216 protein-coding genes and 6 tRNA genes (2 of these 222 cut by a window edge) are annotated in these 222,059 nt (G+C 69.1%); 81 read left to right on the plus strand and 141 right to left on the minus strand.

The genetic code is table 11. From position 1 onward, the window contains the following. Positions 1–349 carry the beginning of an ACR3 family arsenite efflux transporter gene (gene arsB, locus ACK41C_RS15325; RefSeq protein WP_409655997.1) on the minus strand. 689 nt of this gene lie to the left of the window's left edge, so only the first 349 of its 1,038 coding nucleotides appear in the window; the start codon lies at positions 347–349; its stop codon lies beyond the left edge, outside the window. Between the two features lie 2 nt (positions 350–351). Beyond that, the gene (locus tag ACK41C_RS15330; RefSeq protein WP_409655999.1) at positions 352–678 is read right to left on the minus strand and encodes an ArsR/SmtB family transcription factor; all 327 of its coding nucleotides are present in this window, start codon (positions 676–678) and stop codon (positions 352–354) included. A 104-nt stretch (positions 679–782) separates the two neighbouring features. On the opposite strand from ACK41C_RS15330, the gene ACK41C_RS15335 reads away from it, so the two are divergent. Together ACK41C_RS15335 and ACK41C_RS15340 are read left to right on the plus strand one after the other, a co-directional pair. Then, on the plus strand, positions 783–1,238 hold the full coding sequence (locus ACK41C_RS15335) for an ArsI/CadI family heavy metal resistance metalloenzyme (protein WP_409656001.1): 456 nt from the start codon (positions 783–785) through the stop codon (positions 1,236–1,238). Between the two features lie 156 nt (positions 1,239–1,394). Then, the gene (locus tag ACK41C_RS15340; RefSeq protein WP_409656003.1) at positions 1,395–3,176 is read left to right on the plus strand and encodes an ATP-binding protein; all 1,782 of its coding nucleotides are present in this window, start codon (positions 1,395–1,397) and stop codon (positions 3,174–3,176) included. Here the strand turns inward: ACK41C_RS15340 and ACK41C_RS15345 are convergent. The 4 genes from ACK41C_RS15345 to ACK41C_RS15360 form a co-directional block, all read right to left on the minus strand. Further along, positions 3,155–3,802, minus strand: coding sequence for a glutathione S-transferase family protein (locus ACK41C_RS15345; protein WP_409656005.1), 648 nt, complete (start codon positions 3,800–3,802; stop codon positions 3,155–3,157). The genes ACK41C_RS15340 and ACK41C_RS15345 overlap by 22 nt on opposite strands. 172 nt (positions 3,803–3,974) lie before the next feature. Further along, positions 3,975–6,665 (minus strand): TonB-dependent receptor, encoded by a 2,691-nt coding sequence (locus tag ACK41C_RS15350; RefSeq protein ID WP_409656007.1) that lies wholly within the window; start codon positions 6,663–6,665, stop codon positions 3,975–3,977. 132 nt (positions 6,666–6,797) lie between these two features. Next, the gene (locus tag ACK41C_RS15355) at positions 6,798–8,621 is read right to left on the minus strand and encodes a flavin-containing monooxygenase (protein WP_409656009.1); all 1,824 of its coding nucleotides are present in this window, start codon (positions 8,619–8,621) and stop codon (positions 6,798–6,800) included. Positions 8,622–8,766: 145 nt separating this feature from the next. Then, positions 8,767–9,513, minus strand: a complete 747-nt coding sequence (locus ACK41C_RS15360; protein WP_409656011.1) for a DUF305 domain-containing protein — start codon at positions 9,511–9,513, stop codon at positions 8,767–8,769. On the opposite strand from ACK41C_RS15360, the gene ACK41C_RS15365 reads away from it, so the two are divergent. Continuing rightward, positions 9,497–9,907, plus strand: coding sequence for an RpiB/LacA/LacB family sugar-phosphate isomerase (locus tag ACK41C_RS15365; protein ID WP_409656013.1), 411 nt, complete (start codon positions 9,497–9,499; stop codon positions 9,905–9,907). The two genes, ACK41C_RS15360 and ACK41C_RS15365, sit on opposite strands and share 17 nt — an antisense overlap. 9 nt (positions 9,908–9,916) lie before the next feature. On the opposite strand, the gene ACK41C_RS15370 is transcribed toward ACK41C_RS15365, so the two are convergent. From ACK41C_RS15370 to ACK41C_RS15380, 3 genes are all read right to left on the minus strand, one after another. Then, positions 9,917–10,201, minus strand: a complete 285-nt coding sequence (locus tag ACK41C_RS15370) for a YciI family protein (RefSeq protein WP_409656015.1) — start codon at positions 10,199–10,201, stop codon at positions 9,917–9,919. 10 nt (positions 10,202–10,211) lie between these two features. Continuing rightward, positions 10,212–10,805 (minus strand): TetR/AcrR family transcriptional regulator, encoded by a 594-nt coding sequence (locus tag ACK41C_RS15375; RefSeq protein ID WP_409656017.1) that lies wholly within the window; start codon positions 10,803–10,805, stop codon positions 10,212–10,214. A gap of 156 nt (positions 10,806–10,961) precedes the next feature. After that, positions 10,962–11,051 (minus strand) — tRNA-Ser (locus ACK41C_RS15380). Positions 11,052–11,207: 156 nt separating this feature from the next. On the opposite strand from ACK41C_RS15380, the gene ACK41C_RS15385 reads away from it, so the two are divergent. From ACK41C_RS15385 to ACK41C_RS15410, 6 genes are all read left to right on the plus strand, one after another. After that, complete coding sequence (locus ACK41C_RS15385; protein ID WP_409656019.1) at positions 11,208–12,149, plus strand: septal ring lytic transglycosylase RlpA family protein; 942 nt, start codon at positions 11,208–11,210, stop codon at positions 12,147–12,149. Between the two features lie 158 nt (positions 12,150–12,307). Beyond that, complete coding sequence (tmk, locus tag ACK41C_RS15390) at positions 12,308–12,955, plus strand: dTMP kinase (protein WP_409656686.1); 648 nt, start codon at positions 12,308–12,310, stop codon at positions 12,953–12,955. Then, entirely contained in the window at positions 12,948–13,946 is a 999-nt protein-coding gene (locus ACK41C_RS15395) for a DNA polymerase III subunit delta' (protein ID WP_409656021.1), read from the plus strand. The genes tmk and ACK41C_RS15395 overlap by 8 nt, the downstream gene beginning before the upstream one ends. Before the next feature lie 12 nt (positions 13,947–13,958). Next, on the plus strand, positions 13,959–14,735 hold the full coding sequence (locus tag ACK41C_RS15400) for a TatD family hydrolase (RefSeq protein ID WP_409656023.1): 777 nt from the start codon (positions 13,959–13,961) through the stop codon (positions 14,733–14,735). Continuing rightward, positions 14,732–15,556: an MBL fold metallo-hydrolase gene (locus ACK41C_RS15405; RefSeq protein ID WP_409656025.1), complete on the plus strand. Its 825-nt coding sequence runs from the start codon at positions 14,732–14,734 to the stop codon at positions 15,554–15,556. Before ACK41C_RS15400 ends, ACK41C_RS15405 begins: the two co-directional genes overlap by 4 nt. Then, entirely contained in the window at positions 15,553–16,158 is a 606-nt protein-coding gene (locus tag ACK41C_RS15410) for a phosphoribosylglycinamide formyltransferase (RefSeq protein ID WP_409656027.1), read from the plus strand. Before ACK41C_RS15405 ends, ACK41C_RS15410 begins: the two co-directional genes overlap by 4 nt. Here ACK41C_RS15410 and ACK41C_RS15415 read toward each other — a convergent pair. From ACK41C_RS15415 to ACK41C_RS15430, 4 genes are all read right to left on the minus strand, one after another. Beyond that, entirely contained in the window at positions 16,155–17,531 is a 1,377-nt protein-coding gene (locus ACK41C_RS15415) for a flavin-containing monooxygenase (RefSeq protein WP_409656029.1), read from the minus strand. The genes ACK41C_RS15410 and ACK41C_RS15415 overlap by 4 nt on opposite strands. Before the next feature lie 77 nt (positions 17,532–17,608). Then, positions 17,609–18,886: a spinster family MFS transporter gene (locus ACK41C_RS15420; RefSeq protein ID WP_409656031.1), complete on the minus strand. Its 1,278-nt coding sequence runs from the start codon at positions 18,884–18,886 to the stop codon at positions 17,609–17,611. Between the two features lie 330 nt (positions 18,887–19,216). Beyond that, complete coding sequence (locus tag ACK41C_RS15425) at positions 19,217–19,804, minus strand: HPF/RaiA family ribosome-associated protein (protein ID WP_409656033.1); 588 nt, start codon at positions 19,802–19,804, stop codon at positions 19,217–19,219. 57 nt (positions 19,805–19,861) lie between these two features. Then, complete coding sequence (locus tag ACK41C_RS15430; protein ID WP_409656034.1) at positions 19,862–20,302, minus strand: DUF2267 domain-containing protein; 441 nt, start codon at positions 20,300–20,302, stop codon at positions 19,862–19,864. Between the two features lie 160 nt (positions 20,303–20,462). On the opposite strand from ACK41C_RS15430, the gene ppsA reads away from it, so the two are divergent. Further along, entirely contained in the window at positions 20,463–22,898 is a 2,436-nt protein-coding gene (gene ppsA / locus ACK41C_RS15435; RefSeq protein WP_409656037.1) for a phosphoenolpyruvate synthase, read from the plus strand. Positions 22,899–22,955: 57 nt separating this feature from the next. Beyond that, entirely contained in the window at positions 22,956–24,149 is a 1,194-nt protein-coding gene (locus ACK41C_RS15440) for a site-2 protease family protein (RefSeq protein WP_409656039.1), read from the plus strand. Between the two features lie 48 nt (positions 24,150–24,197). On the opposite strand, the gene ACK41C_RS15445 is transcribed toward ACK41C_RS15440, so the two are convergent. Next, a complete protein-coding gene (locus ACK41C_RS15445) occupies positions 24,198–25,145 on the minus strand; it encodes a 1-phosphofructokinase family hexose kinase (protein ID WP_409656041.1) in 948 nt (315 codons plus the stop codon). A 158-nt stretch (positions 25,146–25,303) separates the two neighbouring features. Here ACK41C_RS15445 and ACK41C_RS15450 point away from each other — a divergent pair, with 158 nt between their 5' ends. Beyond that, on the plus strand, positions 25,304–25,726 hold the full coding sequence (locus ACK41C_RS15450; protein ID WP_409656043.1) for a hypothetical protein: 423 nt from the start codon (positions 25,304–25,306) through the stop codon (positions 25,724–25,726). Positions 25,727–25,829: 103 nt separating this feature from the next. On the opposite strand, the gene ACK41C_RS15455 is transcribed toward ACK41C_RS15450, so the two are convergent. From ACK41C_RS15455 to ACK41C_RS15480, 6 genes are all read right to left on the minus strand, one after another. Continuing rightward, positions 25,830–26,201, minus strand: coding sequence for an SgcJ/EcaC family oxidoreductase (locus ACK41C_RS15455; protein WP_409656045.1), 372 nt, complete (start codon positions 26,199–26,201; stop codon positions 25,830–25,832). Positions 26,202–26,326: 125 nt separating this feature from the next. Continuing rightward, entirely contained in the window at positions 26,327–27,280 is a 954-nt protein-coding gene (glk, locus tag ACK41C_RS15460) for a glucokinase (RefSeq protein ID WP_409656047.1), read from the minus strand. A gap of 17 nt (positions 27,281–27,297) precedes the next feature. Next, positions 27,298–28,788 (minus strand): L-lactate permease, encoded by a 1,491-nt coding sequence (locus ACK41C_RS15465; protein ID WP_409656049.1) that lies wholly within the window; start codon positions 28,786–28,788, stop codon positions 27,298–27,300. Positions 28,789–28,797: 9 nt separating this feature from the next. After that, on the minus strand, positions 28,798–29,811 hold the full coding sequence (locus ACK41C_RS15470) for a 2-hydroxyacid dehydrogenase (protein WP_409656051.1): 1,014 nt from the start codon (positions 29,809–29,811) through the stop codon (positions 28,798–28,800). Between the two features lie 217 nt (positions 29,812–30,028). Beyond that, the gene (locus ACK41C_RS15475; protein ID WP_409656053.1) at positions 30,029–30,919 is read right to left on the minus strand and encodes a sensor histidine kinase; all 891 of its coding nucleotides are present in this window, start codon (positions 30,917–30,919) and stop codon (positions 30,029–30,031) included. Between the two features lie 496 nt (positions 30,920–31,415). Then, on the minus strand, positions 31,416–31,523 hold the full coding sequence (locus tag ACK41C_RS15480) for a winged helix-turn-helix domain-containing protein (protein ID WP_409656688.1): 108 nt from the start codon (positions 31,521–31,523) through the stop codon (positions 31,416–31,418). Between the two features lie 252 nt (positions 31,524–31,775). Here ACK41C_RS15480 and ACK41C_RS15485 point away from each other — a divergent pair, with 252 nt between their 5' ends. Further along, on the plus strand, positions 31,776–33,029 hold the full coding sequence (locus ACK41C_RS15485; protein WP_409656057.1) for a potassium/proton antiporter: 1,254 nt from the start codon (positions 31,776–31,778) through the stop codon (positions 33,027–33,029). Between the two features lie 4 nt (positions 33,030–33,033). Here the strand turns inward: ACK41C_RS15485 and ACK41C_RS15490 are convergent, their stop codons facing one another. The 6 genes from ACK41C_RS15490 to leuC all read right to left on the minus strand — a co-directional run bounded on the left by ACK41C_RS15490 (position 33,034) and on the right by leuC (position 38,978). Then, positions 33,034–33,342, minus strand: coding sequence for a DUF4387 domain-containing protein (locus ACK41C_RS15490; RefSeq protein WP_409656059.1), 309 nt, complete (start codon positions 33,340–33,342; stop codon positions 33,034–33,036). Beyond that, on the minus strand, positions 33,335–34,753 hold the full coding sequence (locus ACK41C_RS15495) for an acyclic terpene utilization AtuA family protein (RefSeq protein WP_409656061.1): 1,419 nt from the start codon (positions 34,751–34,753) through the stop codon (positions 33,335–33,337). Before ACK41C_RS15495 ends, ACK41C_RS15490 begins: the two co-directional genes overlap by 8 nt. 100 nt (positions 34,754–34,853) lie before the next feature. Then, positions 34,854–35,780 carry a LysR family transcriptional regulator gene (locus ACK41C_RS15500; protein ID WP_409656063.1) on the minus strand — a complete coding sequence of 309 codons (927 nt, stop codon included), beginning with the start codon at positions 35,778–35,780 and terminating at the stop codon, positions 34,854–34,856. Between the two features lie 44 nt (positions 35,781–35,824). Next, positions 35,825–36,832, minus strand: a complete 1,008-nt coding sequence (locus ACK41C_RS15505) for a phosphoglycerate dehydrogenase (protein ID WP_409656064.1) — start codon at positions 36,830–36,832, stop codon at positions 35,825–35,827. A 37-nt stretch (positions 36,833–36,869) separates the two neighbouring features. Further along, positions 36,870–37,556, minus strand: a complete 687-nt coding sequence (leuD, locus tag ACK41C_RS15510) for a 3-isopropylmalate dehydratase small subunit (RefSeq protein ID WP_409656066.1) — start codon at positions 37,554–37,556, stop codon at positions 36,870–36,872. Further along, positions 37,557–38,978: a 3-isopropylmalate dehydratase large subunit gene (leuC, locus tag ACK41C_RS15515; RefSeq protein ID WP_409656068.1), complete on the minus strand. Its 1,422-nt coding sequence runs from the start codon at positions 38,976–38,978 to the stop codon at positions 37,557–37,559. Positions 38,979–39,165: 187 nt separating this feature from the next. On the opposite strand from leuC, the gene ACK41C_RS15520 reads away from it, so the two are divergent. The 3 genes from ACK41C_RS15520 (at position 39,166) to ACK41C_RS15530 (ending at position 44,225) form a co-directional block, all read left to right on the plus strand. After that, positions 39,166–40,464, plus strand: coding sequence for a CitMHS family transporter (locus ACK41C_RS15520; RefSeq protein WP_409656070.1), 1,299 nt, complete (start codon positions 39,166–39,168; stop codon positions 40,462–40,464). Positions 40,465–40,768: 304 nt separating this feature from the next. Then, positions 40,769–42,871 (plus strand): TonB-dependent receptor, encoded by a 2,103-nt coding sequence (locus tag ACK41C_RS15525; RefSeq protein WP_409656072.1) that lies wholly within the window; start codon positions 40,769–40,771, stop codon positions 42,869–42,871. Between the two features lie 199 nt (positions 42,872–43,070). Beyond that, positions 43,071–44,225, plus strand: a complete 1,155-nt coding sequence (locus ACK41C_RS15530) for a lipase family protein (RefSeq protein WP_409656074.1) — start codon at positions 43,071–43,073, stop codon at positions 44,223–44,225. A gap of 107 nt (positions 44,226–44,332) precedes the next feature. On the opposite strand, the gene ACK41C_RS15535 is transcribed toward ACK41C_RS15530, so the two are convergent. The 3 genes from ACK41C_RS15535 to ACK41C_RS15545 are packed head-to-tail and all read right to left on the minus strand — an operon-like array spanning position 44,333 to position 48,655. Then, positions 44,333–45,541, minus strand: a complete 1,209-nt coding sequence (locus ACK41C_RS15535; RefSeq protein WP_409656076.1) for an efflux RND transporter periplasmic adaptor subunit — start codon at positions 45,539–45,541, stop codon at positions 44,333–44,335. 4 nt (positions 45,542–45,545) lie between these two features. Then, complete coding sequence (locus ACK41C_RS15540; protein WP_409656078.1) at positions 45,546–47,933, minus strand: FtsX-like permease family protein; 2,388 nt, start codon at positions 47,931–47,933, stop codon at positions 45,546–45,548. Beyond that, entirely contained in the window at positions 47,927–48,655 is a 729-nt protein-coding gene (locus ACK41C_RS15545) for an ABC transporter ATP-binding protein (RefSeq protein WP_409656080.1), read from the minus strand. The genes ACK41C_RS15540 and ACK41C_RS15545 overlap by 7 nt, the downstream gene beginning before the upstream one ends. A 98-nt stretch (positions 48,656–48,753) precedes the next feature. Between ACK41C_RS15545 and ACK41C_RS15550 the strand changes: the two genes are divergently transcribed. Together ACK41C_RS15550 and ACK41C_RS15555 are read left to right on the plus strand one after the other, a co-directional pair. Beyond that, positions 48,754–49,167, plus strand: coding sequence for a response regulator transcription factor (locus ACK41C_RS15550; RefSeq protein ID WP_409656082.1), 414 nt, complete (start codon positions 48,754–48,756; stop codon positions 49,165–49,167). A 118-nt stretch (positions 49,168–49,285) separates the two neighbouring features. Then, entirely contained in the window at positions 49,286–49,828 is a 543-nt protein-coding gene (locus ACK41C_RS15555) for a DUF4199 domain-containing protein (RefSeq protein ID WP_409656084.1), read from the plus strand. 7 nt (positions 49,829–49,835) lie between these two features. Here ACK41C_RS15555 and phnF read toward each other — a convergent pair whose 3' ends face one another. Beyond that, the gene (phnF, locus tag ACK41C_RS15560) at positions 49,836–50,555 is read right to left on the minus strand and encodes a phosphonate metabolism transcriptional regulator PhnF (protein WP_409656086.1); all 720 of its coding nucleotides are present in this window, start codon (positions 50,553–50,555) and stop codon (positions 49,836–49,838) included. Between the two features lie 154 nt (positions 50,556–50,709). On the opposite strand from phnF, the gene phnG reads away from it, so the two are divergent. The 8 genes from phnG to ACK41C_RS15600 are packed head-to-tail and all read left to right on the plus strand — an operon-like array spanning position 50,710 to position 57,165. Then, positions 50,710–51,180 carry a phosphonate C-P lyase system protein PhnG gene (phnG, locus tag ACK41C_RS15565; protein WP_409656088.1) on the plus strand — a complete coding sequence of 157 codons (471 nt, stop codon included), beginning with the start codon at positions 50,710–50,712 and terminating at the stop codon, positions 51,178–51,180. Continuing rightward, complete coding sequence (gene phnH / locus ACK41C_RS15570; RefSeq protein ID WP_409656090.1) at positions 51,177–51,800, plus strand: phosphonate C-P lyase system protein PhnH; 624 nt, start codon at positions 51,177–51,179, stop codon at positions 51,798–51,800. Before phnG ends, phnH begins: the two co-directional genes overlap by 4 nt. Position 51,801: 1 nt before the next feature. Next, positions 51,802–52,908 (plus strand): carbon-phosphorus lyase complex subunit PhnI, encoded by a 1,107-nt coding sequence (locus ACK41C_RS15575; RefSeq protein ID WP_409656092.1) that lies wholly within the window; start codon positions 51,802–51,804, stop codon positions 52,906–52,908. Further along, positions 52,905–53,810, plus strand: coding sequence for an alpha-D-ribose 1-methylphosphonate 5-phosphate C-P-lyase PhnJ (locus tag ACK41C_RS15580; RefSeq protein ID WP_409656094.1), 906 nt, complete (start codon positions 52,905–52,907; stop codon positions 53,808–53,810). Before ACK41C_RS15575 ends, ACK41C_RS15580 begins: the two co-directional genes overlap by 4 nt. Then, complete coding sequence (phnK, locus tag ACK41C_RS15585) at positions 53,810–54,607, plus strand: phosphonate C-P lyase system protein PhnK (RefSeq protein WP_409656096.1); 798 nt, start codon at positions 53,810–53,812, stop codon at positions 54,605–54,607. The genes ACK41C_RS15580 and phnK overlap by 1 nt, the downstream gene beginning before the upstream one ends. Before the next feature lie 8 nt (positions 54,608–54,615). Beyond that, the gene (gene phnL, locus ACK41C_RS15590) at positions 54,616–55,320 is read left to right on the plus strand and encodes a phosphonate C-P lyase system protein PhnL (RefSeq protein WP_409656098.1); all 705 of its coding nucleotides are present in this window, start codon (positions 54,616–54,618) and stop codon (positions 55,318–55,320) included. Between the two features lie 4 nt (positions 55,321–55,324). Further along, a complete protein-coding gene (locus ACK41C_RS15595; protein ID WP_409656100.1) occupies positions 55,325–56,464 on the plus strand; it encodes an alpha-D-ribose 1-methylphosphonate 5-triphosphate diphosphatase in 1,140 nt (379 codons plus the stop codon). Next, positions 56,461–57,165: a DUF1045 domain-containing protein gene (locus tag ACK41C_RS15600; protein WP_409656102.1), complete on the plus strand. Its 705-nt coding sequence runs from the start codon at positions 56,461–56,463 to the stop codon at positions 57,163–57,165. Before ACK41C_RS15595 ends, ACK41C_RS15600 begins: the two co-directional genes overlap by 4 nt. On the opposite strand, the gene phnN is transcribed toward ACK41C_RS15600, so the two are convergent. The 3 genes from phnN to phnC are packed head-to-tail and all read right to left on the minus strand — an operon-like array spanning position 57,155 to position 59,149. After that, entirely contained in the window at positions 57,155–57,766 is a 612-nt protein-coding gene (gene phnN / locus ACK41C_RS15605) for a phosphonate metabolism protein/1,5-bisphosphokinase (PRPP-forming) PhnN (RefSeq protein ID WP_409656104.1), read from the minus strand. The two genes, ACK41C_RS15600 and phnN, sit on opposite strands and share 11 nt — an antisense overlap. Beyond that, a complete protein-coding gene (locus tag ACK41C_RS15610; RefSeq protein ID WP_409656106.1) occupies positions 57,693–58,379 on the minus strand; it encodes a DapH/DapD/GlmU-related protein in 687 nt (228 codons plus the stop codon). Before ACK41C_RS15610 ends, phnN begins: the two co-directional genes overlap by 74 nt. Continuing rightward, positions 58,379–59,149: a phosphonate ABC transporter ATP-binding protein gene (gene phnC / locus ACK41C_RS15615; RefSeq protein WP_409656108.1), complete on the minus strand. Its 771-nt coding sequence runs from the start codon at positions 59,147–59,149 to the stop codon at positions 58,379–58,381. The genes ACK41C_RS15610 and phnC overlap by 1 nt, the downstream gene beginning before the upstream one ends. 160 nt (positions 59,150–59,309) lie before the next feature. Between phnC and ACK41C_RS15620 the strand changes: the two genes are divergently transcribed. Then, positions 59,310–60,164, plus strand: coding sequence for a carbohydrate kinase family protein (locus ACK41C_RS15620; protein WP_409656110.1), 855 nt, complete (start codon positions 59,310–59,312; stop codon positions 60,162–60,164). Here ACK41C_RS15620 and phnE (ACK41C_RS15625) read toward each other — a convergent pair. From phnE (ACK41C_RS15625) to phnD, 4 genes are read right to left on the minus strand one after another with little or no spacing between them, the layout of a single operon-like run. After that, positions 60,145–60,966 carry a phosphonate ABC transporter, permease protein PhnE gene (gene phnE, locus ACK41C_RS15625; protein ID WP_409656112.1) on the minus strand — a complete coding sequence of 274 codons (822 nt, stop codon included), beginning with the start codon at positions 60,964–60,966 and terminating at the stop codon, positions 60,145–60,147. The genes ACK41C_RS15620 and phnE (ACK41C_RS15625) overlap by 20 nt on opposite strands. Further along, a complete protein-coding gene (phnE, locus tag ACK41C_RS15630; protein ID WP_409656114.1) occupies positions 60,963–61,856 on the minus strand; it encodes a phosphonate ABC transporter, permease protein PhnE in 894 nt (297 codons plus the stop codon). The genes phnE (ACK41C_RS15625) and phnE (ACK41C_RS15630) overlap by 4 nt, the downstream gene beginning before the upstream one ends. Beyond that, complete coding sequence (locus ACK41C_RS15635; protein WP_409656116.1) at positions 61,837–62,682, minus strand: PhnD/SsuA/transferrin family substrate-binding protein; 846 nt, start codon at positions 62,680–62,682, stop codon at positions 61,837–61,839. The genes phnE (ACK41C_RS15630) and ACK41C_RS15635 overlap by 20 nt, the downstream gene beginning before the upstream one ends. Beyond that, the gene (phnD, locus tag ACK41C_RS15640; protein WP_409656118.1) at positions 62,679–63,704 is read right to left on the minus strand and encodes a phosphate/phosphite/phosphonate ABC transporter substrate-binding protein; all 1,026 of its coding nucleotides are present in this window, start codon (positions 63,702–63,704) and stop codon (positions 62,679–62,681) included. The genes ACK41C_RS15635 and phnD overlap by 4 nt, the downstream gene beginning before the upstream one ends. A 110-nt stretch (positions 63,705–63,814) precedes the next feature. Here phnD and ACK41C_RS15645 point away from each other — a divergent pair, with 110 nt between their 5' ends. After that, positions 63,815–64,426 (plus strand): molybdenum cofactor guanylyltransferase, encoded by a 612-nt coding sequence (locus tag ACK41C_RS15645; RefSeq protein ID WP_409656120.1) that lies wholly within the window; start codon positions 63,815–63,817, stop codon positions 64,424–64,426. Here the strand turns inward: ACK41C_RS15645 and cobA are convergent. From cobA to ACK41C_RS15670, 5 genes are all read right to left on the minus strand, one after another. Further along, positions 64,378–65,157 carry a uroporphyrinogen-III C-methyltransferase gene (gene cobA, locus ACK41C_RS15650; RefSeq protein WP_409656122.1) on the minus strand — a complete coding sequence of 260 codons (780 nt, stop codon included), beginning with the start codon at positions 65,155–65,157 and terminating at the stop codon, positions 64,378–64,380. The two genes, ACK41C_RS15645 and cobA, sit on opposite strands and share 49 nt — an antisense overlap. Next, positions 65,147–67,804 carry a molybdopterin-dependent oxidoreductase gene (locus ACK41C_RS15655; protein WP_409656124.1) on the minus strand — a complete coding sequence of 886 codons (2,658 nt, stop codon included), beginning with the start codon at positions 67,802–67,804 and terminating at the stop codon, positions 65,147–65,149. The genes cobA and ACK41C_RS15655 overlap by 11 nt, the downstream gene beginning before the upstream one ends. Next, positions 67,801–68,139 (minus strand): nitrite reductase small subunit NirD, encoded by a 339-nt coding sequence (gene nirD / locus ACK41C_RS15660; RefSeq protein ID WP_409656126.1) that lies wholly within the window; start codon positions 68,137–68,139, stop codon positions 67,801–67,803. Before nirD ends, ACK41C_RS15655 begins: the two co-directional genes overlap by 4 nt. Further along, the gene (gene nirB / locus ACK41C_RS15665; protein WP_409656128.1) at positions 68,136–70,589 is read right to left on the minus strand and encodes a nitrite reductase large subunit NirB; all 2,454 of its coding nucleotides are present in this window, start codon (positions 70,587–70,589) and stop codon (positions 68,136–68,138) included. Before nirB ends, nirD begins: the two co-directional genes overlap by 4 nt. 257 nt (positions 70,590–70,846) lie before the next feature. Then, positions 70,847–72,061, minus strand: a complete 1,215-nt coding sequence (locus ACK41C_RS15670) for a nitrate/nitrite transporter (RefSeq protein WP_409656130.1) — start codon at positions 72,059–72,061, stop codon at positions 70,847–70,849. 283 nt (positions 72,062–72,344) lie between these two features. Here ACK41C_RS15670 and ACK41C_RS15675 point away from each other — a divergent pair, with 283 nt between their 5' ends. Then, a complete protein-coding gene (locus ACK41C_RS15675) occupies positions 72,345–74,039 on the plus strand; it encodes a bifunctional protein-serine/threonine kinase/phosphatase (RefSeq protein ID WP_409656132.1) in 1,695 nt (564 codons plus the stop codon). Positions 74,040–75,043: 1,004 nt separating this feature from the next. On the opposite strand, the gene ACK41C_RS15680 is transcribed toward ACK41C_RS15675, so the two are convergent. The 7 genes from ACK41C_RS15680 to ACK41C_RS15710 all read right to left on the minus strand — a co-directional run bounded on the left by ACK41C_RS15680 (position 75,044) and on the right by ACK41C_RS15710 (position 82,390). After that, positions 75,044–75,838 carry a hypothetical protein gene (locus tag ACK41C_RS15680; protein WP_409656134.1) on the minus strand — a complete coding sequence of 265 codons (795 nt, stop codon included), beginning with the start codon at positions 75,836–75,838 and terminating at the stop codon, positions 75,044–75,046. Between the two features lie 214 nt (positions 75,839–76,052). Next, positions 76,053–76,832 (minus strand): ABC transporter ATP-binding protein, encoded by a 780-nt coding sequence (locus ACK41C_RS15685; protein WP_409656136.1) that lies wholly within the window; start codon positions 76,830–76,832, stop codon positions 76,053–76,055. 13 nt (positions 76,833–76,845) lie between these two features. Further along, positions 76,846–77,733, minus strand: a complete 888-nt coding sequence (ntrB, locus tag ACK41C_RS15690; protein ID WP_409656138.1) for a nitrate ABC transporter permease — start codon at positions 77,731–77,733, stop codon at positions 76,846–76,848. 8 nt (positions 77,734–77,741) lie between these two features. Further along, positions 77,742–79,073 (minus strand): CmpA/NrtA family ABC transporter substrate-binding protein, encoded by a 1,332-nt coding sequence (locus tag ACK41C_RS15695; RefSeq protein ID WP_409656140.1) that lies wholly within the window; start codon positions 79,071–79,073, stop codon positions 77,742–77,744. Positions 79,074–79,088: 15 nt separating this feature from the next. After that, positions 79,089–80,285, minus strand: a complete 1,197-nt coding sequence (locus ACK41C_RS15700; RefSeq protein WP_409656142.1) for an alginate export family protein — start codon at positions 80,283–80,285, stop codon at positions 79,089–79,091. A gap of 276 nt (positions 80,286–80,561) precedes the next feature. Next, a complete protein-coding gene (locus tag ACK41C_RS15705) occupies positions 80,562–81,809 on the minus strand; it encodes a CmpA/NrtA family ABC transporter substrate-binding protein (RefSeq protein ID WP_409656144.1) in 1,248 nt (415 codons plus the stop codon). Then, a complete protein-coding gene (locus tag ACK41C_RS15710; RefSeq protein ID WP_409656146.1) occupies positions 81,806–82,390 on the minus strand; it encodes an ANTAR domain-containing response regulator in 585 nt (194 codons plus the stop codon). The genes ACK41C_RS15705 and ACK41C_RS15710 overlap by 4 nt, the downstream gene beginning before the upstream one ends. A 142-nt stretch (positions 82,391–82,532) precedes the next feature. On the opposite strand from ACK41C_RS15710, the gene ACK41C_RS15715 reads away from it, so the two are divergent. Next, positions 82,533–82,946 (plus strand): hypothetical protein, encoded by a 414-nt coding sequence (locus tag ACK41C_RS15715; protein ID WP_409656148.1) that lies wholly within the window; start codon positions 82,533–82,535, stop codon positions 82,944–82,946. On the opposite strand, the gene ACK41C_RS15720 is transcribed toward ACK41C_RS15715, so the two are convergent. Beyond that, positions 82,947–83,378, minus strand: coding sequence for a PaaI family thioesterase (locus ACK41C_RS15720; RefSeq protein WP_409656150.1), 432 nt, complete (start codon positions 83,376–83,378; stop codon positions 82,947–82,949). A 23-nt stretch (positions 83,379–83,401) separates the two neighbouring features. After that, positions 83,402–84,193, minus strand: a complete 792-nt coding sequence (lpxA, locus tag ACK41C_RS15725; RefSeq protein ID WP_409656152.1) for an acyl-ACP--UDP-N-acetylglucosamine O-acyltransferase — start codon at positions 84,191–84,193, stop codon at positions 83,402–83,404. A 122-nt stretch (positions 84,194–84,315) separates the two neighbouring features. On the opposite strand from lpxA, the gene ACK41C_RS15730 reads away from it, so the two are divergent. The 4 genes from ACK41C_RS15730 to ACK41C_RS15745 are packed head-to-tail and all read left to right on the plus strand — an operon-like array spanning position 84,316 to position 86,821. Beyond that, positions 84,316–84,669 carry a DUF6152 family protein gene (locus ACK41C_RS15730; protein ID WP_409656154.1) on the plus strand — a complete coding sequence of 118 codons (354 nt, stop codon included), beginning with the start codon at positions 84,316–84,318 and terminating at the stop codon, positions 84,667–84,669. A gap of 3 nt (positions 84,670–84,672) precedes the next feature. After that, complete coding sequence (locus ACK41C_RS15735) at positions 84,673–85,155, plus strand: hypothetical protein (RefSeq protein ID WP_409656156.1); 483 nt, start codon at positions 84,673–84,675, stop codon at positions 85,153–85,155. Between the two features lie 29 nt (positions 85,156–85,184). Further along, a complete protein-coding gene (locus ACK41C_RS15740) occupies positions 85,185–86,087 on the plus strand; it encodes a class I SAM-dependent methyltransferase (RefSeq protein WP_409656157.1) in 903 nt (300 codons plus the stop codon). Then, a complete protein-coding gene (locus ACK41C_RS15745) occupies positions 86,084–86,821 on the plus strand; it encodes a pseudouridine synthase (RefSeq protein WP_409656159.1) in 738 nt (245 codons plus the stop codon). Before ACK41C_RS15740 ends, ACK41C_RS15745 begins: the two co-directional genes overlap by 4 nt. 3 nt (positions 86,822–86,824) lie before the next feature. Here ACK41C_RS15745 and ACK41C_RS15750 read toward each other — a convergent pair whose 3' ends face one another. The 4 genes from ACK41C_RS15750 to ACK41C_RS15765 form a co-directional block, all read right to left on the minus strand. After that, positions 86,825–87,436 (minus strand): pyridoxamine 5'-phosphate oxidase family protein, encoded by a 612-nt coding sequence (locus ACK41C_RS15750; RefSeq protein WP_409656161.1) that lies wholly within the window; start codon positions 87,434–87,436, stop codon positions 86,825–86,827. 32 nt (positions 87,437–87,468) lie between these two features. Beyond that, positions 87,469–89,949 (minus strand): ATP-binding protein, encoded by a 2,481-nt coding sequence (locus ACK41C_RS15755; protein WP_409656163.1) that lies wholly within the window; start codon positions 89,947–89,949, stop codon positions 87,469–87,471. Positions 89,950–90,077: 128 nt separating this feature from the next. After that, positions 90,078–90,962, minus strand: coding sequence for an SDR family NAD(P)-dependent oxidoreductase (locus ACK41C_RS15760; protein WP_409656165.1), 885 nt, complete (start codon positions 90,960–90,962; stop codon positions 90,078–90,080). 43 nt (positions 90,963–91,005) lie between these two features. Continuing rightward, positions 91,006–92,448 (minus strand): MFS transporter, encoded by a 1,443-nt coding sequence (locus ACK41C_RS15765; RefSeq protein ID WP_409656167.1) that lies wholly within the window; start codon positions 92,446–92,448, stop codon positions 91,006–91,008. Positions 92,449–92,532: 84 nt separating this feature from the next. Here ACK41C_RS15765 and ACK41C_RS15770 point away from each other — a divergent pair, with 84 nt between their 5' ends. Then, positions 92,533–92,760 carry a sulfurtransferase TusA family protein gene (locus tag ACK41C_RS15770; RefSeq protein WP_409656169.1) on the plus strand — a complete coding sequence of 76 codons (228 nt, stop codon included), beginning with the start codon at positions 92,533–92,535 and terminating at the stop codon, positions 92,758–92,760. Here ACK41C_RS15770 and ACK41C_RS15775 read toward each other — a convergent pair. The 3 genes from ACK41C_RS15775 to ACK41C_RS15785 all read right to left on the minus strand — a co-directional run bounded on the left by ACK41C_RS15775 (position 92,738) and on the right by ACK41C_RS15785 (position 95,875). Continuing rightward, positions 92,738–93,703: a YihY/virulence factor BrkB family protein gene (locus ACK41C_RS15775; RefSeq protein ID WP_409656171.1), complete on the minus strand. Its 966-nt coding sequence runs from the start codon at positions 93,701–93,703 to the stop codon at positions 92,738–92,740. The two genes, ACK41C_RS15770 and ACK41C_RS15775, sit on opposite strands and share 23 nt — an antisense overlap. Positions 93,704–93,905: 202 nt before the next feature. After that, the gene (locus ACK41C_RS15780; protein ID WP_409656172.1) at positions 93,906–95,039 is read right to left on the minus strand and encodes a CaiB/BaiF CoA transferase family protein; all 1,134 of its coding nucleotides are present in this window, start codon (positions 95,037–95,039) and stop codon (positions 93,906–93,908) included. Positions 95,040–95,098: 59 nt separating this feature from the next. Continuing rightward, positions 95,099–95,875: an SDR family NAD(P)-dependent oxidoreductase gene (locus ACK41C_RS15785; protein WP_409656174.1), complete on the minus strand. Its 777-nt coding sequence runs from the start codon at positions 95,873–95,875 to the stop codon at positions 95,099–95,101. Positions 95,876–96,003: 128 nt separating this feature from the next. Between ACK41C_RS15785 and ACK41C_RS15790 the strand changes: the two genes are divergently transcribed. After that, complete coding sequence (locus tag ACK41C_RS15790; RefSeq protein ID WP_409656176.1) at positions 96,004–97,332, plus strand: diguanylate cyclase domain-containing protein; 1,329 nt, start codon at positions 96,004–96,006, stop codon at positions 97,330–97,332. After that, positions 97,332–97,847 (plus strand): hypothetical protein, encoded by a 516-nt coding sequence (locus ACK41C_RS15795; RefSeq protein WP_409656178.1) that lies wholly within the window; start codon positions 97,332–97,334, stop codon positions 97,845–97,847. The genes ACK41C_RS15790 and ACK41C_RS15795 overlap by 1 nt, the downstream gene beginning before the upstream one ends. On the opposite strand, the gene mfd is transcribed toward ACK41C_RS15795, so the two are convergent. From mfd to ACK41C_RS15810, 3 genes are all read right to left on the minus strand, one after another. Continuing rightward, positions 97,848–101,339, minus strand: a complete 3,492-nt coding sequence (gene mfd, locus ACK41C_RS15800; protein ID WP_409656180.1) for a transcription-repair coupling factor — start codon at positions 101,337–101,339, stop codon at positions 97,848–97,850. After that, on the minus strand, positions 101,329–101,619 hold the full coding sequence (locus ACK41C_RS15805) for a succinate dehydrogenase assembly factor 2 (protein ID WP_409656182.1): 291 nt from the start codon (positions 101,617–101,619) through the stop codon (positions 101,329–101,331). Before ACK41C_RS15805 ends, mfd begins: the two co-directional genes overlap by 11 nt. A gap of 97 nt (positions 101,620–101,716) precedes the next feature. Beyond that, complete coding sequence (locus ACK41C_RS15810; RefSeq protein ID WP_409656184.1) at positions 101,717–102,001, minus strand: hypothetical protein; 285 nt, start codon at positions 101,999–102,001, stop codon at positions 101,717–101,719. 125 nt (positions 102,002–102,126) lie between these two features. Between ACK41C_RS15810 and recG the strand changes: the two genes are divergently transcribed. Continuing rightward, positions 102,127–104,202, plus strand: coding sequence for an ATP-dependent DNA helicase RecG (gene recG, locus ACK41C_RS15815; RefSeq protein WP_409656186.1), 2,076 nt, complete (start codon positions 102,127–102,129; stop codon positions 104,200–104,202). Between the two features lie 102 nt (positions 104,203–104,304). Beyond that, positions 104,305–106,122 (plus strand): transglycosylase domain-containing protein, encoded by a 1,818-nt coding sequence (locus ACK41C_RS15820; RefSeq protein ID WP_409656188.1) that lies wholly within the window; start codon positions 104,305–104,307, stop codon positions 106,120–106,122. Here ACK41C_RS15820 and ACK41C_RS15825 read toward each other — a convergent pair. The 4 genes from ACK41C_RS15825 to kdsA are packed head-to-tail and all read right to left on the minus strand — an operon-like array spanning position 106,047 to position 110,549. Beyond that, positions 106,047–107,219, minus strand: coding sequence for a DUF3089 domain-containing protein (locus ACK41C_RS15825; RefSeq protein ID WP_409656190.1), 1,173 nt, complete (start codon positions 107,217–107,219; stop codon positions 106,047–106,049). The genes ACK41C_RS15820 and ACK41C_RS15825 overlap by 76 nt on opposite strands. Before the next feature lie 9 nt (positions 107,220–107,228). Further along, positions 107,229–108,227, minus strand: a complete 999-nt coding sequence (rfaD, locus tag ACK41C_RS15830; RefSeq protein ID WP_409656192.1) for an ADP-glyceromanno-heptose 6-epimerase — start codon at positions 108,225–108,227, stop codon at positions 107,229–107,231. After that, positions 108,224–109,681 carry a D-glycero-beta-D-manno-heptose 1-phosphate adenylyltransferase gene (gene rfaE2, locus ACK41C_RS15835; protein ID WP_409656194.1) on the minus strand — a complete coding sequence of 486 codons (1,458 nt, stop codon included), beginning with the start codon at positions 109,679–109,681 and terminating at the stop codon, positions 108,224–108,226. Before rfaE2 ends, rfaD begins: the two co-directional genes overlap by 4 nt. 10 nt (positions 109,682–109,691) lie before the next feature. After that, positions 109,692–110,549 carry a 3-deoxy-8-phosphooctulonate synthase gene (gene kdsA / locus ACK41C_RS15840; protein WP_409656196.1) on the minus strand — a complete coding sequence of 286 codons (858 nt, stop codon included), beginning with the start codon at positions 110,547–110,549 and terminating at the stop codon, positions 109,692–109,694. 155 nt (positions 110,550–110,704) lie between these two features. Here kdsA and ACK41C_RS15845 point away from each other — a divergent pair, with 155 nt between their 5' ends. Genes ACK41C_RS15845 through sseA form a run of 3 tightly spaced genes read left to right on the plus strand, consistent with a single transcriptional unit; the run spans position 110,705 to position 113,840 of the window. Continuing rightward, positions 110,705–111,958, plus strand: a complete 1,254-nt coding sequence (locus tag ACK41C_RS15845) for a class I SAM-dependent methyltransferase (RefSeq protein ID WP_409656198.1) — start codon at positions 110,705–110,707, stop codon at positions 111,956–111,958. 44 nt (positions 111,959–112,002) lie between these two features. Further along, entirely contained in the window at positions 112,003–113,001 is a 999-nt protein-coding gene (locus tag ACK41C_RS15850; RefSeq protein WP_409656200.1) for a cysteine synthase A, read from the plus strand. Further along, the gene (gene sseA, locus ACK41C_RS15855; RefSeq protein ID WP_409656202.1) at positions 112,992–113,840 is read left to right on the plus strand and encodes a 3-mercaptopyruvate sulfurtransferase; all 849 of its coding nucleotides are present in this window, start codon (positions 112,992–112,994) and stop codon (positions 113,838–113,840) included. Before ACK41C_RS15850 ends, sseA begins: the two co-directional genes overlap by 10 nt. Positions 113,841–113,844: 4 nt before the next feature. Here the strand turns inward: sseA and ACK41C_RS15860 are convergent, their stop codons facing one another. Further along, positions 113,845–114,930, minus strand: coding sequence for an amino acid ABC transporter substrate-binding protein (locus ACK41C_RS15860; RefSeq protein ID WP_409656204.1), 1,086 nt, complete (start codon positions 114,928–114,930; stop codon positions 113,845–113,847). A gap of 120 nt (positions 114,931–115,050) precedes the next feature. On the opposite strand from ACK41C_RS15860, the gene metC reads away from it, so the two are divergent. Next, positions 115,051–116,208, plus strand: coding sequence for a cystathionine beta-lyase (gene metC / locus ACK41C_RS15865; RefSeq protein WP_409656206.1), 1,158 nt, complete (start codon positions 115,051–115,053; stop codon positions 116,206–116,208). Positions 116,209–116,261: 53 nt separating this feature from the next. Next, the gene (locus ACK41C_RS15870) at positions 116,262–117,266 is read left to right on the plus strand and encodes an SDR family oxidoreductase (protein ID WP_409656208.1); all 1,005 of its coding nucleotides are present in this window, start codon (positions 116,262–116,264) and stop codon (positions 117,264–117,266) included. 13 nt (positions 117,267–117,279) lie between these two features. On the opposite strand, the gene ACK41C_RS15875 is transcribed toward ACK41C_RS15870, so the two are convergent. Then, entirely contained in the window at positions 117,280–118,008 is a 729-nt protein-coding gene (locus ACK41C_RS15875) for a hypothetical protein (RefSeq protein WP_409656210.1), read from the minus strand. 228 nt (positions 118,009–118,236) lie between these two features. Here ACK41C_RS15875 and ACK41C_RS15880 point away from each other — a divergent pair, with 228 nt between their 5' ends. From ACK41C_RS15880 to ACK41C_RS15890, 3 genes are all read left to right on the plus strand, one after another. Then, positions 118,237–120,993, plus strand: a complete 2,757-nt coding sequence (locus tag ACK41C_RS15880) for a protein kinase domain-containing protein (RefSeq protein WP_409656212.1) — start codon at positions 118,237–118,239, stop codon at positions 120,991–120,993. Between the two features lie 32 nt (positions 120,994–121,025). Next, positions 121,026–121,781 carry a hypothetical protein gene (locus ACK41C_RS15885; protein WP_409656214.1) on the plus strand — a complete coding sequence of 252 codons (756 nt, stop codon included), beginning with the start codon at positions 121,026–121,028 and terminating at the stop codon, positions 121,779–121,781. A 176-nt stretch (positions 121,782–121,957) separates the two neighbouring features. Further along, a complete protein-coding gene (locus tag ACK41C_RS15890; protein WP_409656215.1) occupies positions 121,958–122,776 on the plus strand; it encodes a hypothetical protein in 819 nt (272 codons plus the stop codon). Between the two features lie 19 nt (positions 122,777–122,795). Here ACK41C_RS15890 and ACK41C_RS15895 read toward each other — a convergent pair whose 3' ends face one another. The 14 genes from ACK41C_RS15895 to ACK41C_RS15960 all read right to left on the minus strand — a co-directional run bounded on the left by ACK41C_RS15895 (position 122,796) and on the right by ACK41C_RS15960 (position 133,128). After that, positions 122,796–123,233 (minus strand): VOC family protein, encoded by a 438-nt coding sequence (locus ACK41C_RS15895; RefSeq protein WP_409656217.1) that lies wholly within the window; start codon positions 123,231–123,233, stop codon positions 122,796–122,798. Positions 123,234–123,277: 44 nt separating this feature from the next. After that, a complete protein-coding gene (locus ACK41C_RS15900) occupies positions 123,278–124,168 on the minus strand; it encodes an alpha/beta fold hydrolase (protein WP_409656219.1) in 891 nt (296 codons plus the stop codon). A 183-nt stretch (positions 124,169–124,351) separates the two neighbouring features. Beyond that, positions 124,352–124,428: transfer RNA gene (locus ACK41C_RS15905), tRNA-Arg, on the minus strand. A gap of 12 nt (positions 124,429–124,440) precedes the next feature. Then, complete coding sequence (locus ACK41C_RS15910) at positions 124,441–124,746, minus strand: ETC complex I subunit (RefSeq protein WP_409656221.1); 306 nt, start codon at positions 124,744–124,746, stop codon at positions 124,441–124,443. Positions 124,747–124,778: 32 nt separating this feature from the next. Continuing rightward, a tRNA-Pro gene (locus tag ACK41C_RS15915) sits at positions 124,779–124,855 on the minus strand. Positions 124,856–124,937: 82 nt separating this feature from the next. Then, a complete protein-coding gene (locus ACK41C_RS15920) occupies positions 124,938–125,360 on the minus strand; it encodes a PaaI family thioesterase (RefSeq protein ID WP_409656223.1) in 423 nt (140 codons plus the stop codon). Continuing rightward, a complete protein-coding gene (locus ACK41C_RS15925; protein ID WP_409656225.1) occupies positions 125,353–125,898 on the minus strand; it encodes a DUF192 domain-containing protein in 546 nt (181 codons plus the stop codon). Before ACK41C_RS15925 ends, ACK41C_RS15920 begins: the two co-directional genes overlap by 8 nt. A 27-nt stretch (positions 125,899–125,925) precedes the next feature. Continuing rightward, entirely contained in the window at positions 125,926–126,519 is a 594-nt protein-coding gene (locus ACK41C_RS15930; protein WP_409656227.1) for a cold-shock protein, read from the minus strand. 163 nt (positions 126,520–126,682) lie between these two features. After that, positions 126,683–126,757: transfer RNA gene (locus ACK41C_RS15935), tRNA-Glu, on the minus strand. 182 nt (positions 126,758–126,939) lie between these two features. Further along, a complete protein-coding gene (gene recJ / locus ACK41C_RS15940; protein ID WP_409656229.1) occupies positions 126,940–128,739 on the minus strand; it encodes a single-stranded-DNA-specific exonuclease RecJ in 1,800 nt (599 codons plus the stop codon). A 346-nt stretch (positions 128,740–129,085) separates the two neighbouring features. Continuing rightward, complete coding sequence (gene glpX / locus ACK41C_RS15945; protein ID WP_409656231.1) at positions 129,086–130,039, minus strand: class II fructose-bisphosphatase; 954 nt, start codon at positions 130,037–130,039, stop codon at positions 129,086–129,088. A 51-nt stretch (positions 130,040–130,090) separates the two neighbouring features. Beyond that, complete coding sequence (locus tag ACK41C_RS15950) at positions 130,091–131,380, minus strand: homoserine dehydrogenase (protein WP_409656233.1); 1,290 nt, start codon at positions 131,378–131,380, stop codon at positions 130,091–130,093. Further along, positions 131,377–132,597 carry an LL-diaminopimelate aminotransferase gene (locus ACK41C_RS15955; RefSeq protein WP_409656235.1) on the minus strand — a complete coding sequence of 407 codons (1,221 nt, stop codon included), beginning with the start codon at positions 132,595–132,597 and terminating at the stop codon, positions 131,377–131,379. The genes ACK41C_RS15950 and ACK41C_RS15955 overlap by 4 nt, the downstream gene beginning before the upstream one ends. A gap of 111 nt (positions 132,598–132,708) precedes the next feature. Continuing rightward, positions 132,709–133,128, minus strand: coding sequence for a hypothetical protein (locus ACK41C_RS15960; RefSeq protein WP_409656237.1), 420 nt, complete (start codon positions 133,126–133,128; stop codon positions 132,709–132,711). Positions 133,129–133,254: 126 nt separating this feature from the next. Between ACK41C_RS15960 and phaC the strand changes: the two genes are divergently transcribed. Genes phaC through ACK41C_RS15975 form a run of 3 tightly spaced genes read left to right on the plus strand, consistent with a single transcriptional unit; the run spans position 133,255 to position 136,797 of the window. After that, positions 133,255–135,255: a class I poly(R)-hydroxyalkanoic acid synthase gene (phaC, locus tag ACK41C_RS15965; protein WP_409656239.1), complete on the plus strand. Its 2,001-nt coding sequence runs from the start codon at positions 133,255–133,257 to the stop codon at positions 135,253–135,255. Positions 135,256–135,274: 19 nt separating this feature from the next. Continuing rightward, positions 135,275–136,228 carry an alpha/beta hydrolase gene (locus tag ACK41C_RS15970; RefSeq protein WP_409656240.1) on the plus strand — a complete coding sequence of 318 codons (954 nt, stop codon included), beginning with the start codon at positions 135,275–135,277 and terminating at the stop codon, positions 136,226–136,228. Continuing rightward, a complete protein-coding gene (locus tag ACK41C_RS15975; RefSeq protein ID WP_409656242.1) occupies positions 136,225–136,797 on the plus strand; it encodes a hypothetical protein in 573 nt (190 codons plus the stop codon). The genes ACK41C_RS15970 and ACK41C_RS15975 overlap by 4 nt, the downstream gene beginning before the upstream one ends. 52 nt (positions 136,798–136,849) lie before the next feature. On the opposite strand, the gene msrB is transcribed toward ACK41C_RS15975, so the two are convergent. The 5 genes from msrB to rplM all read right to left on the minus strand — a co-directional run bounded on the left by msrB (position 136,850) and on the right by rplM (position 139,835). Next, complete coding sequence (gene msrB, locus ACK41C_RS15980; RefSeq protein ID WP_409656244.1) at positions 136,850–137,338, minus strand: peptide-methionine (R)-S-oxide reductase MsrB; 489 nt, start codon at positions 137,336–137,338, stop codon at positions 136,850–136,852. A gap of 43 nt (positions 137,339–137,381) precedes the next feature. Next, the gene (locus tag ACK41C_RS15985) at positions 137,382–137,819 is read right to left on the minus strand and encodes an N-acetyltransferase family protein (protein WP_409656246.1); all 438 of its coding nucleotides are present in this window, start codon (positions 137,817–137,819) and stop codon (positions 137,382–137,384) included. Continuing rightward, positions 137,816–138,793, minus strand: a complete 978-nt coding sequence (gene argC / locus ACK41C_RS15990) for an N-acetyl-gamma-glutamyl-phosphate reductase (RefSeq protein ID WP_409656248.1) — start codon at positions 138,791–138,793, stop codon at positions 137,816–137,818. Before argC ends, ACK41C_RS15985 begins: the two co-directional genes overlap by 4 nt. An 86-nt stretch (positions 138,794–138,879) precedes the next feature. After that, the gene (gene rpsI, locus ACK41C_RS15995; protein WP_409656249.1) at positions 138,880–139,356 is read right to left on the minus strand and encodes a 30S ribosomal protein S9; all 477 of its coding nucleotides are present in this window, start codon (positions 139,354–139,356) and stop codon (positions 138,880–138,882) included. Positions 139,357–139,361: 5 nt separating this feature from the next. Then, positions 139,362–139,835, minus strand: a complete 474-nt coding sequence (rplM, locus tag ACK41C_RS16000) for a 50S ribosomal protein L13 (RefSeq protein WP_409656251.1) — start codon at positions 139,833–139,835, stop codon at positions 139,362–139,364. A 238-nt stretch (positions 139,836–140,073) separates the two neighbouring features. On the opposite strand from rplM, the gene ACK41C_RS16005 reads away from it, so the two are divergent. Continuing rightward, a complete protein-coding gene (locus tag ACK41C_RS16005) occupies positions 140,074–141,483 on the plus strand; it encodes an alkaline phosphatase PhoX (RefSeq protein WP_409656253.1) in 1,410 nt (469 codons plus the stop codon). On the opposite strand, the gene ACK41C_RS16010 is transcribed toward ACK41C_RS16005, so the two are convergent. From ACK41C_RS16010 to ACK41C_RS16020, 3 genes are all read right to left on the minus strand, one after another. After that, positions 141,473–141,859, minus strand: coding sequence for a group III truncated hemoglobin (locus ACK41C_RS16010; RefSeq protein ID WP_409656255.1), 387 nt, complete (start codon positions 141,857–141,859; stop codon positions 141,473–141,475). The genes ACK41C_RS16005 and ACK41C_RS16010 overlap by 11 nt on opposite strands. Next, positions 141,841–142,545: an alternative oxidase gene (locus tag ACK41C_RS16015; protein WP_409656257.1), complete on the minus strand. Its 705-nt coding sequence runs from the start codon at positions 142,543–142,545 to the stop codon at positions 141,841–141,843. The genes ACK41C_RS16010 and ACK41C_RS16015 overlap by 19 nt, the downstream gene beginning before the upstream one ends. A 108-nt stretch (positions 142,546–142,653) precedes the next feature. Next, positions 142,654–143,685 (minus strand): COX15/CtaA family protein, encoded by a 1,032-nt coding sequence (locus ACK41C_RS16020; protein WP_409656259.1) that lies wholly within the window; start codon positions 143,683–143,685, stop codon positions 142,654–142,656. 142 nt (positions 143,686–143,827) lie between these two features. Here ACK41C_RS16020 and ACK41C_RS16025 point away from each other — a divergent pair, with 142 nt between their 5' ends. Both ACK41C_RS16025 and ACK41C_RS16030 read left to right on the plus strand, forming a co-directional pair. After that, positions 143,828–144,082, plus strand: a complete 255-nt coding sequence (locus ACK41C_RS16025; protein ID WP_409656261.1) for a GlsB/YeaQ/YmgE family stress response membrane protein — start codon at positions 143,828–143,830, stop codon at positions 144,080–144,082. A gap of 31 nt (positions 144,083–144,113) precedes the next feature. Next, on the plus strand, positions 144,114–144,314 hold the full coding sequence (locus tag ACK41C_RS16030; RefSeq protein WP_409656263.1) for a DUF2842 domain-containing protein: 201 nt from the start codon (positions 144,114–144,116) through the stop codon (positions 144,312–144,314). 15 nt (positions 144,315–144,329) lie between these two features. On the opposite strand, the gene ACK41C_RS16035 is transcribed toward ACK41C_RS16030, so the two are convergent. The 8 genes from ACK41C_RS16035 to ACK41C_RS16070 all read right to left on the minus strand — a co-directional run bounded on the left by ACK41C_RS16035 (position 144,330) and on the right by ACK41C_RS16070 (position 149,623). Continuing rightward, a tRNA-Pro gene (locus tag ACK41C_RS16035) sits at positions 144,330–144,406 on the minus strand. A gap of 145 nt (positions 144,407–144,551) precedes the next feature. Further along, complete coding sequence (locus ACK41C_RS16040) at positions 144,552–145,292, minus strand: hypothetical protein (RefSeq protein WP_409656265.1); 741 nt, start codon at positions 145,290–145,292, stop codon at positions 144,552–144,554. Positions 145,293–145,630: 338 nt separating this feature from the next. Further along, positions 145,631–146,041 (minus strand): MerR family transcriptional regulator, encoded by a 411-nt coding sequence (locus tag ACK41C_RS16045; RefSeq protein WP_409656267.1) that lies wholly within the window; start codon positions 146,039–146,041, stop codon positions 145,631–145,633. Between the two features lie 14 nt (positions 146,042–146,055). Next, positions 146,056–146,358: an integration host factor subunit alpha gene (locus tag ACK41C_RS16050; RefSeq protein ID WP_409656269.1), complete on the minus strand. Its 303-nt coding sequence runs from the start codon at positions 146,356–146,358 to the stop codon at positions 146,056–146,058. 107 nt (positions 146,359–146,465) lie between these two features. After that, positions 146,466–147,446, minus strand: coding sequence for a beta-ketoacyl-ACP synthase III (locus ACK41C_RS16055; protein ID WP_409656271.1), 981 nt, complete (start codon positions 147,444–147,446; stop codon positions 146,466–146,468). Next, the gene (plsX, locus tag ACK41C_RS16060) at positions 147,443–148,495 is read right to left on the minus strand and encodes a phosphate acyltransferase PlsX (RefSeq protein ID WP_409656273.1); all 1,053 of its coding nucleotides are present in this window, start codon (positions 148,493–148,495) and stop codon (positions 147,443–147,445) included. The genes ACK41C_RS16055 and plsX overlap by 4 nt, the downstream gene beginning before the upstream one ends. 82 nt (positions 148,496–148,577) lie before the next feature. Further along, a complete protein-coding gene (locus tag ACK41C_RS16065) occupies positions 148,578–149,096 on the minus strand; it encodes a YceD family protein (protein ID WP_409656275.1) in 519 nt (172 codons plus the stop codon). Next, the gene (locus tag ACK41C_RS16070) at positions 149,093–149,623 is read right to left on the minus strand and encodes a ubiquinol-cytochrome C chaperone family protein (RefSeq protein ID WP_409656277.1); all 531 of its coding nucleotides are present in this window, start codon (positions 149,621–149,623) and stop codon (positions 149,093–149,095) included. Before ACK41C_RS16070 ends, ACK41C_RS16065 begins: the two co-directional genes overlap by 4 nt. A gap of 106 nt (positions 149,624–149,729) precedes the next feature. Here ACK41C_RS16070 and ACK41C_RS16075 point away from each other — a divergent pair, with 106 nt between their 5' ends. Further along, positions 149,730–150,218: an outer membrane protein assembly factor BamE gene (locus ACK41C_RS16075; RefSeq protein ID WP_409656279.1), complete on the plus strand. Its 489-nt coding sequence runs from the start codon at positions 149,730–149,732 to the stop codon at positions 150,216–150,218. Positions 150,219–150,299: 81 nt separating this feature from the next. On the opposite strand, the gene ACK41C_RS16080 is transcribed toward ACK41C_RS16075, so the two are convergent. The 9 genes from ACK41C_RS16080 to glyA all read right to left on the minus strand — a co-directional run bounded on the left by ACK41C_RS16080 (position 150,300) and on the right by glyA (position 158,135). After that, positions 150,300–152,420: a sodium-translocating pyrophosphatase gene (locus ACK41C_RS16080; protein ID WP_409656281.1), complete on the minus strand. Its 2,121-nt coding sequence runs from the start codon at positions 152,418–152,420 to the stop codon at positions 150,300–150,302. Between the two features lie 197 nt (positions 152,421–152,617). Next, positions 152,618–153,052: a hypothetical protein gene (locus ACK41C_RS16085; protein WP_409656282.1), complete on the minus strand. Its 435-nt coding sequence runs from the start codon at positions 153,050–153,052 to the stop codon at positions 152,618–152,620. Positions 153,053–153,094: 42 nt separating this feature from the next. Beyond that, positions 153,095–154,054, minus strand: coding sequence for a thiamine-phosphate kinase (gene thiL / locus ACK41C_RS16090; RefSeq protein ID WP_409656284.1), 960 nt, complete (start codon positions 154,052–154,054; stop codon positions 153,095–153,097). After that, the gene (gene nusB / locus ACK41C_RS16095) at positions 154,038–154,496 is read right to left on the minus strand and encodes a transcription antitermination factor NusB (protein ID WP_409656286.1); all 459 of its coding nucleotides are present in this window, start codon (positions 154,494–154,496) and stop codon (positions 154,038–154,040) included. Before nusB ends, thiL begins: the two co-directional genes overlap by 17 nt. Beyond that, positions 154,493–154,963, minus strand: a complete 471-nt coding sequence (ribH, locus tag ACK41C_RS16100; RefSeq protein WP_409656287.1) for a 6,7-dimethyl-8-ribityllumazine synthase — start codon at positions 154,961–154,963, stop codon at positions 154,493–154,495. The genes nusB and ribH overlap by 4 nt, the downstream gene beginning before the upstream one ends. A 31-nt stretch (positions 154,964–154,994) precedes the next feature. Next, positions 154,995–155,585, minus strand: a complete 591-nt coding sequence (locus ACK41C_RS16105; RefSeq protein WP_409656289.1) for a riboflavin synthase — start codon at positions 155,583–155,585, stop codon at positions 154,995–154,997. Beyond that, positions 155,586–156,227, minus strand: coding sequence for a RibD family protein (locus ACK41C_RS16110; RefSeq protein WP_409656291.1), 642 nt, complete (start codon positions 156,225–156,227; stop codon positions 155,586–155,588). Between the two features lie 102 nt (positions 156,228–156,329). Next, positions 156,330–156,803: a transcriptional regulator NrdR gene (gene nrdR / locus ACK41C_RS16115; protein ID WP_409656293.1), complete on the minus strand. Its 474-nt coding sequence runs from the start codon at positions 156,801–156,803 to the stop codon at positions 156,330–156,332. 42 nt (positions 156,804–156,845) lie between these two features. Continuing rightward, positions 156,846–158,135 (minus strand): serine hydroxymethyltransferase, encoded by a 1,290-nt coding sequence (glyA, locus tag ACK41C_RS16120; RefSeq protein WP_409656295.1) that lies wholly within the window; start codon positions 158,133–158,135, stop codon positions 156,846–156,848. 179 nt (positions 158,136–158,314) lie between these two features. Between glyA and ACK41C_RS16125 the strand changes: the two genes are divergently transcribed. Then, positions 158,315–158,746, plus strand: a complete 432-nt coding sequence (locus ACK41C_RS16125) for a MucR family transcriptional regulator (RefSeq protein WP_409656297.1) — start codon at positions 158,315–158,317, stop codon at positions 158,744–158,746. Between the two features lie 238 nt (positions 158,747–158,984). On the opposite strand, the gene ACK41C_RS16130 is transcribed toward ACK41C_RS16125, so the two are convergent. From ACK41C_RS16130 to ACK41C_RS16140, 3 genes are all read right to left on the minus strand, one after another. Then, the gene (locus ACK41C_RS16130) at positions 158,985–159,596 is read right to left on the minus strand and encodes an ATP-dependent Clp protease proteolytic subunit (RefSeq protein WP_409656299.1); all 612 of its coding nucleotides are present in this window, start codon (positions 159,594–159,596) and stop codon (positions 158,985–158,987) included. A gap of 164 nt (positions 159,597–159,760) precedes the next feature. Beyond that, the gene (gene tig / locus ACK41C_RS16135) at positions 159,761–161,119 is read right to left on the minus strand and encodes a trigger factor (RefSeq protein ID WP_409656690.1); all 1,359 of its coding nucleotides are present in this window, start codon (positions 161,117–161,119) and stop codon (positions 159,761–159,763) included. 169 nt (positions 161,120–161,288) lie between these two features. Further along, positions 161,289–161,373 (minus strand) — tRNA-Leu (locus tag ACK41C_RS16140). A 154-nt stretch (positions 161,374–161,527) separates the two neighbouring features. On the opposite strand from ACK41C_RS16140, the gene ACK41C_RS16145 reads away from it, so the two are divergent. Continuing rightward, a complete protein-coding gene (locus ACK41C_RS16145) occupies positions 161,528–163,216 on the plus strand; it encodes a hypothetical protein (protein WP_409656301.1) in 1,689 nt (562 codons plus the stop codon). Positions 163,217–163,219: 3 nt separating this feature from the next. On the opposite strand, the gene ACK41C_RS16150 is transcribed toward ACK41C_RS16145, so the two are convergent. From ACK41C_RS16150 to ACK41C_RS16170, 5 genes are all read right to left on the minus strand, one after another. Further along, a complete protein-coding gene (locus ACK41C_RS16150) occupies positions 163,220–163,543 on the minus strand; it encodes a hypothetical protein (protein WP_409656303.1) in 324 nt (107 codons plus the stop codon). Between the two features lie 41 nt (positions 163,544–163,584). Then, complete coding sequence (locus ACK41C_RS16155; protein ID WP_409656305.1) at positions 163,585–164,205, minus strand: LysE family translocator; 621 nt, start codon at positions 164,203–164,205, stop codon at positions 163,585–163,587. 233 nt (positions 164,206–164,438) lie between these two features. Beyond that, positions 164,439–165,857 (minus strand): NAD(P)H-hydrate dehydratase, encoded by a 1,419-nt coding sequence (locus tag ACK41C_RS16160; RefSeq protein ID WP_409656692.1) that lies wholly within the window; start codon positions 165,855–165,857, stop codon positions 164,439–164,441. A 53-nt stretch (positions 165,858–165,910) separates the two neighbouring features. After that, positions 165,911–166,480, minus strand: coding sequence for a histidine phosphatase family protein (locus tag ACK41C_RS16165; protein ID WP_409656307.1), 570 nt, complete (start codon positions 166,478–166,480; stop codon positions 165,911–165,913). Positions 166,481–166,486: 6 nt separating this feature from the next. After that, positions 166,487–168,022 (minus strand): acetyl-CoA acetyltransferase, encoded by a 1,536-nt coding sequence (locus tag ACK41C_RS16170; protein WP_409656309.1) that lies wholly within the window; start codon positions 168,020–168,022, stop codon positions 166,487–166,489. Positions 168,023–168,258: 236 nt separating this feature from the next. Here ACK41C_RS16170 and ACK41C_RS16175 point away from each other — a divergent pair, with 236 nt between their 5' ends. Further along, entirely contained in the window at positions 168,259–168,597 is a 339-nt protein-coding gene (locus tag ACK41C_RS16175) for a P-II family nitrogen regulator (RefSeq protein WP_409656311.1), read from the plus strand. 38 nt (positions 168,598–168,635) lie between these two features. Further along, a complete protein-coding gene (gene glnA, locus ACK41C_RS16180; protein ID WP_409656313.1) occupies positions 168,636–170,045 on the plus strand; it encodes a type I glutamate--ammonia ligase in 1,410 nt (469 codons plus the stop codon). Between the two features lie 73 nt (positions 170,046–170,118). On the opposite strand, the gene ACK41C_RS16185 is transcribed toward glnA, so the two are convergent. Continuing rightward, positions 170,119–170,337, minus strand: coding sequence for a hypothetical protein (locus ACK41C_RS16185; protein ID WP_409656315.1), 219 nt, complete (start codon positions 170,335–170,337; stop codon positions 170,119–170,121). 184 nt (positions 170,338–170,521) lie between these two features. Here ACK41C_RS16185 and ACK41C_RS16190 point away from each other — a divergent pair, with 184 nt between their 5' ends. Further along, a complete protein-coding gene (locus ACK41C_RS16190; RefSeq protein WP_409656317.1) occupies positions 170,522–172,846 on the plus strand; it encodes a penicillin acylase family protein in 2,325 nt (774 codons plus the stop codon). Positions 172,847–172,896: 50 nt separating this feature from the next. Here ACK41C_RS16190 and ACK41C_RS16195 read toward each other — a convergent pair whose 3' ends face one another. From ACK41C_RS16195 to ACK41C_RS16210, 4 genes are read right to left on the minus strand one after another with little or no spacing between them, the layout of a single operon-like run. Further along, the gene (locus tag ACK41C_RS16195; protein ID WP_409656319.1) at positions 172,897–173,280 is read right to left on the minus strand and encodes a hypothetical protein; all 384 of its coding nucleotides are present in this window, start codon (positions 173,278–173,280) and stop codon (positions 172,897–172,899) included. Further along, positions 173,277–174,269 (minus strand): Gfo/Idh/MocA family protein, encoded by a 993-nt coding sequence (locus ACK41C_RS16200; RefSeq protein ID WP_409656321.1) that lies wholly within the window; start codon positions 174,267–174,269, stop codon positions 173,277–173,279. Before ACK41C_RS16200 ends, ACK41C_RS16195 begins: the two co-directional genes overlap by 4 nt. Before the next feature lie 33 nt (positions 174,270–174,302). Next, positions 174,303–174,743: a methyltransferase family protein gene (locus ACK41C_RS16205; protein WP_409656323.1), complete on the minus strand. Its 441-nt coding sequence runs from the start codon at positions 174,741–174,743 to the stop codon at positions 174,303–174,305. After that, positions 174,740–175,327, minus strand: a complete 588-nt coding sequence (locus tag ACK41C_RS16210) for a TetR/AcrR family transcriptional regulator (protein ID WP_409656325.1) — start codon at positions 175,325–175,327, stop codon at positions 174,740–174,742. The genes ACK41C_RS16205 and ACK41C_RS16210 overlap by 4 nt, the downstream gene beginning before the upstream one ends. 147 nt (positions 175,328–175,474) lie before the next feature. Here ACK41C_RS16210 and parE point away from each other — a divergent pair, with 147 nt between their 5' ends. Together parE and ACK41C_RS16220 are read left to right on the plus strand one after the other, a co-directional pair. Beyond that, a complete protein-coding gene (gene parE / locus ACK41C_RS16215; RefSeq protein ID WP_409656326.1) occupies positions 175,475–177,529 on the plus strand; it encodes a DNA topoisomerase IV subunit B in 2,055 nt (684 codons plus the stop codon). 53 nt (positions 177,530–177,582) lie between these two features. After that, positions 177,583–177,990, plus strand: a complete 408-nt coding sequence (locus ACK41C_RS16220; RefSeq protein ID WP_409656328.1) for a hypothetical protein — start codon at positions 177,583–177,585, stop codon at positions 177,988–177,990. Here the strand turns inward: ACK41C_RS16220 and ACK41C_RS16225 are convergent. Beyond that, positions 177,975–178,223, minus strand: coding sequence for a hypothetical protein (locus ACK41C_RS16225; RefSeq protein WP_409656330.1), 249 nt, complete (start codon positions 178,221–178,223; stop codon positions 177,975–177,977). The genes ACK41C_RS16220 and ACK41C_RS16225 overlap by 16 nt on opposite strands. A gap of 144 nt (positions 178,224–178,367) precedes the next feature. On the opposite strand from ACK41C_RS16225, the gene ACK41C_RS16230 reads away from it, so the two are divergent. From ACK41C_RS16230 to ACK41C_RS16255, 6 genes are all read left to right on the plus strand, one after another. Beyond that, entirely contained in the window at positions 178,368–179,828 is a 1,461-nt protein-coding gene (locus ACK41C_RS16230) for a DEAD/DEAH box helicase (RefSeq protein ID WP_409656332.1), read from the plus strand. A gap of 103 nt (positions 179,829–179,931) precedes the next feature. Beyond that, positions 179,932–180,987, plus strand: a complete 1,056-nt coding sequence (locus tag ACK41C_RS16235; protein ID WP_409656334.1) for a GGDEF domain-containing protein — start codon at positions 179,932–179,934, stop codon at positions 180,985–180,987. A gap of 83 nt (positions 180,988–181,070) precedes the next feature. Then, entirely contained in the window at positions 181,071–181,862 is a 792-nt protein-coding gene (locus ACK41C_RS16240) for an enoyl-CoA hydratase/isomerase (RefSeq protein WP_409656336.1), read from the plus strand. Positions 181,863–181,989: 127 nt separating this feature from the next. Then, positions 181,990–182,658 carry a glutathione S-transferase family protein gene (locus tag ACK41C_RS16245; RefSeq protein WP_409656338.1) on the plus strand — a complete coding sequence of 223 codons (669 nt, stop codon included), beginning with the start codon at positions 181,990–181,992 and terminating at the stop codon, positions 182,656–182,658. Positions 182,659–182,820: 162 nt separating this feature from the next. After that, on the plus strand, positions 182,821–183,819 hold the full coding sequence (locus tag ACK41C_RS16250) for a bis-aminopropyl spermidine synthase family protein (protein ID WP_409656340.1): 999 nt from the start codon (positions 182,821–182,823) through the stop codon (positions 183,817–183,819). Then, positions 183,812–184,387 (plus strand): hypothetical protein, encoded by a 576-nt coding sequence (locus ACK41C_RS16255; RefSeq protein ID WP_409656342.1) that lies wholly within the window; start codon positions 183,812–183,814, stop codon positions 184,385–184,387. Before ACK41C_RS16250 ends, ACK41C_RS16255 begins: the two co-directional genes overlap by 8 nt. Positions 184,388–184,389: 2 nt before the next feature. Here the strand turns inward: ACK41C_RS16255 and ACK41C_RS16260 are convergent, their stop codons facing one another. The 11 genes from ACK41C_RS16260 to ACK41C_RS16310 form a co-directional block, all read right to left on the minus strand. Beyond that, positions 184,390–184,833: a hypothetical protein gene (locus ACK41C_RS16260; RefSeq protein WP_409656344.1), complete on the minus strand. Its 444-nt coding sequence runs from the start codon at positions 184,831–184,833 to the stop codon at positions 184,390–184,392. A 211-nt stretch (positions 184,834–185,044) separates the two neighbouring features. After that, positions 185,045–186,037 carry an ImmA/IrrE family metallo-endopeptidase gene (locus ACK41C_RS16265; RefSeq protein ID WP_409656346.1) on the minus strand — a complete coding sequence of 331 codons (993 nt, stop codon included), beginning with the start codon at positions 186,035–186,037 and terminating at the stop codon, positions 185,045–185,047. Positions 186,038–187,127: 1,090 nt separating this feature from the next. Further along, positions 187,128–187,526 (minus strand): HesB/IscA family protein, encoded by a 399-nt coding sequence (locus tag ACK41C_RS16270; protein WP_409656348.1) that lies wholly within the window; start codon positions 187,524–187,526, stop codon positions 187,128–187,130. A gap of 18 nt (positions 187,527–187,544) precedes the next feature. Continuing rightward, a complete protein-coding gene (locus ACK41C_RS16275; RefSeq protein ID WP_409656350.1) occupies positions 187,545–187,907 on the minus strand; it encodes an SUF system Fe-S cluster assembly protein in 363 nt (120 codons plus the stop codon). Positions 187,908–187,915: 8 nt separating this feature from the next. Beyond that, positions 187,916–189,130: a cysteine desulfurase gene (locus ACK41C_RS16280; RefSeq protein WP_409656352.1), complete on the minus strand. Its 1,215-nt coding sequence runs from the start codon at positions 189,128–189,130 to the stop codon at positions 187,916–187,918. Between the two features lie 2 nt (positions 189,131–189,132). Continuing rightward, positions 189,133–190,155: a Fe-S cluster assembly protein SufD gene (gene sufD / locus ACK41C_RS16285; RefSeq protein WP_409656354.1), complete on the minus strand. Its 1,023-nt coding sequence runs from the start codon at positions 190,153–190,155 to the stop codon at positions 189,133–189,135. Beyond that, complete coding sequence (sufC, locus tag ACK41C_RS16290) at positions 190,152–190,898, minus strand: Fe-S cluster assembly ATPase SufC (RefSeq protein ID WP_409656356.1); 747 nt, start codon at positions 190,896–190,898, stop codon at positions 190,152–190,154. The genes sufD and sufC overlap by 4 nt, the downstream gene beginning before the upstream one ends. After that, positions 190,898–191,299 carry a hypothetical protein gene (locus ACK41C_RS16295; protein ID WP_409656358.1) on the minus strand — a complete coding sequence of 134 codons (402 nt, stop codon included), beginning with the start codon at positions 191,297–191,299 and terminating at the stop codon, positions 190,898–190,900. The genes sufC and ACK41C_RS16295 overlap by 1 nt, the downstream gene beginning before the upstream one ends. After that, positions 191,296–192,765, minus strand: a complete 1,470-nt coding sequence (gene sufB / locus ACK41C_RS16300) for a Fe-S cluster assembly protein SufB (RefSeq protein WP_409656360.1) — start codon at positions 192,763–192,765, stop codon at positions 191,296–191,298. Before sufB ends, ACK41C_RS16295 begins: the two co-directional genes overlap by 4 nt. Positions 192,766–192,779: 14 nt before the next feature. Next, positions 192,780–193,913 carry a cysteine desulfurase family protein gene (locus ACK41C_RS16305; protein WP_409656362.1) on the minus strand — a complete coding sequence of 378 codons (1,134 nt, stop codon included), beginning with the start codon at positions 193,911–193,913 and terminating at the stop codon, positions 192,780–192,782. Then, a complete protein-coding gene (locus ACK41C_RS16310; protein WP_409656364.1) occupies positions 193,910–194,365 on the minus strand; it encodes an Rrf2 family transcriptional regulator in 456 nt (151 codons plus the stop codon). The genes ACK41C_RS16305 and ACK41C_RS16310 overlap by 4 nt, the downstream gene beginning before the upstream one ends. A 165-nt stretch (positions 194,366–194,530) precedes the next feature. On the opposite strand from ACK41C_RS16310, the gene ACK41C_RS16315 reads away from it, so the two are divergent. Further along, on the plus strand, positions 194,531–195,181 hold the full coding sequence (locus tag ACK41C_RS16315) for an alpha/beta hydrolase (RefSeq protein ID WP_409656366.1): 651 nt from the start codon (positions 194,531–194,533) through the stop codon (positions 195,179–195,181). A gap of 8 nt (positions 195,182–195,189) precedes the next feature. Here the strand turns inward: ACK41C_RS16315 and ACK41C_RS16320 are convergent, their stop codons facing one another. The 3 genes from ACK41C_RS16320 to ACK41C_RS16330 all read right to left on the minus strand — a co-directional run bounded on the left by ACK41C_RS16320 (position 195,190) and on the right by ACK41C_RS16330 (position 198,406). Further along, entirely contained in the window at positions 195,190–195,669 is a 480-nt protein-coding gene (locus tag ACK41C_RS16320; RefSeq protein WP_409656368.1) for an endonuclease domain-containing protein, read from the minus strand. 299 nt (positions 195,670–195,968) lie between these two features. Then, entirely contained in the window at positions 195,969–197,276 is a 1,308-nt protein-coding gene (locus ACK41C_RS16325; RefSeq protein ID WP_409656370.1) for an amidohydrolase, read from the minus strand. A 5-nt stretch (positions 197,277–197,281) separates the two neighbouring features. Next, positions 197,282–198,406 carry an anhydro-N-acetylmuramic acid kinase gene (locus ACK41C_RS16330; RefSeq protein WP_409656372.1) on the minus strand — a complete coding sequence of 375 codons (1,125 nt, stop codon included), beginning with the start codon at positions 198,404–198,406 and terminating at the stop codon, positions 197,282–197,284. Between the two features lie 194 nt (positions 198,407–198,600). On the opposite strand from ACK41C_RS16330, the gene tyrS reads away from it, so the two are divergent. The 4 genes from tyrS (at position 198,601) to ACK41C_RS16350 (ending at position 202,271) form a co-directional block, all read left to right on the plus strand. Beyond that, a complete protein-coding gene (gene tyrS / locus ACK41C_RS16335) occupies positions 198,601–199,926 on the plus strand; it encodes a tyrosine--tRNA ligase (protein WP_409656374.1) in 1,326 nt (441 codons plus the stop codon). An 11-nt stretch (positions 199,927–199,937) separates the two neighbouring features. After that, on the plus strand, positions 199,938–200,408 hold the full coding sequence (locus ACK41C_RS16340) for a peroxiredoxin (protein ID WP_409656376.1): 471 nt from the start codon (positions 199,938–199,940) through the stop codon (positions 200,406–200,408). A 260-nt stretch (positions 200,409–200,668) separates the two neighbouring features. Further along, positions 200,669–201,829: a M23 family metallopeptidase gene (locus ACK41C_RS16345; protein WP_409656378.1), complete on the plus strand. Its 1,161-nt coding sequence runs from the start codon at positions 200,669–200,671 to the stop codon at positions 201,827–201,829. After that, the gene (locus ACK41C_RS16350) at positions 201,810–202,271 is read left to right on the plus strand and encodes a polymer-forming cytoskeletal protein (protein WP_409656380.1); all 462 of its coding nucleotides are present in this window, start codon (positions 201,810–201,812) and stop codon (positions 202,269–202,271) included. The genes ACK41C_RS16345 and ACK41C_RS16350 overlap by 20 nt, the downstream gene beginning before the upstream one ends. Here the strand turns inward: ACK41C_RS16350 and ACK41C_RS16355 are convergent. Continuing rightward, positions 202,268–202,975 carry a 2-phosphosulfolactate phosphatase gene (locus ACK41C_RS16355; RefSeq protein WP_409656382.1) on the minus strand — a complete coding sequence of 236 codons (708 nt, stop codon included), beginning with the start codon at positions 202,973–202,975 and terminating at the stop codon, positions 202,268–202,270. The two genes, ACK41C_RS16350 and ACK41C_RS16355, sit on opposite strands and share 4 nt — an antisense overlap. Positions 202,976–203,046: 71 nt before the next feature. Here ACK41C_RS16355 and ACK41C_RS16360 point away from each other — a divergent pair, with 71 nt between their 5' ends. From ACK41C_RS16360 to ACK41C_RS16370, 3 genes are all read left to right on the plus strand, one after another. Then, the gene (locus ACK41C_RS16360; protein ID WP_409656384.1) at positions 203,047–204,159 is read left to right on the plus strand and encodes a DUF2806 domain-containing protein; all 1,113 of its coding nucleotides are present in this window, start codon (positions 203,047–203,049) and stop codon (positions 204,157–204,159) included. 327 nt (positions 204,160–204,486) lie between these two features. Next, entirely contained in the window at positions 204,487–205,791 is a 1,305-nt protein-coding gene (locus tag ACK41C_RS16365) for a serine hydrolase domain-containing protein (RefSeq protein ID WP_409656386.1), read from the plus strand. Between the two features lie 72 nt (positions 205,792–205,863). Then, entirely contained in the window at positions 205,864–208,017 is a 2,154-nt protein-coding gene (locus ACK41C_RS16370; RefSeq protein WP_409656388.1) for a hypothetical protein, read from the plus strand. A 6-nt stretch (positions 208,018–208,023) separates the two neighbouring features. Here the strand turns inward: ACK41C_RS16370 and prfB are convergent. Both prfB and ACK41C_RS16380 read right to left on the minus strand, forming a co-directional pair. After that, positions 208,024–209,137, minus strand: a protein-coding gene (gene prfB, locus ACK41C_RS16375; RefSeq protein ID WP_409656390.1) for a peptide chain release factor 2 whose coding sequence is annotated in 2 segments (ribosomal slippage) — positions 208,024–209,067 and positions 209,069–209,137 — 1,113 coding nt in all. Because the reading frame shifts where the segments join, the coding sequence is not laid out codon by codon here. Between the two features lie 101 nt (positions 209,138–209,238). Next, the gene (locus ACK41C_RS16380; RefSeq protein ID WP_409656392.1) at positions 209,239–211,611 is read right to left on the minus strand and encodes a penicillin-binding protein 1A; all 2,373 of its coding nucleotides are present in this window, start codon (positions 211,609–211,611) and stop codon (positions 209,239–209,241) included. A 172-nt stretch (positions 211,612–211,783) separates the two neighbouring features. Here ACK41C_RS16380 and ACK41C_RS16385 point away from each other — a divergent pair, with 172 nt between their 5' ends. Next, a complete protein-coding gene (locus tag ACK41C_RS16385) occupies positions 211,784–212,254 on the plus strand; it encodes a pyridoxamine 5'-phosphate oxidase family protein (protein WP_409656394.1) in 471 nt (156 codons plus the stop codon). Positions 212,255–212,324: 70 nt separating this feature from the next. Here ACK41C_RS16385 and ACK41C_RS16390 read toward each other — a convergent pair whose 3' ends face one another. Next, the gene (locus ACK41C_RS16390; RefSeq protein WP_409656395.1) at positions 212,325–212,654 is read right to left on the minus strand and encodes a hypothetical protein; all 330 of its coding nucleotides are present in this window, start codon (positions 212,652–212,654) and stop codon (positions 212,325–212,327) included. A gap of 130 nt (positions 212,655–212,784) precedes the next feature. Between ACK41C_RS16390 and ACK41C_RS16395 the strand changes: the two genes are divergently transcribed. Then, positions 212,785–213,609: a response regulator gene (locus ACK41C_RS16395; protein WP_409656397.1), complete on the plus strand. Its 825-nt coding sequence runs from the start codon at positions 212,785–212,787 to the stop codon at positions 213,607–213,609. A 108-nt stretch (positions 213,610–213,717) separates the two neighbouring features. Here ACK41C_RS16395 and ACK41C_RS16400 read toward each other — a convergent pair whose 3' ends face one another. Together ACK41C_RS16400 and ACK41C_RS16405 are read right to left on the minus strand one after the other, a co-directional pair. After that, a complete protein-coding gene (locus ACK41C_RS16400; RefSeq protein ID WP_409656399.1) occupies positions 213,718–214,503 on the minus strand; it encodes a tetratricopeptide repeat protein in 786 nt (261 codons plus the stop codon). 143 nt (positions 214,504–214,646) lie between these two features. After that, on the minus strand, positions 214,647–215,846 hold the full coding sequence (locus ACK41C_RS16405) for an N-acetylmuramoyl-L-alanine amidase (protein ID WP_409656401.1): 1,200 nt from the start codon (positions 215,844–215,846) through the stop codon (positions 214,647–214,649). Positions 215,847–216,257: 411 nt separating this feature from the next. On the opposite strand from ACK41C_RS16405, the gene ACK41C_RS16410 reads away from it, so the two are divergent. The 3 genes from ACK41C_RS16410 to ACK41C_RS16420 are packed head-to-tail and all read left to right on the plus strand — an operon-like array spanning position 216,258 to position 221,090. Further along, the gene (locus ACK41C_RS16410) at positions 216,258–218,837 is read left to right on the plus strand and encodes a ribonuclease E/G (RefSeq protein ID WP_409656403.1); all 2,580 of its coding nucleotides are present in this window, start codon (positions 216,258–216,260) and stop codon (positions 218,835–218,837) included. A 41-nt stretch (positions 218,838–218,878) separates the two neighbouring features. Next, on the plus strand, positions 218,879–220,303 hold the full coding sequence (locus ACK41C_RS16415) for a M48 family metalloprotease (protein WP_409656405.1): 1,425 nt from the start codon (positions 218,879–218,881) through the stop codon (positions 220,301–220,303). 46 nt (positions 220,304–220,349) lie between these two features. Beyond that, positions 220,350–221,090 carry a DsbA family protein gene (locus tag ACK41C_RS16420; protein ID WP_409656407.1) on the plus strand — a complete coding sequence of 247 codons (741 nt, stop codon included), beginning with the start codon at positions 220,350–220,352 and terminating at the stop codon, positions 221,088–221,090. Here ACK41C_RS16420 and ACK41C_RS16425 read toward each other — a convergent pair. Continuing rightward, complete coding sequence (locus tag ACK41C_RS16425) at positions 221,087–221,689, minus strand: TetR/AcrR family transcriptional regulator (RefSeq protein WP_409656409.1); 603 nt, start codon at positions 221,687–221,689, stop codon at positions 221,087–221,089. The genes ACK41C_RS16420 and ACK41C_RS16425 overlap by 4 nt on opposite strands. A gap of 67 nt (positions 221,690–221,756) precedes the next feature. Here ACK41C_RS16425 and ACK41C_RS16430 point away from each other — a divergent pair, with 67 nt between their 5' ends. Continuing rightward, positions 221,757–222,059, plus strand: the beginning of a protein-coding gene (locus tag ACK41C_RS16430; protein ID WP_409656411.1) for a serine hydrolase domain-containing protein. 924 nt of this gene lie beyond the right edge of the window; the window shows 303 of its 1,227 coding nt (coding positions 1–303); it begins with the start codon at positions 221,757–221,759; the stop codon falls past the right edge of the window.

Here is a 222,059-nt window from a genome sequence, read left to right on the forward strand (position 1 = left end):
CCGCCACATAGCTCTCGATCTGATCGGCGGGGAGGTAGGGGCGAAACAGCCATCCGACGAAGATCGCCGCCAGGGCCGCCATCGAGAAGGGCTTCACGGCCCAGTTGACGAACAGGGTCACGCCCACCCCGCGCCAGTGGCGCGCAACCCCGCCCAGGGCTGCGAAGTCCACCTTCAGCAGCATGGGCACGATCATCAGCCAGACGAGGCCCGCCACCGGCAGGTTGACCTGGGCGACCTCGGCTGCGGCGATCGCGCGAAACGGCGCGGGCGCGAGGTGGCCCAGGGCGACGCCCGCGACGATGCACAGAGCGACCCAGAGGGTGAGGTAGCGCTCGAAGACCGACATGCTCAGCAGGCGCGTCCGGCCGCCAACGGCGCGCAGATCTCCGGCGCCCCGGCGCAGCAGTCTTCCATCAGGAACTCGAGCAACTCCCGCATGGCCGCGTAGCCGGCGGAGTAGATGATCGACCGGCCTTCGCGGCGGGAGGCGACCAGCCCGGCGTGACTCAGCACGGTCAGATTGGCCGAGAGCGTGTTGGGCAGAATGTCCAGCCGCCGTGCGATCTCGCCCGCCGAAAGGCCGTCGCCGCCGGCTTGCACCAATAGCCTGAAGATCGAGAGCCGCCCCTCATGGGCGAGAGCGGAAAGGGCGGTCGCGGCAAGCTTGATTTCCATATTTCCAAGATAAAAGAAATTTTCTAGCCCGCAAGCGCTTCGATCGCTTGACGCATCCATATTTCCAGAATACTCGAATTATATCGTCATTTTGGAGATGCCCTATGAAGCGCCTGCACCTGCACGTGAGCGTGCCCGACCTCGAAAGCTCCATCCGGTTCTACGAGACCCTGTTCGGCGCCGCGCCGACGACGCTCAAGGAAGACTACGCCAAGTGGATGCTGGAGGATCCGCGCGTGAACTTCGCGATTTCCCAACGCGGCCACGCCGCCGGCGTCGACCATGTGGGGATCCAGACCGACACGGCTGAGGAACTGGCCAGCCTGGCCGCGCGGCTGAAGGCCGCCGGGAACGAGACCTTCGACCAGACCGCGACCACCTGCTGCTACGCCAAGTCCGACAAGAGCTGGGTCGCCGATCCGGCGGGACTTCGGTGGGAAACCTTCCATACGTTCGGCGAGGCGACCGCCTACGGCGAGGACGTGGAGAACGAGGCGCCGACCGCCGCCGCCTGTTGCGGGGCCTCACCGCCGATCGAAACAGCTTCGCCCTGCTGCTGAACCTTTCGAGGGCGCGGTGAGGCAACCGCGCCCTCATGTGGATAACCCGCCGTAAATCTCGCCCTGCGATAGTACGCCGCAACCGCTGCGGCGATTCGTGTCCGCGACGGAGGGGTAGGGCGTTCGCATGTGGACATTGCGCCTGCAGGGCCGGCCGTGAGCCGCACGGGCGAAGAAGCCCCGCAGCCGTCCGGCTGGCTGCAGGTCGTCGCCTATCGCAGGCGCGACCGGCTGATCATCGTGCCGATGAGCGTGGTCGCCGCCGGCGGGGCGGCCGTCTGGCTCGGCCCAGGCTTCGCCGCCATCTGGCTGGCGGCCAACCTGATCCTCATCGGCCTGAGCGCCCGGTTCTGCGCCTGGATCGGGGCCAAGCGCGAGCCCGACGATCGCTGGGAGCTGGCGCTCGCCGCCGCGGCCCTTGTCAATACCGGCGCCTATTGCAGCCTGCCGCTGGCCCTGATCGGCCAGGCCGCGCCCATGCCGATGCTGGCCGGGGCGGCCATGCTGGCGGCCGTCGCGATGAGCAGCACCGACGAGTTCGTGCTGAGCCGCCGGATCGGCGGCGCCTCCCTCCTGATCAGCGGCGTGGCGGGGGTGGTCGGCCTGTTGTCCAAGGCGCCGGGCCATTCATGGTTCAGCATCCTCCTGGCACTGATCGCCGTGATCGCCTTCTTCGCCTACGTGCTGCAGGCGGCCCTGAAGCGCGAGCGGGTGGAGCGGGCGATGGCGCAGGCCCTGGTCCGCGCCGTCGAGAAGGAGCAGGAGGCGGCGATCGCCAACGCCGCCAAATCGACCTTCCTGGCGACCATGAGCCATGAGATCCGCACGCCGCTGAACGGCGTGCTCGGCATGGCCCAGGCCATGGCCACGGACGAGCTTTCCCCGGCGCAGCGCGAGCGGCTGGAGATCCTGCGCAAGTCCGGAGCGTCGCTGACCGCCATCCTCAACGACGTGCTCGACCTTTCCAAGATCGAGGCGGGACGCCTGGAGCTGGAGCAGATTCCCTTCGACCTGGAGGAGACCCTTGAGGCCGTAAGCCAGGTCTTCGCCGCGCTGGCCCGGGAGAAGGGCCTGGCTTTCGAGGCCGAGATCGGCGAGGCGGCGCGGGGCCGCTATCGCGGCGACCCCACCCGCCTGCGCCAGATCGTGTTCAATCTGATCTCCAACGCACTGAAGTTCACGGCCGAAGGGGCGATCAGGGTCGTGGCCGACCAGGTCGACGGCCGCCTGCGGATCGGCGTCTCCGACACCGGCCCGGGCATCGGTCCGGAACAGCAGGCCCGTCTGTTCGGCAAGTTCGTGCAGCTCGACGCCTCGATCACCCGGCGGCACGGGGGAACCGGCCTGGGGCTGGCCATCTGCCAGGAACTCTGCGCCTTGATGGGCGGCGAGATTTCCGTGGAGAGCGCGCTGGGCCGGGGCTCGGCTTTTACGGTCGTCCTCCCGCTGGAAAAGCTGCCGGACGCGGGTCCAGAGCGGCGCGCCGCCGAGCCGGTCTTCGGGATCTCGGGCAGACCCCTGCGGGTGCTGGCCGCCGAGGACAACGAGGTGAACCAGGCGGTGCTGAAGGCCCTGCTGGGCGCGGTGGGGATCGAGCCGGTCTTCGTGCCCGACGGGCTTCAGGCCGTCGAGGCCTGGGCCGCGGCCGAGTGGGATCTCGTCCTCATGGACATGCAGATGCCGGTGATGGACGGCGAGAGCGCCATCCGGGAGATCCGCGCACGCGAAGCGGCCGCGGGCCTCCGCCCGACGCCGGTGATCGCGCTCACCGCCGACACCCTGGCCCATCAGGTGGCCGCCCTGCGGGCGGCGGGCGCCGACGAACACGTGGCCAAGCCGATCGAACTGCCACGGCTGCTGCAAGCCATGGCGGAGATTTTGGACCGCTCGCCGCCGGCGGCGGCCGAACTTGCGCCTCAGGCGGTCGGTTCGGCCTGAGGTTGCAGACGGGCGGCCAGGGCGTCGTCGATCTCTGTGGCGCGGATCGCCGCCGGCCGCGCCTGCAACCGGGCGACATAGGCCTCGAAAACAGGCCGCTTCTCCAGGGTGCCGAACTGCATGCCCCAGCCCAGATGGGAACCCAGATAGAGGTCCGCGGCCGTAAACCGGTCGCCGGCGACGTACTCGCGGCCGGACAGCGCCGTCTCGATGGCGTTCAGCACGTCGTCAAGGCAGCCGTAGCCCACCGTGGCGCGACCTTCCGGCGGCGCCTCCCAGCCCATGGCCTTGCTGCTGGCGGCCTGCTCGATGGGGCCGGCGGCGAAGAACAGCCAGCGATAATAGGGCGCGCGCATCCGGCTGCCGGGCGGCGGCGCCAGCTCCGCCTGCGGGAAGGCGTCGGCCAGATAGGCGCAGATCGCGCCCGCTTCGGTGACCGCGACGTCGCCGTGGGTTATGGCCGGCACCTTGCCCATGGGATTGATCGCCAGGTACTCCGGCGCCTTCATGGTCGTGCCGTACTCCAGGACCTCGGTGCGATAGGGCTGGCCGACCTCTTCCAGCATCCAGCGGATGATCCGGCCGCGGGACATGGGGTGGGTGTAGAAGACGAGTTCGTCGGACATCGGGGGTTCCTTTCGACTGGCCGATCCGACTCTAGAACCGCCCTGTTGCCAGGATTGTGTCAGCAGCTTCCGCGCTGTGGCCGACCGGCGCCGAGTGCAAAAGACACAGCCCCCGCCTGCGCGGCGGGGGCTGGAGATGCCGGACGGGGTCTGGGGCCCCGGCCGGAGGGGATCAGAAACTGGCGCGAACGCCGAACAGGTACTTCCGCCCGAAGCCTTCGACCTCGTAAGGCCGGTCCTCCCGGCCCTGGTAGCGCACGCCGATTTCGTCGGTCAGGTTGTTGGCGTCCATGAACACCGACAGGTTCTCGTTGATCTGGTAGCGGACCGAGAGGTCGACCCGCGTGGTCTCGTCCCAGTAGAGATTGGAATTGGCCGCGCTGCCCGAGGGGAAGACCTCGTCAAGCCAGTCGGTGCGGTTCTGGTAGGTCAGGCGGGCCGACAGCCCGTATTTTTCGTAGAATAGGGTGAGGCCAAGAAGGCGGTCGGAGGTTCCGGGGAACTCCACGGTGTCGCCGTCCGGCGTCTTGAACTCGCCCTTGGTGAAGGCGAGGCTGCCCTGGAAGCCGAAGCCCGACAGCCAGCTCGGCAGGAAGGTCCAGGGCTGATAATAGACGAACTCGATCCCGCTGAGATGGCCATCGCCGCCGTTGAAGTCCGTCGAGATCGTATAGCCGCGCCGGTCGACCCCGCCGAAGTTGTAGCTGTCGTCCTCCACCAGGCTGGTGGCGCTGAACAGCACGTCCTTCACCTCGCGATGATAGGCGCTGACGGCCAGCAGCGAGGCGGGGGCGAAGTACCACTCCGCCGACAGGTCGAGGCCGTAGGCGGTCTCCGGCTTCAGGAACGGGTTGCCGCCGGTGATGACCTGGGTGGTCTCGTTGATCGAGACCGTGGCCCGCATGTCCTCCAGGCTCGGCCGGGCCGCCCCGGAGATCAGCGCCGCCCGCAGCTTCAGGGCGTCGGACCAGTCGAAGGTGTAGTGCAGGCTGGGGAAGACCTGGGTCTCCTTGCTGGAGAAGGTGAGCGGCGTCAGCACGCCGTTCACATTGGCCAGCCCTTGCGTCTCCACCTCGGTCCGCTCCGCGCGCAGGCCGGCGATCAGGGTGTGGCGATCCCACTTCCAGCGGTTCATGGCGTAGGCGGCCGTCACCGTCTCATCCACCGTGTTCGTCGCGCGGCGGTCGATGTCGTAGACCGCGAAATTACCCGTGCCCGCCGCATTGGCCGCCCGCGCGGCCTCCATGATCTGGAGCAGCTGATAGGACATGGCCGGGTTGTGGATGTAGTTGGCCGTGAAGCCGCGGTTGACGTTCTGGTCCCACGGAACCGAGGTCACGTAGAGGGCCGGGTTCCAGGGCAGGTTCAGGGCCGCGGCGACCGCGCCGATGTTGAAGCCGTTGCGGTTGGCGGTCACCACCGTGCCGTCGGGGCGGACCAGGGCCGTCAGTTCGTTGACCTGGCTGCGGTCGTCGTACTGGAAGCCGGCCGAGAACTTGGCCTCGGCGCCAAAGCTCGTCCATTCGCGTTCGGCGTCGAACTTCAGCGTGTAGGCTTCGGTCTCCAGGCGAGCGGTGGACTCGCTGGCGAATTCCTCTGTGAAGGAGAGCTGATTGATCGATGTCCGCTGGGCGCCGCGGGTCGGCGCGCCGCCGACGCCGACCGTGTCGTAGAGCGTGTGCAGCGGAACGCCGCGGCTGACCGCGTTCACCTGCACCACCATCGAGGGCAGCAGGAGGGCGTTGGCCGCCGTCGGCCGCGTGAAGGCCGTCGAGGTCTGCTGGGTGATGGAGGGATAGAAATTGTTGAACTCGGTGGTCGTGTAGGCCGCGTTCCAGTCCAAGCTCCAGCCGGCCAGCTTGTGCTCGCCGTGCAGCACGCTGAAGGTCACGCCGTTGGTGTAGACGCCGTTGGCGAAGGAGGCGTCGGTGGGCACGCCCACGGCGTCCACCACCTCGAAGTCCCGCCGGTTGATCGTGAAGGCCTGGGCGTAGTTGAAGCGGTACCAGTTCCGCTGCTCGTAGTCGTTGAACTCGGTCTTCAGGTGGCTCAGCGTCAGGCGGTGGTTGTCGTTGGGCGCGTATTCGATCTTGCCCGAATAGGACTCCGTCCGGCGCTCGATGACGTATTTGGTGAAGCGGATGGAGGCCAGGCCCGTGCTGTCGAAGCGCGGCTCGTCGTTGTCGGTGTGCTGTTCGAAGGAATAGCGTGAGCCGATCAGGCTGAAGCCCCAGGTGTCGTTGGCCCAGGAGAGGCGGGCCGAATACTGCTTCACCGGCCCGTCGCCCATGTCCACGAAGCCGCCGCCGGCGTCGAAGGCGCCGTGGAAGCCGGGATTGGCCAGCGGCGAATAGGTTTCGATGTTCACGCGGCCGGCGAGCGCCTCGGCCGGCATGTCCGGCAGCAGGGTCTTGTTCAGCACCACCTGGCTGATCTGGGCCGCCGGCACGGAGTCGAAGCGGAAGATGCGGTCTTCCGCGCCCAGCACGTTGATCCCGTCCAGAGCGACCGTCGTCCAGCGGGTCGGCGCGCCGCGGATCTGGATATAGCGCTCCTGGCCCTGGTCGCGCTGCACGCCCACGCCCGGCAGGCGGGCCAGGGCTCCGGCGGCTGTGGCGTCGGGAAACCGGCCGATAGTGTCGGCGGCGATCACATTGACGACGTTGTCGGCCTCCTTCTGGATCTGCAGCGACTTCTCCAGGCTCTCCCGGATCGGCGCAGTGACCACCAGTTCGGCGACATCGGCGTCGTCGTCGGCGTAGGCCGGCGTGGCCGCGGCCAGTGGGGCCCCGGCGCAGAAGGCCAGCAGCAGGCCTTTGCGCGAAAGCGCCGCGCCGCGCCGGCGCAATTGAGCTGAAAACATCGACCGTCCCCCTCGTTTTGCTGTGTTCAGCGGACGGGAGGGTCAGTTAGCGGCCGGCGGTGTCAGTCGTGCTCCGGTTCGATGACCGGGGGATATTCCTTCTCCGAGTTGTCGGTCGTGGCGGCCGGCGCGTCAGCGGAAGGCGAGGCCCTCGAAGTTCCCCGACCTGCGCCAGGCGTCCAGATATTTGAAATAGGCGGTGGCGCCCGCCGGATAGCCCACATTGAGCCGCGCGGCCGGGCCGGGATCCTGGCCCTCGTTGTTGTAGTAGCCGGGCGTGCAGTCCGGAGAGCCCAGCATGGTGCGGCCGGGGCCGGAGAGCAGCAGTTCGACCCAGGCGTCCTGCGCTTCTCGCGTCACCTCCACCTCCTTGTGACCGTTGTCCAGCGCGTGCTTGACGATGGCCGCGATGGTCTTGCCGGCCTCGGTCAGGTTGTGCGGCACGTTGGAGATCAGGTTCGCGCCTTGCGTCGGCTGCACGAAATAGGCGTTGGGGAAGCCGTGCACGTGGACGCCGTGCTTGGTCTTCATGCCCTCGGCCCAGGCTTCGGACAGCTTCAAGCCCCCGCGGCCGACGAGATCGAAGCCAGCGCGGCGCTTGTATTCAGTGCCCACCTCGAAGCCTGAGGCGTAGATGATGCAGTCGACCTCGTACTCGACGCCGGCGACCACGAAACCCTTTTCGGTAATCCGCTCCACGCCCTGTCCGTCGGTGTCGACCAGGGTCACATTGGGGCGGTTGAAGGCCTGCAGGTACGCGTCGTGGAAGCACGGGCGCTTGCAGAGTTGCCGGTACCAGGCCTTCAGCTTCTCGGCGGCCTCAGGGTCGGTGACGATGGAATCCACCCGGGCGCGGATCTCCTCCATCTTCTCGAAATCGGAATCTTCGTAGGCGGCCAGCATGTTGAGCGGCGAGCGCTGCTCCGGCGGCAAGGTCATGATCTTCGCCCGAATCCGCCGCGACAGGTCGGTCCAGCCGTCCTGGACCAGGTCCTCCTCGGCCGTGCCGCCGGCCTGGTTGGCGGTGAAGTTCTCCAGCCAGCGCTGCTGCCAGCCCGGGGTGGCGATGGACTTGAACCAGTCGGGATCGATGGGGACGTTGGCCCGCACGTCGACGGAGGAGGGGGTGCGCTGGACCACGTAGAGCCGGCCGGCGGCGCGCGCCAGGTGCGGCACGCACTGCACCGAGGTCGCCCCCGTGCCGATGATCGCCACCCGCTTGTCCGCCAGCTTCTCCATCGGCGCCCCCTTCGGGTCGCCGCCCGTATAGCCGTAGTCCCAGCGGCTGGTGTGGAAGGAGTGGCCCTTGAAGGTCTCGATCCCGGGAATGCCGGGCAATTTCGGCACATGCAGCGGCCCGGTGCCCAGGCCGATATGGTCGGCGGTGAAGCGGTCGCCGCGATTGGTCTCTATGACCCAGCGGGACTGGGCCTCGTCCCAGCTCAGATTGGTGATTTCGGTGTGGAAGAGGGCGTTCTCATAGAGGCCGTACTGGCGCCCGATGCGCTGGCACTGCTCCAGGATCTCCGGCGCGTGCGCGTATTTCTCGCTCGGCATGTGCCCCGTCTCTTCCAAGAGGGGCATGTAGATCATCGAGGCCGTGTCGCACTGGGCGCCCGGATAGCGGTTCCAGTACCAGGTGCCGCCGAAGTCGCCGCCCTTCTCGACGATCCGCACGTCCCTGACGCCGGCCTCCACCAGCCGCGCCCCGGTCACCAGCCCGGCGAAGCCTCCGCCCACGAAGGCGAAGGTGACGTGGTCGGTCTTCGGCTCGCGTTCGACGAAGGGGGTGTAGGGGTCGTCCAGATAGTGCGACAGCTGACCCTTCAGCTGCAGGTACTGGTCGTTGCCGTCCGGCCGCAGCCGCTTGTCGCGCTCCGCCCGGTACTTGGCCAGCAGCGCCTGCTTGTCGATGGCGCGCTTCGTGGGCGGCGGGGGCTGATCGGTGATCGTCATCCAATGCCTCAAATCAACAGCTCGCCGCCGGCGGAACGGGGCCGCAGGACAGGCGGAAATCGGGGGAATCCGGCCCGGGAATAATTTGAAGATAGAGTATGGCGGAGGGAGTGGCTAGTCCGCCGATCACCGGCCGAGGCAGGGGCTAGCGGACCACTTCAGCCGCCTCGGCTTTCATTGCGGCTGTCGGTTCGGCCGAGCGAGGCGGGAGCTTCCGGTCGCCGCGCTCGCCGTTGCGCTCGATGTCGTCGATGAGCTGCTTCATCTCGACGATCTCGCGAACCTGAGACTCGATGATCTCATCGGCCAGCTCGCGAACGCGAGGATCGCTGAGGTTCGCCTTGCGGGCGTTGTTGATGGCGATGGAGTGGTGCGGGATCATCGAGCGCATGAACGCCACGTCTCCGACCAGGCTCTGGCTGCGGTTGAGGTAGAGCAGGGTCGCCCCCAGCAACGCTGCGCCGACGAGGACGGCGACCTTCAATCCGCCGCCGCCGTACATCGGCCACATGAAGCCCAGCATCACCACGGTCATGACGCAGCCCATGACCAGGGAGGCGACGAGCCGGTTCACGCTGAACGTCGCATGGTCGGGCGCGTAGACGAGCTGATACATCAGAAAGAACATGATGATCGTGGAGGTCGCGATCATCGCCGCGAACCGAAGCCAGCTCATCTGCGCCTTGCCTTGATGGTCGTGCGCGTTCGCCATAGGGGCGCCTTTCTTCGATTGTCTCGGTACAACGCCGACCAGGTCCAGGTTCGTTCCGTGCGGCGCAGTTGAAGCCGCCCCCTCGCGCCCGCTAGGCTGGGCCATGCGCCCGAAGCTGACCGAAAAGCCCGTCGCCATCGCGTCCGACCATCGCGGCGCCGCCTTGAAGGCGCGGCTCAAGGACTGGCTGCTCGCCAATAGCTACGAGGCGACCGACTGCGGGACCGACAGCGCTGCCGAGCGGGTCGATGCGATGGACTATGCGCTTCGGCTGGTCGCCGAGATCAAGGCCGGCCGGTCCGACTTCGCCGTGGGGATCTGCGGCAGCGGACAGATGATGGCGATCACCGCCAACCGCTTTCCCTTCATCCGGGCGACTCTGCTGCACACCGCGGACGAAAGCGTCCCCGCCCGCGAACATGGCGACGCCAACATGCTGGTCCTGGGCGCCGACGTCACCGCAGCCGACGTCGCCGAGAATATACTCCGGACGTTCCTGGACACCGCCGCCCTGGGGGAGCGCTACGCCGAGCGTCGGGAGCGATTGGCGGGGCTGGATGTTTCGGGGTTGTAGGGAGGCCTTTCAGACTCTCAGGAAGGCGAGTCGTTCGTCGGCGCGCGCCGGGGTGACGGTGAGGATCTCGGCGCTGACGACGCCCTCGGCGACGAAGGGATCGTCCTGCGTTCGAACTCCGATTTCTTCAGCAGATGCATTGTGCGCAAGGATCACGCCGCCCGCGTTCGGCTGAAGGCCGCCCACCAGCAGGAAGACGCCATCGTCGAAGCCGCGCCTGATCCACTCGTTGTGCGCGTCCATGAATCGCGGCGCCTTGCTCTTGTCGAGAAAGCGAAGGGTGATGACGAACATGGCGTCTCCGTCAGGCAGGTTGGCGCGAAGCTAGGGGTGAAGTCGAAGGGCGCTGGGCGTGCAGCCACGCCTCCAGGTCGGCGACCTCGGAGCGGATGAAGTCCTCGTCGCGGAAGGCCGCGGCGAGCGTCGCCACGCCCTGACTGCGCATCAGGACGTGGAGGGCCAGGCCATCGGCGTCCGTTTCGCGCCCCAACGCGGCGAATTGGCGGGAAAGCCAGTGGCGGAACAGGGTGAACAGACCGACCGCGTCGTCCTTCGCCGCATGATCGAGCTTGGCCAGTTCGTTGCAGAGCGTGCCGACCGGGCAGCCATAGGCCATGATTTTCGCCCGGTTCGCGATGAGGATGTGAACGAAACTGCGGATGCGTTCGACCGGCGGACCCTGCTCCCAGGCCTCGAGCATGGCGCGCGTATTGGCCATACGCTGCGCGATCACGGCCGCGAGGATCTGGTCCTTGGTCTTGAAATGATAATAGAAATTGCCCCGGGAAAGACCGACCTCCCGGGCGATGTCGGCGAACGACGTGGCTTCGAAGCCCTGCTCGTAGAAGAGCCGATCGGCGACGTCCACGATCTGCTGGCGGGTCTCGCTCGCGCCCAAATCCAACCTCCAAGATCACACGTTCACGGCCACGCTGCGAACCGCGATGTAGGACATTTGACCTAAGGGGTCTAGGGCAAATGTCCTACAAGGCGATGGTGGCCGAGGGACTCACCGCGTGGCGGCGCGATCGGCGAAAGGGGGGGCTGTCGCCGCTGGCGGACGGGGTGGGATTCGAACCCACGGTGGGCGTGAACCCACGGCGGTTTTCAAGACCGCTGCCTTAAACCACTCGGCCACCCGTCCGGCGCGCGAAGCGAAGGCGGCTATAGCAGGGGCGGGGCGAGGGCTCCACCGGCGGAAACAGGCTTAACGGATTAACCCCGCCTGTTAACCGCGCCGCAAAACTCTCTCTTCACCCTTGCGGCGACGCCTGAGGGGGCGTTCGCAAGGAGTTCCGGCATGGCCGACGCCGCTCTGATCGCCCGCGGGCGCAACCTCGCCATCATCCTGGTCGCCGGTGCGGCGCTTACCGCCTGCGCCACGCCCAAGCCGACCTACTCCGTCCGCGGACCCTCGGCGGGGCCCGCGCCTGCCGCGCCCAACGGGGCGGGCGGTCGCTACAAGGTCGGCGCGCCTTACCAGGTCGCGGGCGTCTGGTACGTGCCCAAGGAAGACCCGACCTACGACCAAACCGGCCTCGCCTCCTGGTACGGCGACGAATTCCACATGAAGACGACCGCCAATGGCGAGCTCTTCGACATGACCATGCCCAGCGCAGCGCACACCACCCTGCCGCTGCCCTCCATCGTGGAGGTCACCAACCTCGACAATGGGCGCAAGATCCAGGTGCGGGTGAACGACCGCGGCCCCTTCGTCGGCGGCCGGATCATCGACCTGTCGCGGGAAGGCGCCCGCCAGCTCGGCTTCGAGCGCGCCGGCACGGCCAATGTGCGGGTGCGCTATGTGGGGCCGGCGCCGCTCGGCCCGCCGGACCGCAGCCTGCGCCAGGCCTCCTACACCCCCACGCCCGTGCCTCCCGCGGAGCTTCCGCGATCGCCGATTCCCTATGAGGGCTTGACCGCGCCGGCGCCGGTCGCCGTCGCCTCCAGCCCGCTGACCCCCATCGCGGTCTCCACCGCGCCGGCGCCGATCCCAGCCGCTTCAACCGGCGGCGCCTATCGCGTCCAGGCCGGCGCCTTCAGCGACCATGGCCGCGCCCGGGCGGTCGCCGACCAGGTCTCCATCGCCGGCCATGCGGTGATCGAGCCGGTGCAGCGCGCCGACGGCCTGACCCTCTACCGCGTGCTGGTGACCGGGGGAGCCGACGAGGCCTCGGCCTGGACCACGCGCGACCAGGTCGCCGCCCTCGGCTTCGCCGACGCCCGCGTCATCCGGCCCTAGAGCGCGTTCCGCAAAAGTGGAAACCGGTTTTGCGATTAGAACGCGCTCTAACTTTTGAGTACAGGGCACGATTCAACGGTCAGACGATCTCGTCTGACCGCATCGTGCCCTGAGCTCCGCGGCTGGACAAAGCCGGCGAAGCGGCCATTTTGGGGCCCGTGACGCGCGGGCGGTTCATCACCTTCGAAGGCGGGGAGGGGGCTGGGAAATCGACCCAGGTCCGTCGCCTGGTCGCGCGCCTGCAGGCCGAGGGCCTGGAGGTGGTCGCGACCCGCGAACCCGGCGGCTCGCCGGGCGCCGAGGCGATCCGCAACCTCGTCCTGACCGGCTCGGCCGACCGCTGGAGCCCGATGACCGAGACGCTCCTGATGTACGCCGCCCGGCGCGACCACATCGAGCGCACCATCGCCCCGGCGCTCGAGCGCGGCGCCTGGGTGGTCTGCGACCGCTTCGCCGATTCGACCCGGGCCTATCAGGGCGGCGCCGGCGGGGTCGATCCGGCGCTCATCTCCGCCCTCGAGGCGCAGGTGCTGGACGCTGCGCGCCCCGACCTGACCCTGATCTTCGATCTGCCGGTGGAGGTCGGGCTGGCGCGCGCAGCCGCCCATGCGGATGCTTCCGGCCATGCGGAGACGCGGTTCGAGTCCAAGGGCTCAGCCTTCCACGAACGCCTGCGCGCGGCCTTCGCCCAGATCGCCGCGGCGGAGCCGGGGCGCTGCGCGGTGATCGACGCCGCCCAGACCATCGAGGAGGTCGAGGCCGCCGTTTGGGGAGCCGTGCAGGCGCGGCTGCCGCTTCATGTCTGAGGCGCCGGCCCATCCGCGCGAGGTCTTCACCCTGGAAGGGCACGAGGCCGCTGAGGCCGCCTTCGAAGCCGCCCGTCGGCGCGGGCGCCTGCACCACGCCTGGCTGCTGACCGGCCCCGAAGGCGTCGGCAAGGCCACCTTCGCCTATCGCGCCGCGCGGCGCCTGCTGGGGGCCTCTCCGGACGAAACCTTTGGCGTGCTGGGCGCCTCGCCCGACCATCCCGTGAGCCGCCAGGTGGCCGCCCGCTCGCACCCCGACCTCATGGTGCTGGAGAAGGTCGGGGAGGACGGCAAGCCGCGCAAGGTCATCCCCGTGGACGACGCGCGCAAGCTTTCGGAGTTCTTCTCCAAATCCCCGGCCGCCGCCCCGCATCGCGTGGCGATCGTCGACGCCGCCGACGACCTGAACGTCAACGCCGCCAATGCGGTGCTGAAGACGCTGGAGGAACCGCCGCCGCGCGGGGTGCTGTTCCTGATTTCCCATTCGCCGGGGCGGCTGCTCTCCACCATCCGCTCCCGCTGCCGGAGGCTCGCCTTCGGGCCGCTGGAGGAGGGGGCGGTCGTTCGCTTCGTGCAGGAGCGTACGGGGGCCAACGCCGAAGACGCCATACGGCTCTCGCGCATGGCGGGCGGCGCGCCTGGCCGCGCCGTAGCGCTCGCCGCCGCCGGCGCGGTCGCCGTGGACGACGCGGCCCGCGAGATCCTGCAGGGCTTGCCGGACCTCGACGGCGGCGCGGCCCTGGCGCTCGCCGACCGCTTCCGCGGCGGGGAGGGGGCCGCCCAGTTCGAGCTGCTCCTTCATCGCCTGGCCGAGCGGGTGCATGCGCTTTCTGTGCAGCACGCCCAGGCGGGCTCGGGCGGGCTTGATCGCTGGGCCGCGGCGTGGGAGACGCTGCAGCGCCTGCCGCGCGAGGTGGAGGCCCTCAACCTCGATCGCGCGGACGCCTTCTTCACCGCCCTCTCCGAACTGCGCGCCGCCGCGCGCGCCTGACCATCGCCCGCCATGCTGATCGACAGTCACGTGAACCTGCACGCGCCCCAGTTCGATGAGGACCGGGAGGCGGTGATCGCACGGGCCCGGGCCGCGGGGATCGGGCTGATGGTCAACATCTGCGACAAGATCCCGAACTTCCCCAAGGTGCGGGCCGTGGCCGACGCGGCGGACATCTGGTGCACCGTCGGCGCCCATCCGCACGAGGCCAAGGATCACCAGGACCTGACCAGCGCGGAGCTGGCGCGCCTTGCGGCCGATCCCAAGGTGGTGGGGATCGGCGAGACCGGCCTCGACTTTCATTACGACCTGAGCCCCCGCGACGTGCAGGCCGAGGTCTTCCGCCAGCATGTGGCCGCTGCGCGCGAGACGGACCTGCCGCTGGTGGTCCACACCCGCGAGGCCGACGAGGTCATGGGCGCGATCCTCGAGGAGGAGTATTCGGCGGGCCCGTTCAAGCTGCTGATGCATTGCTACACCTCCGGCGCCGAGCTCGCCCGCCGCGCGGCCGCGCTTGGGGCGTGGTTCTCGGTCTCCGGCATCGCCACCTTCCGGACGGCGGACGACGTCCGCGCGGTGATCGCCGACATGCCAGGCAACCGGATCATCCTGGAGACCGACTGCCCCTATCTGGCCCCGGTTCCTCACCGCGGGCGGCGCAACGAGCCGGCCTATCTGCCGGCCGTGCTCGACAAGCTGGCGGAGATCCGCGGCTGGAGCCGGGAGGAGGCCGAGCAGCGCACCGAAGACGCCTTCTTCGCCCTCTTCGATCGGATCCCGCGCCCATGACCGGGGTGCTGGAGTTCACCATCCTGGGCTGCGGCTCCTCCGGCGGGGTGCCGCGCGCCGACGGCGACTGGGGCACGTGCGATCCGGCTAATCCCAAGAACCGGCGCCGACGCTGCTCGCTGATGGTCCGACGCCGGGGCGAGGCGGCGGAGGCCGAGACCACCCTGATCGTCGACGCCTCGCCCGATCTCGTCTGGCAGACCTCGGAGGCTGGCGCCCGGCGGCTGGATGCGGTGCTGCTGACCCACGACCACGCGGACCAGACCCACGGGATCGATGATATCCGCGCCTTCGCCATCCGCCAGCGCGCGCGTATTCCCGTCCATGCCGACGCGGCGACCACCGCCTCCATGCTCCGGCGCTTCGGCTATGTCTTCGAAGGCGAGGGGGGCTACCCCGCCATCGCCGACCTTCGCGCCCTGCCGCCCTATGGCGAGGCTTGGGCTGTGGAGGGCCCGTCCGGCGCCATACCGGTTCTCGGCTTCGACCAGGATCATGGCCAGGTGCGCTCGGTCGGTTATCGGTTCGGGGGCGTGGCCTATTCCAGCGACGTGGTCGAGCTGGACGAGGCGGCCTTCTCCGCGCTCGAAGGGCTCGACGTCTGGATCCTCGACGCCCTGCGCTGGCGTCCGCACCCGACCCACGCCCATGTTGAGCGGGCGCTGGAGTGGATCGAACGGGTCCGCCCGCGCCGCGCGATCCTGACCAACATGCATATCGACCTCGACTACGAGGATCTCGCTGGTCGCCTGCCGGCCGGCGTGGAACCGGCTTATGACGGCCTGAGATTCGAACATGAGCTTGACGGCCAATTCGCATGACGAAAGAACCGCTTAGAATCGCTTTCCTCGCATCGCGAAACGGCTCCAGCTTCCGCGCCATCGTCGAGACCATCGAGGCCGGAAGCCTGCCGGCCGCCGCCTGCCTGCTGGTCAGCAACAACCGCGCGGCGCCCGCCCTGGATTTCGCCCAGGCTCATGGCGTCCCGACGCTTGTCCTGCCCACCAAGACCGATCCCGAGGCCGCCGACGCCCGCCTCGCCGAGGCCCTGGCCGAAGCCGGCGCCGACCTCGTCGTCCTCTCCGGCTACCTGCGCCGACTAGGGCCGGCCACGCTCTCGCGGTTCCGCAACCGCATCCTCAACATTCATCCCGGCCCCCTGCCGGATTTCGGCGGGGAAGGCATGTACGGCCGCCGCGTGCATGAAGCGGTGATCGCCGCCGGCGCCGCCGAGAGCGCCGTGGTCATCCATCTGGTGGACGAGGTCTATGACAACGGCCCGGCCATCGCCCGCCGCGCCATCCCGCTGGCCGCTGGCGAAACACCCGAAAGCCTCGAGGCCAAGGTCACCGCCGCCGAACCGGCCTTCTTCGTCGAGACGTTGGGGCGCATCGCGCGGGGCGAACTGAAGCTGCCGGGCTAGGCCGACACGGGAACAGCAGGCGCAGCCTGCGCCCGCGCCGGCACGGGAAGCGCATGGCCGGCCGCTGCGGCCCGCTTCTCGCCGCGAGCGATTTCCTTCATCAGGTCGGCCACATAGACGTTGAAGTCCACCTGGATGGTGTGTCGCTTGGAGCGATAGTACTGCCCCATGTGCAGCTCTTCGTCGGCCGCAATGACCTGCTCCATCTCTGCAGGCGGCGGCGGCAGGTAGCGGCCGGTCAGATAGGCGGCGGCCAGCTTGGCCTGCTGTTCGGCGAAATTGACCAGGGTCGGCAAAGGCTGAGCCAGGCCCATGTAGAAGAGGTTCGGCACGCCCGGCTTCATCATCCGCTTGAACAGCGGCAGGCGGTGCTCCGCGTCGGGAACCAGGGCCGGATCGTCGAAGAAGGGAAAGCGCATGTCGTAGCCGGTGGCGAAGATGATGACGTCCACGTCCTCGACGCTGCCGTCGGCGAACCGCACCTTGCGACCCTCCAGCCGCTGTATCGCGGGCTTGAACCTCACATCCCCGCAGCCGGCTCGCGTCAGGAACTCGCCGCTGACTGAAGGGTGCGCCTCCAGGGGCTCATGGTCGGGCTTGGGAAGGCCGTAGTCCTCCATATTGCCGATGGCCTTCTTGATCGCCTTGCGGGCCAGGGACAGGCCGAGCTTGCGCGGCATCCATGCGGGCATGGCGGATTTGTCGGCCGGCTTGCCGTTCATGTACTTCGGCAGCACCCAGACCCCGCGCCGGGCCGAGACCCAAAGCGTCTTGGCGATGGGCCGCTGGGCGAGCTCGGAGGCGATGTCCATCGCCGAATTGCCCATGCCGACGACGACGATGTTCTTGCCGCGCATGTCCACCGGATCGAACGGGTCGCGATAGGCGTGGCTGTGGAAGGCCGGTCCCTCGAACTCGCCCTCGTATTTGGGGATCCGCGGGCTCCAGTGGTGGCCGTTACACACGAAGAGAACGTCGTAAGTCCTGGTTTCTCCGGTGGAAAGCCGGACTTCCCAAAGACCCTCGGCGTTGCGGCGGGCGCTCTCCACGGCGGTGTTGAAGGTGATGGTCTCGCGCAGGCCGAAATGGGCCACATAGTCCTTGAAGTACTGGAAGAGCTGGGCGTGATGCGGGAAGTCGGGCCAGTCGGCGGGAACCGGGAAGTCCTCGAAGGCCAGGCGCCACTTCGAGGTGTCGATATGCAGGCTCTCGTAGCAGGCCGAAAGGCCGTTCGGATTCTTGTAGTACCAGTTGCCGCCGATCTCGTCGGACATCTCGAAGCAGTCGTAGGGGACGCCCGCGTCCTTCAGCCGCTTGGCGGTGGTGAAGCCGGAGCAGCCGGCGCCGATGATGCAGGCCTTGGGCAGGGTCACGGGGCTTCCTCGCGCAGACTTATCGTTGTTCAGGAAAGCCTATCAGCCGCCGTCCGGCCTTCAAGCGTCACCCCGCGTCAGGTCGCAGACGCCGCCCGCCGCGACAGCCGCGCGGCGGCGAAGTAGCAGGGGATGGCGAGCGCAGAGAGCAGGGTGAAGGAGAAGAGCGTCCAGCTGTAGGGCGCCTCGATCCCGCGCGCGATCAGGGCGTCCACCATGATCCCGCTGCCGGTGATGCCAAGCCCCAAGCCGACCACGTTCAGCGCCATGATGTAGAAGGCCACGACCGTGGAGCGGACCTGCGGCGGGCAAAGCTCCTGCACCGCCGAGAAGGTCGGGCCGTAGAAGGCGCCGAGCTGGAAGAAGGCGGTTACTACGCAGAACCAGAAGAGCGGATTGCCGGGGTCGATCAGCCGGTAGGTGAGGTTGATGGGCAGGAGCGCGGCGAGCAGCCAGACCATGAACATGGTGCGGCTCTGGCCGGTCGCGGCCACCCAGCGGTCGCTGGCCAGGCCGCCAAACAGGTTGCCCGCCACCCCGGCGAAACAGGCGATGATCCCGGTGATCACTGCGATCTCGGCGCGCTCGAAGCCGCGCTCCTGCACGAACCACAGCTGATCGAAGGCGGCCGCGCCCAGCACGAAGTGCACGCACACCCCGCCCAGGATGGTCAGCTGCAGGGCAGGGGAGGCCTTCAGGGCCTTCAGGAATATGCCGATCAGCGCCCGCAGACCCGGCCCCCGATCCTGGGCGGCGAGGCCTTTGCGCGCCGGCCGCGTCTCCTTGACCCGGAACACCACGAAGGCGAACAGCACGCCGATCGCGCCCAGCAGGAAGAAGCAGTTGCGCCAGCCGATGGCTGGGCCCAGGACGCCTGCGACCAGCAGGCTCACGCCCACGCCGATGGGTACGCCCATATAGTAGAATCCCGCCGCAAACCCCAGTCGCGCCGGCGGAAACCGGTCGGCGAGCAGCGACATGGCGGTCGGCGTCAGCGCCGATTCCCCGATGCCGATGAAGACCCGCGGGATCGCCAGGGTGACGAAGTTCCGCGCCAGGCCGGAGGCGGCGGTGAGCGCGCTCCAGGTCAGCATGGCGAGCGCGATCAGCCGCGGCCTGTTCACCATGTCGGCGAGCGCGCCCATGAACAGGCCGGCGACGGCGTAGAAGACGATGAAGACCAGGCCCGTCAGCAGGCCGAACTCGGTGTTGGACAAGCCCAGATCGGGCACGATGAAGTTGGCGAAGCTGGCCAGCAGTTGCCGATCGACGAAGTTCAGCACGTTCATCAGGGTGAGCAGCGCAAGCAGGCCGTAGTCGCCGCGCGCGCCAGCCCCGCCGCCGGACCGGTCCATGTCTTCCTCCCGAAAGCCGCCGGAATCTTCGCCCGGTCTGTTCGGCGACAGCTTTTCCTGCGGGTCAGCGGAGGGCAAGGGCGCAATTGGCAGAGAAGCCCAGGCGCGAGTTTCTTCTGGGTCGGAGCTCCGCCGGTCGAAACGGCGGTGCTTCTAAGGAGCCGACCTACGAGCAGGTTCGGCGCTTATCGCAGGTCGGCGCATGCCCCGGGAGGCCGGCGCATCGGCGAGTCCGCGGCGCCGGGGGACGCCGAACCTGAGGGACACCCTGACAGGGCGCCGTCGACCGATGCCTGCGGACGATTAGGTTCGTAGCTTGAGGCGCCCCCTCTAAAAGGGGGCGCCCCGGCGATCGGCGGATTGGGAGCGGCGCCCTCGGGCCACATGTACTGTGGACGCTTGGAGGCCCATTTCCCCTTCGCTCTCGGCGAACCGGACCCTATCGCCCACCGCGAGGCGCTCGAAGTCGCCATTGAGAAGGGCGTTGCGGTGGAAATAGACCTCGCGCCCGTTCTCGGTTTCGAGAAATCCGTATGCCTCTTCGGTGAAGATCCGGACGACGCGTCCGCGGGTCAGCGGCGACTCATGGGTCTTGACCACCCCCTGCATTCGCCGCCTGCGGTCCTGTAGCCGTCGGCGCGCGGCAGCGAAGGCGTCCCGCACCGCGACGAAGGCGTCTTCATGCGCATGATCGGCGGGAGGATTGCGATCGATCATCACGTCGGATTCGCCCGGCGCGGTGATCTGAAGCCGGACGGCGTAGAGATCGCCATGCCGGCGACGACCGCCTCGCCCGATCACCGCGACCCGACAGGAGGTGATCTTGTCGTGAAAGCGTTCAAGCTTTTCGGCCTCCCGTTCGATCCGCTGGCGTAGGGACTCGCTCGCCTCGAGTCCTCCCTCGAAGGTGATCTGCAAAGGGATCTGCATGGAATGAAACCTCATTGACGAAGGCAAAGGCGTGAGGTGCGGCCTTCAGGCGACCTGGTGTTCGGTCGGCCAGGCGCGCCGGAGCGGCGTGGGCAGATGCTCGATGATCTTGCGCACCTCTCCGGGGTCCAGGCGGGCGGCGAGCGCCGCGAACACCGCCTCGGCCGCCTCGTTGGGCTGGCGCGGGAACGCCGGCGGCAGGCGTTCGGCCACCGCATCGGCGAAGTCCTGGAGCGAGCGCAGATCGCTCGGTCCGTCCGCGCTGCGCCACCCCTCCAGATAGAGCCCGCGCAGCAGCATGGGGAGTTGGGCCGAGAGGCCCAGCACAGCCTCGGGCGGGAGGCGATCGCGCAGGACATGGAGCACGGCCCGCAATGCCCCGTAGGCCTGCTGTCGATCACACGGCTTCAGCCGCGCCTCCACCAGTTTGAGCCATTCGTTGGACTGCTGAACGGTCGTGTCGAAGACCGCAAGACCGGCGCTCATCAGGGGCCTCCTGAAGCAATCAAGCTTGCAGGAAAGCTAGGCGAGCTCCGAGTGGGCGCCTTGATCGGCGTCAACGGCCGGTCCGAAGCATCTTGACCGGTGTCAAGGCGGACCGGGGGCTGGGCGGGAATGGTCTGGGGCGGATTTCCGGAGACGCCCCATGGACATCTCGACCCGCGCCGATCGCCCCACGGATCACCGACTCTCCTATGTTCGTTGGTTCGAGGACCTGGGCCTTGACGACATCGCGCTCGTCGGCGGCAAGACCGCCTCCCTGGGCGAGCTTTACCGGCTCCTGAAGGCTACGCCGGTCAGCACGCCGGACGGCTTTGCGCTTACCGCAGAGGCTTATCGCGACGCGCTCACGCAAGCCGGTGGTTGGGCGAAGCTTACCGACCTGTTCGCGGGTTTCGATGTCAACGACGTGGGAAGTCTGGCGTCCGTGGGGGAGGCGGCCCGCGCCATTGTCTATGAGGCGACCGGCGGTGAGGCCCTAAGATCCCAGATCGGTGCGGCGTTCCGGACCTTGAAGGCGCGATGCGGCCAGGGCCTGAGGGTGGCGGTGCGCAGTTCAGCGACCGCCGAGGACCTGCCCCACGCAAGCTTTGCGGGCCAGCACGATAGTTTTCTGCACGTTGGCGACGAGGCGGCCCTGGTGGAAGCCTGCCGCCGCTGCTTCGCCTCGCTCTTCACCGACCGGGCGATCGTCTATCGACAGAACAACGGGTTCGACCACTTCAAGGTGGCGCTGTCGGTGGCTGTAATGGCCATGGTCGATGCCGATAGGGGCGCGAGCGGGGTGACCTTCACCCTCGACACCGAAAGCGGCTTCCGCGAGGTGGTCTACCTGACCGCAGTCTACGGGCTGGGCGAAAACATCGTGCAGGGGCGCGTCGCGCCCGACGAGTTCTATGTGCATAAGCCGACCCTGCAACAAGGCTATCGTGCTGTGTTAAGGCGCGCCTTGGGCTCCAAACAGACGCGACTGGCCCACGCCCGTAACGGCGAGCTCAGGGCCCATCCCGTGCGGCGGGCCGATCGCGAACGCTTCTGCCTGTCCGACGCAGAGGTGCTGGACCTGGCCGAGGTGGCGATGCGGATCGAGGATCATTATTCGACCCGCGCAGGCTCGCCGACCCCCATGGATATCGAATGGGCCCGGGACGGGCGCGACGGCCGCCTCTACATCCTTCAGGCCCGCCCGGAGACTGTGGCCTCTCGACGGAGTCCCTCGACCTTCGAAACCTATCGCGTCAAGGGCGGGGGGCAGGTGCTCGCGTCGGGCAAGGCGGTCGGCGAAAAGGCCGCCAGCGGGCGCGTCCGCCGGATCGAGAACGCCGCCGACCTCCGGGCCTTCCGGGCCGGCGAGGTGCTGGTGGCGACGTCCACCAGCCCCGACTGGCTGCCGGCCATGAAGATCGCCGCAGCTATCGTGACCGACCAGGGTGGACGGACCTGTCATGCGGCGATCGTCGCGCGCGAGCTGGGCGTCCCGGCTGTCGTCGGGGCGCACGACGCCACCGCGCGCCTCGCCGAGGGGGTCGAGGTCACCGTCTCCTGCGCCCAAGGGGAGACGGGGGTCGTCTATGAAGGCGTCCTGCCCATTGAGGTCGAGCGTCTGGCCCTGGAAACTCTGCCGCAGCCGAAAACCAAGATCATGGTCAACCTCGCCCAGCCGGATCTGGCTTTTCGGACGGCCCTCCTGCCGTCTGCGGGTGTCGGGCTGGCGCGGCTGGAATTCATTATCGGCGAGCAGATCGGCGTGCACCCGATGGCCGCCGCCCATCCCGAACAGGTCGCGGACGCGGCCGAGCGCAAGACGATCGAGCGGCTTTCCGGCGTCGACGCATCGCCCAGGGACCGTTTCGTACGGCTGCTCAGCGAAGGCGTCGGCGTCATTGCGGCGGCCTTCTACCCGCGCCCGGTGATCGTGCGGCTCTCCGACTTCAAAACAAACGAGTACGCCAAGCTGCTCGGCGGCGCGGCCTTCGAGCCGGCCGAGGAGAACCCCATGCTCGGCTTCCGCGGAGCGGCGAGATACGCCCACCCCCGTTATGCGGACGGCTTCGCCCTCGAATGCGAAGCCTTGCTGCGAGTCCGCGAGACCATGGGCCTGACCAATGTGAAAGTCATGGTGCCGTTCTGCCGCCGCGTCGATGAGGCCAGGCGCGTCCTCGACGCCCTGGCCGACCGCGGCCTGCGGCGCGGCGACGGGGGGCTCGAAATCTACGTCATGTGCGAGATCCCCAACAACGTGATCCAGATCGACGCCTTCGCCGAGCTCTTCGATGGCTTCTCAATCGGCTCCAACGACCTCACCCAACTCGTCCTAGGGGTCGACCGCGACTCTGAGATCGTGGCCTTCGACTTCGATGAACGCGATCCAGGGGTTCTGGAGATGCTGCGCCAGGCTGTGCTCGGCGCGCGCCGCAACGGGCGGCAGGTGGGGATATGCGGAGAGGCGCCAGCCACCTATCCGGAGATCGCGGCCTTCCTGGCGGCGCTCCGCGTACATTCGATCAGCGTCAATCCCTCCTCGGTTCCGAAGACTCTGACTGTCGTGGCCGAGGCTGAAGCCGAACTCGCAGACGATTGACTCCGCGCAAGCTGGAGGAGGGGCGAAGGGGTGCGTGCAGCGAACAAGGAGCCGCCGATGGAGAGCGTCGACACCGGAGTCCTTTTCCGATTGAAGCTCTTCGGCATCCCCGTCGGGGTTCACGTCAGCTGGCTTCTTGTGGCCGGCCTTGTGGCCTGGTCGCTGGCCGCCGGCTCGTTGCCGCTGCTCTATGAGGGCTTGCCGCGATCTTCATACTGGCTGATGGCTCTCGTGGCGGTGGTCGGCCTTTCGATCTCGGTCGTGGCTCACGAAATGGCTCATGCCCTGACGGGCCGAGCCTTAGGCATCAGGGTGGAGCGGATCACGCTCTTCCTGTTCGGCGGCGTCGCCGAACTGAAGGACGAACCGAAGTCGCCAGGGGCGGAGGCCGCGATGGCTGTGGCCGGGCCGCTGGCGAGCCTTGCGATCGCCTGGGCGGTGGGCTCGATGGCCGGATGGTTGGACCTGGCGGGCGGCCGTCCGATCCTAGCGGGCGCACTTGGCTTTCTCGCCACGCTCAATCTTGTCCTAGCGGTTTTCAACAGCATTCCGGCCTTTCCGATGGACGGCGGCCGCGTCTTGCGCGCCGGCCTCTGGAAGGCGATGGGCGATCGCGACCGCGCCACCCGCATGGCGGCGGGAGCGGGCGAGGCCTTCGGCGCCGCGATGATCGTGCTGGGCGCGGTGGCGACCCTCACCGGCCATCTGGGCGGGCTCTGGTGGATTCTGATTGGGATGTTCATTCGCTCGGCGGCCCGCTCGACCACCGCGGAGCAGCAGGCGCGGCGCGTCCTCGCCGGCCTCACCGTCGCGCGTTTGATGAGCCGGCCGGTCGACGTCGCCCAGGCCGATATGACTCTGGCCGAATTCGTGGCGGGCGAACTCTATGACACGCGGCATGGCGTCTACCCCGTCGTTCAGGGCGCGCGTCTAGTCGGGGTGCTTGAGCCGCGCCGGATCCTGAAGACGCCCAATGCGGAGTGGGCCCGAACGCGGGTGGCCGACATCTGCGCGCCGCTGGACCCGGCCGACTGCATTGACCCTGGCGAAAGCGCGGCCGAGGCCCTTCAGCAAGTACTGCGACGGGGGCGGCCTTACCTGCTCGCGACAACTCCGGAGGGCGTCCTGGTCGGCGTCGTCAGCCTCAAAGACCTGCTGGCGCGGGTGCACTTCCAAATCCTGTTCGCACCGAAGGACCAGGCCGCTGGGTCTGAAGTTATGAATGGAGAGGCCGCGGCCCGTCGTGGCTGAGGTCGCCATGGGCGGCGCGAAGCGGGTCGAAGGCCCTGCGCCCCCGACTTAGGGGGTTGCGATCTTTTCGACGGCCACGTCCTGCACCAGGCGGTGGACGTCGCCTGCGCGGCACAGTTCGGTGCCGTGGGTGAGCAGGGCGGCCGCGCCGCCCGCTGCGCCATAGGCGAGCGCCGCTTCCACAGGTTTGCCGGCGGCGAGCGCCCAGACCATGGCGCCCAGGAAGCTGTCGCCCGCGCCGACCGTGCTGGCGGGGCGGATCGGCAACGCTGGCGCGCGCCAGGCTTCGTCGGCGGTTACGAGAAGAGCGCCTTGCGAGCCGAGGCTGAGAGCCACCATCTTCAGCCGCCCGCCGGCGATGAGCTGGCGACATGCGGCGATGAGCGAAGCCTCCTCGTCGAGGGCGCCGGGCGCCAGTTCGCGAAGTTCCCGCAGATTGGGTTTGATCAGGAATATCCGCTCGCCGAGCGCAGCTTTGAGGGCCGGACCCGAGGTGTCGAGCACGAAAGGAACGCCTTTCATCTCGGCGATTTCGGCGACGCGTGCGTAAAAGTCCTCCGGCGCCCCCGGCGGCAAGCTGCCGCTGGCGCAGATGAAGTCCGGTTTGCGCTCGAAGCCGGCGAGCGCCTTCAGGCAATCCATCCACTCGCTGTCGCGCAGGCGCGGCCCTCGCAGGACGAAGCGATACTCCTCGCCCGTCGTCATGTCCTGGACCGTGAAGTTCTCGCGCGTCTCTCCGCTCACGGGTACGACAAGGCTGCCGACCCCCTCGCGCGCGACCAGCGGCTCCAGCATCTGACCTGCTGCGCCGCCGCTCGGGTAGACGGCGACCGCCTCCGCCCCGAGCCGCCTGACGACCCGTGCGACATTGACACCGCCGCCGCCCGGATCTCGGCTCTCCGCTGCGCAGCGCAGCTTGTGGTCGGGTTCGACGCGCTTGACCGAGGTGGAGACGTCGACCGCGGGATTGGGGGTCAGGGTCAGGATCAAAGGCATGCTTTGTCCCTAACAATTCGGGCCGCACGGGCCTTGAGCAACGTCAATCAGCGGGGTGGAGACCTGCGTTTGACCGCGGTCAAGGCCAGCATTTAGCGTAGACGCGTATTCGCAAGGATGTCCGCCCCTTCGCGATCCCAACATGTGGAACCTGCGCCATGAAGCATCCCTTCTCGCTTGCCAGCCGGCACTCGCCCGACCTCGCGCGCGTCCTTGCCTATTGGAAAAGCCTGCTGCGCGGTTCGGCGGAAATCCCCTTCTGGGACGACGCTAGACTTTCCGACCTCCCGGACTTGGCCGACCGGCTGTTCCTGATCGACGTGTTCCGCAAGCCCGAGCGCTTCCGCTTTGGAGTGGTGGGCGAACGTGTCGGCGGAAAGGACTTGAGCGGCCTGTTCCTCGACGATGTGGACCTGCCGCCACCTCATGCCTTCCTGCGCGGTCAATGCTCGGTGACTGTCGAATGCAGCAAGCCGACCTTCTATCGCCGTGAAGGCGCCGGAGGCTACGAGCGGCTCGTCCTGCCCATGTGGGGCGAGGGGCACGTCTCCATGCTGTTGGGCGCCGTCGACGTCGAGTGACTCCGGGGGACGCCAGCTTCGACCTGGGCCCGGGCGTCTCACGCGAAGCGCTCGACGGTGCCGGCTGGCCCCGGCGAGGCTGCGCGCCTGTGATTGTCCCGCCCTAGGCGCCGATCCCCGCCATGTAGGTTCGCATGTCGAAATAGTCGCGCCAGACCTTGATCTTGCCGGCTTCCAGTTCGAACACGCCGCAGCAGGGAAGGTCGACCTTGCGTTCCCCCAGCCGCGTCCGGTCCAATCGCTCGGCAAAGACCAGGTTCCCGGAGGCGGCGATCCTGATCAGGTCCCATTCGGTGGCGGTCCAGGGCTTGATGAAGGCTGCGATGAAGCCCTCGATGGCCTGGCGGCCCTGGATCGGACTCGCGGGAATGTTGTGGTAGACGCCGTCTTCCGCGAAGAAGCTGGCGAGTTCAGCCGGATCCAGGCGTGACCAGGCGGCGATGAACTCGCGGATGACCTCTTCGTTATCAACCATGAGCCCCCACCTCCGAACTGGCCGCCCTCTTGGTGCGGCTGGAAAAGCTACAATGCTGCTTCAGCTCGAGCCTGTCATCCACGCGGGGTCCGGCGGCGATGACATCTCCGCGTGGGCTTCGGCATCTATTCAGAGTCGAGGAGCGTTGCGGCGCCCAGCAGGGCGGGCAAGGGGCGTGTGATCAGGAAGGTCGGGATCCTGCGCAGGTAGGTCTCGAAGCGGCCCTTGGATTCGAAGCGCGCCCGGAACTGCGACCGTGCAAACCGCTCTCCAAGCTTGGGCGCGATGCCGCCGGCGATATAGACGCCTCCTTCGGCGCAAAGCGTCAGGGCCAGGTTTCCGGCGATTGTCCCCAGCATGGCGCAGAACATCGTGGTCGCCTCCTGCGCTTGAGGATTGGTCCCCGTCGCACCAGTTTCGGTAATCTCCTTCGGTGAGAGCGCCTGTCTCGGCGCGTCATCCAGATGGCCGATCGCCTCATAGAGGTTGACCAGTCCGGGCCCCGAAAGCACCCGCTCGGCCGAGGCATGACCGTAGCGCTCGCGCACGACCTCCAGGACGGCCGCCTCACGGGGACTAGAGGCCGCCATGGTCACATGGCCCCCTTCGCTGGGAAACGCCTCAAAGCCTCCCTTAGCCGGCATAAGCAGGCTCATGCCGAGGCCGGTGCCGGGGCCCAGGACGGCGATAGGCGTAGCGGGGGCCGGCGCGCCCTCGCCAATCTGCAGGAACTCCTCCTCCCTCAGGTGGGGGATGGCCAGTGCGTTGGCTGCGAAGTCGTTGACGACGCGCAGGCGTTGCAGCCGGAGGCGATCTCTCAGGGCGTCCACGGAAAAGCGCCACGGATGATTGGTCATCACCGCCTGACCGCCCTGCACGGCCCCGGCGATCGCCAGGACGGCGGACGTGGGGGACGCTATGCTCGCTCTCATTTCGAGGAACTCGCGGATCGCGTCGCCAATGTCGGGATAGAGGCCCGAGGCGAACACCACCGGTTCCTCGATGGAGCCGTCAGGCGCGACCAGTGAGAAGCGCGCGTTCGTTGCGCCAATGTCGCCAACAAGGCCCCACGCCGCCATCCAGTCGCTCCTCTATCTCAGTTGAGACTTAGCCAGAGCCACAGCCCGCCCATCGCAAGGGCGAGCAGGCAGACAGGCGCTGTCATTCGTAGAATCTCAGCGTCGCGGTTACGGCAGCCGACCGTCGCGGCGCCGGCGATGATGTTGTGCGGGCAGGTCATGTTGCCGGCCGCCGCGCCGGCTCCCTGGCCGGCGGCCATGCTTGTGACCGGAAGGTCGAGGGCTTCGGCCGCGCCGACTTGGAACGGAGTGAGCAAGATGTTCGAGGCCGTCGCCGAACCGGTCACGAACGACCCGACGGCGCCGAGAAGCGGCGTGAGCAGCGGCCATAGGCCGCCCACCACCAAGGCGGCGCCCGCCAGCTCTGCGATCAGGCCGCCATGGACCATGACACGCGAGAGGTAGAGCATGACGAGCAGGGCGAGCGCCACGGGACCAAGCCGGCGGGCTGCTGCGGCGGCGGCGGCCGCTAGAATCCTTCCATCTTTCGATTGCAGAAGGCCGCCGATCAGGAAGCCGGCCGCGAGCATGGTCCCGGCGTGGTAGAGTGGTTGGAAGGCGCCACGGAAGGGCCCGCCCAGGCTCCAGGCGAATTCGAACGAACGCAGCGCCTCGCTGGCCCCCGGCGGCAGGCGGGTAATGCCGATCAGCCCCACAATGATCAGGTAAGGCGCCAGCGGCACGACAAGTTCGCGCCCCGAGAGCGGCGGGGCGTCGGCCGATTTCTGCCGGGCGATAAGAGCGAACGCGCCGCCGCCTATAAGAGCTGCGCCGATGGTCGGCAGTTCTGGGCCGGCGAGGAACGCCAAGGCGATATAGGGAAGGAAGAAGCAAAGGCCGGCGGCCGCTCCCATGGCCACGTCTCCCGGCGTGGGCGGCCGGGGCCCGGCGAGCCACACGAGCGCGGCGAGCAGGCCGACGCCGGTAAAGCAAGTGGCGATCGCCGTCTCCGCCGCCAGGGCCGGCGCCGGATCGGCCAACAGCCCAGCCTGCGTCAGAACCGGTGTGCCGAGCGCGCCGAACGCCACCCCTGCGGCATGACCGACCAGCGCCAGAACGACGGCGCGCACCGGATCGTGGCCGAGGCCTACCAGGAGCGGAGCGACGAGGGCCACCGGCGCGCCAAAGCCTGCGGCGCCTTCCATGAAGAGCCCAAAGAACCAAGCCACGAGGATGACCTGCGTCCGCGACCGCGTAGAGATCCGGCTGAGCGCGTCGCGGATTTTCGCCAGCGCGCCTGTCCGATTCTGCAGTTCATAGATCGCCAAGGCGGGAAACACGATCCAGAGCACCGTAAAGCTCAGGTGCAATGCTTCGACGCCCGTCGCGGCCAGCGCGCCAGCCGGCCCGAACCGGGGCAGTCTCGTCTCGCCCAGGCCGAAGGCTGCGAGTGCGATGAGGACCGCCAGGATCAACCCGACCGCCCCAGCGGTCGCCGCGCGCCACCGCAGAGCCAGCATTAGGGCGACGACCGAGACCAGCGGCGCGGCGGCGAGGAGCGTAGACACCGATGCAGGTCACCCCGCGGCCGCGTGCGGGGGAGCGGGGACCTGGTGGAGCGGCTGGCCCGACGCCTCGAACGCGGAGATGTTAGCCAAGGTGGTCTCGGCGATGGCGCTGAGCGCTTCGGTCGTGAAGAAACCTTGATGTCCGGTGACGAGCACGTTCGGAAAGGTGAGGAGCCGTGCGAAGACGTCGTCGCTGATGATCTCCTGCGAGCGATCATCGAAGAAGAGGCCCCCTTCTTCCTCGTAGACGTCGACGGCCAAGCTGCCGATCGCGCCGCTTTTCAGCGCTGCGATGACGGCTCGGGTGTCGATCACCCCGCCGCGGCTGGTGTTCACGAGCATTACGCCAGGCTTCATCTGCATGATGGTTTGGGCGTTGATCAGCCGGTAAGTGGCGGGAACCAGCGGGCAGTGCAATGAGACGATGTCCGCGGCGGCGAACAGTTCCTCCAGCGACACCCGTTCTATGCCGGCTGCGGCGAGCGCGGGGTTCGGGCTTGGGTCGCTGACGACCACGCGGCAGCCGAAGCTGGACAGCAAGCGGGCGACGATCCCTCCGATGGCGCCTGCGCCAACCACGCCAGCGCACTTTCCATGCAGATCAAAACCAAGCAGGCCGTCGAGCGCGAAGTTGCCTTCGCGAACCCGATTATAGGCGCGGTGGGTCTTGCGGTTCAGGGTCAGGATCAGGGCGAGCGTGTGTTCGGCGACTGCGTGCGGTGAATAGGCCGGCACATGGGCGATGGTCAGGCCAAGCTGGGCCGCCGACCTCAGGTCGACATTATTCACACCCGCAGCGCGGAGGGCGACGAGCCGAACACCGTGTTCCTGCGCCCGGCGAAGCACCTCGGCGTCGAGCTCATCGTTTACGAAGGCGCAGATGACCTCGAAGCCGCAAACCAGATCGACAGTCTGAGCCGAAAGGCGAGTCTCGAAGAAGGTCAGTTCGTGGCCGATCGCGAGGTTCGCCTCGTGCAGGAACCGCTCATCATAGGGCCTTGCGCTGAAGACTGCGACGCGCACGCGACATCCTCCCGCTCAATCTGCAACCGTGCCGCGCCACCGTCGCTCGCCAGAGATAAGGTCCGGGCGCTCCCGCAGCGGCCGAGCAGACATCTGGCTAGATCTGCTCAATTCGCACTTACAACGCTAGCGCCGGCAAGCGTTCTTGGCGAGCATTTGGCGCAACAAGCTACGGGACCGATGCAGTCGGCGCAGCCCGTCGGCCGCTGCGCCGGCTTCAGATGCAGGGCAATCTCATCTGACATCGCAGCCCATCTGGCTCGTAGTTGAGGTTCAGGGAGCCGCCGGATTGCGCAAAGCCGGCCTTGAAGAGCTTTGAACCAAAGCCAGTGCGTTGCGGCGGGGTCACGGGCGGACCCTGCAACTCTTTCCAGGTCAGCGTCACGCCTCGCGGGCATCTGAGCCAGGTAAGGCGTAGCCGTCCTTCCGGCACGGAGAGGGAGCCATACTTGGTGGCGTTGGTGGCCAGTTCGTTGAGCAGCAGGGCCAGAGTCACCGCGTGGCTGGGGTGCACCTTCACGTCGGGCGTCGTGGGAATCCCGTCGAGACGCGCTTCGATATTGTAGGGGGAGAGAATCTTGTCGACGAGGGGCGCCAGGGGGACCGGCTGGCCATGCTTCTCAAGTAGCAGGCTCTGCGCGCGAGCCAAGGCCTGCAGCCGGTCGAGCAGTCCGCGCTGGAATTCCTCCGCTGTCCGGGCGTGGCGTCCCGTCTGACGGGCCAGGGCCTCGGCTACGGTCAGCACGTTGATCACCCTGTGCTTGTACTCGCGACTGACCATGGCGAGCTCGTCCGCAAGCTTCGCCTCTCGCCGGAGCGCAGCGCTCATCGTTCCGGCGACCAGCACGATAGAACCTGAGACAACCAGAAAGATTACCAGATCCCACAGATGGCTGCCGCTAAACTCAAGACTCGTGGGGGTCCCGACGAATCGCCAGTTGGCCACCAGTCCGCCCAGCACTGAGGCGACGGCGCCGGCCGAGAGGCCGCCGACGACGGCGGAAAGCAGCACGGCGGCGATGAACGCCAGGTAAGGCGCTTCCGCGGCCAGAAGGCTTCCGGCGACGGTGCGGCACGCACCGGCCAGCACCGTGAAGGCTGTCGCCAACAGCGCGCCGCTCCACCATCTCATTGGCCGCACAGGTGTCAGGGTCCCGAGCACCATCGCTTCCCCCCTGTTGAAGAAACGCGGACAGGTTACTCCCAGAGGTGGAGTGTGGCTGTTGACTGAGATCAAGGTGACGATTGACGCGGCAACCCGCTCGCCTGGAGCGGGTGGGTGAGCTATAGATTGAGGGTTCCGTGGAAATAATAACGTTATTGCGTGGTTCCGAAAGAATACTAAAGACTAGGCGGTCGGCGCCGACGTTCTTGCTCAACGTTAACGACACAGGGTTTGAGCGGCATTGGCCACTCCGAAGCCGTTGTGCAGCCAAGCTGTTCTGGACACCCACGACGTCGCCGTTCACGCAGCTGGCGACGCTGCAGACGTCTGTGATAGGCGCCTCGCGAACCAATCGGGCGGCGGAGTCACGTATTTCACAGGGTGCCCGGCAGGCGGCGTCAGGGGAGGGCGGAGAACTGCTATACCTTCAAGGGGCGCCTTATCCGCCCATCCACCTGTAGCCGACCTGAGGCTCCGTCAGGATGAGGCTCGGCGTGGTGGGATCGGGTTCGATCTTCTGGCGCAGCTGGCTGACGAAGACCCCCAGGCACTACACGTCCTGCTTGCGTGCGGCCCCCCAGGCGGCGGTGAGCAACTGGCGGTGGGTCACGATCTTTCCGGCGCTCTGAGCGAGCTGGGCCAAGCATACGGCGTCAGAAATTTCCGATAATCTTCCTTAGGCGATATTTGGATCTGTCGTTGCAGCGCGCTCGCGTCCCGCTGCGGCCTCCGCCTCCAAATCGCGATCCTCGCCCAACCTCCATTGCGTGACGGCGCCCTGTGGGCGACGCTTGGCGGGATGCCTGTCGACCAGAATTTCGCTTTCCTGCTCCTCGGAATCCTTCTCGCAGCGACGGTTGTCGCCGGAACCCTCTCCAGCCGCTTCGGCGTGCCCGCCCTGATCGGGTTCCTGGGCCTGGGGATGATCGCGGGATCAGACGGCCTCGGCGGGATCGCCTTCGCCGAGTACGGGCTCGCGCAAACCATCGGGGCCGGCGCCCTGCTCTTCATTCTCTTCTCCGGCGGGCTCGACACCTCGTGGGCGGCGGTCCGGAAGGTCGCTTCGCCCGCCCTGGTTCTGGCCACCGTGGGCGTGGCGATCAGCGCCGGGGTCATGGCGCTGGCGAGCGTGCTGCTGCTCGGCTTCGACCTCGTGAGCGGCCTTCTCTTGGGCGCGATCATCGGCTCGACCGACGCAGCCGCGGTGTTCGCGGTGATGCGAACCCAGGGGCTTGGCCTCAAGGCGGACATTCAGAGCCTTATCGAGTTCGAATCCGGGTCGAATGACCCGATGGCCATCTTCCTGGTGGGCGCCATGCTGGTGTTCATCGCCGCGCCCGCAACCCCGCTCCTGAGCCTCGGGTCCAGCTTCGTGCTGCAGATGACCGTCGGCGCGGCCGTCGGCGCTGCGGTGGGCTACGGGTTTGCAGGCTATATGCGGCGTTCCAGGCTTCGGACCGGCGGCCTGGCCCTGGTGGTGTCCGTGGCCGCCGGCTTCCTGGCGTTCGGCCTCGCCGGCGTACTGCAGGGCAACGGCTTCCTCGCCGCCTATCTCGCCGGCATCGTGGCGGGGAACCAGAGCTTCCCCATGAGCCGCGCGGTGAAGCTGTTCCAGGATGGGGTCGCCTGGCTCGGCCAGGTGGTGATGTTCCTGATCCTCGGGCTCCTGGTGTTCCCCTCGCAACTGCCGCAGGTGGCGGGGCTCGGCCTTGCGATCACCGCGATCCTGATGTTGCTGGCGAGGCCGATCAGCGTCTTTGCATGCCTTCTGCCGTTCCGCCGGTTCAGCCTGAAGGAGCTGGTCTTCGTGTCCTGGGCGGGTCTGCGCGGTGCGGTGCCGATCGTCCTGGCCACCTTCCCCGTCGTGGCGGGCGCGCCCAACGCGGAGACCATCTTCAACATCACCTTCTTCGTCGTGCTCGCCTCGTCGCTGGTTCAGGGGCCCACCCTCGGCTGGGCCGCCCGGCGCCTGGGCATCGCCGGACCGGCCGGCGGCCCGGCGGCGGCGAGCGACGCCGTGGCGGTCAAGACGACGGGCCGCGACGTCGGCTGATCGGTCAGCGCATCTCCACGTCCAGAAGATAGACGTACTGCTGGCCGGAGTGCAGGTCGCGCTCCACCACGCCCCCCTGCGCCGTTGGACGCGGATAGGAGATCTTGACCATGTGCAGGTCGGGGACCTGATAGATCGCCACCAGCGCCGGATCGACTCCGTAGACCTGAGCGACGGAGAGCGGCTGGATCGCCGGATCGTCGTGATGGCGGTTGTAGGCCTCGCGGCTGTCGAAGAAGAGATCGATGGTCACCCAGAACGGGCCGGCCACCTTGGAGCGCACGCGCGGGCAGACGTCCTTCAGCTTAGGCATGAGCCCCCTCCTCCTGTCTTGCGCCTTCGGCGGCCAGGTCGGCCCACTCGAAACGGACCAGCTCGAGCGGGTGATCGACCTCGACCACATGGTTGAGCTTGAATTCGTAGACCTGCCCCCTTGGCACCTCGGCAGGGGTCCAGGGGAAGCCGTAGCTCGGCATCTCGACGTCGTCGTCGATGGGCAGGTGGAAGAAATAGGGATTGCAGGCCTTCGCCATCTGGTTGGCCAGGTCCTGGGTCTGGGCGGTGATCACGCACAGCACGCCCACCTCCCGCGGCGGCGGCGCGTCCTTGGGGACGGGGCGCCCCGACACCGCGTTCCAGCCGTAGATGCGCAGGGAGACGTCGAACTCGCCCGCAGCCGCCCCCAGAGCCCGCTGGATCCGGCGGGTCAAGGCGCGCTGCATCTTGTCGTGGAACAGGTCGAGGTTGGCCAGCACCAGCGGATCGACGATGCCGACGATCATGATCGTCTGATAGGCGCCGCCGGCGGCCCCTTCCAGCTTCATGGTGTAGGGCTGCGGATTCCAGATCGAGTTGGTGACCCGCACCCGGGTCTCCGTCACCTGCTCGTAGCGTGCGCCGCTGACGTCGAGCATGCCGCCCGGTTCGAACAGCTGGAACGGGTTCTTGTTCTCGTAGAGCATGTGGGCCGAGACGGTGTGGACCGTGCAGCGGTTGCCGGGAAGCAGCGGCTCGACCTCGAACCCTCCGGCGTCGACGGTGATGTAGACGCCCGAGCCGCGCTCGGCGCCCGTGGAGCACTGGGCGCCGCACTCCCCCGTCTTGCCTGCATGCCACGAGGCCCCGGCCGGCGCGCCCTTCCAGATCGGGAAGGCCGCCAGCACCGCCGGATCGGTGCTGCGGCCGCCGATGACGATGTCCGCCCCCTGCTCGAGGGCGGCCACATAGGGCTCCGGACCCATCAGGGCGACGATGCGGGCGCACTGGTCGACCGTCGCCTCGTCCAGTTCGCCTAGCGGCGCCAGCGGCTTGATCCGGCCGGCGCGGAGCTTGGCCTTCACGGTCTGGGCCGTCTGCTCGGAGCGGATGACCGCGATCTTCGGCCGGTAGCCTTTCTCCCGGGCGATTTCGCGGACGATGTCGAGGGTCCAGTCCACATTGGGGTCGCCGCCGGCCTGGCCGGCGGTGCCGACGATCAGCTTGGCGCCGGACCTGGCCTGGGCGTCCATCAGCAACAGGAGGTCGGCTTTGACCGCGCTGCGGTTGTTCTTGGATGTGCCGGTCGCCAGATAGGCCGCCCCGCTGTCCGTGGAGCCCGCGTCCATCGCCATGACGTCGATCCCGCGCTCCAGGGCGGCCTCGACCTCGTCGGCCCGCACCCCTGCCCCCAGCGAGCCGACCGGCACGAACAGCCTGACCTTGGTGAATTCCTCTGTCGCCTGCATGTCCACTCCCTGCCCTCCCGGCGTCGGCCCTCGATATAGTCCCGCCCGAGGTCTACGGGGCGCATCGATGCATGCGCATCGCGCATGATGCGCCGCAGGGTCAGCCTTCGGCGGGCTGCTCGTTCATCGCCTTGACGATCGACCAGAAGCGCTCGGCCGCCGGGCTCTGGCGCGCGCGCGGCCGGTAGAGCCGGACGCCGATCGGAACGTCCCATTCCTGCCCGCCAGCGCGGACCAGCGCGCCGGTCTCCAGGTCCGGCCCGACCAGGCTGAGCGGCAACCAGGCGACGCCCCGGCCCGAGCGCGTCATCATCGCCAGGACCGTGGCCAGATGGGCGGTGAAGGCCGGGGTCAGCCAGGCCGACGGGCCGTCGAGCGCCGAGGTGGCCGCCAGGATGCGCCCCATGCCCGACACCTGACTGTAGGCGAGATGCGGCAAGGGCCGGTCCATGGTTCCGGGAAGCTGGTAGAGCGGCCCCTCGCCGGACGGATCCGGCGCGCTGACCGGCGCCAGGGTGTCGCGCCCGATGTCCAGGTGGATGAAATAGTTCGGCTTGAACGAGACCTGGGCGGACGGATGATGGTGGCAGAGCAGGAACTGGGCCTGGCCCTGCAGCATCTTCTGCTCGCAGCCGGCCATGTTGTCGGTGGCGAGGCTGACCCCGACTCCCAGCTTCTGTTCGGCCTCCGTGCGCTCCAGCCACTGGGGGAAGAAGATGACCGACAGCGCGTGGGTCGAAGCGAACTTGAGCGTCGCGGTGTAGGCGCCGGCGGCCTCCTGCGCCCGCTCGCGGCCCAGATAGATGCGCCGAAGCACGTCCTCGGCGACCGGCCGCCACTGCTCGCCGGCCGGTGTGAGGACGATCCTGTGGGTGTCGCGGTTGAAGAGCGGCGCGCCGATCCAGTCCTCCAGCATCCGGATCCGGCGGCTGAAAGCGGGCTGCGAGATGTTGCGCTTCTCCGCGGCGCGGGAGAAATGCGCCGACTCGACTAGGGCCAGGAAGTCTTCCAACCAGTCCAGTTCCATCTCGGCCTCTGCGATGCTCCTTGTAGGCCGCGCCGGAAGCGAGCCTAACGGCGCGGCCGACCGTCGGCCACCACGCATTCCGGCGGCGGATCGCCGCCGTCCAGTACGGCGAGCACCGAGGCCGCCGCGATCCAGTTGGTGCGGGCCAGTCCCTCGTGCGAGGAGGCGCCGGCATGGGGGGTGGCGACCACATTGGACAGGGCCAGCAGCTTTTCGGTCACGGGCTGGAAGCCGGGATCGCTTTCGCTGACAAACACGTCCAGGCCTGCGCCCGCGAGCCTTCCCGCCTGCAGGGCGGCGAGGAGGTCGGCGTCCTGGACGAGGCCGCCGCGGGCGGTGTTCACGAGGATGGCGCCGGGCTTCATCCGCTCGATCGCCCGGGCGTCGATGAGGAATTTCGTCTCCGGAGTCAGCGGCGCGTGGACGGACACGTAGTCGCTGCGGGCGAGCAGTTCGTCGAGCTCCACGAACCGGACCGCGCCGGTCTGCGCCAGGTCCGGGTCGGGTCGCCGCGTATGCACCAGCACTTCGGCCTCGAAGCCGGAGAGCCGTTTGACGACGCTGCGCCCGATGCGGCCCAGGCCGATGATCCCGACCGTCTTGCGGTAGAGGTCCGAGCCCATCAGGATCGACCACTTGCCGGCCTCCATCAGCGCCTGGGATTCCCGGAAGCGGCGGCCGACGGACAGCATCAGGCCGATCGTGTGATCCGCCACCGAGGCCTCGTTGCCGCCGGCGGCGATGGCCACCACGCGGCCGAGGTCCCGGGCCGCCGCCAGGTCCACGCGCTCGTAACCGACCCCGCGTCGGGACACGACGGCAAGCCCCGGCAGGGCGGCGAGCAGCTCGCGGGTCACCTTGGCGTGGCCGACGATCCAGCCCCCTGCCCCCGAAAGCAGTTCGACCAGCTCCTCGTGGGTGAAGTCCCCATCGGCCTTGCCGGGCGGTGGTTCGCAGATGGCCACCTCGCAGCCGCTGCGCGACAGGAGATCGGCCGCGGCGGGGTCGAAGAAGCGCTGGGTGACGACGATCCGTCGCGAAGGCGATGACATGGACTGGGGCCCCGGCCGGAACTGCACTGGCTCGGACCTAGCTTCGCCGGACGCCGGCAGCCAATGCCGAGCCCGCATCATCGGATGCGGATTGCGCATCATCTCGCGTCGCGGCGGCGCTGCGGAGCCAGGGGAAGGCGGTGAAATGCGCGGCCTCGAAGGCGCGGATCTCGTCCTTTCCCCGAAGGGTGGCGCCCACCGCGTCCAGCCCCTCGATCAGCATCTCCTTCAGGAATCCGTCGATCTCGAAGCCCTCCGATCGCCCCCCTGCCCGCACCGTCTGGGCGGGAAGGTCGATTTCGAAGCGGTTGCGGGTCGGGTCGGAGGCCATCTCGGTCAGGCGCTCCACTTGGCCTTCCGTCATCGACACCGCGAGGAGCCCGTTCCGGGCGCAGTTGTCGAAGAAGATCCCCGCATAGGTCGTGCCGATCAGGGCGCGCACGCCCAGCTGCCGCAGCCCCCAGACCGCATGCTCCCGGCTCGACCCACATCCGAAATTGGGGCCGACCACCAGGAAGCGGGCCCCGCGCCAGCCGGGGCGGTTCAGGATGAAGGCCTCGTCCGGGCCGCCGTCCCGGTGGAAACGAAAATCGGCGAACACGCCCTCGGCCAAGCCGGCGCGGTCCACCCCCTTGAGGAAGCGCTTCGGCATGATGACGTCGGTATCGACGTTCGCAGCCGGCAAGGGGGCGGCGAGGCCCTCCAGGCGGGTGAAGGGCTCCATTCAGACCTCCGGTGTAAAGCTGCGGCAGTCGGCGAGGCGGCCGGTCACCGCCGCGGCGGCGACCATGGCCGGGCTCATGAGGTGCGTCCGCCCTCCAGCCCCCTGCCGGCCTTCGAAATTGCGGTTGGTGCTGGAGGCGCAGCGCTCGCCGGGCACCAGGACGTCGTCGTTCATCGCCAGGCACATGGAGCAGCCCGACTGCCGCCACTCGAAGCCCGCCTCGCGGAAGAGCCGGTCAAGCCCTTCGGCCTCGGCGTCGCGCCGGACCTGGCTCGAACCCGGCACCACCATAGCCCGGACGCCCGGCGCGACCTTGCGGCCTTTCACCACCGAGGCGGCCGCCCGCAGGTCCTCCAGGCGCGCATTGGTGCAGGACCCGATGAAGGCCCGGTCGATGGGGATGGCGTCGAGGCGCTGGCCCGGCGCCAGGCCCATATAGGCGAGCGCCCGGGCCATGTCGCGGCGGACACCGGGGTCGGGCTCCAGGGCCGGGTCGGGCACGACCCCGCCGATGGGCGCCGCCTGGTCGGGGCTGGTCCCCCAGGTCACCATCGGCTCCACGTGCTCGGCGACGAGGGCGACCTCACGATCGAAGGCGGCGTCGGGCGCGCTGCGCAAGGTCCGCCAGGACTCCACCGCCTTGCGCCACAGGTCAGTCGGCAGGCCGACCCGAGGGGCCAGGTAGTCGAAGGCCTTGTCGTCGGGCGCTACGAGAGCGCCCCGCGCGCCGCACTCCACGGCCATGTTGCAGATAGTCATCCGGCCCTCGACGCTCATTGCCTCGATCGCCGAGCCGGTGAACTCGATGGCGAACCCCGTGGCCCCCGCGGCGCCGATGTCGCGGATCAGCGCCATGATCACGTCCTTGGGCGTGACCCCAATGGGCAGGCCGCCATCCACCCGCACCCGCATGGACCGCAGTCGGCGGTAGATGACCGTCTGGGTCGCCAGATAGTGCTCGATGTCGGACGTGCCGATGCCGAAGCCGAGCGCGCCCAGCGCTCCGTAGGTGGTGGTGTGGCTGTCGCCGGCGCCCAGGACCATGCCCGGCATCACGCGCCCGGTCTCGGGCATCACCACATGCTCGATCCCCTGGAGCGGGTGGAGCACGTCATAAATGGGGATGCCGAAGTCGCGGCAGTTCTCCGCGAAATATGCCGTCTGACGCGCCCCGCCGGCGTCCGACATCTCCGCGCCGCGGTCGGGCGCTGTGGGGTTGACGTGGTCGACCACCCCGAGCGCGGCCTCGGGGCGCCAGACCGCGCGGCCGGCCTCCCGAAGGCCGGAGAACGCCTGCGGGCTGGTATATTCGTTGAGCACGGTGCGATCGACATAGAGCAGGACCAGGCGGCCTTCCGGATCCAGGTCGCGCACCCGATGAGCGTCGACGATCTTGTCGTAAAGGGTTCGGCCCTTCGTCATTCCAACCATGGCTCCAGGTGCGAGGGCGGGACCCTAGGCGCGCGCCTCGCCCCAGCGCGATGCAAAGCTTGCATGGATCCATGCCGACGCCGGACGCCGGCTTCGGGCTAGAAGCCGCCGCGTGCGCGATACGGCCAAGTCGGCGCCGGCGCGGCCGAAATAATCTGCCGACCGATATGGGGGAAAGGTGAACCTGTCAGTCCTGGGTTTTGCGACCCTCGGCGTCTTCCTGGCGCTGGTGCTCACCAAGCGGCTGTCCGCCGTCGTGGCCCTGATCCTGGTGCCGGTGGTGTTCGGCGCGCTCGCCGGCTTCTCGCCGGATCTCGGCAAGATGATGATCCAGGGCGTCCAGGAGGTGGCCCCCACCAGCCTGATGCTGGTCTTCGCCCTCCTCTACTTCGCGGTGATGATCGAGGCGGGCATGTTCGAGCCGCTGGTCCGCAAGGTGCTGGCGGTGGCGGGCGAGGACCCGCTGCGCATCTCGGTCGGCACGGCGATCCTGGCCATGACCGTGTCGCTGGACGGCGACGGGGCGACCACGGCCCTGGTGACCATCTCGGCCATGTACCCCGTCTATCGGCGGGTGGGGATGAACCCGCTGATCCTGGCGACCCTGCTCGGGCTCTCCAACACCATCATGAACTGGCTGCCTTGGGGCGGTCCCTCGGCCCGTGCGGCCACCGCCCTGCGCGTGGACATCGCCGACGTCGTCGGTCCCCTCCTCCCGGCCATGGGCCTGTGCCTGCTGGCGATCCTGGGGATCGCCTACCTCTTCGGACTGATGGAGCGCCGCCGTCTGGCGAACGACCTGGCCGCGGGGCGAGCCTGCCAGCCGTCCACGGCGATCGACCCCTCGACGCCGAAGGAGACCCGCAACCTGGCGCTGAACCTGATCCTGACCCTCGCCCTCATCGTCGGCATGGTCTCGGGCCTCGTGCCCCTGCCGGCCCTGGTGATGAGCGCCTTCGCCCTCGCCGTGACCATCAACTTTCCCCGCCTCCAGGAGCAGCGGGAGAAGCTCGCCGTCCACGGGGAGACGGTGCTGACCATGGTCTCCCTGATCTTCGCGGCCGGCGCCTTCACCGGAATCCTCGGCGGAACCGGGATGATCGACGCCATGGCCCAGACCCTGGTGTCGTCGATCCCAGGTCAGTTCGGCCCTTATCTCGGCCCGATCACCGGCCTGCTCAGCATGCCGCTGCTGGTCTTCATGTCGAACGACGCCTTCTTCTTCGGCCTGCTGCCGGTGCTGGGCGCGACGGGCGCCGCCTACGGAGTGCCGGCCGAGGAGATCGCCCGCGCCTCGCTGGTGGGCCTGCCGCTGCATGGAATCAGCCCGTTCATCGCCCCGATCTATCTCGTCGCCAGCCTGATCCGCTGCGACGTCGGCGCCCTGCAGCGGTTCGCCCTGCCCTGGGCCTTGCTGATGAGCCTGTTCGCACTCTTCGCAGCCATCGTGACCGGGGCTGTGGCGTTCGGCCCCTGACCGCTACAGCGGCGCGCGTTCAAGTCGTCAGGCGCATATTTCCATTCGTGTTTCGCATCATGAAATCGATGCCGAAGCGAATAGAGAGTGACTTCACGGGGGCGGGCGTCGCCTTCGAAGAGCTCAAAGGCGACGCCCGCAAAGAATGTCGAAAACAATCTCTTTGCAGCCGCCTGACGTCTTGCCAAACCGCCCCGAAAACTAGGGGCGACCGCGGCTCCAAGGGTGGGTGGTCGCTCGAAACTTCAAGAACTTCACAGAAAAACCGGGATGGGAGGAAGTCATGAACACCGGCCTAAGCCGCATGTCCTTATTCGCGGGCGCCGCCCTCAGCGTGCTGCTCGGCGCGCCCGCCGTGGCGCAGGATGGCGCGACCGTTGAGGAGATCGTCGTCACCGCGCAGCGCCGGAGCGAGCGGCTTCAGGACGTGCCGGTGACCGTGACGGCGTTCGGGGCCACGCAGATCGAGGAGTCCCACATTGTCGGCGTGCAGGACATCATCACGCGCACGCCGGGTCTCAGCTTCGACGCCTTTCCCGCCAGCGAACCGCGCCTGTTCATCCGCGGCATCGGCTCGTCCGACCGAGGGTCCGCCGGCGATCCCAGCGCAGCTGTCTTCCTCGACGAGGTCTATCTGGGTCGCCCCTCGGCCATCGCCTTCGACGTGTTCGACATCGAGCGGATCGAGGTCCTGAAAGGGCCGCAGGGTACGCTCTACGGCCGCAACGTGGTCGGCGGCGCGATCAACGTGATCACCAAGGCTCCCGAGCTCTCCGGCTTCGCGGGCGCCCTGGAGGGCACGCTCGGCAACTATGACCGCCGGGAAGTGGCCGGCATGGTCAACCTGCCCTTCGCCGACGGCCTCGCCGCCTTCCGCCTCAGCGGCAGCGTCCGGAAGCACGACGGCTACACCAAGAGCCTGGTGACCGGCGGCGATCTGGAGGCCGGCGACACCCGCAGCGCCCGCGCCCAATTGCTGGTGGAACCGAACGACACCCTGAGACTCCATCTGACCGCAGACGTGACCACGGATCGCGGATCCGGACCTGCGAACCACGTCATCTTCACCACCCGGCCGGACCGATATCCGCTGTCGCTGGATCCGAAGAAGAGCCTGGCCACCATCGATGGGCGCCAGGACCGCGACACCCACGGCCTGCGTGCGGAGGTCAGCTGGTCCCTGCCATTCGGAACGCTGAGCTATCTCGGCTCGCACCGGGAGGTGGACTACGAGTCCTATTACGACTTCGACGGCTCGAACGGCACGCGCGGCATCGAGGGCGGCGACATCGAGCACAGCAAGCTGACGAGCCAGGAGCTGCGCCTGCTGTCGCCCCAGGAGAGCCGGGCGAGCTGGGTGCTGGGCGTCTACACCTATCGCGCCGAGACGAACCGCACGGTGGTCAACAACACCTTCAACTTCGCCGGCCGCGAACGTGTGGTGCAGGACGCGAAGCTGGAGAGCTATGCGGTCTACGGCGACATCACCTATCCGGTCACCGAGCGTCTGAACCTCATCGCCGGCGTCCGCTACACCAAGGACGACAAGGACTACCACATCGTCAATCTCGGACCGCAGGGGTTCCAGACGGTCTTTCCGCTGAACGCCCGGGCGAGCGCCAGCTTCGACGCGGTGACCTGGCGCCTGGGCGCCGACTACCGCATCGCGCCCGACCACATGATCTATGGGATGATCTCCCGTGGCTTCAAAAGCGGCGGGTTCCAGGACGCGCCGAGCTCGTTCGAAGCGGCGGTGACTCCGTTCAATCCGGAATACGCCACCCAATACGAACTCGGTCTGAAGCAGCAGTTCTTCGACCGCGCTCTGACCTGGAACAACTCGATCTACCTGATCGACTACACCGACCTTCAGACCGGCCAGACGGTGGGGCTGTCGAAGCTGACCAACAATGCCGGCGCGGCCACCGTCAAGGGTTACGAGACCTCGTTCTTCTGGCGGATCGGAGCCGGTTTCGATCTGGGGATCAACTACGCCTATACGGACGCGAAGTTCGACGACTTCCAGACCGTCGACGACAACAACAATCCGGTGAACCTGGCCGGCAAGCGGCTCAGCCGGACGCCGCGGAACAAGCTGACGGTGTCGCCGAGCTACACGCTCGACCTGGCCAACGGCGGCGAGCTGCGGGCGACGGCGGAGTACCGCTATGAGAGCCTCATCTACGACGACAACAGCAACCAGCCGCCGGAGATCCGCGAGCCGTCGGAGTTCGTCGACGCCAACGCCGGCTACGCCAGCCCCGACGGGTCTTGGACCTTCTCGGTCTGGGGCAAGAACCTGACCGACGAGCGCAGCCGCACCTTCCAGGTCTTCTTCAACGCCACTCACTTCGTCGCCTACAACCCGCCGCGGACCTACGGCGCCACGCTCAGGTGGAATTTCTAAAGTCGAGCTTCTTCCCCGACCTTGCGCCAGCGGCCCTCGCCGCTGGCTCTTTTTCGGGACCTGCCGCAGAGGACGTCCAATGCCCCGCCGTCGCAGCCCAGGCGCTCAGTTCGCCGCACCCGTCTTGATGCTCCTGCTCGCGCTCAGCCCGGCGTCCGCCGCCGGCGGCGAGCTACCTCGCGGGCCCGCCGCGGGGGACATGGATCTCTCGCCCTTCTATCGGTGGGAAACGCCGCTGCCCGACCGGCCCGGCGCCATGCTGCGCAGCGAGGCGATGCCCGACCAGCCGGAGATCACCGCGGCGGCCGAGGGCTTGCGCATCCTCCACACCTCCACCGACGTGCGGTGGCGCAGCGGGCAGGTCCCGGTCAGCGGCGTGCTCTACCTTCCGAAGGGGCGGGCTCCGGCCGGCGGTTGGCCGCTGTTCGCCTGGGCGCACGGCACGCTGGGAATCGCCGACGTCTGCGCGCCGTCCTGGACCGGCTTGCGGGCGCGCGACGCGACCTACCTGAACCGGTGGCTCGAAGCGGGCTTCGCGGTGGTGGCGACCGACTACCAGGGCCTCGGCGGACCCGGCCCACACCCCTATCTCTACTGGCCGGCGGAAGGCCGCTCTGTGCTGGATTCGGTGCGGGCTGCGCTCGCCGAGAAGCCTGGCCTGATCGCCAATCGAGTGGTGATCGCTGGACAGTCCCAAGGCTCCGGCGCAGCGCTCGGCGCGGCGAAACTGGCCGCCGAATATGCGCCCGAACTGAACATCTCCGGCGTGATCGCCACCGGCGTGAACGTCACCTTCCCGGACGGCCCGGTTTCGCTGCCGGAGCGCAATTCCGCCAACCTGTTCCTGAGCCTCGCCTCCGGCGGTCTGCGCGACGACGGCCCGCGGATCGAGGACATCGTGAGCCCCAAGGGCGAGCAGCTGCTCGCCCGGGCGCGGGAGGCCTGCACCAAGGAGATCGGCCTCCTGGCGCGCGAGCTCAAGGCCGGCTCTCTGGCCGACGCACTCTCGATCTCGCTCGACGAACTGGCCGCCGTCCGCATCCCCGTGACCCAAATGGACATGGAGCCCATCGACGCGCCGGTGATGGTCGGCACGGGTCTCTCGGACGCCACGACCACGCCGATGCTGCAGTACGCCGCCGTCTCGGCCATGTGTGTTTCGGGCGGTACGGTGGGTTGGCGCCGCTATCCCGGCCTAGGCCATGACGGCGCCATGCACGGATCGCTGGATGACTCGATCGCCTTCGCCCGGCGGGCGCTCGCCGGCGAAGCCATATCGTCGGACTGTTCGGCCCTGTCGCCCCCTGGCCCGCCCGGCGCGCTGAACCCCCAGGCGCCGTTCAACGAGGACTGATCGACCTAGAGCAAAATCCGATTCACTTGAATCGGATTTTGCTCAAGACACCTTGAATTTAGAGCATTTTCTTCTCCGAACCGGTGTCCACTTCGGCGAAAAATGCTCTAGGAGGTTTCCCGCCGCCGCACGCGGTCGCCGTTCGAGAGCGCGCGATCCGGATGCAGCACCACCACGTCGCCGGGGGCGAGCCCCGCGCGGATTTCGGCCGTCTCGCCGTCGTTGCGGCCGACCTCCACGCGATGCAGGCGGGCGCGGCCGCGTTCGACCTTGAAAACGGCCCAGGCGCCGTCGCGTCGGAACAAGGCGCCTACCGGCGCGCGGACCACGTTGCGACCCTGCCAGGCGGTCACCGCAGCCTCCACCCGATAGCCGTGGCCCAGGGCGCCGGCGGGCGGCGTTTCGAGGAAGTCGAGGATCACATTGACCCGCTGCTCCTCGACGCCCAGCGCCGAGACCTTCAGGAACCCGAACGGCTCGACCTGGCGCACCCGTCCGCGCAAGGCGCCGCCGCCCCAGGCGTCGATCAGGGCGTCCGCCCCGGGCCGGACCTGCACCGCGTCGCTGGAGAGGAATTCGGCCACCACTTCCAGCGCCCCGGGATCGCCGATCTCCATGATCGCCGCGCCGGCGTTCACCACGCTTTCGCTTTCCTGCATCACCCGCAGCACCCGCCCGGAGGTGGGCGCGCGGATCGCCACCGAGCGGCCGCCGGATCCGATCTGATCGGGGGTGATCAGGCGAGTGCGCGCGCCCTGCAACTCGGCGGCGCGAGCTTCGACATTGGCGCGGGCCGCGTCGGCCGCCGCCGAGGCCGAGGCGACTTCCAGGCGCGCCCGGTCTAGGGCGCTGGGGGCGGCGAAGCCTGTCGCGGCGAGCCGCTCGACGCGGTCGGCCTCGGTGCGGGCATGGGCGAACTGGGCGTCGGCCCGCCTCTGCTCCTCCCGCGCCAGGGCGAGCGCGGCCTCGGCCGAGCGGGCCGCAGCCTGCACTTCCCGACGGGTGCGCTCGTCCAGCAGGGTCGGATCGCTGGGTTCGATCAGGGCGATGGTCTCCCCCGCCCTTACGGTTTCCCCGGCGCGGTTGCCGACCCGCAGCAGGCGGCCGGCCAGGGGAGCCGAAATCACATAGGCCTCCCGCACCCGCGTCCGGCCCTCGTCGCGCACCCGCACCGTCAGGTCGCCGCGCGTCACCTCCGCCAACTCCGCCTGCATGGCCCGGGGCCAGAAGGCGGCGGCCAACAGCAGGGCGAGCACGACGGCCGCGCCGCCCCAAAATATGGTGCGGAAGTTCCACTGGATTCGGGGCGGTTTCATCCGGCTACTCCCCCGTCTTCAAGGTTGCGGGCAGGTCGAGTCGGTCGATCTGTCGACGCACGAGAAGGCTCGACCCGGCGGTGACCGCCAGCACCACGACCCCGGCCACCCCGAAGGTGGCCGGGGCGATGACGAACGGCAGGCGGAACATCTCCGAGCTCATGGCGTGGGCCAGGTACCAGGCCAGCCCCGCCCCCGCTGCAGCGCCCAGCGGCAGGGCCGCCAGCGTCAGCAGGGCGACCTCGCCCAGCAGGATGTAGGAGACGTCCGCCCGCGAGAAGCCGAGGACCCGCAGGGTCGCCAGCTCCCGCTGGCGCTCGGCGAACGAGATCCGCACGGTGTTGTAGGCCACGCCCAGCGTGATCAGGCCGGCGAAGAAGATATAGACGCCGATGGCGGCGCCCAGGCTCTGGTCCAGCATCTCCGCCAGCCGCTCCCCTGCGAGGGACTGAAGGGCGACGCCCGCCACGGCCGGCGCCCGCTTGAGGCGCGTATAGAGCCCCTCGACCCCCGACTCGTCCACCGTGAGGTAGGCGCCGGACACCACGGGGCCTTCCCGCAGCAGGCGATTGAGATCCTCGAGCCGCATCTGGGCGCCGGAGCCCACATAGCTGGTGCTCACCGCCGCGATCGGCAGCTCCACGACCGGCCGCCGCCCTTCGGTGATCTCGACGGTCAGCACGTCGCCCGGCCCGGCTTGAAGCTTCTCCGCCAGGTCGCTGGAGAGGAGCAGGCCTCCCGGCGGCGGATAGACCGGACGGTTCTGCGCGTCGATCATCCGCGACAGCTTCGCGTCCAGCGGCGCGCCGACGATCGCCACGCGTTCTTCCCGATGACCGTGCCGGAGCCTTGCGGAGGCGGCGCGGAACGGCTCGGCCGCGAGCACGCCCGGCTCCCGCGCCAGGCTGAAGAAGGCGCGCTGCGGCCTCGCCTCCACGAAGGTGACGGCGATGTCATGGCGGTTGGCGACGTTGAAGCTGGAATCGATCATCACGTTCATGCCGTCGATGGCCGCGAGCGTGGCGACCAGCAGCCCGCCGGAAGCTGCGATTCCCGCCACGGTGAAGGCCGCGCGCCAGGGCCAGCGCACGATCTGGCGCAGGATCATCCGGGACTGCTGGTCGAAGACCGCAAGCTTCGTCACGCCCGCCCCCGCGGCCTTGGAATAGTCAGGCGGCGGCGTCGGGGTCATGGCCTCGGCTGGGTTCAGCGCCGCCGCCCGCCGAACGGCGAAGGCCGCGCCGCCCAGGATCGCGACCGCCGCCACGCCGGTCACCACGGCGTAGTCGGCCGGGTGAGCCTGGAAGACCAGGAAGGGGAACCGGTAATAGGCCGCATACAGCTCGGCCATCATCCGACCCAGCCAGACGCCCGCCCCTGCGCCGAGCGCCAGGCCGCCAGCCCCGATCGCGGCCACAAGCTTCAGGTAATGGGCCGTCACCTCGAGGTTGGAATAGCCGAAAGCCTTCATCAGCCCGACGCCGGCGCGCTGCACCGCGATCAGCCGGGCGATCACCACATTGACCAGGAAGGCCGCCACGGCCAGGAACACCGGCGGCAGGACGACGCTCATGGTGGATAGCTGGTCGATCTCGCTTGAGACGAAGGCGTCGGAGATCTGTTCGGAGCGGCCATAGGCCCCCGGCGCGCCATAGGGCTCCAGCAAGCGGTCAAGCCGGGCGATCACCGCGGCTTCCGAAGCGTCGCGCGACAGGCGCACCACGGCCTCGTTGAAGGCGCCGTCCTGCTTCACCGCCCGGGCCAGGGCCCGGCGGCCCATCCACATCACGCCGAACAACCGCTCGTCGGGCACCATCTGCCCCGGCGCGATGGCGTAGACGTGCTCGGGCGACAGGGCGACCCCCGAGATGACGAGGTCGAGCCGCCCGCCATAGATGGTGGCCGGAACCACGTCGCCGACATCCAGCTCATGGGCGTCGGCGAAAGCCTGCAGCACCACGGCTTCCTCGGGACGGTCGGGCCGGGGCGCGCGTCCGCGGACCAGGTGCAGCCGGTTGACCGCCGGCTGACCTTGGTCCGGCAGGGAAATGACCTCGCCGGTGGCCGGCTCCTCCATGCCTTCGACGTCGAAGAGGGCGCCGATCCGCACGCGCGTCTCGGCGGCCTGCACGCCGTCGATCGCGCGGATGCTGTCGATCAGCGCCTGGGGCGCCCGCACGGTCGGCGCCCAGACGTCGGCGAAGAGGTAACGCTCGTAATAGGCGCGCCGGGTCTCCTCCAGCGAACTCAGCATGCCGGTCGCCAGCAGGTGGACCGAGACGCCGGCGGCGATGACGAGCGCGATGGCCAGGGCCTGGGTCTTCATCGCCCACAGGTCCCGCACGAGCTTGCGGTCCAGCGCCCGCATTCGGGACGGCAGGCGCATCACCATGAGATGTCCCGCGGAGCCTTCTTCTGGGCGTTCTCCCGCACCTCGCGCACGGCTCCGTCGGCGAACACCACCACCCGGTCGGCGATGGAGGCGATGCCGGCGTTGTGGGTGATCAGCAGGGTGGTGGCGCCCAGGTCGTCATTGACCGTCTTCAGCGCCTCGAGCACCCGCACGCCCGTGGCCGAATCCAGCGCGCCGGTCGGCTCGTCGCACAGCAGCACCGAGGGCTGCTTGGCCACGGCGCGGGCGATGGCCACGCGCTGCTGCTCGCCGCCGGACATCTGAGCCGGGAAGTGGTCCAGGCGTTTCTCCAGCCCGACCAGGGCCAGCGCATCCTCGGGCTTGAGCGGATTCTCGGCGATCTCGGTGACCAGGGCCACGTTCTCGCGCGCCGTCAGGCTAGGCATCAGGTTGTAGAACTGGAAGACGAAACCCACGTGACGACGGCGGTACTCGGTCAGTTCCCGTTCGGTGGCTCCGGCGATGTCCTGGCCGCGGAAGCTCACCTCGCCGGAGGTGGCGGCGTCCAGCCCGCCCAGGATGTTGAGGAAGGTCGACTTGCCGCTGCCCGAGGCGCCGAGCACCACCACCATCTCGCCGTCGGGCAGATCGATGTCGACGCCGCGCAAGGCGTGGACCGCGGCCGGGCCGGATCCATAGACCTTGGTCAGCCCGCGCGTCGCGAAGCAGAGGCCCCGCGCAGCTTGCTCGGAGATCGCCATGTCGCCTCCTTACCGCGAGGCGAGGCGCTAAAGCTAGGGTTGAGGACGGCCGAGCGCGGGCCACTTGACGCCATTCCGCGATCGCGCAGCATCCCGCCATGATGCGGACGGTGGCGACCTGGGCTGTGGTGCTGGCGGCGGGCGCGTTCGCGCTGCAGTGGCTGGAGGTGCAGTACCTGACGCGCGCCTTGCCCCGCGACGCCTATGTGGCGCTGGTCGGCGCGGGATTCGCCGCTCTCGGGGTCTGGGCCGGCTGGCGGCTCAGCCGGCGAACCGCGCCGCCGGCCTTCCAGCGCAATACGGCGGCCCTCGCAGCGCTGGGCCTTACCGGGCAGGAACTCAAGGTTCTGGAGCGCCTGGCCGAAGGCCTATCCAACAAGGAGATCGCCCGCAGGCTCGGGCTTTCGCCCAACACCGTGAAGACGCACATCGCCAACCTCTACGCCAAGCTCGAGGTGGGTCGGCGCACCCAGGCGGTCGGCAAGGCCCGCGACCTGCACCTGATCCCCTGAAAGCTGTCCGCCGAACAACCGAAACTGACGAATTCACCCTTTCGGGCGATGCCGCAGAGGTTCAAGCTCGGCCAGGCTCGCCGCGCCATTTGGGGCATGACACGAGGGAGCAGGCGCCATGTCGCGCATCGTTCTGATCTATGGCCTGATCTCGGGCCTGGTCATCATCGCCGGGATCATCGGCAGCATCGTCGCCTTCGCCGATGCGCCGCATTCCAACGTCTGGGTCGGCTATCTCATCATGCTGGCCGCGTTGTCTTCGATCCTGGTGGGGGTGAAGCAACACCGCGACCAGGCGCTCGGCGGCGTGATCGGCTTCGGCAAGGCCTTCCTGATCGGCCTCGGCATCGCCCTCGTGGCCGCCCTCGCCTACATCGTGGTCTGGGAGATCTATCTCGCCGCCACCGGCTACCGGTTCATGGACCAGTACGTCGCCCAGATGCTGGAGACCAGGCGCGCCGCCGGCGTCTCCGGGGCGGAGTACGAGAAGCTAGCCGCGGATCTGGAGGCGATGCGCCTCCAGTACGCCAATCCGCTCTTCCGGGTCCCCATGACCTTCCTGGAGATCTTTCCCGTCGGCCTCCTGATCTCATTGGTCAGCGCCGCCCTGCTTCGCAATCCGCGCTTCCTGCCCGCCCGGGCGCGCCCGGTCTCGGCCTGACGCTCCGTCAGCCCCGCTCCAGCTCCGGGAACTCGATCTCGACCTCGGTGGTGGAGCGGGAGACGCCATATTCCAGCGGCCGGCCCAGGCCGTCGACGTTCAGATAGCGGTGGACCATCAGGGGCACGTGCCGCGGCAGATGCAGGAGCTCAGCCTCCTGGGCCGTAGGCAGTCGGGCGGAAATGGCGGTGCGCCGGCGGGTATAGTCCGGCACGCCGGAGTCGACGAGGGTTTGGGTGATGCTGCCCCGGGCCCGGTACATCTCCATGAAGGTCGGGAACCGCTCATGGCTGAAATGGTGCTGGCTGAGCCCCGTGGGCTCGTCGTCGATGAACCGCCGGCGCTCCAGATAGATCACCGCCTGACCGGCCCGCAGGCCAAGCTGCCCGGCCACCCGTGAATCGGCCGGCTTGATCTGCAGCTTCAGGATCTCCGTGCGCGGCGTGCGCCCCCGTTGCAGGACGCTCTCGGTGAAACGCGGCCGCCGGCGCAGGCGCATCGGCTTGGCCGCCCGGCGCACGAAGCTGCCGCGCCCCTGGGTCGATTCCACGATGCCCTTGTCCTGAAGGTCCGACAGCGCCCGCCGCACGGTGTGGCGGTTGACCATGAACTCGCGCGAAAGCTCGAACTCGGTCGGCAGCTTGTCGCCGGGAACCAGCTCCCGCGCCAGGATCCGACGCTCGATAGACTGAGAAATCTCCCGCCAAAGCGGCATGCCGAGCACCATATCGCGCCTCCTTATCGGTATTAAGACGAGCGACTAGACAAGTTTTACTGTTGTCAAAGAAAGTTCACCATCGACTTCTTGCGGCCGAATATCGGCTCAACTAACACTCGACTTCGACGAATACAACATCTTGCTTGGTTGTCGGAGGTGAGAAATGCCGCTCGAACCGGTTGTCGAGACCGAGGCGGAACGCCGCCGCTGGCTCTCCGTCCTGGCCAAGGCCCCGGCCAAGGAGGTGCTGGCGGCCTGGGAAGGGGTCGCGCCGCCCGCCTACAGCCCCCTGCGCGCGCCGGAGATCGGCATGGTGCTGGTGCGCGGCCGCGCCGGCGGGACCGGCGACGCCTTCAACCTGGGTGAAATGACCGTCACCCGCGCCGCCGTGCGGCTGGCGAGCGGCGAGACCGGCGTCGGCTACGTGGCCGGCCGCGACCGCAAACACGCCGAGATCGCCGCGGCCGTCGACGCCATGATGCAGTCCGCCGCCCTGCGTCCTTCGGTGGAAGGCCCGGTGGTCGAGCGTCTGGCCGCCGCCCAGGCCGCCCGCCGCGAGGCCGCGGCCCGCAAGGCCGCGGCCACCAAGGTCGATTTCTTCACCATGGTCCGCACCCGGGGTCCGGCGCGATGAATAAGCCCGCCTCCCCGCTCGACCTCGCCGGCATCGCCCCGGCCTTCGCCGACCCGACCCGGGAATCCCAGGCGGTGTTCCGGCGGATCATGGATGCGGTCGCCCGCCCAGGCACGGTGCAGGAACTCACCTTCGCGCCGGACCCGCCGCAGGGCCTGCACCGCGCGACGGCCGCCGTGGCCCTGACGCTCTTCGACTTCGAGACGCCGGTCTGGCTCGACCCGGCTCTGCGCGACGGCGGGGTTGAGGCCTGGCTGCGGTTCCACTGCGGCTGTCCGCTGACTAACGACCCGCGCGCGGCGGCCTTCGCCATCGTGACCGACATGGCCGCAGCCCCGGTTCTGGCGGCGTTCAACGAAGGCGACGCCAAGTATCCGGACCGCTCCACCACGGCGATCCTCCAGATTCCGGCGCTGGATGGCGGCCAGGCGGCCGTGCTGGCCGGGCCGGGGATCAAAGGCCAGGCGCAGCTTGCGCCCCGGGGGCTGCCGGAAGGCTTCTGGGCCCAGGTCCAGGCGAACCGTGCGCGGTTCCAGTTCGGGGTCGACCTGCTGCTGGCCGCCGGCGACCAACTCGCGGCCCTGCCGCGCTCCACCCGCGTCACCATCCAGGGAGACTGACATGGCCTATGTGGCGGTTAAGGGCGGCGAGAAGGCGATCGACAGCGCCCATCGCTGGCTTGCGGAAGACCGGCGCGGCGACAGGTCCGTGCCGGAAGTCGAGACGGCCCAGATCCGCGAGCAGCTTTCGCTGGCGGTGGACCGGGTGATGGCCGAGGGCTCCTGCTACGACCGCGACCTCGCGGCCCTGGCGGTGAAGCAGGCGCGAGGCGACCTGCCCGAGGCGATCTTCCTGCTGCGCGCCTATCGCACCACCCTGCCCCGGTTCGGCGCCTCTATTCCGGTGGAGACCGGCGCCATGGCCGTGCGCCGGCGGGTTTCGGCGGCCTTCAAGGACATTCCCGGCGGCCAGGTGCTGGGCCCGACCTTCGACTACACCCATCGGCTGCTGGACTTCGCCCTCGCCGCCGACGGCGAGACCCCGGTTGAGTCCGCCCTGGAGGCCGAGGAGCCGCAGGCCTATCCCATGGCCACGGTGGCCTCGGTCTTCGCCCACGAGGATCTGCTGGAAACCGACGTTCCCAGTCAGGAACCGACCGAACCCTTCGACCTGACGCGCGAGCCGATGGCCTTCCCGGCCGGCCGCGACCAGCGCCTGCAGGCGCTCGCCCGCGGCGACGAGGGTTTCCTGCTCAGCCTCGCCTATTCCTCCCAGCGCGGCTGGGGCGGCACCCATCCGCTCTGCGCCGAGATCCGCCTGGGCGAAACGGCCGTGGAGTTCGCGCCCGACGAGCTCGGCTTCCCCGTCGAGATCGCCGAGATCACGCTCACCGAGTGCCACATGATCTCCACCGGCGCGGGCGGGTTGGAACGGCCGCCGCAGTTCGCCGCCGGCTATGGCCTGACCTTCGGCCATTGCGAGCGCAAGGCGATGTCCATGGCCATCGTCGACCGCGCCTTGCGCGACGCCGAGGGCCGCGAGGCGAACGCGCCGGTCCAGGACGAGGAATTCGTCCTCTACCACTCCGACAATGTGGAGGCCTCCGGCTTCGTGCAGCACCTGAAGCTGCCCCACTACGTCGACTTCCAGGCCGACCTGCAGCTGATCCGCCGCCTGCGCCGCGACTATTTCGCCCGCGAGGCCGCGATGAAGGAAGCCGCCGAATGACCCGTTCGAACGCGCCCGAGCGCTATTACAACTACGCCTATCTGGACGAGCAGACGAAGCGGATGATCCGCCGGGCGATCCTGAAGGCCCTGGCCATCCCCGGTTACCAGGCGCCGTTCGGCTCGCGCGAGATGCCCGTGCCCTATGGCTGGGGCACCGGCGGCATTCAGCTGACCGCCGCGATCATCGGACCGGACGATGTCTACAAGTGCATCGACCAGGGCGCCGACGACACCACCAACGCCGTCTCGATCCGGCGCTTCTTCGCCAAGGTCGCCGAGGTGGCGGTGACCGAGGACACCGGCGAGGCGACCATCGTCCAGACCCGGCACCGAATCCCCGAAAAGCCGCTGAAAGCCGGCCAGGTGCTGGTCTTCCAGGTGCCCCAGCCGGAGCCCCTGCGGGGCCTGGAGCCCCGGGAGACCGAGACCCGCGCCATGCATGCCTACGAGGAATACGGCCTGCAGTACGTCTCGCTCTATGAGAGCGTGGCCGCCTACGGCCGCATCGCCTCGACGGTCGGTTATCCCACCCTCGTCGACGAGCGCTACCTGATGAGCCCATCGCCGATCCCGAAGTTCGACAACCCCAAGCTCGACGACAACGAGGCCATCCTGCTGTTCGGCGCCGGCCGCGAGAAGCGGATCTACGCCGTGCCGCCGCACACCCGGGTCCGCAACCTCGACTTCGAGGATTATCCCTTCGAAACCCAGACCTGGGAGCAGAATTGCGCCCTGTGCGGGGCGGGCGACAGCTATCTCGACGAGGTGGTGCTCGACGACGCCGGGGAGCGGATGTTCGTCTGCTCCGACAGCCACTACTGCGCCGAACGCCGCGCCGCGGGCCATGCGGGCCCGATGGCGGGCCACATGCTCGCCGCCGACCAGACGGAGCCCGCCTGATGACCGCCATGCCTCGGGCCATCCAGGCCGCGCCGCTGCTCCGCGCCGAAGGCCTCACCAAGTGGTACGGCCATGTGCTGGGCTGCCGCGACGTCTCCTTCGAACTCCGTCCCGGCGAGGTGCTGGGCGTGGTGGGCGAGAGCGGGTCGGGCAAGACCACCTTGCTCAACTGCATCTCGGGGCGGCTCGCGCCGACCTCGGGCAAGGTGGAGTTCGACACCACCCGCTTCGGCATGGCCGACATCTACGGCCTGGCCGAGCCGGACCGTCGGCGGATGCAGCGCGAGGAATGGGGCTTCGTGCACCAGAACCCCCGCGACGGCCTGCGGATGCGCGTCTCCGGCGGCGCCAACGTGGCCGAGCCGCTGATGAACCTGGGGAACCGCCACTACGGCAAGATGCGCCAGGCGACCATCGACTGGCTGGAGCGGGTCGAGCTCGACACTCGCCGGATCGACGACAAGCCGCGCAATTTCTCCGGCGGCATGCAGCAGCGCATCCAGGTGGCGCGCAACCTGATCCACGGCCCGCGCCTGGTGTTCATGGACGAGCCCACCGGCGGCCTCGACGTCTCGGTGCAGGCGCGCCTGCTCGACCTGCTGCGCGAGCTGGTCCGGGACCTGGGTCTGGCGGTGATCATCGTCACCCACGACATGGCCGTGGCGCGGCTGATGGCCGATCGGCTGATGGTCATGAAGGGCGGCGAAGTGGTCGAGACCGGCCTGACCGACCAGGTGCTGGACGATCCTCAGCATCCCTATTCCCAGCTTCTCGTCTCCTCCGTCCTCCAGATCTAGGCGCGCCCATGAGCTCCGAACCCCTCATCGTGGTCGAAGACCTCGCCAAGACCTTCGTCCTGCACAACGCCGAGTCCGCGGCCATTCCGGTGTTCGAGCGCCTCCGCCTGGAGGTCGGGCCGGGCGAGTGCGTCGTCCTGGCGGGTGAATCCGGGGTCGGCAAGTCGACCCTGATGCGCTCCATCTACGGCAACTACCTGCCCACGGCAGGCGCGGTGCGGGTGCGCCACGACGGCGCCTATGTGGACATCACCACCGCCGAGCCGCACCAGGTGCTGGACATCCGCCGCCGCACGCTGGGCTATGTCAGCCAATTCCTGCGGGTCATTCCCCGCATCCCAACCCTGCAGCTGGTCATGGAGCCCCTGCTGGAGAACGGTGTGGCCGAGGAGGAGGCCCGGGAACGCGCCGAGGCCCTGCTCGCCGCCCTGCGCCTGCCCAAGGCGCACTGGGACCTGCCGCCCGCCACTTTCTCCGGCGGCGAGCAGCAGCGGGTGAACATCGCCCGCAGCTTCATCCGCAACTATCCGGTCCTGCTGCTCGACGAGCCCACCGCCTCGCTGGACGCGGAGAACCGCGCCATCGTGGTCGAGCTGATCCGCCAGGCCCTGGCCGGCGGCGCGGCGATGATCGGCATCTTCCACGACCACGATGTCCGCGACGCCGTCGCCACCCGCCTGTTCCCCGTCGCCCAGTTCAAGATAGCGGCCTAAGATAATGGAAAAACGCATCTATTCGAACGCCGTCGTCACGCCCGAGGGCATGGTCGCCGCCGAGGTGGTGATCCGCGACGGCGCTATCGCCGCGGTAGACGAGAGGACCGGACCCTCTGCGGCGGCCCTCGACTGGTCCGGCGACATGCTGATCCCCGGCCTGATCGACATCCACACCGACAATCTCGAAAAGCACTATCAGCCCCGACCCGGCGCCCTGTGGGACGCCTATGGCGCCGCCCTCGCTCACGACGGCCAGTGCGCGGCCGCCGGCATCACCACGGTGCTGGATTCGCTCAGCCTGCACGGCCGCAAGGACGGGCTGGACCGCAAGGCGGCGCTGGGGCCGATGATCGGGGCCATGGACGCCGCCCGGGCCGAGGGCGCCCTGCGGGCCGAACACCTGCTGCATCTGCGCTGCGAGGTGACCAATCCGGAGCTCCTGTCCCTGCTCGAGCCCCACGCCGACCATCCGCGGCTGAAGCTTCTGTCGGTCATGGACCACACGCCCGGCCAGCGGCAGACCGCCGACGTCGGCGCGTTGCAGGCCCGCATGGCCGCCGCCGGCAAGAGCGAGGACGAAATCCAGGAGATGCTGGTTCGCCGCCACGCCGGCCGCGACCCGACGGTGGCCGAATCCAACCGCCGCAGCGTGGTGGCCTTCGCCCGCGAATATGGCGTGCCGCTCTGCGCCCACGACGACGCCACGATCGAGCACGTGGACGAGGCCCACGCCGACGGCTGCGTGATCGCCGAGTTCCCGGTCACCCTCGACGCGGCGCGCAAGGCCCGCGACTATGGCATGGCGATCTGCATGGGCGGTCCGAACCTGGTGCGCGGCGGATCGCACTCGGGCAATCTGTCGGCCCGTCTATGCGCGGAGGAAGACCTGCTCGACATCCTCGCCTCCGACTATGTGCCGCTCTCCATGTTGCGCTCGGCCTTCCTGCTGATGGATCTTTACGGCTGGCCGGCGGAGAAGGCGGTCTCCACCGTCAGCGCCGGCCCCGCCCGGGCGCTCGGGCTCTCTGACCGCGGCGAGATCGCGCCGGGCCAGCGGGCCGACCTGGTGCGCGTGCGTCGGCCGCCCGGCGGCTGGCCGGCGCCTCGCGAGGTCTGGCGCGAAGGCCTGCGCGTGGCATGAGCGCCCGCTACGCCGTCTATTACGCCCCGCCGCGGGAGAGCCTGCTCTCACAGAAGGCGGCCGCCTGGCTCGGCCGCGACGCCTGGTCGGGCGAGGCCCTGGCGCGCCCCGCCCTGCCGGGCCTGGCCGACCTTGATCTTGAGGCGCTCACCGCCGATCCGCGCCTCTACGGCTTCCACGCCACGCTGAAGGCTCCGTTCGAGCTGGCGGAGGGCCGAACCGAAGCCGAGATCCTGGCGTTCGCCGCGGCCTTCGCCGCCGGCCGCGCGCCTTTCGAGGCCGCCGTGGCGCCGGCTGCGCTCGGCCGCTTCCTGGCCTTCCGCCTCACCGGCCCCTCGCCGGAGATGGACGCCCTGCACGCCGCCTGCGTGCGGGAGTTCGAGCCCTTCCGCGCGCCGCTGTCCGAGGGGGATCTCGCGCGCCGCCGCAAGGCGCCGCTGACGCCGGAGCAGGACGCGCGCCTTCTCCGCTACGGCTATCCCTACGTCTTTGAGGATTTCCGCTTCCACATGACGCTCACCGGCCAGATCCGCGACGAGGCCGGGCGGGATCGCGTACTCGGCGCCCTGCAGACCCATTTCGCGGATGTCTCGGGTCCGCACCGGTTCGACGGCGTCGCCGTCTACGCTCAGGCCGACCGGGCCGCGCCGTTCGAAATCCTGGCCCGTTTCGCCTTCGAGGCCGAGGCCGTCAGCGCCTGAGGGCGGCCAGGAAGGCGGCCAGCCCCTCTTCGCGCGTTCCGTCGTTGCGCACCTCGACCACGTCGGCGCCGCTCACCGGCGCGGGCGCGCGCGCCAGCCGACCGGCGATCTCCTCAGGCGTCTCGCGGCCGCGGCGCGCCAGGCGCTCAGCCACCCTGGCGGGATCGGCGACGATCGAGACGATGCGCAAGCCCGGATAGCGCCCCCGGGCGGTCCCCAACACCTCGCGCGAGGCGTTGACCACCACCGTTCGGCCTTCCGCGAGCATCGCGTCGACGCCCGATGGAATTCCGTAGGCCAGGCCGTGCGCCCGCCAGCAAAGCGCGTAGCCGCCGGCGGCTTCCCGCGCGGCGAACGTCTCCGGGCTGACGGCGATATGATCCTCACCGCCGGCCTCGGCCGGCCGGGTGATCTCGCGGCGGGGAAAGGCGTAGCCGGGATCGCCCGCCAGCGCCGTCTTCGCGCCGTCCAGCAACGTATCCTTGCCCACGCCCGAGGGGCCGACCACCAGCACCAACATCCCGCCCTCAGGCGTGTTTTTCGACGAAGGCGTCGGCGTCGAGGCGGCGGAAGTCTTCAAGGGCGTCGGCCAGTCGGTCATGGCTCCAGTCCCACCAGGCGAGCGCCAGCAGGCCGTCCTGCACCGCCTTCGGAAAGCGCTCGCGGATCGGCTTCGCCGGCACGCCGCCCACGATGGTGAAGGGCGACACGTCCTTGGACACCACAGCGCCCGCGCCGACAACCGCGCCCGTTCCGATCGTCACGCCCGGCAGCACGGTGGCGCCGTGGCCGATCCAGACGTCGTGCCCCAGGACGACCTTGTGCGACCGGCGCCATTCGAAGAACTCGTGATCGTCTTCCGGCCCCAGATCGTAGGAGCGGGCGCGATAGCTGAAGTGGTGCTGGGCGGCCTTCCAGGTCGGGTGATTGCCGGGATTGATCCGCGCATCGCGGGCGATGGAGCAGAACTTGCCGATCTCGGCATAGGCCGAACTGGCGTCGTCGACGATGTAGCTGTAGGCGCCCATCGCCGTTTCCGAGAGGCTGGTGCGCGCGCCGACCCGCGTCCACGGGCCCAGCACGCAGTCGTGCACCCGCGCATCCTTGTGAACCCGCGGGGCGGAGGCGTCGAGCTCGCCGCTCTCCGCCGCCTCGAACCGTTCGTAATAGAGATAGCCTGGCTCAAGCGGCCGAGCGGCCAGACGCAGGGCCATCAGGCAGCTTCCACCAGCGGCGCCGGATCGGCCGCACGGCGGCCGCCATAGACCCGCTCCAGCACCGCCGGGGTCAGGCCGGACGGCGGGCCGTCGAACACCACCGCCCCCTTGGCCATCGCCACCACGCGGGTGCAGTAGCGCCGGGCGATGTCGAGGCTGTGCAGATTGACGATCACCGGCACGTCGCGCTCGCGGCAGATCCGCTGCAGCGCCTCCATCACCACTTCGGCGTTGACGGGATCGAGGGAAGCCACCGGTTCATCGGCGAGCACCAGGTCGGGCTCCTGCATCATGGCGCGCGCGATGGCCACCCGCTGCTGCTGGCCGCCGGAGAGGGTCGCGGCGCGCTGCAGGGCGGTCTGGGCCATGTCGAGCGTGTCGAGCTCCAGGATGGCGCGGGCGCGATCCTCGGCCGGGAAGAACTTGACCAGCGACGGGGCGATCGGCCGCTCGGCCACCACGCCGACCAGCACGTTGGTCAGCACGTCCAGGCGCGGGCAGAGGTTGAACTGCTGGAAGATCATGGCGCAGCGGCGTCGCCACCGGCGCAGGGCCTTGCCCTTCAACCGCCCCACCTCCTCGCCGTCCCAGGTGATCCGTCCCTCGCTGGGATCGGTCAGGCGGTTGATCAGCCTGAGCAGGGTGGACTTGCCCGCCCCCGATCGGCCGATGATCCCGACCAGCTCGCCGCGCCGGCAGGTGAAGGAGACCTGATCGACGGCCAGGGTTTCGCCGAAGCGCTTGGTGACGCCGTGCAGCTCGAGCATCGGACCTCCGCCCTTTGTTTCCAGGAGCTTAGGGCCCGCGCATGACCCGAGCGTGACGCCGCGCACCCCGGCGCCTCCACCAGCCGGCGATTTGTCGGCTTCGCCGGAACGTCACGGCCCGGCCCTAGATTTCACCCCTTCACCGCCGCCCGCGACGCACATGATAGATCTCGCCATCATCGGGGCGCTCGCCCTCGACCGCCCGATCCGCCTCGATGGGCCGCTCATGCCCGGCGCGCGGATGATCGGGCGTTCCCTGGATGGAGCTCTCGCCGGCCGGTTGGGCGGCGGCGGGGCCAACGCGGCCACGGCCCTGGCCCGCGCAGGAAGGCCCGCTGCGCTCCTGGCCTATATCGCCGACGACGCCGACGGCGCGCGGCTGCTGGATCTGGCCAAGGCCGCAGGCCTCGACACCCGCTTCGTCGTCCGGCGGCCGGGCGCCAGCCGCACGACCCTGATCCTCCTCGCCCCGGACGGCGAGCGCGCCATCCTCACCCTCGATCCCGAGCCGGTGGACTTGCCGCCGCTGCCGGCCCCGGCCCCAACCAAGGGGCTGCTGGTCCGCGCAGCCTATCCCGAAGCCGAAGCATGGGCGCGCGCCTGCGACGGCCCGGTGATCGTCCACTGGCCCTGCGGCGCCTATGCCGGCCCCTGCGACGTGCTGGTTGGCTCCTGGGACGACGCCGCGCCCGACATGCGCGCCGAGCCCCTGGGCGTCGGCCGCCGCCGCTTCGGGCCTCGGCTGCGCTGGGTGGTGCTGACCCAAGGCGCCGACGGCGCACGGGCGTTCGGCGACGGCGAGACGCTGAGCGTTATTCCGCCCGCCGTGAAGGTCGCCGACGCCACCGGCGCGGGCGACGTCTTCGCCGCGGGTCTGCTGGATGCGCTGAGCGCCCGCGCAGAGATGGCGCAGGCCCTGGCCCACGCCTGCCTCTGGGGCGCCACGGCGGCCAGCCTGGAGGGCTCGGCGCCGGTCAGCGGAGCCTTTCGGGCTTTCAGGCCAGCTTCGCCCTGAGCCGCTGGGACGCCGTGTCCAGGCCCGCCACGCAGAGCATGTAGAGGGCGATGATGAACAGCGCCTCGTCGAAGGCGAAGATCCGGATGCGCTCCTCCAGCTCGAAGCCGACGCCGCCGGCCCCGACGACCCCCAGGACGGCGGCGTTGCGGAAGTTGCTTTCCAGGAAGAACAGCACCTGGCTGGCGCCCACCGGCGCCACCTGCGGGACAAGGCCGTAGCGCAGCACGATCAGCGGCGAGGCGCCGGACGCCCGCACGCCCTCCTGGGGCTTCGGATCGCAGTTCTCGATGGCTTCGGAGAACAGCTTGGCGAGGCTCGGTATGTCGGCGAGCGCCAAGGCGATCACCCCGCCGAAGGGGCCGAGCCCGAAGGCCGAGACCAGGATCAACGCCCAGACCAGGGCCGGCACCCCGCGGAACAGATCCAGGAACCGACGGAAAGCGAAGTGCAGCACTGGGTTCCCTACCACCGTCTTGGCGCCGAGGATTCCCAAGGGGACGGCCGCCAGCGCCGCCAGCACCGTGCCCGCGAAGGCCATGGCGAAGGTCTCGGCCAGGGCGCGGACGATGCGCAGCAGTTGGCCGCCGTCGGAGGGCTGGATGGCTGCGGCGGCGAAGCGCCCGAGCTTCTCGACCCCGCCGAACAGCGAGGCCGGGGCCAGCTGCAGGTCCACGCACATGGCGACGAAGGCCACGATCGCGCCGGCGAACAGACCAAGGCGCAGGGCGCGCCGCCCGAGGCTGGGCCGCAGGACGCCCGGCGCGGCGGTCATGGCCCGGTTGTAGGCCTCGCCGTTCACCGCGCTTCTCCCAGGCCCATCAGCCGGTGGCGGATGGCTTCGGAGGCCAGGTCGATCAGGAAGATCATGCCGACGATCAGCAGCAGGATCGCCAGATAGGTGTCGAACTCGGTGTAGGTGATGGCCCGCTGCAGTTCGAGCCCGATACCGCCGGCCCCGACGATGCCGAGCGCCGCCGCGCCGGCCAGGTTCCCCTCCAGCCGGATCAGGGCGTAGGAGGCGTAGTTCGGCAGGACCTGCGGGATCACCCCGAAGCGGATCTTGGCGATCGGCCCGGCGCCGGCCGCCTCCATGGCCTCCAGCGGCCGCGGATCGACCTCCTCGTTGATCTCCGAGAACAGCTTGCCGAGCCCGCCCATGGTCGAGATGGCCAGGGTGATGACGCCGGCCAGCGGCCCCACCCCGAAGGCGGCCACCAGCACCAGGGCCATGATCAGGTCCGGTAGGGTGCGGATCGCCTCCAGGGTCCGCCTCACGGCGAAGCGCACCGGCGCGAACGGCATGAGGTTTCGCGCACAGAGGAAGGCGGCGAGCGCGCCGCCCAGCGCGCCCAGGACGGTGGCGACGATGGCCATCTCCACCGTCTGCCAGCCCAGTCGCAGCCATTCCGGCAGATCGTAGAACCACCAGGCGAGCGAACCTTCCATCCGTCGGTCGGCCAGCAGGGCCTCGCCCCTGAGGTCCGGGATCATACGGTCGAGGAAGTCGGCCATCCGGCCGAGCGGGTCGCCGCCGATGTCGGACGAGAAGAACTGACTGCGCTGGAAGGAGACGAGGAGCAGGGCCGAGAAGATCAACAGGCCCGCCAGCGCCTGCGCCCGCTGGCGGCGCAGGAGTTTGCGGCGGTCGCGCTCGAAGGCGGCGACGACCTCAGCGGGCGGCGATCGCAAGGGCCTCTGCCTCCGTAGGTTCGAACTCCGCGCCGTCCGGGATCCAGGCCGAGGCCCAGGTGAAGGCCTCCTTCGCTTCGATGTGCATGGCCACATGGATGCCGACCAGGCGGAAGCGCAGTTCCTCAGGCAAGTCGCGCCGGGCCACCAGCGCGGCCGTGGCCCGCGGTCGGCCGCGCCAGACCTCGCGCAGGTCGGCGCACTTGTTCTCCTGGGGCCGGTCGCCGCGGCAGAGCCGCTGCCAGGCCGCCGCGTTCAGCACCATCACGTCGGCCGATCCGCCGCGCAGGGCCGCGACCGCGGCGTCTGGATCACGGGCCACAGTCTCCGAGGCGAAATGCCCGGCGCCGGCGTCCTGGTCCGCCAGGGCCTGGCTCGGCGTCGCATGTGCGGCCGGCCAGGTTCCGCCATAGACCAGCCGCGTCCCTTTGGCTGCGGCCAGGGAGCGGATCGGCGCGTTCGCCTTCACCGCCGCGACGACGGGGATGCGGTTCAGCCGGCCCCTGGGCCGTACGGTCAGGATCGCCCGGGTCTGGGCCCGGACCGGCGTGTAGGTTTCCGGATCGAGCACCGCCAGGTCCAGCCTCCCCGCCGCCAAACCTCGGGCCGCGGCGGCCTTGTCCGGAACCGGGCATTTCAGCACCGGGCGGCCCAACCGCTGCTCCAGCAGCCGGTGATAGGCGCGTTCGCCCGCCGGATCCGAAGCTTCCAGCGGCCGGCAAGGGGCCTCGGCCGCCCCTATGGACGCGAGGCGCAAGGGCGCCGGTTCGGCCGCAGCCGCCGTCGCCGAAAGGGCCAGCATCAGGGCCGCCGCCGGGGCCCTCACGAGTCCGCCCCGTCACGCCGGCGCCTGGCCCGGCGGCCGGCGATGTCGTCGGCGCGCAGGGCGATGACGTCGGCGTAGAAGCTGTGGTCGACGGCGGTCAGCGCGCCGCCCTCGGGCTGGCCGATGTCGCGCCACATGCCGGGATGGTCGTAGGGCAAGGCCGCCATGGCTCCGCGGACGATATCGATGAAGGGCTGAGGCCGGTCCGTTCGCGTTACGATGGCCGAGTTGGGGATCGGTCCCGCCGTCCAGACGATCCGGAAGTCGTCGGTGTCGACGAGGCCGCGGCGGGCCATGGTGTAGTGGGCGCCGGTGGTGAAGCCGTGCTCGGGATCGCCGCCGCCGGCCTGAATGATGGTGGCGTCGAACTGGCCGTTCTCCAGCGCCATCACCGCCTGGGTGTGACCGCCGGCGAAGCTGGTCTTGCCGAACCAGGCGTCCGGGTCGACCCCCTGCTCGCGCATCTTGGCGCGAGGGTAGAGGTACCCCGAGGTGGAATTGAAATCGACATAGCCGAGGCTGCGGCCCCTCATGTCGGCCAGGCTGCGGATCGGGCTGTCGGCGCGCACCAGCAGGGCCGAATAATAGCCCATGTCGCCTTCGGCCTGGCGCACGGTCAGGATCGGCGCGACCTTGCCGCCCACCTGGGCGTCGACATTGGCGTAGCCGCCGCCGGCGATGGTGGCCATGTCCACCTGGCCGGTGGAGAGGGCCTGGATCGTCCCGTTGTAGTCGGAGCTCTCGTAGAGCTTCACCGGCAATCCCGTCGCTCGGCTGAGATAATCGCGATAGACGCTCCAGCGGCGAGCCATGGTCGGGTCGTCCTCCGACCCGCGCACCGCCATCCGCACCTGCTTCATCTCCGAGCGCCAATCGCCGGACGCGGTCTCCGCCCTGCCGCCGCAGCCGCCGAGGGCGAGCGCCACGGCCAGGGCCACAAGGGCCGGGACGCCGCCCGGAACGCTGCAATGTCGCATGAGCCGATCGTTCTCCCGCCCCGTCCGCGCCGGGGTCGGGCTCAAGACATGCCGCCTTGCGGTGACGGCCCGATGACGCCCTCGTGACGCGCCGGCTTCAACCTCGGCGACTTGTCGGGCTTCCGGCGGCGCGCGGTCTCTGGAAAGATCGGGTCATGGACTCGCAACGCCCGAAGGTCTTCGGCCTGGTGATCGCCGGCGGCGCCGCCCTGCGGTTCGGCGCGCCCAAGGCGCTGGCGCTCTTCTGCGGCGAGAGCCTGATGGCCCGCGCGGCCGCGCGCCTGCTGCCGCATTGCCGGGAGGTGGCGGTGAACGCCCGGCCCGGCGCGGTGGCCGATGCCGCCGGCATGCTGGGCTTCGAGGTGGTCCGCGACCCGCCGGACGCCCCGGACGGCCCCCTGGCCGGCGTCCTGGCCGGGCTGATGTGGGCGCGCGACGAAGATGCGGAGATTCTGGTCACCCTGCCCTGCGACACGCCGCTCGTTCCGCACGACCTGGTCCCGCGCCTGATCGCCGCCATGGCGGACGCCTCCTGCGCCGTGGCGCGCGCGCCGGACGGCCTGCACCCCCTCTGCGCCGCCTGGGGGATCGAGCTGATCGAGCCGTTGACGGACGCCCTGTCGCGGGGCCACCCGGCGGTTCGCCGTTATGTGGAAAGCCTGGCCTGCGCCCATGTGGACTTCGCCGAGGCCGACGACTTCCTGAACGTCAACACCCCTCAGGACCTGGCCGAGGCGGAGCGCCGGGCGGGCGCGGCCGCGCCGTAGCCGCGCGCCTGGGCCGCGGCCTCGCCCACCACCAGCAGGACCGGGCCGTCGAAGGCCGCCTGCGCCGTGGCTTCGCCGAGGCCCGCCAGGGTGGTCGGCACCAGCCGGGCCTGGGGCCGGCCGGCGTTCTGAATGGCCAGGGCCGGCGTAGCGCCGGAGCGCCCCTCGGCCATCAGCCGCGCCGCGGCCGGGCCGGCGGCGTCGCGGGCCATGTAGGGCGCCACGGTCGTCTGCGGGTCGGCGAGCGCGCTCCAGCCGCCCTCCACCACGCTTCCGTCCTGAACCCGGGCGGTGGCGAAGGCGACGCGGCGCGCCTCGCCGCGATGGGTCAGGGGAAAGCCGAACTGGGCGGCTGCGGCGCTGGCGGCGGTGACGCCCGGGATCACCTCCACCTCGACGCCGTGGGCCTCGAGAAAAGCGCGCTCCTCGCCCGAGCGGCCGAACACGGAAGGGTCGCCGCCCTTCAACCGCACCACCGCCAGCCCCCGCCGCGCCAGGCGCAACATCAGGCGGTTGATGGTCTCCTGCTTCATGCTGGCCCTGCCGGCCCGCTTGCCGGTCTGGATGCGCAGGCAGGCGGCCGGCGCCAGCGCCAGGATCTCCTCGGGCACGAGGGCGTCGTAGAGCAGCGCCTGGGCGCCCTGCACGGCGCGCATCGCCCGCACGGTCATCAGGTCCACCGCGCCCGGGCCTGCGCCCGTCAGCAGCACGCGTCCGGTCTCAGGCCGCATGGGCGTCCTCCTTCGCATGGTCCTTCAGAAGGCGGGCCAGTTCCGGCCGGCAGGAGCCGCAGTTCGTGCCCGCCCCGGTCGCCGCGCCCAGGGCCTCCAGGCTCGCCGCGCCATCGCCGAGCGCCGCCTCCAGCCGCCGCAAACCCACCTTGAAGCAGGCGCAGACGATGGCGCCGTCATCCCGCGCCCCCGCCCGTCCGGCCAGCAGGGCCGCCCGGTCCGCCAGGGACAAGGCCTCGTCCAGGAAGCGGTCGGCGATCCAGCCCCGCATGGGCAGGCCGCCCATCTCGCTCATCACCAGCACGCGCTCGGGCCGGCCGTTGGCCAGCACCGCGCGGCGCAGCGTTCCCAGGGCCGGGTCGTCCATGGCCAGGATCTCGCCCGAACGCGCCGGGACCAGGGCGGCGGCCACGGCCTCGCGCTCGGCCGCCCCGCCAAGGCCTGCGAACTCGTGCACGTGGCAGCCGTCGAAGGGGGTGCGCCGCCAGACGATGTCGAGACCCGCCGGCGCAGGATGCGGGTCCCGCGAGACGAAGAACCCCCGCCAGGTTTCCCCATAGGGCGCGGCACGCGCGGGCGTGTGCTTGAACTCCGGCTGCCCAGAAGTCGGGTCGACGAAGGCTTCCACAAGCGGATTGCAGCGCCCCTGGGGTGCGAAGGCGTCGGTCCAGTGCATAGGCAGGAATACCCCGCCGCGCCGCTGGCGGTCGGTCAGCCTGGCGGTGACGATCGCCACCCCCGCCCGGGTCTCCACCCGCGCAAGCTCGCCGTCGGCGATCCCATAGAGCGCCGCATCGGCCGGGTGGATCTCCAGCATCGGCTCGGGTGCGTGGCGGCAGAGTTCGGGCGCAAGGCCCGTCCGCGTCATGGTGTGCCAGTGGTCCCGCGCCCGGCCCGTGTTGAGCGACAGAGGGTAGTCGGCGTCCACCGCTCGCGCTGGGCCTTGCGGCCTGATGGGGATCATCCGCGCCCGCCCATCGGAGGTGGGGAAACCCCCGTCCTCGAACAGCCGCGCCGTTCCCCCGCCGGCGCGGACCGGCCACTGCACCGGCTCCAGCGCCTCGTATTCCGCGTCGGACAGCTCCGCCAGCGGCCCGAGGTCAAGAACCCGCGCGCCGTCGTTCTCGAACCGGGTCAGGGCGGCGTACTCGCGGAACACCTCGGCGGGGCGGCGCCAGGCGAAGGCCTCGCCGAACCCCATGGCCTGGGCCACATCGGCGACGATCCGCCAGTCTGCCCGGGCCTGGCCCGGGGCGGCGAACAGCGGCCGCTGGCGCGAGATCCGGCGCTCGGAATTGGTCACCACGCCGTCCTTCTCGCCCCAGGCCAGCGCCGGCAGCTTCACATGGGCGAAGGCTGTGGTGTCGGTCTCGGCCATCGCCTCGGAGACCACCACCAGCGGGCAGGCGGCCAGGGCTTCGCGCACCCGGCTCGCCGCCGGCAGGCTGACCGCCGGATTGGTGGCCATGATCCACAGGGCCTTGATCTGACCCGCGCGGACCGCCTCGAACATCTCCACCGCCTTCAAGCCGGGTCCGGCGGCGAGGCGAGGCGCGTTCCAGAAGGCGGCCACGCGCTCGCGGTCGGCGCGACCGAAATCCATATGGGCCGCGAGCGTGGTGGCCATGCCGCCGGTCTCGCGCCCGCCCATGGCGTTGGGCTGGCCGGTGATGGAGAAGGGCGCGGCGCCCGGCTTGCCGATCTTGCCGCTCGCCAGATGGGCGTTGAGGATCGCCAGGCCCTTGGCCACCCCTTGCGCCGACTGGTTGGCCCCCATGCTGAACAGGGTCACGGCGCGCGCCGTCTCGGCGAAGGCCGCATAGAAGGCCAGCACCGCCTCAGGCTTGAGGCCGCAATCCTGCGCCACGGCAGCTGGGCTCTGGTCCTCGGCGGCCAGCGCCCGCATCGCTTCGCCGAAGCCTGAGACGTGGGCGGCCACATAGTCGCGATCGACCCCGCCGTGGGCGTCCAGCCAGGCCAGCAGGCCATTCCACAGCCGCACGTCGGTCTGGGGCGCGAGGGGCAGGAAGAGGTCCGCGCCCTCGGCGGTGTCGGTCCGCCGCGGGTCGATGACGATCCAGCGCTGGCCGCGGGCCCGCGCCTGCTCCATCCGCCGGAAGAGGACCGGATGCGTCCAGGCGGCGTTGTGGCCGGAAAAGACCACCAAGTCCGCCAGATCCAGGTCTTCGTAGCAGCCGGGCGCCAGATCGGCGCCGAAGGCCTGCTTGTGGGCCGCCACCGCCGAGGCCATGCAAAGCCTGGAATTGGTGTCGATGTTGCCCGAGCCGATGAAGCCCTTCATCAGCTTGTTGGCCGCGTAATAGTCCTCGGTCAGCAGCTGGCCGGAGACGTAGAAGGCGACCGAGTCCGGCCCGTGCTCGGCGATGGCGCGCGAAAACCCTTCGGCCACGCGTGCGATGGCCGCATCCCAGCTCGCCGGACGCCCCTCGACCACGGGCTCCAGCAGCCGCCCCTGCAGGTGCACGGTGGAGCCGAGCGCGGTCCCCTTCGAGCACAGACGGCCGAAATTGGCGGGATGGACGGCGTCGCCCGTCACCTGGAGGCTGCGCCCCTCCCCCGCCCGTCCGGCGACGCCGCAGCCGACGCCGCAATAGGGGCAGGTCGTGAGGGTCGCCGGCTCCGTCACGCCAGGCCCAGCAGGATGCGGCCCTCAACCACCTTGCAGGGCACGACGGGCGCGCAGCCCTTGCCGCGGTCGGCGCCCATGGCCTCGCCGGTGGCCAGTTCGATGGTCCAGGCGTGCAGCGGACAGGTCACCGCATGGCCGTGCACCAGGCCCTGGCTTAAGGGGCCGCCCTTGTGCGGGCAGCGGTCCATCAAGGCGAAGATCTCGCCGTCGCCGGTGCGGAAGATGGCCACGTCGCCCTTGGCGCTCGGCGCCCGGCGAGCCCCGCGCAAGGGGATGTCGGTCACCGCACCGACATCGATCCACACGACCGGCGATTTCACATACGCATTCATGCCGGGGCGAACTCCAGACGGCGGCTGATGGGGTTGAACTCGTCGCTGTGGCGGCCGGCTACCCGCTCGGCCCACGGATCGATGCGCGAGAAGCGCTGGGAATAGGCGAAGCGGTCATAGAGCGCGCGGCGGCGCTCCGGCTCCTCGATCTCGGCGCGGATGCTCTCCAGGCCGACGCGATCCATCCACTTGTAGATCCGCTCCAGGTACCAGCCCTGCTCGCGATAGAGCTGGGTCACCGCGCAGATCGCCCAGACCGCCTCGTCCTCGCTGGACGTCTTGGTCAGGATCTGCGTGCCCTGGATGTGCAGGCCCGCGGCCCCGCCGATGTGGATCTCGTAGCCGGAGTCGACGCAGACCACGCCGATATCCTTGCAGGTGGCCTCGGCGCAGTTGCGCGGACAGCCGGAGACGCCGAGCTTCACCTTGGCGGGCGTCCAGGAACCCCACATGAACTTCTCGAGCCGTACGCCCAGGCCGGTGGAGTCCTGGGTGCCGAACCGGCACCATTCCGAGCCGACGCAGGTCTTCACGGTGCGCAGGCCCTTGGCGTAGGCGTGGCCGGAGACCATTCCCGCGGCGTTCAGGTCGGCCCAGACGGCCGGCAGGTCGTCCTTCTTCACGCCCAGCAGGTCGATGCGCTGGCCGCCGGTGACCTTCACGGTGGGAATCGCGAACTTGTCGACCACGTCGGCGATGGCGCGCAGCTCGTCGGCGCTGGTCATCCCGCCCCACATGCGTGGCACGACGGAATAGGTCCCGTCCTTCTGGATGTTGGCGTGCACCCTCTCGTTGATGAACCGCGACTGCTTGTCGTCGCGGTATTCGCCGGGCCAGGCGCAGAGCAGGTAGTAGTTCAGGGCCGGCCGGCACGAGGCGCAGCCGTCCGGCGTCGTCCATTCCAAGGCCTGCATCACCGCCGGCATGGACTTCAGGCCCTCGGCCACGATGCGCCGGCGCACCTCGTCGTGGCCGCGATGGGTGCAGCCGCAGACCGGCTTCGGCCCCGTCTGGGCCTGGAACCCGTCGCCCAGGGTCAGGGCCAGCAGCTGTTCGACCAGGGGCGTGCACGAGCCGCAGGAGGCCGAGGCCTTGGTGTGCGCCCGCACCGTCTCCAGGGTCGTCAGGCCCTGGTCGACGATGGCCTGGACGATGGTGCCCTTGCAGACGCCGTTGCAGCCGCAGACCTCCTGGGAGTCCGGCATGGCCGCAACGGCCGACTTAGGGTCCACCCCGCGCAGGGCCTCCGCGATCGCCTGGCCAAAGATCAGGGTGTCGCGCATCTCGGCCACGTCGGCGCCGCTGCGCATCAGATCGAAGTACCAGCCGCCATCGGCGGCGTCGCCGAACAGCACCGCGCCGGCGATCTTGCCGTCCTCGATGACCACGCGCTTGTAGACGCCGCGGCCGGCGTCGCGGAACACCACGTCCTCGCAGCCCGCCCCGCCGCCGAACTTGCCGGCGGAGAAGACGTCGACGCCGGAGACCTTCAGCCGCGTCTGCAGCAGCGAGCCCTCATAGGCTGCCTCGCCGCCGGTCATCACCTCGCCGAGCGTCCGGCACATGTCCCAGATCGGGGCCACAAGCCCGTACGCGACGCCGCGATGCTCGGCGCATTCGCCAATGGCGAAGATGTCCGGGTCCGAGGTGCGCATAGCGTCGTCCACCACCACGCCGCGCCCGCACGTCAGGCCTGCCGCCGTCGCCAAGGCCGTGGAGGGCCGGATGCCGACGGCCATGACCAGCAGGTCGCCCGGGATGATCCGTCCGTCCTTCAGCTTCAGGCCGGCGACGCGGCCGCCCTCGCCCAGGATCTCCTCCGACTGGGCGCCCAGGATCGTTTCGACGCCGCGTTCGGCCAGGGCCTCGCGCAGCAGGTGGCCGGCGGACTCGTCGAGCTGCCGCTCCATCAAAACGTCCATCAGATGGATCACCGTGGCGCCCATGCCGCGGCGGACCAGGCCGTAAGCCGCCTCGAGGCCCAGCAGTCCGCCGCCGATCACAATGGCCCGGCCGCCGCGCTCGGCGGCCGCCACCATCGCCTCAACGTCATCGAGGTCGCGGAAGGTCACCACGCCCTCCAGGCCGGCGCCCGGCAGGGGCAGGCGCACCGGGTCGGACCCGCAGGCCAGGATCAGCTTGTCGTAGGGGAGCGCCTCGCCGCCCTCGACTTCCACGCGCTTGCTGGCCCGGTCGATGGCCATGACGCGACGTCCTGCATGCAGGGCGATCCCGTTCGTCGCGTACCAGGCGTCGTCGTTGATGACGATGTCGTCGAAGGTTTTCTCCCCGGCCAGCACCGGCGAGAGCATGATGCGGTTGTAGTTCACCCGCGGCTCGGCGCCGACGATGGCGATCTCGTAGCGTTCCGGATCGCGCTTGAGGATCTCCTCGACCGCGCGGCACCCGGCCATGCCGTTGCCGATGACGACCAGACGTTCCTTGGGCATCGCCCTCTCCGTCCTGGCCCCACGGACGATGCGTGGGGCGAAAAACTGTTGGGATGGACGCCTTTGCCCGGATCGGCCCCTGCGGGGCCGCGGCCGCTGAGGGGCCGCCTGGCGAAACCTCGTTGCTTCGCGCGCCGTCCCTTCTAGCGCGGAACATGCTGCGCTGCGGCGAAGGGGGCTCAACTCCGGGGTGGAAGCTCCATCCAGCTCGAAAATCGGGCGCCGTCGTGCATCCGGCGCCCAATCGGCAGGCGCCGTCAGATGCGCGCCGCCGTCGCCCCGGCCGCGCCCCAGGTGGTGCGCCACTGCTTCTTGATGCTGGTCAGGCCGACCAGGGCGACGATCGCCAGCAGGGCGAAACCCAGGAAGCCGGCCTGGTAGGAGCCGGTCAGCTGCTTGGCGAGGCCGAGGCTGGAGGCCAGGTAGAAGCCGCCGATTCCGCCGGTCATGCCGACGAGGCCCGTCATCACCCCGATCTCGTTGCGGAACCGCTGGGGCACCAACTGGAAGACCGCCCCGTTGCCCATGCCCAGCGCGGCCATGCCGACGATGACGACGGCCAAGGTCGCCCGCACGTCGGCCAAGCCGAAGCTGACGATCGTCAGGGCCGCGGCGGCCACGACATACATGATCGAGAGCGTGCGGATGCCGCCGATCCGGTCGGCCACCGCCCCGCCGATGGGCCGCACCAGCGAGCCGGCGAACACGCAGGCGGCGGTGAAGAAGCCGGCGATCACCGGCGTCAGGCCGTATTCCGCATTGAAATAGATGGTGAGGGACGAGGAGAGGCCTACGAACCCTCCGAAGGTGACGCCGTAGAACAGCATGAACCACCAGGCGTCGCCGACCTTCAGCACCTTCAGGTACTCGGTCAGCGGCTTGGGGGCGGGCTGATCCGGGCTGTCCTTGGCGAAGATCAGATAGACCACGAAGGCGGCGATCAGCGGCAGGGTGGCCAAGCCCAGCACGTTCTGCCAGCCGACCAGCTGTGCCAGCCCCGGGGCGAACAGGGAGGCGAAGACCGTGCCGGAATTGCCGGCGCCGGCGATGCCGAGCGCGATCCCCTGATATTGCGGCGGATACCAGCGCGAGGCGAGCGGCAGGGCGACGGCGAAGGACGACCCCGCCACGCCCAGCACCAAGCCCACCGCCAGCACCTCGGCATAGGTGTCGACGCCCGCCAGCCAGGCGACCAACAGGCCCCCGATCACGATCAGCTGGCACAGGGTTCCCGCGCGCTTGGGGCCGATGCGGTCCACCAGCACCCCGTTGACGATGCGCAGCACCGCGCCGGCCAGCACCGGCAGGGCCACCATCAGCCCCTTCTCGGCCGGGTTCAGCCCCAGGTCCTGGGCGATCTGCACGCCCAGCGAGCCCAGCAGCACCCAGACCATGAAGCTCATGTCGAAATAGAGGAAGGCCGAGGCCAGGGTGGGCGTGTGGCCCGCCTTGAAGAATTCCTTGCCGATCATTCGTACGCTCTGCTTCCGCGCCGCGCGAGGGCGGCGGCGTTTTTGGGGAGGCGGCGGTCGTCCAGAGCGTCCTGAGGGCCTGCGCCGCCGTTGGCGCGGGCGAAACGGCTCGCCGAATGGGCGCCATCTAGGCCCCGGCGCCCGCTTGTGCGGCGCCATTCCGCGGCCGACGCTCGCAATCGGCCGATCTCTGCGCAAGAATTCGGCGCCCCGCCTTCGCGCCTGCACAAAATCGGGCGCCGAACTGGACAGGCGCCGCCAGGTGCGCGCTCAAGGCAAAGCCATGCAGACGCCCCCGAACCGCCTGCGCGTCGCCGTCGGCCTGGCCAGCGAGGCCGGGCCCCGGCCACGCAACGAAGACTTCGCCGCCGCCGTGCTGGAGCCCGCGGACCGGATGACCGGCGTCGCCTGCGCGCTCGCCGACGGGGTTGGCGGGGCCCTGGGCGGCCGCGTGGCCGCGGAGCTGGCCGTCCGCACCGTTCTCGACGGCTATCTGGGAGCGAGCGAGACCCGCGGCGTGCGCCGCACCGCCGCCCACGCCCTCGACTGCGCCCATCGCTGGATCCGCGCCCAGGGGCGGACCGACCCGAACCTTTCCGGCATGGCCTGCACCCTGACCGTGGCGATCCTGCGCGGCCGCCGCCTGCATGTGCTGCACGTGGGCGACAGCCGGCTCTATCGCCTGCGCGAGGGACGGCTGATGCGGCTGACCCAAGACCATCGCGTCCTTGGGACCTCCAACGTCCTGACCCGCGCGGTGGGCGCCGGCGAGGACCTGCGCATCGACTACGCCAGCGAGGATCTGGCGCCGCACGACCGGCTGTTGCTGGTGAGCGACGGGGTGCACGGCGCGCTATCGGACAGCCGAATCGCCGAGCTGATGGCCGCCCGCGCGGGCCCCGAGGCGACCGCCCGGCAGCTGGTGTCCGCGGCGCTGGGCGCTGGATCCGACGACAACGCCACGGCGCTGGTGGTCGACGTGCTGGAACTGCCGGCCGCCGACGTCGCCGACCTCAGCCAGGAGACCGCCGGCCTGCCGATGCTGGAACCGCCCCAGGCCGGCACCGCGGTGGATGGTTTCGACCTCGAAGCCCTGATCTCCGACGGCCGCTACAGCCGGGTCTTCCGCGCCCGCGACGGCGAGACCGGCGAGGCGGTGCTGATCAAGTTCCCCAAGCCCCAGGCGCTGGGCGCCGAGGCCGCGGCGCGGGCCGCTTTCCTGCGCGAGTCGTGGGTGGCCAGCCGGGTGCGCAATCCCTTCGTGGGCGCGGTGCTGGACCTGCCCGCCCGGCGTCGCACCAGCCTCTATCTCGCCCAGCCGTTCTACGCCGGCGAGACTCTGGAGCGCCGGCTGCGCCGTGCGCCGCCGGTCGCGCTGGACCAGGGGCTGACCGTCGCCGTGAAGCTGACCAAGGCCATCGCCTCCCTGCACCGGGCCGGCGTCATTCACCGGGACATCAAGCCGGAAAACGTGATCCTGGAACCGGGCGGCGGCCTGAAACTGATCGATTTGGGCGTGGCCCGCCTGCCGCACCTGGAGACCGCCCCCCTGCCCGACATTCCGGGCACGGCCAGCTACATGGCGCCGGAACTGTTCGCAGGCGCCGCCGGCGACGAGCGGACGGACATTTTCGCGCTGGGCGTCACCCTCTACGCCATGTTCTCCGGCGGCCGGTATCCCTATGGCGAGATCGAGCCCTTCACCACGCCGCGGCATCGCCGCCCGACCCCGCTCTCGGCCTGGCGTCCCGACCTGCCGGCGTGGGTGGAGACCATGCTCGCCCGCGCAGTCGCCCCCGACCCTGTCGACCGCTTCCAGGACGCGTTCGAGCTGGCCTTCGAGCTGGAAAACGGGGCGGCGGGCGCGGCCCCGGCCCGCCGCCACCGCCTCTCGCTCTACGACCGCGATCCCTTGCGGTTCTGGCAGGGGATCGCGGTGGTGCTTTTCGTTCTGCTGATCATTTCCCTGGCGCGCTAGTAATCACCGACCTAGAGCACGATGCGGTCAGACGGAATCGTCTGGCCGTTGAATCGTGCTCTGAACTCAAGGGTCTGAGTGCGTTCTGATCGCAAAACCGGGTTCCACTTTTGCGGAACGCGCTCTAGTCGCGCCGGAACCGCTCAACGTACCCATCGGTCGTCCACAGTGCGACGGCTCGCAGTCTGGGAATCACCAATGGACGCAGGCCGATAGGTCCTGAGCGCGCAGGTCGTGCAGAGCTATTTCATCCTGCTCCCAAGCCCTACCGAGTTTGGCTCCCTACCGCTTAGAGGATGCCAATCTTAAGCAGAAGGTTTTGAGGAGAGAACGATAAACCACCCCTGCATCAAACGCACCGCAGGAGAATTTGGTCAAAGACGCGGAGTTAAGCTTTTGTCGCCCGACGTCGCCCTAGGAGCTCCAACGCGAATTTCCATTTCCAGAAGCTTTCCATGCTCTGGCCAATCCTGAGGTGGACTTCCGCGCTGTTGTGAAATGATCTGGAGTCCGATTTTCTCAGCCACACCATTCTTCGGTACAGACTCGATTACGCGACAGTCCTTCAATGATCCATCCGGCATGCCTGTGCATGCCACCCGAACTACAACAAACTCATTATGATCATCAATCATTGTCGTGCTCGTTACCTTTTCAAGCCCCCCAAGCCAATGGGGTGGAGATAACTCAGCTATGGCCGCACCACAGAGTGACACGGCCACCCCAACAGCACCGATACTTTGCATTGCCAAATCCCTGTGGCTATCTCTCCCCAGTACCTTCGGATTTCTTGCGACTTAGGTTATTATAAATTTTCGAGAGACAAGCCGCCGAAACCAGAACGACAAATAGGACGGCCGGCCCAATCATGGCCGATTCCGGCTTTAAGTTATTCGATATCATAGCAAACTGATATCCAGCGTAAAAAAATATCAGCGCCCCTGCTATAGAGAGAAGGCTTTCTACCCATTCGGAGAATGATTTTGGGAACATCCCATTATCCCCTAATCAATTCTTATTGGAGAACCAATCGGAAAGGTGCCATCTACCGTGGCTATAGCTCCGAGACCCAACCCTGCACCGATGGCCACTCCCGATGTATTAGGCAGCATCGGAATGTTGAGCTGAACAGGCACCGGTGGAGGGCCTTGCAGAGTCATACTGCCTGAGAGCCCGAAGAAACTGTTCAAACTTTCGGAGGCGCCGAATTGAGCGCCTAGACTGCCGCCGATGCCTACGCCTCCCGAAATTGTGCCATACCATCCCCGATAAGTATGACCATCGGAGCCCGTATAATAATAAACCCCGATCGCAATACCTCCACCAAGTTTGGAGGCGAAGAAGGTATCAACGGCAGTAAAAATTACCTGACTCCCCTCCGTTTGCTCCGGGAAGCTCCCAGTGCCAGATCCCTCGCCATATTCCTGTCCGCCTGTAGCTAGAAGTATTGTTATCGCTTGATCCAATTCATCGTGGACTCCATTACCGTTAAAATCGCTTGATTGATCAAAGGCACCATGCATAACACCGTTAAGATCGAATCCAATTTGCTCAAACCCCAATCCGTTGTAATATGCAAATATCGCTCCAGCGAGATTGAACTCGGGATTTGGTGTCATTGGCATCGTTCTTGAAAACCGCTCTCCAAAAACGGTTATCTCATCAACTTGGTAGCTATCCGACATATCAGTCACTTCCAGATCATCCGTCACGACTGGAAATGTTTCTGTGGGTGCTGATAGTGGGATAACTCCACCCCCAAGAGAACCTCCAAACATCTCGCCTGATTCTATCAGCATCTAGATGCTCCTGCGACCTCGATAGTACTTGGGGGTGGAGGGTCAGCGTGATACACCTTATACGTGTGCGTCAAGCCGCGAGGCGCTGGACTCATTCACGATTCTGGGAAATGGCGCCGCTGGTCCATCGCTCGAGCTGATGTGGAGCTAGATCACCGAAACAGCAGGTTGAAACCACCTCAAACGACGGATGGGGCGAAGCTCGATGTTGGCGTCACGCGGCCGCCGCCTGCCGGGCGTAGAGGAACTCCAGCACCGCGCCGCGAGCGGCCAGGTAGGCCGGGTCTGAGGCGACCTCCAGCCGTTGGCGGGGCCTCGCCAGGCTGACGTTCAGCACCTCGCCGACCGTAGCGGCCGGGCCGTTGGTCATCATCACGATGCGGTCGGAGAGCAGGACGGCCTCGTCGACGTCGTGGGTGATCATCAGCACGGTGTTGCCGAGCTTGGCGTGGATCTCCATGACGCTGTCCTGCAGCTTGGCGCGGGTGAGCGCGTCCAGCGCCCCGAACGGCTCGTCCAGCAGCAGCACCTTGGGCTCCATGGCGAGCGCCCGGGCGATGCCGACCCGCTGCTTCATGCCGCCGGAGATCTCGCCCGGGCGCTTGTCGGCGGCGTGGCTCATCTGGACGAGGGCCAGGTTGTGCAGCGTCCACTCCCGACGCTCGGCGCGGCTCTTCTTGCCGCCGAACACCTTGTCCACCGCCAGCCGGACGTTCTCGTAAACGCTGAGCCAGGGCAGCAGGGAGTGGTTCTGGAAGACGACCGCGCGGTCCGGGCCCGGCTCCTCCACCGCCTGGCGGTCGAGGATCACCGCTCCCGTGGTCGCCGGGACGAGGCCCGCCACCACGTTCAGCAGGGTCGATTTCCCGCAGCCGGAGTGGCCGATGATGGAGACGAACTCGCCCTCCTCGACCTTCAGGTTCACCTCGCGCAGCACCTCGGCCCGGCCGAAGGCGACGCCCAGGGATTCGATGGAAAGAAACGCCTTGGTCATGTGCGGTCTCCCTTCACGACGCAGCCGTGCCGCGCGAGACGAGCCGGCCTGCGAGGGCGACGGCCCGGTCCAGGGCGAAGCCGACGAGGCCAACCCAGACCAGCGCTACGACGATGTCGGAGATGCGTGAGGAATTGTACTGATCCCAGATGAAGAAGCCGATGCCGACCCCGCCCAGCAGCATTTCCGAGGCGACGATGGCCAGCCAGCTCATCCCGATGCCGATCCGCAGGCCGGTGAAGATGTAGGGCGCCGTCGCCGGCAGCAGGATCTTGGCGAAATGCTCCAGCGGCGAGAGGCGCAGGACCCGGCTGACATTGGCGTAGTCGGCCGGGATGTTCCGCACGCCCACGGCGGTATTGATGACGATCGGCCAGATCGAGGTCACGAAGATCACGAAGAGGGCCGAGGGTTGAGCCTCGCGCAGGGCCGCCAGCGAAATCGGCAGCCAGGCGAGCGGCGGCACGGTCCGCAGCACCTGGACCAGCGGGTCGAAGGCCCGGTGCGCCCATGGGTTGGCCCCGATCAGCACGCCCAGCGCCACCCCGCAGACCGCCGCCAGGGAGAAGCCGACCCCGACCCGGGAAAGGCTGGTGCCCACATGCCAGAAGAGACCCTTGTCCACCCCGCCGTGGTCGAAGAACGGATCGAGGATCAGGTCCTTCGAGTCCGACCAGATGGCGGTGGGCGACGGCAGCCCGCCGCCGTCGCCGGCGGCGATCTGCCAGAGGGCCAGGGCGGCGAGCACCGTCAGCAGCGGCGGCAGGATCGCTGCGGCCGCGTGGCGGCCCCAGGCGGCGGCCTTGGCCGCGGGCGCGGGTCCCCTGTCGGGGAGGGGCACGATCTCGGCGGTGCGAACGGGAGCCGGAGGCGGGTCGGCGGCGATGTGTGCGGCGCTCATGGCGATCCTCATGCCAATGACTTGATCGGCTGGGCGTCGAGCCAGGCCTTGGGGTTGTCGGGATCGAAGACCTTGCCGTCGAAGAAGGTCTCGCGGCCGCGGCTGTCGCCCGCCGGAGCGGCCGCGCCGATGGCGGCGGCGGCCTCGCGCCAGAGGTCGGAGCGATTGACCTTGTCCACCAGGGCGCGAGCGTCGAGGCTGGCCGGCAGCACCCCCCAACGCTGGTCCTCGGTCAGGAACCAGAGGTCGTGCGACTTGAAGGGGAAGCTGGCGTCGTTGCGCCAGAACTTCATGACATGGGCGCTCGCCTTCTCCACCCGGCCCGAGCCGTAGTCGATCTCGCCCAGCTGCCGGGGCAGGATGTCGGCCAGGGGCACGTTGATCCATTGGCGGCCGGAGACGATGCGGCACATCTCCTCGCGGTTCTCCACAGGATCGCACCACTGCTGGGCCTCCTGCACGGCCATCAGCAGCGCCTTGGCCGCAATCGGGTTCTTGTCCACCCAATCGGCGCGCAGGCCCAGCGCCTTCTCCGGATGGTCCATCCAGAGCTCCGAGGTGACGCAGGCCGAATAGCCGATCTGCTGGTTGACGGTCTGGCCGTTCCAGGGCTCGCCGACGCAGAAGGCGTCCTGAGTGCCCGCCTTCAGGTTGGCCACCATCTGCGGCGGCGGGATCACGATGGTGGAGACGTCCTTGTCGGGATGGACGCCGCCCGCCGCCAGCCAGTAGCGGAGCCAGAGGTCGTGGGTCCCGCCGCGGAAGGTCATGGCCACCTGCGAGGGCTTGCCCTTGGCCTTCAGCTCGGCGAAGCGAGCCTTGGCGGCGCTGGCGTCGAGCCCCACCGACAGCGCCTTCAGGTCGTTGCCGATGGAGATCGCCTGGCCGTTCAGGTTGAGCCGGGCCAGGATGTACATCGGCGTCGGCTTGCCGCCGGTCGCCTGCCCCGTGGTCAGGAGATAGGGCATCGGCGTCAGGATATGGGCGCCGTCGATTCCGCCCGCGGCCGAGCCCAGCACCAAGTTGTCGCGGGTGGCGCCCCAGGAGGCCTGTTTCAGCACCTCCACGTCGGGCAGGCCGTACTTGGCGAAGAGGCCCTTCTCCTTGGCGACGATCAGGGGCGAGCAGTCGGTGAGCGCGATGAAGCCCAGCTTGGCGCCGGTGACTTCCGGGCCCTTGCCCTCGGCGAAGGCGCCGGACGGCAGGGCCGCCTTGCCCTCGGCCGAGGCGGCCGCGCTCTCGGACTTGCGACCGCAGGCGGCGAGCGTCAGGGCCCCGGCCGCGGCGGCTCCGCCGGCGAGCAGCCAGCGGCGGGAGGGGGTTTTCGGTGCGTCGGTCATGGGTGCGGTTCCCGGTCAGAGCTTGAATTCAAAGCCGACCCAGACCTTCCGCCGGCTCGGAAAGCCGGGGACTCCGTCGTAGTCGGCGTATTTGACGAGGGCGGTGAGGCGCTTGGTGACGGCGGCCGAGGCCAGGAGATCGAGCTCCTCGCCCAGGTCCGCGCCCGTCCGCTCGGCCTGGAAGCTGTGGTAGCGGGCGGTCAGCTCCAGCGGCCTGTCGCCGAGCTTGGGCTTCAGGGTCAGGGTCAGGTTGGCGTCCTCGACGCCGTTGGCCGGGGTCGTCAGGAAGACGTCGGCCCAGCCTTGGAAGGCGTGAGCGGTGGCGAGCGGCGTGGAGAAGCCCCGCGCGCCGTTCCCCTCCAGGGATTCGTAGGCGGCTTTGGCGGTGACGATCCCGCGGGTGACCGAAAGCTCGGCCTGACGGTAGTCGAGGTCGAAGCTGGCCGGGTTGTTTCCGTAGTCCGATTGCCGCGCGAAGCTGGCCGCATAGGCGAAGACGAGATCGCCCGCCGTCCAGCGCCCGGTGGCGCGCAGGCCCCAGGTCAGGCTGGAATTGCCCGGCGCATCGTCGAAATCGAGCGCATAGACGAAGGCCTGGGGCGTGAAGGCGGTCGAGACCGGCATGGCCGCATTGACCAACCAGCTTTCGGAATCCCAGTCGGCGGCCTCCGCGGAGATGCGGTTGACGTGGGCGACATAGGCCGCGGTCACCTTCACCTTGCCGAGCGTAGCGTCGGCGCGGACCGCGTCGAAGGTCTGCTCGTCCTGCCGCCAGGCGACGGCGCCGACGAAGCGCTGGTCGTCCAAGAGGACTCGCTGCCGCCCCAGGGTGGCGGAGAACGTCTTGCTGGGCGTCCAGGTCGCCTGCAGCCGGTTGAGCTCGGTGACCTCGGGATCGGCGATGACGGGGTAGAGCGTCTTGCCGTTGATCCCCGAGTTGTAGCGTTCGCCGCCAAGCTGGCGGACGTCCTCGAACTCGATCAGGCCCTTCAGGTCGTTCCAGGAGCCGGTTTCCCAGCCGAGCCGAGTGCGGACCGTGAAGGCTTCGGCGTCGCGGGCCAGATTGGCCTGATCGACGCTTTCAAAGCGCGGCCGGATTTCAAGGATCGGCTTTCCGGCGGCGAGCGCCTCGGTGAAGGTCTGAGCGTGGGCGCCGCCGGCCAGGGCGGCGAGCATCGCGCCGGCGGTCAGCCGGGCGGTCGTTGTGGCCATTGTCATCCCCCTCAAAGGCCAGAAATGAAAAAACGCCCGCCGGGGGGGCTCCCCGTGCGGACGTCGTTGTCCTTGCAAGACCGGAGCGGTTCGCTCCGGCGGCCGGCTACGGCCTGTCGCGAGACGCCCTTGCCCCGCGATGTCGCGACAAGGAGGACGCCGGACGGCGGCAGGCGGCAAGAAAAGGCCTCGCTGCGGCTTCGAATGACGCTGTTTGCCCAGCCAGGCGGCGCCTTTTCACGCTGCGACGCACAACAAATGTGCGACGCGGCTTCGTCAGCTGCTCCTGAAGCGGCCGATCGCGAAGCCCGCGGCGTAGCGTTCGGGCTGGGCGGCGTCGAACCGCCCGCCGTCGAAGAATAGATCCGGCGCCATGGGAATCGGGGCGGTGGCCTCGTCGAGGGTCCAGGGCGAGGCGTGCAGGCCTTCCACCTTCTCGTCCACGAGCGGCGCCGGCACGCCCAGTTCAGCGGCCGCAGCGCGGTAGAGGTCGGGGCGATAGACCGCCTCGGCTACCGCGCCGATGTCGGCGCCGGGGCCGATCTGTCCCCAGCGAAGCATCTGGGTCAGGAACCAGACGGCGTGGCTGCGCCAGGGGAAGCTCGCCGCATAGCGGTGATAGATGATGTAGTCCTGATCCTCCGGTCCCGCCTCCCCTGGCGCATAGGGCGGCGCGCCGGTCAGGGATCGGGCGACGACCTCCTCCGGCGCGTCCACATAGCGCCCGTGGGCCAGGATTGCGGCCAGTTCGGCGCGGTTTCCGGGCTCGTCGGCCCAGACGGCGGCGCGGATCAGGGCCCGCAAGGTGGCGCGCAGGGTCGCGGGATTGCGGTCGGCGAAGGCCTCGGTCATGCCGAACACCTTGTCGGGGCCGACCCGCCAGAGCTCGGCGGCGTAGGCCAGGATCTCGCCTTGCCCTTCGGCGACCGCCAGGGCGTTCCAGGGCGCGCCGACGCAGAAGCCGTCGATGTCGCCCGCCGCCAGCCGGGCGGCCATGCGGGCCGGCGGGGTGACCACGATCCGCAGGTCCGCGTCCGGATCGATCCCCGCCTCCGCCAGCCAGTAGCGGAGCTCGTAATTGTGCACCGAGAAGGGAAACACCACGGCGAAGATCAGCGGAGCCTCGCCGGCCGCCTTCCGTTCGGCGATGACCTGGGCCAGCGCCCGCGCCGAACGGGGCCTTTGCGCCATGCCCCCGGGATCGATCGCGCGCATGGCGTCGGCGAGGCGGCGGGAGACGGTGATGGCGCTGCCGTTCAGGTTCAGGGACAGGGGCGCGATCATCCGGGTGGGTTCGCCGCAGACGCCCAGGCCCACCGCCAGCGGCATGGGCCCCAGCATGTGGGCGCCGTCGAGCGCGCCCATGGCCACCTTGTCGCGGATATTGGCCCAGGAGGCTTCCCTGGAAAGCTCCACCGACAGGCCCTCGGCCTCGAAGATGCCCTTCTCCTTCGCCACGGCCAGGGGCGCGCAGTCGTTCAGAGCGATGAAGCCCAGGCGCAGGTTGGTCCGTTCCAGGCTCATTTCCCCTCCCCTTTCAGCACGCCCGCGAAGGTGAGGAGGTCGCTGGCCACCGCCCCGATCGGCCGGCCGGCGTCCATGGCGAGCTTGCGCAGCAGGCGATAGGCCTGGTCCTCGTCGATGCCCCGTTCCTTCATCAAGAGCCCCTTGGCCCGCTCCACGGCCTTGCGGGCGGCGAGGTCCGCCTTGGCCTTGTCGAGGTCGGTCCTGAGCTTCTGCATCAGCTCGAAGCGGCTCATGGCCACCTCGAGCACAGGCCGGACCCGCCCGGCGGAGAGGCCGTCGACCACATAGGCGGCGACCCCCGCCTCCACCGCGGCCTCGGCCAGGCCGGGCGACGACCGGTCGACGAACATCACCACCGGCTTCGGATTGACCGCCGTCGCCTCGCGGAGGCTTTCGAGCGTGTCGCGGTCGGGGCTGTCGCAGGCGATGACGATCACGTCGGGGGCCAGGCTCGCCAGCTCCCCCTCCACGGCCTCCAGGCTAGGCGCGCGGCGCACGTCCAGGGGGCGTACGTCGGCCAGGCCTTCGGCGACGAGCGCTGCCCGCGCTTCGTCCGGATCGATTATGAGAACCTTCATCCCCGCCTTCGTTGCGACGCGCCAGCCGTGGAGGCGCCCGGGCGGCGAGGCAACCGGCGCGAAGGACCGCGCCCAGGGAAAGCGCATCGGCGCCTAAAGCTTGGGCGCCGCCTGGTTTGACTCCGTCGGCGAGGCGGCGAACATGGCCGGAAACCGACGGGAGGACGCCTTGCCCCAGCCCTACGCCGCCGAGATCGAGGCCGCCATGGCCTGCCTCGACGACTTCATGGCCGCCTTCAACGCCCGCGACGTGGAAGCCTTCGAGGCGACCTTCAACTTCCCCAGCGTGCGCCTGGCCTCCAACACCCTGACCCTGATCGAGCCGGGCTTTCACAAGCCAGGCATGTTCGAGCGCGGGGCGCTGGCGGAATGGGATCACTCGGCCTGGGAGCGGCGGGAGGTGATCCATGCCGGCCCGGACAAGGTCCACATCGACACCCGCTTCACCCGCTACCGCAAGGACGGAAGCGTGATCGGCGGCTTCGATTCCATCTATGTGGTGACCTGCGAAGACGGCCATTGGGGCGTGAAGGCGCGCTCCAGCTACGCGCCCTGATCAGCCTCGCGGATAGAGGATCACCTGCGTACAGCGGAAGGCCGCCATCAGCTTGCCGGTGGCCGCGTCCTCGACGACCGCGTCCCAGACCTGGGTGGTGCGCCCGCCGTGCAGCAGGCTGGCCGTGCAGCGCGCCTCGCCCTCGCGCAAGGTGCCGACGAAGTTGCACTTCACCTCGGCCGTCGTGAAACCGCTGGCCCCCTCCGGCCAGGCCGTCGACACCCCGTACGCGCAGAGGATGTCGGCGACGCTCAGCACCGCGCCCGCCAGCAGATAGCCGGTGTGCGCCACCAGATCCGGCCGCACGGCGAACCGCCCGACGACGCGCCCCAGGGACGCCTCCTCGATTTCCAAACCCAGATGGCCGGGCAGCTTGCCGACATTGGCCCTGTTCAGGCGTTCGGCGTCGGTGTTGTTCTGGAGCGCGGGCATGATGCAGCTTAGCCGTGTATCGCTCACGCGGCCAAGCGGCTTTGGCGGCGCAGGCTGGAGATCGCGCCGCGCGCCGACCCGGCCACGAAGTCCGCCAGTACAGTGGCGCGGGGTTCGTCCAGCGCGCGGACGGCGGCGATGCGCTCGGCCAGCAGGCCTTCACCGAGGAACAGTCGCCGGTAGGCCCGCCGCAGCGCTGCGATCTCGCCGGGAGCAAACCCAGCGCGCCGAAGCCCCACCAGGTTGAGGCCGACGAGGCGCGCCCGGTCGCCCTGCACCAGGCAGAAGGGCGGGATGTCCTGGGTCACGATGGAACCGCCGGCGACGAAGGCGTGGGCGCCCACCCGCACGCCTTGGTGTACGGCGCAGAGCCCGCTGATCCAGGCAAAGTCGCCCACCTCGACATTGCCGCCCAGGGTCGCGCCGTTGGCGAGCTTCACCTCGTCGCCCAGCCGGCAGTCGTGGGCCACATGCGCGCCGGCCATCAGGAGATTGCGGGAACCCAGGCGGGTCACGCCGCCTGTCGAGGCATGGAGCGTGACGAACTCCCGAAAGACGTTCCCCTCGCCGATCTCCAGGCGGCCGGGCTCTCCGGCCCATCCGGAGACCTGCGGCCCGGCGCCGACGGAGGCGAACTGCAGGAACCGGTTGCCCGCGCCGACGTCGGTCTCGCCCTCGATCACCACATGCGGCCCGACCCAGTTGCCGGCCGCCAGCCGCACCTGAGGACCGATCACGGCGTAAGGGCCGATCTCGCAGCCGACGCCGATCCGGGCGCCCGGAGAGATGACGGCGGTCGGGTGGATGCGGCCCATGAGCCGAGGCTAGGCCCCGGCGCGCTCACCCTGAACGCACATTGGATGTCGGAACTTTTCCGGCCACGCTTGCCCTGAGCGCGTGGGTCGCGGCAAGCTCGCGCTTCCAAAGGGAGACGACCATGAACCGCCCCTTCGCCCTTCTCGCCGCCGTCGCGGCGCTTTCCATCCCGGCCGCCGCCGCCGCCCACCACGGCTGGAGCTCCTATGACGCCGAACAGGTGATCAAGGTCACCGCCCCGCTCAGCGAGGTCAGCTGGGGCAATCCGCACGGCAGCGCCAAGGTCGCCTATCAGGGCAAGACCTGGGACGTGATCCTGGCCCCGACCGCGCGCATGGAGGCCCGTGGGCTGACCCGCGCCATGGTCGCCGGCGGACAGCCCGTGACCCTGGAAGGCTATCCGCGCAAGGACGGGACCCCGGAGATGCGGATCGAGCGGGTGACCGCCGGCGGCAAGACCGTGGAGCTGCGCTGAGCCTTGGAGGCGGTCGCGGCCTGGGCCTCAGCGCTCGAGAGCTCCGCCTTCGGCATGTGGGCGCGGGGATCCTCCTACGCCTACCCTTTCGCCAATCTGGTCCACCTGCTGGGCCTGGTGATGGTGGTCGGCGGCATCGGCCTCCTGGACCTGCGGCTGGCGGGATTCTTCCGGGCGCTGCCGGTGCAGGCCATGTGGCGGGTGCTGACGCCGTTCGGGATCGTGGGCGTGGTGTTGCTGGCGGCCAGCGGCTTTACGATGTTCGCCGCCGACGCCGGGCCGCTCGTCCGCGCCGAAGTCTTCCAGCGCAAGATGGTGCTGATCGTCCTCGCGCTCGCCAACGCCGCCGCCTACCGCGTGTTCTGGCGGCGACATGCGGCGACCTGGGACCAGACCGCGCCGACGGCGGCCCGCGCCCTGGCGCTCACCTCCCTGATGCTCTGGATGACGGTGGCGGCGTTCGGCCGGCTGATCGCCTACACATAGCCGAGCGATTCCCGCCTCGGACCCACGCCTTGCCCGCCGCCCTCTACGGAACCCCGCCCCGCGACGTGATCGAGCCGCCCCCCGGCGCAGTCCAGGTCTCGCCCCTGATCCCCGGCGCGGCGGACCTGGCGCAGATGGACGAGGCCTCGCTCGACGAGATCGCCCTGCTGGTTCCGGCAGGCGCTGTAGAGGCGCGCTACGTCCTGGCGCTGGCCCTTCGCACCCTGAAGCCTGGCGGCGCCCTGACGGCTGCGGCGCCGAAGGATCGCGGCGGCCTGCGGTTGCGCAAGACGCTGCAGGGCTTCGGCTGCGAGGTGGCGGAGACGGCGCGCCGCCATCACCGCATCTGCGTCACGACGCGGCCGGAAAGGGCGGAAGGCCTGGAGGCGGCCCTGGCCGAGGGTGGGCCGCGCCAACTGGAGAACGGTCTCTGGACCCAGCCGGGGGTGTTCGCCTGGGATCGGCTCGATCCCGGCTCGGCCCTGCTGCTTCAGCACCTGCCGCCGCTGTCGGGTCGCGGCGCCGATTTCGGCGCAGGTATCGGCTGGCTGGCCCGGCAGGTCCTAGCCGGGCCCGCGGTCACCGGCCTGACCCTCATCGAACTCGACCGCCGGGCTGTGGAGGCCGCCCGCCGAAACGTGCAGGACGCGCGGGCCGAGATCGTCTGGGCTGATGTGCGGATGGCGGCCCGGTCGCTCTCCGGCCTGGACTTCGTGGTCATGAACCCGCCGTTCCACGAGGGCGGAACGGAGGATCGCGCGCTCGGCCAAGCCTTCATCCGTGCGGCGGCCGCCGCGCTCAGGCCCGGCGGCGTGCTGTGGCTCACCGCCAATCGCCACCTCCCCTACGAAGCGGTGCTGGCCGAAGCGTTCAAGGCCGTGCGGCCAGTGGCCGACGCCGGCGGCTACAAGGTCTATGAGGCGCGGCGATGAGCAAGCCCCCGACCCTGCGGCTGGACCGGCTGCTGGCCAATCTCGGCTACGGCTCCCGCAAAGAGGTCCGCGACCTGATCGTCGGCGGCGAGGCGCTGCTGGACGGGCGGGCGCTCACCGATCCGGGCCTGCGCATCGCGCTGTCGCCCGACCTTCCCCAGCGCATGACCTTGCAGGGGCGACCGATCGATCCGCCCCCGCCCCTCGTCCTGATGATGCACAAGCCGGTCGGCGTCGTCTGTTCGCACAAGGAGACGGGGCGGCGGATCTACGACCTGCTGCCGCCCCGATGGCGACTGCGCGACCCGCCGCTCTCCAGCATCGGGCGGCTCGACAAGGACACCTCGGGCCTGTTGCTGATCACCGACGACGGCGATTTCCTGCACCGGGTGATCTCGCCCCGGCGTCACGTGCCGAAATCCTATGTGGCGAGGCTCGACCGGCCGCTTGGCGGGTCGGAGGGAGAGATATTCGCCGCCGGGACCCTGATGCTGGAAGGCGAAGAGAAGCCGTTGAAGCCCGCCGGGCTCGAGCCGATCGACGCCAAGACCGCGCGTCTGACCATCGAGGAAGGCCGATATCACCAGGTCCGGCGCATGTTCGCCGCGGTGGGCAATCACGTGGTCGAGCTGCATCGCGACCGGATCGGGGGCCTCGCCCTGCCCGCCGATCTGGAGCCCGGCGCCTACCGCGTCCTGTCGCGCGTCGAGGCTGAGACGGTGTTCGCCGCCTGATCCCTACCAGAGCGTTTTGCGCGCCCGCTCCGGCCATTCGGCGTCATAGGCCGGGCCGCCGACCTGGGCCTGGCTCATCGTCGAAAGGATCTCGCCGGGCGTCGGCAGCCCCGCAGGATCGATATGGCGCTCGGGATTCCACAGTTCCGACCGCACGATGGCCCGCGCGCACTGGAAGAAGACGGTATCGACCGTGACCACCACCACCGACCGCGGCGCCTGGCCGTCGACGGCGAAGCTCTCCAGGAGCTGCGGCGCAATGGAAAGATGCGCTCGCCCGTTCAGCCGCAGGGTGTTGCCCGAGCCCGGGATCAGGAAGAGGAGCGCCACGCGCGGGTCGCGGACGATGTTGCGCAGCGAGTCCACGCGATTGTTGCCGCGGCGGTCGGGCATCATCAGGGTCTTGTCGTCGACGATCCGCACCACGCCGCCGAGCTCCCCACGCGGCGAGCAGTCCAGCCCCTCGGGACCGGCGGTCGCCAGAGCCACGAACGGCGAGGCCTCGATATAGGCCCGGTACTGCGGCGTGATCCGGTCGGCCTCCTTGACGAGGGAGGCCTGGTTGGTGGGGCCGTAGAGCGCTTCCAGCTCGGCGACCGTGGAAATGATGCTCATGGCTGCGGTTGTAGCCGGCGGCGGCCGGCACGTCAGCCCGCGGCGGCTACGGCCGGCTCCGGTTGGCGATTCTCCACCGCCGCGATGATCGCCTCCACCAGGGCGGCGGCGCGGATCGGCTTGGCCAGGTGGGCGTCGGCGCCGGCCGCACGTCCGGCCTGCACGTGCTCGTCCAGCGCATTTGCGGTCAGCATGATGACCGGCGTCGGCGCCAAGCCCTGCACCCGTTCGCGCTCGCGCAGCAGCGCGGTGGCGGCCAGGCCGTCCAGCTCCGGCATCTGCATGTCCATCAGCACCACGTCGAAGGGTTCGGCGGCCAGTCGCTCCAGGGCCTCCACGCCGTTCTCGACGATGACCGGCTCGACGCCCACCGACTGAAGGACCAGCTGGACGACCTTCTGATTGGTCGGGTGATCCTCGGCCAGCAGGACCCGCAGGCCGGAAATATCCAGCGCCGCCGCCGCTCCGCTCCGCCCCTCGGCCTCCTCGCCGCCGACGCGCTCGAGCGGCAGGACGAAGGTGAAGGTCGAGCCCTCGCCGGGGCGAGAGGTCACGTCGATCTCGCCGCCCATGAGCTCGACGAGGGAGCGGCTGATGGCCAGGCCTAGACCGGTGCCGCCGAAACGCCGGCGGATCGAAGCATCGGCCTGCTCGAAGCGGCGGAAAAGGCGTTGGCGCACGTCCTCGCCAAATCCGATTCCGGTGTCGGCGACGGTGAACCGCAGCCCGCCGTCCTGGCGGGCGACATCCAGGCGCACCGAGCCGGCCTCGGTGAACTTCACGGCGTTGGACAGAAGGTTGGAGAGAACCTGGGTCAGGCGGACCTCGTCGCCCGCATAGCGCCCCTCCGCGTCCGACGCGACGGACCAGGCGAAGGCCAGGCCCTTGGCCTCGGCCGAGGCGCGGTGCAGCTCCGCGATGCGCGAGACGATGGCCGACAGCGAGAAGGGCTCGTTCAGCAGCTGGATCTCGCCGGCCTCGATCTTGGAGAAGTCGAGGATGTCGGTCAGCACCTGCTCCAGCAACCGACCGGAGGAGACGATCAGCTCGGCGAGCTCGCGACCCTTGGCCGTCTGCTGCTGGTCGGCCAGGGTCTCGGAGATCGCGATGACCCCGTTCAGCGGGGTGCGCAGCTCGTGGCTCATATTGGCCAGGAACCGCGACTTCTCGGCGTTGGCCCGTTCCAGCGCCGCCGTGCGCTCCTTGACCCGGTCCTCCAGCGAGGTCAGCAGACCTTCGACCGCCTCGCGTTCCGCACGCAGGGCCTTGGCGAGCACGCCGATCTCATCGGGGCGATGCTCGATGTCGGTGACGTCCGGACGGGCGCGCTCGCCGAAGGCTTCCGGCTCGCAGGAGACCGCCAGCCGCCGGAGCGGATCAACGAGGGTGCGCCGGGTCAGGGCCAGGATCAGGAGCGCCTGGGCGAAAGCCGCAAAGAAGCCCACCACCAGCAGCCAAGAGGCCGACTGGGCCGCCGACCAGCTGACCGCCGACTTCGGATAGGTGATCAGCAGGTACCAGTTGGGGCCGGTCAGCCGGCCATAGGCGACCAGCTCCTTGCCGTTGGGGCTGGTGATGACGCCGTGGGCCTTGCCGTCAGCCTTGATGGCGGCGACAAGGTCCTTGAGGCCGAGCTTCTTCTCGTAATTGGCGACGGTGCGTTCGGAGGCGCGGCCCGGCGTCTCGAAGCCGGGATAGGCGATCAACTCGCCGCGGTCGGTGACGATCAGGTTGGAAGCGCCCGGCAGGGTGTCGCGGATGGCGCTGAGGAAGAAGCCGGTCAGCTCGATCGACGAGCCGAAGGAGCCCACATAGACTCCGTCCACATAGGCCGGCGTGATGCAGGCCGTCGCCAGACGCTCGCCCATATTGTCCTGGATCAGCCGCTGCAGATTGGTGCAGCGGGTGGCCCGCTCCGGATTGTTGGCCGGCAGGGTGATCTTGGCCATCTCCTCGCCGCTGACGTCCAGACTGGGCGGAGCTTCGCGGCGATAGAACATCAGCCGGTCCTTCCGGTCCGGGCCGAACATCACCAGCCGGGTGGCGGGCGTGAAGAAGTAGAAGTTGTCGTAGTCGCGCCGCGCCGCCTGGCCGACGTTCGAGACGATCTCGAAGGCCGCCACCAGCGCCTTCTTCTCGAGCGGCGGGATGGACTCGCCGCGGGAAACGAAGGCTCCCATGCCGTAGACCACCTCGCCGGAGGGGTTGAGCCGACCGTCGAAATATTCGTCGCGGCTGCGGCGCGTGCCGTCGGGCTGCAGCGGATAGAGGGTGTCGAGCAGCCGCCCCGTCTGATCGTCGGGTAGCCGCCGCACGCGGCGCTCCAGTTCGTCGGCCGCGGCGCGATGCAGGTTCTGCAGGTTGGCGAAGCGCTTGTCGACGTTGCTGGCGCGCTCTTCCACGTAGTAGCCGAGATTGCCGATCTGGCGCTGGGTGAGGTCCCGCTGGAAGATCAGGAAGGCGCTGCCCGAACCTATGACGGTCAGGACAAGCATCATCACGCCGAGGTTCACCTGGAACCTTCGGGCGACCGATGGCGTACGTCCCCGACCCCAGCTCATCGGTCCAGAATGGCAGAGAGGGGTTGAGCCGAAGTTTACGCGCAAATCCCGAGGCTTACGTCGGATACCCGACTCAAGGATCAGGAGGCCCGGAGGCCGCCGTCGACCCTCAGATCCTCGCCGGTTACGTAGCTGGCCTCCTCCGAGGCGAGGTACATGACGGCCCGCGCGATCTCCTCCGGCTGGCCCGCCCGGCCCGAAGGCGTGCGCCGCCCGGAGGCCTCGGCCGCCCCGCCGCCCATCATCGGGGTGTCGATCGGGCCTGGCGAAACCGCGTTCACGCGGATGTTGTGCGGCGCGAGCTGCAGGGCGGCGCTGCGCGTGGCGCTCAACACGCCGGCCTTCGACAGTCCGTAGGAGAGCGTGGCCGCCGATCCGCCGTAGCCGAGCACCGAGGCGGTGTTGACGATGACGCCGCCGCCGCGGGCCCTAAGATGCGGGACCTCGCGGTCCATGGCCCTCAGCACGCCGTTCAGGTTGGTCTCCATCACGTCGTTGTGGAGCGCCCAGTCCATTTCGCCGAGCGTGGCCCCGCGCGCGCCGATGCCGGCGTTGTTGAAAGCGATGTCGAGGCCGCCGTAGGTCCGCACGCAGGCGTCGACCAAGGCCGCCATGTCCTCGTCGCGCCGCACGTCGGCCCGGCGGAAGGCCGCCTCTCCGCCGAGCGCACGGATCTCGGCCTGGACCTCTGCGCCAAGGGCCTCGCGGCGGCCGCAGAACATCACCTTGGCGCCTTCCAGGGCGAAGGCGCGGGCGGCGGCGCGGCCGATGCCGCTGGTGGCTCCGGTGATCAGCACCACCTTGCCACGGAACCGCCCGGGCGACGCCTTGCGTGACGCGGGCGAAGTCGCCATGCGCAGGTCCTGGGCTGCAGCCGCGGACGCCGCGCCCAGCGCGGCCAAGCCGCCGACAGCCGTCAGCATGGTGCGGCGGGAAGCTAGGCCGGATTCCTCGTTCTCGCTCATCGATGTTCTCCCTTTCCCGACGACGTTAACGGCGCACGTCCGCTCAGGGAACGTCGTCGACCATGGAGAGCGGCCTTGCGATCTCCTCCAGGGGTTTTCGCTCGGCCGCCACGCCCAGCACCAGCTCCACCCCGGCGGCCAGCAGCATCAGCCCGCCGCCCAGGAGGTAGCCCCAGAGGATCCGCACCGGCTCGCCCGTATCGATCAGGGCGCCGAACAGCACCGGCCCGCCGACGCCGCCGATCAGCGTGCCGAAGGCGTAGAACATTGAAATTGTGACGGCGCGGGTCTCCAGCGGGAAGGTCTCGCCGACCGTCAGATAGGCCGCGCTCGCGCCCGCCGAGGCGAAGAAGAAGATCACCGTCCAGGCGATCGTCTGGGTCGTGGCGGTCAGGAGCCCTTGCGAGAACATCCAGCCGGTGACGCAGAGCAGCGCGCCCGCCAGGCCGTAGGTCAGGGAGATCATCGCCTTGCGCCCGATCGAGTCGAAGAAGTGGCCCAGCAGCAGCGGCCCCATGAAGTTGCCGAGCGCGAAGGGCAGGATGAACCAGCCGACCTGCGCGGCGGGGACGTCGTAGAACCGGGTCAGGATCAGGGCGTAGGTGAAGAAGATGGCGTTGTAGCAGAAGGCCTGGGTCGCCATCAGCACGAGGCCGAGCGCCGTCCGCTTCGGATAGCGGACGATCAGCGAGCGGGCGATGTCCAGCCACGAGGTCTGCATCCGGCGCAGGCGGATCGAGGGCAGTTCGCTGGGCCTGGGCAGCAGCGGCCGGCCGGTGTCGCGCTCGGTGCGGGCCTCCACCGCCTCGACGATGGCCAGGGCCTCCTCGGGCCGGCCGTGGGTCATCAGCCAGCGCGGGCTCTCGGGGATGTAGCGACGGATATAGATGATGATGAGGGCCATCAGGCCGCCGATGATGAAGGCCAGCCGCCAGCCCCAGGCCTGGTCCACCACGTCGGGGTTCAGCACCACCAGCGAACCCATCGCCCCGATGGCCGCCCCGATCCAGAAGCTGCCGTTGATGGCCAGGTCCGTATAGCCGCGGCGGCGCGCCGGGATCAGTTCCTGGATGGCGGAGTTGACCGCGCCGTACTCCCCCCCGATCCCCGCCCCGGTCAGGAACCGGAACAGCATGAAGGACCAGAAGTCCCAGGAAAAGCCGGTCAGGATGGTGGCGACCAGATAGACGCCGACGGTAATGGTGAAGAGCCGCTTGCGCCCGAACCGGTCGGTCAGCCGGCCGAAAACAAGGGCGCCCAGCACCGCACCCAGGATATAGGCGCTGCCGGTCATGCCGATCTGGGCGGCGGTCAGGTTCAGTCCGTCAGGGCCGGCGATGGCGGGCGAGAGCGCCCCCACCAGGGTCACCTCGAGGCCGTCGAGGATCCAGGTGATCCCCAGCGCCGCCACCACCAGCCAGTGGAAACGGCTCCAGGGCAGGCGGTCCAGCCGCGCGGGTACGTTGGTGGTGTAGGTCTCGCTCATCGTCCCCTCCCCGTGGCGTGCAAGGGCCTCAACGCCTGAAAGCGCCGCTTGGGTTCCGCGCCGCTTGGCTGTAAGCGGGCGGCCATGTCCGATCCGACCATCCTCGTCGACGCCCGCGGCCACCGCTGCCCAGTGCCGACCCTGCGCCTGCGCCGCGCCCTGGAAGAGGCCCCGGCGGGCGCCGTCGTGCGGCTGCTGGCGGACGACCCGCTGGCTCGGATCGACGTGCCCCATTTCGCCGCCGGGATCGGCGCGCAGGTCCTGGAAGCCGCCGAGGCGGACGGCGCGCTCAGCTTCCTGGTCCGGAAATGAATCCGGCCACGTCCTGACGCCGGCGGTCGCCGACGAAGATCTCGATCTCGGTGGCCAGCGCCCCCCCGAAGAAGGTGGCGTTCACGTTCCAGGACAGCCAGATCAGGAACACCACCACGGCCGAGATCGAGCCGTAGGTGGCGCCGAGATGGGCGATCTGCTCCACATAGAAGGCGCTGGCCCAAGAGGCTGCGAGGCTGAGCACGGCGGCGGAAAAGCCGCCGAGGATCGAGGCGCGCCAGGCGACCGGCCGGCTCGACATGGCGTAGCGGTAGACCAACGTCAGCGAGATGGTCAGGCCGATGCTGGCCCAGGTCCACTCGCTGTAGAGCCACGGCACGCCGGCCAGGGGCCGCAGGTCGAAGGCCGCGGAGATGAACCGCAGATAGAAGAAGATCGCCGAAAAGACGCCCAGCATGGCGATGGCCGCGATCAGCACCACCAGCGCCAGGAGATTGAAGCCTACGAAGCCGCGCGGCGAGACCTCGTCGTGAATGAAGGACAGTCCGGCCAGAAGGGCCTTGAAGCCGCGATGCGAGGCATAGCCGCCAATCACCAGGGCGACACCGCTCTGGGCGGAGACGGCCTCGAGCGGGGTTTCGGTGAGCCGCTGCAGTTCCGACTCGAACAGGTTGCGCGCGCCGGTCGGCATCAGGTGGGCCAGGAATTCGGCCTGGGTGGCGGCTTGGCCGGGGTCGGCGAGCAGGCCGTAGATCCCGATCAGGATGGCCACGCCCGGAAAAATCGCCAGCATGGCGAAGAAGGAGACGCCGCCCACATAGAGCATCACGTCCCGCCCCCAGAGGCGGCCGAGCGCCCGTCCGGTCAGGGTGAGGACAATACGCGCCCAGTGGATGGGATCCCAATCCACGTCGCGCAGGCGCTGGAATCCCTGGCGCATCGACATGCGGCGGAAGGTGCGAAAGCCGCCGCCATGACGCAAGTCAAGATCGCCGATCTTTGGGAGAACCTCCCGAAAGTAGCAGCGCGCCGGCCCCGGGAAGGGATCCGGCGCGCCGCCGATGGGCGTGTCGTTCCATCGGGTCGGCCGTCGCGTCGAGGGACGGGAGATTGCGGCGTCCAACCTGGGGACAGGATCGCGCCGGCCGCCTGAACCCGACCTGAACGGGTCTGGCGGCGAGCGTTCAGCCAGCCAGGGCGCCCGATCCCTTCAGCGACTCGATCTCGCCGTCCGAAAAGCCCCACTCGGAAAGCGCCTCGCGATCGTGCGCCCCGATGGCCGGCGGCGGGCCCTGGATGGCGCCCGGCGTTCCGGAGAAGCGCGGCGCCGGCGCGGGCTGCACCACGCCGTCGATCTCGACGAAGGTCTCGCGGGCGGCGTTGTGCGGGTGCTTCGGGGCCTCGTCGAGGTCGAGCACCGGGGCGAAGCAGACGTCGGTGCCGCCCATGATCTCCGTCCACTCATCACGGGTCTTGGTGGCGATCACCGCGGCGAGCTTCTCGCGCAGGGTCTCCCAGCGGCCGCGATCCATCTGGGCGGCGAAATCCGGGTCCTCGATCCCTGTCTTCTGCAGCAGCAGCGCGTAGAACTGCGGTTCGATGGAGCCGATGGACACCCACTTGCCGTCGGCACAGCGATAGGTGTCGTAGAAGTGGGCGCCGCCGTCGAGCAGGTTGGCGCGCCGTTCCTCCTTCCACATGCCCGAGGCCTTGAAGCCGTAGAACATGGCCATCAGCGACGCCGCCCCATCGCTCATGGCGCAGTCGATCACCTGGCCCTTACCGGTTTCCCGGGCGCTGATCACCCCGGCCAGCAGGCCGAAGGCCAGGTAGAGCGCCCCGCCCCCGAAATCGCCCACCAGGTTCAGCGGCGGAACCGGCTTGTCCTTGGTCCCGATGGCGTGCAGGGCGCCGGTGATGGCGATGTAGTTCATGTCGTGGCCCGCGGCGTGGGCGTAAGGCCCGGTCTGGCCCCAGCCGGTCATGCGGCCGTAGACGAGCTTCGGGTTGCGGGCCAGCGCTACGTCGGGGCCGAGACCGAGGCGTTCCATGACGCCGGGCCGGAAGCCCTCGAACACCGCGTCAGCCTTCTCCATCAGCTTCAGGCAGGTCTCGACCGCGTCGGGATTTTTGAGGTCCAGGCCGATGGAGCGGCGCCCGCGGCTGGTGATGTCGGCCGGCGAGGATCGCCCCTGCCCCTTCCGGTCGATCCGCACCACGTCGGCCCCCAGGTCCGACAGCAGCATGCCGCAGAAGGGCCCCGGCCCGATGCCGGCGAACTCGACGATCTTCAGGCCGGTGAGCGGACCCTGGCGCATGTTTCGACTCCCTGCGTTTCGGATGGTCTTTACGGGTGCTGACGCATCGTCAGCCAAGCTCAGCCGCCACCGGGCAGCGACTGGCCGTCGTCGACGGTGATGATGCTGCCGGCGATGGCGCGGGCCGCCGGCCCGCTCAGCATCAGGAGCGCCGCGTCCAGGTCGCCGGCCTCCATCAGCCGCCGCCGGGGGAAGCCTTTCAACTGCTTCTGCCCGCCTTCGGTCTGGAACCAGCCGGCGTTGATGTCGGTCTCGATATAGCCGGGGCACAGCGCGTTGACGGCGATGCCGCGCCTGGACCATTCGCGCGCCAGGCTGCGGGTCAGCATGGCGACGGCGGCCTTGGAGGCATTGTAGGCGGAAAGCCCGGGCAGCACGGTGTGGGAAGCGATGGAGGCGATGTTGACGATCCGCCCGGCCTCCTCCGCCGCCACGCCCGAAGCGATCATGCGGCGCGCCGCGGCCTGGGCGGCGAAGAAGACGCCGCGCACATTGACCGCGAAGGTCTGGTCCCACACCTCCGGCGTCAGGTCGAGCGCGAGCCCTTCGCCGCCGACTCCGGCGTTGTTGATCAGGATGGAGATGGGGCCGAGCACGGTCTCCACCTCGTCGAAGGCCGGGCCGATGGCGGCCGCATCGGCCACGTCGAGCCGCAGGGCCATGGCGCGATGGCCCTCCGCGGCGATCTCGCCGGCGAGGGTCTCGACCATGTCGACCCGGCGGGCCGTCAGCGCGACGCTGGCTCCGGCGCGGGCCAGCAACCGGGCGAAGTGCGCGCCCAGCCCTCCGGAGGCGCCGGTCACCACCGCCACCCTGCCTTCCAAGACCTTCTCCATCGCCCGTTCCTCCCTGCGACCAGGCGTCGCTGCGCGGGCCGCTGGACGCCTGTATATTCCGGAGGCGGCTTGATTCCCGCCCATCCTGGGCCTGGGCGTCCAATCCGTTTGCGTCAAGGGTTCCAGACATGACGACGAGCGTTCAGGCGCGGGTCTTGATCGTCGCGCGGGACGATTCCCTCGCGGGCCCGCTCGCCGAGGGGCTCGACCGCCTGGGCTGGCGCACGGTGACGGCGCGGGGCCCCTACGCCGCCCTGGCCGCCCTCGCCGACCTGGGCGTGGAGGCGGCCATCGTCGACCTGGCCAGCGGCGGGCACGAGGCCCTGACCATGGCCCGCCGGCTGAAGGCGGCCTGCGCGCCCCGGCGCCTGCCGGTGATCGCCATCGGCGAACCGACAGCAGACCTGGAGACCTACGATTTCGACCTGATCCTCGCCGCGCCGCTGCATCCCTCTCAGGCAGCCTTGAGGATGGAGACCCTGGTCCGCACCGCCGTCGCCGAAGAGGAGTTCGAGCTGCGGGTCGAAACCTTCGCCGATCGGGGCCGACGGCTGGACCTGCCGACCACGGATTCCGCGCCGTTTCACATCCTGGCCATCGGCGAGCCGGCGCCGCAGTTCCTGGCGCTGTCCAACGCCCTATCGCGGGCCGGGGCCGAGGTGGTGGGCGCCTTCACCGCCTATACGGCCTTCGACTACCTGCACGAGCGGCCGTTCGACGCCGTGGTGCTGTGGGCCGGCGACAACAGCCAGGAGGCGCTCTCCATCGCCGCGGGGATGCGCCGGAACACCCGGCTCTATCACACGCCCGCCCTGCTCTACATGCGGCAGGAGAGCTATGTGACCATGTCGGAGGCCTATCATCGCGGGGTGTCGGACGTGGCCTCGCCGGAGACGCCGGAGACCGAAACCGCCAAGCGAGTGCTGGAACTGGCCCGCAGCTACCGTCGCCAGACCGCCATCCGGCGCGCCCTGGAGAAGGCGCGGGCTTCGGGCCTGATGGACCCGGCGACGGGCCTCTTCACCCGCGACCTCTTCGCCGCCCATCTTGGCCGGCTGGCCCAGGCGGCGCGGACGCGCCACCGGCCGCTGTCGGTCTGCGTGCTGAAGGTGGCCGACAAGCCGGACGTGACCGCCGCCCGCGGCGGCGGCTGGCTCGACCGCGCCGTGCCGCAGATCGGCTCGATGATCGGCCGCCTGGTGCGGGCGGAGGACACCGCCGCCCGTCTCGGCCCCGAGGTCTTCGCGCTGGCCCTGCCCGCCACCGGCCAGGCCGCCGCGCGGGCCGCCGGCGAGCGGATCGCCGCGGTCATCGGCTGCACCGCCTTCGAAGGCGGCGAGGGCAAGCCGCCCTTCGTGGTCGAGTTCGACATCGGGGTCGCCGAGGTAGGGCGCGCCGAGAGCGTGGTCCACGCCCTGGAGGAAGCCGCCGCCCGGGCGCACAAGGCCGCCGTCTGATGGGCGCAGGCGGCGAGGCTTCCGCCTTTGCGCCCTATGTCTGGCTGGTCGTTCTGGCGATCGTCGCCTACCGCCTGATCCGTCGCCTCAAGCCCCGGCCGTTGCGGATCGGGCGCATGTGGATCACCCCAGCTCTGATCCTTTCGCTGGTCGCCTTGAGCTTCGCCGTGCAGCCGCCGCCGCGGCTCGCCGTGGTGCTGGCAGGCCTGGCCGCGCTTGCGGCGGGCGCAGGCCTGGGCTGGTGGCGCGGAGCGACCACGCGCATCGAGATCGATCCGCAGACGCGGGAGCTGACCAGCCAGGCCTCGGCCTTCGGCATGCTGCTGATCCTGGGCGTCATCGCGTTGCGCATCGGCCTGCGCCAGTTGGCCGGCGATAACGCCCTGGCCTGGGGCGTGACGCCCCTGGAGATCGCCGACGTCTCGCTGCTGTTCGCGGCGGGCCTCGTCTGCGTCCAGCGGCTGGAGATGTGGCTGCGGGCGCGGCGGCTGCTCGCCGAGACCCCGAGCTCCTGATCAGGCCGCCGCCAGCTTGGCGAGCTCGCTCAGCACACGCTCCGCCGCGCCGAGCCGCTGCTCCGGCGTCTCCCACTCGCCCTTCACCACCACCTTGTGGTCGGGACGGATGCGCCAGGCGACCTGGTTCTTCTGGACGAAGCCGACCAGGCCCATGGGGTTCTTGAACTCGTCGCCACGGAAGCTGACCACCGCCCCCTTCGGCCCCACGTCGATCTTGGCGACATTGGCCTCGCGGCAGAGGCCCTTGATGGCCACGACCTTGAGCAGCTGGCCGGCTTCCGGCGGCAGGGGCCCAAAACGATCGATCATCTCGGCCGCCAGGGCCTCGCGGTCGCCCGCCTTCTCCGCGTCCGACAGGCGGCGATAGAGCGCCAGCCGGACATTGAGGTCGGGCACGTAGTCCTCGGGGATCAGCACCGCGGCGCCGGTGTTGATCTGGGGCGACCAGCCGCGGTCGACCAGGCCTTCCTTGCCGGCCAGCTCCTTCAGCTCGTTGACCGCGTCCTCCAGCATCTGCTGGTAGAGCTCGACCCCGATCTCGCGGATATGGCCCGACTGCTCCTCGCCCAGCAGGTTGCCGCCGCCGCGGATGTCGAGGTCGTGGCTGGCGAGCTGGAAGCCGGCTCCCAGGCTGTCGAGCGACTGCAGCACCTTCAGCCGCTTCTCGGCCGAGAGCGTGATCTGCTTCTCCGCCGGCGTGGTCAGATAGGCGTAGGCCCGCGCCTTGGCGCGTCCCACGCGCCCGCGCAGCTGGTAGAGCTGGGCCAGGCCGAACATGTCCGCGCGGTGGATGATCAGGGTGTTGGCGGTGGGGATGTCGAGGCCGCTCTCCACGATCGTGGTCGAGAGCAGCACATCGTACTGCCCGTCGTAGAAGGCGCTCATCACCTCCTCGAGCTGCGTCGGGGCCATCTGGCCATGTCCCACAACGAAGCGCACCTCCGGGACCTGCTCGCGCAGGAACCGCTCCAGCTCGGGCAGGTCGGAGATTCGCGGGGCGACGTAATAGGCCTGGCCGCCACGATACTTCTCCCGCAGCAGGGCCTCGCGCACCACCACCGGATCGAACGGCGTGATGTAGGTGCGCACCGCCAGGCGGTCGATCGGCGGCGTGGCGATGATCGACATCTCGCGGATGCCCGAGAGCGACATCTGCAAGGTGCGCGGGATCGGCGTGGCGGTGAGGGTCAGCATGTGCACGTCGGCGCGAAGCTCCTTGAGCTTCTCCTTGTGCTTGACGCCGAAGTGCTGCTCCTCGTCGACGATGACCAGGCCGAGGTCCTTGAACCCGACCTGCTTGGACAGCACCGCATGGGTGCCGACCACGATCTCGATCTCGCCGTTCTTCAGGCCCTCGCGGGTCTCGGCGGCCTCCTTGGCGGGGACCAGGCGCGAGAGACGGCGCACCTTCACCGGCCAGCCCTGGAAGCGCTCGGTGAAGGTCTTGTAGTGCTGGCGAGCCAGCAGGGTCGTGGGCGCGACCACGGCCACCTGCTGACCGCTCATGGCGACCACGAAGGCGGCGCGCAGGGCCACCTCGGTCTTGCCGAAGCCGACGTCGCCGCAGATCAGCCGGTCCATCGGCTTGCCGGCCCCGAGATCCTCCAGCACGTCGCCGATGGCGTTGAGCTGGTCCTCGGTCTCCTCGTAGGGGAAGCGGGCGCAGAACTCGTCGAACACCCCGTGCGGCGGGTCGACCGCGTCGGTGATCTTGCTGGCCCGCTCGGCGGCGATGCGGATCAGGCCGATGGCCATCTCGCGCAGCCGTTCCTTGGCGCGGGCCTTGCGGGCCTGCCAGGCCGCACCGCCCAGACGGTCGAGCTGCACGCCCTCGCTCTCGGCGCCGTAACGGGTGAGCAGGTCGATGTTCTCCACCGGCAGGTAGAGCTTGGCCTCGCCGCCGTATTGCAGCTCCAGGCAGTCGTGCGGCGCGCCCTGGACGTCCAGGGTTTTCAAGCCTTCGTAGCGGCCGATGCCGTGCTCGATATGGACCACGAGATCGCCGGGCGTGAGCGAGGAGGCCTCGGCCAGGAAGTTCGAAGCCCGCCGGCGTTTGCGCGGGCGCGCCAGGCGGTCGCCCAGGATGTCGGTCTCGGAGATGACCGCCAGCTTGTCGGTCTCGAACCCCTGGTCGAGCGGCAGGACGACCCGCTGCAGCTTCTTGGGATCGGCCGCGCGGGCGGCGTCCCAGTAGGGCGCGAAGGCGACATCCTTCAGGCCGTGGTCGGCCAGCATGACGCCCAGACGGTCGGACGAGCCCTCGGACCAGGAGGCGAACAGCACCCGCTTGCCCTGGGCGGCCAGCGCCTTGGCGTGCGCGCCGGCGGCCTCGAACAGGTTCACCGAATCCTGCATCCGCTCGGCGGCGAAGGTCCGGCCGATGCGCGCGCCCACGTCGACGACGGTTTCGCCCTCGGCCTCCTGAAAGGCGGAGAACCGGCGAGTCGGGCGCACGGCCAGGCGCTCGCCCCATTCCTCGGCGTCCATATAGAGCCGCGTGGGTTCCAGCGGCCGGTAGTGCACCTTGCGGTCGGCCTGGACGCGGGCTTCGTGGGCGTCGGCGATCATCGCCAGCCGCTCGTCGCGGGCTTCGGCGGCCAGGTGATCCAGCGCCACCAGGGCCTGCGTCGGGAGATAGTCGAGCAAGGTCGCCATCTCCGGATAGAACAGCGGCAGCCAGTGCTCCATGCCGGCGCGGCGGCCGCCCTCGCTGACCGTCTCGTAGAGCGGATCGCCGCCGGGCGCGCCGAAGGCCTCCACATAGCCGCGGCGGAAGCGGGCGATGGCGTCCTTGTCCAGCAGGGCCTCGCTGACCGGCAGCAGCGAGACCTCCTTGAGCTGCCGCGTGGAGCGCTGGGTCTCCGGATCGAAGGCGCGGATCGATTCCAGCGTGTCGCCGAACAGGTCGAGGCGCACCGGCTCCTCGGCGCCCGGCGGAAAGACGTCGATCACCCCGCCGCGGATCGCGAACTCGCCGCGCTCCGAAACAGTGGACGCACGCGCATAGCCATTGACCGCGAAGTAGCGCTCGAGATCGGCGATCTCCACCACATTGCCGACACGGGCGGAATAGGTGGCGCCCTCGACCGCGCTCTTCGGCGGGACGCGCTGCAGAAGCGCCGGGGCGGTGGTGACGAGCAGGACCGGGGTCTTGGGATCGAGGCCGCCGGCCAGCCGCGCCAGGGTCGTCATCCGCTCGGCCGCGACGCCAGGCGAAGGCCCGATGCGGTCGTAAGGCAGGCAATCCCAGGCCGGGAAACGCAGCACCTCGACCCCACGGGCGAAGAAGCCGAAGGCGTCGACGAAGGCCGAAAGCCGCGAGGCGTCGCGGGCCACAAAGACCGACAGCCCGCCCCGGGCGCGCACGATGTCGGCCATGGCCAGGGCGTCGAAGCCCTCGGGCGCGCCGACCAGGTCCAGGCGGCCGGGATCCTGGGCGATCCGCCGGTGGTCCGCCGCCGTGGGCGTCCGAAAGCCGTCAGCCGCCATGATCGTCTCCGCGCGCCTCGAAAGCCCGGTCACGGAAAGCCTTCAGGCGGCGCATCAGATCCCCGTCGAAGGCGGCGGGCGTGGGCGCGCGCTCGACGATCCATTCGTAGAGGTCCTGGTCGGGCTGCTCGAGCAGCGTCTCGAAGGCGGCGAGCTCTTCGGACGACATGGCGTCGGCATGCGTATCGGCGAACGGACCCAGGATCAGGTCCGCTTCCCTGAAGCCGCGGTGCCAGGCCCGGTACTTCAGTCGTCTCAGCCGGTTTTCGTCGGTGGTCATAGGAAGCGGCGGATATAGAGCGGCCGACGCTCCCGCGCCACCCCATCCGGCGGCGCAAAGGGCGGCGGAGGCCCGAGGGCCCCCGCCTCGAGACGGCTTAGCGGGTCTCGCCGGCCTGCTTGGCCGAATCCATGGCCGCCTCGCCGCGGGCTTCGACCGCGTCGGCCTCGGCCTCGGCGGCGCTGGCGGCGGCGTCCGTGGCCTCGCCGGCGGCGTCCATCGCCGCGTCGGCGGCTTCGCCGGCGGCATCGGCCGGAGCCATGGCGCTCATGCTGTCGGCGGGCGCCGCGGTGTCGGCCACGGTGGTGTCCTCGGCGGGACGCGAGCAGGCCGTCACGGCCAGGCCGAACACGAGCGCAGTCGCCAGTGCGGTATATCGCATGGGATCTCTCCTTGGATCAGGTTCCAGGTGACAGGCAGCGCCGATCGCGCCCCCAACGCAGCCCAAAACGAACCTCGGCCATAATGGTTGCATCACGTTCGGCACGGCCGGACTAAGCTTGCGCCATGCGGCCCGAGATTCTGTTCCCGCTCTATGCGCCGGTCACGACGCTGAAAGGTGTCGGGACGCGGATCGCGCCGCTTCTGGAAAAGCTCGCCGGCCCGGTGGTCCGCGACGTGCTGTTCCTCAAACCCCACAGCCTGATCCGCAGGCGTGCGGCCACCGTGGCGAGCGCCGTCGAGGGCGAGGTGCAGACCTTCTCGCTCGAGATCCACGCCTGCAAGCCGCCGCGCAGCCCCCAGCAGCCTTGGCGCATCGAGGCCCACGACGAGACGGGCGTCATCTCGCTGGTCTTCTTCGGCGGCTTCGGCGGCCGGCTGGCCGAGCAGCATCCGGTCGGCGCCAAGCGCCTGGTCTCGGGCAAGGTGGAGCGTTTCGGCCTTAACCTGCAGATCGCCCATCCCGACTACATGGTCCCGCCCGAACGGGCCGGCGAGATTCCGGAGATCGAGACCGTCTATCCGGCCACCGCCGGTCTGCCGCCGCGCGCCGTGCGGAAGCTCGCCCTGGAGGCGCTCTCCCGCGCCCCCGACCTGCCGGAATGGCAGGACCCGGCCTGGCTCGCCCGCGAACGCTTCCCAGGCTGGCGCGCGGCGCTGGAACGGCTGCACGCCCCGCAGGGCGAGGCCGACCTCGCCCCCCTCGCCCCGCACCAGCGCCGCCTGGCCTATGACGAGCTGCTGGCCCACCAGCTGGCCATGGCCCAGCGCAAGGCCGAGCGGCGCGCCGAGCCGGCCCCGCCAATCCCCGCTTCCGATCTTGCGCGGAAGATCGAGGCCGACCTGCCCTTCGCTCTGACGGGCGCCCAGGGCCGCGCCCTGGCCGACGTGCGGCGTGGCCTGGCCGCAGGCGAGCGCATGAGCCGCCTCCTGCAGGGCGACGTGGGGTCCGGCAAGACGGTGGTGGCCATGCTGGCCATGGCCGACGTCGCAGCCGCCGGCGGCCAGAGCGCCCTGATGGCGCCGACCGAAATCCTGGCGCGGCAGCATTTCGAGACCCTGGAAGGCCCGCTGTCGGAGCACGGGATCGCCGCCGTCCTGCTGACCGGACGCGACAAAGGCGTCGGCCGGGCCGAGAAGCTGCGCGCGCTCGCCTCCGGGGCGGTGAAGGTGGCCGTCGGCACCCATGCGCTCTTTCAGGACGACGTCGCCTTCCACGACCTGCGCCTGGCGGTGATCGACGAGCAGCACCGGTTCGGCGTGGCCGAGCGGCAGCGCCTGCAGGCCAAGGGCGCGGCCACCCACCTTTTGGCCATGTCGGCCACGCCGATCCCGCGCACCCTGGAGCTGACGGTCTACGGCGACCTCGACGTCTCGCGGATCGACGAGAAGCCGCCGGGCCGCACGCCAGTGGCCACCCGCGCGGCCCCCATGACACGCGTCGACGAGGTGGAGGCGCGCCTGCGCCAGGCGATCGCCGGCGGGGCGCAGGCCTTCTGGATCTGCCCGCTGGTCTCGGAATCGGAGGTCGTGGACCTCAAGGCGGCCGAGAAGCGCGCCGCCGAGCTGCGCCAGCGGATCGGGCCGGGCGTGGGCCTTATCCATGGCAAGATGCCGCCGGCCGAGAAGGACGCCGTCATGGCCGACTTCGCCGACGGCAGGATCTCGCTGCTGGTCGCCACCACCGTGGTCGAGGTCGGCGTCAACGTCCCCAACGCCACCATCATGGTGATCGAACAGGCCGAGCGCTTCGGACTGGCCCAGCTGCACCAGCTGCGCGGCCGGGTGGGGCGCGGTCGGCGGGAAAGCGCCTGCGTCCTGCTTTACGACCCGCCGCTGTCCGAGACCGCCCAGAAGCGGCTGGACATCCTGCGCCGCACCGACGACGGCTTCCTGATCGCCGAGACGGACCTGGAGCTGCGCGGCGGCGGCGATGCGCTGGGCCTGCGGCAGTCCGGCTTCCCGGCCTATGTGTTCGCCGATCCCTTCGCTCATCGCGACCTGATCGCCGCGGCCGGCGACGATGCGCGCCTGATCGTGACCCGCGACCCGCAACTCGCCTCTGAGCGCGGCCGCGCCCTGCGCGTGCTGCAAGAGCTGTTCGACTGGCGCCCCGGCTCGCCGCTGAAGGACGCCGGCTGAGCCGGTGCGGCCCCGCGGCGCATTACCGGAAATTATCTTGCCCATAGCCGCGCGAGGGCGGAAGGAGCCAAGCGCCGCCGTGTTCGCCTCCTGCCCTGAACCATGCCCCTGACCGCCTTCCTCGCCGCCGGATCGCTGCTGGCGCCCGCCGCCGTGGAGCTGCCGCGCCTGCCGGAGATCCGCCGCGACCCGCAGGTGACCTATGTGGACCGGTCGGGCGCGTGGCTGGGGACGCGGGGCGGCCGCTACGCCCCGCCAGTGGACCTGGCGAAGCTGCCGGCGCACGTGCCGGCGGCCTTCGTCGCCATCGAGGACCGGCGGTTCTATTCGCACGGCGGGTTCGATCCCGTCGGCATCGGCCGCGCCGTGGCGGTCGGCATCGGCGAAGGGCGCGCAACGCAAGGGGCCTCGACCATCACCCAGCAGCTGGCGCGCAACCTGTTCCTGAGCGCCGACCGTACGGTGGAACGCAAGGCGCGGGAGCTGATGCTGGCCGTGCAGCTGGAACAGGCCTATTCCAAGCGCCAGATCCTCGGCCTCTATCTCAGCCGGGTCTATTTCAGCTCCGGCGCCTATGGGATCGAGGCTGCGGCGCGTCGTTACTTCAACAAGCCCGCGGCCCAGCTGACGGTCAAGGAGGCCGCGATCCTGGCCGGGGTGCTGAAGTCGCCCACCAACTACAACCCCGCCGAACGCCGCCAGCAGGCCCTGCAGCGCTCCAACTTGGTGCTCGACGCCATGGTGGAGACCGGCGCCATCACGCCCGCCCAGCGAGCCAGGGCCAAGGCCGAGACGCCGCGGATCTGGACGACCGCGCCGACGGCGCCGGCCCAGTACTTCATCGACTGGATCGACGGCGAGGTCCGTCGCCTGGCGGGAACGCCGCGGCAGGACATGGTCGTGGAGACCACGCTCGACCTGCCGATGGAAGCCGCAGCGGCCGAAGCCGCCAAGGCCGCCGTGGCCGGGCCCGGCGTCCAGGGCCCCGCCCAGGCCGCCCTGGTGGCGCTGGACGGGACAGGCCGCGTCCGCGTCATGGTCGGCGGGACCGACTATGCGAGAGGCCCCTATAACCGCGCAGCCTCGGCCCAGCGCCAGGCCGGCTCCGCGTGGAAGCCGTTCGTCTATCTGGCGGCCCTGGAGGCAGGCTGGACGCCGGACATGCTGGTGATCGACGAGCCGGTGCAGATCGGCGCCTGGTCGCCGCGCAACTACACCGAGGCCTATCTCGGCGAGATCACCCTGGAGCGGGCCGTAGCCCAGTCGGTGAACACCGTCGCGGCTCGGACCGCCGACGAAGTCGGCCGCGACCGGGTGGCCGCCGCCGCCCGACGGCTGGGCGTCGCCTCTCCGATCAACACCGATCCGGCCATGGCGCTGGGAACCACGCTGGTCTCGCCGCTGCAGATGACCCAGGCCTACGCCGCCTTCGCCAACGGCGGGGATCGCGTGGCGCCCTACGGAATCGAGCGAATCCGCACGACCGGCGGCGCGGTGCTCTATCAGCGCAAGCCGCAGGCTCCGACGCCGGTCATCGAGAACCCCGCCCTCTCGGACCTGAACCGGATGATGCGCGCGGCGGTGACCTCCGGCACCGGGACGCGGGCGGCTGTGCCCGGACGCGATATCGCCGGGAAGACCGGCACCACCTCGGATTACCGCGACGCTTGGTTCTGCGGCTACACGGGCGGCTTCGCAGCCTGCGCCTGGATGGGCCGCGACGACAACGCCCCGCTGGGCCGGATCACCGGCGGCGGCCCGCCAGCCGAGCTCTGGCGCACCTTCATGACCACCGCGGTCAAGCGGATTCCCGCCCAGGCGATCCCCGCCGGGCGGCCGGCGCCTCAGCCGCCCGAGCCGGAGCCGGAGCCGGAGCCGGTCGAAGCCGCGTCAGAAGCCTCCGCGGAACCGCTCGACTGAGCATTCCAGGCCGCCAACCGCGCCTTGGCGTCGGCCTCCAGGTCCGCATAGAAGAGGTTGTAGCCTGGGACCTTGCGCCGATCGGCCCAGGATCCCGACGGTTTCAGCGAGCCCGACTTCGGCCGCGAGACCCTGAGCACGCCTCGTTCGCATCGGGCCGAGACCTGGCGGGTCAGGAAGGCGGGCCGCGCGCCCCACTCCAAGCCCGTGGCGTTGGCCGCGCCCTGGTGCAGCCTGGCCGGCGCCTCGGCCTCGCTCACCTGCCCCAGCAACGGGTTGAAGCACAGCGGGCGGCTGCCGTGCAGATTGTCCAGCGCGCCCTGCCGCCAGACCAGCGATCGGTCCTGGATCGCCTGGGCCCGTTCCAGGTCGTGTTCGTAGGCCGAGACCCAGGCCGCCAGGCATCCGGCCTGGTCGCGGCCCGTGCAGGGCGGCAGGGGCGGCGCATCGGCCGGAACGGCGGCTTCCACCAGATAGGCGGCCGCCAGCCGGGCGCGGACGGCCGGGTCGGCGGCGACCTCCTCGACCAGCAGGCGGGCGGCCAGCGTGCCGCCCTGCTCCACGCCAACGATCACGAACGGCCGGCCGCTGTTGTAGTCGGAGAGATAGCGGCGGAACGCCTGGGCCACGTCGCCATAGGCGAACCGGCGCGCCTCCTTGGCGTCCTCGCGCAGGGTCAGGAGCGAATAGAGGCTCGCCTGGCGATAGCGCGGGGCGAATATCCGCCCCACCCGCACGAACGGCCCGGCGTAGTTGGGCGCCATCACCCGCCGGAACAACGCGTCGGAGCGTGGATCGTCGAAGGGCGCGTTCCAGTGCGCCCCGCCGTCATAGGTGGTGGGCGAGACGAAGAAGACGTCGGCCGCAGGCTCGTCTGGCTTCGCCTGGGCCGGATCGGTCGGCAGCAGCGCCCAGGCTTCGCGCTGCGAATAGTCCGGCGCCGGCGGCGGTTCGTAGGTCTGGAACGGCTCCTTGGGGTCGAGTCCGGTGCGCAGGATGTCATCGCGCCAGACGAAGGCGCCGGCGCCCAGCACGCTTGCGATCAGCACGGCCAGGGCGATCAGTCCGCGCCGAAAACCCTTGGGACGTTCGGCCATCCCGTCCGCCTAGCGATAGGGATCGGGCTGGGACAGGTAATTGCCGACATAGTCGCCGATCCCATCCTCCAGCCGGGTCATCGGCTGGTTGTAGCCGGCCTGCTGCAGGCGCTCCATGTGGGCCTGGGTGAAGTACTGGTACTTGTCGCGGATCGCCGGCGGCATGGGGGTGTACTCGATCTGCGGCTCTCGACCGGCGGCGGCGAACACCGCCCGGGCGAGGTCCTCGAAGGTGCGCGCCGTGCCCGAACCCAGATTGTAGATGCCGTTCACCTGCTCGTTCTTCGAGAGCCAGGCGACGATGTCGGCCACGTCGCGGACATAGACGAAGTCCCGCATCTGACCGCCGTCCGGCACGCCCTCGCGATAGGAGCGGAAGAGCTGCACCGCATGGCCGTCGCGCACCTGCGGCCAGATCTGGGAGGCCACCGACTTCATCGAGTGCTTGTGCTCTTCGTTCGGCCCGTAGACGTTGAAGAACTTCAGCCCCACCCACTGCGGCGGCGCATAGCCGCGGGCCGCCTGGCGGGCGGCGAAGGTGTCGAACAGCGCCTTCGACCAGCCATAGGTGTTGAGCGGCCGTAGCGCGATGAGCGAGGCCAGGTCGTCCCGATCAACGAAATCCGTCGCGTCGCCGTAGGTCGCGGCCGAAGAGGCGTAGATGAACCGCCTCTGGCGGTCGGCGCACCAGCGGAAGAGGTCGCGGCTGAGGGTGAAGTTGGTGTGGACGATCTTGTCGGCGTCCGGCTCGGTGGTGGAGGACACCGCCCCCATGTGGATCACCAGCTCCACGTCGCGCCAGCGCTTCTCCAGCCAGTCGAACATCATCTCCGGCGCTACGAAGTCGCCGATCGGATGCTTGGCGATGTTGCGCCACTTGCCGAGCTCGGCCTCGTGCAGACGGTCGCAGACCACCACGTCCAGGCTGAGATCCTCGGCCAGCCTGGCCACGATGTTGGAGCCGATGAAGCCGGCCCCGCCGGTGACGAAGACGATGCGGCGGGTCATGCCTTCTCCTGCATCCGGGCGATGGCGGCGGTGGTGGAGAAGCCCTGAACGATCTCCGCCAGGCGCACCTGGCCGCCATAGGACTTCACGAAGTCGCCGCCCACCACCTCACTTTCGGCGTAGTCGGCGCCCTTGACCAGCACGTCGGGCCGCGCGGCCTCGATCAGCGCCACGGGCGTGTCCTCGTCGAAGGGCACGACGAGGTCCACCGAGCCGAGGCCGGCCAGCACCATGGCGCGGCTCTCCAGGTCGTTGACCGGCCGCCCCTCCCCCTTCAGCCGCCGGACCGAGGCGTCGGAGTTCACGCCCACGATCAGCCGGTCGCACCAGGCCCGGGCCTGGGTCAGATAGGTGACGTGTCCCCGGTGCAGGATGTCGAAGCAGCCGTTGGTGAAGCCGACACGCAGGCCCTTGGCCCGCCAGCGCGCCACCTCTTCGGCCATGCGCTGAGGCGTGGCGACCTTGGCCTCGGCCGGCGCCAGGTGAGCGGTCAGGGCCGCCTCGATCAGTTCTTCCGGCGTGACCACGGCGGTGCCGGGCTTTCCCACCGCCACGCCCGAGGCCAGCATGGCGAACTGGATGGCGTCCTCGACGCCGACGTCCTTGGCGGCCAGCGCGAGGCCGAGGGCGGCGATCGTGGTGTCGCCCGCGCCGGAGGCGTCGAACACCTCGCGCGGGATCCCGGGGAAGTGCCGGACGGCCTCGCCGCGGACGGCCAGCGAGATGCCCTTGGCCGCGCGGGTGACCAGGATCGCCTTGGCCTCGCACAGGGTCAGCGCGTGCAGGAGGGCCGCCTCCACCTCCGCGTCGGTGGAGGTCGGCATGTCGGTGGCGTGGGCCAGCTCCGCGGCGTTCGGCTTGACGATATCCACCTCACCGTAGCGGGCGAAGCTGCGGGCCTTGGAATCGACGATCATCAGGGCGCCGGTCGCCCGGCAGGCGGCGATCACCGCCGGCGTCACCACGCCCTTGCCGTAGTCCGACAGCAGAATGACGCCGGCGTCCTGGCCCACGTCGCGGATGGTGCGGATCAGGCGCTGTTCGCAGTCGCCGGTCACCGGACCGCTGGTCTCCATGTCCACACGCAGCAACTGCTGGCCGCCGGAGACGAAGCGGGTCTTCAAGGTGGTCGGACGGTCGGGATCGGTGACCACGAAGCCTTCGACGCCCTCCTCGGCCTCGATCAGGCGCAGGGCCTCGTGCCCCTCGGCGTCGCCGCCGATCACCCCCACCAGCCGCGCCTGGCCGCCCAGGGCTGCGGCGTTGCGCGCCACGTTGCCGGCCGCGCCCAGCATGACGATCTCGCGCTGGCGGGCCAGGACGGGGATCGGCGCCTCGGGCGAAACGCGGTGGACCTCGCCATAGACGAACCGGTCGATCATCAGATCGCCGACGCAGGCGATCCTGGCGCCGGCGACGGCGCCGAGCAGCTTCTGGAGGGCGGAAAGATCCATCGGCCCCAGCCTAGACCGATTGGCGAACGGCGCCATGCACCGCCTTGAGCATCGCCAGGAGGCCGCGGGCCTCGGAGAGCGGCAGGCAGCTCGGCCCGTCGCACAGGGCCTTGTCCGGATCGTGGTGGAACTCCAGGAACACCCCGTCGGCGCCGGCCGCCACCGCGGCCTTGGCCAGGATCGGCACCCCTTCCCGCCGCCCGCCGGTCGAAGCGCCGTTCGAGCGCGGATTGGCCCCCGGCAGCTGGACGGCGTGGGTGGCGTCGATGGTGACCGGCGCGCCCAGGTCCTTCATGGCCTGGATGCCCAGCATGTCGACCACCAGGTTGTTGTAGCCGAACGACACGCCCCGCTCGCACAGGATGGTCATGTCGGTTTCCACCGCCTCCTTGATCTTGTCGAGGATGTTGCGGCAGTCCCAGGGCGCCAGGAACTGCCCCTTCTTCACGTGCAGCAGGCCGCCAGCGGCCCGTGTCGCACGGGCGGCGGCGATCACCAAGTCGGTCTGGCGGCAGAGGAAGGCGGGGATCTGAACCAGGTCGGCGACCTCTGCAACCGGCTCGGCCTGATCCACCTCGTGCAGGTCGGTGCAGATGGGCAGGTCGAACTCGGCCTTGATCGCCTTCAGGATCTCCAGCCCCTTCTCCAGGCCGGGACCGCGATAGCTGCGGATCGAGGAACGGTTGGCCTTGTCGAAGCTCGCCTTGAACACATAGGGCAGGCCGAGCTCGGCGGTCACGGCCTTCAGATGCCGGGCGGCGTCGCGCGCCAGCTCCAGGTCCTCCAGCACGTTCAGGCCGGCGATCACCACCAGGGGATGGCCCTCGCCGATCGAGATGTTCCAGCGGGTCAGGGTGAGCGCGGCCATGGGACTCCCGAGGGTTTCTTCGCCGCCTAAGTGGCGTGGGCGGCGAGCCTTCACAAGCCGAAAACGATCCGTCCGCGGCCCGCCCGGTCGGGTCTAGGGGTGGCCTCCCGCGAAATTCCAGTGTTATGCTTATTAGGAAATCGAGGGTTGCGACAATGACCTTGGCGCATGAGCCGCTGGCGGCGATCGCCGCCTCGCCCCGGGCCTTCGACAGATTGCCCGCACTCGCGGGGGCCCCGGCCCCCTTCCGCTTCGCCGCGCGCCTCCTGGCGCTGAACTGGCGTGTCGGCCGCCTGACCTTCGTCATGCCCAACGGCCGCGAGCTCAAGCTTCAGGGCGAGCGTCCGGGCCCCGACGCCCGGATCGTCGTGCGCGACCACCGCTTCATGCGCCGGGTGCTGGCCTCGGGCGACATCGGCTTCGCCGAGGGCTACATGGCCGGCGAGTGGGATACGCCGGACCTCTCGGCGGTGCTGCTGGCGATGAGCGAGAACATCGACAGAGTAGCCCGGCTTTTGCATGGAAATCCCGTGTCCTGGGCGGTCAATTTCATCGGCCATGCGATGAACGCGAACACCCGGCGAGGCTCGCGCAAGAACATCCACGCGCACTACGACCTGGGCAACGCCTTCTATTCGCGGTGGCTGGACGCCACCATGACCTATTCCTCGGCCCTGTTCGAGGAAGCGAAACAGGATCTCGCCGCCGCCCAGACCAACAAGTACCGGGCCCTGGCCGAGGCCATGGACCTGCGCCCGGGTCACCACGTGCTGGAGATCGGCTGCGGCTGGGGCGGCTTCGCCGAGTACGCCGCCGGGACGGTGGGGGCGAAGGTCACCGGCATCACCATCTCGCAGGAACAGTTCGATTTCGCCCGCAGACGCGTGGCTCAAAAGGGCCTCTCCGACGGCGTGGACATCCGGATGGTCGATTACCGCGACGTGGAGGGCCGCTTCGACCGGGTCGCTTCCATCGAAATGTTCGAGGCGGTGGGCGAGCGCTATTGGCCGGCCTATTTCGGCAAGATCCGCGACGTGCTGGCGCCGGGCGGTCGCGCGGCCCTGCAGATCATCACCATCCGGGACGAGTTCTTCGCCGCCTATCGCCGACGGGCCGATTTCATCCAGAAGTACATCTTCCCCGGCGGCATGCTGCCCTCCGAAGAGCGGCTGAAAGCCCAGACCGATCGCGCAGGTCTGTCGTGGACCGGAATTTCCCGCTTCGGCCAGGACTATGCCGACACCCTGGCCCACTGGGGCCGGCGGTTCGAGAGCGCCTGGGACGAGATCGCCGGGCTCGGCTTCGACGAACGGTTCCGCAGGCTCTGGCGGTTCTATCTCAGCTATTGCGAGGCGGGATTCCGCAGCGGCCGCACCGATGTGGTGCAGCTTGGCCTCGCCAAAGCTTGAGCGCCCCCTGTTCTTGCAGGCGGACGCCGCCTAAGTAGCGGGGCATGACCGTCCTCCCCAGCGTCCTCGACGCCATCGGAAACACGCCGCTGATCCGCCTGCGCCACGCCAGCGAGATCACCGGCTGCGAAATCCTCGGCAAGGCCGAGTTCATGAACCCCGGCCAGTCGGTGAAGGACCGGGCGGCGCTCTACATCATCCGCGACGCGGAGGCCCGCGGCCTGATCCGGCCCGGCGGCCGCATCGTCGAGGGCACGGCGGGCAACACCGGCATTGGCCTCGCCATGGTCGGCCAGGCGCTGGGCTACAAGACCACCATCGTCATCCCGCGCACCCAAAGCCAGGAGAAGAAGGACGCCATCCGCCTGCTGGGCGCGGAGCTCGTGGAGGTGGATGCGGTCCCCTACTCCAATCCCGACAACTATGTCCGCTATTCCGGGCGTTTGGCGGAGGAACTGAACGCTAAGGAACCGGCCGGGGCCATCTGGGCCAACCAGTTCGACAATGTCGCCAACCGCCAGGCGCATGTGGAGACCACTGGGCCGGAGATCTGGGCCCAGACCGAGGGCAAGGTCGACGGCTTCATCTGCGCCGTCGGCTCCGGCGGCACCCTGGCCGGCGTCGCCCAGGCCCTGCGGGCGCGCAAAGCCGAGGTCGCCATCGGTCTTGCCGACCCCCACGGCGCGGCCCTCTATTCCTGGTACACGCAAGGCGAACTGAAGGCCGAGGGGAGCTCGATCAGCGAGGGCATCGGCCAGGGGCGCATCACCGCCAATCTGGAAGGCCTCTCCGTCGACCGCGCCTATCGCATCGACGACCGCGAGATGCTGAACGTCATCTACGACATGGTCGAGCACGAGGGGCTGGTGATGGGCGGCTCCACCGGGATCAACGTCGCCGGCGCCATCCGCATGGCCCGCGACCTGGGGCCCGGACACACCATCGTGACGATCCTGTGCGACCAGGGCGCGCGCTATCAGAGCAAGATCTACAATCCCCAGTTCCTGAAGGAACGCGATCTGCCCGTCCCGTCATGGCTCTGACCGATCCCCTCGTCTCGACGGCCTGGCTGGCCGACCGGCTGCGCACCGACGAGGTGCGGGTGGTCGACGGCTCCTGGCACATGCCGGCCGCCGGGCGCAGCGGCCGCGAGGAGTATCTGCAGGCTCACATACCGGGCGCGGTCTTCTTCGACATCGACGCCATCGCCGATCCGGCGACCGACCTGCCGCACATGCTGCCCAGCCCGGAGGCGTTCGCGAAGGCCGCAGGCGAGCTCGGCCTTTCGCGCGACCATGCCGTCGTCGTCTACGACACGGTGGGGATCTTCTCCGCGGCCCGGGTCTGGTGGACGCTGCGGGTCATGGGGTACGACCAGGTCGCCGTGCTGGACGGGGGCTTTCGCCAGTGGCTGGCCGAGCGCCGGCCAGTGGAGACCGGCGAGGTCTCGCCCCGCGTCGTCGACGTGGCGCCGGCCTTCAACGCCGAGCTCGTGCGCGACCTGGAGGCCGTGCGGACGATGCTCGCCTCCGGCAAGGACCAGATCCTCGACGCTCGGCCTTTGGCGCGTTTCCGCGGCGAGGCGGCTGAGCCCCGCCCGGGCCTGCGGGCCGGCCACATGCCCGGGGCGCTCAACCTGCCCTTCGATCAGGTCGTGGCGCCGGACGGGCGGCTGAAATCCCCTGAGGAGCTGCGCCAGGCGTTCAAAGCGGCCGGCGTAGACGTGAAGCGCCCCGTGGTGACCACCTGCGGCTCCGGCGTCACGGCCTCGGTGCTGGCGCTGGCCCTGGCCCGCATCGGCGCCGACCGCACGGCGGTCTATGACGGCTCGTGGGCGGAATGGGGTGGGCGGGACGACACGCCCGTGGCCACCGGCGCCTGATCGCTCAGCGCATCGGCGGGGCGTAGAGCAGGCCCGGCCGTGGCGCGTTCCACAGGGCGTTGAGGCCGCGCTCCAGGCGTAGGGGCGAGCCGGCGCCCAGATTGCGCTCGAAGATCTCGTCATAGGCGCCGACCTGCAGGATCGCCTGATAGGCCCAGTCCTTGGAGAGGCCGAGCGACCGGCCGTAGTCGGCCTCGTCGAGGCCGAGCAGGCGGCGGGTCTCGGGATTGGTGGTGGTCTCGGCCAGCAGCGGCAGGCTGCGACCGCTCAGCTTAAGCTCCTCCGCCAGGACCAGCGACCAGACCGTCCAGCGGACGATGTCCGTCCAGACCGCATCGTCCTCGCGCACCACCGGGCCCAGGGGCTCCTTGGAGATGATCTCAGGCAGGATCACGTGATTGCCGGGATTGTTCATCACCGAGCGGGCCGAGGCGAGCGCGCCGACGTCGGCGGTGAAAGCGTCGCACTGTTCGGTCTGGTAGAAGTTGCGCGCCTCAGCCTCGGAACCGGCGACCACCGCGCGGTAGTTCAGGCCGCGGGCCTGGAAGTACTCGGCGAGGCTGGCCTCGGCCGCGGTGCCCGCCTGGACGCAGATGCGGGCGCCGCTGAGCTCGGCGGCGCTGGTCAGGCCGAGCGCCCGCCGCACGAGAAAGCCCTGCCCGTCGTAATAGGTGATAGCCGCGAAATCGATCGGCCGGCCGGCGTCGCGCGAATAGGTCCAGGAGGTGTTTCGGGACAGGAGGTCGATCTGTCCCCCTTCCAGGGTCCCGAAGCGGTCCTGGGCCGAAAGCGAGGTGAAACGCACCTTGCCCGCATCGCCCAGCACCGCGGCGGCGACCGCGCGGCAGATGTCGACGTCGAAGCCGCGCCATTCGCCCCGGTTGTCGCGGAAGGCGAAACCAGCCAGGCCCTCATGGACGCCGCAGCGCAGGTAGCCGCGCGACCGGACCGCCGCCAGGGTCTTGCTGGGCTTGGTCGCGCCCTCGGCGATCGGCGCCGGCGGCGGGGTCTCGACCGGAACCGCGGGCGGGGCCGGCGCCTCGGGGCGCCGCTCGCACGCCGAAACCGCCAGGGCCAGGCCGCAGATCACGGGGAGAATCGTCCACGGGCTGCGGCGTCTTATGGCTCTGCTCCTTGATCGGAAGGCCCACGAGGGCTCTAAGTGCGAGCCTGGATTTTCGCCCCTGTTCGTTCCGGCCCGTCAACCCGTATGGATGAAGAAACCCGCCTGATCCGCGCCGGCGCCCCGCCTGCGGAGCTTTCCAAGACGGTGGGGCCGCCAATCCAGAAGGGGTCGACGGTGCTGTTGCCAAGCGCCGCGGCGCTCTATGACGACGACGCCTACATCACCTATGGCCGCGGCGGCCTGGCGTCGCAGGAGGCTCTGAAGGACGCGCTCGCCGAGATGGAGGGCGCGGCCGGCGTCAGCCTCTATCCCTCCGGCCTCGCGGCGATCACCGGCGCCATGTTGGCGGTGCTGAAGGCCGGCGACCAGGTGCTGGCCGGCGACAACATCTACAAGCCCAGCCGCCGGTTCTGCGACCAGGTGTTGAAGCGCTTCGGCGTCGAGGTGCGCTACTTCGATCCCAGCCAAACGCCGGAGGCCGTCGTCGGCATGGCCGGCCCGGCCACGCGCCTGATCCTGCTGGAATCCCCGGGCTCGCTGACCTTCGAGATGCAGGACCTCTCGGCCGTGGCGCAGCTGGCGCAGGCGCGCGGCGTCCTGACCATGGCCGACAACACCTGGGGCGCGGGCTATCTCTTCAAACCGCTGGCGCACGGAATCGACATCAGCGTCCAGGCCCTCACCAAGTATGTCGGCGGTCATTCCGACGTCTTCATGGGCTCGGCCGCGGCGCGCGATCCGAAGCTCGCCCAGGCGCTGGCGAACGGGATCCACCATCTGGGCTGGGCGGTCTCCCCCGAAGACGCCTACATGATGCTGCGCGGCCTGCGCACCCTGCCCGCCCGGCTGGAGCAGCAGGGCCAGGCCTCGCTGCGCATCGCCGCCTGGCTGCGCGAGCAGCCGGAGGTGGCGCAGGTGCTGCATCCCGCCCTGCCCGGCTCGCCCGGCCACGAGCTCTGGGCGCGGGACTATTCGGGAACCTGCGGCCTCTTCGGCTTCGTGCTGCGGCCCCGCTCCGAAACGGCGGTGAACGCCTTCCTCGATCGGCTCAAGCTCTTCGGCCTCGGCTTCTCCTGGGGCGGGTTCGAGAGCCTGGCGATCGTCTGCGACCCGCAGCTTCCCAGGCGCGCCTTTGCGCCTAAGTTCGAGGGGCCGCTGATCCGTCTGCATATCGGGCTGGAGACGCCCTCGGACCTGATCGAGGACCTGCGGGCGGGCCTCGACGCCTACGCCGCCGGCTGAAGGGAACCCCTCGCGCGCCGTCGATTGCCTGTCGCAAGCCGAAAGGGAGCGCCATGACTCAGTCTCGCGAGGAAGAATTCGCCCGCGACGCCGCCGGGGTCGCGCAGGAGCAGCGCGACATCCAGTCGAAGATCGACGCCAAGGAGCATCGGTCGTTCGAATCCAAGGACGGCGAGGACAAACCGCCCCAGACCGGCGCCCGCGAATATCCCGTCCCGCCCCTGCCCGAGCAGCATCAGGCGAAGCCAGGGATCGAGGCGAAACTCGAGCCCGCCCCGATGTACGACGCGCCGTTCTACAAGGGCTCGGACAAGCTGAAGGACCGTGCGGCGCTGATCACCGGCGCGGATTCCGGCATCGGCCGGGCCGTGGCCGTGCTCTTCGCCCGTGAAGGCGCCGACGTCGCCATCGCCTATCTCGACGAACACGAGGACGCCGAGGAGACCAGGCGGGCGGTGGAAAAGGAGGGTCGTAAGGCGATCCTGCTGCCGGGGAACGTCGCCGATCCGGCCTATGCCGAACACGCGGTGCGCAAGACCCTGGAAGCGTTCGGCCGGTTGGACGTGCTGGTCTCCAACGCCGCCTTCCAGGAGCACGTGCCTGAGTTCGAGGACCTGACCCCCGAGCAGTTCGACAAGACGCTCAAGACCAACCTCTACGGCTACTACTATCTCGCCAAGGCCGCCGTGCCGCACATGAAGCCGGGCGCGTCGATCATCGCGACCGGCTCGGTCGTCGGGCTTCTGGGGAACAAGCAGCTGCTGGACTACGGGACGACCAAGGGCGGCATCCACGCCTTCAGCCGCTCGCTCGCGACGCATCTGGCGCCCCGGGGAATCCGCGTGAACGTCGTGGCGCCGGGGCCGGTCTGGACGCCTCTGAACCCGGCCGACCGGCAGGCCGAGCAGGTGGCGAAGTTCGGCGCCCAGACCCCGATGAAGCGCCCGGCCCAGCCCGAGGAGATCGCGCCCGCCTTCGTCTTCCTCGCCTCGCCCCAGACCTCCAGCTACATCACCGGCGAGATCCTGCCGATCATCGGCGGCTACAGCGGCGGGTGAGGCGCGCGGGGCCTCATTTGGGGTCGGAGACCCCCTGGCCCTGCGGACGCAGGGCCAGCAGCGCCTCATCCTTCAGATTTGCGAGCCCGATCGGCCGCCCGTGCCGGTAGCTGTTGAAGCCGATGTAGTAGAGCGCAAGCTGCGCCAGGCCGACCACCAGGAAGAGAATGCTGCCGAGCGTGACGAGCAGGAGGGTGGATGCGGCCGCAAAGACCACGCAGGCCGCCGTCATGTGGTTACGGTTCAGCGCGTCCAGCCGTGTTCCGAAGGCGAAGAACCCCAACAGCGCCAGCACGAAGCCCACCAGGCCGACGATCGCCAGCGGCGGCAGAAGCAGGCAGCCGCCCGCCCCGATCAGCATGAGGAGATAGACGTTCCTGGCGTACTTCTGGCTGGGTATGAAGCCAAGGAGGAGAGCGTCGGCTCCGGGGGGCCGTTCGCCCTCGCCGGCGGCTGGCTTCGCCGACGAAATCCAGACCACCACCCCGACCATCAGCGAGACCATGCCGATCCAGAACACGACGGGACTGTAGGAGGGCCCCTCACTGAACATCCCCACACCCTGGCAGATCGCAGGAGACGAATAGAGGCAGGCCATCATCTTGCCCGCCATTTCCCGTCCGCCCAGGCCGCTGAAGGTGTCGATCGCCTCCGCATAGGCCGCGAAGAACCAGACGATCGACAGGACCAGGATAATGGCGCCGCCCAGGAACAGGAGCAGGCCGAGCTTTCGTGCGTTCATGACAATCCGCCTCGCTTCAGCAGGTCGTTGGGTCCCTCATGATCGCGAGACGTTTCCGCCGGCGGGCCAACGCAGCACGATGCGCTCCCGAGCCTGGGCGCGGCGGCCGGCCAAATCTTCACGGAACCCTCACGAATCCCTAACGGCGCGAAAACGGCTTTGACGTGTCGGGGCTGAGGCTCGTTTGATGCGTTCGGCGGCGAACGCCGCCGTCCAGAGGGCGGGGCCATGGACGAGGATCGGGACTTCGAAGGGGCGTTGCACCGCTACCGTTTCGGAACGGCGGAGTTCAATGAGGCGCGGTTCGAGCTGAGGGTGGATGGCCGCCCCGTCGAGTTGGAACGCCGGCCGCTCGAGGTGCTCGCCATGCTTCTGCAGCACGCCGGTGAGATCGTCACCAAGGCCGAACTCCTGGAGAGCGTCTGGGCCGGCCGGGTCACGGTGGAGAACGTCCTGGCGAACGCCGTGGCCAAATTGCGTAAAGGGCTGGGCGAAGCGAACGCCGGCCTCATCCACACCCAGGCGCGGGTCGGCTACCGGATCGTCGCCCAGATCGAACGGATGGCCGTGGGCCGCCGGCCGGTAAACCGCTTGGAGCTGAAGGCCGGCCAGCGGGTTCCGGGGCGCTCCCACTTCATTCTCCGCCGGCAGCTCGATGGAACGCGAGGCAGCGAAGTCTGGCTCGCGCGCCACGACAAGACCGGCGAACCCCGCGTCTACAAGTTCAGTCCCGACGGCGGGCGCCTGAGCGCGCTGAAGCGCGAAGCGACCCTGTCGCGCGTGCTGCGCGAAAGCCTCGGCGACCGGCGCGACATGGTCAGGATCATCGACTGGAACTTCGAGATCCCGCCCTACTTCCTCGAATGCGAATACGGCGGCCAAAGCTTGGTCGAATGGGCCGACGAATCCGATCGCCTGGCCGCCCTGCCGATCGCCGGCAGGCTGGACCTCGCGCTTCAGGCGATCGACGCCGTCGCCGCCGCCCACGAGGTCGGAGTCCTGCACAAGGACATCAAGCCTTCCAACGTGCTGGTCGCAGCCGGCGAGGACGGCGGCTGGCAGGTGCGGATCACGGACTTCGGCGCCGGTCGGCTGATCGCACCCGGCCGCCTCGAGGAACTCGGCGTGACGCCTCTGGGGTTGACGCTCGATGAGGCCGCCTCGTCCGAGACGAGCCTCGGCACGCCGTTGTACATCGCTCCGGAGATCCTGGCCGGGCGCACGCCGACCGCGCGCAGCGACGTCTATTCCCTGGGCGTCCTCCTCTACCAGGTGCTGGCCGGCGACATCCGCAAGCCGCTGACGACCGGCTGGGAGCAGGATGTCGGGGATCCGCTCCTGCGCGAGGACATCGCCCAGTCGACCAGCGGCGATCCGGCGTCTCGCCTGGCTTCCGCCGCCGAGCTCGCCGACCGGCTGCGCAGCCTGGAGGCCCGAAGGGTCGAGCGCCGCCGGCTGGAGGAGGCCGAGCATCGCGCCCTGGCCGCCAGTCGCGCGCTCGACCGGATGCGGGCCCGACGGCCTTGGGCAGCCGCGACCTTCGCGGCTCTCGTCCTCGGTCTGGGCGCCAGCCTGTGGCTTTACGATCGGGCGAGCCAGGCCCAGCGCGCCGCCGAGGCCCAGGCGGCCAGGGCCCAGGCCACGGGCGCGTTCCTGACCGATCTCCTGGTGAACGCCGATCCGGCGCGGCCGGACGGCGGCGGTTCGGTGACCGTGCGCGAGGCGCTCGACCGCGCGGCGGGCGCCATCGGCGAGCGCTTCGCCACCGATCCGGCCACGGAGATCGCGATCCGGCTCACCGCCGGCGACATCTATGGGGGGCTCGCCGACCACGGCCGCGCCGTCGAGCATCGGCGCCGGGCCGCGGCCCTGCTGGAGCGGGCGCACGGGCCAGCGGACCCGCGGACGCTTCAGGCCCGCTACCGGCTCGCCGAAGCGCTCGCCAACGGGTCGGAATACGACGAAGCCAAGGCCGTGCTCGACGCCGCCGACCGCGACGCAGCCGCGGCCGGCCGAAGCGACGATGCGCTGACCTATGTCGCCGCCCAGGCGCGCGGACGCTTCCGCCTCATGCAGGCCGACATCGAACCGGCCGCGGCCCAGTTCGAAGAGGCCTTGCGGCTGCAAGCCTCGGCCGCGCCGGACGACCTGCAGACGGCCTATCGCCTGCGCATGGACCTGGCGCAGTGCTACAGCCGCCTGGGCCGGCACGACGAGGCCGTCGAAATGCTCGCGGGCCTGCAGGACGCGACCTACGCAGAGGCCGGCGTCAGCCAGGGGCGGCAGGCGAGCGCCGCCCTCTATCATGGGGCCGCCCTGCTCTATGCCGGCCGCTACGAGGAGGCCGAACCGGCCCTGTTGAAGGCGACGGAACGGCTGAAGGCGGCGTTCGGGGCGAACTCCTCCCAGGTCCTCGAGGCGCAGAGCGCCCTGGGAAATCTCTATGCGACGTCCGGCCGTTGGTCCAAAGCCGCGCCGCTGATTTCCGCCGTCCGGAAGGATATGTGCGCCCTGCACGGGGCCGACCACCTCACCTGCATGATGAGTTCGGGCAACGAGGGCGTGATCCAGCTTCACCTGGGCGAGATCCAGGCCGCCATCCGCAGCCTCGCGCCCGCCCGCGAGGCCTTCGTCCGCCGCCTCGGCCCGGAATCGCCGGCCGTCCACGTGCTCGGTTACTACCTTGCCGAAGCGCAGCTCCAGGCGGGCCGGGTCGAGGCCGCGGCCCCGCTCGTCGCCGCCCTGGACCCGGCGAAGCTCGAATCCGGCAGCCCGGGGGATCGGTGGAACCTGCGCGTCGCCGGGCTGAAAGGCCGGGTGCTGCTCGGTTCCGGGCGGCCGGAAGGGCTCGCCCTGCTGGCCGACGCCGTCGCGGAGATGGAGCGCAGCGAGCTTCAGGCGTGGATCGTCGAGCCGCACCGTAAGGCGCTCGCCCAGGCTTGCGCGCAAGCCAAGGCCGCGTGCGCGAACCGGCGCTCAGAATGAGGCGATCGAACAGGCGAAGGAGCCACCCTGTCATGTCCAACAAACCTTCATGGGCCGTCGTCGCAGGCCTGGCGCTCGTGCTGGCGGGATGCGACGGCCGTTCTGCCCCCCCCCCCGCCGACGGCGACCAGGCCCAGCCCACGGTCGGGACCGATGCGGCCGCAGCCGCGGCGGCCGATCCCTCGCCCGCCGTCTCCGCCGATCCGATCGCAGAGCCGCAAGCCCAGGCCGCCAGCTCGACGCAGGCGGCGTCGGTTCAGCCGCCGCCCCTGGCCCTTCAGGGATCGCGCACGGACAGGATCGCAGGCCTGTTGCGGAACAGCGTCGGGCCGAGCCAATCCCGCGACTGGGACACCGCGCGGGCGGCGTTTCCGGGCGCCCGATGGCGCGCGCGCAAAACCCACCCGGCCCGGTGGGACGGCTCCACCGTCACCCATGGCGGTTCGATCGACCTCGGCGGGGCGGTCTACGAAATCCACCTCAGCGGCACGGCGAACCGGGTGAACCAGATCCATCTCTCGTCGCCCGGCGACGACACGGTGGAATGGGAGCCCATCGAGAAGGCGCTTCGAACGCTCGGCGTGCGGCCGCAGAACATCGGCTGCCACAGCCCGACCGGCTTCGGCTATGTCCGCCTGACCTATGGCGGCCAGTCGGCGATCCTGCACAAGTCGGTCAATTACGGCAGCGGCGTGCCCAGCACCGACGAATACATATTCGTGCTCGACGATCCGTTCGGCGGCCGGACGGAAGCGGAGGTCGCCCGCGATCGCAGCCTGTGCTCCTGACCCTCGCCTCGGCGGCTCCGGCGGCGCTCCGCTTCGGCGACGAGCCGCTCGCGTTAGAAAACCGTGATCCGTCCGTGAAGATCGGAGCCCGCAACGGTGCCAAGAAGTAAGCCGAATCCGCCGACGCGTCCGTCTTGAATCCCGAGGTATCCGTTATGCCGATGGACCCCTCCCCCATGGAACTGAAGAGCGGTCCCGCACGGCTGCCGCTCCTGTCGCCTCAGCGGCCGGTGTGGCAGCGCGTTCTGGTCTGGGTCGGCATCGGCTTTCTGGCGATCAATCTCCTGCCGCTCGTATTCTTCATCACAGGGAGCTTGGCGGGAAACCTATTCGGTCCGAGAAGCATGCTTGGCGGCTGGCTTGGCGCCTGGGGCGTCAATCTCGGCAGTTGGAGCATGCCGCTCTCGCTGTTTCTTTTGTTCCTTCCGTTCGGCGGTCTCAATCTGCTGCGCACCGGAGCCAACGGCGCGAGGGCCACATTCAAACGCCGCGACGATCCGGCAAGGGGCGGATACCTGTACGACGTGCGCCCGGCGCGGGCCTCATGGCTCACCGTGCTGACGCCGCTGCCGCTCTTTGCGGTGTTGAGCATGGTGACGCCGTGGGTGTTGATCTTCTGGCCGGCGCTCGTCGCGATCTTCGTGCTTCCCGGCGCACGGCATCGCAAACCGGTCACGATCTCCGTATCGCCGCAGGGCATTTACAGCAATGACGTGAGCCTGCCGCTCGACCGTGTCGCCGAGATGGAGGTGGTCAATCGGGGCGTCAAGGTCGCCCGAGAACCGCTGATGCCTGGGCCAGGCGGCCTCTCGACATCGGGCATGATCGGACGCGGCCTCGGCCGGCGGCAGGCGGCCCGCAGTTTCACGCTGACGCTGCGCAGCGACGGAGAGAGCCGCGCCACGGTGATCGCGGGCGGACTGACGGAAGATTGCGCCATCAACCTGCAACGCGACATCGAGAATGCCGTGGCCCGGTTCGAGACCGCGCCATAAGGCGCAGGTCGCGCCGCGCTCAGCCGAGCTCCTGGGCGAGCCCGATGAGGATCCCCTCGGGGCCGCGGATGTAGCAGAGCAGGTATGCGTCCTGGTACCGCACGACTTCGCCGACGAGCCGCCCGCCGCGATTGCGGAGCCTTTCAAGCGTCTCCTCGAGGTCGTCCACGGCGAACATGACGCGGAGATAGCCCAGGGCGTTGACCGGGGCGTTGCGATGATCGGCGACGACCGGCGGCGCGAGGAAGCGGGAGAGCTCGAGCCGGCTGTGGCCGTCCGGCGTGCGCATCATGGCGATCTCCACACGCTGATCGCGCAGCCCCGTGACGCGTCCGGCCCATTCTCCTTCGATCATCGCCCGTCCTTCGAGCTCCAGGCCGAGTTCGCGGAAGAAATCGATCGCCCCGCCGAGGTCGTCGACGACGATCCCTACATTGTCCATCCGTTTGAGCGCCATGTGTCCTGTTTAGGCGCGGCGCTCTCTGTCCGAAATGACATTATTCAGGCGAAATCCGCCATGCCCGAGGCCGCCCGCCGGGTCTGCCGGATGAAATCGGCCATGAGCGGCGCGGCCGTCTCCGCGTGGGTTTCGAGCAGCTTGTGGCCCGCGTCGAGCACGTGGCCCTCCATCCTCGGCAGCGCCTGCATCCACGACAGGACCTCGGCCAGGTCGAAGAACGGATCGTGGCGCGCCCAGAGCATCAGGGCGGGCGGCCGCCAGCGCGCGAGATAGGCGGCGAGTTCGTCGAACCGGGCGACATGGTTCCCATAGTCCCTGACGAGGGCGCGCTGCGTTTCCATCCGGCCCGGCAGCTGCATCACCCGCCAGTCCTCCTCCCAGGTTTCGGCGGCCGGGATCTTCGCCGCCACGTCCGGCGGCATCCCGCCGAGATACCCGTTGCGCACGCCCTCGAAGGTCAGGTGCGCGGTCGCGGCGGCCTCGTTGTCCGGGTTCGGACGCGTCCAGTAGTCGATCACCGGGGCCCATGGCGGCCCGAGCCCGGTCCGGTGAGCGTTGGCGTTCTGGACGATGAGGCCCAGCACCTGTTCCGGCGCCCGCATGGCGATGTCGAACCCCACCGGCGCCCCGAAGTCGTGCAGGTAGATGTAGCGCGGCCCGACCGCGAGCCGGTCCAGAAGCTCCGAAACGGCCTGGCTGAAGGCAGGAAACGAGGGCGCCGGCAGGACGTCCGACGCGCCGAAGCCCGGCAGGTCCGGCGCGATCACATGGGCGACCCGCGACAACTCGGGCGCGACCCCGCGAAAATAGTCCGCCGAGCCCGGAAAGCCGTGCAGGAGCAGCAAGGCCGGCCTGGCCGCATCGCCCGCCGTGACATAGGCGAGCTCCGCGCCGCCGGACAGGCGAAGACGTTGGCGGGGCAGTAGGGGCATGTCCGGCTTCCGCGCTGCATCCGAAGGAGGAACGGAGGGCGCGGGCGGCTGTTCCGCGGCCGAGCGCCGACAAATGGCGACGGGAAGGAGCGACACGCTCCACATCTTCTAAGGCGGCAGTTGGTACAGGTCGTCCGTGGACCTACTTCGGGATGCATCTGGGCAGCGCAAATGAGCCGAAGGTGGCGCGCCCTGCAGGATTCGAACCTGCGACCGTCCGCTTAGAAGGCGGATGCTCTATCCAGCTGAGCTAAGGGCGCGAAATCGACAGGTCAGTGGGTCCAGGGAATCTTGCGGTTGAAGGCGAAATTGTCCGCGTAGGCCTTGATGATGCGTTTCTGGGCCTTGGGCTCGATCAGCTGGAAGGCGATCCCGCGGTTCTGGGCGTAGGCGATCGCCTCCTCCTTGGTGTCGAAGGAGAGCCGCACCTGGCCGTCGGTGTCGGCGGTCAGCGTCCAGCCCATCAGGGGATCGGGCCGGCGCGGGGCCTTGGGGGCGAACTCGAGCACCCAGTCCTTGGTCTTGGCCCGGCCGGACTGCATGGCGTTCTTGGCCGGGCGATAGATGCGCGCGAGCATGCGGTGTACGAGCCTCCAAAATTTCGCCGGCGTGGTCGGGGCGGCGTGATTCGAACACGCGACCCTCTGCTCCCAAAGCAGATGCGCTACCAGGCTGCGCTACGCCCCGATATGCGCCGGCACGCGTGCGATATAAGGCTTTGCGCCGTCGGGCAAATGGAACGACGCAACCGACGGCCCCGACGCGGCGATCAGTCCCGCCGGTGCATCAGCTTGAACACGCCCGAGCCGCGGACCACGTCGTGGCCGCCGACATAGACGCGGCCTTCCACAAAGGCGACTTCGCGGGTCGCGCGGGTGACCTTCGCCTCTCCCAGCACCCACTCGCCCACCCGGGCCATGTGCAGGAAATCCACAGACAGGTGGATAGTGACGCCGGTGCGCCGGGTCGCCCGGAAGACCGCCGCCCCCAGCAGGCCGTCTAGGAACGAGGTCAGCATGCCGCCGTGGACGATGCCCAGGCCGTTGGCGTGCCGCGGCAGGGCGAAGAAGGCCTGCTCGGTCGCCTCCCCCTCCGCCCGGTGGAAATAGGGTCCGTTGTGGCTGGAGAACGGGCCGCGATTGCCCGAGCGGACGAAACCAGCCGGCGGGTGGGGGATCTGGTCCTCAGCCACCGGCGAAGATCCGGTGCTCGACCTTGTCGCCCGGCAGGAGACCGATCTCGGCGGCGCGGCCGCCGGCGATCTCGAGCACGCCGCGGATCGGCCCCCCGGAGGGGATCGGCGCCTCGGAATAGGGCGTGGTGTTGCGGGCGATCGTCAGGACCGTGCCGTCGGACTGGATGAAGATGATGTCCAGCGGGATCCAGGTGTCCTTCATCCAGAAGGCCACGGGCTGGGGCCGGTGGAAATCGAACAGCATGCCGCGGTCGGGGCTAAGCGAAGCCCGCCGCATCAGGCCCTGCTGGCGCTTGGCGTCGGTGTCGGCGATCTCCACGAAGAACCGGGTGCGGCCCTTCTGGGTGACCACCTCCAGCGCCTCGAATCCCGCCGGGATCGGCGCATCGGCGGCCGGATCGGGCGCGGCGGCCTTCTCGGCCGCAGCGGGCGGCGGCGCGGCCTCCGCGGCCGGCTGCTCGACGTCGCAGGCGGCGAGGGCGAGGATCGCGCCCAGCACGGCTGGGCCGCGCAGGCGGTGAGCGAACCGGATCAAGGAGGAACTCCGCGCAGGTGGCCTAGGTCAGGCCAGACCTACCGACTCGATCTCGGCCACCACAAGCCCTTTCGGACCTTCGGCGAAGCGGACCATCACGTCGTCGCCCGGCTGCAGGTCCTCGATGCCGGACCGGCGCAGGGTTTCGATGTGGACGAAAATGTCGCCGCTGGCGCCGTCGCGGACCACGAAGCCGTAGCCCTTGGCCCGGTTGAACCATTTGACCTTGGCTCGCTCCAGCGGCCCCCGCGCCTGCAGCGGGCGGCGCGCCGGCCGGGCGGCGAAGCCGTCGCGCTCCTGCCGGAAACCGCGTTCGCCGTGGCCGCGGCGCTCGGCCGGCGGCGTCGCGGAGGTCTCGTCGAGATTGACCACCTCGGCCACCTGCCAGCCCTTGGGGCGGCGGATCACGTCGCAGACGATCACCGCCCCTTCCAGCGCGCTCTCACGCCCGGAATTGCGCAGGCTGGTGACATGGAGCAGGACGTCCTTCAGGCCGGTCTGGCTTGGGTCGTCAGGAACGATGAAACCATAGCCCTTGCCGGCGTCGAACCACTTGACCCGCCCGCTGATGCGCACGGCTTCTTCATGCGCATCGACACCGTCGTATTCGTAACCAGACATCTGCCCCTCAGGCCCGGTCTCCCCCGATCCTTTCGGTATTGGGCCAACTATAACACTGTTCTTGTTAAGGGTTGGCCGTCAATGGGAGAATCGCGCCCGATGCACGCATCGGACGTGTTTTACACGCTGACCTGGCGCTTTTGGCGGCGTTCGCCGCTTCGCGTGGCAGTCCCTAGGGGAGTCGAACCCCTCTCTCCAGGTTGAAAACCTGGCGTCCTAACCGATAGACGAAGGGACCGCAGCGCGGAGGCGGCTCTATAGCCGCGACGCGCGGAGGACGCAAGCGGGTCGGCGCGAAGTTTTCGAGCCGGGAATTCAGCGGCCTGTGGATGGTTTGGGCGGCTCGCAGCGCAGGACCCAAGATCCCTCTCAGTCGCCTGACGGCGACAGCTCCCCAACGGGAGCGTCTGGGTCCTGCCCCTACTCCACCCGCCGCGGGTCGGCGACGTCCTCGATCTCCAGCTCGACGCTCTCGCGGCCCTGCCAGTCGTCCGGCTTGAGCCGGCCGGCGACGTGGACCGCGCCGCCGCCGGAGAGCAGGCGGCGGCCGATCTCGGTTTCTTCGGCCCGCCAGGCGACGGCCTTGAGCCGGCCGCCGGAGCCGTCCGTCAGGGTGACGCGCACATGACCGCCGCGCAGGGCCATGGGCCGTTCGATCCGCACATCGGCGGCGGCGAAGATCGGTTCGGGGTTCCCCGGCCCAAAGGGGGCGAGACCCTGGAAGGCGTGGTAGAGACTTCGGTCGCAGCCGCGGGCGGTGACCAGGGCGTCGATGTCGAGGCCGTCCTGCGCCGCGGCGAGCGCCTGCTCGGCCTGCAGCCGCTCTTCCAGGAAGGCGCGCAGTTCGGGAACGGCGTCGGGGCGCACCGAAAGGCCCGCGGCCATGGCGTGGCCGCCCCCGGCCAGCAGCAGGCCGGCGTCGAAGGCCGCCTGCACCGCAGCGCCCAGATTGACGCCCGGCTGAGAGCGCCCGGACCCCTTGCCGACATTGGCCGCCCGGTCGATCCCGATCACCAGGGCCGGCTTGCGGTAGCGTTCGCGCAGGCGGCTGGCGACGATGCCGATGACGCCGGGATGCCATCCCTCGGCGGCGACCAGGGCGATGGGGGCGTCGCCGAAATTGCTCTCGCGATCCAGGATACGGACCGCGTCGTCGAAGATCTCCTTCTCCACCTCCTTGCGGGAGGCGTTGAGGGCGTCGAGTTCCGCGGCCAGGGCCGCAGCCTCCTCCGGATCGTCGGTGGAAAGCAACCGCGCGCCCAGGTCCGAACGGCCGATCCGCCCGCCGGCGTTGATTCGAGGTCCCAGCAGGAAGCCGGCATGGAAGACGCTGGCCGCGCCCGAGCCCTTGGCCACCTCGATCAGCGCCTTGAGGCCCGGATTGCGCCAGGCCGACATCACCTTCAGCCCCTGGGCGGTGAGCGCGCGGTTGAAGCCCACGAGCTGGGTCACGTCGCAGATGGCGCCCAGGGCGGCCAGGTCGAGCCACTGCCGCAGATCGGGTTCAGCGCGATCCTGGAACAGCCCTCTCCGGCGCGCCTCGCGGTTGAGCGCGGCCAACAGGACGAAGGCGACGCCGGCGGCGGCCAGCACCCCCTGCCCCGAGCCGCAGCCCGCCTGGTTGGGATTGACCAGCGCCGCGGCGGGCGGCGGCTCCTCGCGCATCAGGTGGTGGTCGATCACCACCACCTCGAGGCCGATCCCCGCGGCGCAGGCGAGCGCGTCGTAGGCGGCCGCGCCGCAATCGACCGTGACCACCAGCTCCACGCCGGCCTCGCGCAGCTTGCGGAAGGCCGCCGGCGACGGGCCGTAGCCCTCGGTCATCCGGTCGGGGACGTAGATCGGCAGGTCGCGTCCCATGGCGCGGAACCAGCGCACCAGCTGCGCGGCGCTGGCCGCGCCATCCACGTCATAGTCGGCGAAGACCGTCGTCGGGCGGCCCGCCTCCAGGGCGTCGACAAGGATTTCGGCGGCCCGGTCCATGCCCAGGAAGCTGGACGGGTCGGGGAACAGCGCCTTGAGGGTCGGGTTCAGGAAGAGCTCGCCGGCGTCGGCGGCCACTCCGCGGGAGGCGAGCGCGCGAGCCAGGGGTTCCGTCAGGCCGAGCGCCAGCTGATGGCGACGCACCACCTCGGCGTCGGCGGGACGCGCCCGCCACAGCCGCCCCGAAAGCGAGCGCGTGACGCCGAGATAGCCCATGGGCGCAGATCCGTCCGCCATGGCCGGAGACTAGCCGGAGTCGTCCGGGCGGCGATAGGCGCAGGCCCTGAGTCGGTCCGCCGCAGGCGTCCGGATCAGACGTGGGCTGAATTGTTCGCCAGGGAGGCGTACGCTTCTTTCCTCTCCCGCAAGCGGGAGAGGGTGTCCGAAGGACGGGTGAGGGCGAGGCGCAGCCGAGGCCGCCGCAGGCGGGCGACGCGGAGCGGCGCAAGAGACTCCTGCGCTAGAAAGTGTTGGCGCCTGCGGCGCCAGCGGCTTCGCCGCCCTCGCGGCCTTCAGCCGCGAGTCCTCACCTGGCCTTGCGGCCTGTCCTCTCCCGCAAGCCGGGAGAGGAGAATGTGAAACGTCAGGCTGGGCGCTTCATGCGCACTTCGCGCACCGTGCGGGTGGAGGAGTTCATCACCAGGGTGTGGGTGTGAACGAAGCCGTCACGTAACGAAACGCCGTCCAGCAGCGCGCCCTTGGTGACGCCGGTGGCGGCGAAGATGGCGTCGGCGCGGACCATCTCGTGCAGGTCGTACTTCTTGTCCAGGTCGGTGATACCGACCCGGGCGGCGCGGGCGCGCTCGTCGGCGTTGCGGAACACCAGCCGGCCCTGGAACTGGCCGCCGACACACTTGAGCGCCGCGCAGGCCAGCACGCCCTCCGGCGCCCCGCCCTGCCCCACATAGAGATCCACGCCGGTGGCCGGGTCGGCGGTATTGATCACGCCAGCCACGTCGCCGTCGGTGATCAGGTGCACGCGCGCCCCGACCGAACGGACCGAGGCGATGATCTCGGCGTGACGGGGCCGGTCGAGCACGCAGACGGTGATCTCAGCAGGCTCGACGCCCTTGGCGGCGGCCAGGGCCTTCACATTATCCGCAGGGCTCTTGTCGAGATCGATCACGCCTTCCGGATAGCCCGGCCCGCAGGCGATCTTGTCCATATAGGTGTCGGGGGCGTTCAGCAGGGTGCCCTTGGGCGCCCAGGCCATCACCGCCAGGGCGTTGGCCATGGCCTTGGCGGTAAGCGTGGTGCCCTCCAGCGGATCGAGAGCGATGTCGATGGCGTGCTTGCCGCCCTTTCCGACCTTCTCGCCGATGTAGAGCATCGGCGCCTCGTCGCGCTCGCCCTCCCCGATGACGATCTCCCCGTCGATCTCGAGCTCGTTCAAGGCCGTGCGCATGGCGTCGACGGCCGCCTGGTCGGCGGCCTTTTCGTCGCCGCGTCCGGCCAGCTTCCAGGCGGCGACGGCGGCCACCTCGGTCACGCGGACCGCGTCCAGCACCAGGCCGCGATCGAGAACGTCCGAACTCATCTTGTCTCTCCAACCGCCCGTTCGGGCTCTCTTCTTTATGTCTTTCAGGAACTAGATGCGAGCGATGCGCAAAAGCCGCGGGCGCTCCAGCACGGCGGGCAGGCCGGCGATGCGGTCGATGGCTGTCGTCAGCACGGATTCGGCCACCGCATGGGTGGTCAGCACGATGGGCACGCCCTCGGCGTTCTCGACCGGCTTCTGCAGGAAGCTCTCAATGGAGACTCCCGCCTCGGCCAGGGTTTCGGAGACCGCGGCGATGACGCCCGGCTCGTCCTTCACCAGGAAACGTAGATAGGCCCGGCTCATGCTCTTGGCCGGGTCGACGGGCGTGAAAGGCGAAAGCGTGGTCGCCGGCTTCTGGAACACCGGCCGCTGGGCGCCGGTCATCACGTCGGCGATGTCGGCGGCGACGGCGGCGGCGGTCGGCCCCGAACCCGCGCCCGGCCCCTGAACGAAGATGCGGCCGACGCGGGCGCTTTCGATGAAGAGGGCGTTCAGCGCTCCGCCGGCCTGGGCTAGCGGGTGGTTCTGGGCCACCAGCGACGGGTGCACGCGGACCAGCACGCCCTCCGGCGAGCGGTCGGCCGAGGCGATCAGCTTGATCTTGTAGCCCAGGTCCTTGGCGAGCTGGATGTCCAGAAGGGCCACCTGGTCGATGCCTTCGATCTCGGCGGCGGCGTAGTGCGGCGCGCAGCCGAAGGCGAGCGCCGCCAGGATCGAAATCTTGTGGGCCGCGTCGAAGCCGCCGACGTCCATGGTCGGATCGGCCTCGGCATAGCCCAGGCGCTGGGCCTCGGCCAGAACGTCGGCGAAGGCGCGGCCGCCCGCCTCCATCTCGGTCAGGATATAGTTGCAGGTGCCGTTGAGGATGCCGGCGACGGACTTGACCTCGTCGCCGACCAGGGCCTCGCGCACCATCTTCACCGCCGGGGTGCCGCCCATGACGGCGGCCTCGAACAGCAGGGGCGCGCCCTTGGCTTCGGCCAGCGCCGCGAGTTCCGCGCCATGCTCGGCGATCAGGGCCTTGTTGGCGGTGACCACGGGCTTGCCGAGGTTCAGGGCGGCCTCGACTGCGGCCTTGGCCGGGCCGTCGGAGCCGCCGATCAGCTCCACGAAAAGGTCGTTGTCCGGCGAGGCGGCGAGCGCCACCGGGTCGTCGAACCAAGGCAGGTTGGAGATGTCGAACGGACGGGGCCGCGAACGCGAGCGGGCCGAGACGCCGGTCACGCTCGCGCGGCCGCCGGCCGGGGCGAAGTCCGGCCGCTCGGATAGGAAGTTGAGAAGCCCCGCGCCGACGGTGCCGAGCCCCGCCACGCCGATCCGCCAGTCCGTCTTGGTCATTGCGCCGCCAGGGTGTTGTGGGCCCGCCCGAGGATCTCGTCGGCGTTGGCCAGGAACTTCTTCACGTTGCGGGCGGCCTGGCGGATGCGGTGCTCGTTCTCCACGAGGCCGACGCGCACGAAGCCCTCGCCGTACTCGCCGAAGCCGACGCCAGGGGCCACGGCCACGCCCGCCTCCTCCACCAAGAGCTTGGAGAAGAGCAGCGAGCCGGCCTCCTTGAACTTCTCCGGCACCGGCGCCCAGGCGAACATGGAGGCGGGCGGCGCAGGAATGTCCCAGCCGGCGCGCTTCATGGACTCCACCAGGCAGTCGCGGCGGGCCTTGTAGATGGCGCGGATCTCGGCGACGCAATCCTGCGGCCCGTTCAGGGCGGCGGCGGCGGCGACCTGGATCGGCGTATAGGCGCCATAGTCCAGATAGGACTTCACCCGCGCCAGTGCGGCGCAGATGCGCGCATTGCCCACCACCATGCCGACCCGCCAGCCGGCCATGGCGTAGGTCTTGGAGAGCGAATTGACCTCGACGGCGATGTCCTTGGCGCCTTCGACCTGCAGGACCGACGGCGGCGGGTTGTCGTCGAAATAGATCTCCGAATAGGCGATGTCGGAGATCACCAGCAGGTCGTGCTTCTTCGCGAGCGCGATGGCGTCCCTGTAGAAGTCGAGATCGACGCACTGGGCCGTCGGGTTCGACGGATAGGAGAGGATCAGCACGCTGGGCGGCGGCGCGGAGTGCTTCACCGCACGGCTGACTCCGGCCAGGTATTCCTCCGGCGTGTGGGCGGGCACGTGCCGGATCACCCCGCCGGCCATGATGAAGCCATAGGCGTGGATCGGATAGGCCGGGTTCGGGCAGATCACCACGTCACCGGGCGCGGTCAGGGCCTGGGCGAGATTGGCGAAGCCCTCCTTCGAGCCGAGCGTGGCGATCACCTCGGTGTCGGGGTCGAGCTTCACGCCGAAACGGCGCTGATAGTAGCCGGCCATGGCCTTGCGCAGGCCCGGAATGCCCTTCGAAGCCGAATAGCGCCCGGCCTTGGGGTCGCGGGCGGTCTCGATCATCTTCTCGACGATGTGCTTGGGCGTCGGCATGTCGGGATTGCCCATGCCGAAGTCGATGATGTCGACGCCCTGGCCGCGAAGGCGAGCCTTGATGCGGTTCACCTCCTCGAGGACGTAGGGGGGAAGGCGTCGGATACGGTGGAATTCGGGTGTCATTTTGAGCTCAAGCCGCATCCTTGCGGCGGTGGGAGCCGAGGTCGCGCATGGATAGCCCCCGGGCGGGGGGTCGCCAAGCAGGTTCGAGGCATTTTACGCCCCCGCGGCCGGCTATCTGGGCGGCGGGGGCGGTGTAGCTCGCTCGCGGGCCTGGCGAGCGAACGCTTCCGCAGCAGCGGTGGCCGAGGGAGGCGCGTCGTCGGCGCCGGCGGCGCGGCGGGCGCGCTGGGCGAAGGCCTCGGTGCCCTCCAGGGTCCAGGTGCCGGGGGCGGTCTCGCGCTCCAGCTCGGCTGCGGCCGATTCGAGGTCGTTGGCCGCCTGCCCCCAGGCCGCGGGCGGGCGCTGGTCGGCGGGAACGGGCGGAATGTCGGCGAAGGTGGGGTAATCGCGCTGGAGGCGGGCGACCCGCGCCACCTCGGCCGCCACGGGCGAGGCCGGATCCACCTCGGCGGTGGCGAACGGATTTCCGGCGCAGGCTCCGAGCAGCGCGCAAAGCCCCGCCCCCGCCACCAGGCGGAGCGACGCCCCCATCCGGAGGGGCTGTGCGAAAAGTCGAAGCGGCGCGTTCATTTCTCTCCCGGTCTTATGCCATGATCGATCCGGGCGAAAGAGCGCGACAGCCAAAGCCCAAGGGAAGCGTGCGCAAGGAAAGCGGCCATGACGGAACAGCCCTCCGCTCCGACCAAGCCCAAGGGCAAGAAGAAGGCGAAGGACAAGGCCGCGGCCAAGGCTCCGAAAAGCGCCGCCAAGGCCCCTTCCTCGCCGCCCCCGCCGCCGGACCTCACCGCCAGCCCCGCCGCGGTGGCGGGCGCGGCCCAGTCGGCGTCGAACGGCGCGGGCCTCAGCCTGGAGGCGTCCGCCAGCTTCGATCCGAAGGCGCTCACCGCCGAGCAGCGGGCGGTGCTGGAGAAGCTGTCGGCGAACCTCGCCCGCGCGGCCCTGACCGCCCAGGGCGCGATCGCCGAAGCCGCCCTGCGCCAGGCCGATCGCCCGGCGGCGCTTTCGCCGGACCCGTTCCACGTGACGCCGGCGCTCACCGACGTGATGGGCCGCCTGGCCGCCCAGCCCGACCGGCTGGTGCGCGCCCAGGCCGACCTCTTCCAGCGCTATATGGAGCTGTGGCAGGCCGCCGCGCGCAAGGCCGCCGGAGAGAATCCGGAGCCGGTGGTCGCCCCGGCCAAGGGCGACAAGCGGTTCACCGATCCCGACTGGAGCGAGAACCCGGTCTTCGACGTGATCAAGCAGTCCTACCTGCTCACCTCCAACTGGCTGAACGGCCTGGTTTCGGAGGTGGAAGGCGTCGACCCGATGTCCAAGCGACGGGTCGAGTTCTTCATGAAGATGCTGACCGACGCGTTTTCGCCTTCGAACTTCCTGGTCTCCAACCCCGCGGCCCTGCGCGAGGCCATGCAGACCCATGGCGAGAGCCTGCTGAAGGGGGTGGAGAACTTCGCCGCCGACCTGCAGCGCGGCGGCGGCCAGCTGTCGATCAGCCAGACCGACTACGAGCAGTTCGAGATCGGCCGCAATGTGGCGACCGCCCCGGGCAAGGTGGTCTTCCAGAACGAGATCATCCAGCTCCTGCAGTTCGATCCGACGACCGAGCAGGTGCACGAAATCCCGCTCCTCATCTTCCCGCCGTGGATCAACAAGTTCTACATCCTCGACCTGCGCCCCGAGAACTCGATGATCCGCTGGCTGGCCGGCCAGGGGATCACGGTCTTCGTCGTCTCCTGGGTCAATCCGGACGCGCGCCTCGCCGAGAAGACCTTCGAGGACTACATGCGCGAAGGCGTCTATGCGGCCACGGACGCCGTCATGACCCAGGCGCAGGTCGATCGGGTGAACACGGTCGGCTACTGCATCGGCGGCACACTGCTCTCGGCCAGCTTGGCGCACATGGCGGCCAAGGGTGACAAACGCATCGCCTCGGCCACCTTCTTCGCCGCCCAGCAGGACTTCGCCGAAGCCGGCGACCTCCTGCTGTTCACCAGCGAGGACTGGCTGTCGGACCTGGAGAAGAAGATGGACGCCGGCGGCGGCGTGCTGTCCGGCCAGACCATGGCCGACACCTTCAACGCCCTGCGCGCCAACGACCTGATCTGGTCGTTCTTCGTGAACAACTACCTGATGGGCAAGGAGCCCAAGCCCTTCGACCTCCTCTTCTGGAACTCCGACCAGACGCGGATGCCCAAGGCGCTGCATATGTTCTATCTGCGCAAGTTCTATGGCGAGAACGCCCTGGCCAAGGGCGAACTGGTGCTGGACGACATCAAGCTCGACCTCTCCAAGGTGAAGATCCCGATCTATGTGCAATCCTCGAAGGAGGATCACATCGCCCCGGCTCGATCGGTCTACCGCGGGGCCAAGCTGTTCGGCGGGCCGGTGACCTTCACCCTGGCGGGGTCCGGCCACATCGCCGGCGTCATCAACGCGCCGGCCGCCAACAAGTACCAGCACTGGACCTGCGAGCACCTGCCCGACTCCGTGGAGGCCTGGATGGGCGGCGCCAAGGAGACGGGCGGCTCATGGTGGCCGCACTGGGCGGAGTGGCTGAAGGCGCGTTCCGGCAAGCTCGTGCCGGCGCGCGATCCGGCCAAGGGTCCGCTGAAGCCGATCGAGGACGCCCCGGGCTCCTATGTGAAGGTGAAGTCGTAAGCGCTTGATCGGGGGCGGAATGCTGAAGTTTCTGTTCGGGCTGGGCGTCTTCTCGGCCCTATGGATCGGTGCGGGCTTCGCGGTGACGGCGGCGGCCGGGCCGTTCGAGCCGGCCGGACGCTTTGTCGATATCGGCGGGCGCAAGCTGCGTCTGGTCTGCGAGGGGCCGAAGACCGACGCGCCCACGATCTGGATGGAGGCCGGCGCCTGGGGCCTGGCGGCCGACTTCGCCGCCCTCCAGCAGCGGCTGGCGGAACGGGGCCTGCGCTCCTGCGCCTACGACCGCGCCGGCATGGGCTTCTCCGATCCGGGCCCGAGCCCGCGGGATTCGGCGGCCATCGTCTCGGACCTGGAGGCCCTGATCGCCGCTTCGGGCGAGCCGGGGCCGTTCATCCTGATGCCCCACTCCATGGGCGGCCAGCACGCCCGCCTGTTCGCCGCGCGCAATCCGGACAAGGTCGCCGGACTGGTGCTGTTGGAGGCCACCACCCCCGAGATGGGCGAGGATCCCCGCGCCGAACGGTTCCTGAGCGGCGTGCAGTTCGTGGCCCGCGCCGCCGCGGTCTCGGCGAGCGTCGGCTTCACTCGCGTCCTCTACGGCTTCGGCGACCGTATCGGCCTGCCGCCGCAAGGATCGAAGGAGAAGAAGCGGGCCTATGTGTCCGGCCGTCACGCGCGCACCTCGGCCGACGAGGTGCTGCACTGGCGCCAGGGCGCGGCCCAGGCGATCACCGCGGGCGGCTATGACCCGGACTGGCCGGTGGCGGTGATCACGGCCGGTGATCCCGAACGCATGGGGGACTGGAACATCGCCCGGCGGGCGCCGGAGCGGGCCTCACGCGCCGGCTATTACGAGAACGACCCTGCCGCCGGCCACGCCACCCTGCTGGGCCTCACCCATTCCGACGCCGTGCTGCGCGGCGTCGACCATGTTCTGGCGGCGCTGGCCGCGCCGCCCCAGGAGACCCCATGAGATCGTCGATCCTCGCCTTCGCCGCCGCCACATTCGCCCTGCCCGCCTTCGCGGCGCCCGCTCCGGTGCAGGAAGCCTTCTTCGCGCGGCTGCAGAGCCTGTGCGGCCAGAGCTTCTCGGGACGGCTGGCGACCGACGATCCCGCCGACGCCGACTTCGCCGGCAAGCCGCTGGTGATGCAGGTGGCCGCCTGCTCGGACGACGAGGTGCGCATCCCCTTCCATGTCGGCGAAGACCGCTCCCGCACCTGGGTGGTGACCCGCACCGAGACGGGACTGAGGCTCAAGCACGACCATCGGCACGAGGACGGCTCGGAGGACGCGCTCAGCCAGTACGGCGGCGACACGGCCGATACGGGAACGGCCCGGCGTCAGGAGTTCCCCGTCGACGAATTCTCAAAGGCGCTGTTCACGCGCGAGAACCGCCAGGTCTCGCTCACCAATGTCTGGGCGCTGGAGGTGGAGCCTGGCGAGATCTTCGCCTACGAGCTGCGCCGGCCCGGAACGCCCGGCCGCTTCTTCCGCGTGGAGTTCGACCTGACCGCGCCGAAGGTGGCGAGCGTTCGTTAGGTCCGCGCGCGGTCGCCGAGGCCGAACCGGGCGCTGGCGCAGTTGCTGGCGCCTATGCCGCGACGAACCTCAGCGCCACGCCGTTGTTGCAGTAGCGCAGGCCGGTCGGCCGCGGGCCGTCCGGAAAGACGTGGCCCTGGTGGCCCAGGCAGCGCGCGCAGTGATACTCGGTCCGCGGCACGCCGATCTTGAAGTCGGTCTTCTTACCCAGAGCGCCGTCCACGGCGGTGTAGAAGCTGGGCCAGCCCGTTCGGCTGTCGAACTTCCAGTCCGACTTGAAGAGCGCCAGGCCGCAACCGGCGCAGACATAGGTCCCGCGGCGCTTCTCCTTGTCGAGCGGGCTCGTACCTGCGCGTTCGGTCGCCTCATGGCGAAGCACCTGATAGGCGGCGGGGGAGAGCCGGCGGCGCCACTCGGCGTCGGAGACTTTGCGCCAGGGCGAGCCGGCGTAGGGGTCGGGGGCGGCGCTCGCCGGCGCGCAGGCGCCGAAGCCCGCGGCCGCCAGGGCCGAGCCCGAGAGGAAGGCGCGACGGTCGATCATGCCCGACATAGGTCGGGACCGTGCTCGGCCGATGCAAGGCCCCTCAGGGCCGCCACTCGTAAAGGGCGTCCGGCTCCCGTTCCTCGTTGTCACGCCCGTCGGTCAGGCGGACGAGGACGAAGCCGCGGGCTTCGTAGAACCGGCGGGCGCGGAGGTTCTTCTGGAAGGTCCAGAGGCGGCGGGGCGCCCGATCCTTCAGCGCCTTGGCCAGCAAGGCGCCGCCGACGCCCCGTCCCTGATGCTCGGGGTGAACATAGAGGTGCGAGATCCAGCCGGGCTTGAAAGCGACGTAACCCGCCGGCGCATCGGCGATCTGCGCCAGCCAGGTCTCGTTATCCGGCAGCAGGCGTTCGGAGAAGAACCGCAGATCCGCTTCCGGCGTGTGCAATTCCGGCAGGAAAGGCAAAGAGAGGCGGACCGTCAGCCGATGGAGAACTGCGACGACCGCCGCATCCTCCGGCCCGGCCCGCTGAAGCTTCACAGCCCGGTCGCTTCCGGCAGGCCCAGCATGAGGTTGAGGCTCTGCACCGCCGCGCCCGAAGCGCCCTTGCCGAGATTGTCCAGCAGGGCGACGAGGCGGGCCTGGCCGGTCGCCTGATTGCCGAACACGAAGAGCTTCATGCGGTTGGTGTCGTTCAGGGCTTCGGGATCGAGCTCGGCGTTGTAGCCCCCGGCCCCCGCGCGGGCGGCCTGCAGGGCGGCGCATTCCTCGGCCGAGGCGACGGTGACGAAGGCCTCCCCTTCATAGGCGGCGGCCAGCGTCTCCAGCAGGGCGGCCGGGGTCGGCGTCTTCGGCAGGGCCCAGAGCTGCAGCGGGACCTCCACGATCATGCCTTGCGCATAGCGGCCCACCGCAGGCGCGAAGACCGGCGGGTGCGAGAGGCCGGCATAGAGCTGCATCTCCGGCAGGTGCTTGTGGGCGAGCGTCAGACCGTAGGCGCGGAAGGCGTCGTTCGTGCCCGCCGGCGTCGGCGCTTCGAACTCGGCGATCAGCCCCTTCCCGCCCCCGGAATAGCCGGAGACGGCGTTGACGGTGATCGGGAAGTCGGCCGGGATCAGGCCCGCAGTGACCAGGGGCCGCACCAGCGCGATGAAGCCGGTGGGATAGCAGCCGGGATTGGCCACCCGCAGCGACTGGGCGACCGCCGCCCGCTGTTCCTTGTCCATTTCCGGAAAGCCATAGGTCCAGCCCCGGGCGGTGCGGAAGGCGGTGGAAGCGTCGATCACCCGCACATGGTCCGACGAAATCATGCCTACGGCCTCGCGCGAGGCGTCGTCGGGCAGGCAGAGGATCACCGCATCGGCGGCGTTCAGGCGCTCGGCGCGGGCGGCCGGATCCTTGCGCTTCTCCGGATCGATGGAGATCAGCTCGAGATCGCGGCGGCTTTCGAGCCGCTGCCGGATCTGCAGGCCGGTGGTGCCGGCTTCGCCGTCGATGAAGACTGTCGGGGCCATGATCGGTAATCCAGCTTGGTCAGCCAAAGAGAAAGGGCGCTTCGGTTGCCCGAAGCGCCCTCCAAACGCGAATGCTCGCGCGCGGCTTAGCGCTTCGAGAACTGGAAGCTGCGTCGGGCCTTGGCGCGGCCGTACTTCTTCCGCTCCACGACGCGCGGGTCGCGGGTCAGGAAGCCGTGCGGCTTCAGCACGGTGCGCAGGCCCGGCTCGTAATAGGTGAGCGCCTTGGCGATGCCGTGACGAACGGCGCCGGCCTGGCCGGAGAGGCCCGAGCCTTCCACCGAGACGACGACGTCGAACTGGCCGAGGCGGTCGGCGACCTGCAGCGGCTGGGCGATCATCATGCGCAGCACCGGGCGGGCGAAATAGACCTCCTGGTCGCGGCCGTTGATGGTGATCTGGCCCTTGCCGGGCTTGATCCACACCTTGGCGATGGCGTTCTTCCGCTTGCCGGTGGCGTAGGCGCGGCCCTGGGCGTCGATCTTCGGCTCGCGGGGCGCCTGTTCGGCTTGCGGGTTGGAGGAGAGGCTCTGCAGGGCCTCGAAACCTTGGGTCTCGGACATCTGGCTTACGCGCTCCGCACGTTTTTGGCGTTCAGGTCGGCGAACGCGATGGTCTCGGGGTTCTGCGCCGCGTGCGGGTGCTCCGCGCCGTTATAGATGCGCAGATGCGTCATCTGCTTGCGGGCGAGCGGGCTTTCCTTCGGCAGCATGCGCTCGACGGCCTTTTCCAGGATCCGCTCGGGATACTTGCCGCCGAGGATCTTGTCGGCGGTGCGTTCCTTGATCCCGCCCGGATAGCCGGTGTGCCAGTAGTAGACCTTGTCGGTCAGCTTCTTGCCGGTGAACTTCACCTTGTCGGCGTTGACGACGACGACGAAGTCGCCGCAGTCGACGTGCGGGGTGTAGTCGGGGCGGTGCTTGCCGCGGAGACGCATGGCGATGAACGAGGCGAGGCGGCCGACCACGGCGTTCTCGGCGTCGATCACGATCCACTTCTTCTCGACGTCGGCGGGCTTCAGGGAAGCCGTCGTCTTCATCATGGGAACGATCCGTATGCCTTTGCCCTGGCGGACCCTTCCCGCCAGCGACATGAGGGCGCGCTCTTACGCGGCGCCTGCAAACATGTCAATCGGCGCCTGCCGCAATCCGTTGCAAAATCAGCATTTCCCGCACATGGTATCATGATACCACGATAATATGCGGGCCGGATTTTTGGTCATGCATTTGTGATGCGGGCGGAGTAGCACTCAGCCTCCGAGAGTTCAGGGGACAGGCGTCATGATTTCTTCCCGGCGGGGCTTCCTGGCCGGCGCGGCGGTGACCGCGGCGTTCGGCGGCTATGCATTGAAAGCCAACGGCCAGGGCGCGGCCGAAACCTATGTCAACGAGGTCCACGGCTACGGACCGCTGGTCCCCGACCCAAAGAAGATCTTCGATCTGCCGGAAGGCTTCTCCTATCAGGTGATCTCCCAGGCCGGGGAGACCATGAGCGACGGCTTCCTCGTGCCGTACAAGGCCGACGGCATGGCCTGCTTCCCCTATCGCGGCTCGCAGGTGGCGCTGGTGCGCAATCACGAGCTGCGACATACCGATCTCGACCACGGCCCGTTCGGGGTGGGAAGCCGCCTGGCCGCGAAGTTCGACCGGAACAAGGCCTACGCCCTGAACAAGGATGGCCTGCCCCTGCCCGGCGGCACGACCACCATGATCTACGACCTGAAGAGCCGCCGGATGGTCAGCCAGCACCTGAGCCTGGTGGGCACGACGGTGAACTGCGCCGGCGGCCCGACGCCCTGGGGATCGTGGCTCTCCTGCGAGGAATCGGTGCTGACGCCGGAATCGGGCTCCAGCCAGACCCATGGCTGGGTGTTCGAAGTGCCGTCCGCCGCCCGAGGCGTCGTCACGCCGCACCCCCTGAAGGAGATGGGCCGTTTCCAGCACGAGGCCGCCGCGATCGATCCGCGCACGGGGATCGTCTATCTGACTGAGGACAGCTTCGATCAGCGCGGCCTCTTCTACCGCTTCCTGCCCAACGACCGCCGCAACCTCGCCAAGGGCGGACGGCTGCAGGCGCTGGGCCTGCGCGAGGCGCCGGAAGGCGGCGACGTGCGCAACTTCAAGGGTGATCCGATCTTCTGGACGCCGGGCCAGGTGAAGGAAACCGTCTGGATCGACCTTGAGGGAACCGACAGCCCCAAGGCCGACCTGCGCCTGCGCGGCCAGGCGGCGGGCGCGGCCTTCGTGGGCCGCGGCGAAGGAATCTTCCACTCCGACGCCGGCGTCTATTTCACCTGCACCTCCAGCGGGCCCCAGGGGCACGGGCAGATCCTGCGCTATGTCCCAAGCCCCAAGGAGGGCCAGCCCGGCGAAGCCGACGAGCCCGGTCGCCTGGAGCTGTTCGTGGAGCCGAGCGACGGGCGGGTGATGGACTTCGCCGACAACATCGTCGTAGCGCCCTGGGGTCATATCCTGGTCTGCGAGGACCGCTATTCCGACACCCTGCGCAACCACCTGAAGGGGGTCACCCCCGACGGCAAGGTCTACACCGTCGGGCGCAACGTCTATCGCGACAACGCCGAGCTGGCCGGGGCCTGTTTCTCGCCGGACGGGCGGACGCTGTTCGTGAACATCTACTGGCCGGGCCTGACACTGGCGATCACGGGGCCGTGGGAAAGCTTCAGGGCCTGAAGAACAGCCCCGAGCTCAGGCTGCGCGCGATCCGCTCGGCCTTCTCGACGAAGACCTGCGCCACCTCGGCGGGAAACACCTCGTGCGCCGTCTCCCGCCACAGGCGAAGCCAGATGGGGAACCAGTCGGGCTGCAGGCCTAGCGGCAGGTGGGCGGAGAACGGGTCGCCCTTGTAGCGCCCGCTCGCCAGGGTCACCGACGACCAGAAGTCCGTAAGGGTCGCGATGTGCGGCTCCCAGTCGTGGATCGCCGAATTGAAGACCGGGCCGAGCGTCGGCTCGGCCCGGGCCTTTTCGTAGAAGCGGCGGACCAGGCGCTCGATGTCCTGTTCCGCCGCGACTTCGGGGCTGAGGATGGTCATGCCGCCTTGGGCCATTCGGCCTTCTTCCAGGCGGGCTCTAGCGCATGGTGCGGCGGGCACGGGGCGACGTTCGTCTTCGGCGGCAGGCCGGCCAGTTCGTCGGCATAGCCGTGGTTGACGTCGCGGTGGTGGGCCTCGTCGGCGCGGACCACCAGCACCACGTCGCGCAGCGTCGCCGTCTCCGGCAGGCCCCAATAGCGCTTGGCGATGGCCGGGGCGGCGACGTTGGGCGAACGGCCCTCATCGATCTCGGCGAGGTAGTGGGTGTAGCTGATCACCGCCTCTTCCTCGAAATAGCCGACCACGCGGTGGGCGGTCTTCGACGAGACCAGATAGAGGCCGAAGAAGAAGAGATAGAAGACCCACTGGACGGCCACGACGACGAAGCGTTCGAACAGGGTGGGCTTGGCGACCTCGATGAAGGTCATCAGGTGCATGCGCTCGTTCTCGGCCTCGTCCATCAAGGTCTTGATCCAGCCGCGGTCGTCGCACATCCGGCGCAGGCACTTTAGGTGGTTCAAGGTCGCGCCGACCATGCCGGGCACGGCGGCGACGGTTTCCAGCACCACGGCGCGGTGGCCGTAACGCTTGGCGAAGAAGGTGTCGGCGCAGAAGCGCAGGAGCTTCACGAAGCCGAAGGCGACGCGGTCCGAAAGCCCCGAGGGCTTGTGGTGGACGGTCTCGGCGAGCGGGGCGGTCATAATCCTGATCCTTGCGTACGAACCCGGGGGAGCGGGCAAGGCGAGGTATAGGCCGGCGGCCGGATGGCCGATATTCGGGAGCGTCCCCTACGGGCTGCTACGGAGACGTCACAGTCGGCGGACGCGCCAGGCGAAGGCGGTGGCGAGCCCCAGCACCAGGGCTGCGGCCACCTGGTGGGCGACGCCCAGGCTGATCGGCACGCGCAGCATCAGGGTGGCGATCCCCAGCGCCGCCTGAAGGCCGATGGCTGTGGCCGTGGCCAGGGCCAGACCCTTGGCCGCGCCGGACAGGTAGCGCGAGCGCCGGGCCCCGACGGCCGCCGCGACCCCGACGCCGACCAGCAGGTAGCCGACCAGCCGGTGGTGCAGTTGGACCGCGCCCTGGCTATGGGCGATCGTGCCCCAGACCCCCTCCCCCGCATATTGGGCCGGGAAGAAGCCGCCGCCCATCAGCGGCCAGTCCGTATAGACGAGGCCGGCGTCGTTGCCGGCCACCAACGCCCCCAGCAGGATCTGGAAGAGGACTAGCCCCACCAGGGCGAGGGACCGCCGGGTCCAGGGGCTGGGCAGGGTCTGGCGCGGCGCGCCCGCCCAGGCGTCCAGTGCGGTCCAGATCAGGGCGGAAAAGAGCACGAAGGCCAGGCCCAGATGAACCATCAGCCGCTCGGGCGCCACCGAGACCCTTTCGGAAAGGCCGCTGGCCACCATCCACCAGCCGATCGCGCCCTGGAGCCCGCCCAGCGCGAACAGGACGACGCAGCGCCAGACCAGCCGCCTGGGGATCTCCCGGCGGATCAGGAACCAGGCGAAGGGGACGGCGAAGGCCAGGCCCACGATGCGGCCCAGCAGGCGGTGTCCCCACTCCCACCAGTAGATGGTCTTGAACTCGGCGAGGCTCATGCCGCGGTTGACCTGCTGATACTGGGGGATCTCGCGGTAGCGGGCGAATTCCGCCTGCCAGTCGGCGTCCGACATCGGCGGCAGGACGCCGGTGACCGGCTTCCACTCGGTGATCGACAGGCCCGAATCCGTCAGCCGGGTCGCTCCGCCCACCACCACCATCGCCAGGACCAGGGCCGCCACCGCGAACAGCCAGACGGCCACGGGGGTGGAGCGGTCGGAGCGGAGGAAGGAGGTCATGGGCGTGTACTGGCGTCCTTAACGCGACGGTATCTCGGGACCTAGACGAGATAGGGCCGACAGTCCACGCCCCCGCCGCCGGCGGAACCGGACGGCCGCCGCGGCATTCCGCAGACGCAGAAGCCACGGAGAGGAAGACCCCATGAGCGGCGTCGGAATTCTGGGCGCGATCATCATCGGCATCCTGGCCGGCTGGATCGCCGAACAGGTGATGAAGCGCGACCATGGCCTTTTCATGAACCTGATCGTCGGACTGGCGGGAGCGTTGCTGGGAGCCTTCGTCGCCGGCGCGCTGGGCATAGAGTTCGCCGGATTCGTCGGAAGCCTGATCGTCTCCACCCTGGGCGCGATCCTGCTGTTGTTCATCTTCGGCCTGGTGCGTCGCCGCCGAGCGTGACGGCGGCCCGCCCGGCGCCTATAGAGGCGCGATGAACGCGCGGAGCCGGAAGTTCGTGGGCGGCGTCGGCATCGTCGCCTTCCTCATCGCCTATGCCTGGGGCGTGGTGATGCTGGGCGAACGCCTGCCCGACCACTGGGCGGCCCACCTGGCCTTCTACGGCCTTGCGGGCCTGGCCTGGGGCGTGCCGATCCTGCCGCTGATCTCGTGGATGAACCGGGGACGCCTCTGACAGGCGTCCGGCCGATGGTCGGAGCGGCGGGATTCGAACCCACGACCCCTTGACCCCCAGTCAAGTGCGCTACCAGGCTGCGCTACGCTCCGACATCGGCGAGCGGCCCTTCTAGCCGCTTGCGAGCCGCGGGCAAGCTGAAATTGCGGCTTACCGTTGAAGCAGCGCGTCCAGCCGGGCCTTGGCGGCCTCGAGGCCGTCGAGCGCCTCGACCAGCCGTTCGCGGCGCTTAGTTATCTAAGCACCTGAAGTCAGGTGCGCCATAAGCCTCGACGCGAGAACTTCCACAACGGCACCGAGTATCGCCTTGGGGATAACAGTCACAATCCAATTCAGCACGTAGTTTACAAAACGCTCGATCAGCTTAGTGGAAACACGGGGCTGCAGAATTGTTGCTTCGAAAGCAGCCAGTTCGCTGAGGGCGATTAAGCGCTCCTCCTCGCCTACATCATTGGCGCTCTGGACGGCGTCGCGAAGCGCCGTGATCTGCGAAGTGATGTCGGTCCGAGCGTTATCGGCGATGGAGACGTAGCGGTCAGACGCTGGCACAGGAGCTTCGCGAGCTATTGTCTCTTCCCCTGGCTCTGAGAGACCGGAAGGGACGGAGCGGTCAAAGAGCGACAGTGCGGCCTCGGCTATATTGCCGACACGGCGCTCACCTTGCTTAATCGTGCCGTTGTCCAGCATCAGGCCGCTTGTATTCCAGCCCGACCATATGTCGGCGCAGAAGGCTTCGAGGTGGGCGCGAGCAACCCTGGCGAGGGTGCCGTCTAGGTCAGCGGACCTCACGCCCTCGTACTCTTTCACAACCGAGAGCACGAGCTCGTGGACAATCGGGACAGTCAGGTTGTCTGAGCGGACGATGGTGCTTGCGGAGTGTAGGTCGGCTTTGGATCTCTGATGGAGTTGCGAAATCTCCTCACTGAGTTTTCTTCTCGCCGCGCCGGTGTGTTCAGCCAGCCGAGCCTCGAACTCCATCCTATTCATTGGCTATCCCTTGGGCGGATCGACCCGCAGCTTCGGAATTTCGCCCGCAGCAGCGCCGCTTCAGCGAAAGGGCGACTCGCCGAACCATGCAACTTAAATGTGCGATTTGCCGGGCGCACCGCCGGGTGTAACGGCCGAAATTGTCGTCGACACAAACCTTCATCTGTCGACGGGCCTAGGGCGAAATTACTGAAAAGAGCCAGTTTCCAGTCGAGACAAATGTCTAAGTAAGTCAAACAATTGGATGCGCTACCAGGCTGCGCTACGCTCCGACATCGGCGAGCGGCCCTTCTAGCCGCTTGCGAGCCGCGGGCAAGCTGAAATTGCGCCTATCGTTGAAGCAGCGCGTCCAGGCGGGCCTTGGCGGCCTCGAGGCCGTCGAGCGCCTCGGCCAGGCGTTCGCGCCCGGCCTCGCCCAGCCTGGGGACGTCGAAATCGCGGCCGAAGTCTTCCGCCGCCGCGCGGATGCGGCCCTCGGCGGCTTCCAGCAGCCCCTTCAGACCCCGATCCTTGTGCAGCTTCTGGACGCCCTTGATGGTGTAGCCGGCCTCGTGCAGCAGGCTCTTCACCCCGCGCAGCACGGCGATGTCCTGGGGCCGATAGAATCGGCGCCCGCCGGCGCGCTTCATCGGGCGGATGAAGGAGAACTTGGTTTCCCAGAACCGCAGCACGTGTTGCGGCACGTCGAGTTCCTCGGCGGCTTCCGAAATCGTCCGGAAGGCGTCCGGGCCCTTGGCCACGGCCTAGAGCGACCTCACCGCGAGAGGGCGCGGTCGACCCGCGCCTTCATCACCTGGGAGGCGCGGAAGCCGATCACGCGGCGCGCGTCGATGGCGGCCGGTTCGCCGGTCTTGGGATTGCGGCCCATGCGCGGGCGCTTCTCGCGCACCTGGAAGACGCCGAAGCCGGAGAGCTTGACCTGCTCGCCGCGTTCCAACGCCTGGGCCATCAGCTCAAGCGTGCGTTCGACCAGCTCGGCGCAGTCCTGGCGGGTCAGCCCCACCTCCTCGTGAACCGCCTCGCAAAGGTCGGCCCGTGTCACCGTTGCGCCTTTCATCGAACGCCCCTGCCCCGAAACAACCGCTACTTGCGTCTTACCTTACGTCGTCATGGACCGATTGTCGCAGCAAGTCAAAGGCTTCAAGCCCTCTTCTTGCCGTTCGCCTAAAGGCGCAGCACGCAGGCGCCCCAGGTGAGGCCGCCGCCCATGGCTTCGAGCAGCAGGAGCTGGCCCGGCTTGATCCGCCCGTCTTGGAGGCCCTGATAGAGCGCCAGCGGGATCGAGGCGGCCGAGGTGTTGGCGTGCTGGGCCACGGTGGAGATCACCTTTTCCTCGGCGATTCCCACCCGCTTGGCGACGCCTTCCAGGATCCGCTGATTGGCCTGATGGGGGATGAACCAATCCACGTCGTGGACGTCGATTCCGGCGTCTGCGGCCGCAGCGAAGATCGCCTCGGAGATGTTCACGACCGCGTGGCGGAACACCTGGTTTCCCTGCATCCGCAGATGGCCGACCTGGCCGTTGGTGGAGACCCCGCCGTCCACATAGAGCAGGTCCTGCTTGGTCCCGTCGGCGCGCAGGGCGAAGCCGAGCAGGCCGCGGTCGGCGGTGGTCCCCTCGCCTTCCTGCGGCTCGAGCACCACGGCGCCCGCGCCGTCCCCGAACAGCACGCAGGTGCCGCGATCGGTCCAGTCCATCAGCCGGGTCATGGTCTCGGCGCCGACCACCAGGGCGCACTTCGAACGCCCGCGGGCGACGAAGCCGTCGGCGGTCGACAGCGCATAGACGAAGCCCGAGCACACCGCCTGGACGTCGAAGGCGATCCCGACCGGACAGCCGAGCTTGCGCTGGACGATGGTGGCGGTGGCCGGAAAGGTCAGGTCCGGCGTCGTGGTGCCGACCACGATGAGGTCCACGTCTTCCGGCCGGCGGCCGGCGGCCTCCAGGGCCCGGCGCGCGGCCTCGACGGCGAGGTCGGAGACCGGCTCGTCCTCGGCCGCCTTGTGGCGCTGGCGGATGCCGGTGCGCTCGACGATCCACTCGTCCGAGGTGTCGACGATCCTGGCCAGATCGTCATTGGTGACGACGGTCTTGGGAAGGAAGCCCCCCACCCCGGTCACCACGCTACGCAGAACTTTCGTCACTCGGCGGCTCCATCGACGGCCGGCGGCTGCTCGGCCACCGCGGCGGTGAGCCGCGTCATATTCCGTTCGATCTCGGCTGCGAAGTCGCTTTGCGCAAGATCCGCGGCCACGCCTATGGCGTCGGCGAACTGACGGTCGACCGCCCCGCCGTGGCTCTTCACCACCACGCCATTGAGGCCCAAAAGCGGCGCGGCGGGGGGCGGGTTCATCTTTTCCCGGAACTTCAGGAGGCCGCCGCGGGCGAGCGCCGCGCCCAGCGTGGAGAGCAGCGAGCCGGTGAGCGCCTGGCGCAGCTCCGCGCCCAGATAGCGGGCCGTGCCCTCGGCGGTCTTGAGGGCGATATTGCCGGTGAATCCATCGGTCACGGCCACATCGACGGTGTTCTTGGACAGGTCGTCGCCCTCCACGAACCCTCGATAATCGAAGTCGAAATCGCCCGCGCGAAGCAGGGCGTGGGCTTCCCGAACCTCTTCGTGGCCCTTCATGTCCTCCGAGCCGACGTTCAGCAGGCCGACGGTAGGACGCGCCGCGCCGTGCGCCACGCGGTGGAAGGCCGCGCCGAGAATGGCGAACTCCACCAGCCGTTCGGCGTCGCAGTCCACATTGGCGCCCACATCCAGCACGGTGGTGACGCCCTTGTGGCCCGGCCAGCTGACCACCAGGGGCGGCCGGTCCATGGGCACGCTCATGCGCAGGAGCAGCAGCGAGACGGCCATCAGAGCGCCGGTGTTGCCGGCGGAGACCGCGGCGTGGGCCTCGCCCGCCTTCACCGCCTCGACGGCGCTCCACATGGAGGTGCCCTTGCCGCGGCGCACCGCCTGGGCGGGCTTTTCGTCCATGGCGATGACGCGGTCGCAGTGGCGGATCTCCGCCCGGCCTTCCAGCGTCGGGCAGCGGGCCAGCTCCGCCTCGATGGCGGCCTGGTCGCCGAACAGCAGGAAGCCGGCCTGCGGGATTCGGCCCGCGGCGATCGCCACGCCCGGCACGACCACGCCCGGGCCATGGTCGCCCCCCATGGCGTCGATGGAAAGAACCAAGGATCGGTTCAAGCAGTCATTCCCCCAGCGGCGCTCGCGCCGATCAGCGCCGCGACGATACAACCGCGCCGCGGACCTGCAAACGCGTGCGCGTTCACCCCTCGCGATCCTTCAGGCGGCGCAGCGCGGCGAAGGGCGAGTCCTCCGGGTCCTCGGGGGCGTAGTCGAAGACCGCTCCCGGCTTGCGCGGAAAGGGATCGATCTCCAGCGCCAGATGCTCGATCACATAGGCCGAAAGGTCGATCTCCTCGCCCTCGGCGACGTCCGGCGGATCCTCCGCCTCCAGGTCGAGGGCGACCTCGCCGCCCGGCGAATCGGCCGGCGCGGCCGCGCTGCCGGCCGGGACCACGCGAACGGCGATCTCGCCTTCGAGCGCCTGCTCGAACGGCTCGCCGCTGACGCCGCAGACCTGCTCGACCACCGCTTTCAGCCGGCCGCTGATCTCCGCGCCGTCGAGCCAGGGCCGCACCGCCAGCTCCGCAGAGAGCTCCGGCAAGCCTTCGAGCCCAAGGCTGCGGGCGATCTGCGCCCGCGCCTCGGCCGGCGGCTCCAGGCGCAGGGTTTGCGGGCCGCGCGCGACCTCCCTGAACCGGAGGGTCTTGGGCCAGGTCATGCCTCGCTCCACGGCGCGTCGCCCGCCAGCAGCCGCGCCACGGGCGCCTCGCGCAGGGCCGCCCGCTCGGTCACGACATAGGCCGCCAGTTTCGGGGCGGCCTGTGCGTCGCCGCCGGCATAGACGGTTCGGGCGACCAGCGCCTCCAGGGCGGCGGCGTCCGGCAGGGCCTGGAAGGCCTTCTCGTAGGACTTCACGCGACCGTAGAAGGCCTCGCCCAGCTTGCGCATCTTCTTGCCGACCGAAAGGTCGCCCACCCCCATCTCGCGCAGGGCGTCGTCCAGGGCGGTGACATAGGTGTCGAACAGGGCCTGCGACGTTTCGCTCGCCTGCGGGCCTTCGCCGCGCAGCCGGTCGAGCAGCAGGAAGACGTGCAGGGTGTAGAGCTCGAATCGCCCCTCCACCGTGTCGGGCGCCGCGTAATCCGCATAGAGCCTGGGATTGCGCGCACGGGCCACCGCCGCGGCGTAGAGCTTGGCGCCGGCGGCGAGCGCCGGGCGGCGCTTGAAGAAGCGGTCGAAGAACATTCAGGCCTCGATTTCGCCCTCAGGGCCGCCTAAAGCCGGCCATTGAACTAAGGGGCGGCGAGAGATAGGTCAAAGCCTCGGAAAAATGAACAGGTCCGGTTCGCACATGCATCGACGCGTCGCCTACGCCGCCTTCGCCGCCGGCCTCCTGGCCGCCACGGCCGCCTGCGCGCCGATCACCACCTATTCCGGGTTCCAGGCCATCGAGGCCAATCCGAAGGACGTGAAGGTCGGAACCGACACCAAGTCCACCGTGCGCGCCAGCCTGGGTTCGCCCTCCGCCACCTCCACCTTCGACCCGAACGTCTGGTTCTATGTCGACCAGGTGAAGGAGCGCGTGGCCTTCCGCCGGCCGGTGATCACCTCGCGCAACGTGGTGGCCATCACCTTCGACAAGGACAGCGAGGTGGTGCGGAACGTCGACACCCTGACGCTGAAGGACGGTCGCGTCATCGCCTTCAACGGCCGCGAGACGCCGACCCGGGGCCGCGAGCTGACCATCCTCGAACAGCTGCTGGGCAATGTGGGTCGCGGAACCATGCTGCCGAACCAGGACGAGAACATCCCCGGCAACCGCCCGGGCGACCGGCGGTAAGCCTCTCGCGTCTCGACAAGCGCAAAGAAAGACGCCCCGGAGATCGCTCTCCGGGGCGTTTCGTTTTTCCGCCCGATCTGATCAGGCGCTGTGGGCCAGCACGGCCAGCAGCAGCAGGGCCACGATGTTGGTGATCTTGATCATCGGGTTCACGGCGGGTCCCGCCGTGTCCTTGTAGGGGTCGCCGACGGTGTCGCCGGTCACCGCGGCCTTGTGGGCCTCGGATCCCTTGCCGCCATAGTGACCTTCCTCGATCAACTTCTTGGCGTTGTCCCAGGCGCCGCCGCCCGAGGTCATGGAGATCGCCACGAAGAGCCCCGTGACGATCACGCCCATCAGCATCGCCCCCAGCGAAGCAAAGGCGTTCACCTTGCCCGCAATGGCGTTGATGACGAAGAACAGCACCACCGGCGAGGCCACCGGAAGCAGCGACGGGACGATCATCTCCTTGATCGCCGCGCGGGTCAGGATGTCGACGGCCTTGCCGTATTCCGGCTTGACCTCGCCGGTCATGATGCCGGGGTTTTCCTTGAACTGGCGGCGCACCTCGGCGACGACGGATTCAGCCGCCCGGCCGACGGCCGTCATGGACATGCCGCCGAACAGGAAGGGCAGCAGGCCCCCGAACAGCAGGCCGACCACCACATAGGGGTTCGAAAGGTCGAAGGCGACCGTCCCCAGCCCCTCGAAGAACGAGCCCGGCTCGGCCGTGGCCGAGAAGAACTTCAGGTCCTCGGTATAGGCCGCGAACAGCACCAGGGCGCCGAGGCCGGCCGACCCGATGGCGTAGCCCTTGGTCACCGCCTTGGTGGTGTTGCCGACGGCGTCCAGGGCGTCGGTGGAGACGCGGACCTCCGGCGGGAGGCCGGCCATCTCGGCGATGCCGCCGGCGTTGTCGGTGACCGGGCCGAAGGCGTCGAGCGCCACGATGAAGCCCGCCAGCGACAGCATGGCGGTGGTGGCGATGGCGATGCCGAACAGGCCCGCCAGGCTGTAGGTGACGATGATGCCGACGATGATCACCAGGGCCGGCAGCGCCGTGGACTCCAGCGACATGGCGAGGCCCTGGATCACGTTGGTGCCATGGCCGGAGACGCTGGCCTTGGCCACCGACTTCACCGGCCGGAAGCCGGTGCCGGTGTAGTACTCGGTGATCACCACGATGGCGGCGGTGACGGCCAGACCGACCACGCCGCACCAGAACAGGCTCATGGCGTCGAAGCTCAGGGCGCCGACGGTGACGGCGTCGGGCACGAGTTGGCTGGTCACCCACCAGATGGCGCCCACCGACAGCACGCCGGTGACGATCAGGCCCTGATAGAGCGCGCCCATGATGTTGTTGTTCTTGCCCAGCCGGACGAAGAAGGTGCCGATGATCGAGGTGACGATGCAGACCGCGCAGATCGCCAGCGGCAGCAGCATCATGCCGGTCACCGCCTCGGTGCCGCGGAAGAAGATCGCCGCCAGCACCATGGTGGCGACCGTAGTCACTGCATAGGTCTCGAACAGGTCCGCGGCCATGCCCGCACAGTCGCCGACATTGTCGCCCACGTTGTCGGCGATGGTCGCCGCGTTACGCGGATCGTCCTCGGGGATGCCGGCCTCGACCTTGCCCACCATGTCGCCGCCCACGTCGGCGCCCTTGGTGAAGATGCCGCCGCCCAGGCGGGCGAAGATGGAGATCAGCGAGGCGCCGAAGCCCAGGGCCACGAGGGAGTCGATCACCGTGCGGCTGGTGGGGTCGAAGCCCATCGGGCCGGTGAGCACCGCGAAATAGACCGCCACGCCCAGGAGGGCGAAGCCGGCCACCAGCATGCCGGTGATCGCGCCGGAGGTGAAGGCCAGCGACAGGCCCTTGGCCAGGCTTTCGGAAGCGGCTTGGGCCGTCCGTACGTTGGCGCGCACCGAGATCAGCATGCCCGCGAACCCGGCGGCGCCGGAGAGGATGGCGCCGATCGCGAACCCAATGGCCGGCGGCACCCCGATCAGGACGGCCACGATCACCAGGATGACGACCCCGACGATGGCGATGGTGGTGTATTGCCGGCGGAGATAGGCCTGGGCCCCCTCCTGGATCGCGCCCGCGATCTCCTGCATCCGCGCCGAACCGGGCGAGGCCCGCAACAGGCCGGCCGTCCTGACTATGCCGTAGAGCACAGCCAGCAAGCCGGCGACGATCACCAGCAGTAGTACGGAACTCATATTCGAATCGCCCCTCTAGCGTTTCGCGCGGAACCGCCCGACGGACGCCACGAAAGCGGCGCCGGGAGTCCAGGCCCTGTTTGTTTCCCCGTAAGCGGGCGGGCCTGTTGAAATTGGCCCGCCTCGACAAGGCAGGGACGTTGCCAGTTGTATGGGGCCGGCGCAACGCCCGTTTCCAGGCGACGCAAGGGCGCCCCTCAGGGCTTGAGAGGCGGCGAAGGCAGGCCCGTCGAGCGCTTGGGCGCCTGGGCGGTGATGGCGACGCCGGTCACGTCCCTGCCGGCGATGGCCTGGGCTTCGCGCAGCATCACGGCCTTCAGCTTGGCCTCGTCGACCGCGACATAGGTCTTATCGCTGGTGACCGGGGCGCGATGCACCGCGCGCACCAGGGCGTCGCGGAAATAGGGCTCGCGCGAGCGCCACTTGGCGGCGTCGGCCGAGGCGGTCAGCAGCAGCCGGACGGTGACGAAGACGTAGTTGATCAGCCGCCCGTTGACGACGATAGGGGCCGCCACCGGCGAGAGGTCGACGTACTGGCCGATGGCCGCCGGCTTCTCGGCCGGCGCGCCCGCCGCATGGGCGGCGCCGGCGGCGAGCGTCGGCAGGGCGGCTAGGAGCGTGCGGCGAAGCATGGCCGTAGGTTTAGCGGAATAGGGTTTCGGGAGGGTTGATCCCTACCGGTGCTTCCAGCCGCCGGGGCCGGGGTCGATGCGGGCGCCCTCCAGCCGAACCTCCACCCCCTGCCCCGCCACGACCTCGCCGATGACGGTGAGGCCCAGCGCCGCGGCGGCCTCAGGCGGCGCGGTGCAGACGATCTCGTAGTCGTCGCCCCCCGAGGCGAGCCGCCGCAGGGCCTCCAGCCGGTCAGGCTGCTCGGCGAGCCAGGCCAGAGCTGCCTCGGAGAGCGGCATGCGGTCCAGATGGAGGACAAGGCCCACGCCGCTGGCGGTGGCGATGTGGCCCGCGTCGGCGATCAGGCCGTCGGAGACGTCGGCGGCGGCGCTGGCCTGGTCCCGCAGGGCCGTAATAAGGTCCAGGCGCGGGCTGGGCAGACGGTATCGACCGGCGAGATAGCCGTCGGGATCGTCGACCGCGCCCCGGGCGGCGCGAAGCCCCAGCCAGCCGTCGCCGATCGGGCCCGAGACCATCAGGATGTCCCCCGGCCGGGCGCCGCCCCGCTGCACGGCGCAGCCCGCCGGAACCCAGCCCAGCAGGGTGAGCGAGGCCGTCAGCGGCCCCGGCGTCGAGACCGTGTCGCCGCCCAGGAGGACCGCGCCGAACGCCTCCCCGTCGGCCTTCAGGCCATCGGCGAAGGCCTGTCGCTCCGGCCAGCCGCAGGGCGGCGGCCAGGCCACGGCGAGGAAATAGCCATAGCGCTCGGCCCCCATGGCCGCGAGGTCCGACAAGTTCACCCGCAGGAGCTTCCGGGCGACGAGGTCCAGCGGGTCGCCGGCCAGGAAGTGCACGCCCTCGACCACCGCATCCTTGGTGATCACCAGGTCGAAGCCCGGGCGCGACGGGATCACCGCCGCGTCGTCGAGAAGGTCCAGCGCCTCGGGCGCGCCGCCGGTCAGCGGGCGGTAGAGGCGGGCGATCTGCTCGAACTCGTCGAGCGGTTCAGGCGCGGCGGACATCCTTGGCCACTCCGTCGAGGGCCCCGTTCACGAAGCCCGGTTCCGGACCTTCGAAGAACGACTTGGCGAGCTCCACATATTCGTCGATGGCGACCTCGGCGGGCACGTCCGGCCGATGGGCCAGCTCATAAGCGCCCGCGCGCAGTATGGCCCGCACCGTGGCGTCCAGCCGCTCCAGCCGCCAGCCGCTGGCGAGCCTACGGGCCACGGCCGTGTCGATCTCCCGCTGGGCCGAGACCACGCCGCGCACCAAGTCGGCGAAGAAGCCCTCGTCGGCGGCCGCCATGGGCTGGGAATCCTCGCCCTCCAGGCCGCGGTCGAAGCGATGTTCGGAGAACTCGCGGATCACGGCCTCGACGCCGGCGCCGGAGACCTCCATCTGATAGAGCGCCTGGACGGCGGCCAGCCTGGCCACCGAGCGCCGGTTGTGGGCTCCGCTCATCGCGCGACCTGACCGCCCAGCAGCCGCCGCTTCAGCGCCACCATCTCCAGGGCCGCACGCGCCGCGCCGCCGCCCTTGTCGCCCTCGCTCACGCGGGCTCGGGCCCAGGCCTGATCCTCGTCCTCGACCGTCAGCACGCCGTTGCCGATGGCCAGGCGCCGGCCGATCGTCAGATCCATGATCCCCCGGGCGCTCTCGTTGGAGACGATCTCGAAGTGGTAGGTCTCGCCGCGGATCACCACGCCCAGCGCCACATAGCCGTCATAGCGCACCCCCGCCGGGCGGTGGCCGCCCTCCTCGGCGACGGCGATGGCGCCGGGAATCTCCAAGGCGCCGGGCACGGTGACGACATCGTAGTCGGCGTCATGCGCATTCAGGACTTCGGTCGCTCCCTTCAGGAGCTCGTCGGCCAGATCGTCGTAGAAGCGCGCCTCGACTACGAGGATGCGGAGCTTGTCTTCGAGCATGGGGTGGTTTCGTCCTCTTCGGGAGGACCCTTTAGGCCGTTTCGCGCCAGCGGGCGAGATACCGGGCGAGCATGTCGATCTCTAGATTGACTTTCGAGCCGGGCCGCAGCCGCCCCAGCGTCGTCACGTCCCAGGTGTGAGGGATCAGGTTGACGCCGAAGACGTCGTCCTCGACCTCGTTCACGGTCAGCGAGACGCCCTCGACGGTGATGGAGCCTTTGGGCGCGATGAAGCGGTGCAGAGGACGCGGAACGCGAATCTGCACCCTATGGGAGCCGCCTTCGCTCTCGACGGAGATCACCTCCCCCACCCCGTCCACGTGGCCCGAGACGATGTGCCCGCCCAACTCGTCGCCAACACGCGCGGCGCGCTCCAGATTGACCGGATCGCCCTCTCCCCATTGGCCGAGCGTGGTCTTGGAGAGGGTTTCGCCGGAGACCTCCACGGCGAACCAGCCTTCGCCCTTCTCCACCACCGTGAGGCAGCAGCCGGCATGGGCGATGGAGGCGCCGAGATCGACGGTCGAGAGGTCGAAGGCCGTCTCGATCTCGAACCTGCGGTCGCGGTTGGTGTCGCGGACGGCGCGGACGCGGCCCACGTCGGTGACGATTCCGGTGAACATTCAGATCCTCTCGTAACGCTCCCAGAGGTCGGAGCCGACCTCCCGGACTTCAAGACGGCGCAGCTTCGGCGCGTCGGCGAGCGCGCCAAGCGCCAGGGCGCCGATCCCGGGCCGCCCCTCCCCCCCGATCAGCATGGGCGCGCGGAACCATTCCAGCCGGTCGACCAGCCCGCAGCGGATGAAGCTCGCGGCCACCATGCCGCCGCCCTCGACGAAGAGGCGCTGCAGGCCCTCCGCCGCCAGGCTCTGGACCACATCCTTCAGCTCCGGCCGCTCTTCGCCAACCGCATGGACCTGGAGGACGCGCACACCCTGCTCGGTCAGCCGGGGCTCAGGCGGCGTGGTCGAGATGACGTAGGTGGGGATCTCTCGCGCCGTGGCCACCAGCCGACAGCCGTCGGCCAGGCGCTGGCGGCTGTCCAGCACCACGCGGGCCGGCGGCTTACCGCTCCAGCCCAGCAGGCGCACGGTCAGCTCCGGATCGTCGGCCAAGGCCGTCTCGACCCCCACGACCACCGCGTCATGTTCCGCGCGCAGCCGATGAACCGCCTCGCGCGCCTCCGGCCCCGTGATCCAGCGGCTCTCGCCCGTGGCGGTGGCGATCCGGCCGTCGAGAGAGGTGGCGAGCTTGAGGGTGATCATTGCAGCGCCGCTCATCCCCGCGAAGGCGGGGACCCGGGCCGAATCGAGGTCCGGGCTGCGGATAGCCCGCTTAGGTTCCCGCCTTCGCGGGAATGAGCGGGGTTATCTCTCATCCTCGGCGGCCTCGCTCAGGCCCTCCTCGCCCAGGAAGGTGGCGAACTCGCCGGCCTCGCGGAAGTCGCGATAGACCGAGGCGTAGCGGACATAGGCCACGTCATCGAGCTGCTTGAGCTGCTTCATGACCAGCTCGCCGATCTCCGACGACGGCAGTTCGGTCTCGCCCATGCTTTCCAGCTGGCGGACGATGAGAGAGATCATCCGTTCGATCCGCTCCGGCTCGATCGGCCGCTTGCGGGTGGCGATGGCGATGGAGCGGGCCAGCTTGTCGCGGTCGAAGGGCGTGCGGCGGCCCGAACGCTTGAGGATGGTCAGCTCGCGCAGCTGCACCCGCTCGAAGGTGGTGAACCGGCCGCCGCACTCCGGGCAGAGGCGACGGCGGCGAATGGCCGCCCCGTCTTCCGACGGCCGGCTGTCCTTCACCTGGGTTTCGGCATGGCCGCAGAACGGGCAACGCATGATGTAGCCCCTCCGCGGCCTACGATCCGCAAAATAGCGGGGTTAACCGTAGATGGGGAAGCGTTTCGTGAGCGCCAGGACCTCGTCGCGGACCTTGGCCTCCACGGCCGAGTTGTCCCCGCCCGCCGCAAGGCCGTCCAGCACCTCGCCGATCCACTTGCCGACCTGACGGAACTCGGCTTCCCCGAACCCGCGGGTGGTGCCCGCCGGGGAGCCGACGCGCAGGCCCGAGGTCTGCATCGGCGGCAGCGGGTCGAAGGGGATGCCGTTCTTGTTGGTGGTGATGTGGGCCCGCTCCAGCGCCACTTCGGCGTCCGCGCCCGAGACGCCCTTCGGCGTCAGGTCCACCAGCATCAGGTGGCTGTCGGTGCCGCCGGAGACGATCTTGAAGCCCGCCTGCTGCAGGCTGTCGGCCAGGGCGCGGGCGTTGGCCACCACCTGGGCGGCGTAGGTCTTGAACTCAGGCTTCAGCGCCTCCCCGAAGGCCACCGCCTTGGCGGCGATCACGTGCATCAGCGGCCCGCCCTGCAGGCCCGGGAAGACCGCGGAATCGATCTTCTTGGCCAGCTTCTTGTCGTTGGTCAGGATCATGCCGCCCCGGGGGCCACGCAGGGTCTTGTGGGTGGTGGTGGTGACCACGTGGGCGTGCGGGAACGGGTTCGGATAGACGCCGCCGGCGACCAGGCCCGCATAGTGGGCGATGTCGACCATCAGGATCGCGCCGACGCTGTCGGCGATCTCGCGGAACCTGGCGAAGTCGATGGCGCGGCTGTAGGCCGAGCCGCCGGCGATGATCACCTTGGGCTTTTCGGCGAGCGCCACTTCCGCGGCCTGGTCATAGTCGATCAGGTGGTCCTGCTGGCGCACCGCATAGGCCACGGGGCGGAACCACTTGCCCGACTGGTTGACGTTCTTGCCGTGGGTCAGGTGGCCGCCGGCCGCCAGATCCATGCCCATGAAGGTGTCGCCCGGCGTCATGGTGGCCATGAACACCGCCTGGTTCGCCTGGCTGCCGGAGTGCGGCTGCACATTGGCGAACTCGCAGCCGAAGATCTGCTTGGCCCGCTCGATGGCCAGGCGCTCGGCCTCGTCCACCACCTCGCAGCCGCCGTAGTAGCGTTTGCCGGGATAGCCTTCGGCGTACTTGTTGGTCAGGACCGAGCCCTGGGCCTCCAGCACGGCGCGGGAGACGATGTTCTCGGACGCGATCAGTTCGATCTGGTCCTGCTGGCGCTTCAGCTCGCCGGAGAGGACGGCCGCCAGGGCCGGATCGCTGTCGGCGACGCCCGTGGAGAAGAAGGCGTCGAGGGGGGTCTGGGCGTGGACGGTCATGGGCGGACCTTTCGGGAATCTGGGGCGGCGGGCCGAGCGCGCTCTTTAGGCCATTCGGCCGGCCGATCCAATCTGTGGGAACGATATGCAGGGGACGGGCGTTGCAGCCGCACCGGCGGACCCCGCGCTGCATGCGACGGGGGCTGGCGGTGTGCAGATTTGTAGCCAGGGGGCGCTTTATGAGCGTGGACGCCGCACCGGAAGCCCGTTCGAAGGAAGAGCTGCTCCGGTTGGGGGCCGACATCGTCGCGGCCTATGTGAGCCGAAATCCGGTTTCGGCCGACGCGGTGCCGGACATCATCCGCTCCGTCCACAGCGCCCTCCAGAGCCTTGGGGCGGAGTCCGCCCCGGCGCCTGAGGAACGGCCCAAGCCGGCCGTGCCGATCGGACGCTCGATCCAGAACGACTACATCGTCTGTCTGGAGGACGGGAAGAAGCTGAAGATGCTCAAGCGCTACCTGCGCTCGCGCTACGACATGAGCCCGGAAGAATACCGCCGGCGCTGGAACCTGCCGCCGGACTATCCGATGGTCGCGCCGGCCTACGCGGCCCGGCGGAGCGACTTCGCCAAGAAGATCGGGCTGGGCCGGGGCGTACGCCGCGGCAAGTGAAGTCTGCGGCCTGGCCGCATTGAGAACGTCAGCGAACCCGGAAGGTCTCCGCTAAGGGTTGACCCGCAGGCATATGCGCCGCCCCTGGCGTCGAGGCAACCCTTTTTCCTCGCCCGTCATGGGAGGGCGCGGCATCTGGCGATGCCGCGCCGCGCCTTCCCCTCCCACAAGCGGGGGGGGAGGGTTTCATGGGCGAAAGACCTCCCCCGAGGAGGAAGAACGATAGGCTGAGACGGGATCAGTCGTCCTGGCGAGTCTCGTAGACGTGATCCACGAGGCCCCATTCCTTGGCCTCTTCCGGGGTCATGAAGGTGTCGCGGTCGAGCTTCTCCTCGACCTCCTCATAGGTGCGCCCGGTGTGCTTGGCGTAGATCTCGTTCAGCCGGCGCTTGGTCTTGATGATGTCCTCGGCATGGCGCTCGATGTCCGAGGCCTTGCCGGAATAGCCGCCCGACGGCTGGTGCACCATGATGCGGCTGTTGGGCAGGGCGATGCGGTTGCCCTTCTCGCCGGCCATCAGCAGGAACGAGCCCATCGAGGCGGCCATGCCCATGCACAGCGTCACCACCGGCGACTTGATGTACTGCATGGTGTCGTAGATCGCGAGGCCCGACGTCACCACTCCGCCGGGGGAGTTGATGTACATCTGGATCTCCTTCTTCGGGTTCTCGGCCTCGAGATAGAGCAGCTGGGCGCAGATCAGCGCCGACATGCCGTCCTCGACCGGACCGTTCAGGAAGATCACCCGCTCCTTCAGCAGGCGAGAGAAGATGTCGAAGGCGCGCTCGCCGCGGCTGGTCTGCTCCACCACCATGGGAACGAGGTTCAGCGCGGTCATGGGGTCACGCATTTAGGGGATGCCTCTTTTCGGTGTTCTGTCCGACTCCGCCCGCGGAGCCGCCTCCCCTCCGATATCGCGTGGCGGAGGGTGGGATGCAAGGTGACCGATAGTCCTAAACAAAAATCCCTCCCCGGCGCCGGGGAGGGATTTTGTCGTCTGGATGAGCTTGTCGCCTAGGCCCCGTAGCCTTCCGGCATCTCGTCTTCCTTCATGAGGTCTTCCTTGGAGACCTTCTCGTCCTCGACCTTGGCCTGGCCGAGGATCAGGTCGACCACCTTGTCCTCGAAGATCGGCGCGCGCAGTTGCGCCTGGGCGCCGGGGTTCTGGCGGAAGAAGTCGAACACCTGCTGGGCCTGCGGGCCATAGCGCATGGCCTCGGCGCGCATGGCTTCGCCCAGTTCCTGGTCGGTCACCTGCACATTGTTGGCGCGGCCGATCTCGGCCAGCACCAGCCCCAGGCGCACGCGGCGCTCGGCGATCTTGCGGTACTCGGTCTGCAGCTGCTCCTCGGACTTTTCGGCGTCCTCGGGCGGCAGGTTCCCCTGCTCCTTGTCCTGCTGGACCTGGCTCCAGATGGAGGCGAACTCGGCGTCGACCATCTTCGGCGGCAGCGGGAAGTCGTGGCGCGCATCGAGCACGTCGAGCAGGGCGCGCTTCAGCTTGAAGCGCGAGGCGCCGGCGTACTGGCTCTTCAGGTTGTCCTTCAGGAGCTCGCGCAGCTTCTCCAGGCTCTCGACGCCCAGGCGTTCGGCGAGCGCATCGTCGGGCTCGGCCTCGACCGGCGCGCGGACTTCCTTGACCGTGGTCTCGAATTCCGCGGCCTTCCCGGCCAGGTTCGCCGCCTGATAATCCTCGGGGAAGTTCACCTTCACGGTCACGGCGTCGCCGGCCTTGGCGCCCACCAGCTGCTCCTCGAAGCCGGGGATGAACCGTCCCGAGCCCAGCACCAGCTCGGTGTCGCTGGCCGTGCCGCCTTCGAAGGCCTCGCCGTCGATCCGGCCGACGAAGTCGATGACCAGCTGGTCGCCGTCCTTGGCCTTCACGCTCTTGCCCTTGCGGGGCTCGTAGGTCTTGGCCTGGCCGGCCAGTTCCTTCACCGCCTCGTCCACTTCGGCCTCGGTCGGCTCATAGACCGGGCGCTTCAGCTCGATGGAGGCGAGGTCGGTCGGCTGGAAGTCCGGCATCACCTCGACGGCCAGTTCGAAGGCCAGGTCGGCCTTGCCTTCGATGACCTTCTCGATGTCGCCCTCGGGCTTCAGGTCCGGCTCGCCGGCCGGGCGGATGTTGTTCTCCTCCAGCACCTTCTGGCTGGATTCGTTGATGGCCTCCTGGACCACCTCGGCCATCAGCGCCTTGCCGTGCAGGCGGCGCACATGGGCCGGCGGCACCTTGCCCGGGCGGAAGCCCTTGATGTTGAGCTGCGGCGTGATCTCGGTGATCCGCGCCTCGAGCCGGTCGTTCAGGTCGGCCGCCGGCACGGTGACGCCATAGACGCGGCTCAGGCCTTCGCCGGACTTTTCAACGATCTGCATCGACATTCTTGTTCTTCGGCCCCCCGCGCGCCTGGCGCGCGGTTCGGTCCGCCTTCGGCTGAAAAGATGAGCGCCGCCGGCTGGGCGGCGGCGAGCGGGCGCCCTTATGTCACGGGCCTTCGGACAGTCCAAGCGCAAACAGCGGCCCCGCGGCGGCCGCGAACCCTGTTGGTGCGGGCGAGAGGACTCGAACCTCCACGCCTTGCGGCGCTGGAACCTAAATCCAGTGCGTCTACCAGTTCCGCCACACCCGCAACGGCCGATGCGGTACACCGGATGCCGACGCACCGGCAAGCGTTACAATCGGCGCACGAAGGGGTCGCAAAATCGCCTTAGCTCCACCGTAAGGCGCGCCGGATCATGCAACGGCCCTCCACCGAAGGGGGTGCCCGCGGCCAGGGGAGCGGGATGGATCTTCGGACGCTTGCGGTTCGCCTGCGGTTGGCGGTGCAGCTCGCCGCTGGCGCGGTGGTTGTGCTGCTCGCCGGCTGGTCGGTGTGGGCGGTGGCGCTGGCCTATTCCCCCACGCCCTTTCACGACCAATGGGGTTCGGTGCACCTCTGGCGGGTCATCCGGGAACAGGGTTTCGATCCCGCCCTGCTCTTCGCCCAGCACAACGAACATCGGCTGGTCTTCCCGCGCCTGGTCTTCCTCGCCGACTTCGCCTGGTTCCAGGGGCGCAACATCCTCAACCTCGTGGCGATCGGCGCCGTCCAGGCCGCCGCCGCCGCCCTCTACCTCCGCGCCGCGGACCTGCGCCGGACGGGTCTGCCGGGCCTGCTCGCCGCCGCGCTGGCCTGCGGGCTGATGTTCAGCCTGACCCAGTGGGAGAACTTCTTCTGGGGTTTCCAGGTGCAGTTCGTCGGGGTCTTCGCCGCGGCCGGCTGGGCGATCTGGCTGTTCTGCCGTGGCGGGCTCGATCCCGACGGCGTGCGCTGGCCTGCGCTGGGCGGGGCGTTCGCCCTCCTGACGGTGGCTGCGTTCAGCCTCTCGAACGGATTGACCGCGGGCCTGGCGATGGCTGCGGTCGTGCTCCTGGTCCGCGGCCGGCCGGCGGTGGCCGGCCTCGCCCTGGCGGCGACCGCCCTGCTGCTGGCGATCTACCTGAAGGGCTACCAGCCGGTCGAGGCGCACTCTCCCGCCCGCTTCGCCCTGGAGCGCCCGGTCGACTATGTGCGCTACGTCCTCACCTATCTCGGCAACGTCTGGAGCGGGGGCGGCCCGCGAACGGCCCTCGCGGCGGGGCTGGCGGGCGCGCTCGGCGCTGCGGCCATGGCCCTTGTGCTCCTGCGGGCGCCCCGGCCCGACGCGCCCCGCGCCGCCATGCTGGGCATTGTCGTCTTCGTGGGCATGACGGCGGGGCTGACGGCGCTCGGCCGCCTCAGCTTCGGCGTCGAGCAGGCGCTCGCCCCCCGCTATGCGACGCCGGTCGCGCATTTCTGGGCGGCCCAGGCGGTGTACTGGATGCTCACCCTCGCCCAGGCGCCGCGCCCGCGGCTGCAGGCCGCCGTGGCCTTCGCGGCGGCGGCGGGGCTGGCCGTTCTTCTCGACCTGCAGCCGAAGGCCATGGACCATCTCTTCCGGACGCACGATCGGGTGCTGGCGGGATCGAGCGCGATCGTGGGCGAGGTCGAGGACCCGCAGGCCCTGCAGGCGCTGTTCCCCGATCCGGAGGTCATCCAGGCGCTGACCCCCTTCATGCGCGAGCAGCGCCTGGGCCCCTACGCCGCGACGCCCGCTATCGCGGTCGGCCGCCCCCTGACGCTTCCGGTCGCCGAAGGGGGAGCCTGCCGCGGTCGGCTCGACAGCCTCGAACCCGCACCTGAAGGCGCGGCCTGGCGCGCTCACGGCTGGGGTTGGGACCGCCGCCAGGGCGAGGCGTTCGACCATGTCGCCCTGGTCGATTCGACCGGGCGGGTCGTCGGGATCGCGCTGGGCCACGCCGCCCGCCCGGACGTGTTGAAGGCCCTGCGCCGGCCGGGCGCCGAAGGAGCGGGCTGGATCGGCGTCCTCGAGCCCCCGCAGGGCGAGGTGGTCGCCTACGGCCTGGCGCAAGACGGCCGCGCCTGCGAGATCGGACGCCGCGAGGTCGGATAGGGCCTACTGCGCCGGCAGATAGACCACCACGGGCGGCTGGCTCTGCGGTCTCGGCGCGGCCTTGGCCTGGGCCGCCTTTTCCTCGCCGCCGGCCTCGCCCTCCCCTTCGCCGGGCGGGCGGATCGCCTCGACGCCGCCCATTCCCCCGCTCTCGGCCAGCAGCTGGTCCGACCGCGCCTCTTCGATCCGCGTCCCGATGCCTTCGGCCTGGACCCGAACCGTTTCGGCCCGGGCGCGCAGGTCGTCCACCGAGCAGCCGGCGAGGGCCAGGCCAAGCGCCAGGGCCGGCGTCAGGGCGAGCGCCACGTGAAGGGTGTTCCTCGACATGGCGCAAACCTACCTTGGCCGCCCGTCCTCGAAAAGCCGGCTCACCCGCCGCCCAGCAGCCCCAGAACGACGGGAATCAAGGACGCCGCCAGCAGCAGGGCCATCCCGATATTGAACGCCCGCAGCGCCGCCGGCCGCTCCAGGAACCGTCGAAGGGCGACGCCGAATCCGGTCCAGCTGGCGACGCAGGGCAGGTTGACCGCCAGGAAGACCGCCGAGACCACCAGCACGTTGGCCACATAGTTCTCCCGCGGCGCATAGGCGGTCACCGCGCCGAGGGCCATGGCCCAGGCTTTCGGATTGACCCACTGAAAGGCGGCCGCCTGCAGAAAGGTGAAGGGCCGTCCGCTCCCCTGCCCCGCCGACAGGCCCTGGGCGGTGGCGATCTTCCAGGCTAGCCAGAGCAGATAGGCCGCGCCCGCCACGGCGAGCACCGTGTGCAGCTGCGGATAGGCTGCAAAGATCCCGCCCAAGCCCAGGCCGACGGCGGCCACCATCACCCCGAATCCCAGCCCCACGCCCAGCAGGTGCGGCGCTGTGGCCCGAAAGCCGAAATTGGCGCCGGACGCCATCAGCATGGTGTTGTTCGGCCCCGGCGTAATCGAGGAGACGAAGGCGAACAGCGCCAGCGCCGCGAAGAGTTCGGGTGTGAAGGAGGTCATCGGGAGGCTCCTGGCTCAAGGAATCGGCGACGCGGAGCGGACACGAAAAACCCCTCCGGTCGCGGGAGGGGTCGAGGAAGGTCGAAGGTCGTCGAGAATAACCCTAGCTTCCGGCGCCCTCCGGCGCGCGCATGGCGGCCCGCCAGGCCGTTACCTGGCGGCCCATAGCCTCGGCGGCTGCGGCGCGGATGGAGAGCGCGGTCATGAGCGCGGCCATAGCATCCCCGGCCGCTTCAGGCCAGACGCAGGTCGTAGAGCCGTCGCAGCACGGCGGGCGTGAGGCCCGGCAGGTCCTCGGAGATCAGCCCCGGTCCGTGCAGCTCGGCGGCTTCCGCATGGATCCAGGCTGCGGCGCAGGCGGCCTCGAAGCTGTCCATGCCCTGGGCGACCAGCCCGCCGATCAGGCCGGCCAGCACGTCGCCCGAGCCCGCCGTCGCCAGCCAGGGCGAGCCGTTGACGTTCACCGCCGCTCGGCCGTCAGGGGCGGCGATCACCGTGTCGAAGCCCTTCAGCAGCACGATGGCGTCGGCCTGGCGGGCGGCGGCCCGCGCGGCCTCGATGCGGGTCGGCGAACTTTCCATGAGGCCGGGGAACAGCCGCTCGAACTCCCCTGGATGCGGCGTCAGCACGTCGTCCACGTCCAGCACCGAGAACAGCTCCTCCGGATCGTCGCGGAAGACGGTGATGGCGTCGGCGTCCAGCACCAGGGCCGCGCCGGTGCGCGCCAGCGCCAGCACGTTCATCAGGGTCAGGTCGTTGACGCCGGCGGCCGGGCCGATCACCGCCGCGTCCACGTCGGCGGCGAGCTGGGCCAGTTCGGCGTCGGTTTCGAAGGGGCGCAGCATCACCGCCTCCAGGTGGGCGGCGTTGACCGAAAGGGCGTCGGGCGGCGACAGCAGGGTGACGAGCCCCGCCCCCACGCGCAGGCCGGACCGCGCCGCCAGCCGCGCCGCCCCTGTGCTCCAGGCTTCACCGGAGACCACCACCATCCGCCCGCGCGCGTGCTTGTGCGACGCGCCCGTCGGCCAGGGGAAGCGGGCGGCCCAAAGCTCAGGGCCGTTCTCGAACAGGTCGCCGGAAGGCTCCCCGAGTCCGATGTCGGCGACCACCACCTCGCCGCACAGGCCGGCCCCGGGCTCCAGCACGTGGCCCGGCTTCTTCGCGTGGAAGGTGACGGTAAGGCCCGCACAGACCGCCGGCCCCTCCGGCCGGCCGGTGTCGCCGGGAACGCCGCTCGGGACGTCGATCGCCACCACATCGAGCGGCTGGGCGGCCAGATGCGCGGCCATGGCCGCCGCCTCGCCGGAAAGCGGCCGCGCCAGCCCGGCGCCAAACAGGGCGTCCACGAACAGGCGCGCGTGCAGAGGCTCTTCGAAAGGTGCAAGCCCGCCATCCCAGAGCGCCGCCATGGCCTTGGCGTCGGATGTCGCGGGCGGGGCGAGCGCCCGCACCTCCACCGGCCAGCCGCGGGCCTTCAGCAGGCGGGCGACGACATAGCCGTCGCCGCCGTTGTTGCCGGGGCCGCACAGTACGGTGACCGGCCGCACCGAGAACCGCTCGGCGATCGCATCGGCCACGGCCGCGCCGGCGCGCTCCATCAGCTCCACGCCGGGCGTTCCGGCGGCGATGGCGGCCTGGTCGGCCGCGGCCATCTCGGCCGTGGTGAGGATCCTGCGCGGGGTCACGGGCGCTCCACCGGCTGGCTTTAGAGGACGCCCGTGGAGGCTTCGCGCCCCCGTTCCACCAGGGTCAAGCCGGCTCCGTCGGTTTCAAGGGTGGTGATGGAAGCGTGATCGGGCCGGAAGACCAGCACCCGGTCGTCGGCCGCCAGGTGCGAGACCACGGCGTTGATCGCCACGTAATGGGAGAAGACGGCGGTGTCGCCGCGGGCGTGCAGCGACGCGACGATCTCCCGCCGCCAGGCGTCATAGTCGAGCTCGCCCTGGATCTCGCGCCACAGCCCCTGGAACGCTTGACGAAGCCAGGCCGGCCGCTCGGCGGCGCTCAGGGTCGCAGGCGTCGGGATTTCCCCCACCCGCGGATCGATCTCCACCTCCACGCCCAGCGCCTCGGCGGTGGGCAGGGCGGTCTCCCGGCACCGGCGAAGCGGCGAGGAGACCACCCGTCGCGGACGGTGCGCCTCTGGCAGAGCCAGCAGATGGTCCCGCGCCGCCCGCGCCTGGGCCTGCCCCGCCGCGTCCAGCCCCGGATCCTCGTCGGCCTCGCCCCAGACGGCGGCGGGCTTTCCGTGGCGGATCAGATAGAGGCGGGGCATGGGCGGCTAGTCCGGGACGAAGAGGTTGCGCTGACCATCCTCCGTCTGCCGCACTTGGCCCGTCCGGCCAACCGATTCCTGCGCCTCTAGGCCCGCAAGGGTCGCCTCGTCGGTGGGCGTATTGGCGACGAAGCGGCGGCCCTCAGCGTCGCGCCCGACCACGATCCCCATCAGGTAGCCGTCGCGCCCGTGCACCACGGTATAGGCCTCGATGGTCGCGGACCCGCTCGGGCTCTCCACGATCTCCGGATGCGGCAAGGCGTCGATCTGGCTCTGGATCACCGCCGGATCCTCGCGCGCGAACGGCGCCTTGGGCGGCGTGGTCGAATAGATCCCGGTCGACTGCTTGGTCAGGAACCAGCCGTTGGCGGTCACCAGGCCGTAAGCCCCGCGGTCCTTGCGCAACCGGTCCATCATCACCGCGATGGAGTGCATGGCGTAGTTGTTCCCCGGCCCGCCCATATAGGGCAGCCCGCCGGTCACGGTCAGGCCGCGGGGATCATCCAGCGCCAGCCCCAGCTCCTCCGCCCCGATCTCCACCGCGACGGGGAAGCAGGAATAGAGGTCGATGTGGGCGATGTCCGAGAGCCCGACCCCGGCCATCTCCAGGGCGCGCTTGCCGGTCAGGCGCATGGCCGGGCTGGAATGGAAGTTCTGCCGCTCCAGCGGATACCAGAGGTCGGCGGCGTCGGCGCAGCCGTGCAGATAGACGAAGCGGTCTTCCGGCACGCCCAGCTCGCGCGCCTTCTTCACGCTGGCCACGATCACGCCGGCGGACTGGTCCACCTCCATGATGGCGTTCAGGTACTTGGTGTAGGGAAAGCCGACCATGCGATTGCGGTCGGTCACGGTCACCAGCTCGTCGGCCGACCGCTCGACCGGGAACCAGGCCTCGGGATTGGCCGCCGCCACCTTGGTGAAGGGCGCGAACAGCTCGCCCAGCCGCTTCTGGTGGTCGGCGATCGACCGTTTGTCCCGCGCCCGCAACGCGTTCTCGAACAGCGGATAGACGTTGATCGGCCGGCCCAGGCCGTGTCGCGCCTCATAGGGCGTGACGCCGGGCCGCGGGTCGCCGATCCGCTCGGGCGGCGGCAGCTCCTCGGCGTCGTCCCAGTCGTCGAAGCCGAAGCCCTTGGTCATCCGCTTGACCGCCGAGCCCAGGAACTCGCAGCCGACGATCAGGGCGAGCTCGGTCTCGCCCTTGGCGATCCGCTCGCTGACGACGTTGACCAGCTGCTGGGGCGTGTTGCCGCCCATGTGCGAATAGACCGACCAGCGGGGCTGGGCGCCGATCCGGGCCGCCAGCGTCGCCGGCGGATTGGTGGAATGGGGCACGGTGCGCCCGCCCCCGGGCGCGTCGATGGTGAAGCCGACCACCGCCAGGCCGTCGATTCCCGCCAGGGCGCCTTCGGAAAGGCCGGCGTCGCGCGCCGCCCGTTCCGCCGCAATCTTCAGCAACTGCGTCGGCGAGGGCGAGTTCGCCGGATCGCCCCGATAGGTGAATTGGCCTGCTCCAATGAGAACCGGCGTGGCGTCGTCCATCTTCCCTCCCCTTCCGGCCTCGATCGGACGCTGCAGAGCGCGCGTAACCGACGGTAACGAGGCGTTTTCGGCGCTGCTCGATTTTTGGGCGCCGCCTGCTCATGAAGGCGGCATTCGCGATGATCGCACGCTCTCCCGACGGAACCGCAAGCCCCTGCCCTTGTGACGCTCCCGCGGACCGTGCTCGTAGCCCTCGACCGCGGGGCGCGCCCCGCCCGGGAGTACGTGTCGGGTCCATGAAAAAGATCGAAGCCATCATCAAGCCGTTCAAGCTCGACGAGGTGAAGGAGGCCCTGCAGGAGCTGGGCGTCCAGGGCATGACGGTGATCGAAGCCAAGGGCTACGGCCGCCAGAAGGGCCACACCGAGCTCTATCGCGGCGCGGAGTACGTCGTGGACTTCCTGCCCAAGATCAAGATCGAGGTGGTGGTCGCCGACGGCCAGCTGGAGGCCGCGCTCGAGGCCATCGTCGGCGCCGCCCGCACCGGCCGGATCGGGGATGGCAAGATCTTCGTCTCCGAAATCACCGACGTCCTGCGCATCCGCACCGGCGAGACCGGCGCCGCAGCCGTCTAGACCAAATTCATCGCGTTCATTCGAAGGGGATCATCCAAATGGCGACCGCCAAGGACATTCTGAACCAGATCAAGGAAAAGGACGTCAAATACGTCGACGTCCGCTTCACCGACATGCGCGGGAAGATGCAGCACGTCACCTTCGACATCGATCTGGTGGACGAGGAGTTCCTCACCGACGGCACCATGTTCGACGGCTCGTCCATCGCCGGCTGGAAGGCGATCAACGAGAGCGACATGAAGCTGCGGCCGGACCTCAACTCGGCCTATATCGATCCCTTCTACCAGCAGACCACGCTGTGCCTGTTCTGCGACGTGCTGAACCCCGACACCGGCACGCCCTACAACCGCGACCCGCGCTCCATCGCCAAGGCGGCGCTGAACTACGTCAAGTCGGCCGGCATCGGCGACACGGTCTATTTCGGCCCCGAGGCCGAGTTCTTCATCTTCGACGACGTCCGCTGGAACACTGCGCCGCACGACACCGGCTATTCCTTCGACTCCACCGAGCTGCCGGTGAACTCGGCCAAGGCCTATCCGGAAGGCAATATGGGCCATCGCCCGGGGCCGAAGGGCGGCTACTTCCCGGTGAACCCGGTCGACTCCTGCCAGGACCTGCGCGGCGAGATGCTGGCGGTGATGGGCGAACTCGGCATGCAGCCGGAAAAGCACCACCACGAGGTGGCCCCCGCCCAGCACGAGCTCGGCCTGAAGTTCGCCGATCTGCTGACCATGGCCGACCGGATGCAGCTCTATAAGTACGTCATCCACAACGTGGCCGCGGCCTACGGCAAGACGGCCACCTTCATGGCCAAGCCGATGTTCGCCGACAACGGCTCGGGCATGCACGTCCACCAGTCGATCTGGAACGACGGCAAGCCGCTCTTCGCCGGCGACAAGTATGCGGGCCTTTCCCAGACCTGCCTCTGGTACATCGGCGGCATCATCAAGCACGCCAAGGCGATCAACGCCTTCTCGAACTCCACCACCAACTCCTACAAGCGCCTGGTGCCCGGCTACGAAGCCCCGGTGAAGCTGGCCTATTCGGCCCGCAACCGCTCGGCCTCGATCCGCATCCCGCACGTGGACTCGCCCAAGGCCAAGCGGATCGAAGCCCGCTTCCCCGACCCGATGGGCAACCCCTACCTCACCTTCGTCGCCCTGCTGATGGCCGGCCTCGACGGCATCATCAACCAGATCGATCCGGGCGGCCCGGCCGACAAGAACCTCTACGACCTGCCGCCGCGCGAGCAGAAGAAGATCCCGGAAGTCTGCGGCAGCCTGCGCGAAGCCCTCGAAAGCCTCGACAAGGACCGTGCCTTCCTGAAGGCCGGCGGCGTCATGGACGACGACTTCATCGACGCCTACATCGAGCTGAAGATGGAAGAGGTCATGCGCCTCCAGCTCCACCCGCACCCGGTCGAATTCGACATGTACTTCAAGTGCTGATCGATCGGTTCTGATCTGGAATCGAAAGGGCCGCGGATCGCTCCGCGGCCCTTCTTCTTTTTGCGCGCCCGCCTCAGAGCTTCTGGGCGATCCACCAGTAGGCCAGGAAGGCCAGGCCCGCCGGCGCCCCGTAGGCCGAGGCGACCAGCCAGGGCGAAGCCTGGTCGGGCAGGAGCGAGACGATGCCCGCCCCGGCGGCGACCACGGCGAAGATCGCCGCGGCGGTGCCCGCGACGTTCACCACCTCCGGCGGCACGCGAAGAATTCGATCGGAAACCAGCCTGTTCGGCATGCGGTCATATCCTCCCAAGAACGCGGAGCCGTCCTCCGGCCATGAGGCCGTGCGCTCCGTCGTCAAAGCCAAGCTCGCTCCAAACCGCGCCGCTGGCAAGAGCGCCTGTGTCGCGCCATTGACGAACGCCGTTCGAACCGCCGTGATCCCGGGGAGGCAGAAAAAGAAGTTCCTGGGGGGAAAGATGAAGAGGCTTTGCGCCTGGGCCGTTGTGGCCTTCGCGGCGGCGGGAATCGCCGGCGGCGCCTCGGCCGCCGGCTATCAGGCCGAGATCGTCCGCACCAAGTACGGCGTCCCCCATGTGACGGCCCCGGATTTCGGCGGCCTCGGCTACGGCCAGGCCTACGCCTACGCCCAGGACAATCTCTGCCTGATCGCCGACAAGATCGTCACGGTGAACGGCGAGCGGTCGAAGCATTTCGGCTCGGCGGCGACCACCACGGTGGCTTTCCAGGACATCCCGAACCCGGAAAGCGACGCCTTCTTCCGCGCCCATCTCGAGATCGAGCCGCTGCGGGCCGGCTTCGCCCAGGCCTCGGCCGACTACCGCGCCCTGGTCGAAGGCTATGTCGCCGGCTTCAACCGCTACCTGAAGGACACGCCGCCCGGCGAGCGCCCCGCCGCCTGCCGCGACGCCGCCTGGGTGCGCCCCATCACGGTCGACGACATGCTGCGCCTCAACGAGGAGCGGATGATCCAGGCCAGCGGCGGAGCGTGGCTGCGTCAGACCAACGCCGCGGCCCCGCCGGCCGCCGCGTCCAAGGCCGCAGAACTCGGCCTGCCCACCGAGGCCCTCGCCTTCGGCCTCGGCTCCAACGGCTGGGCCTTCGGACGCGACGTCACCGAGAACCGCTCGGGCCTCCTGCTCGGCAACCCGCATTTCCCGTGGGAGACGACCAACCGCTTCTACGAGATCCATCTGACGATCCCCGGCAGGTACGACGCCATGGGCGTGACCATCGCCGGCGCGCCGGGGATGTCGATCGGCTTCAACAAGGACGTGGCCTGGACGCATACAGTGTCCACCGACCGCCATTTCACCCTCTTCGAGCTAGCCCTCGACCCAGCCGATCCCACCGCCTATTTCGTCGACGGCCAGCGCCACGCCATGGGGCGGCGGACGGTGACGGTCGAGACGCCGGAAGGGCCTCAGGCCCGCACCTACTACACCTCCATCTACGGCCCGCTGGTGGTCATGCCCCAGGCCGGCCTCGCCTGGACGAGCGAGAAGGCCTATGCGCTGAAGGACGCCAACAAGGCCAACACCCGCTCCGGGGACACCTGGCTGCGCATTGCGACGGCGCGCTCGGTGGAGGAAGTGAGGACGGCGATCTCCGAGACCCTCGGCATTCCCTGGGTCAACACCATCGCCGCCGACCGCGCCGGCCGCGCCCTCTATGCCGACATCACCGCCACGCCGAACGTCACGGCCGAAAAGCTCGCCGCCTGCGCCCCCAGTCCCGCCGCCGCGCGGCTGGCCGCGGCCAGCCGCATCTATGTGCTCGACGGCTCGCGCGCCGCCTGCGACTGGGAGGCGGCGGCCGGCACGCCCGATCCGGGTCTCATGCCCGCGGCGGCCATGCCGTCCCTCGTCCGCACCGACTACGTCCAGAACAGCAACGACAGCTACTGGCTCTCCAACGGCCGCGCGCCCATGGCCGCCGCCGCGCCGATCGTCGGCCCGACCGGGATCGCCCAGAACCTGCGCACCCGCTCGGGCCTGATGGAGATCGAGCGCCGGCTCGCGGGCGAGGACGGCCTTCCCGGCCGCAAGTTCGACGCCGCCAAGGTCAAGACCCTGCTCTTCTGGAACAAGGTCCTGGCCGCCGACCTCTACCTGGACGACGCGCTCACCCTCTGTCGCGCCGCGCCGCAGGTGCGGCGCGAGGACGGGCGCATCCCCAACGTGGGGCCAGCCCGCGAGACGCTGGCCCGCTGGGACCGCCGGGTCGACGCCGACAGCCACGGCGCGCACCTCTTCTACGAATTCTGGCGCAACGCCGAGAAGATACCCGAGGTCTTCGCCGTCCCCTTCGATCCGGCCGACCCGGTCGGCACGCCGCGCGGCCTGAAGACCGACGAAGCCTCCGCCGCAAAGATCCTGGAGGCCATGGCCGCCGCTGTGGACACCTTGCAGGCCCAGAACATGGCCCTCGACGCCCGCTGGGGCGACGTCCACTTCGCCGTCCGAGGCGAGGCGAAGATCCCGGTCCATGGCGGCGAGGGCTCGCACGGCGTGCTCAACGCCCAGCAGGCGCGGTTCAACCCCGCCGCCGCCGGCTACGTCCCCTATCACGGCTCCAGCTACATCCAGGTGGTGACCTTCGACCGGGCTGGCCCTGTCGCCGATGCGGTGCTGTCCTACTCCCAGTCCACCGACCCCGCTTCGCCCTATTACGGCGACCAGACCAGACTCTACGCCGAGGAAGGCTGGCATCGCCTGCCGTTCCACCGCAAGGACATCGAAGCAGAGGCCCTGGGCCCGCCCCTGAAGCTGAAGGAGGACTGAGCGGGTCCTAGATCCGTCCCTTTCGGGGGGCGGACGGCGCGGCCGGAATCCTAGGCGGTCCGCGACAGGGCCGCCTGGATGCGGGCCTGACCGTCTTCGCCCAGGCGCACCAGGTAGAACGAACGCTCGCCGCCGGTCGCCCTTCCCTCCGCATCGAGGTTGGGCCAGGTGATGTCCGCCCAGGCCAGTCGCTCGCTCAAGGGCTCGAAGCCGTTCAGTTCGCCGCGGGTCCCGAAGATTCCGCGGCTGCGGTAGTCGGCGATGGCCTGCTCGAAGAAGGCCTCCACCTCCTCGCGCGCCGTCACCGGGCGGGCGCCCTGATCGGCGAGCAGCAGGGCGGGCATGTCCCAAAGCCCGGCGAGAGTCTTGGCGTCGCCGGCGCTCAACGCGGAACCGATGCGTTCGACGAGTTTGAGCACCTGATCCCTGGTCATGCGCGCACGCCTTCGGCGACCTGCCGGACCGCCGCCCTCACCGCGTCCAGCGCCGCCATCTGCCGCACGCTGTCCAGCCCGCTAGTGATCGGCGGCCGGCCGCCCTGCACGGCGGCGACGAAGGCGCGCAGCTGGAAATCGTAGGTGGGATCGCGGGTGCAGGTTTCGCGCCGAGCGCCGTCCAGTCCCTCCACCTCGATCAGGTGCCCCAGCTGCGGGGCCAGCGGATTGGTCGCCTTGATCCGCCCCTCCTGGCCCTCGATCTCCAGGCAGGCGTGGCTTGGGCTGGCCATGTCGCAGTCGATGTGTCCGGTCACCCCGCCTTCGAAAGCGAGATTGGCGTGGGTGGAGATGTCGACGCCGGTCTCTCCGATCATCGCCGTGGCGCGGGTCACCCTCGGCTCGCCGCCGGCCACCGCCCGGCACCAGTGGATGCAATAGGTTCCGAGATCCATCAGGGCGCCGCCGCCGAGCGCCGGATCGTATCTCAGCTCCCGCGGCGTGGCGGCGATGGAGGTGCGGAACGCCGCCACGATCCGCCGGACCGGTCCGATCTCGCCGCTGGCGGCGATCTCCAACACCCGGTCGAACAGGGGGTGGTAGCGATAGTGGAAGGCCTCCATCAGCACCAGGCCGCGAGCCTCGGCCGCCTCCGTCATCTCGCGGGCCTGGGCGGCGTCCATGGCGAAGGGCTTTTCGCACAGCACCGGCTTGCCGGCCTCCAGCGCCGCCAAGGTCATCTCCGCATGGCGGGCAGGCGGCAGGGCGACATAGATCGCCTCGACCTCGGGATGGCGGATCAGGGCCTCGTAGTCGTCGGCGACGATGGGAAGGTCGTGCGCCTCGGCGAAGCTCCGCGCCCGGTCCGCATCGCGGGCGGCCACCGCCACCGCCCGGGCCGCGCCCGTCGCCCGGGCCGGCGAGATCAGGGCGAGCGGCGCGATCCTGGCCGCGCCCAGGATTCCGATGCGGAGCGGTTCGGCCGACATCGCTTCACCTCCCTCGGCGGCGGGAGCGGGGCGTCAGATCCAGCGCCTCACCTTCCGCGCATAGGCCTCGTAGGCCGCGCCGAACCGTCGGCGCATGGCCCGTTCCTCGAACCGGATGTACCAGAGGTCGGCGACAAGGGCGAACAGGATCGGCCCGGCCAGCGGCGTTGCGGTCCCCAGCAGCAGGGCCGCGCCCAGCAGCAGCAAGGTGAAGCCCAGGTACATCGGGTTGCGGCTGATCCGGAACACCCCTTCCGTCACCAGCACGTCGGGATCGCGGAAGGCGTTGATGTTGGTCCTCACCCGCCGGAAGGTCCCCGAGCCCGCCACCAGCAGCCACAGCCCCAGCACCAGCGGTGCGAGCCCCGCCCCGTTCCAGGGGACCGGCAGCAGGATCGGGCCCGGCGCTGCGAAGCGCGCCGCGACCATCGCGACCAGCAGAAGGAGCGTCAGGGCGGGCGGCAGGATTCTCATTTCGGCTCTCCTTGCGGCCGGTCGGCGGCGAGCGCCCGCCGCAGCATGACGCTCAGCGCCGCCAGGGTGCGGTCGCGGTCGGCGCCTTCGCCCACGGCGTCGGCCGCCTCGTGGACGAGGGCGAACACCAGCCGGGCGGTCGGCTCGGGATCGAGGTCGGCGAAGGCGCCGGCCTCCTGGGCGGCGCGCAGGATGGCGGCCACCCGGCGCACGGCGTCGTCCGCAGCCGGCCGTCTCCGGGCGAAGTCCGAGTGGAAGAGCACGTCGTGCAGCCGTTCCTGACCCAGGGTGAAACTGACGAAGGCCGCGGAGACGTCGTCCATCACCTGCAGCCAGTCGATCGGCCCGTCCACTTCGGTCGGCAGTTGGTAGTGCGCGTCGAACCGGGCGTAGGTGCGTGTGCGCACGGCTTCCAGAAGATCGTCCCAGCTCGGGAAGTAGTGGAAGAAGGTGCCCTTGCCCGCCCCCGCCTCGACCGCCACGTCCTCCACGCGCACGGCCGCGCCGTCGCGGATCAGCAGCCGCTCCGCCGCCGCCAGAATCTCTTCCCGCCGGGTTTCCGGGTCCAGCCGCCGCCGCGCCACTCAGACCTCCTATCGACTCTTGGTCGATAGATAATCGACCGCCGGTCGATTGACAAGGGCGGACGCAGGCCGCGAGAGGTCGCATTGATTTGCCGGCGCTTGCGATTCATACCGGGCCTCCTCGAATCGACGCACCCTCCCCGGATCATGTCCTCCAAGGCCACCGCCCAAGCTTCCCTGTTCGACGACGCGCTCAACCCGGCGCCGGCCGCCCCGCTGGCCGAGAGCCACGAGCCGCGTCCCGACCCCGCCGTGCTGGGGGTGAAGGGCTCCGGCTATTCGGCCAAGGACATCGAGGTCCTCGAAGGCCTGGAGCCGGTCCGCAAGCGGCCGGGCATGTACATCGGCGGCACCGACGAGCGCGCCCTTCACCACCTGTTCGCCGAGGTGCTGGACAACGCCATGGACGAAGCCGTGGCCGGCCACGCCAAGGTCATCGAGGTGCGGCTGGACGCCGAAGGCCGGCTGACGGTGAAGGACGACGGCCGGGGCATCCCGGTCGACCCGCACCCGAAGCATCCGGGCAAGTCGGCCCTGGAAGTGATCATGACCGTCCTGCACTCGGGCGGTAAGTTCTCGGGCAAGGCCTATGAGACCTCCGGCGGCCTGCACGGCGTCGGCGTCTCGGTGGTCAACGCCCTGTCGGAGCATGTCGAGGTCACCGCCTGGAAGGACGGCTTCGAATGGCGTCAGGCTTTCAGCCGCGGCAAGCCGCTGGGCTCCATCGAGAAGGGCCAGCCGACGCGCAAGAAGGGCACGGCCATCGCCTTCAAGCCCGACGAGCAGATCTTTGGCGAAGGGGCGGCCTTCCGGCCCGCGCGGCTCTACCGCATGGCTCGCTCCAAGGCCTATCTGTTCGGCGGGGTGGAGATCCGCTGGAGCTGCGATCCCTCGCGCATCCAGGACCAGACGCCGGCCGAGGCGGTGTTCCGCTTCCCCAACGGCCTGGCCGACTTCCTGGCCGAGCGGGCCAAGGGGATCGAGACGGTCACGCCCGAACCCTTCGCCGGCCGCTACGAGCGTCCGGGCGAGACCGGCAAGGTCGAATGGGCGGTCACCTGGACGCCGGCCGGCTTCGGCGAGGCCGACGGCTTCATGCAGTCCTACTGCAACACCGTGCCGACGCCGGAGGGCGGCACGCACGAGGCCGGCCTGCGCGCCGCCCTGACCCGCGGCCTCAAGCAGTATGCCGAGCTTACTGGCGAGAAACGCGGCGGCCTGATCACCGCCGAGGACGTGGTCGCCCAGGCCGGCGCCCTGGTCAGCGTGTTCATCGCCAATCCGGAATTCCAGGGCCAGACCAAGGAAAAGCTTTCCTCCTCCGAGGCCCAGCGCCTGGTTGAGAACGCCCTGCGCGATCCTTTCGACCACTGGCTGACCGCCCAGCCCAAGGCCGCCAGCGCCCTCCTCCAGTTCGTCATCGATCGCGCCGAGGAGCGGCTGAAGCGCCGGCGCGAGAAGGAGGTGGCCCGCGCCTCGGCTACCCGCAAGCTGCGCCTGCCCGGCAAGCTCGCCGACTGTTCCGGCCAGGCCACCGACGGCACCGAGATCTTCCTGGTGGAGGGCGACTCGGCCGGCGGCTCGGCCAAGCAGGCCCGCGACCGCCGCACCCAGGCGATCCTGCCCCTGCGCGGCAAGATCCTGAACGTGGCGTCCGCCACGCTCGACAAGATGGGTCAGAACAAGGAGCTCTCCGACCTGATGCTCGCGCTCGGCGTCCAGCCGGGCAAGAAGTTCAAGGAAGAGGACCTGCGCTACGAGCGCGTGGTGATCATGACCGACGCCGACGTCGACGGCGCCCACATCGCCTCGCTGCTGATCACCTTCTTCTACCGGACCATGCCGGACCTGATCCGGTCGGGCCGCCTCTATCTCGCCCTGCCTCCGCTCTACCGCATCAGCCACGGCGGCAAGACCATCTACGCCCGCGACGATGCGCACCGCGAGGAGCTGCTGGCCACCGAGTTCAAGGGCAAGAAGCCGGAGATCGGCCGCTTCAAGGGCCTGGGCGAGATGATGCCCGCTCAGTTGAAGGAGACCACCATGGACCCGGCCCGGCGCACGCTCGCCCGGGTCACCCTGCCGCGGGCCGAGGAGACCGTGGAGGAGCTGGTCGAGGCGCTCATGGGCCGCAAACCCGAGCTGCGCTTCCGCTTCATCCAGGAAAACGCCGAGTTCGCCGCCGCCGACCTCGACGTCTGATCGGAACGCAGGCTTGGCTGGCCGCGTTCTCCTGACCGACAGGAGTCCCGCCCATGGCCAAGAAGAAAGCCAAGAAGAACCACCTGCCCAAGCGGATCGCCCGGGTGAAGGTGCCCAAGAATGTGCGCCGCGGGCGGTTGGGCGCCCTGCTCGCCTCGCCCAGGGGCCAGGAGCTGCTGGCCGGCGCACTCATGACAGCCGCCGGCGGCGCCCTAGCCGCCCACGAGGCCAAGCGCGGCTCGGCCACCCGACAGTTCGCCGCGAGGGCCAAGCACGCGGCCGAGGAAGAGGCCCCTGAAGTCGCCGCCGGCGCCTCGATCTTCGCCCAAGCGCTGGGCGAAGCCGCTCGCTCCTTCGCCGATGCGCTCCAGACCGGGTCGGCCCGGCGCGAGATCGATTGGACCGCGCCCGACGACGCGTCAAAAAAAAAGCCGACCCCCGCCCCTCAGCCGGGCCTCTGAACCCCGGCGGCGCGCTCACGGTCATGCCGCCGGCGTGGCGTCCCGGCCTCGGCCGTCGCCTGGCGCGGGCCGCCGCCGCCCCGGCCGTGGGCTTCCTCCGCTGGCGCGCCCGCCGGGAAGACGAGGCTCTCCAGCGTCCGCCGCGGCGTCACCAGCAGGTGTTCCGCGGCTTCATCCAGATCAATCTCGTGCAGCGGCCGCACTGATCTGCCCATGAACGGGACCAGAGCCATGCGAAGTCTATCTCCGCCGGCGGACCTGCAATGCGTTGACTTGCTGCGGTCACGCCGTATTTTCCGCGGCGCGTGGCGATCGCCGCCGCGCCGCCGCGGTTCGCAAGCCTCCTCGGGGCGGGCCTGCCGCCTTCATTGCACCCGATGACCGAATTTTCCGAACTGGGCCTGTCGCCCGAGACGCTTCAGGCCGTGGCCCAAACGGGCTACACCACCGCCACGCCGATCCAGGCCCAGGCCATCCCCGTGGCCTTGCAGGGCCGCGACGTGCTGGGCATCGCCCAGACCGGCACCGGCAAGACAGCGGCCTTCACCCTGCCGATGATCGACCGCCTGGGCCAGGGCCGCTCCAAGGCCCGCATGCCGCGCTCGCTGGTCATCGCCCCGACGCGCGAGCTGGCCGACCAGGTCGCCGCCTCCTTCGAGCGCTACGCCAAGGGCCAGAAGCGCACGCTCTCCTGGGCGCTGCTGATCGGCGGCGTCTCCTTCGGCGACCAGGAGATGAAGCTCGACCGCGGGGTGGACGTGCTGATCGCCACGCCGGGCCGCCTGCTCGACCATTTCGAGCGCGGCAAGCTGCTGCTCACCGGCGTGCAGATCCTGGTGGTCGACGAGGCCGACCGGATGCTCGACATGGGCTTCATCCCGGACATCGAGCGGATCTTCAAGCTGACCCCGGCCAAGAAGCAGACCCTGTTCTTCTCGGCCACCATGCCGCCGGAGATCACCCGGCTCACCAAGCAGTTCCTGAACGATCCGGTGCGGATCGAGGTGGCGCGGCCCGCCACCACCGCCGAGACCATCAGCCAGTACATGGTGCGGCTGCCCACCTCCGACCCCAAGGCCAAGCGGACCGCGCTGCGGATGCTGATCGGCGCCGACGACGTGCGCAACGGCATCGTCTTCTGCAACCGCAAGTCCGAGGTGGACATCGTCGCCAAGTCGCTGAAGACCCACGGCTTCGACGCCGCGGCGATCCACGGCGACCTCGACCAGGCGACGCGGATGCGCACCCTCGACGCCTTCCGCAAGGGCGAGCTGAAGCTGCTCTGCGCCTCCGACGTCGCCGCCCGCGGCCTGGACGTGCCCGACGTCAGCCACGTGTTCAACTACGACGTCCCGCACCATGCCGACGACTATGTGCACCGCATCGGCCGCACCGGCCGCGCCGGACGGTCGGGCAAGACCTACATGATCGTCACCCCCGCCGACGCCAAGAACATCGACAAGGTGCTCAAGCTGATCGGCAAGACCCCCGAAGAGGTGGTGCTGGAGGGCGTCGACTTCGCCGCCATCAAGGACCAGCCGCGCGAAGGCCGCGGCGGACGCGGCCGCAGCGAACGCCCCGCCCGCGGCGGCCGCGAGCGCAAGCCCCGCGAGGAGGCCGCGCCCGCCGCAGAGGCCGCGCCGCCGGAAAGGCCCGCGCCCCGCAGCCGCCCCAAGCCCGAGGAACCCAAGCCTGTGCCGCCCGCCCGCGCCGAGGCGCCGCGCCGCAGCCCCCGCCCCGAGCGCGAGGATCGCGAGGACCGCGCCGTGAAGGGCTTCGGCGGCGACGTCCCGGCCTTCCTGCTGCGCGGCGTCCCCAAGACCAGCGAGACGAAATAGGCTTTCGGGGCCGTGCTTTAACGGCTCGTTTGACTCTCGCCTCTAACGTCTTTTCCCGAGCTCGAGAATCGGGCGTAACGCCGTTCTCGAAATGGGGGACAAGATGTCGGGGGACGTTGAACTCAAGCTGCGCGGGCCAGGCGCCTACGACCTCGCCCGCAAGGCGCTGGAGGCCATGGAGGCCAACAGCGTCTGGCCGACGCCCACCAATTACGAACTCTGGACCTATGTGGTCGCCGCCCCCGATTCCCCGCTGGCGCGCGAGATCACCCGGCTGATCTCGGTCGGCGAGGCCTTCACCGACAACCTGGCCGACGAGCTGGCGGCCACCTTCCTGCCCAAGGCGCGGCTGAACGAGCAGATCCGCGACGCGGGCGATGCGCTCAACAAGGAGCTGCTGGCCGTCTCCCGCGCCATCGAGACGGCCCAGAAGTCCAACGAGGCCTACAGCCAGACGCTGGCCGGCGCCTCGAAGTCCCTCTCGCCCGAACAGTCGGCCTCCGATCTCAAGGCCGTGGTCGAGACGCTGTCCACCGCCACCCGCCGCGTCCAGCGCGAGAACAGGTCGCTGGAGAAGCGCCTGGCCGATTCCACCGCCGAGGTCGCCAAGCTGCGCGCCCACCTGGAGCAGGTCCGCCGCGACGCCACCACCGACGGGCTCACCAACCTCGCCAACCGCAAGGCCTTCGACGAGGAGCTGGAGCGCGCCTGCGCCGAGGCCGACGCCGCCGGCGCCAGCCTGACGCTGGCCGTCATCGACATCGACTTCTTCAAGAACTTCAACGACACCTGGGGCCATCAGACGGGCGACCAGGTGATCCGCTACGTGGCCAGCGTCATCGGCCGCGTGGGCGCCCCGCCCCGCTTCGCCGCCCGCTACGGCGGCGAGGAGTTCGCCGTGATCTTCCCGGGCGAGGACGCCGAGGCCGCCGCCGCCGTTCTGGAGGAGATCCGCGACGAGGTCGCCTCGCGCATGCTCAAGCGCCGCTCCACCAACGACGACCTGGGCGCCATCACCGTCTCGGCAGGCCTGGCCCAGCGCCGCACGGGCGAGGCCGGCATGGCGGTCATGGAGCGCGCCGACCGCGCCCTCTACGTCTCCAAGCGCAGCGGCCGCAACCGCGTGACCAACGCCGAGGCCATGGCCAACGCCGCCTGATCGGCCGCCCGATTTTTGCTCTAGCCTGACGCGAGGGCAGAACGGTTTAGTCTCGCCGGAAGACACGCAGGCGGGAGGACACCATGGCCTATTCCAAGATCAAGACCTCGGTCGAGGACGGCGTCGGCGTCATCACCCTCTCCGACCCGGCCACCCTCAACGCCGCCGGCCTCGACCTGATGGACGAGCTCGCCCGCGCCTTCGAGGACCTGAAGTCCAAGGTCCGCTGCCTGGTCATCACCGGCGAGGGCCGCGGCTTCTGCTCCGGCGCCAACCTCTCCGGCCGGGCCGATGCGCCCGCCCCCGCCGATCCGGCCGAACGCGACGCCGGCGCGGCCCTGGAGAGCGTCTACAACCCCTTCATGAAGGCCCTGCGCGACTCCCCCATCCCCATCGTCACGGCGGTGAACGGCCCCGCCGCGGGGGTCGGCTGTTCGCTGGCCCTGATGGGCGACATCATCGTGGCCTCGGAGAGCGCCTATTTCATGCAGGCCTTCCGCCGCATCGGCCTGGTGCCCGACGGCGGCTCGACCTATCTCCTGCCCCGCCTGGTGGGCAAGGCGCGCGCCATGGAGATGGCCCTGATGGGCGAGAAGGTGCCGGCCGCCACCGCCGCGCAATGGGGCCTCGTCAACCGCTGCGTCCCCGACGACCAGCTGATGCCCACGGCGCTGGAGTTCGCCCGCAACCTCGCCGCCGGCCCCTGGGCGCTGGGCGCCATCCGCAAGCTGATCTGGGACAGCCTCGACGCCGAATGGGACGCCCAGCTCCACGCCGAGCGCATGACTCAGCGCGACGCCGGCCGCACCGACGACAGCCGCGAGGGCGTGATCGCCTTCCTGCAGAAGCGCCCCGCCGCCTTCACCGGCCGCTGAGCCTCTTAGAGCGCGTTCCGCAAAAGTGGGACCCGGTTTTGCGATCAGAACGCGCTCAAACTTTTGAATCTAGAACCCGTCGAACCGCGTTCTTGCCGGCCACGCGCTTACACTGTAAGCAATCGGCATGATCACCGTCCATCACCTGGAGCATTCGCGCTCCCAGCGCGTCCTGTGGCTGCTCGAAGAGCTCGGCGTCCCTTACGAGATCAAGGCCTACAGCCGCGATCCGAAGACCATGCTGGCCCCGCCGGAGCTGCGCGCCGTCCACCCGCTCGGCAAGTCGCCGGTGATCGTCGACGACGGCGTCACCGTGGCCGAGACCGGCGCCATCGTCGAATGGATCCTGGAGCGCCACGCCGGCGGCCGCCTGGCCCCGCCGGCCGGAACGCCGGAGCGCGCCCGCCTCGCCTACTGGCTGCACTATGCGGAGGGCTCGGCCATGCCGCCCCTGCTCCTGAAGCTGGTCTTCATGCGCCTGGCCACCGGCGTGCCCTTCCTGCTGAAGGGCCTGGTCGGCGCCATCGCCGGCCGCGCCCAGTCGAGCTTCATCGACCCCCAGCTCAAGGCCCACGCCGACTATTGGGAGGCCGAGCTTTCCAAGTCCGAATGGTTCGCCGGCCCCGACTTCTCCGCCGCCGACATCATGATGAGCTTCCCCCTGGAAGCCGCCGCCAGCCGCGGCGGCGCCCTGGAAGGCCGCCCGCACGTCAAGGCCTTCCTCGACAAGATCCACGCCCGGCCGGCGTATCGGCGCGCGCTGGAGAAGGGCGGGCCTTATGCTTATGCGGATTGAGGGGGGTGACGTTAGGTCGATTCCTCGGAGCCAACTCCACGTAAGGCAGTGAAGGGAATCCAACGTCGGCCTTGAGAACCTCAGCCTTAAGCCCGATGGCCCAAAGTTGTCCCGATCCGAACGCTCGCCATTTCCGAGAGTTGGAGATAGCTTAGCCTTAGAATGCGTACGGCGCGCTGCCTAAGGGCCAGGCCAGTGAGCACTAAGAATGCAAAACAGTCATCCGGCGGCGGCCGGAATCCCCGTACTAGCCCGCTAGGCGGGTTAAAGAGGTGGTTCAGACGTTCTCCCAATCGCGTCACCGGTCCTCCAGTGCCAGAAGGCGAGCGAAAAAGAGTAGACCTAAGGGCAGCTATCAACGCCGTGTCGGATGTTGTGCAAAACCGACCGAGGCCCCTCCGCGTTTTCGACCAAATCCACATGAAAACCGGAGATATGGTCCTCCAGAGCGAAATGGTCGCTGATTGGGCAGACGGAAAGCGCCTGGCCTTCATAGGCGACGGAGACGCCATAAGCGTATGCGTGGCCTACCTCCGTGCGCGAAACGTCCTAAACTATGGGCCTTCGCATATCACTGTTTTTGATTTCGATGAGCGAACGGTGGAAGCAGTGATGAATTTCGCCGATCGCGAGCGCATCCCGAATCTAGACGCGCAACTCTACAACGTGCTCGATCCAATGAATCCCCGTCTCCCATATGACTGCTTCTACACCAATCCCCCTTGGGGAGCATCGAATAACGGCGCCAGCGTCACTTGCTTCGTCGAGCGGGGAATTGAGGCCACTTGCCACGTCGGGGAAGGGCTGGTGGTGATCGCCGATGATGATGACCTTCCCTGGCCTAAGCACGTGCTGGCGAGCGTCCAATCGTTCGCTGCTCAGCACGGGTTCTACGTCTCGCGGATGCAACGGAAGTTGCATGAATACCACCTAGATGACGCGCCCGACTTGAAGTCTTGCAATCTCTACCTTACGGCCTTGCCCGGTAATGGTGCGTCGGCTCCGAGCGCAGCCTTCACGGACCCGGAACGCCTCAAGAACTTCTACGGCCTGTCTCAACCACCTAAAGTTCGGTACGTACGCGCCCGCCGCCGGCTTGATTATGGAGTCGCGCACGAAGACGAATACGAACTCGAATACTTGGAAAAGCCCCATGAATGAGATTATCAAACCCGGGTCCGGTTTGCTTTTTATGAAGATCGGCACTCACGCAAACGAAACGCTTGCGGACATTATCGCCCGGAAGACGGCCGAAATTCGCGATGCTGGCTTCGGAATGTGGGGCTACGGAGGAAATACGTGTCACCCCAGTTCGATGGTGCAGCCGTTCGCCAAGGCGTTTGCTGACCGCGGTCCGATATACCTCTGCATGGAAGCGATGAAATCTAATCACTTTGGTGAGGGAGTGGCGGCTGAGTACTCTCACGACGGCCGCGACTGGTCGCCGATCCCTGAGGCTATCGAAGTCAGGGGATCAAAATACGCAATGATCATCGAAGACCTGCACGAGGAGCGCTTCAAGTTGCCATTGGACCAGACGAGGGTGCCCGTCGGGCCTAGCCTTGGGCGTCTCGGAAGCAGATATGTTCAGGGCAGGGTTGATAAGGCCTGCCTTGAAGTCCTCGACGCCCCAGAGCTCGCAAACGATGCGCGACCGCGAGACATCGACATCCACTTCGTCGCGCGAACCAAAGCCCCCTACGCGGTTTTCTTAAGGGGGCAACGCTAAGCCTACGCCACTAGGTTAGCTAAGCTTTCACCAGGCAGAAGTACCCCAGCCGCGTCAGCCTGAATATCCTGGATATAGCTCTTTAGCCCTTCGAAGACGTCCCCATCGTCGGCACCGCCAGACTTGCATCCAAAGCAGATAGACATCGCTTGATCGGTCAACGGTTCTGCGCAGACCTTTGCCCGCACATTAGGTAATCCGGTTGTTTGGACAATCTGTCCGATCAGCTGCTCCAAGCAGGCGATGCGTTTCTCGACCTCCTGAGGACAGACCCCTGCGATCGCGCGTATAGCGCGCTTATCGCCCGTAATCATCAGACAGAACGCGCGGTTAATGACAATCGCTAAGAGCTGGCTCTCGCCGACATCAAGTTCCAAGCCGCGCTCACGAGCGTTTGCTTCGAAGTCGGCCGCAAGCGCTAGCTCAGTATTGTCGGGTTCAAGCATAGACACCCGGGCGAGAATTGCGTCAAACGAGGCCTGAGCGCGATTACGATCGATGAGCCTGCGGGTGCGCCGTATGCGCCCGCCAACTACGTACCGGGCGACACCGAGTAGAGACGGAGGAGAGCTCGCAACAGTCGTTGAAATCAAGAATTCGTCGTGTAGGGAATAACACGAGATTTTCAACGCTACATCATTATCGACAACAACCATCTTAGATAGAAGTCCCGCCCATGACGTTCTGAAGGTAATCGGCACCCTCCTCGCTCAACGCGCTCCAATCAAGCTGACTATTGGCAATCCCGTTGATATGCTGCCAAATGGGTCTGGGCTGAGAGTAAATAAAGCGCAACGCCGACATCGCTACCGGCCAGTTCTTCCGCCGATAGGCTAGACACAAAGCCAAGGTCCCCGGCTCCACCCCATACTCCGCGGACGCCTTTAGAACTGCGCCGGCCAATGTTGGAGCGTTAAATTCTTCAACGTTAGTCTGGATGTCAGGATTCGAGGAACCAGTCAGAAGGGTAAGGGCGAAGCAATCAGCTTCCATTTCCTGCTCGTCCCTCTCCAACGCGAATGCAGGGTCTTCAACGTCCACGAGGGCTGGTGCGCCGGCCAAATGCCCGCACAGCACATGGCCGAGCTCATGTGCGAGCGTGAATGCAACTGGAGCGGGATAGCTGGCATCGCGAGCGAGAAGGACCGCAAAGCGCCCATCCACGCCTACGACCATCGCATGCATCGACTTCGCTTCAAGAGGCAACACCCGAAGATGTATAACCGGTACTCCGAGGCCCCAGCAGGTCGCCACCAGCGAAGTAAGATCAACAAAGGGTTGGTTAGTTAGAATTGCGTTGCGCAATTGTTCAGCGGAAGCGGATGCGAGAGAAACGCGCGGCACTGCTTGAAGCAGAAGGCGCCCGACAGAGACACCAAAGGAAGTCAGGGCCGCTCTGGTTGTCCCGTCTTCTACGGATAGATGCTTAAAGCGAGCTTCATCGTTCCAGACAAACTCTACCCGCTCACCAAGGAGGGGCTTAGGTTCGAGTCCCAGCCTGCGAGCAAGCGCAAACCGCAACTCGGCCCTTCCGGAAGGCGAAGCATCCGCTTCCTCCGTCCACCAAGAAGGCCAAGCTGCCTGGATCGCAGCCGTGCTGAAGCCCGCTCTACGCAGCTCAGCGATCAGTTGTTTTGAGTCGTTGGCCACCGCGCTCCTCAACGGGCGGACTTCAGAAGACGGGATTCGACCGCTGAGGTCGACCTAAATTAATGTGCCTGATGAGCATGTTTCGGGATAGAGCGACGGCCCCGAAAGTACTGCTTTTACGGCGTCATACCAATGTCGGGGTGAGATTTTCTCAATGCTGGATATCGTCGCCAGCTTTGCAGCGTCGAGTTCGACAGGGTCCGTCAGGCGAACCCAGTAGCTTCCCGTTAGGCAAGCGCTGAGATTGATCTCGTAGTCAGCATGGGGGCTTTCTTCCTCTACGCGGCGAAGAAGTGCAGTAACCTGAGATGAACCCACGGGAGCGCCAGTTCCCGCAGCATTACGGTACGCCTTCGGATCGAATGGCCGTCCCCGCCTCAAGGCTAAGGGCTCCCGCGAATGGCACATTAGTGCGTAATGGGTTCTTTTTGGACCACTCCCGCTATTTCCGCGACTTGTGATCAACGCGTGTTGGGGAAGAGCGCGCTCCGCTCCATGTGCGTCAAGAAAGCGGCGCCAGGCCACTACACGCGCCGGAGCAACGTCAGTGGCTTTGGCGCGGGACTTCATCAGCGAGAAAACAACTTGCACAGGCACGTTCGCCCGGGCGAGCGCGCTTATGATCCTGGAGGGTGCGTTGCCCACCCCCCAGAAAAACAACCCCTCTCCGACTCGCCGCTCAAGTTCCTTCCGAGCCACTATCGCATTGAGGTCTTGACCAGCCTCTGCCTGCATCCTGGACCAACAGACATAAGTTGGGCCCGATTCAAGGGGGAGCCCAGCGTCATTGTTGTCTTGATTTCCGGCCACACCCAATCTCATTGAGCGGTTCTTGCATCCGGCTTCGACCCCCTCAACTGGCCAGCCAGTTCTGGGCGGCCAATTACGGTGGGTAGAAGCGGGGATAATTTGTGGACCACGCGCCTTAGATCGGGCGAGGCCTTCCCGTCGCGCCTCTTCCTCATAAGCGCTTTCGGATCTGTCGCCACCTCTAGTCCCCACGAGGCGCACTGCAGCAAAGGCCTTGGCCTGTGAGCGCCGGCCTGGTGCTCACGTCTGTCACCAACCCGGACCCTCCTCTAGGAAACCCCTACTCCGCCACCGCCCGCGGTACGATCGTCACGCTCTCGCCACACCCGCAGGCGTCCGTCTCGTTCGGGTTTCGGAACACGAACTTGGCCGAGAGCTTGGTGACTTCGTAATCCACGACCGTTCCGATCAGGAACAGCACGGCCTTGGGGTCGATCAGGATGGTGACGCCCTTGTCCTCCACCACCTCGTCCAGGGGCGAGGCCTCCTCGGCGTATTCGAGGGTGTATTCCTGGCCGGCGCAGCCGCCGTTCTTCACGCCCACGCGCAGGCCCGCATAGGGCTTTTCGGCCCGGCCCATGATCTCGCGCACGCGCGCGGCGGCGGCCTCGGTCAGGGTCACGACCTTGGGCCGGGGGCGGCGGGCGCGGGGGGCGGGGGTGGTTTCGAGCTGGCTCATCTGCGTTCCGATATGGGGTCAGAACATGTTCAGTTGAAGCTTGGCCTCGTCGGACATGCGCGAGGGGTCCCACGGCGGATCGAACACCAGATCGACCGAGACGTTCCGGACGCCGGGGATTTCCTTGACCGCGCCCTCCACCCAGCCGGGCATTTCGCCGGCCACCGGGCAGCCGGGGGCCGTGAGCGTCATGTCGATGGCCACGTCCTTGTCGTCGGAAACGTCGACCTTGTAGATCAGGCCAAGCTCGTAGATGTCGACCGGGATCTCCGGGTCGTAGACCGTCTTCAGCTTCTCGATCAGCTGGTCGGTCAGGGCGTCGAGCTCCGCCTGGCTCAGCGGCGCGGCGGCGGTGGGCTCGATGGCGGCGGCGTCATCCATGGGCGTGCTCAAGCGAAAAAGGCCTGGGTGCGGGTCAGGGCGTCGACGAAAGCGTCGGCCTCCCCTTCGGTGTTATATAGGGCGAAGGACGCCCGGGCGGAGGAGGTCACGCCGAAACGCCGCATCAGCGGTTCGGCGCAATGGGTCCCGGCGCGCACGGCCACCCCATAGCGGTCGAGGATCTGAGCCACGTCGTGGGCGTGCGCGCCGTCGACGGTGAAGGAGAGGATGGCCCCCTTGCCCGGCGCCTCGCCGATCACCTTCAGCCAGTTGGCGCCGGCCAGGCCCTCGCGCACGCGCGCATAGAGCCGCGCCTCGTGGGCGGCGATCGCCGCGCGGTCCAGGCCGTTCAGCCATTCGATCGCCGCGCCCAGGCCGATGGCCTCCAGGATCGGCGGGGTGCCGGCCTCGAACCGGTGCGGCGGGTCGGCATAGGTGATCTTCTCAAGCGCCACCTCGCCGATCATCTCGCCCCCGCCCTGATAGGGCGGCAGGGCGGCCAGTTCCGCAGCCTTGCCGTAGAGGATGCCGATGCCGGTGGGGCCATAGAGCTTGTGGCCGGAGAAGACGTAGAAATCGACGTCCAGCGCCTTCACGTCCACGGCCTGGTGGACGATGGCCTGGCAGCCGTCCAGCAGCACCTTGGCGCCGGCGGCATGCGCCGCCTCGATCACCTCGGCCACCGGGTTGATGGTGCCCAGCACGTTCGACATGTGGGTCAGCGCCACGACCTTGGTGCGCGGGCCGATCAGGGCCTGCAGGCCTTCCAGGTCCAGCCGGCCGTCGTCGGTGACCGGCGCGAACTTCAGCACCACGCCCCGGCGTTCGCGCAGGAAGTGCCAGGGCACGATGTTGGCGTGGTGCTCCATCTCGGTCAGCACGACCTCGTCGCCCGGCGCCATGGCCGCGCCCAGCCCTGCGGCGACCAGGTTGATCGCTTCCGTGCCGCCCTTGGTGAAGACGATCTCGCCCTCGCCGGCGTTGACGAACCGCGCCACCGCGCGGCGCGCGGCCTCGTAGGCGTCGGTGGTCTCGTTGGCGAGCGTGTGCAGACCGCGGTGGACGTTGGCGTAGGAGTGCTCCATCGCCCGGCTCATGGCCTCGATCACCGCCCGCGGCTTCTGGGCGCTGGCCGCGGAGTCCAGATAGACCAGCGGCTTGCCGTTCACCTGGCGCGACAGGATGGGGAAGTCGGCGCGGGCCTGTTCGACGTCGAAGGCCATGCTCACGCCCCCAGCCGTTCGGCGGCCCAGGCGCGCACGATCTCGCGGGCGGCCTCGTGCTCGATCCGGTCGACCACCTCGCCCACGAAGGCTTCGGTCAAGAGGGCGCGGGCGACCTCTTCGGGCATGCCGCGCTGCTCGGCGTAGAACAGGGCGTCCTCGTCCAGCGCGCCGATGGTGTTGCCGTGCGCGCACTGCACGTCGTCGGCGAAGATCAGCAGCTCGGGCTTGGCGTCCACCTCGGCCCGGTCCGACAGGATGAGCGCGTGGTGGCCCATGCGGGCGTCCGTGCGGTCGGCGCCCTGCGCCACCAGGATCCGGCCCTGGAAGACGCCGCGGGCCTGGTCGCGCACCACGCCCTTGGCGAGCTGGCTGGTCGTCCCGTCCACGCCTTCATGCGCGACTTCGGTGGTCAGGTCGGCATGGCGCTTGCCGGCCAGCAGATAGGCGCCGTCGAGCCGCACCTGAGCCTGGCCGCCGGGGTGGCGCACCCGCGTCTCCAGCCGCTGGCGCCGCGCGCCGCTGGTCAGGGTCGTCTGGGCGAAGCTCGCGCCCGGGGCCAGCACCACCTCCGCCTGGGTCACGCGCACGCCTTCGGCGCCGTCGCTCGCCAGCACGATGCGCTCCAGGCGCGCGCCCGGCGCCAGGCTGACGGCCAGCGCCGCGTCGGCGACATAGGCGGCCTCGTCGCCCTCATAGGTCTCGAACAGCGTCACCCGCCCGCCCTCGCCCACCGCGATCCGCGCGGTGGCGGCGTGGGAGCCTTCGCCGCGGGCCACGAACCGCAGGGCGAGCGCCTGCTCGGCGCCGGCCGCCACGGCGATCTCCGTCCCGCCGCCGTTGGCCAGCACGTGCACGGCCTGGGCCAGGGCGTCGAACGGCCCGGGCTCGGCGACCTGAACGGCCTCCGAGGCCGGCGGCAGGGCGCGCAGCAGGCCCTTCAGGTCCGTCCAGCGCCAGTCCTCGTCCCGCTTCCCTGGCAGCTGCGCCAGATCCCGCGTCCTGATGGCTTCAGCGAGGCTCAAGCGGCCCTCGCATACTTGTCGTAACCTTCGCGCTCCAGTTGCAACGCAAGCTCGGGACCACCGGAAGCGACGAGGCGGCCGGCGGCCAGCACGTGCACGCGATCAGGTTTAATATAGTCCAGAAGCCTTTGATAATGCGTGATAATCAGCATCGCACGGTCAGGGCTTCTGAGCGCGTTGACGCCCTCGGCGACGATCTTCAGAGCATCGATGTCGAGGCCGGAGTCGGTCTCGTCCAGGATGAGGAAGCGCGGCGAAAGCATCGCCATTTGAAAGATTTCCATCCGCTTCTTCTCACCGCCCGAGAAGCCGACGTTCAGCGCCCGTTTCAGCATCTCGAAGTCGATTTTCAGCGCCGAAGCGGTCTCTCGCGCCCGCTTCAGGAACTCCGGAGCGCTGATTTCGGGCTCTCCGCGGGCCTTTCGCTGGGCGTTCAGGGCCGTTCGGATGAAGGTCAGGGCCGGTACGCCGGGGATTTCGAGCGGGTACTGGAAGGACAGGAACACGCCCTTGGCCGCCCGTTCGCTGGGGTCGAGCGAGAGCAGGTCCTCGCCGTCGAGGCTCGCCGAGCCCTCGGTCACCTCATAGCCCTCGCGGCCGGTGAGGACGTAGGACAGGGTCGACTTGCCGGCGCCGTTCGGCCCCATGATCGCATGCACCTCGCCGGCCGGCACATCGAGGGTCAGGCCCTTGAGGATCGGCTTGTCGTCGACGCGGGCGTGCAGGTTGGAAATCGAAAGCATCAGCGGATCTCGTCGGCCAGGTACTGGGCCATGACCATCAGGGCGTCCTCGACGGTGTCGACCATCTGGGACTTGCGCGGGGCGGCGGTGGGGGTGGTGGCGGTGCGGCGGTCGGCGGAGCGGACATTGGCCCGGCCGCCCTCGAAATAGGCGTCGATCAGGAAGTCCTGGTGATTGAGGCTGACCGTGTAGCGGCGCAGGTCGAGGGTGATCCCCCGCTCGGCGAAGAAGGCCGCGTCTTCCGCAAGCGCCCGATGCAGGGCCTCGGCGCGGGCCAGGTCTTCTTCCTGCTGCTTGCGCTCGGCCTCCTCGCGGGCGCGGCGCTCGGCGTCGCGGCGGGCGTGCTCGGCTTCGAAGGCGCGGCGGAAGGACATGGTTTCGGTCTCGGTCTTGGCGGTCATCCGACGGATCCCTCGAGGGAAATGGCGACGAGCTTCTGGGCTTCCACGGCGAACTCCATGGGCAGCTCCTGCAGGACGTCCTTGACGAAGCCGTTGACCAGCAGCTGCACGGCCTCCTCCTCGGAGAGCCCCCGCTGCTGGGCGTAGAAGAGCTGGTCTTCGGACAGGCGGGTGGTGGTGGCCTCGTGCTCGAACACGCACTGGCCGTTGCGCGCCTCGACATAGGGCACGGTGTGGGCGGCGCAGGATTTGCCGATGAGCAGGCTGTCGCACTGGGTGAAGTTGCGGGCACCCTTGGCCTTGGGGTGGGCCGAGACCAGGCCGCGATAGGTGTTGGAGGACTTTCCGGCGCTGATGCCCTTGGAGATGATCCGCGAGCGGGTGTTGGCGCCCAGGTGGATCATCTTGGTGCCGGTGTCGGCCTGCTGCCGGCCATTGGTGATGGCGATGGAATAGAACTCGCCGCTGGAGCCCTCGCCGCGCAGCACGCAGGAGGGATATTTCCAGGTGATGGCCGAGCCGGTCTCAACCTGCGTCCAGGAGACCTTGGAGCGGTCGCCGCGGCAGTCGGCGCGCTTGGTGACGAAGTTGTAGATGCCGCCCTTCCCGGTCTCCGGATCGCCGGGATACCAGTTCTGGACGGTGGAGTACTTGATCTCCGCATCCTCCAGGGCGACCAGCTCGACCACGGCGGCGTGCAGCTGGTTCTCGTCGCGCATCGGCGCGGTGCAGCCCTCCAGATAGGAGACGTAGGACTCTGCGTCGGCGATGATGAGGGTGCGCTCGAACTGGCCGGAATTCTCCGCATTGATGCGGAAATAGGTGGAGAGCTCCATCGGGCAGCGCACGCCCGGCGGCACATAGACGAAGCTGCCGTCGGAAAAGACCGCCGAGTTCAGGCAGGCGTAGTAGTTGTCCGACACCGGCACCACCGAGCCCAGGTACTTCTTCACCAGCTCCGGATGTTCGCGGATCGCCTCGCTCATCGAGCAGAAGATCACCCCGGCCTCGGCCAGCTCCTTCTTGAAGGTGGTGACCACCGAGACGCTGTCGAACACCGCATCCACGGCGTATTTCGGCGCGCCCTGGACGCCGGCCAGGACCTCCTGCTCGCGCAAGGGGATGCCCAGCTTGGCGTAGGTGGCCAGGAGTTCGGGATCGACCTCGTCCAGGCTCTTGGGCCCCTCCTTGGCCTTGGGCGCGGCGTAGTAATAGGCGTCCTGATAGTCGATGCGCGGGAAGGCGACCTTGGCCCAGGTGGGCTCGTCCATGGCCAGCCAGCGCTCATAGGCGTCGAGGCGCCAGTCCAGCATCCACTGGGGTTCGTCCTTCTTGGCCGAGATGAAGCGGACGATGTCGGCCGAAAGGCCCTTGGGGGCGAACTCCTGGTCGATCTCGGTGACGAAGCCGTGCTTGTACTTTTCGAGGCTCTCGACGTGTTCGACGGTCTGCTTGACGGCGGCCATACTGACTTAACTCCTCACGCGGCAGGCGCGCGCCGACGCGCGGCGTGACGGGTACGCATTTCGATCCAGGCGTCGGCGAAGGCCGCCCAGTCGCTTTCGGTGGTGGCCCAGCCTCCGGAGACCCGGATGGCGCAGCCGGCGAGATCGGCATGACCCATAGCCGAAAGCACGTGGCTGGCTTTGACTTTTCCCGAGGAGCAGGCCGAGCCGGCGCTGACCATCACCCCGGCGAGGTCCAGGGCCATGACCTGCAGCTCGGCCGGATGGTCCGGCGCGGCGACGCAGAGGGTGTTGGGCAGGCGCGGCGCGCCGTCGCCCAGGACGATCGCGCCCTCGGCCTTCAGCCGCTCGGCGGCGGCGTCGCGCCAGGCGGCGTTGTCGTTGCGGTCGGAAAGCGCGGCGCGGGCGGCGGCGGCGAAGCCTGCGATCCCCGGAACGTTCTCCGTACCGGCCCGGCGGCCGCGCTCCTGCCCGCCGCCGTGCAGGCGCCGGACCAGGGTGGCGCGCGGGCCGAAGGTGAGCGCGCCCACGCCTTGCGGCCCGCCCAGCTTGTGCGCCGAGGCGGTAAGGGTGTCGGCGCCCAGAAGGCGGGAGTCGACGAGGATCTTGCCGGCCGCCTGGATGGCGTCGACATGCAGCCAGCCGTCAGCCTCTTGGACGATCTCGGAGGCCCCGCGCACCGGCTGGACGACCCCGGTTTCGTTATTGGCCAGCATCAGGGCGACGAAGGGACGGCCGTCGCCGGGCTCCCATCGGGCGAGCCGTTCGCGCAGCCAATCGAGATCGGACACGCCCTGGGCGTCGACGGGCAGGAGCTCGACGGGAAGCCCGGTCGCCTTTGCGGCTTCCAGCACACTGTCGTGCTCGGTGGCGCCGACGATCAGGCGCTTCGATCCCGTGGCGACGGCGCTTTCGATGGCGAGCGCATTGGCCTCGGTCCCGCCGGAGGTGAAGACCACGGTCGAAGCCGGGCCGCCAACCAGGGCGGCGACCTCGGTGCGGGCCTGCTCCACCCGCGCGCGGGCGGCGCGGCCGACGGCATGCACGGACGAGGGATTGCCGCCGGCGGCCAGGGCGGCGGCCACGGCCTCTACGGCCTGGGGGCGCACCGGGGCGCTGGCGTTGTAGTCGAGATAGATCCCGCTCATGCCACCTCCGCCTGAGGTTCGGGACGGGCGAGTCGGCCGCTCACCACGTCGGCGAGCGAGACGGAGGCGAGATAGGACTGCAGGTGGCGGCCCATCTCCTCCCAAAGGTCGTGGGTCAGGCAGCGCTCGCCCTTCAGCATGCAGCCCTTGGACTTGGCGCTGCAGCGGGTGGCGCGCAGGGGCTCGTCCACCGCCAGGACGATCTCGGCGATGCTGGTGGCCTCGGCCTCCCGGGCGAGGCGATAGCCGCCGCCGGGGCCGCGGGCGCTGACCACCAGGCCGCGCCGGCGCAGGCGGGCGAAAAGCTGTTCGAGATAGGAGAGCGAAATCTGCTGGCGGGCGGCGATCTCCGCCAGCGCCACCGCCCGGTCGCCTTCGCCCAACGCGCCTTCGCGCCGCGCGAGGTCGGCCATGGCCATGACCGCATAACGTCCCTTGGTGGATAGCCGCATTCTACTCCTCGGGCCCGAACGATTTTTCGAGCATTTCGCCGGCCGCCTATGTTACAGGCCCCGCCTTGCAAGCGCCTGCCGCCGACGCCGACGGACAGCCGCGATCTAGGAAGACCAAGCGCAGTAGTCAAGTATTCCGGCCTGCGCGCGACATTGAGGAATGGCATGCCAGAGGTGGTTCTGACCGGCGCGGCCGGGCGGATCGAAGGCCGGTACTCCCAGGGCAAGAGCGAGACGGCGCCGATCGCGCTGATCCTGCATCCGCACCCCAAGGCCGGCGGCCACATGAACAATCCCGTGGCGGTGCAGCTCTACCACCTGTTCATGAAGCGCGGCTTCTCGGTCCTGAGGTTCAACTTCCGCGGCGTGGGCCGAAGCCAGGGCGAATTCGACTCCGGCATCGGCGAACTGGCCGACGCAGCCACGGCGCTGGACTGGCTGCAGGCCACCAACCCCGCCGCCTCGCAGTGCTGGGTCGCCGGATACTCGTTCGGCGCCTGGGTGGGCATGCAGCTTCTGATGCGGCGCCCGGAGACCGATGGCTTCATCTCGGTCTCGCCGCCAACGAACATGTACGATTTCAGCTTCCTGGCGCCCTGCCCGGCCTCCGGCCTGATCCTGCACGGGGGCGCCGACACGGTGGTTCCCCCTGTGGAGGTGGAGCGGGTGGTCTCGAAGCTGCGCACCCAGAAGGGCATCGTCATCGATTACGAGGTGGTGGACGGCGCGTCGCACTTCTGGGTCGAGAACCTGCCCGACGTGGAAGGCCGGGTCGGCGCCTATCTCGACAAGCGGCTTGCGGCCGAGCCGGCCTGAGAGTCGCCTTAGAGCGCCGCTTCGCGCCGCCCGCCTGACGGCGGCTTCGGCTTCGCCTCGCCCTCACCTGCCCTTCGGGCATCCTCTCCCGCTCGCGGGAGAGGAGGAGGAGGAGGAGGAGGACGCGGGCGATGGGGGCCGGGGCCGGCGTCGCTGCAATGGGCGAGGATGGAGTCGCAGACGCTAGATCGCGATTCCAGGACCGTGCCGTTCCAGAACCGCAGGACCGTCAGCCCCCGGGCCGCCAGATGTCGGGTTCGGCGCGCATCATAGGCTTCGGCCTCGGCGTGCTGGCTTCCGTCCAGTTCGACCACCAGCCGCGCCTCGGCGCACAGGAAATCGAGGATGTAAGGGCCGCAGGGAACCTGCCTCCGCCACTTCCATCCGCCGAGGCGGCGGTCCCGTAGCGCGCGCCAGAGGCAGGCCTCGGCGCGGGTCTGGTCGGCCCGCAGGGCGCGGGCGCGTCGGGTGGCGAGCAGGCGGGTCATGTTCTGCAAATGTTCCAGATCGCATGCCGGTCGGCAAGAGGGTTTGCGCGCCGCTTCGCGCCGCCCGCCTGCGGCGGCCTCGGCTTTCGCCTCGCCCTCACCTGCCCTTCGGGCCTCCTCTCCCGCTCGCGGGAGAGGAGGATGATAGTGAGCTCTCTTCCTCTCCCGCTTGCGGGAGAGGACAGGCCGAAAGGCCAGGTGAGGGCGAGCGGGCGAAGCCTGCGAGGGCGGCGGAGCCGCTGGCGCCGGCAGGCGCCAACCCTCCAGCGCAGTGATTCTAGCGCCGCTTCGCCTCGCCCTCAGCTTCCTTTGAGGAAATCCAGGGCCAGCAGCGCCTGGGCGCGCACGCCGGTCTCCATGGCCGCCTCGTCGACGTCGAAGAAGGGCGAGTGGTTGGCGCCCTTGGGGTCGCCGACACCGAGGTCGTAGAAGAAGCCCGGGACTTCGCGCTGGTAGTAGGAGAAATCCTCCGCGCCCATGATGTAGTCGATGTCGTCGCGGATCCGCCCTTCCGCGGCGCGGGCGAGCGTCGGCTTCATGCGGGCGGTCAGTTCGCGGTCGTTGTCGGTGACCGGATTGGGCGTGCCCCACTCGAAGCGAGCCGTCGCGCCGTAGCGATCGGCGATGGTGGCCACGGCCTTCTCCGCCCGGGCGATGACGTCCTTGCGCATATCGGGATCGAAGGTCCGCAGGGTGCCCTGCAGGGCGAAGTCCTCGGGGATGATGTTGTAGCGCAGGCCGCCGTGGATCGTGCCGACCGTCAGGACCGTCGGGCTCTTGGCCACGTTCATCTGCCGGGCGGCGATGGTGTTGAAGGCCTGGACGATGTCGGCGGTCATCGACGCCAGGTCGATGCCGACCCAGGGGGTGGAGCCGTGCGCCTGACGGCCTTTCAGATGGATCTCGTAGCGGTCGGAGGCGGCCATCATCGGACCGGCCCGCCAGAAGAGCGCGCCGACCGGGCCCGGCACGGAATGCAGGCCGAAGATGGCGTCGACCTTCGGGTTGGCGAGCACGCCTTCCTTGATCATCAGCGGCGCGCCGCCCTCCTCGCCCGCCAGCAGGCCTTCCTCGGCCGGCTGGAAGACGAAGACCACCGTGCCTTCGATCTGGTCCTTCATGCCGGCCAGGACCTCGGCCGCGCCCATCAGGATCGCCACGTGGCTGTCGTGGCCGCAGGCGTGCATGACCGGCACCGTCTGGCCGTTGTATTCAGCCGTCGCCTTGGAGGCGAAGGGGAGGCCCGTCTGCTCGGCCACCGGCAGGGCGTCCATGTCGGCGCGCAGGGCGACCACCTTGCCCGGCTTGCCGCCGCGCAGGATGCCGACCACGCCGGTCTTGGCGACGCCGGTGCGCACCTCCAGGCCCAGCGACCGCAGGTGGTCGGCCACCACCTTGGCGGTCCGCACCTCGCGGTTCGAAAGCTCCGGATGCTGGTGGATGTCGCGCCGCCAGGCGACGACCTTGGGCTGGACCGCCCTGGCCGCGGCGAAAACGGCGGCGTCGTAGGCGGCGGGCGGCGGCGGAGCCTCCTGGGCCGCGGCCGGCGCGGCGGCGGCGAGGGCGACGGCGGCGGCGACGCCCGCCAGCCAGGTTTTCTTCGACATGGTTTCTAGTCCCCCGTCCTGGTGCGCGGCCGGACGATGCGGCCGCCGGTCATGGGCGCCGGTGCGCCCGTGGTCTTCGGAAACGAGATCGGCAGGCCTCGCGCGCAGCGGGCCGCCAGATAGGCGAAGGCTTCGGCCTCGATGGAATCGCCGCGCCAGCCGTGATCCTCGGCGGTGCGCACCGGCGCGGGCAGCCGCTCGGCCAGGGCCTTCATGATCTGCGGGTTGTGCCGACCGCCGCCGCAGACCACGACCTCGGTCGGACGCGCGCCCATGAGGGAAAAGCCGGCGGCCACCGCCTCGGCGGTGAAGGCGACCAGGGTGGCGGCCGCATCCTCAAGTTCCAGCTTCTCCAGCGGCTCCAGCGAGAAATCATAGCGATCCAGCGACTTCGGCGCGGGCGCCTGGAAATAGGGGTGGGAGAGCAGGACCTTCAGCACCGCCTCATCCACCTGGCCGACGCTGGCGTAGCGGCCGCCGGCGTCGTAGCGGCCGGCGCCGCGGGCCTGGACCAGCAGGTCGATCATGCCGTTGGCCGGGCCGGTGTCGAAGGCGGCGATCTCCCCGTCCTCCGACCAGAAGGTGACATTGGCCACGCCGCCCAGGTTCAGCACCGCCAGCGGGGGCGACAGGCCCGAAGCCTTGGCGCGGGCCAAGTGGTAGATCGGCGCGAGCGGCGCACCCTCCCCGCCCGCGGCCACGTCGGCGGTGCGGAAATCGAAGGCGACGGGAACGCCGGCGGCGTCGGCGAGCTGCTGGGCGTCGCCAAGCTGGACCGTGCGGCCCAGGCGGCCGGCCTGCGGGCGTTCGTGCAGGACGGTCTGGCCGTGCATGCCGACGAGGTCGATCTCGCTCCAGGCAAGCCCATGTTCGGCGAGGAAGCCCTCGGCGGCCTCGAAGTGCTCTTGGGCCACGGCGGCGGCGGCCTCGGCGAAGATCTCAGGCTCCGGCGCGCCGCGCGGCCAGGCCAGCGCGGCCTGGGTGGCGGCCAGCAGCAGCTCGCGCAGGGGCTCGGAAAGCTTGCGCTCGCCCGCCGGGCCGAAGGCGGAGATGGTTTCGCCGTCGGTCTCCAGGACCGCCATGTCGCAGGCGTCGAGCGAGGTGCCGGTCATGAAGCCGAGAACGCGCATGCGCCTTGACTGCCATGCTCGGGGCGGCGTAGCTAGCCAGCATGATCGAACGCCGCTCCGCCAATTCGGCCCGCTATTACCGCCTGCCCTAGCAGCAGGCGCGGCTTTCATCGTTTGCGCCACCCCGATCGGTCGGCGCCCGCACCCCCAAAGGAAATGACGGTCTCCGGCCACCCGCCCAAGGAGCCTGTCAGATGTCCCTCGAAAAGCTTGCCGAGCGCGTGCTAGAGCCCGACGCGCCCAAACCAGAGTCTCCTGTCATGTCCGCCGACCAGCCCTTCAAGTCCGAGTTCCTGCGCACCCTGCAGGCGCGCGGCTACATCAACCAGATCACCCACCCGGCGGAGCTGGACGAGGCGGCGGCCAAGGGTCCGATCACGGCCTATATCGGCTTCGACGCCACGGCGCCCTCGCTGCACGTGGGGCATCTGTTCTCGGTCATGACCCTGCGCCGGCTGCAGCAGACGGGGCATAAGCCGATCGTGCTGATGGGCGGCGGCACCACCAAGGTGGGCGACCCGACCGACAAGGAGGGCCAGCGCCCGCTGCTGACCGACGCGCAGATCCAAGCGAATCTCGCCGGCATCCGCGGCACGTTCGAGCGGTTCCTGACCTTCGGCGACGGGCCCACCGACGCGGTGATGGTCAACAACGCCGACTGGCTGGAGCGCTTCGGCTACATCGAGTTCCTGCGCGACTACGGAGTGCACTTCACGGTCAATCGGATGCTGGCCTTCGACAGCGTCAAGCTGCGGCTGGAGCGCGAGCAGCCGATGACCTTCCTCGAGTTCAACTACATGCTGATGCAGTCGGTGGACTTCCTGGAGCTGTCGCGCCGCTACGGCTGCGTGTTGCAGATGGGCGGGTCCGACCAATGGGGCAACATCGTCAACGGGGTGGAGCTGATCCGCCGAGTGGACGGCAAGCCCGCCTTCGGCCTGACCACCCCCCTGCTCTCCACCGCCTCGGGCGTGAAGATGGGCAAGACCGTGGGCGGCGCCGTCTGGCTGAACCCGGAGATGCGCAGCCCCTACGACTACTGGCAGTTCTGGCGGAACACCGAGGATGCGGACGTGGGCCGTTTCATGCGCCTGTTCACCGACCTTTCGGCCGACGAGATCGTCCGCTACGAGGCCTTGCAGGGCGCGGAGATCAACGAGGCCAAGAAGGTGCTGGCCAATGAGGCGACGCGCCTGCTGCACGGGGCGGAGGCGGCTGCTGCGGCCGCGGAGGCCGCGCGCGTGGCCTTTGAGGTGGGCGCGGTCTCCGGCGACATGCCGACTCACGAGACGCCCGCCGCCGAGCTGGCGGCGGGAATCGTGCTGGCCGCCCTGGCGGTCGACGCCGGCCTGGCGGGCTCCCGCGGCGAGGCCCGGCGCCTGGCGCAGGGGGGCGGCCTGCGCGTCAACGACAAGGCCGAGCCCGACGCCAACCGCATGATCACCGAGGCCGATCTCGTGGACGGCGTGGTGAAGCTGGCGGCCGGCAAGAAGAAGATCGTGCTGGTGAAGCCGGTCTAGGAGGAACGGAGATGGCGGAACTCGCCGAAGGGGCCAAGGCGCCCGACTTCGAGGTGCAGGGCGCGGACGGGCCGGTGCGGCGGGGCGACTTCGCCGGCCGGCCGCTGGTGGTCTATTTCTATCCGAAAGACGACACGCCGGGCTGCACCCGCGAGGCGCAGGACTTCACCGAACTGGCCCCCAACTTCGCCAAGGCGGGCGTGGCCGTGCTGGGCGTCTCGAAGGACAGCGTGGCCAGTCACGGGAAGTTTACCGCCAAGCACAAGCTCGCCGTCCCGCTCGGTTCCGACCCCGAAGGCGCCATGATCGAGGCCTTCGGCGCCTGGGTGGAGAAGAACATGTACGGGCGCACCTATATGGGGATCGAGCGCTCGACCTTCCTGATCGACGGCCAGGGCGTGGTGCGCAGGATCTGGCGCAAGGTGCGGGTCGCCGGCCACGCCGCCGAGGTGCTGAAAGCCGCCCAGGCCCTGGAAAGCTAGGCCGTCGGCGCGAACGCGTCGCCCGCCCTGGAACCGCCCCGCAGGCTTGGCGGTTGTTGAACCGTCGCAGCCCTCGCCTATCTGAAGGCATGCGCCGCGGCCGGCTTGCGCGATCGCAAAGCGCGGCCGTTCAGATTTGGTTCATCATCCCGGCCGGATGCTGACCTGTGACGCTTCGCCCCCGATTCGGATGGCGAAGCCTCTTGCATGCGCAGAAAAACTCATCGCATATCGCGCGGACCAGTTCCGTAACCGATACGGTGAGCATGACACGCTTCGCGCGCCTCCGCCGATCGCTCGAAGAGCTTTTCCCCGAACGCCACCTCTATGTCCGCTCCGGCGGCGAGATGCGGGCCTTCGTCCTGACCCCCGCCAAGCAGATCTCCGCCGCCGCCGCCGTGGCCGTGGGCGCGCTGTGGGTGGGCGTCAGCACCGCGGCCATGGTGATGAACGCCTTCTCCCTCTCGGCCAGCGACCGGGAAGTGCTGAAGGTGAAGTCGCAGTACGAGCGCTATGTGGCCGACCGCGAGGCGCGGCTGAACAGCGCCGTGGCCCAGCTGAACGCCGCCGAGGGCTCGGCCGACGTGCTGGCCGAGGTGGTGGAGAAGCGCCACGCCGCGCTGGCCATGCTGCTGACCGAGGCCAAGGGCTCGCCCGGCGCGGCCGAGGCCCTGGCGCCGGCGCTGGCCCGCGCCGCCACCCCGCCGGAGGGGGCGAGCTCGGTGCGCCGCATCGAGCTGGTGCGCGCCAGCCAGGAGCGCCTGATCGACGCGGCCAACGACTACGCCAAGACCCGCGCCGACCGCCTGCGCGTGGCCTTCCGCCTGGCCGGCCTGACGCCGGGCTCCTACGTGCCCAAGGGCGGCTCGCTGGGCGGCCCGCTGATCGAGGCCAAGGACCCCCGCGCGCTGGCCGTGGTGCTGGACGTGGACGAGGCCTTCGCCCAGCGCATCCAGGCTGCCGCCACCAACCTCTCCGAGGCCCGGGCGCTTTCGCAGACCGCCGAGAAGCTGCCGCTCGCCAAGCCCACCTATACCGGCCAGACCAGCGGCTTCGGCGTGCGCTTCGATCCCTTCACCCGCCGCCCGGCCTTCCATTCGGGGCTGGACTTCGGCGGCGGCTACAACACCCCGATCCAGGCGACGGCGCCGGGCGTGGTCTCCTTCACCGGCGTCCGCTCCGGCTACGGCAACACCATCGAGATCGACCACGGCCAGGGCTTCAAGACCCGCTACGCGCACCTGCAGTCGATCGGCGTGCGGCCGGGCCAGCGTGTGGGCGTGGGCCAGCGCATCGGGGCCATGGGCTCCACCGGCCGCTCCACCGGGCCGCACCTGCATTACGAGATCTGGGTCAATGGGCGCGCCCAGAACCCCGGTCGCTTCCTGAAGGCGGGGGAACATGTTCTCAAAGCCGGCTAAGACCAAGCTTCCCGACGCGGGCGCCGCCCGCCCCGACGCCGCGGCCGAGGCGCCGCGCAAGGCCTCCGTGGCCTGCTCGCTGATCGCCGAGAACCTGACCATAGAGGGCGCGGTCGCCGGCGAAGGCGACCTGCACCTGGACGGCGAGATCCGCGGCGACGTGCGCATCGGCAGCCTGACCATCGGCGAGACCGGCCTGGTGGAAGGCTCGGTGACGGCCGAGACCGTCGAGATCCGCGGCCGCGTGGCCGGCTCCGTCACCGCCAAGCAGGTCCGCCTCTACGGCACCGCGCATGTGGACGGCGACATCACCCACGAGCAGCTGGCCATCGAACAGGGCGCCTTCTTCCAGGGCCGCAGCCTGAAGTTCCAGCGCCCCGCCCCGGCCCTGACCCTGGCGGCCGAAAACCCCTCCGACGCGGTCGGCGGCCGCTCGCTCTAGGCCTGCGCGTAGGCGCCGCCCTGCAACAGCGGGGCGGTGCGGCTGACGTCCAGCTCGGCGGCGATCTCCACATCCTGCGCAAAGCCGCGGCCGATCAGCTCGCGGCCGGAGAGGCAGTCGCGCAGGCGCTCGGCCAGGCCCGACCCTTGCGCCGCCGCGAACGCCTCGCGGGCGACCTTCGCCTCGGCGCTCGCCGCCACGCCCAGCCGGTCGATCACCGCGCCGGCGCCGATCAGGTCCTCGACCGCCGGGCGCAGGGAGCCGTCGGGCCACCGCTCGCCGGCCGGGATCACGGCGATGTCCCCGCCGCCCGCCAGGCGCAGCGCGGCTCGCGCCACCGCGCCGGCGTTGCGCAGGCAGCCGGCCAGCACCGGGCGCCCCTCGCCCTCCAGCGACAGGCGCGAGCCGTTCGGCGAGGGCAGCAGCACCGAGGCGCCGGGCTCCACGCGCGCCAGGCTCGCCGGCGAAAGGCTGAGCTGGAGGCCCGAGCGCCGCCGCGCGGCCAGCACCGCCCCCACCCGCGCCGCCTCCGCCGCCGCGGCCGCCTCGTCGCCATGCGCAAACGGCCAGATCCGCGCCCCGCGCGTGACCGCCACGTCCACGGCGGTGCAGAAGGACAGCACGTCGACCACCACCACGACGGCGCACCGCTCGCGCAGGGCCTGGAGGCCGGCGAGGCCCCATTCGCAGTGGGCTTGGGTCATGGGGGCGTTCCTGGACGGCGGTCGGGCGATGGCTGAGAGAGGCGGATGTAGGCAGGACGCGGAGGTTGCGCATGGCCCCAAAGCCTCTCAAGGTTAAGCTTTGGATCGAGGGGCTGGTCGCGAGTGAAATGAGCGGGCTTGAGGGAGAGTTGCGGGAGGAGCGCATGTCCAAGAATAGCGGTGATCCTGGCGAACAGTCGAAGGCGGTTGCGGTTGCGGTTTTGAACGAAACGATATCGGGATTACCTGTGCCTGTTGCAAAAGGACTAGTTGGCGCAGCTTATCGTCTCCTTGGTGGCGCTGTGGCCTATCCTGCGGCGTGGCTCCAGCGCGCAGTTCAGGGTGTGGAGGACGGCACCGCTGCCCGCACCTATGTGCGCAACGAACTTGCTAAAGCAGCAGCAAGCCAAGCGATAGCGGATCCCAATATTGTCGACAGGGCGCTGTGGTCAATTCTCGGGAATGGGCTTCGAAAGCAAATAAACAAAGAGGCAGTCCTAAAGGCCGCAGCCGAGGAAACTGCACGAAAGCATGGGGAAGGGAAGTGTGACGAAACCTCGGAGCCCGATGCCGATTGGATGAACATTTTTGAACGCTATGCAGAGGATGCATCTAGCGAACGAATGCAAACCCTCTGGGGCCGAGTTCTGGCTGGTGAAGCGAGAAAGACAGGCACTTTTTCACTCAGATCGCTGCGCTTCTTATCGGAGGTAGATCAGGAAACGGCGCAGTGCTTCGAAGAGTTTGCGCAGCGTGTGTTTTCCGACTTCGCGCCTAAAAAACGCGGCGGTCGAATTGAGGGGCACGAGTTCTACGTCTTGAACAGGTTAGAGGTAGCGGGTCTTTTGACTGGATTAGATGGTAATAGAATAAAGATTTATACATTTAATGAAGATGGCAAGGAATACATCAATACCAATGACGTTGTTATAATATTACGCGGTGAAAGCGGCACAAGGTATACACCTTCTGTATATCTACTCACAGATGTGGGGCTCCAAATGCTTTCGCTCTTGACAGAAAGAGACGAGTGGCAGGCCGCGAAAAACTGCATCAAGGATATTGACAAGGGAGGGCTTAAAGAAATTTTGCTGTCAAAACTTGGGTCAGTGCCCGGGGATCCCACCAGGCTGTATCCAATTGGCGAGCCCGAGGTCATATGGCGAGCGTCGGCGTCGGACTAGCAACAAAGTCCAATCCATATGGAGCCCAAAAATTGGCGGGAAGTTGTTAAAAAGAATCGGCTCTATGCAGTTGCATGGCCGGGGACGCTATCGCTGCCTTTCCGCAGAGAGCGAACGGATCGACTCCAGCCTTGACCTCGGCGCAAGACCCGAGGGCTTGGGTCTCTGACGATGACCGGAAGATCGGTGAGCCTTATGATTAAACCGAGGCGTTCGTGCCTAGTGCGTAGCAATCGCAGCCGTTTCGCCGCCGGGCTTCAAATCTCAGACCTCGAAAAACATGGGCGATGGACCTAGGCTTCGTCTCCGAATGCTCGGGGGGCGACAATGCGGCGACCGGTGTTGATTGCGCTGACCTTACTGGCGCTGTGGACCGTGCTCGTCGGCCTTGGCGCACGCAACGGCTGGATGCGCCAGCAGGTGGCGTCCGACGGGGACTCCCCTGGGTTCCTGCAATGGGCGTCGGGTCGGTATGAGGACGAGTCCAAGGGCAATATCGCCATCCTGCTGCTTTCCGAAGGCAGGCCCGCAGCAGACTTCTTCGCGTCTCACGGCCGCGAGGTCGACGAGCACACGATCTTCCAGGTCGCGTCCCTGAGCAAATGGCTGACGGCCTGGGGCGTGATGAAGCTGGCCGAACAGGGCCGCGTCGACCTGGACGCGCCCGTATCCCGCTACCTGTCGCGCTGGCGACTGCCTGCGAGCGAATACGATCTCGACAAGGTCACGGTGCGGAGACTGCTCGCGCACAATTCGGGCCTGACCGATGGATTGGGTTTTCGAGGCTTCGAGCCCGGTCAGGCCCTCCCGTCGCTCGAACAGGAACTGACGAAGACGACGGACGTGCTCCCCTCCGCCGACGGCGAGATCCGGGTCGGCGCCGAACCCGGCTCCGGATGGCGTTATTCGGGCGGCGGCTATCTCATTCTGCAACTGATGATCGAGGAGGTCAGCCAGGAGAGCTTCGAGGCCTTCATGCGGCGCGAGATCTTCGAACCTCTGGGCATGGCCGACAGCACCTTCGTCGATCCGGACCCGAGCAGGCTCGCCGACATCTTCGATGCGGATGGTTCGGCGGCGACGCACTACCGGTTCGCCGCGACGGGCGCCGCATCGCTCTACACCTCCGCCGCCGATCTCAGCCTTTTCCTGCAATCCCAGGCGCCAGGGCGGCCGAACGCCCCGTCGGGACGCGGCGTGCTGACGCCGGAAACGCTGAGACGGATGGCGACGCCGCAAGCCTATCTGCTTGGTCTGCCGATCTGGGGTTTGGGCGAAAGCCTCTATGCGCCCACACGCGAGGGCTTCGTGATCGGCCACGACGGCCAGAACTATCCCGCCATCAACACCACGGCGCGCCTCGACCCCGCGACGGGGAACGGCGTCATCGTGCTCACCACCGGAAGCTCGACCCTGGCGCGCGAGATCGGCGGCGAGTGGACCTTCTGGCAGACCGGCAAGGTCGGTCTCGACACGCTGATCCTGTTCGACGCGCGCAAGATCTTGTTCGTCTGGCTTACTGGCGCGATCGCCATCGTGGTTCTCACGACGTCGGCGGCGATCATGAGACGTCGCCGGGCGCAGATCGCCGGCCTCGAGGGTCGAGGTCTGCGAGATCCCGAGGCTGTTTGAAATCAGGCCCCGCCGTGCTGATCTGCGCCTCGCCTCGACGGCTCAGCTTGCACAGAGGGGAGCTCCCGCACCATGGGCGCCATCCAGCAATTCGCCTTCGCCCTGGGGGGCGCGGCGGGGATCTTCCTGTTCGGCAAGCTGCTGATCGCCAGCGGGCATCGCGCCTTCGAGCCGGCCCTGGATTGGGTCCGGCCGCGGCTGGGGCGCGTGGACCAAGGCCTGGCGGTGTCGGTCGCAGGCTGGCTGGGGCTGGACGAGGGCAAGGCCTGGCGGCGGTGGGCGCGGCTGCTGGGCGTGCTGCTCGCCCTGGGCCTCATAGGCGCGCTGGCGCCCTGGCCGCTCGGGGTGGCGGCCCTGACGCTCGGCCTTGCGGCGGTGCTGGCGGTGTTCCGGCGCTGGGCCTGGGACGAGGAGGACCGCGCGCTGGGGCTCAAGGTCGAGGATCGCCGCTTTCCCCGCGGGGAGGACTATGGCGACGAGGCGCTGGCGGCCCTGGCGGCGGTGTTCATGCTGGCGAGCCTGCTGGTCTGGCGCCTGACCGGAGCCCACGCCTTCGAAGGCCCCGGCGCGGAGGGCGCGGGCGGCTATCTCGTCCACATCCTGTCGGAGGCGTTCGTCTCCCTGCCCATCGTCGGCAATGTGGAGGTGCTGGGCTACCAGGACCCGTCCGGCGTGCGCGCGGTGCTGCCGAACGGCGGCGTGGTGGCGTTCGCCCTGCGGATGGCGATCGACCTGATGGTCATCGGGGGCCTGCTCAAGGCCGTCGAGATCGCCCGCCGGATCGGCCGGGGGCAGGACCTGCGCCGCGAGGAGGCGGCGCTGTCCAGCCGGGAGCCGGCGCAGGTGCTGCCGTCGATCGGGCGGGTGCGCCGCCTGGCGCTGGGCGGGGACGCCAACGCCATGGGCCTGCTTTCCCAGACGGCCGCGGACGGAGGCCAGACGCCGCGCGCTCGGCTGTGCGCCATCCACGCCCTGCGCGAGATCGCCGCCCAGCATCCGGAATGGGCGGCCGCCATCCTGCTGGACAATCGGCTGGCTTGCGCCGCCGTGGCCGCCGATCCGGCCACGGCCGAGGCCGGCCTACGGGCCGCGGCCCATGTGGAGGAAGCGGAGAACGCCGTCGCCGAGGCGCATTTCAGCCAGGGCCACGTCGCTGCGAAACTCATCGACAGGGCGATCTCGGCCCTCGGCCAGGCCGTGCTCGAGCCGGGCCTGACCCCGCTGCCCGACGCGTTCCTGCGGGACGATCCGGAGCCGGCTTCGATCCTGCCGCGAGTGGAGATCGTGCTGCGCATCTCCAAGCTGCTGACGACCAAGGCCGAGCTGTCGCACGCGGAGAGCACGGTCGAGATCCTGACCGAGGCGCTGGGTTACGTCGAGACCGCGTTCAGCCACATGCCGGAGGCCGCGCCGCCCCGGCTCCGCTTCCGCGCGCACCAGCACCACGCGGAGATCCTGGCGCGGCTGGGCCAGCTGGACGCCGGGTACGACGGGAGCCTGCGGCTGACCGACGCCCTGGACGCCTTCGCCAGGGCCGAAAGCCTGCTGGACGAGGCCGACCTGACCCTGCGCGTCGGCCTCTGGGTGGGCCGCGGGGTCGCGCACGAGATCCTCGGCCGGCGCACCGAAGGCGCGCAGGCGCTCGGCCACTTCGCCGAGGCGGCGCAGCTGTTCGAAGCCGCCGGCGCCCTGTCGGCCAAGACCCAGGCCGACAGGGGCGAGACGGCGCGGTGCCTCCTCAACCTGGGCAATGCATGCTGCTTCGCCGCCGACGCCGCCGGCGAAGCGGAGACGGCGCGCGCCTGGCTCGACCGGGCCCTGCAGGCCTATTTCGCGGCCCTGCAGACCGTGGGCGCCGGCCACTGGCCGGCCCGCGTGCGCGAAGCCCACGAAGGGCTAGGCGCCGCGCACACGCACCGCTTCAGGCTGTTTGGCGAAAAGGACGACATCGTAAGGGCGCTCGGCGCCCGGCTCAGCATCCTCGACGAGATCGACCCTCGCCAGGACCCGGTGGACTGGGCGCTCGCGGCCGTCGAGCTCAGCCAGGCCGAGCACCTGACCCTGCCCTTCGCCGAGTCCACCGCGACGAGCCGGACCGCGCGCGACCGCCTGCGGCAGGCCCGCGACCTGCTCGACCAGGCCGGAGAGACGCAGGAGGCGCGCCGCTGCGAGGCCCTGATCGAGATCATCGAAGCCGAGATCGCCGCGCGCGACGGCGGGGCTTGAGGTCCCCTACCCCTCCCGCGTCGCCCCGACGCGCTGGGCGAGCGCCGCGCCCATGAAGCGGTCGAGGTCGCCGTCGAGGACGCCCTGGGTGTCGGAGGTCTCCACCTCGGTGCGCAGGTCCTTCACCATCTGGTACGGCTGGAGGACGTAGGAGCGGATCTGGTGGCCCCAGCCGATGTCGGTCTTCTGGTCCTCCAGGGCCTGCTGGGCGGCTTCGCGCTTCTGCAGCTCCAGCTCGTAGAGGCGGGCGCGCAGCATCTTCCAGGCCTCGTCGCGGTTGGCGTGCTGCGAGCGCCCCGCCTGGCAGGCCACCACCACGCCGGTGGGGATGTGGGTCAGGCGGACGGCGGAGTCGGTCTTGTTCACGTGCTGGCCGCCGGCGCCGGAGGCGCGGTAGGTGTCGGTGCGCACGTCGGCGGGGTTGATGTCGATCTCGATGGTGTCGTCGACCACCGGATAGACCCAGACCGAGGCGAAGCTGGTGTGCCGCTTGGCCGCCGCGTCGAAGGGCGAGATGCGCACCAGGCGGTGGACGCCGGCCTCGGTCTTCAGCCAGCCATAGGCGTTGGGGCCCTTGACCTGCATGGTGACCGACTTGATGCCCGCCTGTTCGCCGGCGGTCTCTTCCAGGAAGTCGACGCTCATGCCATGCGCGTTGGCCCAGCGGGCGTACATGCGCATCAGCATGCCGGCCCAGTCGTTGGACTCGGTGCCCCCGGCGCCGGAATTGATTTCCACGAAGGCGTCGTTGCCGTCGGCCTCGCCGGACAGCAGGGCCTCCAGCTCGGCGCGGGCGGCGCGCTCCTTGATGGCCTTAAGCTGGGCGCGGGCCTCTTCGAGCGAGGCCTCGTCGCCCTCCTCGTCGGCCAGTTCCGCATAGCCGACGGCGTCGGCCAGGTCGCGCTCCAGCGACTGCACGGCCTCCACGGAGGCGGCGAGCTTGGAGCGTTCGCGGCTGATGGCCTGGGCCTGGGCGGGATTGTCCCAGAGGGTCGGGTCCTCGACCCGGGCGTTCAGTTCGTCGAGGCGTCGGAGGGCTGGTTCCCAGTCAAAGACGCCTCCTGAGCAGTTCGATCGACTGCTCGATGTCGGCCTTGGCAGCCTCGACATCCGCTCTCATGGGACACTCCGAAAGTTGAGCCGGCGCTGATAGCCCGCGCCGGGGGGGCGAGGCAAGGGCCGGCCTCTTTTCCTCCCCCGTTTACGGGGGAGGAAGAAGGCTCAGTACAGCCCGCTCATGTCGTCCTGCTTTTTGGGCGGGGCGGCGGCGGGGGGCGCAGGCGCGCCGGTGATCTGGCCGTCGGGCCAGACCTGGCTGTAGGGCTGGGGCCCGCCGGGCGCGATCAGGGGAGCCGGCTGGGGCTCGGTGCCGGGCTTGAAGGCCTCGCGAATGCCGCGGACGGTGGCGAACTTGGCGTTGGCCGGGGGCTTCAGCTCGGCCTTGGGCCAGGGCTTGGCGGCTTCCTGCATGAACTCGATGAAGATCGGCACGGCCGCGGTGGTGCCGGTCTCGCCGTGGCCCAGGCTGCGGTTGTCGTCGAAACCGACGAAGATGCCGGCCACCACCTGGGGCGTGAAGCCGACGAACCAGGCCGAGCGGTACTCGTTGGTGGTGCCGGTCTTGCCGCCGGCCGGGCGGCCGAGCACCGAGGCCGAGGCCGCCGTGCCGCGCTGGACCACGCCTTCCAGCATGGAGGCGATCTGATAGGCGACGATGGGGTCGAGCACCTGCTCGCCGGCCGGGTCCACGCGGGGGCTCTCGTCGCCGTTGAAGCCTGAGATGCAGCGCGGGCAGTCGCGGCGGTCGGCGCGGAAGATGGTCTTGCCCTCGCGGTCCTGGACCAGCTCGATCAGGTGCGGCTCGATCCGCCGGCCGCCGTTGATGAAGGCGGCGTAGGCGGCGGTGAGGCGGAAGGGCGTGGTCTCCACCGCGCCGAGCGCCATGGAGAGCACCGGCTGGGCGTCGTCGACCACGCCCATTTTGATGGCGAGGTCGCGCACCTTGCGCACGCCCAGCGCATAGGCCAGCCGCACCGTCATGGCGTTGCGCGAGAGCTCCAGCCCGCGGCGCAGGGTGAGCGCGCCATAGTACTGGCGGTTGTAGTTCTCCGGCGTCCAGTCGCGGCCGTCGCCGCCGCGCAGGGTGATGGCGGAGTCCATCACCACGCTGGCGGGCGTGTAGCCGTTCTCCAGCGCCGCGGCGTAGACGATCGGTTTGAAGGCCGAGCCCGGCTGGCGCTTGGCCTGGGTGGCGCGGTTGAAGCTGGAGAGCGAGAAGGAATAGCCGCCGACCATCGCCAGCACACGACCGGAGTGCGGCTCCATGGCCACCAGGGCGCCGTTGACGATCGGCACCTGCTTCAGCCGGTAGCCGCCGCTCTCCGCCGGCTCGACGAAGATCAGGTCGCCGACATTCAGCCCCTTGCCGGCCCGGGCCCAGGAGACGTCCGCCGAGGCCAGGGCGCCCACATCGCCGGTCTCGGCCACCTGCACGCGGACCTGGGAGCCGGACACCTCGGTGACGGCGGCGGCGCGCCAGGTGCGGCGTTCGGCGGGCGGCGACTTGCTGCGGGCCGCCTGTTCCCAGCCCGGCGCGATCTCCACCCGGCCCCAGGCCCCGCGCCAGCCGTGGCGGCGGTCATAGGCCTCCAGCCCGTTCATCAGGGCCACCCGCGCGGCGCTCTGCAGCCGCGGGTCCAGGGTGGTGCGCATGTAGTAGCCGCCCTCGTTCAGCCGCTCGCCCAGGGTGGAGAGGCCCCGACGGCGGACCTCCTCCACGAAGAAGTCGGCGTCGCGGTACTGCGCGCGGCGGGGGGCGGGCTGGACCTTCAGGTCCTCGGCGATGGCGGCGTTGGCCTCGGCGCGGCCGACCCAGCCCAGGTCGGCCATCTGGTTCAGCACCCAGTCGCGCCGCGCCTTCGCCTGGGCCTTGCGGCGGGTCGGATGGTAGTTGTCCGGCCCCTTGGGCAGGGCGGCCAGATAGGCGGCCTCGGCCAGCGTCAGGTCGGAGATCGACTTTCCGAAATAGTTGTAGGCCGCAGCGCCCACGCCATAGGAGCGGTAGCCGAGCCAGATCTCGTTCAGATAGAGCTCGAGGATCTGCTCCTTGTTGAGCGTCTTCTCCAGGCGCCCGGCGAGGATCGCCTCCTTGAACTTGCGCCCCAGCGTGGCGTCGCTGGTGAGCAGCACGTTCTTGGCCACCTGCTGGGTGATGGTCGAGCCGCCCTCCAGCCTTCGCCCCTGAGCGGCGTTCAGCACGTTCTTGGCCATGGCCCGGGTCAGGCCCATCGGATCGACGCCCGAATGGCGGAAGAAGTTGCGGTCCTCGGCGGCCAGGAAGGCCTGGGCCAGGTGCGGCGGCATGTTGTCGTAAGGCACGTAGATGCGCCGCTCGCGCGAGAACTCCCCGATCAGGGTGCCGTCCCAGGCATAGGCGCGCGTGGCGGTCGGCGGGCGGTAGTCCACCAGGTCGGCCGCATCGGGCATGTCGTGGAACAGCCAGGCCGCATAGATGGCGATGGCGAAACCCGCCAAGGCCACAGCGCTCAGCACGGCGACGCCGGCGATCGCGACCCATCTTTCGGGAGGATTCAAATCAGACAGACCTCCGCGGGCGCCCTCACCCCGCGCCCACGATCTAGCGTGCGTCGCGCCGGGCGCCAACGGCCCTGCGACGGCTTACCGCGCGGAGGGGCGCGCTCTTGCGCCAGGTCAATGCGCCGGCGCGAGTGCGCGCCAGGATGGCGGCGAACCGATGGAGCCTTCCATGGACGCGCGCCTGAAACAGAAGATCGTCTCCCTGCTCGATACCCACCGGACGATGCGCCTGGCGACGCTCAGGCCCGACGGCTGGCCCCAGACCACCAGCGTCGGCTACGCCAATGACGGACTGACCCTCTATTTCCTGTGCGGCCAGGAGAGCCAGAAGGCGGCCAACCTGGCCCGCGACGACCGCGTCTCGCTGGCCATCGACGACGACACGCCCCAGGTCATGCAGATCCAGGGCCTCTCCATGGCCGCCCGAGCGCGCCGCGTGACCGACGAGGCCGAGGGCGCCCGCGCGCTCGGCCTGCTCTTCGCGCGCTATCCGGCGCAGGAAGGCATGACCTTCACCCTCCCCGCCCCCGCTGAGGTGGCCATCTTCCGCCTCACGCCCACGGTGATCTCGGTGCTGGACTACACTCAGGGCTTCGGCCACACGGAGCTCGTGCCCTGCGAGGCGGAGGCGGCGGGCTGAGGGCGGCGAGCCCCAGTCATCGATGATCGAGTTCGGTGTCCTGATCTGGGTCGGCGGTGGCGCCGGCCCCTCACCCGCCCTCGGCGTCGACGGCGATGATCACCGCCTTGCCACGCGACAGCGGCTCCCACCCGGCTTCGAGGGCCGAGGCGATGGCCTTGGCGACCAGTTCCGGCGCGATCTGCGAGGCCTGAAGCTGGCGCAGGCCGAACCTGGGCTGCGGCCCCGGCGGGAACTCCAGCACCGCCTCGCGCCGGCCCTCCCGATGACGCACGGCGATCCCCATGCCCCGCCGCTCGGCCGGATCGCTGGACCACTGCGGCCGGCGCTGCAGCCACCAGACATAGGGCTCGCCCCCGACCTCGATCTCGAACTCGTCGATGTGTTTCTTGCGGCTCATGGGCGGCGAGTTAGCGCGGGAGGGGGCGTGGGCCAGCCGGCGTGGGGCGTGAGTAATAGTCAGGTGCTTGCGCGGCAAGGGGTCCATGCCACTTGTCTGCGCTCGCGTTGCAAGGTCGAATACTTCTGCCATGAGCGAAACGCCCTTCTTAGACTCCCCCTCTGCATCGGCGCGCATCCTCGTCGTCGAAGACGAGCCCGTCATCGCGGCGGACATCGCACACACCCTCACGGAGGCCGGGCATCATATTGTCGGAATAGCAGGCACTGCGAGCGAGGCTTATGCTCAGTTCTTAGAGCATCAACCCGACCTCGTTCTGGCAGACTTGCAATTGGCTGATGGCTCGTCTGGCCGCGACGCCGTATGGTCAATGCTCAAGGTGCGCAATGTTCCAACAGTCTTTGCAACGGCCTTTCCGGAGCGTCTTCTGACGGACAAGCGCCCAGAACCGACCTTTCTACTAACAAAGCCATTTCAACCCGCAACGCTGGCGGCCGCGGTTACACGAGCTCTGACCGGCAAGCTGCCCACCGAACCCACACCTGGCGAAGCGCTTAGGTTTGCTGCCGCTCAGGCTCGCCAGACCTTGGAGAAACTTGCACCCGAAGAACCGTTCGAACTGAGAGACATTCCGCTGGGCCACAACGGACCACCCGCCGAGCAAGGTCTGCCCTACAACGACTTCACAATCACCATTGAAATCCTGCATCGCTTGGAGAAAGCACCTGAAACTCCTCCACCAGATCCCAGTGCGTTGTGCGAAGATAGGAAAAGGCTATCTCAGTCGGCGACGCGGATTGCGGAATGGGTGGCAAGTAGGGTGGCTGACGGTTTCCTGACTAGAGTTGGAGAAAACTTGGCCGATATCCGAACCATTATAGGTTTGTGGTTGATTGCTAGTGGAGCACTTGAGCGAGTAGTTAGCGCGCTAGTGATATACCTAGGGGCAGGCTAGAGGCAGAGCGCTCGACCGTCTGTTCGTCGAAACAGGCGTCGATAGCTTCGGCGACGGAGTCCATCAGCTGGTTGCGCCAGGCCGCGTCACCCAGGGCATCGACCATCCTCAGTCCGACGACCAACCGGGCGCCACGTAGTTTTTGAACGCGCAGACGCCGCCGGCCTCCGTGGCGCTGACGCCGTCCTGCCGCCCCGCCAGCCATCCCTCCACTGTCGCCCGGACCTGCTTGTACGTCACATTGGTTGGCGTCAAAGTAACCGTGACGTGGCGGTTGCAAGTATATTGGTCAACAAAGTACTTCCTAGGGGACGATCCGATAAGGTCCACCGTCGGGTTCTGCGTCAGCATGACCGTTTCCAACGGCGCAAATGGTTCCGATGACTTGATGAGAAACGTCATCTTTCGAATGAACGACCCGTTCTTGTAGTCCCCCTCTATCGCCGTCACCTCGAATTTTCCAACCGAGAAGCGCTCCACAAGCTTCGCTTTGACGGGCCCCATAGGATCGGTGAGCCGCAACTCGACGGCGTGGAAAAGGCGGCGCGCCTCAAGGTCATAGCCCTCCGCATCCTCCTTCGCGGCCAAGCTTCGAAGCGCGATGAAGTTGGGAAGCGGACCGAGACTGCCCGATTGCGGCCTTTGCACGTCTTCAAGCGCCTTGAGGGCGCTGTCGTAATCCTCTTCGTAGAGAGCGATCTCCGCTCGCATGGTCTGGGCATAGGGCAGGATCGGTGTGGAGGGGCATGTCGCGATCAGGCCGTCCAGAAGGGTCTTGGCCTCGTCAAACCGTTGCGCTTCGTAGGCCGCAAAGGCGGGCGTCCACGCCTCATAGATCGCGTCGTTGTCGTTGCAGTTCAACGCCGCCGCAGCAGCCAGTGCGATCCCCAACATTCAAACTTGCCCCTTCCCACTCAGCCACACATTGCAGCGCGGGTGCTGACAATTCAAATGCAATCTGGGGTGGCTTGCCCGACGCCCGCCGCCTTTCGCAGCGCCCGCTCGCTGGAGCGGTCGCGCCATTGCGCCTAAGCCCCCTACCGCGCCGCAATCCGGGTCTGTTCGCCGAAATAGGCGTCGATGGCTTCGGCGGCGGCGGCCATCAGCTGGCCGCGTCGGGCGGTGTCGCGCAGGACGGCTTCGTCATCGGGGTTGGTGATGAAGCCCATTTCCAGGAGCACGGCCGGCACGTCGGGGGCCAGGAGGACGGCGAGGCCGGCCTCGCGGTGGCTGCGGCGCAGGAGCGGCTGGTGGTCTGAGATGCGGGTCAGCAGGGTCTCGGCGAAGACCGCCGAGCGGTTGCGGGTCATGCGCTGGGTGAGGTCGAGCAGGATGGTCGAGACCCCTTCGTCCCCATGCGAGCCGGCGCGCATGAACCAGTCGTCCTTGTTGACGAACTTGGCCGAGCGGCCGGTGGCGCGGTCGGCGAGAGTGTAGACGCTGGCCCCGCGCAGCGAGGCGTCGGTCCCCGCATCGGCGTGCAGGGAGATGAAGAGGTCGGCGTCGGCGCGGCGGGCGGTCTGGACCCGCACGTCGTGGGCCACATAGACGTCGGCGTCGCGGGTCATCACCACCTTGTAGCGGCCGGTCTTCTCCAGGTGGGCCTTGAGCTGGCGGGCGGCGGCCAGGGTGACGTCCTTTTCCCAGCCCTGGGCGCCCTTGGCGCCGGGGTCCTTGCCGCCGTGGCCGGCGTCGATCACCACCACCTTCTTCAGGTTCAGCGGCTTGGCCTTGGTGACCGGGGCGGCCGCCGAGGTCAGCTTCACGTCCGAGGCCGGGGCCGCAACGCGCTGGGGCGAGGTGGAGGCCAGGTCGATTACATAGCGGTAGTGCGTCACGCCGTCGGCCGGCGGCAGCAGGAAGCGGCGCTTGACCGTCGCCTCGCCGGAGAGGTCGGCCTTGAGCCGCGCGCCGCCGGGGGCGTCTTCCAGCACCCAGTTCTTGACCAGGCCCTGGCCCGCGCCCTGCAGCCCGCCGGCGGCGGCCACGCCCGGCAGGTTGACGACCACGCGGCCGTCGGAACCGTCGGAGGCCACCTTGCCGGTGGCCGAGCGGTCGAGGTCGATGACGATGCGGGTCTCGTTGCGGTCGCCGCCCAGGCGCACCTTCAGCACGTCGGCGCCGGCGGCTGCAGCGTGGGAGGCGGCCACGGCGGCCATGCAGCCGACCGCCGTCAGGGCGGCCGCGAGCGCCCGCCCCCTGAACTTCCGCACCACTTCGCCGATACGCGCGAACATCACCCGCACCAATTCCCCGGATTCTTCAAAGGCATATAGCCGGGATCAGCGTAGACAAAGGGTTAACCCGCTTAAGGCGAGAGGATGCCGTCGCGCCGCTTTCCTTTTCCGCGCGAGTGTTGCAAAGTCCGCCCGCGCCGGAGCGCGCGCCTTGCGTCGCAGGGCGAGCCCCCGTGCCGTTCACCCCCGCGTCGATTCTTCGCCCTGTGCGACGACGCATCATCCGATCCGCGTTTTCTTCAAAAAGCGCGCCTGGGAACACACCAATGGGCAGCGCCGCCAGAGCCCAATTCCGGCCCAAAACCCGCGTCGTCGATTTCGACCACGCGAGGCGGCTGGCCGTGCGCGCCCTCCTGACAGACGGGCGGCGCCCGAGCCTCGTGCTCGCGGCGCGCCACGGAGATCCGTTTTATGTCCAAGAAGATGTTGATCGACGCCGCTCACGCCGAAGAGACGCGTGTGGTGGTGGTCGACGGGACCCGCGTTGAAGAGTTCGATTTCGAAAGCCAGAACCGCAAGCAGCTCAGAGGCAATATCTATCTCGCCAAGGTGACGCGCGTCGAGCCGTCGCTGCAGGCGGCCTTCATCGAGTATGGCGGCAACCGCCACGGCTTCCTGGCTTTCAACGAAATCCACCCCGACTACTACCAGATCCCGGTCGCCGACCGCGAAGCCCTGCTGCGCGAAGAGGCCGAGGAGGACGATGAGCCGCAGGAAGCCCGCCCTGCCCGCGCCTCGGACGACGAGGACGAGGAAGACGGCGCGCTGGCCGACGACGACGACGTGATGGAGGAAGAGGTCGCCCGGCGCCGCCGGCGGCTGATGCGCCGCTACAAGATCCAGGAGGTTATCCGCCGCCGGCAGATCATGCTGGTGCAGGTGGTCAAGGAGGAGCGCGGCAACAAGGGCGCGGCGCTGACCACCTATCTCTCGCTGGCCGGCCGCTACGGCGTTCTGATGCCCAACACCGCCCGCGGCGGCGGCATTTCGCGCAAGATCACGGCAGTCACCGACCGCAAGCGCCTGAAGGGCGTGGTCCAGAGCCTGGACGTGCCCGAAGGCATGGGCCTGATCGTCCGCACCGCCGGCGCCAAGCGCACCAAGGCAGAGATCAAGCGCGACTACGAGTACCTGCTGCGCCTGTGGGAGAACATCCGCGAGACCACCCTCCACTCGATCGCGCCGGCGCTGATCTATGAGGAAGAGGACCTGGTGAAGCGCACCATCCGCGACCTCTACGACAAGGATATCGACGAGGTCTGGGTCGAGGGCGAGGCCGGCTTCAAGGAAGCACGCGACTTCATGCGCATGCTGATGCCGTCGCAGGCCAAGAAGGTGCAGGCCTATCGCGAGCCGACGCCGCTGTTCGTGCGCCACAAGGTGGAAGACCACCTGTCGCAGATCTATTCGCCGGTCGTGCCCCTGAGGTCCGGCGGCTATCTGGTGATCAACCAGACCGAAGCCCTGGTCGCCATCGACGTGAACTCCGGCCGCGCCACGCGCGAGCGGAACATCGAGGCCACGGCGCTGAAGACCAACATGGAGGCGGCCGAGGAGGCCGCCCGCCAGCTGCGCCTGCGCGACCTGGCCGGGCTGATCGTCATCGACTTCATCGACATGGACGAGTCGAAGAACAACCGGGCGGTCGAGAAGAAGCTGAAGGACGCCCTGAAGGACGACCGCGCCCGGGTGCAGATGGGCAAGATCTCGGCCTTCGGGCTGATGGAGATCAGCCGCCAGCGCCGGCGCACCGGCGTGCTGGAAGGCACCACCCACGTCTGCGAGCATTGCGGCGGCGCCGGCCGGGTCCGGACTGTGGAATCGAGCGCGCTCGCGGCCCTGCGCGCGGTCGAGATCGAGGCCCTGCGCGGCGGCGGCGAGGCGACGCTGAAGGTCCCGCGCGCCGTCGGGCTCTATATCCTCAACGAGAAGCGCAATCACCTGACGCGCATCCATGAGAGCCTGGGCCTGTTCGTCACCGTGGTGATCGACGACGCCCTGGCCCATGCCGACCACGAGATCGAGCGGACGGCCTCGGAGACGCGGCCCGAGCACGCCGCCCTGGTCCACCACGCCCCGCTGCAGGCCTATGAGCCGGTCGAGGACGACTTCGACGATGCGGCGGTCGAGGACGAGGACGAGGACGAGGAAGAAGACGACGAGGCGATCGCCCGCGAGGCCAGCGACGACGACGAGGCCGAGCAGCGCTTCCAGGACCACGAGGACGGCGAGGATCGCGGCGGACGCCGCGGCCGGCGCCGGCGGCGTCGCGGCCGCCGCGACGGCGAGGGGCGCGAAGAGCGCCCGGCGGCCGAGGCCAAGCCCGAGCGCGACGACGACGCCAGCGGCCGCCGCCGCCGCCGGGGCCGCCGCGGCGGCCGCCGCATGCGCGACGACGGGCGCCCGCAGGACGCCTTCTCCTGGGTGCGTCCGTGGGTGCCCTATGGCGAGGACCCGTTCGTCTGGCACGATCCGGCCGAGGACATGCCGAGCCTGACCGCGCCGGCCGAGCTTGCGCCCGTCCCGGCTAACGATCCCCAGCCCGAGGTCGAACCCGCCGCGGCCGCGGCCGCGCCGGCGGCCGAGGAAGACGTGTGGGTCGAACTGCCGTCGCCCGAAGAGCCGGTGAAGAAGGCCCGCAGCCGCCGGGGCCGCGGTAAGGCTGCCACGGCGGCCGCGCCGGAAGCGCCGGCGATCGAGGCCCCGGTCGAGGCCGAAGCTGTGGTTGAGGCCCCCGCTCCGGCCCCCGCCGAGCCCGAACCGGAGGCCGCCCCGGCCAAGAAGCCGCGGACGCGCCGCGCCAAGGCCAAGGCCGAGGCTCCCGAGCCCACGGCGGCCGAGCCGGTCGCCCAAGAGCCAGTCGCGCTTGCGCCGGAGCCTGTCGCCGCGGCTGCCGAGCCCGAGCCGGAACCCGCGCCCCGCGAGCCGGATCCGGCGGAGATCACCGCGCCGCCCGCCGCGCCGCGCCGGGGCTGGTGGCGGCGAAGCTAAACGACTAGGTTCGGGCAGGGGGAGCGTTGGAGTTGTTCGGCATGGCCGCCCCTGCCCGTCCCAGGTCCTTCCGGAGGTTCGCCCGCTCGGCGCTGGCGGCTTTAGCCGCCCTGAGCCTCGCCCTGCCGGCCGCGCCGGCCCAGGCGCGGGAGGACGACGGCCTGACCCTGATCCGGGACACCGAGATCGAGGCGATCCTGCGGGCCAATTCCGAGCCGATCTTCAAGGCGGCGGGCATCGATTCGAAGTCCATCGAGATCCTGCTGATCGGCTCGAAGGAGCTGAACGCCTTCGCCGCGCCCTCGACCATGGGCGTGTTCACCGGCCTGATCCTGGAGGCCGACACGCCCAACCAACTGCAAGGCGTGATCGCTCACGAGGTGGGCCACCTGGCCGCCGGCCACAGCGCCCGCCGCGGTGAGCTGAACGCCGCGGGCATGCGGCCCTTCCTGCTGACCATGGGCCTGGGCGTGCTGGCCGCCCTGGCCGGCGCGCCGGACGCGGCGGCGGGCCTGGTGGGCAGCGCCAACTATTTCGGCACTCTGGGCGCCATGGGCTATTCCCGCGAGCAGGAAGGCCGCGCCGACCAGGCCGGCGCCAACCTGATGGAACGGGCCGGCCTCTCCGGCAAAGGGCTCGTCGAGTTCTTCGAGAAGTTCCGCTACCAGGAGGTCTTCCAGGAAGCGCGCCGGTTCGCCTATTTCCGCTCCCACCCGATCTCGTCCTCGCGGATCGAGGCCCTGCGCCACCGCGTGGAGGGCGGCCGCTATTACGACCAGACCGACACGCCCGAAGCCCTGGCCGAGCACGCGATCATGCGGGCCAAGCTGGACGGCTTCCTCAACCCCACCGTGGCCATCGTGAAATACGGCGAGAAGGATACGAGCTATCCTGCGCGCTACGCCCGGGCCATCGCCTATTATCAGATGAAGCAGCCCGACCAGGCGCTGAAGGCCATCGAGGCTCTCATCGAGGAGCAGCCGGAGAACCCCTATCTCTGGGAGTTGAAGGGCCAGGTGCTGTTCGAATTCGGCCGCGCGGTCGAGGCGGAAGAGCCGCAGCGCAAGTCCGTCGCCCTGATGCCGGAGGCGCCCCTGCTGCGCATCAATCTCGGCCAGACCCTGATCGCGCTCGACGACGAGGCCAAGGTCGAGGAAGGGGTTTCCGAGCTGCGGAAGGCCCTGACCCAGGAGCACGACAACGCCGTGGCCTGGCGCCTGCTCGCCCAGGCTTACGACAAGCAGGGCAAGGACGGCCTCGCCCGGCTCGCGACCAGCGAATACTTCTTTGCGGTCAAGGATACGACCCAGGCCCGGGTCTTCGCCATGCGCGCCCGCGACATGCTGGAGAAGGACACGCCGGAATGGCGCCGGGCCACCGACATCGTGCTCACCTCCAAGCCCAGCCGCGAGGACTTGAAGGAGCTTGCGAGCGAAGGCGCGGTGACGCGCCCCACCACGCGCTGATCCGTCGCCCCTTCGCAAATCGCTCCGCCTGTCCTATCTGCGGCGGATGAAACGCGCCCTCGTCCTTGGCCTGACCCTGGCCGTCGCCCTCTTCACCGCCGGCTGCGGCCGCGCCGACGACGCCTTCGGGAACCGGGTGCGGGCCTATCTGCTCGAACATCCCGAGGTGATCGAGGAGGCGGTCCAGAAGCTGCAGGAGAAGCGGCTGGCCGAGGCCGCCGAGGTGGCCCGCGCGGGCCTCGCCAAGCATCGCGAGGCGCTGGAGCGCGACCCGCGCGATTTCGTGGCCAATCCGGACGGCAAGATCACCGTCGTGGAGTTTTTCGACTACCGCTGCGGCTACTGCAAGGTGACCGCGCCGGAGATCCTGCAGATCATCGAGGAGAACCCGGACGTCCGGTTCGTCTTCAAGGAGTTCCCGATCTTCGGGGGCGTCTCGGACCTGGCCGCCCGGGTGGCGCTCTCGCCCCAGGCCAAGCCGAAGACGCTGGAGCTCTATCGCCGCTTCATGGCCGAGAAGTCGCTGGACGAAGCCGCCATCGACCGCCACCTGCGCGCCATCGGCGTCGATCCGGCGGCGGCCAAGGCCGGCGGCTCCACCCCTGAGATCGACAAGCAGATCGCCGATGTCCGGGCGCTCGCCCAGGCGCTCGCCATCGAGGGCACCCCGGCCTTCGTGGTTGGCGACAGGATGATCCCGGGCGCCGACATCCCCGCCCTGCGCGCCGCCATCGCCCAGGCCAAGGGCGGCGAGCTGAAGGCCGCGCCGAACCCGGACCTTTCCTAAGCGCGGCCTTTCCCCGCAAGCGCCCCGAAGGCGGCGTAGACCACCTCGTCAGGGACGAGTTCCGGCGTCAGGAAGCGCTGGAAAAACAATCCCTCGATCAGGGCGTCGATGACGCGCACCAGGGTCTCGGCCGGCATAGGAAGATCCTCGGCCGCGACCACGGTTTCGAACCAGGCCGCGCCAGCTTCGTAGCCTTCGGCCATCGCGTCGCGGAACTGTCGGCGCACATCCTCGTGCTTGAGCGCATAGGCGCGATAGGTGAGCGCCCCTACGGCCGCGGCGCGGCGGTCGGGCGCGGCAGCCAACACGGCCTCGGCGACGGCGTGCATGATCTCCGCAAAGCTCGCCCCAGGCCGGAAACGGGGTTGAATAGGCGCCCACTGGCGCTGCGCCAGGGCCATGAAGAGTTCATCCCGGTTGCGGAAGTTCCCGTAGATGGCGCCGGTGGTCATGCCCGCCCGTCGCGCCACGTCCTGCAGGGTCGTGCGCTCGAACCCCTGCTCGCGGGTCAGCTCCAGGGCCGCGTCCAGCAGCCTGGCCCGGGTGCGGGCCCGCTTGGCGCCCTTGGGGCGGCCGCGGAGCTGGGTCTCTTTCGTCATGCGTCCCTCTGGACTCTCACGCTGTAGCGTCACTATTTTATAATTAGATTATTTTTTGGAGGCGGTCATGACAGGCGCCGATCCGGTCGCGAACGCGCTGGCAAGCCGTATCGCCGCCGGCGAGCTGGCGGGCGCGGCGGCGTCGGCCTGGCGGGCCGGCGGGCCGGCGCTGACCTGGTGCGCAGGCAGCCGGGACATCGAGACCGGCGCGCCGGCGACAAGCGACACCCTCTTCCGCATCGCCTCCCTGACCAAGCCGATCACCTCGGTCCTGGCCCTGATGCTGATGGAGGACGGCCGGATCGCGCTGGAGGATCCCATCGCACGCTGGGCGCCGGAATTCGCCGAGATGCGCGTGCTGCGTGATCCG

The sequence above is a fragment of the Phenylobacterium sp. genome (assembly GCF_046290725.1).
Taxonomy (GTDB): domain Bacteria; phylum Pseudomonadota; class Alphaproteobacteria; order Caulobacterales; family Caulobacteraceae; genus Phenylobacterium.

Coding starts and splice junctions, on each gene's coding strand:
- ACK41C_RS15330 (WP_409655999.1), bottom strand. CDS start 678: ATGGAAATCAAGCTTGCCGCGACCGCCCTTTCCGCTCTCGCCCATGAG.
- ACK41C_RS15335 (WP_409656001.1), top strand. CDS start 783: ATGAAGCGCCTGCACCTGCACGTGAGCGTGCCCGACCTCGAAAGCTCC.
- ACK41C_RS15345 (WP_409656005.1), bottom strand. CDS start 3,802: ATGTCCGACGAACTCGTCTTCTACACCCACCCCATGTCCCGCGGCCGG.
- ACK41C_RS15350 (WP_409656007.1), bottom strand. CDS start 6,665: ATGTTTTCAGCTCAATTGCGCCGGCGCGGCGCGGCGCTTTCGCGCAAA.
- ACK41C_RS15355 (WP_409656009.1), bottom strand. CDS start 8,621: ATGACGATCACCGATCAGCCCCCGCCGCCCACGAAGCGCGCCATCGAC.
- ACK41C_RS15370 (WP_409656015.1), bottom strand. CDS start 10,201: ATGTTCGTCATCACCCTTCGCTTTCTCGACAAGAGCAAGGCGCCGCGA.
- ACK41C_RS15385 (WP_409656019.1), top strand. CDS start 11,208: ATGGCCGACGCCGCTCTGATCGCCCGCGGGCGCAACCTCGCCATCATC.
- ACK41C_RS15395 (WP_409656021.1), top strand. CDS start 12,948: ATGTCTGAGGCGCCGGCCCATCCGCGCGAGGTCTTCACCCTGGAAGGG.
- ACK41C_RS15400 (WP_409656023.1), top strand. CDS start 13,959: ATGCTGATCGACAGTCACGTGAACCTGCACGCGCCCCAGTTCGATGAG.
- ACK41C_RS15405 (WP_409656025.1), top strand. CDS start 14,732: ATGACCGGGGTGCTGGAGTTCACCATCCTGGGCTGCGGCTCCTCCGGC.
- ACK41C_RS15410 (WP_409656027.1), top strand. CDS start 15,553: ATGACGAAAGAACCGCTTAGAATCGCTTTCCTCGCATCGCGAAACGGC.
- ACK41C_RS15420 (WP_409656031.1), bottom strand. CDS start 18,886: ATGGACCGGTCCGGCGGCGGGGCTGGCGCGCGCGGCGACTACGGCCTG.
- ACK41C_RS15430 (WP_409656034.1), bottom strand. CDS start 20,302: ATGAGCGCCGGTCTTGCGGTCTTCGACACGACCGTTCAGCAGTCCAAC.
- ppsA (WP_409656037.1), top strand. CDS start 20,463: ATGGACATCTCGACCCGCGCCGATCGCCCCACGGATCACCGACTCTCC.
- ACK41C_RS15440 (WP_409656039.1), top strand. CDS start 22,956: ATGGAGAGCGTCGACACCGGAGTCCTTTTCCGATTGAAGCTCTTCGGC.
- ACK41C_RS15445 (WP_409656041.1), bottom strand. CDS start 25,145: ATGCCTTTGATCCTGACCCTGACCCCCAATCCCGCGGTCGACGTCTCC.
- ACK41C_RS15450 (WP_409656043.1), top strand. CDS start 25,304: ATGAAGCATCCCTTCTCGCTTGCCAGCCGGCACTCGCCCGACCTCGCG.
- ACK41C_RS15455 (WP_409656045.1), bottom strand. CDS start 26,201: ATGGTTGATAACGAAGAGGTCATCCGCGAGTTCATCGCCGCCTGGTCA.
- glk (WP_409656047.1), bottom strand. CDS start 27,280: ATGGCGGCGTGGGGCCTTGTTGGCGACATTGGCGCAACGAACGCGCGC.
- ACK41C_RS15485 (WP_409656057.1), top strand. CDS start 31,776: ATGCCTGTCGACCAGAATTTCGCTTTCCTGCTCCTCGGAATCCTTCTC.
- ACK41C_RS15490 (WP_409656059.1), bottom strand. CDS start 33,342: ATGCCTAAGCTGAAGGACGTCTGCCCGCGCGTGCGCTCCAAGGTGGCC.
- ACK41C_RS15495 (WP_409656061.1), bottom strand. CDS start 34,753: ATGCAGGCGACAGAGGAATTCACCAAGGTCAGGCTGTTCGTGCCGGTC.
- ACK41C_RS15500 (WP_409656063.1), bottom strand. CDS start 35,780: ATGGAACTGGACTGGTTGGAAGACTTCCTGGCCCTAGTCGAGTCGGCG.
- ACK41C_RS15505 (WP_409656064.1), bottom strand. CDS start 36,832: ATGTCATCGCCTTCGCGACGGATCGTCGTCACCCAGCGCTTCTTCGAC.
- leuD (WP_409656066.1), bottom strand. CDS start 37,556: ATGGAGCCCTTCACCCGCCTGGAGGGCCTCGCCGCCCCCTTGCCGGCT.
- leuC (WP_409656068.1), bottom strand. CDS start 38,978: ATGACGAAGGGCCGAACCCTTTACGACAAGATCGTCGACGCTCATCGG.
- ACK41C_RS15525 (WP_409656072.1), top strand. CDS start 40,769: ATGTCCTTATTCGCGGGCGCCGCCCTCAGCGTGCTGCTCGGCGCGCCC.
- ACK41C_RS15530 (WP_409656074.1), top strand. CDS start 43,071: ATGGATCTCTCGCCCTTCTATCGGTGGGAAACGCCGCTGCCCGACCGG.
- ACK41C_RS15535 (WP_409656076.1), bottom strand. CDS start 45,541: ATGAAACCGCCCCGAATCCAGTGGAACTTCCGCACCATATTTTGGGGC.
- ACK41C_RS15540 (WP_409656078.1), bottom strand. CDS start 47,933: ATGGTGATGCGCCTGCCGTCCCGAATGCGGGCGCTGGACCGCAAGCTC.
- ACK41C_RS15545 (WP_409656080.1), bottom strand. CDS start 48,655: ATGGCGATCTCCGAGCAAGCTGCGCGGGGCCTCTGCTTCGCGACGCGC.
- ACK41C_RS15550 (WP_409656082.1), top strand. CDS start 48,754: ATGATGCGGACGGTGGCGACCTGGGCTGTGGTGCTGGCGGCGGGCGCG.
- ACK41C_RS15555 (WP_409656084.1), top strand. CDS start 49,286: ATGTCGCGCATCGTTCTGATCTATGGCCTGATCTCGGGCCTGGTCATC.
- phnF (WP_409656086.1), bottom strand. CDS start 50,555: ATGGTGCTCGGCATGCCGCTTTGGCGGGAGATTTCTCAGTCTATCGAG.
- phnG (WP_409656088.1), top strand. CDS start 50,710: ATGCCGCTCGAACCGGTTGTCGAGACCGAGGCGGAACGCCGCCGCTGG.
- phnH (WP_409656090.1), top strand. CDS start 51,177: ATGAATAAGCCCGCCTCCCCGCTCGACCTCGCCGGCATCGCCCCGGCC.
- ACK41C_RS15575 (WP_409656092.1), top strand. CDS start 51,802: ATGGCCTATGTGGCGGTTAAGGGCGGCGAGAAGGCGATCGACAGCGCC.
- ACK41C_RS15580 (WP_409656094.1), top strand. CDS start 52,905: ATGACCCGTTCGAACGCGCCCGAGCGCTATTACAACTACGCCTATCTG.
- phnK (WP_409656096.1), top strand. CDS start 53,810: ATGACCGCCATGCCTCGGGCCATCCAGGCCGCGCCGCTGCTCCGCGCC.
- phnL (WP_409656098.1), top strand. CDS start 54,616: ATGAGCTCCGAACCCCTCATCGTGGTCGAAGACCTCGCCAAGACCTTC.
- ACK41C_RS15595 (WP_409656100.1), top strand. CDS start 55,325: ATGGAAAAACGCATCTATTCGAACGCCGTCGTCACGCCCGAGGGCATG.
- ACK41C_RS15600 (WP_409656102.1), top strand. CDS start 56,461: ATGAGCGCCCGCTACGCCGTCTATTACGCCCCGCCGCGGGAGAGCCTG.
- phnN (WP_409656104.1), bottom strand. CDS start 57,766: ATGACCGACTGGCCGACGCCCTTGAAGACTTCCGCCGCCTCGACGCCG.
- ACK41C_RS15610 (WP_409656106.1), bottom strand. CDS start 58,379: ATGGCCCTGCGTCTGGCCGCTCGGCCGCTTGAGCCAGGCTATCTCTAT.
- phnC (WP_409656108.1), bottom strand. CDS start 59,149: ATGCTCGAGCTGCACGGCGTCACCAAGCGCTTCGGCGAAACCCTGGCC.
- ACK41C_RS15620 (WP_409656110.1), top strand. CDS start 59,310: ATGATAGATCTCGCCATCATCGGGGCGCTCGCCCTCGACCGCCCGATC.
- ACK41C_RS15645 (WP_409656120.1), top strand. CDS start 63,815: ATGGACTCGCAACGCCCGAAGGTCTTCGGCCTGGTGATCGCCGGCGGC.
- cobA (WP_409656122.1), bottom strand. CDS start 65,157: ATGCGGCCTGAGACCGGACGCGTGCTGCTGACGGGCGCAGGCCCGGGC.
- nirD (WP_409656126.1), bottom strand. CDS start 68,139: ATGAATGCGTATGTGAAATCGCCGGTCGTGTGGATCGATGTCGGTGCG.
- nirB (WP_409656128.1), bottom strand. CDS start 70,589: ATGCCCAAGGAACGTCTGGTCGTCATCGGCAACGGCATGGCCGGGTGC.
- ACK41C_RS15670 (WP_409656130.1), bottom strand. CDS start 72,061: ATGATCGGCAAGGAATTCTTCAAGGCGGGCCACACGCCCACCCTGGCC.
- ACK41C_RS15675 (WP_409656132.1), top strand. CDS start 72,345: ATGCAGACGCCCCCGAACCGCCTGCGCGTCGCCGTCGGCCTGGCCAGC.
- ACK41C_RS15680 (WP_409656134.1), bottom strand. CDS start 75,838: ATGCTGATAGAATCAGGCGAGATGTTTGGAGGTTCTCTTGGGGGTGGA.
- ACK41C_RS15685 (WP_409656136.1), bottom strand. CDS start 76,832: ATGACCAAGGCGTTTCTTTCCATCGAATCCCTGGGCGTCGCCTTCGGC.
- ntrB (WP_409656138.1), bottom strand. CDS start 77,733: ATGAGCGCCGCACACATCGCCGCCGACCCGCCTCCGGCTCCCGTTCGC.
- ACK41C_RS15695 (WP_409656140.1), bottom strand. CDS start 79,073: ATGACCGACGCACCGAAAACCCCCTCCCGCCGCTGGCTGCTCGCCGGC.
- ACK41C_RS15700 (WP_409656142.1), bottom strand. CDS start 80,285: ATGGCCACAACGACCGCCCGGCTGACCGCCGGCGCGATGCTCGCCGCC.
- ACK41C_RS15705 (WP_409656144.1), bottom strand. CDS start 81,809: ATGAGCCTGGAACGGACCAACCTGCGCCTGGGCTTCATCGCTCTGAAC.
- ACK41C_RS15710 (WP_409656146.1), bottom strand. CDS start 82,390: ATGAAGGTTCTCATAATCGATCCGGACGAAGCGCGGGCAGCGCTCGTC.
- ACK41C_RS15715 (WP_409656148.1), top strand. CDS start 82,533: ATGGCCGGAAACCGACGGGAGGACGCCTTGCCCCAGCCCTACGCCGCC.
- ACK41C_RS15720 (WP_409656150.1), bottom strand. CDS start 83,378: ATGCCCGCGCTCCAGAACAACACCGACGCCGAACGCCTGAACAGGGCC.
- lpxA (WP_409656152.1), bottom strand. CDS start 84,193: ATGGGCCGCATCCACCCGACCGCCGTCATCTCTCCGGGCGCCCGGATC.
- ACK41C_RS15730 (WP_409656154.1), top strand. CDS start 84,316: ATGAACCGCCCCTTCGCCCTTCTCGCCGCCGTCGCGGCGCTTTCCATC.
- ACK41C_RS15745 (WP_409656159.1), top strand. CDS start 86,084: ATGAGCAAGCCCCCGACCCTGCGGCTGGACCGGCTGCTGGCCAATCTC.
- ACK41C_RS15750 (WP_409656161.1), bottom strand. CDS start 87,436: ATGAGCATCATTTCCACGGTCGCCGAGCTGGAAGCGCTCTACGGCCCC.
- ACK41C_RS15760 (WP_409656165.1), bottom strand. CDS start 90,962: ATGAGCGAGAACGAGGAATCCGGCCTAGCTTCCCGCCGCACCATGCTG.
- ACK41C_RS15765 (WP_409656167.1), bottom strand. CDS start 92,448: ATGAGCGAGACCTACACCACCAACGTACCCGCGCGGCTGGACCGCCTG.
- ACK41C_RS15770 (WP_409656169.1), top strand. CDS start 92,533: ATGTCCGATCCGACCATCCTCGTCGACGCCCGCGGCCACCGCTGCCCA.
- ACK41C_RS15780 (WP_409656172.1), bottom strand. CDS start 95,039: ATGCGCCAGGGTCCGCTCACCGGCCTGAAGATCGTCGAGTTCGCCGGC.
- ACK41C_RS15785 (WP_409656174.1), bottom strand. CDS start 95,875: ATGGAGAAGGTCTTGGAAGGCAGGGTGGCGGTGGTGACCGGCGCCTCC.
- ACK41C_RS15790 (WP_409656176.1), top strand. CDS start 96,004: ATGACGACGAGCGTTCAGGCGCGGGTCTTGATCGTCGCGCGGGACGAT.
- ACK41C_RS15795 (WP_409656178.1), top strand. CDS start 97,332: ATGGGCGCAGGCGGCGAGGCTTCCGCCTTTGCGCCCTATGTCTGGCTG.
- mfd (WP_409656180.1), bottom strand. CDS start 101,339: ATGGCGGCTGACGGCTTTCGGACGCCCACGGCGGCGGACCACCGGCGG.
- ACK41C_RS15805 (WP_409656182.1), bottom strand. CDS start 101,619: ATGACCACCGACGAAAACCGGCTGAGACGACTGAAGTACCGGGCCTGG.
- ACK41C_RS15810 (WP_409656184.1), bottom strand. CDS start 102,001: ATGCGATATACCGCACTGGCGACTGCGCTCGTGTTCGGCCTGGCCGTG.
- recG (WP_409656186.1), top strand. CDS start 102,127: ATGCGGCCCGAGATTCTGTTCCCGCTCTATGCGCCGGTCACGACGCTG.
- ACK41C_RS15820 (WP_409656188.1), top strand. CDS start 104,305: ATGCCCCTGACCGCCTTCCTCGCCGCCGGATCGCTGCTGGCGCCCGCC.
- ACK41C_RS15825 (WP_409656190.1), bottom strand. CDS start 107,219: ATGGCCGAACGTCCCAAGGGTTTTCGGCGCGGACTGATCGCCCTGGCC.
- rfaD (WP_409656192.1), bottom strand. CDS start 108,227: ATGACCCGCCGCATCGTCTTCGTCACCGGCGGGGCCGGCTTCATCGGC.
- rfaE2 (WP_409656194.1), bottom strand. CDS start 109,681: ATGGATCTTTCCGCCCTCCAGAAGCTGCTCGGCGCCGTCGCCGGCGCC.
- kdsA (WP_409656196.1), bottom strand. CDS start 110,549: ATGGCCGCGCTCACCCTGACCCGCTGGAACATCTCGATCGGCGAGGGC.
- ACK41C_RS15845 (WP_409656198.1), top strand. CDS start 110,705: ATGACCTTGGCGCATGAGCCGCTGGCGGCGATCGCCGCCTCGCCCCGG.
- ACK41C_RS15850 (WP_409656200.1), top strand. CDS start 112,003: ATGACCGTCCTCCCCAGCGTCCTCGACGCCATCGGAAACACGCCGCTG.
- sseA (WP_409656202.1), top strand. CDS start 112,992: ATGGCTCTGACCGATCCCCTCGTCTCGACGGCCTGGCTGGCCGACCGG.
- metC (WP_409656206.1), top strand. CDS start 115,051: ATGGATGAAGAAACCCGCCTGATCCGCGCCGGCGCCCCGCCTGCGGAG.
- ACK41C_RS15870 (WP_409656208.1), top strand. CDS start 116,262: ATGACTCAGTCTCGCGAGGAAGAATTCGCCCGCGACGCCGCCGGGGTC.
- ACK41C_RS15875 (WP_409656210.1), bottom strand. CDS start 118,008: ATGAACGCACGAAAGCTCGGCCTGCTCCTGTTCCTGGGCGGCGCCATT.
- ACK41C_RS15880 (WP_409656212.1), top strand. CDS start 118,237: ATGGACGAGGATCGGGACTTCGAAGGGGCGTTGCACCGCTACCGTTTC.
- ACK41C_RS15885 (WP_409656214.1), top strand. CDS start 121,026: ATGTCCAACAAACCTTCATGGGCCGTCGTCGCAGGCCTGGCGCTCGTG.
- ACK41C_RS15890 (WP_409656215.1), top strand. CDS start 121,958: ATGGAACTGAAGAGCGGTCCCGCACGGCTGCCGCTCCTGTCGCCTCAG.
- ACK41C_RS15895 (WP_409656217.1), bottom strand. CDS start 123,233: ATGGCGCTCAAACGGATGGACAATGTAGGGATCGTCGTCGACGACCTC.
- ACK41C_RS15900 (WP_409656219.1), bottom strand. CDS start 124,168: ATGCCCCTACTGCCCCGCCAACGTCTTCGCCTGTCCGGCGGCGCGGAG.
- ACK41C_RS15910 (WP_409656221.1), bottom strand. CDS start 124,746: ATGCTCGCGCGCATCTATCGCCCGGCCAAGAACGCCATGCAGTCCGGC.
- ACK41C_RS15930 (WP_409656227.1), bottom strand. CDS start 126,519: ATGTCTGGTTACGAATACGACGGTGTCGATGCGCATGAAGAAGCCGTG.
- recJ (WP_409656229.1), bottom strand. CDS start 128,739: ATGGCGGACGGATCTGCGCCCATGGGCTATCTCGGCGTCACGCGCTCG.
- glpX (WP_409656231.1), bottom strand. CDS start 130,039: ATGAGTTCGGACGTTCTCGATCGCGGCCTGGTGCTGGACGCGGTCCGC.
- ACK41C_RS15950 (WP_409656233.1), bottom strand. CDS start 131,380: ATGACCAAGACGGACTGGCGGATCGGCGTGGCGGGGCTCGGCACCGTC.
- ACK41C_RS15955 (WP_409656235.1), bottom strand. CDS start 132,597: ATGACACCCGAATTCCACCGTATCCGACGCCTTCCCCCCTACGTCCTC.
- ACK41C_RS15960 (WP_409656237.1), bottom strand. CDS start 133,128: ATGGGGGCGTCGCTCCGCCTGGTGGCGGGGGCGGGGCTTTGCGCGCTG.
- phaC (WP_409656239.1), top strand. CDS start 133,255: ATGACGGAACAGCCCTCCGCTCCGACCAAGCCCAAGGGCAAGAAGAAG.
- ACK41C_RS15970 (WP_409656240.1), top strand. CDS start 135,275: ATGCTGAAGTTTCTGTTCGGGCTGGGCGTCTTCTCGGCCCTATGGATC.
- ACK41C_RS15975 (WP_409656242.1), top strand. CDS start 136,225: ATGAGATCGTCGATCCTCGCCTTCGCCGCCGCCACATTCGCCCTGCCC.
- msrB (WP_409656244.1), bottom strand. CDS start 137,338: ATGATCGACCGTCGCGCCTTCCTCTCGGGCTCGGCCCTGGCGGCCGCG.
- argC (WP_409656248.1), bottom strand. CDS start 138,793: ATGGCCCCGACAGTCTTCATCGACGGCGAAGCCGGCACCACCGGCCTG.
- rpsI (WP_409656249.1), bottom strand. CDS start 139,356: ATGTCCGAGACCCAAGGTTTCGAGGCCCTGCAGAGCCTCTCCTCCAAC.
- rplM (WP_409656251.1), bottom strand. CDS start 139,835: ATGATGAAGACGACGGCTTCCCTGAAGCCCGCCGACGTCGAGAAGAAG.
- ACK41C_RS16005 (WP_409656253.1), top strand. CDS start 140,074: ATGATTTCTTCCCGGCGGGGCTTCCTGGCCGGCGCGGCGGTGACCGCG.
- ACK41C_RS16010 (WP_409656255.1), bottom strand. CDS start 141,859: ATGGCCCAAGGCGGCATGACCATCCTCAGCCCCGAAGTCGCGGCGGAA.
- ACK41C_RS16015 (WP_409656257.1), bottom strand. CDS start 142,545: ATGACCGCCCCGCTCGCCGAGACCGTCCACCACAAGCCCTCGGGGCTT.
- ACK41C_RS16020 (WP_409656259.1), bottom strand. CDS start 143,685: ATGACCTCCTTCCTCCGCTCCGACCGCTCCACCCCCGTGGCCGTCTGG.
- ACK41C_RS16025 (WP_409656261.1), top strand. CDS start 143,828: ATGAGCGGCGTCGGAATTCTGGGCGCGATCATCATCGGCATCCTGGCC.
- ACK41C_RS16030 (WP_409656263.1), top strand. CDS start 144,114: ATGAACGCGCGGAGCCGGAAGTTCGTGGGCGGCGTCGGCATCGTCGCC.
- ACK41C_RS16040 (WP_409656265.1), bottom strand. CDS start 145,292: ATGGAGTTCGAGGCTCGGCTGGCTGAACACACCGGCGCGGCGAGAAGA.
- ACK41C_RS16050 (WP_409656269.1), bottom strand. CDS start 146,358: ATGAAAGGCGCAACGGTGACACGGGCCGACCTTTGCGAGGCGGTTCAC.
- ACK41C_RS16065 (WP_409656275.1), bottom strand. CDS start 149,096: ATGACCTGGCCCAAGACCCTCCGGTTCAGGGAGGTCGCGCGCGGCCCG.
- ACK41C_RS16070 (WP_409656277.1), bottom strand. CDS start 149,623: ATGTTCTTCGACCGCTTCTTCAAGCGCCGCCCGGCGCTCGCCGCCGGC.
- ACK41C_RS16075 (WP_409656279.1), top strand. CDS start 149,730: ATGCATCGACGCGTCGCCTACGCCGCCTTCGCCGCCGGCCTCCTGGCC.
- ACK41C_RS16080 (WP_409656281.1), bottom strand. CDS start 152,420: ATGAGTTCCGTACTACTGCTGGTGATCGTCGCCGGCTTGCTGGCTGTG.
- ACK41C_RS16085 (WP_409656282.1), bottom strand. CDS start 153,052: ATGCTTCGCCGCACGCTCCTAGCCGCCCTGCCGACGCTCGCCGCCGGC.
- thiL (WP_409656284.1), bottom strand. CDS start 154,054: ATGTCCGCCGCGCCTGAACCGCTCGACGAGTTCGAGCAGATCGCCCGC.
- nusB (WP_409656286.1), bottom strand. CDS start 154,496: ATGAGCGGAGCCCACAACCGGCGCTCGGTGGCCAGGCTGGCCGCCGTC.
- ribH (WP_409656287.1), bottom strand. CDS start 154,963: ATGCTCGAAGACAAGCTCCGCATCCTCGTAGTCGAGGCGCGCTTCTAC.
- ACK41C_RS16105 (WP_409656289.1), bottom strand. CDS start 155,585: ATGTTCACCGGAATCGTCACCGACGTGGGCCGCGTCCGCGCCGTCCGC.
- ACK41C_RS16110 (WP_409656291.1), bottom strand. CDS start 156,227: ATGATCACCCTCAAGCTCGCCACCTCTCTCGACGGCCGGATCGCCACC.
- nrdR (WP_409656293.1), bottom strand. CDS start 156,803: ATGCGTTGCCCGTTCTGCGGCCATGCCGAAACCCAGGTGAAGGACAGC.
- glyA (WP_409656295.1), bottom strand. CDS start 158,135: ATGACCGTCCACGCCCAGACCCCCCTCGACGCCTTCTTCTCCACGGGC.
- ACK41C_RS16125 (WP_409656297.1), top strand. CDS start 158,315: ATGAGCGTGGACGCCGCACCGGAAGCCCGTTCGAAGGAAGAGCTGCTC.
- ACK41C_RS16130 (WP_409656299.1), bottom strand. CDS start 159,596: ATGCGTGACCCCATGACCGCGCTGAACCTCGTTCCCATGGTGGTGGAG.
- tig (WP_409656690.1), bottom strand. CDS start 161,119: ATGCAGATCGTTGAAAAGTCCGGCGAAGGCCTGAGCCGCGTCTATGGC.
- ACK41C_RS16145 (WP_409656301.1), top strand. CDS start 161,528: ATGGATCTTCGGACGCTTGCGGTTCGCCTGCGGTTGGCGGTGCAGCTC.
- ACK41C_RS16150 (WP_409656303.1), bottom strand. CDS start 163,543: ATGTCGAGGAACACCCTTCACGTGGCGCTCGCCCTGACGCCGGCCCTG.
- ACK41C_RS16155 (WP_409656305.1), bottom strand. CDS start 164,205: ATGACCTCCTTCACACCCGAACTCTTCGCGGCGCTGGCGCTGTTCGCC.
- ACK41C_RS16160 (WP_409656692.1), bottom strand. CDS start 165,857: ATGGCCGCGGCCGACCAGGCCGCCATCGCCGCCGGAACGCCCGGCGTG.
- ACK41C_RS16165 (WP_409656307.1), bottom strand. CDS start 166,480: ATGCCCCGCCTCTATCTGATCCGCCACGGAAAGCCCGCCGCCGTCTGG.
- ACK41C_RS16170 (WP_409656309.1), bottom strand. CDS start 168,022: ATGGACGACGCCACGCCGGTTCTCATTGGAGCAGGCCAATTCACCTAT.
- ACK41C_RS16175 (WP_409656311.1), top strand. CDS start 168,259: ATGAAAAAGATCGAAGCCATCATCAAGCCGTTCAAGCTCGACGAGGTG.
- glnA (WP_409656313.1), top strand. CDS start 168,636: ATGGCGACCGCCAAGGACATTCTGAACCAGATCAAGGAAAAGGACGTC.
- ACK41C_RS16185 (WP_409656315.1), bottom strand. CDS start 170,337: ATGCCGAACAGGCTGGTTTCCGATCGAATTCTTCGCGTGCCGCCGGAG.
- ACK41C_RS16190 (WP_409656317.1), top strand. CDS start 170,522: ATGAAGAGGCTTTGCGCCTGGGCCGTTGTGGCCTTCGCGGCGGCGGGA.
- ACK41C_RS16195 (WP_409656319.1), bottom strand. CDS start 173,280: ATGACCAGGGATCAGGTGCTCAAACTCGTCGAACGCATCGGTTCCGCG.
- ACK41C_RS16200 (WP_409656321.1), bottom strand. CDS start 174,269: ATGTCGGCCGAACCGCTCCGCATCGGAATCCTGGGCGCGGCCAGGATC.
- ACK41C_RS16205 (WP_409656323.1), bottom strand. CDS start 174,743: ATGAGAATCCTGCCGCCCGCCCTGACGCTCCTTCTGCTGGTCGCGATG.
- parE (WP_409656326.1), top strand. CDS start 175,475: ATGTCCTCCAAGGCCACCGCCCAAGCTTCCCTGTTCGACGACGCGCTC.
- ACK41C_RS16220 (WP_409656328.1), top strand. CDS start 177,583: ATGGCCAAGAAGAAAGCCAAGAAGAACCACCTGCCCAAGCGGATCGCC.
- ACK41C_RS16225 (WP_409656330.1), bottom strand. CDS start 178,223: ATGGCTCTGGTCCCGTTCATGGGCAGATCAGTGCGGCCGCTGCACGAG.
- ACK41C_RS16230 (WP_409656332.1), top strand. CDS start 178,368: ATGACCGAATTTTCCGAACTGGGCCTGTCGCCCGAGACGCTTCAGGCC.
- ACK41C_RS16235 (WP_409656334.1), top strand. CDS start 179,932: ATGTCGGGGGACGTTGAACTCAAGCTGCGCGGGCCAGGCGCCTACGAC.
- ACK41C_RS16240 (WP_409656336.1), top strand. CDS start 181,071: ATGGCCTATTCCAAGATCAAGACCTCGGTCGAGGACGGCGTCGGCGTC.
- ACK41C_RS16245 (WP_409656338.1), top strand. CDS start 181,990: ATGATCACCGTCCATCACCTGGAGCATTCGCGCTCCCAGCGCGTCCTG.
- ACK41C_RS16250 (WP_409656340.1), top strand. CDS start 182,821: ATGCGTACGGCGCGCTGCCTAAGGGCCAGGCCAGTGAGCACTAAGAAT.
- ACK41C_RS16255 (WP_409656342.1), top strand. CDS start 183,812: ATGAATGAGATTATCAAACCCGGGTCCGGTTTGCTTTTTATGAAGATC.
- ACK41C_RS16260 (WP_409656344.1), bottom strand. CDS start 184,833: ATGCTTGAACCCGACAATACTGAGCTAGCGCTTGCGGCCGACTTCGAA.
- ACK41C_RS16270 (WP_409656348.1), bottom strand. CDS start 187,526: ATGAGCCAGCTCGAAACCACCCCCGCCCCCCGCGCCCGCCGCCCCCGG.
- ACK41C_RS16275 (WP_409656350.1), bottom strand. CDS start 187,907: ATGGATGACGCCGCCGCCATCGAGCCCACCGCCGCCGCGCCGCTGAGC.
- ACK41C_RS16280 (WP_409656352.1), bottom strand. CDS start 189,130: ATGGCCTTCGACGTCGAACAGGCCCGCGCCGACTTCCCCATCCTGTCG.
- sufC (WP_409656356.1), bottom strand. CDS start 190,898: ATGCTTTCGATTTCCAACCTGCACGCCCGCGTCGACGACAAGCCGATC.
- ACK41C_RS16295 (WP_409656358.1), bottom strand. CDS start 191,299: ATGACCGCCAAGACCGAGACCGAAACCATGTCCTTCCGCCGCGCCTTC.
- sufB (WP_409656360.1), bottom strand. CDS start 192,765: ATGGCCGCCGTCAAGCAGACCGTCGAACACGTCGAGAGCCTCGAAAAG.
- ACK41C_RS16305 (WP_409656362.1), bottom strand. CDS start 193,913: ATGAGCGGGATCTATCTCGACTACAACGCCAGCGCCCCGGTGCGCCCC.
- ACK41C_RS16310 (WP_409656364.1), bottom strand. CDS start 194,365: ATGCGGCTATCCACCAAGGGACGTTATGCGGTCATGGCCATGGCCGAC.
- ACK41C_RS16315 (WP_409656366.1), top strand. CDS start 194,531: ATGCCAGAGGTGGTTCTGACCGGCGCGGCCGGGCGGATCGAAGGCCGG.
- ACK41C_RS16320 (WP_409656368.1), bottom strand. CDS start 195,669: ATGACCCGCCTGCTCGCCACCCGACGCGCCCGCGCCCTGCGGGCCGAC.
- ACK41C_RS16325 (WP_409656370.1), bottom strand. CDS start 197,276: ATGTCGAAGAAAACCTGGCTGGCGGGCGTCGCCGCCGCCGTCGCCCTC.
- ACK41C_RS16330 (WP_409656372.1), bottom strand. CDS start 198,406: ATGCGCGTTCTCGGCTTCATGACCGGCACCTCGCTCGACGCCTGCGAC.
- tyrS (WP_409656374.1), top strand. CDS start 198,601: ATGTCCCTCGAAAAGCTTGCCGAGCGCGTGCTAGAGCCCGACGCGCCC.
- ACK41C_RS16340 (WP_409656376.1), top strand. CDS start 199,938: ATGGCGGAACTCGCCGAAGGGGCCAAGGCGCCCGACTTCGAGGTGCAG.
- ACK41C_RS16350 (WP_409656380.1), top strand. CDS start 201,810: ATGTTCTCAAAGCCGGCTAAGACCAAGCTTCCCGACGCGGGCGCCGCC.
- ACK41C_RS16355 (WP_409656382.1), bottom strand. CDS start 202,975: ATGACCCAAGCCCACTGCGAATGGGGCCTCGCCGGCCTCCAGGCCCTG.
- ACK41C_RS16360 (WP_409656384.1), top strand. CDS start 203,047: ATGGCCCCAAAGCCTCTCAAGGTTAAGCTTTGGATCGAGGGGCTGGTC.
- ACK41C_RS16365 (WP_409656386.1), top strand. CDS start 204,487: ATGCGGCGACCGGTGTTGATTGCGCTGACCTTACTGGCGCTGTGGACC.
- ACK41C_RS16370 (WP_409656388.1), top strand. CDS start 205,864: ATGGGCGCCATCCAGCAATTCGCCTTCGCCCTGGGGGGCGCGGCGGGG.
- ACK41C_RS16385 (WP_409656394.1), top strand. CDS start 211,784: ATGGACGCGCGCCTGAAACAGAAGATCGTCTCCCTGCTCGATACCCAC.
- ACK41C_RS16390 (WP_409656395.1), bottom strand. CDS start 212,654: ATGAGCCGCAAGAAACACATCGACGAGTTCGAGATCGAGGTCGGGGGC.
- ACK41C_RS16395 (WP_409656397.1), top strand. CDS start 212,785: ATGAGCGAAACGCCCTTCTTAGACTCCCCCTCTGCATCGGCGCGCATC.
- ACK41C_RS16400 (WP_409656399.1), bottom strand. CDS start 214,503: ATGTTGGGGATCGCACTGGCTGCTGCGGCGGCGTTGAACTGCAACGAC.
- ACK41C_RS16405 (WP_409656401.1), bottom strand. CDS start 215,846: ATGTTCGCGCGTATCGGCGAAGTGGTGCGGAAGTTCAGGGGGCGGGCG.
- ACK41C_RS16410 (WP_409656403.1), top strand. CDS start 216,258: ATGTCCAAGAAGATGTTGATCGACGCCGCTCACGCCGAAGAGACGCGT.
- ACK41C_RS16415 (WP_409656405.1), top strand. CDS start 218,879: ATGGCCGCCCCTGCCCGTCCCAGGTCCTTCCGGAGGTTCGCCCGCTCG.
- ACK41C_RS16420 (WP_409656407.1), top strand. CDS start 220,350: ATGAAACGCGCCCTCGTCCTTGGCCTGACCCTGGCCGTCGCCCTCTTC.
- ACK41C_RS16425 (WP_409656409.1), bottom strand. CDS start 221,689: ATGACGAAAGAGACCCAGCTCCGCGGCCGCCCCAAGGGCGCCAAGCGG.